Genomic DNA, 230,686 nt, shown 5'->3' with positions numbered 1-230,686 from the left:
CTTCTCCAAATACTACATGATTCGTTGGTTTACCTCTTCGTAGATCATCATCATCCATTGCTGGAAGATCATCATGAATAAGGGAATACGTATGAATCATTTCTATCGTACTAGCAACAGTAGCAGCAACTTCACTTGTTGTATTCAGTTCTTCTAATACAGCAAGTGTATAGAGTGGTCTAATTCTTTTTCCACCTGCTTGAAGTGAATAAACCATTGCTTCTTTTAATTTTTCAGGGGCATGTATCTCTTGTATTAATGTAGATAGCTTTTGTTCGATAATTGGCTGATTGTTTTGGATGAATGCTTGTAATCCATTACTCATTTTCTTTACCAGCTTCCTCTGTCGTTTCTCCCATGAAAGAGACAAGTTGCTTTTCTGCACTTTGTAGTTTTTCACTACAAAGCTTGGATAGCTCCATGCCTTTTTGATACAATTCTATAGCGTTTTCTAATGGAACATCTCCTTGTTCTAATTGACGCACAATATTCTCTAGTTGTAGCATAGCTTCATCAAATGGAATTTCTTTTTTAGTCATAAAAATTAGTCCCCTCTCTCATTTCTATCTACTTCTTGAATAATCGCTTCGAGTCGGCCGTCTGATAAAGTAACAATGATGGAATCACCTTGCTGTACATCAGCCACTGATTTTACTAACTTACCGTTTTTATACGTAATGCTATATCCACGGTCCATTATTTTTAGTGGATTTAATGCTTCTAACGTACGAATAGAGGAGATAAATTGATGCCGATTTTTTTCAAATGTTGATATAGCTACTTGATTTAGTTGGTTTGTAATTGTTTGTATAGATCTTTGATGTTGGTCTATCACTTTCTGAGGTGAAAGTTGGGTAAATCTATTCTGTATTTGCGTGAAAGAACGATTTTTATCTTTATATAAACGACTTGTTTCTCTTTGTAGTTGTTGCTCTACACGTACATATCTCTCTATAAAAGGACGATATAACTTTTCGGGAGTTGCAAGCACAGGCGATTCCATTGCTCGTTTGTATCTATTTTTCTCATCTGCTAATTTTTTTGTTATGAAATGTAAGTAGGCAGATTGATAGGATAAAACATTTTTCATCAAGTTTTCTTTACTTGGAACAGCCATCTCTGCAGCTGCTGTTGGGGTTGGAGCACGTAAATCAGAGACAAAGTCTGCAATCGTTGTATCTGTTTCATGGCCCACTGCGCTAATAATCGGTATATCACTTTTTGCAATGGCTCTAGCCACTACTTCCTCATTGAATGCCCATAAATCCTCAATGGATCCCCCGCCTCGTCCCACAATGAGAACATCTATCGATTGTAGACTATTTGCTTGTTCAATAGATTTTACAATCGACGGGGCTGCTTGAGGGCCTTGAACAATACTCGGAAACACTATTACTTCGCTAAGCGGATATCTACGTTCTAAAGTTGTTAAAATATCTCGAATTGCAGCTCCGGTTTTCGACGTAACTACTCCAATTTTTTTAGGGAAACTAGGAATTGGCTTTTTACGACTTGGATGAAACAATCCTTCTTTTTCTAATTTCTTTTTTAATTGTTCAAACGCAAGGAAAAGTTCTCCAATGCCGTCCGGTTGCATACTGGATGCGTAGAGCTGATATTGCCCTGCCGCTTCAAAGACGTTGATATCACCGCGAATAAGTACATTCATGCCACTTTCAGGAATGAACTTGAGGGCCCTTGCATTCATCGCAAACATGACAGAAGTGACTCTTGCAGCATCATCTTTCAATGTAAAATAAATATGTCCGCTTGAATGGACTTTCACATTGGAAAGCTCTCCCTTTACATACACATCACGCAAGTGTGTATCTGCATCGAATTTTCTTTTTATGTATTTAGTTAATGCTTTTACCGTTAAGTATGTATGTGATGTCACGAACGAAACAACTCCTCAGACTTTCCACAATGTAAAAGCTGTCTTTCTGTAGAAAAACAGCTTTCCTTAGTATTAGTTGATTAGGGTATTTTCAGCCGATAAGCATGTATTTTCCATAAGCATAGCAATTGTCATTGGTCCCACTCCACCAGGAACTGGCGTGATTTTAGATGCTACTTCCTGTGCTGATGCAAAATCAACATCGCCACAAAGCTTGTTATTTTCATCACGATTAATACCTACATCAATAACAACTGCGCCTTCTTTTATATAGCTTGAGTCAATCATTTTCGCACGCCCAGTAGCCACCACTAAAATATCCGCTTGTTTTGTAAATGTATGTAAATCTTTCGTTTTGGAATGGCAATAGGTTACGGTTGCATCTTTTTGTAACAGCAATTGTCCCATCGGTTTGCCTACAATATTACTTCTCCCAATAATAACTGCATGTTTTCCTGCTATTTCCACATCACTGTATTCTAACAATTTCATAATGCCAAATGGTGTACAAGAAAGGAAAGTTGGTTGACCAATCATCATTTTACCAACACTTTCAGGATGAAAGCCGTCCACATCTTTAAGAGGAGAAATTGCTGCAATTACACGGTCTTCGTCTATTTGTTTAGGTAAAGGTAACTGCACTAAAATACCGTGAATTTTTGGATCATTATTTAATGTTTCGACATGTTTTAGAAGCTCCTCTTCTGAGATTGTCTCTTCTAATTCAATCATGACAGAATACATACCTAATCTTTCACATGTTTTTGTTTTGTTGTTAACGTAAGTTTGAGAAGCTGGATTATTCCCAACTAACACAACTGCTAAACCAGGTGTGACACCTTGAGCCTTTAAATTTTCCACACGTTCTTTTACTTTTTCTGTTACTTTACCTGCGATTTGTTTTCCATCAATTATATGATTAGTCACGATAAATGCTCCTTCATTGTAAAAAAATTATTGCTCTGTATATTTGGATAAAACGCCATTTACAAAACGACTAGATTTTTCATCGCCGAATACTTTGCAAATCTCTAAAGCTTCGTTAATAACTACTTTCGCTGGTGTGTCTTCCGTAAACAATAATTCATATACCGCAATACGAAGAACTGTTCGTTCTATTTTAGGTAATCTAGCGAGTGACCAGTTTTCTAACTTGTCTACTAAAGAAGCGTCTATCTCTTCTTTATGATCTATCGTTCCTCTAACTAATTGAGTTAAAAATGGGTCTTGTTTTTCCGTAACATGGCCAATTGCCTCTCCTATGGAAATCTCATGATTGTCTAACTGAAATAGTGCTTGCAATGCTAGCTCTCTTGCTTGTCTTCGTTTCATAAATAAGTTCTCCTTTAAATGTAGCTATCTAAAGAACAATAATAGCATATTTCCCTCCACAATGCGTAGGAGAAGAAAGAAAAAATGAAAAGAGCCACCCTCGGGATGACTCTTTTCCTATTATTCTGCTGTTTCGAATTGCACACCGGTAATATGAACGTTCACTTCTTTAGGAGTAAGACTTGTCATATTCTCGATTGCTTGACGAATTTGGGATTGCACTTCTCTTGCAACAACTGGAACAGAAGCACCGTATTTAACTAAACAATACACATCGATAAACAATCCATCGTTTGTGATTTCTGTTTTAATCCCTTTTCCATGGACTTTTTTTCCTAGCCGTTCTACGACACCGGCAGCAAAGTTTCCGCGAGTTCCGGCAATTCCTTCCACTTCATTCGTTGCAATACCCGCAATTACAGTAATTACTTCAGGAGCAATTTCAATTGTCCCTAAGTTTTCTTTTCCTTCAGGAGTCATTTGAACAAATTTTTGTTCGTTATTTTCTGTCATTTAGAACACTCCTTTTATGAATTCATCACATCGTATTTTTCTAAAAACTTCGTATCAAAATCTCCAGATACAAACACTTCATGATTCATCAGTTTTTCATGAAAAGCAATGGTTGTTTCCACGCCTTCTATTGCAAACTCGGATAGTGCACGCTTCATCTTTGCGATAGCTTCCTCACGTGTTTCTCCGTAAGTAATTAGCTTAGCTACCATGGAATCATAAAACGGTGGAATGCTATAACCTGGGTAAACAGCCGAGTCTACACGTACGCCTAGCCCACCTGGAGGCAAGTAAAACTCAACTAATCCAGGGGATGGCATAAAGTTTTTGGCAGGATTTTCTGCGTTGATACGGCATTCCATTGCCCATCCGTTCAGTTTAATATCTTCTTGTTTAAATGCTAATTTTTCACCTGAAGCAACTAATAGCATTTGTTTGATCAAATCGATTCCAGTAATCATTTCTGTAACCGGATGTTCTACTTGGATACGGGTATTCATTTCCATGAAGTAGAATTTTTGATGGATATGATCAAATATGAACTCTACAGTACCGGCACTTTCATAACCAACTGCAAGTGCTGCTTTTACAGCTGCTTCTCCCATTTCAGCACGAAGCTCTGGTGATAATGCTGGAGATGGCGCTTCTTCTACCAGTTTTTGCATACGACGTTGAACAGAGCAATCTCGTTCTCCAAGATGGATAGCGTGGCCGTGTCCGTCTGCAAGTACTTGAATTTCCACATGACGGAATACTTCAATGTATTTTTCTAAGTATACGCCTGGATTGCCAAATGCAGCAGCAGCTTCTTTTTGCGTAATTTTAATGCCTTTAATAAGATCTTCTTCGTCTTTTGCAACGCGAATTCCTTTACCACCACCACCAGCAGTTGCTTTGATAATGACTGGAAATCCGATTTCTCTTGCAACATTAAGTGCATCCTCTTCCGTTTCTACAATCCCTTTTGATCCTGGAACTGTTGGAACACCTGCTTTTTGCATCGTTTCTTTTGCAACGTCTTTAATACCCATACTTCTAATCGCTTGAGATGTCGGCCCGATAAATTTAATATCGCATTCCTCACATAGCTCCGCGAATTCTGCATTTTCAGCTAAAAATCCATAACCAGGGTGAATACCTTCACACCCAGTTAGTTTTGCTACGCTAATAATATTTGAAAAGTTTAAATACGAATCTTTTGATAATCTTGGTCCAATACAATACGCCTCATCCGCAATTTGGACATGAAGGGCTTCACGATCTGCTTCTGAGTAAACTGCAACCGTTTCAATCCCTAACTCCTTGCACGCACGTATAATTCGAACCGCAATTTCACCACGATTGGCGATTAATACTTTTTTCATTCTTTATGCCCCTTTCCTCGTCTACTGTTTTCTTAATTTCCTTTTACGAGGAACAACGGTTGACCATATTCAACTAATTGTCCGTCTTTCACAAGAATTTCTACGATTTCGCCTTCTACTTCGGCTTCAATTTCGTTGAATAGTTTCATTGCCTCTACAATACAAACGATGGAATCTGCATTTATTTTACTGCCAACTTGTACGTATGCATCCGTATCCGGAGAAGAAGATTGATAAAAAGTACCGACCATTGGGGAAGTAATTTTATGTAACGAGCTTTCTTCTACAACAGGTTTTGCTTCTGTCACAATTACCTCTTCCTTGATTTCGCTTACTGGTTCAGCCTTAACTTCTACCATTTTCGGTTCTTCCACTACAGAAGAGCTTTCAAATGATTGTCCACCTGTAGAGATTATACCTTTATCATTCTTCTTTAGTTTAATTTTTGTACCATCTGATTCATATAAAAATTCGTCTAATGAAGATTGATCAATCAATTTAATAATTTCTCTAATTTCTTGGATTTTCATGTGACTTGTCTCCCTTTTATATACATTATTAATACTTACTCTACCCATTTTAGACGTTTTTACGACAATTTGAAATAGCTACGGCGGAAATCTTCACGAAAGAATGAAAAAAAGCGCCCGCTAGAGGCACTTTTTTTATCATAAACCGTTGAATTTAACTTCCACATTGTAAGCTTGTGGCCATTCTCTTTTTACAGCATAAATAATATCTGATGCTTTTTTAGTAGATTGTTCGCTCGCCACAACATCTATTAATACATCATTATCTTCGATTCGAACAAGCGCATCGTCATATCCTAACGATTTAATAATTAGCTCCAACATCGCTTCTGTGGAATCAACCTTAACTAATTCTTCAATTTTGTTAAACGCTTCATCTTTTTGTTCTGCAGTAAATTCATTCGAACCGACTTTTGTCTCTAATTGTGCACGAAGTTGGCTACGTTGTTCCTGTACTTCCATTCTCATCTCTTCGAATGCATTATTACTAGAGGCAAATGATTCTTCGTTCGTAGATGATGTTTCTACTAATTCCACGTCATCTAATGTGTCATTGGAAAAAAGAGCGATTCCATCAAAAGGCGATGGTCGATCTGATAAGTAGAAAACCGTCACTACCGCTGCTAAACTGATTAAAGTTAAAAACCAAACTGATCTCTTTTTTATATTCATATTATTTATCCTCCATTTCCATTTCTTGTATCACAATTCGATGTGGAGCTATTTGCAAAACAGATGAAAGGGTCTTAATCAAATTATTTTGTACGCGTTTATCCCTCGCTCCTTCCGCTACTACTAGTATTCCAATCAGTTCTTCCTTGTCCCCCCTACTGTCACTTGTCCACTGGAAAAATGATACCTCGCTTTCCGTTGATTTTTCAGTGTTCTCTTTGTAATGAAAATAAACTTCCACGCGACCAACCCCATTGATTTTCTCCAATATGTAGCCTAAATCTTCTGTTGTTTTGGGAGCTAGTTTTGTTTCTTGTTCGTTGCTTTCATCATTCCAAAGGAACATTTCTGAAAAAAGTAGACTGATAATGAGAACAGCAATACTTATGACAACAAAACGAAAAGTGGGCTTTTGTTTAATTGATATAATGTTCACCCTTCTTTTCATGATGGTTACAATACTTTATGCAAGACAAACTATTTATATGAAGAGAAAGGACAAGATCCAGAAGATTATCGCAATTTTTACGAGAAAGTCTATCTTTTCACTGCCCGAACCTTCAAGTAATATCGTTAAAAGTTCACCGACAACGACAATCAGTAGCAATCCAAACAAGAAATTGTTAACGATTTTTCTTATCCTTTCACACTTATGAGTAATTTTGCAAAAAGCATCGTTAGAATAATGGTAAAAAAGAAAGCAAATGCGATTAATACTGAAATCACAGACAACACAAACAATGTTCTACCAATATCGTCTAGTAAACCACTAATATCACCGTCGATAAAAGGATCGAGAATCGCTCCCAATAATCGGTATAAAAAAGCAATTAGTATCGTCTGGATAGTCGGTATCGATACAAGGACTAGTACAGAAAACAGTACTGCGTTGCCTGTAACAACCGAAGCTGAAGATGAGTAACTTTTCATCGTACTAATACTTTCTGTTAAAAGAGAACCAACAAAGGGAATATTATTGGCGATTAGTCTTTTTGCCGATTCGTTAACCGCCCCACTGACAGACCATGTAAATACACCGTTAACGGTCATAAAAAAACTATATAAAAGTAAGATAATAGAGGTAGTCCCAACTAGAGTCATCCGAATGAGATCGGACATTTTTGAAAACGAAGTAGCTGGATGTATTCTAGTTATTACATCAAATATGAATGCCGCCATAATGGAGGGAATTAATACTTTTTCAGCTAATACGGTCGTAAAAGAAGCAAACACCATAACCATTGGATTCCACAAGGTGATTAGTAACGCGCCACCAGATAAAGCTATTCCTGCCGTTAGTAATGGATACATCCCTAAAAACAAGGTTACTAATTGGTTGGAGAGCGCTTGGATCATATCTAACGTTCGAATTGCAGGCTCTAAACAATAAAAACAAATAATCATGATAAACAAAAACTTTAATAACCGTTTACTAGATGGTATTAACCACTCTAAACATACAAATACCAATCCAAACAGTAAAATATACGTAAATGTTTGGATGACCTCTTTGACCGGCTGCATTAATGTCTGTAACATTTCATCCATCATTCATTGTTCATTCCTTCAAGTAAGTAATCCGAGTACGGAAAAAAACTTTTCGTAAAATTGCTTCATATGTTGCAGCCAAGCGAGAAGGATGATTGCTTTTGTAGTAAACGTAAGTATCGTTGCAAGGCTTGTATACTCATACTCCGAAAGAAGCTCTTCCACAATTTGAGTAATAAAAAGTAATAAGACCGAAAAAAGGAGTAATTTAAATACGGGTAGTAGGGCGACTGGAACTATGGAGAAATAGTGAGTTACAAACGGGATAATAAGGGAAATCACTAAATATGTTAAAAAAAGAAAGATATAAATAGTATAGATAATCGAATGTAAGCGTGGATACGTTTCTTTTACTAATTCCAGCAAGCAAAATGCAAGGATAATCGTCACATATACAATCATTGGCTAACTCGTCATAAGAAGCCATTCTAGAAATGTGGAAATTTCGTAAAAAAATAATCTTAATAAACGTAACAATTCGATTGTCATATATATATATCCAACAAAAAACAAGAAAAAAGCAAATTCTTTTTTACCAGTAGATTCAAAAAACAAGTGCAGAATCGCAATCAATAATCCTATACCCGCAACTCGAAGTACATCGTGAAGTTCCACAATGCCTCCCCCTTCCATACGAATAACATATGAACGGATATCCGAGAATATGAAAAAGATTATCGCAAATTAGGGGAAGCTCTATTAAACATTAGAGCAGCTAGTAGAACCATAAATTTCCTTTTACAACTAAAATGCGCTTTTTTACAACTAAACAGAGCAAAATTCCAACTAAACACTACAATATTCCAACTAAAGCTTTAAATTTTCCAACTAAACCTCTTGTGCGAACATAAAGTTCTGAACATCAGGCTTTTAATATGTGAAAACAACAAAAAAACGAGCCTTCTCTCGAAAAAATCGAGAAAAGACTCGCTATTTATAGTTTTATTTTAAGCTCTTGATACGTATGAACCTTCATCTGTGTTAATGATTAATCTATCCCCAACGTTGATGAAAAGTGGAACTGTTACTACTAAACCAGTTTCAAGTGTTGCTGTTTTAGATCCACCACCAGAAGTGTCTCCTTTAATACCTGGTTCTGTTTCTGTTACTTCTAATTCAACTGATTTTGGTAATTCTACTCCAAGAGTTTCACCTTGATATTGAATAATATGAATTTCCATATTTTCACGTAAATATTTTAATTCTTCTTCGATTTGGTTTTCATTTAACTCTAATTGCTCATATGAATCAGTGTCCATGAATACGTGTTGATCACCACTTGCATATAAGTATTGCATTTTTTTGTTATCAATTTGTGCTTTTTCTACTTTTTCTCCAGCACGGAATGTTTTTTCATTCACCGAACCATTACGTAAATTTCTTAATTTTGAACGAACGAATGCTGCACCTTTTCCTGGTTTTACATGTTGGAAATCCAATACTCGGTAAAGTACACCATCTACTACAATTGTTAAGCCTGTTTTAAAATCATTTACTGAAATCATCTATTTCCCTCCAAAATTAAGTTAGTATTAATAGTTCTTTTGTCGAATGCGTAAGCTTTTCTAAACCATTTTCTGTTACTAGTGCATCATCTTCGATTCTTACACCACCGATATTCGGTAAGTAAATACCTGGTTCAATCGTAATAACCATACCTGGTTCTAACACAATATCCGAACGGAATGATAATCCTGGCCCTTCGTGAACCTCGAGACCAATTCCATGACCCAATGAATGTCCAAATGCTTCTCCGTAGCCTTTAGAAGCAATATAATCGCGCGCAATTGCATCTGCCTCTTTACCTGTCATACCCGGTTTCACCTTTTCTAAAGCAAGTAATTGTGAATCTAGGACAATTTGGTAAATTTCTTTCAATTGTTCGCTCGGCTCCCCAACTGCAACTGTACGAGTCGTGTCAGAAATATAGCCATTATATATTGCACCAAAGTCTAATGTCACAAAGTCGCCTACTTCAATTACTTTATCCGATGCTACACCATGTGGTAGTGCAGAACGAACGCCTGAAGCAACGATTGTATCAAAAGAAGAAGAGGTTGCTCCACGCTTGCGCATGAAAAATTCTAATTCGTTGGACACTTGTAGTTCCGTCATCCCTGGTTTTATGTATGTAACGATATGCTCATAAGCCTCATCTGCAATGCGACAAGCTGCCTTTATTATACTAATCTCTTCGTCCGTCTTTATCAAGCGAATTTTTTCCACAAGACCAGATAAAGGCACTAAATCTGCCTTGACAGCTTGTTTATACAATTCAAAGCTACTGTATGTCAAATCCTCTTTTTCAAATCCAAGCGATTGAATGCCCATTTCAGCAACTTGTTTAGCTACTTCTTCGATTAAAGTCTTCTCATGTTTTACAATGCGGAAATCTTTAATCTGGCTTGCCGCTTGTTCTGTATAACGAAAATCCGTGATAAAAACTGCATCGTTTTTAGAAACAATTGCAACACCAGCCGTTCCAGTAAATCCTGTCATATAGCGTCTATTGTATCCATTTGTAATTAATAATGCGTCGATCCCTTTTTCTTCTAACGCTGTACGTAACTTCGCAACTTTCATGATTACCCCTCATCTCATTTTCTAATAACTTCTGCTTATTATTTTAGCATACGAAATAAGGATGGTAAATTTTCATTTGCTTAAAGGTTTATCTTGCGCATGAAAGATGGCGGATTCCATTAAAAATCGTGTAGCCACGATAATAATACAGATAAAGGGGATAGACATTTTTTTAATAGTTTTTTCAATGGTATTAGCATCCAGAATAATCCATTCTAAAATAAAAGCGATTAATAATCCTAGTGCAATACTTGTAATAGCTACCGGGATTTTCATGAACACCAAACTAATATAATATAAAATGATGCTCGCTGCCCACACAACGATAAACAATATTATCCATTTGATGATTGCATTGCTATCCTTTAAAACATGAAAAGTATCCGAAAATCCTACTGGATCCCATTTAATGAAATGAAAAAAATCTAATATTCTGAGCATAATTACAGTAATCAATGCCACCGTAAAACTAGTACTGATCGCTAAACCTTTCATGTAAATCTCCTCAACTTTTTTACTCTAGTGTAGGCTTTGAAAGGATTTTTTAAACAAGAAACAGCAAATACGTAAATGCTTATCTCTAACCGATGGCTAATGTGTACGTTGAATCCAATATTTATACCCAGTAAATGGCTAAGGGCGATTAAACCATGATTGACAGCAACCAATTCTACTCAGTAAGCAATCAAATCAGCACGAAAGCAACCAAGTCATAAAATTGCAAATTTACATGAGATGAGAGGATAGTTTTGTTTAAAAGGTTGCGCGAAGACACTTCAATATTGCGGAAATATAAATTGACATTCTTTTTAAGCTAATATCTGCTAGACCGGTTGTTTTGCTCAACTATTTACCGTCTCCTTCATTTTCGAAGATTGTACGACGAACTACTTCTTTGTTTCCTTAAACACAAAAGCACGAACTGATAAATTGCCTTTATCAGTTCGTGCTTTTGTGGTGGCTTTGAATTAAAACTTGATCAAAACAAAACGAGTTCCTTCTTTGTTAAATATTGCACAACTATAACGCGTTGTTTTTATTTTTCGGTCCAAGTCTATTACAATTTTCACATTGAGACTTTAAATTCTTTTATTTTTTGCATGAAACCCTAATAATTTTTTTCAGCTAATTTTTATGTCGTTTGTTAACTTCAATCGTAATGAACTCCGGCAAATAGCTGGGAGTACATCCTTTTGCTACTTTTTCATCTTTGTAAAGACCCGTTTTCTCACCAAGTTTAATACAACGTGCACGATTCTTTTCATCATAAACGCCTATCCAGCCTGCGGTGAAATTCATAGCCCATTGAACTTCCGGTTCTTCCTGCGTAATATTAGCTTCTATTGCAGATAGCAAGTCTGCGGTGTTATCAGGGGGTGTTTGTCCAGTCCATCTCAATCGCCCTTGATAATACCAGAAAGCTCGCCTTCGAAGAGCAGAAGGACTATTTTCCCATGACTCCATCAATGCAATTTTCTTCTTGTCTTTGGTGAGTTGATTTGCCATTAACCAATCCATTAAGTTATTTCGTTCATCAAATGTGTGAATCTGCATATCTTTATCAAGCTTATTTAGCACATCTTGTGAAAGAAGTTTTTTATCCATAATTAAGATCGCTAATAGTCTGGGCAAAAACTCTTCGGTTGACCAAAGTTCCAGAGCTAGTTCGTGGTCTTTTTTTATGTCCTTCGCGATTTTTCGTAAGTCGCCTAGCTTAGTTTTACTATTGATTTGAAGTAGAATGTTTTCTGCTTTTGAAGAGCGTTTTATTTCTGTATCTTTTTTTTCATACATTTTATACAACTCCTTTATTAAAGGAAAGTGTCAATCCTGAAAAGTTTTAAGTTTTATCTATTAGTAAAACCAATGCTAATTATGGTGTTAATTTGAATGCTAAAGACAAATAAAGAGGAGATTTTATTATGTTTCACATAAGGTTCGGATTATGAAATAACCTCAAATTTCAGGGTGTTTCGATGTACAACGATATATTCACCTGTTGATTGATTCATTACTTGAGACACTTCTTTTGTATGTGTTACTTCAAACCAATCATCTTGTATATCCACCAATAATTTTATTTCCATATCATTTTCTCCATATTTTAAGCCACTATAAGATAATTTCGTCAGTGTCATCCTTATCCTCCATCCTAAAAGATTCCTGATAACTACTGCTGATAGCACAGGTAGTTTTATTTTTATGTCTAGCTGTTTTAATTCCTTACAATCGAGTGGAGCTACCTATTGAAGAAACATCCTGAATATTTAGCCCCGGCTGATAATCTGGACCTATACCAGAGCCACGACCTTCTTAATCCATTTATCGCTTTTAGATGTTATAGTCTTTTAGACATAAAAAAATACCTCTTTAGATAAGAATATCCAAAGAGGTATTTCTTCGCAACTTTATTTCCAAATCACATTTATTTAACTCTCTTTTATATTATAAACCACATTTTAACTGTGCATTACAGTTCGTGCATGTGTTACAGCCGCCCATTTCTTCTACCGTACCTTTTCGGCAAACTGGACAAGTATTTCCTACTTCTGAACCAATCGTTACATTCGTCGAGCGTAAATCTTGGATTGTATCGATTAATACGATAGGACGTTTTTCAAATACTTTTTCTTCTTCCTGCTCCTGATCGTCTAATGTATTTTCCTCCGCTTTTAGCGTCAATACTTGCGCATCACGACTTCCATCCACGTATACAGTGCCGCCTTTTGCTCCGCCATTGTATAAGCGTTCATAAACAGCTTCTACTTGCTCTACTGTGTAGCCACGTGGAGCATTTACTGTTTTCGAGATCGAACTATCAATCCAGCGTTGGATAATACATTGCACATCTGCATGTGCTTCTGGTGGTAATTCCATAGCTGTCACAAACCAGTTTGGAAGATTTTCTTCTTCCGCTGTTTCATTTTTAGCTAAATATTCTTTTACAATATCTGCTTTCACTTCAATAAATTTCCCTAAACGTCCACTTCTGTAATACGTAAACGAATAATAAGGCTCCAGACCTGTCGAAACACCAACCATTGTTCCAGTAGATCCCGTAGGAGCAACTGTTAATAAATGCGAGTTACGAATGCCTGATTCTAGAATAGCATTTCTAATTTCCTCTGGCATTGTTTGCATAAATCCTGTTTCAGTGAAAGCTTTACGAAGTCGATTCGTTTCTTCCTCTGTTTCCCCTGTTAGGAACGGGAAGCTTCCTCGTTCTTTTGCAAGTTCCGCAGAAGTTTCATATGCTGCAATCGCAATAGTTTTAAAGATCTCATCTACTAAAATATTGCCTTCTTCAGAACCGTATTCTTTTTCACAATAAATTAGTAAATCTGCTAATCCCATTACGCCAAGTCCAACACGTCGCTCGCCGAGTGCTTGTACTTTATTTTCCTCTAAGAAATATGGGGTTGCGTCAATAACATTATCTTGCATACGCACACCAACGCGTACCGTTTCTTTTAATGCTTCATAGTTTACTGTTTTTGTTTCTTTATTTGCAAATTGTGCTAGGTTCACAGCAGCTAGGTTACAAACAGAATACGGAGCTAATGGCTGCTCACCACATGGATTGGTTGCAACAACCTTTTGTCCATATGCTTTTGCATTTGTTTTTTCATTTGCATTGTCAATGAAGAAAACACCTGGCTCTGCTGAGTATGTCGCACAAATATTAATCAAATTCCAAAGTTCTTTCGCTTTTACTGTGCGATAAGTTCTTACTGCATAACCCATTTTCTCCCACTCACGAACATCGCCAATCGTATGCCAATTTTCGTTATAGAATGCCATTTCCTCTTCTGTATATGATTCAGTCGCTGGGAAACGAAGATCAAAATCTTCATCATTTTCTACTGCTTTCATGAAATCATCTGTTAGTGTTACTGAAATGTTGGCACCAGTTAAAAATTCTGAATTATGAACAGTGTATGTACCACCATCACGAAGTTTCGTCTCTGCATCACGAATGATTTCATTGCTGAACCCACCAAGACCAGGGATTGCTTTATAGTTTATAATACCTTGATACATCGCTTCTTCCTGCAATGTCAACGGTTTAAATTTAAGCTTGTCCTTCGCTAATTGTTTAATCGTTTCGTCTTTTGTATTTTCGATTAGGAATCGTAAAATTCGCGGATTTTGCATTTTCGAAATGATGAATTCCGCAATATCCGGATGCCAATCTGCCAGCATTATCATTTGTGCTCCCAATTTTGTTACACCACCATATGTGGGGTTAGGTCATTTCTGCCTAACTCTTATGCTTTCACATAAGTTCAGACTATATCATCAAAGAAAAATCATTATTCTTTGTCTCGTGCCTTATAGAATCATTACTGATAACTATAATTTACTTCTTCCATAGCAATGCGTTAGGAAGTTTCAATAGTCGTTGAACGTTGATCTCCGTTTCCAAAGACCCTTCGCTGCTGATTGTCCAATCTCTCTTCTTTTCAAACCTTCACGCTCACTATTACTAGTCACGTTGTGGTGAAGGGAGCTCTAAGGATGTTCCAGCAATTCACGAGATTACGTCGCCGATATGTTAACGACGTGAACCACCTTGTTCGACAAGATGAGTCAATTTAGCAATATCATCTAACCAAGATACAGAACCGGAAGATTTACCATTTACCCCGCGTGCTAATGTATTACGTGGACGAAGTGTAGAACCATTTGTACCAACTCCACCACCGCGGCTCATAATCTCCATTACTTGTTTACGATGATCACTAATTCCTTCACGAGAATCAGCCACAAACGGCATAACGTAACAGTTAAAATATGTTACATCCGTTCCTGTGCCTGCTCCGTATAATACTCGTCCAGCAGGGATGAATTTTAAAGAAACTAATTGCTGATAAAACTTTTCGAACCATTCTGCTCTTTTTTCTTCCGTCTTCTCCACTGAAGCAAGTCCTGTAGCATTTCGTTTAGCAATTTGTTCATAGAATACTTCTAAAGGCTTTTCAATTACGCTAAGCGGGCGAGTTACAACACCTGATGCAACTTGATTGTTGTCATCAATTGCACTTCGATAATCTTCTTCGATCAATACATCCGCCGTTTTCGCCTCAACATTAATCGACACGATATATCCTAAACCGCGCGCCGGAAACTTCGGATCGTCCTTTACCGTTAATACGACAAAATCTCCTGTTTTTAATGTTTTTTTCTCCGTATCTTTAAAAGAGTAACGATCAATCATAACTAGTCTAGATACACCTTTATGTGTTAATTTCATGTCCGTAGTAATTGGGTGTACTTGTGGAAATTGCTCAATATCTTTGTTTAATTGTTTAATGTTAATGGTTGCATGTGGGTTTTGAGATGCTAATACCATCATATTGCCTCCCTTTTAATAAAAAATAAAACACACCATATAGTGTATCATTGTTTATAAACGATACTATATGTTGTGTTATTTTGCAAATGAATAGATTTGACGCAAACCTAATGATCGCAGTAGTCAATGGACTAAATGACTAAAAAAAATAAATTATTTTCTAAAGTTCCATTCATCATTAGCATATCGCTTTGCTTCCAAATCTTTTACATACAACTCTTGTTCTTCTGTTAACTTATATTCCACTAATTCAATTTCTAAAGCGTCTTCAAAACCTTTTTTAAATGCCACCTTGCATTCATCGATTGTGACCGGATTTTTACTAATATTGTTGATGGCAACCGCTTTTTTCGACAAACTCGCTTTTACTCTTTCCCTTAATTCATCAGAGGAAAACTTAAATGTTTGAATTAACTTATCTTCATCTAAATCCAATAAAATAGCTCCGTGCTGCAAAATGACCCCTTTTTGCCTTGTTTGTGCACTACCTGCCACTTTTCTACCCTCTACTACAAGTTCATACCAACTTGGAGAATCAAAACATACGGCAGATTTCGGTTTTTTTAGATCCTCTCTTTTTTGTTCCGTATCTGGAACAGAAAAATAAGCATCTAAACCGAGATTCTGGAAGCCAAGTAACAAACCTTCACTAATAACCCGGTAAGCTTCCGTTACAGTTGCAGGCATATCAGGATAACTTTCTGTCACAATTACGCTATATGTAAGTTCATGTTCATGGAGCACGCCTCTTCCACCGGTAGGTCTTCGAACAAATCCTAGTCCTAATTTTTCAATGGCATCCATGTCTATTTCTTTATCAACCGATTGAAAATAGCCAATCGATAAAGTAGCAGGATTCCACTCATAAAATCGTACGACTGGTGGGATGAGCCCCTCGCTATGCCAATCTAATAGCGCCTCATCAAGTGCCATATTATATGCTGGACTACAAGGTCCAGAATTAATGAAATACCATTTTGTCTTTTCCACGTAAGTCTTCCCCCTTCACAACGATATTCATTTTATCAAATAGATTGAATTGTATCTAGTGAATCTTTTATAATAGATATGGAAACATAGAAAGGGGAAAGACCGTGTCTAATACTTTATACTTTTTAATCGCTGTAATTGTCGTGTTAATAGTTTACGCTATTATTCAAGCATTACGATTAAAAAAAGCAGTTACAAACCTTACGCAAGAACAGTTTATAACGGGTTATCGTAAAGCCCAACTTATCGATGTGAGAGAACCAAAAGAATTCGATGCTGGGCATATTCTTGGAGCAAGAAATATTCCTTCGTCACAACTTCGCCAACGTTTCAAAGAAATTCGCCCAGATAAGCCTGTTTATTTATATTGCCAAAGCAGCGCAAGAAGTTCTCGTGCAGCAATGTTTTTAAAGAAAAAAGGCTATTCTGATTTAAACCAACTTCAAGGTGGCTTCAAAACTTGGACTGGTAAGATTAAAACAAAATAATATTAAAAAGTGCTCCTTGTAAAATGAGCTAAAATTCTGAGTCTAGATATACATAAAGGTTCTTCTTTTAAAAGAGGGACCTTTTTCTATAATCATCCCGCTAATGGAGGTATTAGATGCAAAAACATGTTTTGTTTTCACATAATGAAGATTTCAGAGAAACACATCCAAACTACGAGGACTTTGCTATTCATTCCAAACGCATTATTCATTTGCTAAAAGAACGCAAATATGCTAATTGGCAAACCATCGATATAGGAGAATCTATTTTACAATTAGACGGAAACTTATTAGAAATGATGGAAAATAATCTCGTTAACTATGAAGTGTTAGCATCTATATTTGAAACAAGGGCACAAAGTAAAATTACAAGTAAATCACAATTATCAGTAGAAAGTAAGCTAGAGATTGTTGATACCTTTGAAAATAATCTAATCTTTTTCCCCGAATATGATGTCGCAATGACATTCTCTTTTAACTACTCTGGCGGGAACAGTTGGCCAGAATACTATTTCTTTTCAATTTCGGCAGAAACAGCACTTACATTCTTGCAAGAAATCAATGAAAAAATGCGTCAGCTGCTTATGCAATCCGTTACCTATTTGGTAGATACCGAGCATGGGGTACAACGTAGAAAATACGGCGAGCAAGCTGCGGTAAGTCGTGATGATGTATTATTATCTGAAAGCATTAAACAAGACATTTTCCGATCAATCGATGAATTTTTTAAAGAAGATGGACACTTTTTCAAAGATTATGGACTACCCTATAAACGTGGGATATTACTATACGGGTCACCTGGTAATGGTAAAACGACTTTAGTGAAATCGATTACCGGTTCTACCAAGGCTCCCGTCGTCTATTGGCAAATAACTGAATTCACTGGTAGTCATTCGGTACAAGAAGTATTTGGAATTGTCACTCGGCTAGCACCAGCAATTTTAGTAATTGAAGATATCGATTCCATGCCAGAATACACACGTTCCGTCTTTTTAAACACTTTAGACGGCGCTCAATCAAGAGAAGGGTTATTTATCATAGGGACGACAAATTACCCGCAAAAAATCGATCCTGCGCTTATTAATAGGGCTGGTCGTTTTGATCGTGCTTACGAAATCCCTTCCCCATCTGAAAAAGTGCGGGAAAACTATTTACGCAAACTGGATATTAAGCATATTTTCACGGATGAACAATTTGCAGATATGGCGAAACGTTCGAAAGGATTATCTATGTCTCAATTGAACGAGCTGTATATGTCGGTTGCGCTCAATTGGCATTATGATGGAGAACTCGCTTATGAAAAACGGATTGAGGAACTGATTAAGCAAAACAAACGATCCATAAAAAACGATTGGGAGAAAGACGAATCTTCGATCGGATTTTAACCATATTATCTAAAATCGAGTAGAGGGAAAATAAGTTAACTTATTTTCGCCCCTCTCACAACACCGTACGTACGGGTCTCGTATACGGCGTTTCAATTTATATTTCAGTGTGTACTTCTAAGTAACGTTCTAGAGCAGAGGGTATTCCCCTCTGCTCTAGCCGTTTATTAGAGATTGCTCTTTGAACAACTTTCGATAATCCGATAAATCGATAACCTTTCCTACAGTATGTTAAGCCTTTGGCTTCTTCTTCGGGTATCCCTAATTGGATTAGCGACCTTATCTGTTTTCTTGGTACCTTCCATTGTTTCCAAATGATTACCCTTATTCTTGATCGTAGTTTCTTATCAATTTCACGCATAGCCGTTTTCATGTTTGCAGTTCTAAAGTAATTTACCCAACCAAATATTACTTGTTTTAGTTTTAATATTCGGTAGTCTAACGGGATGCTCCAGTTTCGCTTTGTTAGTTGCCGAAGTTTTCTTATAAATTTCTGTACTGACATTGGATGTGGTCGAACTTGATATTTCTTGTCTTTTGTATCGTAGTAATATCCAAACCCCAAGAATTTCAAGTCTTTTGGACGTGCGATTTTACTCTTTTCTGCATTAACTATCAACCCTAATTTTTTTTCTATAAACTTAACGACTGATTCCATCACTCTATTTGCAGCTTTCTCACTCTTCACGAAGATAAGAGCGTCATCCGCATATCTCACGAATTGGAGTCCTCTACTTTCTAGTTCCTTATCCATTTCATTCAACATTATATTACTTAACAGTGGACTGAGGTTTCCTCCTTGTGGAGTTCCAATCGGTGTTTCTTCATATTTTCCCTTTACCATGACCCCACTGACCAAGTATTTTCTTATTAAAGAAATGACCTCTCCATCATCGATTGTATTGGATATAATTCGCATGAGTTTATCATGGTTGACTGTGTCGAAAAATCTTTCAAGGTCAATGTCCACTATCCAATCGTTTCCATCATTCAGAAATTCGAGGCTTTTTATGATTGCCATCTCACAACTTCTATTTGGTCTAAAACCGTAACTGTATTCACTAAACTCTTTTTCAAATATAGGACTGAGTACTTGATGAATTGCCTGTTGAACGACCCTATCCACTACTGTTGGTATTCCCAGTTTGCGCATCTTTCCATTTTCTTTTGGAATCTCCACTCGTAAGGCAGCTTGTGGTTGGTATTTTCTAGTTCTGATGCGCTGACGTAGCTCATCCTTGTTCTCTTTCAGATACTCTTTGAGTTCATCAACCGTTATTCCATCGACCCCACTTGCACCTTTATTTCTATAGACACGTAAGTAGGCTTCATTCATATTTCGATTGCTTAGAATCTTTTCTAAAAGTTGCACACTCGTTTCTCCTTTCCTCTCACGTAGTAAGTAATATCTCCATTTTGGTTATCATTTGAGATACGCTCATACTTTCACCATTAACACATTCGGAGTCCGTCACTTACGCATTTGTGGCGTTGAAACACTATAAATTGTTCGGCCCTTCATGACCAAAGGTCATTACTATGGCTTCTGCTGACTTCTTGCGACTAACCGTTTTCGACTGTATCAATGTACATCCGCAAGACCTCCCAGGGTAAGACAACTATCTTTCCTCTTTTACTCGCCTGATTTACCCTACAAAGTTACGCACATCTTTTGGACTTCGACTTGTATTGGAGTCTTATCCCTTTGTAGAGCCTTAGTATCAGATTTCTGTTCGTCAAGCCAAGATTTTATTCCACGCTTCCTCCAGCCCTTACCTCACGATAAGTACCTTGCGCTTCCTTAGTGGTTGGTCGATGTGTACCCCCACAGTGGACTCTCACCACCTAGATAGTTGCCATGCCTGGCACACAATGAAAAAGAATCCACAGTGATTCTTTTTTTTTTTTCATATAATTCCTGAAACTTCCCACTTCTATTTTCGTAGAACGATTAACATGATACTTAATTATGAAATCATTTGAATGAGGTGGATTATTTTGGCACTAGGAAATCGCAAGGATTTGTTTTGGATTTTTGCACTTATTTTATTAATAGTTGCACCATTTGTTTGCATACTCACTCCCGTCATTACGTCGATTACATTTTATAGTGGCCCTGGATCGATTGTTTTTGTCCCTCTTAGCACGAGTTTTTTGGCGCTTGCATTCTCATTTGTTTTTGCAATTATGCTTCTTTGTGCGTCTTATTTTTTAAAATCTAATATAGTTAGAGCGATAATGATTGTTATCGCAGCAATTGGATTTATACTCATTTTTACGTTAGGTGTTCAAAATTATGTTTATCTACATGAAGATAAAATAGAATTTAATCCACTTCTCGGAAAAAAAGTAGAATACGAATGGGGAAACCTTTCAAAGGTAGTACATGTATTAGAGGAACCAGAAGAGAAACAAGATGAAATATATATTTTTGAGTTTACAGATGGGTATGTAATTGAATTTCCTGTATCAGGAGTTGTTAATGGATCAGTGCAAAGTGCAATTTACCAAAAAGCAAGGCAATACGACATACCATTTGAAGACTAAAAAAGTGCGGACCATTTGAGGACCGCACTTTCTTTTTATGCTTTTGTATAACGTAAAACTGGCTTACGAGCAGCTTTTGTTTCATCTAAACGATTGATAACTGTTGTATGTGGTGCATTTTGAACAATTTCTGGATCCTCTTGCGCTTCTTTGGCAATTTGGATTAATGCATCACAAAATGCGTCTAATGTTTCTTTGGACTCCGTTTCTGTTGGCTCGATCATCATACCCTCTTCTACATTCAGTGGGAAGTAGATTGTTGGTGGATGATATCCAAAATCAAGCAGACGTTTTGCCATATCTAAAGTACGAACGCCAAGTTTCTTTTGACGACGACCACTTAATACGAATTCATGCTTACAATGACGATTGTATGGAAGATCGAAATACTCTTCTAGACGTCTCATCATATAGTTTGCATTTAGTACTGCATATTCAGTAACAGCTTTTAAACCATCCGGACCCATTGAGCGGATATACGTGTAAGCACGAACATTGATACCAAAGTTGCCATAGAACGGTTTTACACGACCAATTGCTTGTGGACGATTGTAGTCGAATGTATATTTATCTTCTTCTTTTACCAGTACTGGACTTGGTAGGTATGGAATTAGGTCAGCCTTTACTCCAACCGGACCTGAACCTGGACCACCGCCTCCGTGAGGGCCAGTAAATGTTTTGTGTAAGTTTAAGTGAACACAGTCAAAGCCCATGTCTCCTGGACGTGCTTTAGACATAACCGCATTTAAGTTAGCGCCATCATAGTATAATTTACCACCAACACCATGGATGATTTCAGCCATTTCTAAAATGCTTTCTTCAAATAGACCTAATGTATTTGGGTTTGTTAGCATTAGGGCTGCTGTATCTGGACCAGCAACGCGACGTAAGTCCTCTAAATCTACTAACCCGTTTTCATCTGATTTTACTGTAATAGTTTCAAAGCCAGCTACAGTTGCAGATGCAGGGTTAGTTCCATGAGCAGAGTCTGGAACGATTACTTTTGTACGTTGTAAGTCGCCATTTGCTTCATGGAATGCACGAATCATCATTAGAGCAGTCCATTCACCGTGCGCACCAGCTGCAGGTTGAAGTGTCACTTCGTCCATACCAGTGATTTCGATTAAATGCTCTTGAAGATCATACATTAGCTCCATTGCGCCTTGAACAGAAGATTCATCTTGTAATGGATGAATGTTAGCAAAACCTGGGAAACGTGCAACCGATTCATTAACTTTCGGATTGTATTTCATCGTACAAGATCCAAGTGGGTAGAATCCTGTATCCACACCGTGGTTACGGTTTGATAGAGCAGTATAATGGCGCATAATATCTAGCTCGGAGACCTCTGGTAATTCCGCCTCTTCTTCGCGTAGCATACCTTGTGGTAATAATGACGCTATATCTACTTCAGGAACATCTAATTCAGGTAGGTTATATCCTACACGACCTTCTCTCGTAATTTCAAAAATTAGTGGTTGGTTATCCTTATGCATGAAGAGCCCCCATTTCTTGCACGAGTGCATCTATTTCTTCTTTTGTACGTTGCTCAGTTACAGCGATTAATACGTGATTTTTAAGATCGGAATTCACTCTACCTAAGTCAAATCCTCCGATAATTCCTTTTTCAAGGAGTGCTTTGTTACCATCCGTAATAGAACCGTTTACTTTCACAACGATTTCGTTGAAATGTGCTCCTTGGAAAGGTACTTCAAAGCCTGCTTTTTCAAAAGCTTGTTTCGCATAATGTGTTTTTGTGATATTTTGAATCGCTATTTCTTTAACACCTTTTTTCCCAAGTGCTGTCATTGCAACAGAAGCTGCAAGTGCATTTAACGCTTGGTTCGAACAGATGTTAGAAGTCGCTTTGTCACGACGGATATGTTGCTCACGGGCTTGTAATGTTAACACAAATCCACGACGGCCATCTTCATCCGTTGTTTCTCCAACCAAACGTCCTGGAACTTTGCGCATCAATTTAGATGTAACTGCGAAGAAACCACAATGAGGTCCACCAAAAGCTTCCGCGATTCCAAATGGTTGTGCGTCTCCAACTGTAATATCTGCCCCAAATTTACCAGGTGGCGTCAAAGCTCCAAGTGCAAGCGGGTTTGTAGAAACAACGAATAATGCTTTTTGAGCATGTGTTAGTTGTTCTACTTTTGCTAAATCTTCAATTTGACCAAAGAAGTTTGGGTACTGAACTAAAACGGCTGCTGTTTCTTCATCCACTAATTCTTCTAGTTTCGACAAATCAGTTAAGCCATCTTTTATTGGTACTGTTACCACTTGAACATTTTGTCCTTTAGCATACATTTTCACTACATCAATATATTCAGGATGAACCGCTTCAGAAACAATAATTTTTTTACGGCGAGTGTGCCCAGCAGCTAAGTTACCAGCTTCAGCAAGCGCTGTACCACCGTCATACATAGAAGAGTTTGCGATATCCATACCAGTTAATTCACAAATCATCGTTTGGAATTCAAAAATTGCTTGCAATTCCCCTTGTGAAATTTCTGGCTGATATGGAGTATATGCCGTATAAAATTCAGAACGAGAGATAACATGATCTACAATAATTGGCTTGAAATGATCATACACTCCAGCACCAAGAAAAGAAGCGTACTTTTTGCTATCCGCATTTTTATCAGCAAGAGCTGCTAATTCTTTCAGTAACGCTGATTCTGCTTTCGCAGGTTTAATATTATACTCACCATTAAAACGTACTTTTTCAGGAATGTCTGCAAACAATTCATCAATAGAAGAAATGCCGATTACATCTAACATCTCTTTTTGATCTTGCTCAGTCATTGGTAAATAACGATGCTTCATCGAAGGACAACCTCTTTCTTGTCTTATTTTTCTCTTTTATAAAATGGAGTAGGTACGGTAACTGCTTTTAGTCGTTTATTTCTAATTTCTACTTCTAGCTCTTTTCCGATTTCCGCAAATGTTGTGTCAATTAACACTAAACCGATATTTTTTTTGAGTGTAGGAGATTGCGTTCCTGTAGTGACAAAACCTACTTGTTTATCCCCTGCATACACCGGATAACCAGTTCGTGGAATCCCTTTATCAATCATTTCAATTCCAATACTTTTTCTTGGAACACCGTTTTCTTTTTGATCAGCTAAAATAGTTTTCCCATTGAAATCTTGTTCTTTTTTAAGCTTTACAACAAAGCCCAGACCTGCTTCTAGTGGGGAGATATCTTTTGAAAGTTCTTTACCATATAATGGTAAACATGCTTCAAATCGTAATGTATCACGTGCCCCTAGACCACATGGTAGAAGTCCCTCTTCTTTTCCAGCGTCTAAAATATTGCTCCATAAATCTCTTACATCATTACTAGCTGCATAGATTTCAAATCCATCTTCTCCTGTATAACCGGTACGAGAAACAAGAACTGATTTTCCAGCTACTTCGACATCATCCGAGAAACGGAAGAATCCAATTTCATCTAGGTTTTTGGAAGTAAGCTTTTGTAAAATCCCTTGTGCAAGTGGTCCTTGGAGTGCAAGCAAACCGTATTCATCCGATTTATTTACAAGTTCTACATCATCTGTCACGAATTGTTTCATCCAGTCAAAATCTTTCTCAATGTTGCCCGCGTTTACTACTAATAAATAATGGTTATCTTCTACTTTATAGACCAATAGATCATCTACAATGCCACCATCTTCGTAACACATTGCAGTATATTGCGCTTGCCCATTTACTAATTTGGAAACATCATTTGTCATGATCTTTTGTAAAAACGCCTCACTAGCTGAACCTGTAACGATAATTTCTCCCATATGAGAGACATCAAACAATCCTGCTTTTGTCCTTACCGCTTCATGCTCTTCTTTAATACTAGAAAACTGTACAGGTAATTCCCAGCCACCAAAATCAATTGTTTTTCCTCCATATGTTGCATAATCATCAAATAGAGGTGTACGCTTCAACTGTTCTGACAATAAAATCTCCTCCTTAAGTTTTTCACACATGAAAAAGGACAGAGTACCCCCTTTAGATTAACAAGGGGTCTCTGTCCTGGCACCTGAAAGTTTACCAAAATGGCTTTCCTCTTTGGTGGCTTTGCGTGATACTAAACGAAAGCACTCTCCAGAGTTGCGTCCTATACGAGTTCTTTTGCCTGAGAGATTCATAATAGTGATTACTTGCTCCTTCGGCGACGCTACTTACAGCGTTCTCTCCCCGTATACTCAACCGCGATATCTGTATATATGGCTTGCTTTGTCTATATCCTAACATTGAACATTAAAAGACGCAATACTTTTTATAAAATTACTTAAAATACGAACAATATATCTTTTTTTATATTATTCATTCGCCTTTTAGTCGATTTACTTGGTATCCAGCATATTCTGTAACTTGTCGCAATGGACGATTTTCGGTAAGGATTGTAATATGTGTTGCTTTTTTATAGGCTCTTCGTCTCTTATTATACAGTTGCTCTAACTCTTCTTTTGTACTACTTTGCACAATCGGTCTGTTCTTATCATTTTTAATGCGCATCCAAATGTCATTGAATGTAGCATCTAAATACAATACTAAACCGGTTTGACGCATAATTCGAACATTTTCTTCATTCATCGCAACACCTCCACCTGTAGAAATAATACAGGACTCTTTACGGAAGTTTTTCAAGAAATCAGTTTCTAATTGTCGAAAGTATGCTTCCCCTTCCTGTTCAAATATTTCGGGTATAGTCCTTTTCTGCTTATTTACGATTTCTTTATCCATGTCGTAATAAGGCATTTTTAACAAATAGCTCAGTCTTCTCCCGACTGCACTTTTTCCGCTTCCCATAAATCCAACTAAATATACTTTGTACATGCTTCACCAACTCGCTACATATCAAGATTATTTTCTCGCTCTTTAAAATTATCTATTTTAATGATAGTAGCATTAATGTTGCTCAATTCCAACGAATCATATGTTCGATATTTAGATTGATATGCAGCGGTTGTCGTAAATAACGACAAACAAACGACTAATAAGAGTAACATTGCAGCTGGTAACAATACTCCTTTTTCATTCTGAACGAAACGTAACATAAAAATTATGCTCCTTTTCCATTCCATTCAAAAATTGGACATAAAAGCGTAGAGTTTGTCCTTCTATAGAAATTGAAATAGATTTTACATGTAATAACATCTGCTCATGTCCCAAACGATTCTTTTGTTTTCTTATTAAATTTTGGTACAATTCGATGTCATACTCTTCTCCGCCTTTTTTGACACGTATGCCCGGTTGCTCTTTTTGAATGATCAGAGTGTCTATATCATTTAAATATGTTCCTACGTTTTGAATAAATAACGCCCATTCCGTGTCCAAAGGATTTGTTATACTATCTTCTATTTTATTTGTCCAGCCGACTGTTACGGCAAATACTTGAGAAAATAGCATCAAAACAGATAATTGTATAATTCCATCCACTAGTGTATACCCTTCTTGGTTACTAATGTTCAATCGGAAAAAGTTACGCAATTCGATTTCTCCTCTCGCATTCCTTTGTAGTACACGCAAATTTGATGATCATGAATCTCATACGTATACGTAACCTTTTCAATATCCATTGTTCCATCTTGACTCGTTTCTGTTACATATTTTTTGGCAGCTTCCAGCATAACAATAGAGGCATAATATTTTCGTTTCTTCTCTTCTAATTGAACTTGCATATTATTAAGTAATGGAAGTAAAGTGGTTGCAATGATAAAAGTAATACTGAGTGCCAATATAGTCTCTGGCCAAGAAAACCCATCACTATTCTTCATAATTTAACCTGCCAGTGCCGATATACACTGTAACTGTTTTTGTGACTGTTTTAGTCCCTTTTTTAATCTCAAACAAAAATGTTCCAAATTGGCTCACCATTCCATTGGGATGAAAAGAGACTCTCTTTAAACTACTATCAGCAGAAAGGCGTATATGCTTCGGCACTTTATACTCAAATAGTCGTGTTTTTGCCCATTCCCCCACATATTTTGAGCCATTTTCATCAAAATAAATATGCGTATATTTGGTTTCTCCAATAGCAATAGACTGGACTTTTTGCATATCTAAATGAAACTGTCTAAAAAAACGTTTTTCTTCTGCAGCTTCTATTCTTGAAGTCGTCACATATACGACGGAGGCTGTAATAACCATCACGATAGATAACACAAGAATTGTTTCAACTAACGTGAAGCCTCGTTCATTTCGTCTGAATTGCTCCATCTATCTATTCCGTTTTTCCTTTTATGACATCAACACTTCCATCTGAGGCAATTTCTATTTTATCTCCATTTGGACACGCATCCATCCCATTTAAAAATTCGCTTTCACTAAGTTCCTCCATGGTTGGTATTTTTTTATTTTCTATTTTATATGCTTGAATTTGTCCTTCCACCATCTTTAAAAAAGCATCGCAGCCTTTCTCATCTATATTGGCAGAATGCTTCGTAACATTTGGGATAGAGATAAGTATCAAAACCGAAATAATAAGTAAAACAATCATCATTTCTACTAAAGTGAAGCCTCGTTGATTTTTCCATAATTTCTTCATAATAATCTCCCTTATACAATATTTATCATTTCGTAAATTGGTAATAATATCGCTAAGTACGCACCGATAATGAAAACAGCTAATATGAAAAACAATGTTGGTTGAAGGATGCTTAAATACCGTGAAAGCTTTGTTTCAATCCGATCTGATAGAAACTCGCTATATAAGGTTAATTCTCTTCCAAGATACCCACTGTTTTCTCCGTGCACGACAAAATGATGAAAATCTTCCGTAAAGTAGTCTAATAGTAAAACTGATTTAGAAAAAGATTCACCGTGCACAATTTTGTGTTTCATTTGTTCCGCCATAAACTGAAGGGCTTTATGTTCTTGTTGACTGATTAATGCATCTAACGATTGTTGCAGCGGCATACCGCTTTCGATCAACCCACCTATTTCTCTGGCGAATACTCTAGTCAGCAATAGTCTATACCATCTATTTATAACTGGGATCTTCCGATAAAATCTAAGCTGTTCTTCCACTGTTCGCTTATTCATAAATAGTAGGAACAGGCTTATAAGAACTATAGCCACAACCATTAAGATTAAAAAAGTATTCGGCATTTGCAATAATACACTTGTCCAAGCTATAGAATTATCAGAACTGCTAGACTCTCTCGTGCCGAGCAAGGTTTCCATATTGGGAAGGAAATATATTCTGAAAATCGTAAACAACAAAAAGATAGCAACAAACAAAAAGAGCGGATACATTAATAGATTACTTAATCGTTTTTTCGCTCGTTCATAAACAGCGACATTCACTCCGAGAGTTGCGACTGTCTCCTGCAACTGTCCATGAATCATCGCTAAATTAATTGGAAGAAGTAATCGAGCTGGAAAACCTAATAATTTAAATACTTCGCTCACATTTAAACCATTTTTTTGAATCTCCGTCACTTGGATGATTACTTTATTCGCATTTTTCACATGGAAAGGCAGTAACATAGAAACAGCCTCATGAAAAGTATATCCCTCTTTCAATAAGTCACTTAGTCTACTTAAAAATGGTGATTGCATATGAGAAGGAATTGTTTCATCTTTTTTCATAAAGTACGCTTTAATTTCTTTGAATGACACCTTCTCTTACCCCTCTCTCAATTTGATAGGAAAGAGTAATTGCATGTGGGATATGAAAGTCCTTACCAGTAATAAGAGAGCTTAATGCCTCTACTAAAAATTCATCAGAAATTATTTCGAATATGGCGGAAAGCTCCGGTTGTTTGAAGTTTGATATTGGTACTAGTCTTTGCGTTACTATACCAATTATCGTTTGTTTTAGTTCTTCTGCAGATACTCCTAGGTCCATTAAACGATAGAGAGCACCAATACCATCTTTAGCGTGAATTGTAGACACCACTAAATGACCAGTCAAAGAAGCTTGAATAGCGGCTTTTGCAGTAGCTTCATCACGGATTTCGCCTATCATTATTACATCTGGTGAATGTCTTAGGATGGCTTTTAATCCCGTTGAATAAGTTACTCCCGATCGTTCATTTACTTGAATTTGCAATAGATGAGATTGACTATTTTCTACTGGATCCTCCAAAGAAATGACATGACGATTCAAGTTTTCGGAACAATATTTAGTAAGTGAATACATGGTCGTTGATTTACCAGAGCCAGTAGGACCTACAAACAGAATTAGTCCTTGTCGATTGTTCGCAAGCTCTACTATTTTTTCGGAGGCATCTCGAAATAATGACAACGCATGGATTATTTTTGCATTATCATGTTGCTGCAATCGAATAACAAGACTTTCTTTTCCGTATACAGATGGTAATGTTGAAACACGAAATGAGAATTTTTGAGAATTGAATGTTTGTTGAAATGAACCACTTTGTGGCTTTCTTTTTTCGCTGATATCAAGAGAGGATAAAAACTTGAAGAATGAAATAATACGTTCACCCAATGGGAGGGGAAGCTTCCCTGCCTCAAACATTTGGGAGTGTTTTTTAAAATAATAGAAATAATTTTCTTCATTAGGGATCATATGCAAATCAGAAGCACCAAACCTATGTGCTTTCCTTAATAATTGGGCACATTTTTGCTCAATCGTATTTTCTAATTGTTGCATGCATCGTTCCTTTCTCCAGATATAAGTTGGGACCGCATCCAACTTATACAAAATAAGTATACTTCCAATCTCCAAATAAATAAAGAGATTTCTTAAAATTTTCTAATTATTAATATATAGTTTTATTTGTTATTTTATATTTCTACTTTATAATTATAGAAAAGATAGGAAAGGAGAAATTAGTATGAAAGATACATTAAAAATTACAAATACACTAGCTGATGAAACTAGATACTCCATCTATCAATATATAGTAAAAGAAAAGAAACAAGTCAACGTACAAGAAATCGCAGATGAATTTAGCATACATCCAAATGTTGCAAGACTACACTTAACAAAATTAAACGACTCTAAACTAGTTTCCTCCGAATTAGAAAATAATAAAAAAGGTGGTCGACCTGCCAGAATATATTTCCCTGCAGAAGAACCGATCTATTTAAGTTTCCCTAAACAAGAAAATCATTTGTTATTACAATGGCTGTTAGAGTTAGTCGATTCCATGGGAGACGATGCGCTTACAAAAGCTAAAGACATTAGTTATCAACACGGGCAAACAATTATCAAGCATATTTCTTCTACTACACAAACCTTTGAAGGTAAAATGGAGCTTTTCAAGGAAGCTGCAAATGCAATTGGGTATATACCTCAAATTACGGAAAATGAAGGTAAAAAAGTCATCACTTTTTCTATTTACAATTGTCCATATAAAAACCAGTTACATAAACACCCTGCACTCGTTTGTTCCTTGCATGAATCATTTTTAAAAGGACAATTCGATGCCCTGTTTCCAACGAATAATTTTGTGCAAATAGAAAGTATGCAAAATCATTGTAACAATTGCGTATATCAAATAGAAGTTCTATAATGAAGCTATAGATGAATCATAATTGTGACAATCCGATGTATATTCATAAGTGATGTGCAATAATCAGTTTACAGTTGTCGACATAATCATCTATAATGAATGAGAGAATATTTGTGTCGTTGCAAAAGGAGGGACTACAAATGGGCAATATGTATAAAGTGATGGCTTTCTGGACAGGGATTTTTGCAGTTTTCTTTTATTTAGGTGGTATGTCAGAAGCTTCTCTACTATTTTTAGCAAATACGGGATTATTCCTTCTTTTAGGGTTTTTAAACCTTTCGGAACGTATGTATATGTACATCTTCGGAGCTTACTTAATGTTCTTCTTCGCAGGTTTTACATACTACACTACTTTTATGCACGTACCAGGCGCTGGACATTAATCGTCCAAATGAAAAAGCAGCTCAAGTTGAGCTGCTTTTTTCTTATTCTTACTAGTATACTTCTTACTCTGGAGCACCAGAGTGTCACAAACCTATACTATATTCCACTACTGAGCCTGAACTTATTAAAATCCATTTAAAAATGGATTGGATTCCATTTCATCTTCGATTGTCGTTGCCGGCCCATGACCAGGATAAATAATTGTAGACTCTGGTAAAGTTAAAAGCTTCGTATGAATGGATTTCATTAATTCTGCTTGATTTCCACTTGGTAAGTCTGTACGCCCGATACTGTTTTGAAACAGAGTATCTCCGACTATCGCAAATTCTGCTTCTGCAAAGTAATAGGTAATACTTCCAGGAGAATGTCCTGGCGTATGCAATAATTGCATAGCAAAATTGCCGATTGTTAAATTTAATTCATTTTCTAATATAATATCAGCTTCCTTGCAAACGATCGAAGGAATTTCTGCATACTTTGCAGAACCATTTTTTGAAGGATCGACCAACCATTTCTTTTCTGCTGTATGAATATACACAGGTATACGAAAAGCATTTCTTACATCCTCTACTGCTCCAATATGATCGAAATGGGCATGTGTTAAAAGAATAGCAAGTGGCTTCAAATTCAACCTGCGGAGTTCGCTTACTATTTTTTCTCCTTCCCCTCCTGGATCAAAAATTAAGCATTCTTTTTCCGCATTCGAAATAATATAACAGTTTGTTTGAATAAATCCTAGTGGATATGTACGTACATTTAACATTTAAATCACCTCATTCTTAGTTTAAACGATAATCCATCTGTTGTTCAACGTTTCGCCACTTTTTTCACTCGACAAATTTAGAGAATACAATTACAATAGAAGAGGAATATGTAAAGCGACATTCATTTTCTGATGTCGAAAGGAGTGTCTTTCATGAACTTATTAATGGTTATTTTTGGACTAGTTACAGTTTTAGCTGTAATCGGCACTTTCCAAGCTTTCAAAGAAAAGAATGTGCTAGGAGTTCTATTTAACTTTGGTACTTTTGCAGTTTTTGGCTTCTTTACAGTCATGACTATTTTGAACCAAGGCTTTCCACCAAGTTTACACTAAAACGTACATGAAAAAAGCTGTCATACTATATGTATGGCAGCTTTTTTCTATTCTTTCAACTCTAACCAAACCTGTTCTTGGAATGGATCTAATTGAATCCAATTTTCTTTTTCATATCCACCAAGACAAACCGCTCCATTCGGAGAACAGTCGATTGGCCCATCACCTAATTCACCAAATTGCTTTGTCCCATCTAGTGAAAAGCTAGAAAGTACACTTTTATCTGTAAACTCATCCTTATTACCAGACTTCTTCGATTGAAGGATCATTAACTTATCTGGCTGAATGATAGACATATTCGGCATAACCCATTCTGAATAATTGCTAACAGCAGGAGAGGTCCATTCATATACCCGATTCTTCTCCTTCTCTTCTAATCGATATTCAAATTGGTCCTGTTGTTCGTTTATAGTTACATAAAGCATGCTTTCCCCTAAATTTTGAACATCTAATAGATGATTCCAATTAGTTACTTCCAGAACCTCATCCTTTATGGAATACAATAATAATTCACTTCCATCCAGACTACTTTCATTCCATTTAAACACCATTAAACGATTGTCATCATACCATTTGATAAATGGGTTATCCACTTCGATTGTTTTCAAATTTTGGGTTGTTCCGTCATAAATAAACGTATCATATGTCCAATCTTCGTAAAAAGTCGAGAATGCGATTAGATTTGGATTTTCCGGGTTCCAATTCATATAAATTTCGGCAGATTCGAAAAGTAAACTTTGCAATACATACCCATCCTTATGTAATAAAAGAACTTCTGCAGAGGAGGAATTACTTGATGTATGTAAAAGAATCATTTCTTTACCCGGATGAATTTCACCTTGAATAATTGGGGTCTTTGTTGCATAGATACTTTTCCATGTCTCCGTTGATAATGTATAAGATTGAACCGTCCACTCTCCATTTTCCATTAAAATGAAAAGTATTTCATCATCTGACAACCATCCAATAACACTATGGAAGACAGAACGCTCTAATTGTAGGATCGGAATCTTTTTAGAGGGAGCAATTTCAACATCAGATGGAGAAGATTGTGGTGCTTCTACATTACCTGTAGAATCTGGAATTTCAATTTGAATATCTTTTTCTTTACACGCTTGCAAAAAAAATATGCACAAAATTAGTATGACAACCCTCTTCAATATACTCCCCCCTTCACCTATTTCTGTATACTAAAATCATGCTCACATCATTAGACGTCTTAGCTTGCTATTTGTTTCACAAAAAAAGCACAGACGACAGATGTCTGTGCTTTTTCTTATGGATTTTTTGGTTCTGTCTGATCTAATAACAGATTACCTGTTTTTAAATCGTAGAATCTGAGTAAATCCCCATTAATAATTTGGTCAGAGTAGCCGAGTTCTTGTGTAGTCCGATCTATATATGGCTGACAGCTATCGATGGCGATTTCTTCCCCAGTAGCATTGTCATAACAAGCATTATTGGCAAATACCAGCTTATCCGTAACAAATCCACCATTTCGGAAAATAACGAAATCTTCATGTTCATTAGAAAATACATCTGCACCTAATTGCATGTCTTTAGCAGTTTCTACACCAAGCAAATGCAAAATAGTCGGTCGAATATCTATTTGACCAGCAGTCTCTGTAATTTCTCCGCCTTTTCCACTATTCGGAATATGAACAAAGAATGGTACACGTTGTAACTTTGCAGATTCATATGGTGTAATTTCTTTTTCCAAATATTGAGACATTGCTTTATTATGATTTTCAGAAATACCATAATGATCTCCATACATTACGATAATGGAATTATCATATAACCCTTGTTCTTTCAATTCGTCAAATAATGTTTTCAAAGCCTCATCCATGTAACGAACAGATTGAAAATACTTATTTAGCGTTCGTGAATTAGAATCATATGGAGGTATTAATTGATCCTCTTTATCTAAGTCAAATGGATAATGATTCGTTAATGTGATTAAACGTGAATAAAAGGGCTGCGGCATTTCCTTCATATGTCTAACGGATTGCTCAAAGAATGGAATATCTTTCATTCCCCAGTTTACCGCATCTCCTTCGTTTACTACATAACTGTTCACATCATAATACTTTTGAATGGAAAGTGCTTGATACATCATATCACGATTCCAGAAACTCTTATTATTCGGATGCATTACATTCGTAAAATAACCTTGCTCATTCAAGCTCTCAGACATCGAATGAAATTTATTTCCACTATGCGTAAAAAATACAGCTCCCCCACTTAAAGGGTAAAGGGAATTTTCTACTAGGAATTCAGAATCGGATGTTTTTCCTAAACCAGTCTGATGGTAGAAATTTGAAAAGTAAAATGTATCTTTATCTTGTGTTAATGAATTTAAAAACGGAGTTACTTCATGCCCATTCATATCATTATTAATCACAAAGTTTTGTAATGATTCCATAGAAATGACGATTAAATTACGGCCCTTTGCAAGACCGAACATTTCTGCGTTTGGTTCTGCTTGATTCGAACGAACATAGTTATTTACTTCAACAAGCTCACTTCCATCAGCAAGCGCTCGCTGTGCGTGCGATTTAGATTGGATATACAAATCATACAAATGATAATTGTATGAGCCAATGTTTTTTACTAACATTTCACGGTCGAAACTTCTTGTTAACAATTGTGGTCTTTCGATTTCAGATAAACCTAAGTTCAGAAACAATATTGCTGCCGTTAACACAAAGTATGCTCTTCTTACAGTAGGTTTAATAACAGACGTTGCTTCTCTAATTTTTAACCATTTCATTGCAATAATTATTACTACTACATCTGTGAAGTAAAAAATATCCGACCAATAAATGCTCTCTGCTGCCGATGTACCAAGATCTCCAAAATTACTTGTTTGGAATAATACCGGTAGAGTAATGAAATCTGTAAAGAATCGATAAAATACAGCATTTGCATATAGCACTACAGAAAGAATTATACTTGTAACTAAGATATATCTATTTTTCGTTTTAGGATTTTTAAAAAACAAAGAAATTCCATAAATAAACAATATAAAACTGAGCGGGTTTATAAATAGTATTACTTGTTGCATTATATTCTCGATTTTCATATCAAAGCTCGTGTGGTAAACAATATAGGTTTTTATCCATGTGGCCACAATAGCTAAAACAAGAATAGAATGTGTTGGCCAGTTTTTCTTTCTCACGCCTACATCCTCCCCTTTTTTCACTCTTTAAAAATATGTAAAGTCACAGAGTATATCTTAATACTTTCTTCACAATAAATCAACAATAATGGATAGGATTAATGTTATTATATAATGTGTCTCCTATTCTTATCCCTTCTTATATAGACGGTTGTACAATCAATAAAGTTTCATTTTTTTACAAAAAATAAAAAAACGACAGATATCCTGTGTATCTGCCGTTGCTATTTCTTATATTTGCTTTGTTCCTGTCTTAATAAAAGTAAAGCTAATTGGTATTCTTTCACTTCAATCATTTGCATGCGATAAAGCTCTTTTATTTCCTCTTCCATCATTTCTAAATCAGCTAATCGATCTTTTGTGTATACAAAAATACCAAAACGTTTTAATAATTGCGTAACGTCATATACTGAATTCATCTTATACTTCCTTTATGCGATTCTGTTTACAAGGAATTGTTCCTTTATTTGTTATAATTTTATCAACTGGTAGATCAAACATCTCTGTTTCCACTTGATCCACTATTTGAAAATCAAATGCTAAAGAGATTGTTTGTCCTGTATAATTGGTTAAAAAGCGGTCATAGTACCCCCCACCGTAGCCAATACGATAACCTGTTTCACTATACACAACACCGGGTACAATAAGCAAGTCGATGTCTGCAGGTAAAACAGCTTCCGTTAAATCAGGATTTGGTTCCAACAGCTTCATATAAACTGTTTCTAATTGGTCATAGTTGTCGATTTTATAAAAAGTCATAGAACGATCTTTAGGGTTGCATTTGGGAACAACAACAGTTTTACCTAGTTCCCATATACGCTTTATAATACCATCCGTATTTACTTCTGGAAAAGCAGAAATAGTAATCCCAATAATAAATGCATTCTGCATACTTTCTTCTATAAAAAGACGATTTTCAATTTCTGTTGAGTAGATAAAATAGGACTCCTGATTTAAAGATGCTAATCGGATTTTCATATCATTTCTTAGCATTGTTTTTGACAAGTTATTCCCTCCAAACAATAGAAAAAAACCAAAACCGCATTTGGTTTTGGTTTAAGTTATTATTTCGTTTCTCTATGAAGAGTTGATTTCTTTTCACGTGAGCAATATTTTTTAAGTTCAAGACGTTCTGGATTGTTACGCTTGTTTTTCTTAGAAATATAGTTGCGCTCTCCGCAATCTGTACAAGCTAATGTAATATTAACGCGCATGGTTGTCCCTCCCACTCTTTGCCAGGATTAAATATAAAACTTGAGCATGATTTATACGACTAATCAATTATAGCATATTATCCAAGAAAATCTACAATTAACACAATAAATTATTCAAAGTTTTTTTGTATATGGTAGTATTAAATAAGAATTTTAGTATAGAGGTGAATGCAATGGATTTTTCTGTCATCATTATGATTATAGGTATATTATTGATCGTCCTGTCCTTTTTATTGAAGGATTCCAGCAAAAAAGTAGAAGCTGAGGTGGAAGAACTTTCTTTCTCCTTGTATCAAGAAACAAGTGCATTAAAACGAAGATTAAAAGTTATCGAAGAAGAATTATTGATCGAATCAACGAAAATCACAAGCCCTAAAAAAAATACAAAAAAACCAGTCGTGCATGAAATTATCAAAAATCAAATTCTTGAATTATACAAGCAAGGCTATTCATTAAAAGAAATTAGCAGTCGCTCCTCTCTTACTGTAGAAGAAGTACAATCAGTGATCGGTGGTGGTAAAAGATGAATAAGGCAACAATCCGTTTTCTCGGGATTGGATTATTCTTAGCCGGTGCAGCATTTCAAATACAGCTCATGGTAGGTGAGGACGACCAAGCAAAAGATGAAATTACACCTCAAGCATACAAACAAGCACAAACAGAATTAAAAAATGTTAAGAACCAATTAGCCCAACTACAACTCGATTTAGAAAATGCTCAAAACGAACAATCGGCTCCTGAAATGGAAAAAAAGGTAGAAACTATGGACAATCCCTCTCATGAAGCAACAAATACCGTGCTACATATCCAATCAGGTATGACATCAAGGGATATTAGTACATCCTTAGAAGAAGCAGGAATTATACAAAATAAACAGGATTTCGAAGATTATTTAGTCGCTCAAGATCTATCCAGTAAAATTCAAATCGGGCAATATGAACTTACTCCAACTATGACAATCAAACAAATCGCGGAAATAATCACCAAGTAAAATGACTCTCCTCTAAAGAAAAGATAAAGGCTTATAGTATAACCTGACGAAAGCCACCACCTGGGTACGAAAATCATTGCGGAGATAAATTTACCTTCTTTTGAATTCAATATTTAAAAAGCACAGGTCCCTTATTGACAAGGACTCTGTGCTTTTCTTTTAATTATTTAGCTCGTAATGCTTTCCTTTTAGTAAATACAGTAGACGCTCCGCTAAATTTGTTGCATGATCGGCTGATCTCTCTAAATAACGACAAACAAATGATAGTTGTGTGACTTGACTAAGCTGCTCTGGTTTTTTTACTCCCACATTTAAAAGTGTTCGAATAGCATGCCCGTACAACTCATCCACTTCATCGTCTTGTTTCGCAATTTTCTTAGCATCCTCCATATTTTCATGGATAAACGCATCTAATATTTGCTTTAACATTGAAATTGTCTTAACTCGCATCTCATCCAATAAATGAATTGGCTCAATATGTTCATCTTTTCCAATACGAATTGTTTCTTTTGCTATATTAACTGCATAATCACCAATACGCTCCATATCAGACGCTATTTTTACAAGCACCATCAATCTTCTTAAATCAGTTGCAACTGGTTGCTGCTTTGCAATTAATAAAATGACACGGTCATTAATCTCCTCTTCCATATGGTTAATATGAATATCGTTATTAATGACTGTTAAGGCACCTTCAATATCATTTCCTAATAGATAATCCATCGATTTATCCAATGTATCTATAGCGGTATTACTCAACTCCAATAACAAGTCTTGTACTTTTCGTAACTCTGCATCGAATTTTTCTCTTCCTACCATCTTCCATTTACCCCTTTCCTTATCCGAAACGACCTGAAATATAATCTTCTGTACGCTTATCTTCAGGCGTTGAAAAAATAACATCTGTGTTATCAAATTCTACTACTTCCCCATTTAAAAAGAATGCAGTTTTATCGGAGATACGAGCAGCTTGTTGCATATTATGTGTAACAATTATGATGGAATAATCTGCTTTTAGTTCTTGAATAAGTTCTTCTACTTTTAAAGTTGAAATAGGATCAAGCGCTGATGTAGGTTCATCCATTAGGATAACATCTGGTTCGATTGCCAAGCAACGCGCTATACAAATACGTTGTTGTTGTCCACCGGATAGACTGTAAGCATTTGTCTGAAGGCGATCCTTTACTTCATCCCATATCGCTGCTCCACGCAAGCTTTTTTCCACAATTTGATCTAATATCTTTTTGTTTTTAATTCCATGGATTCTTGGACCATATGCAATATTATCGTAAATAGATTTTGGAAATGGATTTGGCTTCTGGAACACCATCCCTACTTTTGTGCGCAACTCTTCCACACCATAATCATTATCGAAAATATTTCGTTCACGATATAAAATTTGTCCTGAAGTTTTTACTGTTGGTACTAATTCTACCATACGATTTAGTGTTTTAATATAGGTTGATTTTCCACAGCCTGATGGCCCGATGATCGCAGTTACTTCATTTTCTTTGATTTGCAAGTTAATGTCTTTCAATGCATGGTGATTCCCATACCATAAATTTAACTGCTTTGTATTATAAACGATAATGGATGCACCATTTAACGTATTTGACCCTTTTTCTAACGATTGTACCATTATACTTCCCCCTAGTTAAGTTAATACCTTTTTGAGAATTTGTTACGAATAAATATAGCAATCGAGTTCATGATCAATAAAAAGATCATTAAAACAAGTATTCCTGCAGCAGCTACAAATTGGAAATCCTGCTGCGGACGTTTTGCCCAATCGTATATTTGCATAGGCAATGCGGTGAATTGGCTTAGTAATCCAGTCGGAAGGAACTGAATTATAACAGGAATCCCTATTACAATCAGTGGTGCTGTTTCTCCTACCGCTCTTGAAAGTGCCAAAATTGCACCTGTTAATATCCCAGGAATTGCAGATGGCAATACAATTTTTACAACTGTTTGCCACTTAGTAGCGCCCATTCCATAAGACGCTTCTCTGACATCGTTTGGTACAGCTCTAATTGCTTCTTGGGACGCAACAATAATAACTGGAAGTATTAACAAACTCATTGTAAATCCTGCCGCTAATACACTATTTCCTAGTGACAAAGCTCGGACAAAAATTGTCAAACCAAGTAATCCGAATACAACTGAAGGTACACCGGCAAGGTTAGAGATATTCATTCGAATAAAATCACTTAATTTATTTTTCTTCGCATATTCTTCCAAGTAAATAGCAGTTCCAACTCCTAAAATAATAGATACTGGAGCTACTACAAACATTAACCAAATAGAACCAATAAGCGCTGCTTTAATTCCTGCTTTTGCAGGAAAACGAGAACTAAAGTTTTGGAAAAATTCTGGTGTTAAATAACCGACACCTTGTGTAATAATTCGATAAAACAATATAGCTAATGTAAGTAACGCGAATAATGTAGCAAAAAAGAAAATTACTTTAAAAACTTTATTAATAGTGAGACGACTCATCATTCTTTTTACAACTGATTCATGATTTATATATTTCATTTTAATATTCCTCCCGATATTTTTTCGAAATAGCGTGAGCAATAAGGTTCATCACCAGTGTAAATAAGAACAATGTAAAACCAACAGAGTAAATTGAATAGTAAATTGTGGTTCCATAGCCCGCATCACCAGAAGAAACCTGCACAATATAGGCAGTCATTGTTTGAATGGATCCTGTTACATCAAAATCAAATTTTGGCGTAGAACCACCAGCAAGCGAAACAATCATTGTTTCTCCAATTGCTCGTGAGATGGCAAGTACAACAGAAGCAACAATTCCTGATAAAGCGGCTGGAACTACTACTTTTAGCGCTACTTCCAATTTAGTTGACCCCATCGCAAGTGCACCTTCACGAATTGAATTTGGTACAGATGACATTGCATCTTCCGATAATGACGCAATCATTGGTAAAATCATTATTCCAACAACAATACCTGGACTTAATGCATTGAATATTTTTAAATCTGGAATAAATTGTTGCAATAACGGCGTTACAAATGTTAAGGCAAAGAAACCATAAACAATTGTCGGAATTCCAGCTAATACTTCTAAAATTGGTTTAATAATTCTTCTTGTAGTGTCAGAAGCATATTCACTTAGGAATATAGCGGAACCAATACCAAACGGCACTGCCACTATTACCGCTATAATCGTTACCTTTAATGTTCCAGCGATTAATGGAAGAATTCCAAAAGCAGGTTCCTTATTAGCAAATGGATACCATTCTGTGCCGAATAAGAAGCTAAACACAGGAATATCTTTAAAGAAAATTATTGTCTCGACAATCAAAGTTAAAACAATTCCGATTGTCGTTAATACAGAAATAGAAGCAATTATGAACAAAATAATTGGTATTAATTTTTCTACCAGTTGTTTTTGCTTTTTATTGCTTGATTTTGCAATTAGCTCTTGCACTGATGGTTGATCAGTTACTTGTTTTTGAGCCACGGTGAATCCCCCTTTTACCAAAACGTAAGAAAAGAGTAGCAGTTATGCTACTCATTCACTTACACCCGGTTTACCTGTAAACTTATTTTAAACCTTCTAAAGTAGATAGACCTTCTTCATACTTTTCAGCTGGAAGACTTACATATCCAACTGCTTCAGCCATCTCACCTGCATTTTCAAGTGAATATTTCATGAAATCATAGAATGCTGGATTTTCAGAAAGTGCTTTATTACTTGCATAAACGAATAATGGACGTGATAGTGGAGAGTATTCTCCAGATTCAATTGTTTCGTTGTTAGGTTCTACCCCACCAATTTTTACAGCTTTTAAAGTATCTTGGTTAGCTAAGTAGTAAGCATAACCAAAGAATGCGATTGCATTTTTATCAGCTTGTACACCTTGTACTAATACGTTATCATCTTCAGAAAGAGTTGCCGATTTAACAAGATCTTCTCCATCAAGAATTACTTCATCAAAGTAATCATATGTTCCTGAATCTGTACCTGGTGAATAGAATACTACTTCTTCTGCTGGCCATTCTGGGTTAATATCAGACCACTTTTTAGCAGTTCCATCTTCGATCCATAATTTTTTAAGATCTTCTACTGTCATATCTTCCACCCAGTCGTTTTCTTGGCTAACTACTACTGTTAAACCGTCATTCGCTAGTTGAAATTCAGTGAAGTCAATACCTGCATCTGCAAGTGCCGTAGCTTCTTCTTCTTTAATAGGACGTGATGCGTTAGAGAAATCAGTTTCGCCCGCGATAAATTTTTCAAAACCACCACCAGTTCCAGATACACCAGCTGTTACTTGAACTTTAGGTTGTACTCCTGCATATTCTTCAACAAGTGCTTCTGTAATTGGTGCTACTGTACTTGAACCGTCACCAGATACTGTTCCTTCAATTGCAGCTTCTTCAGCTGCAGGAGTTTCTGTTTCTGTTCCTGCTTCTGATGCTGTTTCTTCAGTAGGAGTTTCTTCCGTTGTCTCTGTGTCAGAGTCATCTCCACATGCCGCAAGCGCAAGCGCTGAGCCAATCATTGTCGTCATCATTAAATATTTCCAGCTTTTCATCAGGTAAATCCCCCTAAAATTATGTTTTTCTTTTCTTTCTTACAAAAACTACTTTAAAGGTTTCATGTTGAGTCGGTATGAATGTAATGTAAAGCTTTTGTAAACTACACGAAAAAATGATTAAAAACTAAAAAAACCGGCCAGCCTATTCTATTAATAGGCTGGTCGGTTTTTTTGAATATCATTCGGCATTTTTTTCATCAATTGAATCGTTTGTGTATGGAGCTTTAATGAGTGGTGTTGCTGAAGACTCATTTTCTTTTAACTCATTATTTTTTTGTTTTATCTCAAAATATTTGTCAACTAATTCTCGAGCTATTGGAGTTAAAAAGTTAGTTTTGTAACTAGACTCTAATGATGCCTGTGGAACGACAATCGCATATGCTATTTCTGGATTATCAAATGGAGCGAATCCAATATGAGTTAAATTGACAGTATTAAAACTTTTTCTTAATTTAGGATCTGTATAAAAAGATTGTGCTGTCCCTGTTTTACCAGCAGCAGTATAAGGGGCACTGGCAAAAGCAGACCGAGCAGATCCTTTATTACCAAAATATACTCGTTGCATCCCTTGACGGACACGTTCAATTTCTGCCCTTGTATTATCTACTGTATTCAATATATTTGGTGTCATCTCTTTCACAATTTTCCCTAGCTGCACCCCATCAACAGACGGTTCTCTAATTTCTTTCACTACATGAGGCTGAATTCGATTTCCTCCGTTTGCAAGCGTTGCAACAAATTGAGCCAGTTGCAAAGGGGTGTACGTATCATACTGACCAATACTTAAGTCGAGTAGTTTCCCCATTTCTAAACCGCCCACTACTCCTGACACTTCTCCTGGTAAATCAATACCTGTTGGAACACCAAGTCCTAATTGCGCATAGCCGTTACGCATTTTCTGAAATGCTTCTGGTCCAAAATTTATCCCTTGATTTGGTTGATAAGTTCTACCAGCTACACGATATGCAATTTGAAACATATAAGAGTTGGAAGAACGCTCAATTGCTTCTAAATCATTCAGTGGGATTCTGCCATATCGGTTAAACACGGAACTTTTTGGGTTAGAGCCTTTTATACGTATGGGTTGATCTACTAATACGTCTCCAGGAGACAATGCATTTTCGCGATATCCTGTAAGTACTGTACCGGGTTTTATAGTAGAACCGACTTCATATGCTGTTGTAAAAGCTGCAAACGCATAATCTCGTACAGTCTGTTTCCCTGTTTCGGAGTCTTTCACAATTTGCTTTCCTACCATTGTCAAGACTTCTCCTGTGTATGGATCTAGCATGACCAAAAATGCTCTGTCTAAATATGTTGTTCCCTTATTTTTATTTTTCATTTCTACTAATTTTTTTTCTAATATTGCCTCCATTTCAGTTTGGAGTTCACTATCTATTGTTAATACGAGATCCTTTCCAGGCTCTCCTTCATAAACAGTTTGGATGTCAACGACACGACCTTTTCCGTCAGTGATATTTTTGACAACACTTTTTTGTCCTTGTAGTACTTCCTCATACTGCTGTTCAATATAACTTTTTCCGACACGATCATTACGAGAATAGTCTCTCGATAAGAAATAATCTAAACGGTTTTTAGGTATCCCTTCTTTGGGTAAGGTGGTCGTACCTAAGATAGCAAGTGTAGAGTTTTTAACTCTTCTCCAATCTGTTGTGGTATTGACCCCTTTTAAATCTCCTAAACGTTCGGATACTCGTGCAAATTCTTCTACAGTAACTTCTTCTGAAATTTGACCAGGTTTAAGTGCTTTGTTAGCTACGTCTCCCCCTTTAATAATTTGTGGGGATAATGCGTACCCAGAAGCCATTTCTCGATAAATCGCAATTATTTCTAACTCTTCTGGTGTGAATGAATTCAATTGTTCTTCCGAGATTTTGCTTCGTATTAACCGATTAATCTCAGCATTTTTTTCTTTTTTCGACAAGTCTTCGTCATTTTCAATTTTATTGCGCTCTTTAGTTGTTACTAAATCATTCGCTTCTTCACTATGTTTAAATAACCAAAAATCTTGTAAGTCACTTTTTGTTATTGCATTTATATCCTTTTCGATAAGCAAGCTTAGATCTTCTGCTATTTCATACATATCTTTAGCGGTAGTTGTTTGCATTTTGGTGTATGTAATTGCTTTTTGTGGTTTATTGTCTACTAAAATTCTACCTTCACTATCAAAAATTCGTCCTCGAGGTACACTAGTATTGACCGGGACTTCTTCTGTTCTTTGTAAATCTCTCGAATAATTTTCGCCTTTTACTATTTGTAAATAACCTAGACGCAAAATTAAGATCGTAAAAAGTATGAATATCGAAAAGAAAAGTATATTCATACGAAAAGTAATATTAGCTCGTTGTTTCGCTTTTACACTTTGTGCACGTTTGTTTGGGATTTTTCGCATAAGTTCACCTATCTTCATTATTAACCTTTATTGTAACATAAAAAGCACACACTTTTAGACGTAAAAGTGTGTGCTAAGTTTCTTTTTTGTATGAGATTATTTTGCAGCTTCGTAACGTTTTGAAACTTCATCCCAATTTACTACATTCCAGAATGAACCGATGTAGTCAGGACGACGGTTTTGGTAGTTTAAGTAGTAAGCATGCTCCCAAACGTCTAATCCTAATAATGGTGTTTTGCCTTCCATGATTGGTGAATCTTGGTTAGCTGTTGAAGACACTTCTAATTCTCCATTAGCAACTGATAACCAAGCCCATCCTGATCCGAAACGAGTTGTCGCAGCTTTTGCGAACTCTTCTTTAAAAGCGTCAAAGCTACCGAATTTAGCATCGATTGCTGAAGCTAGTTCACCAGTTGGATTTCCGCCACCGTTTGGTGTAATAACTTCCCAGAATAGTGAGTGGTTAGCATGTCCGCCACCATTATTACGTACTGCAGTTTTAATATCTTCTGGAAGAGCATCTAAATCAGCGATTAACTCTTCTACCGATTTGCTTTCTAGGTCAGCTTTGCCAGCTACTGCATTGTTTAAGTTTGTTACATATGTGTTATGGTGTTTCGTATGATGAATATTCATCGTCTCTTTATCAATATGTGGTTCTAGTGCGTCGTACGCGTAAGGTAATTGTGGTAATTCGTATGCCATGTTTGTTTCCTCCTAAAGAATATTTTAGAAAATTCTTTCCGTATAATAGCGTATCAAAATTAAAGAAAACCTTCAACGAAAAGAACCTAATATATTCTCATACTTTTGACTGAACTTAGATAAATATTATAAAAATAACAAGCATCGCAATTAAAATGATAATCTTCACCACAGAAGATGTCAGGAAGCCGATCAATGAACCAACTCCAGATTTTACTGCTTGTTTAAAGCCTTCTCTAGTTACAATTAGCTCCGCAAGCACTGCTCCAAGAAATGGTCCAATTAAAATTCCTGCTACCGGTATCACAAAAGGTCCTGCGAGTAAACCGATTGTACTTCCCCATACGCCAGCCTTTGTACCACCAAACTTCTTTACTCCAAAAGCATTCGCGGCCATGTCTGCACTGAATAACAATACTACAAATAACACTTGAATGACCCAAAACATCCAATTCAACTCTTCAAAAGTGAAAAACAGACCATATAAAACAAAGCCAATCAGCATAAAAACTACTGAAGGGATAATCGGATAAAATATACCAACAAACGCAACAATAAAACTAAGAATTATTAAGATCCATCCAAGAATCTCTATCATATTCGTTTACCTAAAATAGCATCCGCAATATTCACAGAGTGATCACCTATCCTTTCAAGATTACTTAATATATCTACAAACATGACTCCTGCATGACCGCTACATAAGCCTTCATTCAATCGAATAATATGGTTCTTTCTAAATTGACGCTCCATTCGATCAATAACATGTTCTTGTTCGGCTACTTCTTGCGCTAAGAAATCATCATTTAAATCTAATGCTTCTACTGCTTTTTTTACCGTGTTAATGGTCAACTCAAACATTACCGAGATATCCTCTAAAGCATCTTGCGTTAAGTGGAAGTGTTGTTCATCTTGATAATCTATTAGTTCTATAATATTTTCAAAATGATCTCCTATTCTTTCGAAGTCTCTCGTTGTGCCTAGTAACATAAAGTGCCTGGTAGAATCTTGGCTTGAAAGAGGTTGAGATGATATTTTCACTAAATAATTTGTTATTTTTGTATCGAGATGATTAATTGCATCTTCTAAATGATAAGCATCTTCTGCATCTTGCTTATTTCCTGTTTTTAAATATTCAAATGTTTTCTCCAATCCCTGAATACTAAAATTCCCCATACGCAATATCTCTTCTTTTGCTTGTCCAATAGCTATCGAAGGAAAATCTTCTATCAAATCTTCTTCTAGATGTTTCGGTTTATATTTAATATTCACATCTTCGCCAGGTAAGAACTTCACTAATAAGTATACCCATGCTCCTATTAAAGGAAACTGCAAAATGACATTGACTACATTAAAGGTTCCATGCGCAAAAGCGATTTGCATTTTATTTTCCAATGAAAACACATCGGATATCCATTCCATATATAAAGTAAAAGGCGTTAAGAAAATCAGAAATACAATTGTTCCCACAACATTAAACAGTACATGCGCAGCTGCAGCTCGCCTTGCACTGACTGAGGCTCCTATAGAAGCAAGAATCGCTGTAATAGTAGTACCAATATTATCACCAAACAAAATAGGCAAAGCGCCATGTAAAGTAACTAAGCCCTCGGCATAAATTCCTTGTAAGATTGCCACAGAAGCACTAGAACTTTGAATGAGAATTGTCATAGCTGTCCCTGCTATTACACCCAATAATGGTTGATCACTCATTTGTAAGGTGAAATCAGTAAAGGAGGATAATTTCTGCAGGGGACTCATCCCACTCATCATTAATTCTAATCCTAAAAACAAGCCACCAAATCCAAAAGCAACTTCCCCAATATGCTGTACCATTTTCTTCTTAAATAAAAATATTATAAATGCACCTAACGCCATGATCGGTAAGGCAAAGTCTCCAATTTCAAAGCCAAATAGAAATGCTTTCATTGTTGTCCCTATATTTGCACCCATGATTACTCCAATTGATTGGCGGAGAGTCAAAAAGCCAGCACTGACAAGTCCAATAATAATTACAATAGTACCAGCACTAGATTGGATCAATACAGTAAAGAGTAGTCCTGCAACAACTCCCATTAGTGGATTCGTTGTATATCGATCAAGTATATCCCGCAACTTATTTCCCGCAGCTTTTTGTAAGCCGTCACCCATAAACTTAATGGAGAATAAGAAAATCCCTAATCCACCAAAAAACTCAAAGAGCATCTCTTGCCAATTCAGCTCCACGTTGTAATTCAACTCCTATTTCGACAATTTTCCCATGAAAAAGTAAGGTATTATGGATAAAGTATAAAGGAAATATAAAGCTAAAGTATACATAATAATAATTTCTTTACGATTTTCGTGGCTTTTTTTGTCTTCTTCTGTTGTAAAATGCTAATATAAGCAGGAAAGGGTGACATTCGTGAATTTATACCAAATTTTCAAGGCAAGTTTACATAGTCCTAAAAAAATTGCGGCTTTTCGACTCATTCCTATAGGAAAAGTAATGCAATACATATTTATTTATATTTTCATCATGACAGTTATCTCATTCATCTTTTTTACAAACGGAATATCGGATCAGCAAACAAGTATGGAAGGTTTGCTTGAGTACTTTTCAGAAATTCAGTGGCTTCTCTATCCTTTTGCATTTCTGTTTTTATTTGTGTTTAATACACTAATAATCTTTGTACAAATTAGTATATTCGCTTATATTGGGACGATTATTCTCTATTTAAGAAAACGAAAAGGAGAATACAGGCATATTTGGCGGACAACTCTCTTTGCTAGTACGGTTCCTATGCTAATAGCTATTATGGCGACATTACTACAATGGACGAGCAGTTATGTACAGATTGCCATTTATCTAATCTCTTTTATATATTTAGTATTCGCTACTAAATATTATCCGATAAAGAGATAATCATATCCCCCCTTTCTTATGCATAGATTAGGACAAGGGGGTTTTATGATGAAAATATTCTTAGCAACTATCTTACTCTTAATCTCGTTCTATATAGTGAAAGTAGATTTATTCGAAGGTACAATCCCACTTGCATATTACCCTGCTGAGGAAGAATGTATAGAAACACTCGATTATATTGCAGTTGAAATTGTTGGTGGAGATACTATTTATTCATTATTTTCCATGTATCCAGCAGCAAAATCTGTAACCTTTACAGAGAGATTAAATGATTTCTATACCTTGAATCCACACCTTAGCAACCAAAGCTTTCTAGCAGGTGAGCAAGTACTTTTACCCGTGTATATAACACCTGCACAATGTAAAAATTAACAAATAGAGGTTTCTTCCTTGTCAACACCTTCGAAAGACTGATAAAATGGTGGATAGTGATGGCAAAAAGCCTCGAGAAGGAGAGAATTACATGAGTGAAATAATTCATCGTTCCAAAACTCGTCCAGTTCGAGTAGGAAATTTAACTATAGGTGGAAGTGACGAACTATTCATCCAAAGTATGACGACAACAAAAACACATGATGTGGAAGCAACAGTTGCAGAAATTTTGCGACTAGAGGAAGCTGGTTGTCAAGTCGTTCGTGTCGCTTGTCCTGATGAACGCGCCGCGTATTCGATCGGAGAGATAAAAAAACGAATTAATATACCACTAGTCGTGGATATCCATTTTGACTATAAACTAGCGCTAATTGCCATTGAGCAAGGTGCAGATAAAATTCGTATTAATCCAGGTAACATCGGACGTAAAGAAAAAGTAGAAGCCGTTGTAAATGCAGCAAAAGCGAAAGGTATTCCGATTCGTATTGGTGTAAATGCTGGTTCTTTAGAGAAGAAAATTTTAGAGAAATATGGTTACCCTACTGCAGATGGTATGGTAGAAAGCGCACTGCACCATATTAAAATACTAGAAGACTTAGATTTTCACGATATTATCGTATCAATGAAGGCTTCTGACGTGAACTTAGCAGTGGAAGCATACAAAAAGGCTTCTCAAGCATTTGACTACCCATTACATTTAGGTATCACAGAATCTGGAACACTTTTTGCTGGTTCGATAAAAAGTGCAGCTGGTCTTGGTACATTACTATCTATGGGTATTGGGAACACGCTTCGTGTTTCACTAAGTGCAGATCCAGTCGAAGAAATAAAAGTTGCACGTGAATTGTTAAAAGTATTTGGCTTATCTTCCAATGCAGCAACGTTAATCTCATGTCCTACATGTGGACGTATTGAAATTGACTTAATATCTATTGCAAATGAGGTAGAAGAATACATCTCCCATATTAAAGCACCGATTAAAGTAGCGGTATTAGGCTGTGCAGTAAATGGTCCTGGTGAAGCTCGTGAAGCAGATATTGGAATTGCCGGAGCACGTGGAGAAGGTCTTCTATTCCGCAAAGGAAAAACGGTACGTAAAGTACCAGAAGAAACAATGGTAGACGAGTTGAAAATTGAAATCGATAAAATTGCTGCAGAATATTTTGCTCAGCAAGAACTAGAACAAAAACAAAAAGAACAAGAAGAAATACAAAAAGCATAAGGGGTCGGGAATATGACGAATATTCGATTCGGAATCGATATAGACGGGACAGTAACTTGCCCTACTTCTTTGCTTCCTCATATCAATGAAGCATTTAAATGTAATTTACAGTTAAGTGATATTAAAGAATATGACTTAACAAAAGCTTTTCCTGTCAATGAAATAGAATTTTATGAGTGGTTTAAAAAGTCTGAAGCAACTATCTATGCCACTTCCCCTATTCAACCTGATGCACATGCTGTGTTATCTGCTTGGAAAGAAAAATATGAACTATACTTCATATCAGCTCGAGGGGAAAATGTGATGGATGTAACGCTTAACTGGTTCAAAGAGCAAGAATTGCTTTACGATCATATCGAATTAATCGGTACGCATAACAAAATTGAAACAGCTAGAAAGCATGGCATCCACGTGTTCTTTGAAGATAAGCACGATAATGCGGTTGAAATAAATGAGGAACTAAAGATTCCCGTGTTATTATTTAACACACCATATAATCAGCAAGCCGCTCCTAAAGGCGTTATACGCGTAAACAATTGGATTGAGGCAAATAACTGGATTGAAAAAGAATTTGCACTTTCTTTGCATAAATAATTTTCAAGAGACCTTGTCAAGCAGACAAGGTCTCTTTTTCAGTTCAACATCATATCAATTGTACTGTTTACACTCCTGAAAATTTAGAAAACGTGATAATTTCTTTATGTTATAATAATTTAAGTTTTTATTATAGAAAGGAAGATTTTATGTCAAACGTTTATATACGCCCTCTCACCCTTCCAGATGCAGAGGAGTTACTGAATTTAGAAAAGAAAAATCAAGTTTTTTTTGAAAGCTATTCAATTACTCGACCATCTAATTATTTTACAATTGAAGCCCAAAAAGAATTAATAAATAAATGGCAACAGAATACAGATAAAGACATGGAATATCGTTTCGGAATATTTAGAACTAGTGATGATCTCCTCATCGGAACCATTGGTTTATTTCAAGTTATGCGTGGACCTCGTCAATGTGCGATTCTTGGGTATTCATTAGACCAAGAACACAACGGCAAAGGTTACACAACCGAAGCTGCAAAGTTAGTAGTTAATTATGCTTTTGAGAACCTTCACTTGCATCGAATTGAAGCTGGAGTTATGCCACATAACATCGGTTCGATCCGGGTATTAGAAAAAGTTGGTTTTCACAAAGAAGGAATAGCAAAGAAAAATGTTGAGATAAACGGCCACTGGGAAGATCATCAGATGTTAGCAATACTCAATCCAAACCATTAATCTTATACTTATTATCCGTTTGTAATATTGACCAATTCCTGAAAAACTACAATGAGTGAATTCTTATGTCAGTTAATATATAAAGTGATTACATAATTATGTTTATTGAAGTAAAAAGTGCTAATGTGCCTGTCTCCTCTTTAACTTAGTTCAGGTGAACAACAATTGCAATGACGCACATAATAGAGAAACTGCGATGTAAGAGATTTTATTAGGCAATAAATGAATTCTGAGTCACTCGTTCTGTTTATACAATATGATTAAAATGCAGCCTACAAATAATGAAGGTGCTTATTAAAATCAAAGCGTATCGTCTATTTAACTGTTATTTTAAAAACTAGTTGCTTCCGCTAGTAATTTGTTCGCTTTTATGCTGATTAAATTGTTCTTCAAATAGGTTTGATTGCTGACAATGAACTATCTGTTAACCTTATACATTTATTGGTTTTACAAACGCTAATAACTATTAATGATTTTGTTCTTAGCAAGTCGATCCTGAATAAAAATGAAATTACAATTGATTTTCACTGCTGGCGTCGACTCCTGTGGGATGAGTGGGCTAATGAGACATTCCAACGACGCCCTAAGCGGAGGGAATGGCTCATCGCTCACCCCACGGAAAGCGTACGACTGCAGTGAAAATCATAGCGGACACTAACAGAGCAACTCACCGCGCAGTTTCCCTATCATTTGAAATATTTTGGTATAATGTTATCCAGTTAATGTCTAAGGTCAATTAATAAGATATGGAAAGAAATTAATTCTATGCAAAAAGCAACCAAATTCCAACTTTAATTAGTGTCTATATCTTCAATAGTTTACTAACCAATAAAAGAAAACCTCGCCAAACATTGATTTGGCGAGGTTTTCTTAATGGCAATTTGGACAATTACCGTATATTTCAAATTTATGATTTTCAATTTCATATCCAGGAATCGCATTTTGCAGGGTCTCCATAGGGCAATAATTAATTTCTTTTATATTCCCACAAGACATGCATATAAAATGATGGTGATGATGGTCTGCTTCACATTGCATTCTAAAATGCTTTTCTCCAGTAAGCTCTGTTTCTTCTAAAATACCTAAATCAACAAAGGTACTTAAGTTTCGATAGATTGTATCATAGCTCATCCCTGGATGCTCTGCCATCATCACATCTAATATATCTCTTGCTGTTATATATTTTTCCGTTTGCGAAAAAATATCTAATATTTGTTCACGCTTGTCCGTTTTTTTAAAGCCCTCTTTTTTAAGAATCTCCCACGCTTTTTCTATATTCATTATGCAGGAACTCCCCTCTTCATCCATTTTTTAAGATATATCGTCAGAAGTAAGATTATAATAGAAACCACAACAATTGTACCGCCTGGCGCTAAATCCAAATAAAATGCGCTTGCTAGGCCAACAATAACTGCCAGTTCACCAAAAACAATAGAGAAAAAAATTGCTTGTTTAAAACTTTTCGCAATACGCATCGCTGCTGCGACTGGTAACGTGATTAAAGAAGACACAAGCAATATACCAACAATACGCATGGAGCCTGCAATAACTAATGCTGTCACTATCATAAAGAGCACATGAACCCATTTTGCAGGTAGTCCCGATGCTTTGGCATACTCTTCGTCGAAAGATAAAACAAATAATTCTTTAAAAAAGAAACTCAAAAATACCACAACGATACATGCAATAATCACCACAATCCACAAATCTTGTCTACTTACTGCTGAAACAGATCCAAATAAGTAACTAAATAAATCAGAGCTAAATCCTTCTGCAAGTGAGATGAAAATTGCACCAAATCCAAGACCAGCTGACATAATGATCGGAATTGCCAGTTCTTCATAATGCTTATACAATCTGCGAAGACGTTCGATAAATAAGGATCCCGTCACAGAAGCAGTAATACCTAAATATAATGGATTTAATAACCCCAATGCACTAATAGATTGGCTTAAGTACAAACTCCCTGCAATACCTGCAAGTGTCACATGACTTAGTGCATCAGCAATTAGCGATAGCCTACGTACGACGATAAACACTCCTAGAAGTGGTGCAATCACTCCAATGATTAATCCGGCTGCAAAGGCGTTTTGTAGAAACTCATAACGAAGTATCGATTCTATCATACTTGCACCTCACTTCGATGATCTACTTTACGAACTGCATGACCATACCAAGCTTCTAGTTGCTCATCACTCATTGTATCCATATCGTTTTTAAACCCATGGAAGTGAATAGTCCGATTTAGACATGCTACATGACTAATACTTTTCGATACAGCGTCCACATCATGCGTTACTAAAACAATTGTAATATTATGTTCCCGATTCAAATGAGATAACATAAGATAAAACGAACGAACATTTTTACTGTCTATACCTACGGTCGGCTCATCAAGTATTAATACCTTTGGATTGCTTATCAATGCTCTTGCAATAAATACACGTTGCTGTTGCCCACCGGAAAGTTCCCCAATATTACGATGTGCGAACTCTTCCATTCCTACCGACTTTAGTGCTTGGCGAACTTCAAGATGAACATTTTTAGGAAAGCGATGAAATAAACCAATTTTTTTCACAAGTCCGCTTCTTACTACCTCAGCTACTGTAGCAGGAAAACCTGTATTAAATGCATTTGATTTTTGAGAAACATAACCGATCTGTTCTTTTTCTTTAAATTGATCAACTGGTTGCCCCAATAATTGGACTTTTCCACTTGTCGGCTTTAATAAACCAAGAATTATTTTTAATAAAGTAGATTTTCCAGATCCATTTGGACCAATAATGGCTAAAAAATCCCCTTCTTCAATGGTTATATTTATATCTTTTAATGCTTTTGTTTGCTCATATTGATAAGATACGTTATCTAGTTGTATTAGTGGTGTGGCCATATATATTTTCCTCTATTCTAATTCATAATCGTTACGATTTACAATATTCAAGTATAGTGGAAAATTTGTCTTCTGTAAATAAATATTACTTGAAAGGAAGTTTAAATGGATATAGCGAAGTTTATTGTGCAGCTACAAAACTGCTCTAAAAAAGAATTTAAGACAATTTTGAAAGGGTTTGATATTAAATTATCCGATAAAGAATTAGATGGAGTACATCCTTTATTACAGGAGATTTCGTTATCATGGCTTGTATTAGGGGTACCTGTATCCATCCAGCAAAAACTTATTCAATTGCTTGGTGAACAACGCGCAACAACTTTATATAAAGAGATAATTGAAAAAGCACCCTCTTCTTTTCGCTAAAGAGGGTACTTTTTCTTACTATCTTAATGCATCAATTGCTTCTGAATTAAATGTTTTTGAACGCAGCATGTCAATTTCTACTTTATAAGGAGCTTGTTTTGTTTTCGCATCTACTCCTACAAAAGGTGTTTCCAAAATCTTAGGAATTTCCGTTAACTGCGGATGATGCACAACTTTTAGTAAGGCTTCAAATCCAATTTCTCCAAAGCCAATATTCTCATGTCGGTCCTTCGCTGCACCGCATACATTTTTACTATCATTAATATGCAGTACTTTTAAACGATCTAACCCAATGATTTTATCAAACTTGTTTAAAACGCCGTCAAAATCATTTACGACATCATATCCAGCATCATGAATATGGCAAGTATCTAAACAAATAGAGAGTCGATGATTATTTGTAACTCCATCTATAATTTGAGCAAGTTCTTCAAAAGTGCGTCCACATTCAGAACCCTTTCCAGCCATCGTTTCTAATGCAATTTGAACCGGATAATCCTGTGTCAGCACTTCATTTAAGCCTTCCACAATTTTAGCTATTCCAGCTTCTGCTCCTGCACCCACATGCGCTCCAGGATGCAAAACAATTTGCGTTGCTCCAATAGCGGCCGTCCGTTCCACTTCTTTTTGTAAAAAATCTACTCCTAGTGCGAATGTCTCTGGTTTTGTTGTATTACCAAGATTAATAATATACGGGGCATGTACAACAATATTAGATAATCCATTTTCTTTCATATGTTGTAATCCGGCTTCTATATTCAATTCTTCTATAGGTTTTCTACGAGTATTTTGAGGTGCACCTGTATAAATCATAAATGTGTTTGCACCATATGATGCTGCTTCTTTACTTGATGCAAGCAGCATTTCTTTTCCACTCATCGAAACATGTGACCCTAATAGCATTGGTATGTCCCCCTTATTTCTTACGGTTTTTGATGCGACGTTCTTTTTTCTTTACTTTTTCCATTTCCCATTTCATATTACGTTTATAGCCTGGCTTTACTTTTTTAGGCTTACGTACTAATGCTTTTGCTTTAGCATCTATTTCATTTTCCATTTTTGGACGGTTTTTACGAGCATGTCTTTCTTTTAACTCAGACCATTCGCCGTTTATCACATCTTTATGTTCAAATGTAATTCCCATCTTTTCAATACGATTTAATGCATCTTCATCCGATGGCTCATACAAAGTGATAGCTAAACCGGTAAGACCTGCGCGTGCAGTTCTTCCTACACGGTGGATGAAAAACTCTAAATCGTCTGGAATTTCATAGTTAATGACATGACTTACTCCAGGAATATCTATTCCACGCGCGGCCAAGTCCGTTGCGACTATATACTGAAATTCTAAATCATGAATTTGCTTCATAACACGTGTGCGTTCACGTGGGGCAATATCCCCGTGCACAACGCCGACTTTAATGCCATTTTCCTGCAAGAAGCTCGCTACTTCATTTGCATTTTGCTTTGTATTAGCGAAAATGATCGCTAAATATGGATTGATCCCTGCCATTACTTCAAGTAAGCGTTTTTTACGTGATTTACTACGAACTGGCACGACAGTAAAATCGATTCCTTCTGCAACTGGACGCTTGTCTCCAATTTTAATATGAACTGGAGCATCCATATATTTTTTCAGGAATGGTTGTAGCTTTTCTGGAATCGTCGCAGAGAATACATACATTTCAAGTTTCTCTGGCATACGGGACGCAAACTGATCGATTTCATTTATAAACCCTAAGTCGAATGCTAGGTCCGCTTCGTCAACTACTAGAATATTCGAAGTATGCACTAGTAATGCTTGTTCTACTGTTAAATCACGAAGTCGTCCAGGTGTACCTACTACGATTTGCGGTTGTGTTTTTAATTTTTCAATCGCACGTGCTTTATCAGTCCCACCGATAAATAATTTCGTTTGGATTTCTGTACCTTCTACTAGCTTGTTTAACTCATTGTATATTTGAGTTGCAAGCTCTCTTGTTGGTGATGTAATAATTGCTTGTACTTCTTGTTTACTCGCATCTATTTTTTCAACAATTGGGATCAAAAAACTATGTGTTTTTCCTGTTCCAGTATGTGCTTGACCAATCGCGCTTTTACCTTTTAACACTAAAGGAATCATTTCTTTTTGAATTGGCGTTGGTTCTTGGAAGCCTAATTTATCAATTGCTTCTTGTAAAAAAGGCTGAAAATTATAATCTGTATATTTGGACATTTTAGTCCCTCCCTCACATTTCTTTATTGTACCACGATTGTACATAAAACGTATAATTTGCATAGAATAGATTAGACTTTATTTGTTCGAAAGGAGATGAAAACATGCGCTACGAATCTTTTTATCCGTTTTCTCAAGGCGGAAATACTGGAGGAGGTTTTTTTAACATGACAGGAGCTCCTCAAATCCCACCTTCTTCACCTGCTGGGGGATTTTTTGGCGGGGGTCTAGGTAACTTTTCTGCTCCTACATCCGCTCCTAGCCAAGGTGGAGGCTTTCTCAGCAATCTCGGGAATATAGCTTCGAATATGGGGCCAAATAGTCCTACTGGTAATTTTTTAGGCAATATTGGGAATATGGCTGGTCGGATGCAAGCAAATAACCCATTCGGAGGGATGGCACAGGGAGCACAAGCTGCACAGGCAGCGCAAGGTCCTAGTAAAGCAATGTCCTACTTACAAACAGCCGATAAATTTTTAAATACTGCTCAACAGCTCACCCCTATGGTTAGACAGTACGCTCCTATGATTCAAAATGTGCCTGCATTATTAAAGCTATACCGCGGGTTTCAAAGTGTCCCGAATACCGCTGCTGCAACTAATGCCACCGCAAATGTCGCTTCGGCTGCTACAGCAGCTTCGAATGTAGCAAGAACTGCCACAGCAGTTACAAATGGGGCTTCTCTTCCACGTATCTTCCAACCACCTTTCTAACATGCAAGAAAAGTGGAGTAATAGTGAAAAAAGTTAAACTTTTGTATTCATGTTGGGGCTCCGTTATAATAGATGTATGTTTGCACCAGAAGGGAGTTTCTGAAATGATTGTACAAAAAATTTCGCCAAGAGGATATTGCTATGGTGTAGTGGATGCAATGATTATTGCCCGCAATGCTGCACTTGATACTTCTCTTCCACGGCCAATATATATATTAGGAATGATTGTCCATAACAAACATGTAACAGATGCTTTTGAACAAGATGGAATTATTACGCTAGATGGTGAAAACCGTTTAGATATTCTATCTAAAGTGGACGAAGGTACTGTTATTTTTACGGCACATGGGGTGTCTCCGGAAGTAAAGGAACTAGCACGTAAAAAAGGATTAGTATCAATTGATGCAACTTGTCCGGATGTTACTGTCACTCATGATCTGATTAGAGAAAAAACAGCAGAAGGCTATGACATTATTTATATCGGGAAAAAAGGTCATCCAGAGCCAGAAGGTGCGATCGGAGTTGCACCTGATAAAGTGCACCTTGTTCAAACTTTAGAAGATGTTGAAAACTTAAATCTCCAAACAGATAAATTACTCGTTACAAACCAAACTACCATGTCTCAATGGGATGTTGTACATTTAATGGAAAAATTAAAAGAAAAATATCCACATATCGATGTTCATAAAGAAATTTGTCTTGCGACACAAGTTAGACAAGAAGCTGTTGCTGAACAAGCAGGCGGAGCGGAACTATTAATAGTCGTTGGAGATCCGATGAGTAATAACTCTAATAGACTAACACAAGTTTCAGAGGAAATAGCAGGGACTCCTTCTTATCGTATAGGGGACATTTCGGACTTACAGCTAGAATGGTTAGAGAATATTAACCATGTAGCAGTTACCGCTGGAGCATCTACTCCTACTCCAATTGTAAAAGAAGTTATTCAGTTTCTTGAGAAGTATGATCCTCAAGATCCTACCACTCATGATACAACGAAAAAAGTTATGCCTGAAAAGATACTGCCAAAAATTAAAGTACCAAAACCTGTAGATCGAATTGAACCATATCCAGTGAATAACTAAATAAAAGAAGCTGCTTCTCTTCACCGGAAGCAGCTTCTTTTTATATAAGTTGAAATGGTTCTGTCGAAAGTTTTGATGGAATGAATGAACAAGCAAGTTTATTTTCATTGCACGCAGTATTCATATAATCTGCCACACCTGTTTTCATAATAGATTCGATATGATGACCAGGATCGATGACCGCTAAATCGATAGCTTCCGCATCCTGTGCCACATGAAAGTACAGGTCGCCAGTAACAAATACATCTGCCCCTGCTCTTTTTGCAGTTTGTATATATTTATTGCCATCCCCGCCTAATACTGCAACCTTCTGAATCGTTTTATCTAAAGGACCAACTACACGAACAAATGGAACCTGTAATTGTTGCTTCACAGTTTGTGCATATTCAGAAAGCGTGACTGGATTTGGTAATGTTCCAATTCTTCCAAGCCCCTTTTCATTTACTTCTACATCCATGAGTAGAAGATCATATGCAGGCTCTTCATACGGATGCGATGTAAGCAGAGCTTTCAGCACACGATTTTTAATAGAAATAGGAAACACTACTTCTACTTTATCTTCCTCCACAACGGCAAGCTCATTCGCTTTACCGATATAAGGATCTGCACTTGCTGACGGCTTGAATCGTCCTTCACCCGGCGAAGTAAAGCTACAATTAGTATAGTCACCAATTTGTCCAGCACCTGCGTTTGCTAAAGCTTCTCTTACTTGTTCCGTCGATTCTTTTGGTGTGAATACCGCTAACTTCATTAACCTTTCAGCAGTTGTTTGCTCCATTATTTCGATATTTTTTAGATGTAATGCATCTGCTAACAAATCATTTACTCCACCAGTTGCTATATCGAGATTCGTATGCGCAGCATATACCGCGATATCATGCTTGATCAGTTGTTCAACTAGTCTTCCTTGTGGTAAATCGGTCCGCATATTTTTCATACCACGATATATAGGAGGATGATGCGCAATAATTAACTCACAGCCAAGCTCCACTGCTTCTTGTACAACTTGTGGGTTTACATCAAGTGTAACAAGTACTTTTGAGACTGGCTTATTTAGCGTACCGACTTGTAATCCAATCGAGTCTCCTTCGACAGCCAGTGATTTTGGTGCCCATTGTTCAAAAAGAGAGATGATCTGTTGACCATTTGGTTGCTTCATTTATTACAACGACTCCTTTACTAAAGCAATTTTTCTTTCGAGCTCTTCTTTCTTACTTTGCACTTCCTTGGACGCTACCGTTTTATCTAGCTGATCCATGATTCGTTGCCATTCCCTCAGTTCATTCGACCATTTTTTATGAAAAATAGTTGATTTTTCTTTCATTAAATAAGGTCCAACAAGTAGTTCCTGATCAGTGAGTTCCATCTGACCTTTTTGAAGAACAACAATTTCATAAATTTTATCATGCTCTTCCAGTATAGTTTCGTTTGTAATTTTCCAGTTTTCTTTCAACGCCCATTCACGAATGGCCTTTGCATGAATATTCGGCTGTAAGATTAACGTTTCTACCGAATCAAGTTTATCTTTTCCAGCTTCTAAAATAGAGGCAATAAGCGGTCCGCCCATACCAGCTATTGTAATTGTTTCGACATGATCTGTCTCTTTAATTACTTCTAGTCCATCTCCAAAACGTACATCTATTTGGTTTTCTAATCCTTCACTTCTTACTTGCTTTTTCGCAGATTCAAATGGGCCTTTTACTACTTCGCCTGCAATACCTGTTTTAATAATACCTGTATGTACTAAGTAACAAGGCAAATAAGCATGATCACTTCCGATGTCCGCCAAAACTTTATTTTTTTCTACAAAGGAAGCAACTGTTTTTAGTCTTTCCGATAAATTTTTTGCATTCATATTGTAAACACCTCTTCTACATCTCATTATATCAAAAAGTAAAAAAGACCTCGATTCTTTTGTAGAATCAAAGGTCTTTTTGAAAAAAATATGATACTATTCTAAAGATTTAACCCATGCAGCCATAGCATCGATGTTTTCAGCTGGTACTAAACCACCTGGCATTGCACCTCTACCATTAGCTAAAACGTCTTTAATTTCATCTTCTGAAAGAGCAGTCCCTACTAATGATGGGAAATTGCCTTGTCCTTCAAAATTGGCACCGTGACAGCTAATACATTTCCCTTGTGCAAACTCAGCTGGATCAAATTCACCAGCAGTTGCTTCTCCTTCAGCTGCACCGCCTTCAGCAGCTTCTTCTGTAGCAGCAATTTCTTCTTTGTTATTTACACCTTGAATTGATAAGAAGAAAATTAAACCAATACCAAATCCCATAATTAATAAAAACGGAATAATTGGATTCTTTTTCATAATTTACCCTCCCTCTTGCTATATACTTTTCTAAATAGAATTAGTCAACACTAATATTGTACTGCATTCTAACGAAAACGAAAAGTCTTAAAGAGGAAGTTTTATTTCTTTGTGACATTTTAGACATAATTTCGACTTAGCAACCAATATGTCTTGCAATAACCATGCGTTGAACTTCAGATGTTCCTTCTCCAATTTCAAGCAGTTTTGCATCTCTCATAAAACGTTCTACTTCATATTCTTTCATATAGCCATATCCACCATGAATTTGGATTGCTTGATCTGCTACTTCCATCGCAATTTCAGATGCATACAGTTTACACATAGCAGCTTCTTTTCCAAATGCGCGTCCTTGGTCTTTTAGCCATGCTGCTTTATAAACCATTGTTCGAGCCAATTCGATTTTCATCGCCATATCTGCTAACTTAAACTGAGTTACTTGAAATTCAGAAAGGGTTTTTCCAAATTGTTTCCGTTCCTTTGAATAGCGTAATGCACGGTCAAAAGCAGCCTGTGCAATCCCAACTGCCATCGCTCCTATACCAATTCGTCCGCCATCAAGCGTCACTAAAAATTGTCTAAACCCATTTCCACGTTTCCCAAGCAAGTTTTCCTGCGGTACTCGCACATTTTCAAGCACTAATTCTGTAGTATTAGATGCATTTAAACCCATTTTTTCATAATTGTCGATAACTGTAAAACCTTCAGCATCCGTAGGTACAATGATCGCTGATATTTCTTTTTTTCCATCTTTTACATCTGTTATAGCAGTTAATGCTAGATGCTTCGCATAACTGGCATTTGTGATAAACGATTTATTTCCATTGATAACAAAGTCGTCGCCATCTTCTTTAGCAGTTGTTTGAGTTCCTCCTGCATCCGAGCCAGCGTTAGGTTCTGTTAGTCCAAATGCTCCGAACGACTCTCCTGTACAGATTGGCACTAAATATTTTTGCTTCTGTTCTTCTGTCCCGAACAAATTTAGTGGAGCTCCTCCAAGTGAGATATGTGCTGAATAAGTAATACCTGTTGATGCACATGCACGACTTAGCTCCTCCGTTACGATTGCAAAACTAACTGTATCTGCTCCTGCTCCCTCGTACTCTTCTGCAAACGGCAGGCCCATCATCCCCATGTCGGCTAGCTGTTTAAAGATTTCTTTTGGAAACTCTTTCGTTTTGTCTCGCTCGATTGCACCTGGTGCAACTACCTCATCCGCAAATTCATGAATTGTCTTGCGAATCATTTGTTGTTCTTGTGTTAAATCAAAATTCATTTCTTCATCCCCTTTGTAAATAAAAACGCTTACTTTCTTATTATACTGAAAATACGAAAGTTTTGCAGTTTAATATGAAAAAGAATCAGAAATAGTCTCGGGCGAGGATTACAGGAATGAAAAAGTGTATTTTGAAGTAGAATGACATCCTATTCGAATACGGTTTAATAATTATCGACGTCTCCCTCCTAGTAAACTTGTTATTTTAAGAATTGGTTGCTTCCATCTGCAAATTGGTTGCTCTGACTAGTAATTTGGTTGCTCTTATACAGATTTAGTTGCCTTGGGAATAGAATTGATTGCTTTCAATGACTGCTTGATTGCCCTTAGCCATTAACTGGGAGATATCTCGAAATATAATGGACACTCTGCTGTAATTATCGGAGTCTCACTCCAAGTAAACTTGTTATTTTTAAGAATTGGTTGCTTTCATCTGCAATTTGGTTGCTCTTATATTGATTTAGTTGCTTTGGGAATAGAATTGATTGCTTTCAATGACTGGTTGATTGCTCTTAGCCATTAACTGGGAGATATCTCTAATATAATGACACTGTGCTGTAATTATCTGCGTCTCACTCCAAGTAAACTTGTTATTTTAAGAATTGGTTGCTTTCATCTGTAAATTGGTTGCTCTTATACAGATTTAGTTGCCTTGGGAATAGAACTGATTGCTTTCAATGACTGCTTGATTGCCCTTAGCCATTAACTGGATAATAATGCTGGAAGATACTTCAAAATGTAGGGATACTGCACGGGATAACCGGAAGTTTATTTACAAATAATGAAATTTTTAATAACAGCTGGAAATAAGTAATTAGCAAGCTACATAGACTTTATTATTTCCTAGAGCACAAAAAAGCGTCCTCTTAGCAATAAGGACGCCATCTTTACTAGCTTGTATTTTGGTCACTCAAATTTTAAATATCAAGATTCTGAAATAGTGATCAATGTTTTGTTTGTTCTAAAATTTCCAGCTTGGAAATAAGCATTTACCTCATCGAAAGTGATTTTATTTGTCACATAACTAGATTTAACCTGTCCTTTTTGTAAGCAATTGATCACATATTCGAAGTCTTCTTTCGTTGCATTACGACTTCCAAGAAGGGTTAGTTCTTTTGCATGGAAATCTGGATCGAAGAACGTAATTGTATCTTTTACAAGTCCCACATACACTAGTTTTCCACCATGATTCACATAGTTAAATGCATTCGTCATCGATTGTTTGTTGCCAGTTGCATCCATCACAATCGAAGGAAGCGATCCATTGTTTACCTCTTTCAATAGATCAATTGCGTTCTCAGAAGCAGTTACCGTTAAGTCGCAGTCTGCCCAATCCTTGGCAAATTGTAAACGCTCTTCGCTTATATCCATCATGATCGTTTTTGCCCCTTGTAATTTTGCAAAACGAGCGGCACCTAGCCCGATCGGTCCTGCACCAATGATTAATACTGTTTCTCCTTCTCGTATAGCTGCTCTACGAACTGCATGTGCACCAATGCTCAAAGGTTCAACCATCGCTGCGTCATCTAATGATAAATCGTTAACCACAAATACATGACTAGCAGGAACTTTCAAATATTCAGCCATTCCTCCGTCCACATGTACACCTAACACTTGCATTTCTGTACAGCAATTTGTTTTACCGCTCGTACATGCTAAGCATTTCCCACAGTGTAAATAAGGAATAATCGTTACCGTATCTCCAACTTGCATGTTTTCTACATCACTTGAAATAGCTTCAACCATACCGGACAATTCATGCCCTAATACTCGTGGATAGCTAAAAAATGGTTGGTTGCCCCCAAACGCATGTATATCCGTACCACAAATACCAACTCGCTTAATCGCAACTAATACTTCTCCATTTGCAAGGATTTCCGGTTTATCTAACGTAATTTCATCCATTTTTCCAGGTTCTGTACAGGTGATTGCTTTCATAATTCACACTCCATCTTCTATTTTTTCTAAAGCTACTTTCATTCCTACTTCACGAATAATCTTCCATTCTTTTGCTACAGCTATAGATATACTTTGCACTTCTTCATTTGTTTGTAGGAAATCTTCTTTTATAATTGACTCAATAAATTTTTCCATTTCTTCTAACGAAGGAGTTTGTATACTATAAAATGCTTGAAACTTTTGGATAACTTGCTGATCATCTTTCACTTCATACTTACTAGTCATTTTTACACCTGTAAAGAATTGGAGCAGTGCTGCAAAGGCAAACACTAATCTTTGTGGTGGGTAACCAAAGTCACTATAATATGTATACAAACTTGGCCATATTCTTGCTTTAAATTTAGCATAACTATTTAAACTAATATCCGCTAAGCGGTGATGTATTGTTGGGTTCGCAAACCGATCAAATACTTGTTCCATATAAGAAATGGCTTTTTCTTTTCCCATTGGAGGTAAAGTCTCTCTTATCTCTTCTGTTAAGGTTCTTTGAATAAATGAAGACATCAAAGGATTTTCCATAGCTTCTTTTACGCTTTCAATTTCTAATAGCAATCCAATAGCAGCTAGCATCGTATGCGGAGCATTAAGTAGCTTGACCTTTAATTCTCGGTAAAGTTCTATCTTGTCAAATTGAACATTTAAACCAGCCTCTTTAAAGGGAAGTTTTTGTTGCACAAAATCCGGTCCATCTATTACAAAGAGGTGATATGGTTCTCCAACCGTTAACAGGACATCCTTATAGCCAAATTGTTCAAATAGGAATGTGTCTTCCTGTTTCGGATAGCCTGGTACAATTCGGTCTACAAGTGTATTACAAAAAGTACAAGCTACTTTCATCCAATTTGTAAAATCAGCAGGAAGCTCCCAGTCATCTGCAATCTTCAAGCAAATTCTTTTTAACTGGTCCCCGTTATTTTCAATGAGCTCACACGGGATAATGATCCATCCTTTATTTGCAGCGCCTTGAAAATGGTTATAACGATGGTAAAGAAGCGAAACCACTTTTGCTGGAAATGGAATAGGACAACCTTCTTTAGAAAATGTCTCCTTTTCATATTGAATACCTGCTTCTGTCGTGTTAGAAAATAAAAACTCTACCTCGTCTAACTCCGCTACCTTTAATGCTTCCGACCATTCTTCATATGGATTAATCGCTTGTGTAATCGAATCCACTACATGTCTCTCATTCACTTCTTCCCCGTCTTGAATACCTCTTAATAGCAAAGTAAACAAACCATCTTGATTTTGGAGCTTGGGGACAGTTTTTCCTCTAGGTGTTGCTTGCATCGAAACAATACTTCCTTCAAAGTCTGTTTTTCTATTTAATTCATAAATCATCCAATCTACAAATCCACGAATAAAGTTCCCATCGCCGACTTGCAGCACTCGGATTGGATATTCTTTTTTAACTGAATGACTCGTTGAATCTTTATAACTTGCTAGATTTAACTCAGGCAGTATATTCATCTGTTTGCCCCCCCTTACATAGTGACTCCGTCTTTAAAAATGGCAATTTCTTTGAATCCGAATACTTCATTGTTCGTTAATTTCTTTCCAGATGCCACATCGACGATATATTCGAAAAATAAATCTGTCATTTGTTCCATTGAAGCATCTTCTACAAGCTTTCCTGCGTTAAAATCAATCCAGTTTTTCTTTTTCTCTGATAAAGCTGTATTTGTAGAGATTTTCACAGTTGGTGTAGGGCCTCCAAATGGAGTTCCTCTTCCTGTTGTAAAAAGAACAATTTGACATCCTGATGTTGCAAGTGCTGTTACCGATACCAAGTCATTTCCGGGTCCTTGGATCAAGGTTAGTCCATCTTTATTTATACGAGAGCCATAAGGAATCACATCTTGCACGGTAGAAAATCCGCCTTTTTGTACGCACCCTAATGATTTTTCTTCTAGTGTTGTAATTCCACCTTCTTTGTTTCCAGGAGATGGGTTTTCATAAACTGGTTGGTCATATTTGATGAAGTAGTGTTTGAAATCATTGATCAGATGAACGATATCCTGAAATGTTTCTTCATCTCTTGCACGTTCCATTAAAATGGTTTCCGCACCGAACATTTCAGGTACTTCCGTTAGTGCAGTAGAACCACCATAGCTAATAAGACGGTCAGAAAAAGAACCTAATAATGGATTAGCTGTAATACCAGAAAGTCCATCACTTCCCCCACACTTAAGACCGATTCTGAGTGCGGAAACAGGAACTTCTTCCCGGTCAAATGAAGTTGCATAGTCAAATACCTCTTGCATTAATTCAAGCCCTTTTTCCATTTCATCTTCTTCCGCTTGAACACTCATAAATTTTACTCGGTTGGGGTTATATTCTCCAATTGCTTCTTTAAACAATTCAATATAATTATTTTCACAACCGAGTCCAAGTACTACTACTCCTCCAGCATTCGGATGATGGATTAAATTTGCTAATATTTTTTGGGTATATTCTAAGTCATCTCCTAACTGGGAGCAGCCGTATGGATGCGCGAAGTACTGTACACCATCGAAATTCGATGCTTTTAGAACGTTGTTACCCATTTTCGCTAAGTTTTCAGCAACTTTATTAATACAACCTACTGTATTAATGAGCCATAATTCATTTCTTACCCCAACATCCCCATTTTCTCGTTTATATCCGAGGAATGTAGGTGTCTCTGCAGGAGGAGCATCGATTGAACTAATCTTTTTTGGTTGATAAGAATAATTCAATTCACCTTCTAGATTTGTCTTTACATTATGAGAGTGAACAAATTCACCGATTGCGATATCCTCTGTGGCATGTCCGATTGGAAATCCGTATTTGAGAATATTCTCTCCCTTTTTTATCGGACTTACTGCTATTTTGTGTCCTCGACGAACATTCTCTTGAAGTGTGATTTTCACCTGTTCTTTTTCAATACATTCCCCTTTTTCAAAATCTCTTAGCGCAATCCACACATTGTCAGAAGGATGTATTTGGATGATAGATTGGTTTACTGTCATATTGCATACCTCTTTCACTTGTATTTTGTATCAAAGAAAAGGAACAGCTTTGTCGCTGTTCCTTTGATAAGTTATTACGCAACAGTAGCCTTTTTCATGATTGGCTTAACAAAGAAGATTACCGCAATAGATGCAAATACTGCTAACCCACCAGCTAATAAGAATGCTGCTGTATATGTACCAGTAGTATCGATTAGATATCCTGTTAATGTAGGTCCAATAATTCCAGCTGTGTTTGCCAAGAAGTGCATGAATCCTCCTACAGAACCAACATTGCTTTGGTCAACAACATCTTGTACAACTGCCCAGTAAATTGCTCCTGTTAAGTATAGGAAGAATACTGAAAGAGCAACCAAGGAAACTGCCCCTACTGTTGTAGTAACTAGCCCAGCAAAACCAATACATACCGCTGAGACAAACAAACAAGGAACTAAGACAGCCTTACGAGCAAAAAGAACGCCTTTACCAGCAAACTTTTTGAAGAATAGATCGGAAACAAATCCGCCTGCTGCAAGACCGATAAAACCGACAATCCAAGGGATGACCGTAATAATACTCATATCCTCTACACTTAAACCGCGTGCATCGATTAAGTAACTTGGGAACCATGTTAGGAAGAAAAACAATACATAGTTATAAGCAAAAAAGGCAAATGCAGTAAACAATATTGTGCGACGTTTTAAATAAAAAGTAAGTGGAACTTTTCTCACTGTAGTAGCAGCAATTTCTTTTACTTCTTTTATTTCTTTTTCCTTCGCTTTTGCTGCTGGTTTTTCTTTAGCAAATTTCCACCAGAAAAATGCCCAGATAAGTCCGATTAACATGATGATAACGAATGAAACTCTCCAACCGTACGAAATAGCGATAAATCCAACAATCGGACCTGCAATAGCTCCACCGAGTGGAGTACCACTATTAGTTAAACCAACAGCAGTAGCCCGTTGATCTGCAGGGAACCAGTTGTTTACCATTTTATTAATCGTTGCAGAAAGAGGACCCTCTCCCATACCAAATAAAATACGAATAACGATCAAACTTACAAATCCAACTGCAAGTGCTATAGCACCACTAAAAAGTGACCAAACAATCATTGCTACCAGCAATGTCATTTTTGCACCAAATTTATCGGATGCAACTCCACCTAAAAAGTTAAAGATAGCATACCCAACAGAGAAACTACTAAAAATAATCCCCATTTGCGTAGCAGTTAATGTTAAATCATCTTTAATATATGGTGCTGCAATAGAAAGAGCCGATCTATCTAAATAGTTTATAACTCCTGCTAAAAATAATAGAATAAGCACAGCACGTTTATCTTTAGAAAACATATATTTTGCCCCTTACCATTTGAATGATTTTTAACTAAAACGATTTATCTATACGTGAACATGATTCTCTTTTTATTAAACTCGGTTGTAATCTGATGACACCTGTTTCATTTGTGTTAATTTTGTTGTTTATTTGATCTAACAATAATTTTACAGTCCTATTCGCCATTTCCACCGCGGGCTGTGAAATAGTAGTAACAGGTGGCGAAAAGAAACTTGCAAATTGTACTTCATCAATTCCGATAACCGCAATATCGTCTGGTATTTTTAAATTATTCTCTTTCATGTATTTCAATAAAGCTGCTAGTACAATGTCATTCCCTGCAACAATTGCTTCGGGTGGTGTTTCGGTAGTAAAAAGTTCATGTATTACTTGCTGAATATCATGTACATCAGCCGTTTTAATATAAGCTGGATTTACCTGCAATCCATGTCGACTAAGTGCTTTTTTATATCCTTCAATACGCTCCACCCGAGGGCTAATATTCCGAATAATAGACATTGTAACAATTGCAATTCTATCGAAACCGCTTTCAACGAAACGATCAATTGCAAGCGAGGTTGCCATTTCATTATCTAGCATGACCGTGGCAATATTCATACCGTCTATTTTTCTATCCATGAAAACGATGGGTATATGTTGCTTTTTTATACTTTCATATAAATCGAGATTTCCACCTGTAGGAAAAATGATAAAGCCATCTACTTGTTTAGCAAGTAACATTTCAATATACTTTCTTTCCTTTTTTGGTTCATCGTCGGCATTACATACGATTATATGAAAATCGTTTTCATGAAAATAGTTTTCAATTGCACGAATTACTTGCGTAGAAAATGAGTGTAAAATATTAGCTACTATTACCCCAACAGTGAAGGTCGATTTCTGCTTTAAGCTTCTCGCTACACTGTTGGGAATATAATTTAATTCTTCAATAGTAGTTTCAATTCTCTTACGTGTTTGTTCACTCATATACTCGTACCGCTTATTTAAATATTGAGAGACGGTACTTTTAGATACTTTTGCATGCTCTGCTACATCTGCGATTGTAATATGTTTCAATTTTCAGAACCCCATTTACTATTCTCTTTGTTGCTTAGATTGCCTTTCATTACTTTACATGAGAAAAGTTTTTTAAGGCTCTATCCACTTGAAAATTATACACCAGAATAAGCCATAAATCCGCCATCAACCGGAATAGTAGTTCCAGTCACAAATCCGGAACATGTTTCATCTACAAGATAGAGTAAAGTTCCTAATAAATCTATTGGTTTACCAAACCGTTTCATCGGTGTCCCAGCAATAATTTTAGAGGATCTCGCTGTATAGTTTCCTTCTTCATCCAGAAGTAAATTTCTGTTTTGTGTTGTTAAGAAAAATCCTGGAGCAATTGCATTGACTCTTAATCCTGTTTCGGCAAAATGAACGGCCATCCACATGGTAAAATTATTGATCGATGCTTTTGCCGCACTATAAGCAGGTACCTTTGTCATCGGTGAGTATGAACTCATGGATGACAGATTAATAATAACTGGAGATGTCGATTTCAATAATTCTTTTCCAAACACTTGGCTTGCCAGAAACGTTCCAGTGAAATTCGTTGCAAATACAGTAGAAAAACCTGTTTCCTCTAGGTCAAAAAATGATTTTCCCTCTGTTTCTTCCTCAAAAATTTCTCCATCTGTAATAGCATCTGGATGATTTCCACCCGCACCATTAATAAGCATGTCAATTCGTCCAAAAGCTTTTAACGTTTCTTCTTTTGCTTTCTCTAGAGAAGCTCGATCAAGAACGTCTGCCTGTAAAGCAATAGCAGAGCCACCAGCTTCCACTATATCAGCAACTACTTCTTGTCCTTTTTCGGCAGTTCTATTTAAAACGGCTACTTTCACGCCTTGGCGCGCAAGTTCGTGCGCCATTTCTGAACATAAAACACCACTGCCACCAGTAATAACTGCTACCCGGTCTTTTAAATTTTCATGTATTGGAATCATTGAGACTCCTCCGCCTTGTTCGTTTCATATGCATCCCATAACCCAAGTAAGTACATAATCCCTAATCCGCGGTCATATAACCCGTATCCTGGGCGGCAAACTTCTCCCCAAATATGTCGACCATGGTCTGGTCTTACGTATCCATCATAGTTTTGTTTATGTAGCTCTTGTACTACACCTTTTATATCTATTGAGCCATCACTTGTATAGTGAGATGTTTCAACAAAGTCCCCATTATCTGAAATTTTCACATTACGGATATGGGAGAAAGGCGAACGAGAAGCATATTTTCTAGCTACTTGAACCATATCATTTTCAGGATTTGCACCCATTGAACCAGTACACATTGTGAAACCATTTGCAGCAGAATCAGAAATTGCGATTAGCTTTTCATAGCTTGATTCACCAGTAATAATTCTTGGTAGTCCGAAAATTGAATACGGAGGATCATCCGGATGAATAGCCATTTTGATACCTACTGATTCGGCAACCGGCAATATTTCGTTTAAGAAGTAGGCTAAATTTTCCCAAAGCTTTTCTTCATCTACTTCTTTATAAGCCTCAAACAATTCGGCAATACGAGCCATTTTTTCTGGTTCCCAGCCTGGTAAAGTTAAGTCAGATGCCTCACTAACTGTTTTCACAAGTTCTTGTGGATCTAAATTTTCTACTTTTGATTTTTCAAAAAACAAAGCAGTAGAACCATCTTCCAGTGGATGGAACATTTCTGTACGCGTCCAATCAAAAATTGGCATGAAATTGTAGCAAATCACTTTAACACCAAATTCACCAAGATTACGAATCGTTTCTTTATAGTTCTCAATATATTGATCTCGTTCGCTATTACCTAATTTAATTGCTTCATGCACATTTACGCTTTCCACAACGTCGGCATGGAAACCAAATGATTGGATATAATCGATTTCCGATTTGATCTCCTCTTTTTCCCATACTTCTCCAACAGGCTTTTGATGTAGGGCCCATACAATTCCTTTTGTCCCTGGAATTTGTTTCACTTGATCAAGTGTTACTGTGTCATTGCCTCTACCATACCAGCGAAATGTAATATTCATCTTAACTACCACTCCTTCTTAGTTTGTACTAGCTTCTATATACTTTTTGCTAGCCTCTACAACAGCATCGTAACCACCTGTTTTATAAGCCTTATTCAAATCACTGCCTACTCCAACTGCAACTGCTCCAGCATCGATCCATTCCTTCATATTTCCAGCGTTTATCCCACCTGTCGGCATGATTTGAACATGTGGAAGTGGACCTTTGACTGACTTGATAAAAGATGGACTAAAGTTGTTTGCAGGGAAAAGTTTTAATATGTCACAGCCAGCTTCTAATGCCAGTACCATTTCTCGAATTGTCATACAACCTGGTAAATAAGGAATTCCATATCTGTTACAAACAGTTGCGACTTCTGCATTGAAATGCGGACTTACGACAAATTTAGCACCGCATAAGATGGCATGTCTTGCTGTTTCCGGATCAAGCACGGTCCCTGCACCTAAAAGCGCATCTGCGTTTTGCAATTCTTCAAACACTTTTTGTACCTGTGGTGTTGTATACGTTAACTCAATTGCACGTATGCCACCTTCTACAGCAGCTTTAGTAAGTTGCACGGCTTCTTCCGCGCTTTCTCCTCTAATAACAGCAACTACTTTGGAATCGGTTAGTTGGTTTAATATTTCATGTTTTTTCATCTGTAGGAACCTCCTTAGTCAAAAACAATGACAGCTTTACGAACTTTATTCGGATTATTTTCAACGAATGTAAATGCTTCTTGAACATTGGCTAATGCAAATGTATGGGTAACTAAGCCGTTATGTCTAATTTTTCCGGCATTTAAAAATTCAACTACTTCAGCAAACTGGTTAGTTTGTAATCTTGATCCAACAATTGTAATTTCTTTTTTCGTAATAGGCATCTGAGGTATTTGAGATGGTCTTTCATCAAAACCAAGCACAACAACAGTTCCTGCAGGCGAAACAACATCTACGGAAAGTTCAAATGTAGACGGTAGACATACAGCGTCTATTACTTTGTTAACGCCTTCATCATTTGTCCATTTTGCCACTTGCTCTTTCACATTTTCTGTTCCAGCATTCACCGTCACATCTGCTCCATTATCTCGAGCAAATGCTAAACGTTCCTCACTTAAGTCAGAAACCATTACAGTAGCACCGCGCAATTTAGCAAATTTTAATATACATATACCAATTGGTCCTGCACCTTGAATAAGAACTGTATCCCCTTGCTCCACTTGTCCTCTCCAAGTAGCCTGAGCGCCGATTGTATAAGGTTCTGCCATTACTATTTCGTTCCAGTCAATAGAAGAATCTACTGCATGCAGCTGTTTTTCTGGAAGGACAAAGTATTCTCGCATTCCACCATCTTCGTGCACACCAAAAACGGATAAGTTTGCACACACATTCGGGCGTCCTTTACGGCATGCATAACATTCGCCACAGTATCTGATTGGCTCTACTACTACGTGATCTCCAACCTTCAATTTAGTTACCGCATTTCCAACTTCTACAACTTCACCTGCTACTTCGTGTCCAACAACTCTTGGTAAAGTAGCGAGCGGATTCGTTCCATGATAGATATGCATGTCTGAACCACAAATACCAACACGTTTGACTTGCACGAGTACATCTGTATCAGAAGATATCTGGGGTTTTTCTACTTCATTAATGACTAAGTCATAAGCTTTTCTTACTTGAACCGCTTTCATTGTTTCCCCTCATCTCTCAATAATTTTTTCATTTCGAATAAAAGCAAATACTTCATCGAGTTCAGGAAGTCCTTCATTGTCACCTGATACTGTTGTAACAAGTGCCCCTACTCCATTCGCAAATTGTAAGCTCTCGAGTGGGGAATAATTATGTAGATAAGAATAAATATAACCTGCATCAAAGCCGTCACCCGCGCCGACCGTATCAATGGGCTGCACTTTAAATGCTTCTTTTTCATGCCACTCACCGTTAATCAATACTCTCGCACCGTTTCCACCATCTTTAATAACTAGATGAGCGATTTTGAATTCTTCAGACAATGCCTCTAACGATTCGTTCGAAGAATCTCCATGTATTAACTCAATTTCATCTTTACCTGTTAGTAAAATATCAACATATGGAAAAACTTTCATATATGCAGCTTTCGCTTCTTCTATCGTCCAAAGCTTCAATCGAATATTTGGATCAAATGAAACCGGAATGTTATTTTTCTTTGCAAGCTTCAACACTTGCATCGTTATATCAAGATTTTTTGGATCTATTGCTAAGAAAACGCCTGTTAAATGAACAAGATCCACACCTTCAAGTACCGCTTCTGTAATATCGCTTGGTTCCATTGTTAAAATGGGTGATTGATAACGGTAGTAAAATGTTTTTCCGGATCCGTCTTCCCTAATTTCTTTAAAGTTTAAAGAAGTAGGATAACCATCCACGAGCTTCACTTCCGAAACATCAATTCCTTCACCACGTGCAAAATTATAAATTACTCGACCGAATTCATCTCCGCCTAATCGGCTCATCCACTTCGAACTAAGTCCTAAGCGTGCACAACCGATTGCAAAGTTCAATTCAGCGCCTCCCACTTTTCGTGAGAAAGTTGAAACATATCTTAGAGGCCCAGTATCAGATGGATTAAATGTAATCAGAGCATCCCCTAGTGTAAAAACACCAAAATTCGAAACCAAAATCATATACTCCTTTCACATGAACAGAACTTTTTCTACTCTAGTTAACAACTAAATTAGTAATAAATTTTTGTATATGTTTGTTTATAAACCGGTTTAGTAAATCGGTTTATATAGATTATAATCTGAAAGGGTTTTCAATTTCAAGTTAAATTTAAAATAGTAAGTCATTTTTTTCATATATGATATTTTCAACGTATAAAACAGGTAAATTATAGCTAAAATTGTCGATTGGTAAATTTATTTGTAGAATCATAGTATTGATCAACCGACAAACGACTACTATACGAGTAACTAAAAATGGGGAGGAATGCGATAAATTCACATCCCTCCCCATCAGAAAGTCACGGTAATAATGGACTAATTGTTTCGTTCAGAGCTTCCCAAAAGCACCAACTTAAAAACGCCAACAGGTTTGTCTGTCGGCATTTGAATATTAAAGATAAAATTTAAATAAGTAAAATAAAATAAGAGCTGTTCCAACAATACCGGAAATACTAAAATATACGAGTTTCATCAGCAGTCCGGAAAATAACCACAATAAACAATTACCAATCATTAATCCGATTAACACTAATGGGTAATCATTAAAATAAACATCCCATACTTTAAAAGAAATCCCTAATAGTAATAGTGCCGAAAAAACGAACAACAAGGGCATCATCATCGACTTCGTTTTTGCTAGTTTAATAGCTATGTATAAAAATAAGCATATCGCAATTCCTGCTGCAATAATGGGAATAAATGCAGCTGTAGTAATGACTATAAGTGATGCTATTAATATAGCTGTAATAATACCTAGTGTTACATATAAAAAAGTTTTATTCATTTTTTTCTTCGCTAATAAGGCTTGGGATGATTTTTCTTTCCTTTCATCCTCTACCTCTTCACCTTGGGCATAAAGGGCTGTTAGAAAGTCACAATAATGTTCAGGAAGTAATTTGTTTTTCTTCCAAAACGCAATTTCATTTAGGATAATTTGCTTACGTTGAACTGACATGGCTCGTCCTCATTTCATCTAGCAGTCATCCCTAAGTATAAAACAGAAAAAGACACCCTACAAGGATGTCTCTCCTTAAACTTATTCTAAGAAATCTTTTAGACGCTTGCTGCGAGAAGGATGACGAAGTTTACGCAGTGCTTTCGCTTCGATTTGACGAATACGCTCACGTGTAACACCAAACACTTTACCTACTTCCTCCAGCGTTCTCGTGCGGCCATCATCTAACCCGAAACGAAGACGTAGTACATTTTCTTCTCGGTCTGTTAAAGTATCTAATACATCTTCTAATTGTTCTTTTAATAATTCATAAGCAGCATGATCAGAAGGGGATTGAGCATCCGCATCTTCGATAAAATCGCCTAAATGAGAGTCATCTTCTTCTCCAATAGGTGTTTCTAAAGAAACTGGTTCTTGTGCAATTTTTAGGATTTCACGAACTTTTTCTGGCGGCAAATCCATTTCTTCTCCAATTTCTTCTGGAGAAGGTTCACGGCCCAAGTCTTGTAATAGTTGTCTTTGTACACGAATTAATTTATTTATCGTTTCCACCATATGCACCGGGATACGTATTGTACGGGCTTGGTCTGCAATGGCACGAGTAATTGCTTGTCTAATCCACCAAGTAGCATACGTACTAAATTTGAACCCTTTACGGTGATCAAATTTCTCTACCGCTTTGATAAGTCCCATATTTCCTTCTTGGATTAAGTCCAAGAATAGCATTCCACGACCTACATAACGCTTTGCAATACTTACTACTAAACGAAGGTTTGCTTCTGCTAGACGTTTTCTCGCTTCTTCATCCCCTTGTTCGATTCTTTCTGCAAGTGCAATTTCTTCAGACGCTTTTAAAAGATCAACACGTCCGATTTCCTTTAAATACATACGAACAGGGTCATTAATCTTCACACCTGGCGGCACACTTAAATCATTTAAATCGAAGGTTTCTTCTTTCCCTTTCATCAAACGATCTAAATCTTCTTCATCGCCATCTTTCCGGCTTAGTTCAATTTCTTTGCCTTCTAAATGATCGATAAATTCTTCGATTTGATCCGATTCCAATTCAAAATGAGCGAGTTTTTCCGCAATATCGTGATATGTTAACTCTCCATTTTTTTTACCTAATTCGATTAATTGTTTTTTTGCCTCTTCTAATGATAATTCAATATCCGTTTCTTTTGTACGTTCAGACTTGTCCGCCATAAGAAATCCTCCTTTTACTACCGGATGTTTATTCAAAAGTTGCTAACGACTTTTTTAACTGAATAGCTTCTTGAGCGAGTTGCAAAGCTTTTGTCATATCCGTCATTTTCTCTGCTTCTTTTGCTTCATGTAACTTCCGCTCAATTTGTTGCTCTATCCGGTATTTTCGAATATGGCGCAAGCAGTCCATGACTTCCTCAGTTTCATGTTCTGGATCACGTTCTGAGAGCGCAGCTTCCATAACTATATTTCTAAGTTGTGCATCATTTAATACTTCTAAAAATCGTTGATAATCTCCGTCTGGATACTGTTCATAAAATCCGGTTAAGCGTACATAAACTGCCTCGTAAGCATCCCTTATAAAACATTGTTCTCCAGCGTTATTTCTTGCTATATCAATTATTTGCGCATTGTGCAACATATGAGCAAGTAACATTCGTTCTGCTCTCTCATCTGCTGAAATGGTCCTCTTCTTTTTTGACAATTCTTGATTGGTTGGGAGAGGAATGGTTGGTTCGCTTTTAAATTGTTTTGCTTTTTTTCCTTGAAGCTTTCGTAAATGTTGATAGATTGCTTCCTCAGAAACATTTGTTTCTTGTGAAAGTTGTCGAATGTACAAATCACGTTCTACAGAAGAATTTCTCTCACTCAGTATTTCCAATATTTCTTGAATATACTGTAATGTATCATTTTCATTATTAAAATTCTTATCACGTTTAGAAACAATCATCATAAAGGATAAATAAGAATGAGGCTTTTCTATAATTTTTGCGCGAAAAGCTTCTTCTCCGTAGTTTTTAATATAATCATCTGGATCCATAGCATCCGGAATAATTGCTACCTCTGTTTGAATGTTTTGAGCCTGCAAAGCAATTGCTGCTCTTTTAGCTGCTTCCATACCAGCTTTATCCCCGTCATAACATAATGTGACGTTTGATGTCAATCTATTCAGTTTTGTTATATGTTGAGACGTCAAAGCCGTCCCCATTGTTGCAATTCCGTTGGAAATTCCAGCAGTAGATGCTGCAATGACATCTAGAAAGCCTTCGAAGATTATTACATTTCGTTGTTTACGAATTTCTAGACGGGCTTTGTCTAGATTATAAAGTACTTGACTTTTCTGGAATATTGGAGATTCTGGACTATTTAAATATTTTGCTTCATTTTCACTTTTTTCCAGTATCCTTCCTGAAAAGGCTATTACATGTCCCGTTTCATCGAAAACCGGAAACATGATTCTTCCTCTAAATCGGTCAAAATACTTTAATTCATTTTCTTTTCGGATAATAAGCCCAGTTTTCTCTATTTCTTGTAAATCCATACCTTTTCTTGCTAATAATGTTGTTAAAGCATCCCAATTAGGTAAAGACCACCCGATTTTATACTTTTCGATGACTTCAGTAGAAAACCCTCTTTCTTCTAAGTAATGTAATGCATTTTCTCCTTCCTCCGTATGAAGTAACAAATGATGAAAATAATCGCTCGCAAATTCATGCGCCTTTTTCATAATAGATACTTCTTTTGAGACAGGTGCTTTTGCTTCTGAATGATTGGAGGAGCTTTCTTCAATCGAAAGTCCAATCCGGCTTCCAAGTTTACTTACTGCATCTTGGAACGAAAGATTTTCGATATCCATTAAAAATGTAATTACATTTCCACCAGCACCACATCCGAAACAATGAAAAATCTGTTTCTCTTGCGTTACTGAAAAAGATGGTGTTTGTTCTCCGTGAAAAGGGCATAAACCAAAATAATTTCTACCTCTTTTCGTTAGTTGAACATATTCGCTAATAACATCGACAATATCTGTGTTATTCCTAACTTGTTCGATAACTTCTTCTTCTATACGATTTGTCATTATTTCACCATCTTTACTCGCTACTTTATTAATTCGAGATAAACAAGAAAAATCCTGCAAGAAACGACAAAATAATTCATAAAAAAAGTTTCATATAGTAATTATTTTTTCCACAATTAACTATTATAAAACATTTCATATTATTAATCTATACTTTATTCGATTCGCAATACAAAAAAACCTTTTCACAAATGTGAATCGGTTCATTTTTTATAATTATTTTTGTTGAATGTGATTGATTACTAGATTGGCCGTTTCTTCTACTGCCCTATTCGTCACTTCAATGACAGTACATCCAATTTTATTTACTACTTTTTCAAAATGAGCAATTTCTTCATTTATCCGTTCTATTTTAGCATAACTAGCATCATCATTTAAACCAATAGCTATTAATCTTTCTTTTCTAATAGAATTTAGTTTTTTCGGTGTGATTACTAGTCCAAAACATTTTGCAGGATCTACCTGAAATAATTCTTCCGGGGGCTCAACTTCCGGTACTAATGGGACGTTTGCAACCTTATATCTTTTATGCGCCAAGTATTGTGACAATGGCGTTTTAGAAGTTCTAGAAACACCGATTAAGACGATGTCTGCTTGCAACAAACCGCGTGGATCTCTTCCATCATCATATTTTACCGCAAATTCGATTGCTTCAATCTTTTTGAAATAATCTTCATCTAGCTTGCGAACTAAACCAGGCTCTTCGAAAGGTTTTTCATCTAAATTTCTTTCTAAAAGATGAATAACCGGACCAATCAGGTCCACTGAATCTAATCCATATGCTTTACACTTTTCAACTAACGCATCACGCATTTTTGTTTGCACAAGCGTATATAAAATAATAGCATTTTGTTCTTTCGCTAGTTCCGTAATTTCTTTAATATGATCCAATGAATCAATATGAGTAAATCTTTTTAACTTGGTATGCTGTAGACCTGGTCTAAACTGACTTACCGCCGCTTTTGCCACCAGTTCTCCCGTTTCACCGATTGAATCTGAGACAATAAATAGGTTTAACATTTTCATTGTGTCACTCCTTATAAGTCATGGTCATCGGCTAAAGACAAGAAAGCACGTGTAATATTCGTTTTCGTAATTCTTCCAACTACCTCTAAACCATCTTTTCGTTCTTTCACTACAGGTAATGAATCAATCTGACGACTCATTAGTTTATTTGCCACCTCAATAAGCGTATCTTCTTTTCTACAATACGTAATATTAGGCATTCTTGTCATAATCATATGTACTGGCATTTTATTTAAATCTTGATTTCCAATGCTCGTTCGCAAGAAATCTTTTCTTGAAAGTACACCAGACAATAGAGATTGTTTATCCACTACGAATAAAGATCCTACATCTTCTAAAAACATATGACATATAGCATCATATACTGTCATGCTTTCTTCTACAACAACCGGAATAGATTGGAAGTCTTTTACTATCATCTGGGCTATATTATCTGAAATAGCTTGACTCGTTTTCTTACCAGAATAAAAATAACCAACGCGCGGTCTGGCATCTAAAAAGCCAGCCATTGTTAAAATTGCAAGATCGGGTCGTAACGTAGATCTAGTTAACTTTAGACGTTCTGCAATTTGCTCACCCGTAATAGGGCCATTTCCTTTAACAATGTCCAAAATTTCGTTTTGCCGTTTGTTGAGTTCGATTGGAATCACCGCCTCAAATTGTTATACATATACTAAATTATTATATACTACTTACTCCTTTATTGCGAAGTAAACTGGCTCATGTTACAATAACAACAAATAATAAAGCGTTGAAGAGCATTATAAGTACTGTAACGTAGCGAGTGGTGACGGTGAGAGACCACAAAACAGGAAACGGCAGCTCGGAGCTTATGCTTTTAAAGAGGATTGTTATTATACAATCAATCGGGGTGGAACCGCGGGTTATAAAACTCGTCCCCGGGCTAAATTAGCCCGGAGACGAGTTTTTTCTTTTTGAAAGCACTAATCAATCACGTCTCGACGTGATTGCGCCCAGATTTTCAATTGAGCTTGCTCAATTAACTCCCCTCAAAATCTGTGGCATCCGCCGGAGGCTTTAACTTCATTCAGCTAGGGTAATCCCCTTTGAATAGAAGAAATTATTGCATTATCCAGCATTTGTAGAAGCGAGGGACTTCTGCTGAATAAAGTTAAAATAGGAGGGTTTGTTATGGAATTTTCAATGGAAACAGTCGTAAGTTTAGCAAAACAAAGAGGATTTGTATTCCCAGGATCTGAAATTTATGGCGGACTTGCCAACACATGGGACTACGGTCCACTAGGTGTGGAATTAAAAAACAACGTTAAAAAAGCATGGTGGAAGAAATTCGTTCAAGAATCACCATATAACGTAGGTTTGGATGCAGCTATTTTAATGAACCCAAAAACATGGGTAGCATCTGGCCATATCGGCAATTTTAACGATCCAATGATTGACTGTAAAAAATGTAAATCTCGTCATCGTGTGGATAAAATTATCGAAGATGCACTTGAGAAAAAAGGAATTGAAATGGTTATTGATGGACTTTCATTTGAAAAAATGGAAGAAATCATGAAAGAACATAATGTAGTATGCCCTACTTGCGGAGAATTTGACTATACAGATATTCGTCAGTTCAACTTAATGTTCAAAACTTTTCAAGGGGTAACAGAATCTTCTACGAACGAAATTTTCTTACGTCCTGAAACTGCACAAGGTATCTTCGTTAACTACAAAAATGTACAACGTTCTATGCGTAAGAAAATGCCATTTGGTATCGCACAAGTTGGGAAAAGCTTCCGTAATGAAATAACTCCTGGTAACTTTACATTCCGTACAAGAGAATTCGAACAAATGGAATTAGAATTCTTCTGTAAACCAGGGGAAGATATGGAATGGTTCGAATTCTGGCGTAATTACTGTAAAGATTGGTTATTAAATTTAGGTGTTGCAGAAGATAGCATTCGTTTAAGAGACCATTCTGAAGATGAGCTGTCCCATTATTCGAATGCAACAACAGATATCGAATATAAATTCCCATTTGGTTGGGGTGAGCTATGGGGTATCGCAGACCGTACTGATTTCGACTTAAAACAACATATGGAGCATTCTGGGGAAGATTTTAACTATATCGACCCAGTTACGAATGAACGTTATGTGCCTTATTGTATCGAGCCATCTCTTGGAGCAGACCGCGTTACACTGGCATTCCTTTGCGAGGCTTACGACGAAGAAATGCTTGAAGGTGATGATAAACGTACTGTATTACGCTTCCATCCAGCTCTAGCTCCAGTGAAAGCGGCAATTTTACCATTGTCCAAAAAATTATCAGAAGGCGCAACTGCGTTATTCTCTGATTTAAGTAAACATTTCATGGTTGATTATGACGAGTCACAATCGATTGGTAAACGTTACCGCCGCCAAGACGAAATCGGCACACCATTCTGTATCACATATGATTTCGATTCTGAAACAGATGGCCAAGTAACAGTTCGTCACCGTGATTCAATGGAACAAACAAGAATGCCGATTGCTGATGTAAAAGCTTATATTGAAGAACAATTGCAGTTTTAATCTAAAAAACCAAATTAGACCTATGTCTAATTTGGTTTTTTGTTTAGTGTTGGATGTATGTTTAGGTTAGTTCAATCAGTTGTTCGAAGTGGGATTCCTTTGCTCGGTTAGCCCAGATTTATGCTCGCTTATGCCCTTTCATTGCTCGCTTAACTCAGTTAAATGCTCGAGTGGGAACTAATTGCTCGGTTAGCCGGGATTTATGCTCACTTACGCCCTTACATTGCTCACTTGACTCAGTTATATGCTCGGAGGGAACCAATTGCTTGGTTAGCCGGGATTTATGCTCGCTTATACCCTTTCATTGCTCGCTTTACTCAGTTATATGCTCGGAGGGAGCTAATTGCTCGGGTAGCTGGAATCTATGCTCTCTTACCCTTTCATTGCTCACTTAACTCAGTTAAATGCTCGAGTGGGAACTAATTGCTCGGTTAGCCGGGATTTATGCTCACTTATGCCCTTACATTGCTCACTTGACTCAGTTATTTGCTCGGGGGGACTTAATCGTTCGGGTAGCTTCCTACTTTCTAAATAGTTTTCAACCAGCAAAAAGATCCAGGTTCGAAGTTAATCTTCTGAACTTGGATCTTTTTTTGGATTAAAAAATTCAGGTGTCTTTTCCATTTGATCTAAAAACCCTTGGGACTTTAATCGAATCCCTACTTGTTCGTTATAAATAGTTCGTACAATTTTCTTGATAAAGCCTTTTGTTTCTTTTTTTAATGTGAGCTTACCAACTTGGCTAATCGGAACAGTATAAAAGGTACGGATTAGCTTTACCTGTGCTGGTGTTAACCTTATTAAATATGGATCGACAGAGAAGCATCTGTGACAAAGAAAACCGATTTGAGCAAATGAAAAAGCAAATTCCCCGTCCGTTGCTCCGCAGTTGGCACATTGATGCAACACCGGGTAAATTCCAGCAATGGGCAGCATCTTCCATTCTACAAATAAACTAATTGCTTCTGGATCATATCCTTCCGAAATTGCCTCCAGCGATTCTTGCAAAATAGTAAATATATGGGGTTTCGGAGATTCGTCTTCTATTAATTTATCCACTAGCTCCATGATAAAGCTAGCATATGCAGTAGTAAAAATATCCTCTCGAATGGAGCGCATAGAGTCGATAATTTCCCCTTGCTGTAAAGAACCCATTCCTCTACCTTGCTGAATTAAAAAATAGCCATAGGTGAAAGGCTGAGATATAGAAGACAAACGGCTCGTAGGTTTTTTAGCACCACGAGCCATCGCCGCTCTTTTTCCTAATTCTCGTGAGAATATCGTGACTATTTTATCCGTTTCTCCGTAAGATGAAGTCCGTAAGACGATGCCTTCTACTTTTTGAAGCAAAAGCCTTCCCTTCCTTCTTAGTATCTTGCTTTAGCGCCATGCCTACCTGGGGCCTGCATAAGGCAGATCATACAGATGTTGCGAAATGTTTATTGATGTTGTGACGAGCTTTTGCTCCACCACTATGTTACGCAGCCAGACAGTATTATCTAACATTAGCGCTTATGCATTTCTTAATACTCGTCTTCTCTAAATCCGTAATCACGTAAATGAGTTGATTTATTGCGCCAATCTTTTTGGACTTTTACCCATAATTCTAAGAATACTTTCGTACCAAGTAGCATTTCAATATCGTGACGAGCTCTCGTGCCTACTTCTTTTAAAAGTGCGCCTCTTTTTCCAATCACAATGCCTTTTTGGGAGTCTCTTTCCACAATAATTGTAGCCATTACACGAATCATATCTTTTTCAGTATCTTCTTCTTTTTTAATCTTATCAATCACAACCGCAATAGAGTGAGGAATTTCTTCACGAGTTAAATGAAGTACTTTTTCACGTATTAATTCAGAAATGATGAAACGTTCTGGATGATCTGTTACTTGATCCGCAGGGTAATATTGAGGACCTTCAGGTAAATATTTTTGAATTGTTTCGAGCAAGCGATCTACATTGTTTCCTTGTAATGCAGAGATTGGAATTATTTCTGCAAAATCATATTTGTCTTTATATGACTCAATAATAGAGATTAGTTCATCGGGATGAACTTGATCGATTTTGTTAATTACTAAGAAAACAGGCGTTTCGTTTTTCTCAAGCATATCGATAATAAATTCGTCGCCTTTTCCTCTTGGTTCCGTTGCATTCACCATAAATAAAATTGCATCTACTTCACGAAGTGTATTTTTTGCCACTTTTAACATGAAATCACCAAGCTTATGCTTCGGCTTATGAATACCTGGTGTATCAATAAAAATCATTTGACTTTCATCTAGTGTTAAGACACCTTGAACTTTATTTCGTGTTGTTTGAGGCTTATCGCTCATGATTGCAATTTTTTGTCCAATTACTCTATTTAAAAATGTGGATTTCCCTACATTTGGACGTCCTATGATAGAGATAAATCCTGATTTAAACCCTTTATTATTTTGCTCCATATTCCAAATCCTCCGTTGTAAATGCACCCGGTAATAACTCTGCTACCGTCGTTTCTAATACTTGACCATTCAAGTTCGTTAAGAAAACCGGCATATCTTGATCACAAAATTCTGCAAGTACTTGTCTGCACGCGCCGCACGGGGAAATAGGTCCTTCTGTATTCCCAGAAACTGCAATCGCAGCAAATTCCTTTTTTCCTTCAGATACTGCTTTAAATATAGCAGTACGTTCCGCACAGTTGGTCAAACCAAAAGATGAATTTTCGATATTACAACCTTGGATCACTTCTCCGTCTTTCGTTAAAAGTGCTGCTCCAACAGGAAATTTTGAGTAAGGTACATACGCTTTTTCTCTCGCTTTAATAGATGCTTCTAATAACATTTTTTTATCCATCTTGTTCACCTCTAAAATAATATTCCCGACCATTTCGGGATAAATATGATCAAACCGACGATTATTGTACAAATGGCATACACCAGGCAAGCCCCTGCTGCTAAATCCTTTGCCTGTTTTGCAAGTGGATGCAACTCAGGGGATGCTAAATCCACAACACGTTCAATTGACGCATTTACTAATTCTATCATGAACATCCCGCAAATTAACATTACAATGATTATCCATTCCCATTTGGACAAACTCGTTAAAAAACTTGCCAATAAAACTACAACTGCAGCCAGTACATGAAAACGGAAATTTTGTTCACTTTTTACTACTAGTACAATGCCTTGAAAGGCATATACGAATGACTTAAAAAATTTACGAATGTTCATGGCCTTCACGCTTTAAACCAAAAGCCTGTAAAATCGTTTCTTGTAAACTGAACATTTCTTTCTCTTCTTCCTCTGTTCCGTGATCATAACCGAGTAGATGTAAAAAACCATGGACTGCCAAAAAACAAAGCTCACGTTCGAAAGTATGTCCATATGATGCCGCTTGTTCCGTCGTACGTTCAACAGAAATGATAATATCGCCAAGTAGTGTCGGCAGATTTGCATCTTTAATCTCGATTTCGCCTTCTCCCATCTCCTCCATTGCGAAAGAAATAACATCCGTTGGCATATCTTTTTTGCGGTATGTTTTATTGATTTCTTGAATAGCGTCATTTGTCACAAATGTAACACTTACTTCACTGCCTTCTTTTACACCTAACTGCTCTCCAGCAGAAGTTAATACTTTTTCAACAAGTTTTATTGATTCTTCGGATATTGTTTGTGTTTCGTCCATTAAATCTATTTCTAGCATTCTTTTAGCCCCTTACGTCCTTATTTTGGGTATTCTATTCGCGAATGGAATGTACCATTCATCGTCGTACAGAAACTTTCTTCCATTATCTTTATTTCTTTTAAAGAGAGATCGCATTCATCAAATTGACCATCTAGTAATTTTCCTTTAATAATGGATTGGATCAGTTCCCTAATCTTTTCTGCATTTGGTTCTTTCATCGAACGGACAGCAGCTTCCACACTATCTGCAACCGAAATAATCGCAATTTCTTTCGTTTGAGGTTTAGGACCCGGATACCTATACTGCCCTTCGGCTATATCTTCTTTCATTTCCTTTGCTTTATAGTAAAAGAATTTAAGCAAGCTGGTCCCGTGGTGTTGCTCCGCGATATCGATTATTTCTTTTGGCATTTTATGTTTTCGTAAAATTTCTGCCCCGTCTACAGCATGTGCAATAATAATATCACGACTCGTTTCTGGTGGTAAATTATCATGCGGGTTGTACCCATTCACTTGATTTTCGATAAAAAATCCAGGTCGTTTCGTTTTCCCAACATCATGATAATAGCTCCCCACACGTGCTAATAGTCCGTTTGCCCCAACCGCTTCGCAGGCAGCATCCGCTAAGTTTGCGACCATCAAACTATGATGGTATGTCCCGGGAGTTTCCGTTAATATTTTTTTCAATAATGGATGATTCGGATTAGATAGCTCGATTAACCGCATCGTAGACAATATGCCAAATACCGATTCAAAAAATGGAAGTATTCCAATCGTTAAAGCCCCAGATAGTATACCCGATAATACGGCAACACCAACATAAAACAATATATCGTTAAATTCATATGTCGTTTTGGTCATTAATAAATAAAATAATATAAATAATATATTTACTGCTGAAACGACAAAGCTTCCTCTAAATATTTGAGAGTTATTATGAGTTCGTTGCATCGCAAAAATACCTGCTACACTCCCGAATAATATGTATAGCGAAATTTCCATTTGAAATACATTTGTATACCCTTCTTGAAAAATAATGCCCGCATAAGCAGCAACAACAAAACTAGTGATGAGTGCTGCACGTTCATTTACTAATAAGTAAACAAATATGGAAACCAATGCAGTCGGGAATATAAATGCAATGACTACATCAAAATTATATGCAACTGATTGTAACACTTTCATGATTAAGACAGAAACGATTAGACTAAAAGCGACGACAACCAAATTTTTAGCATTTGTAATGGATTTCTCTTTCTTACGAAACGTTTGTGCAAATAAGATCCACATTGTAAGTATAACGAATAGACCAACACCTATAGGTGGTTTATAAGATGTTTTATCTGTTAACATTCCGAGTAATTCAATCTGTCTATAAACTTCTCGGTCTATTAGTTCTCCTTTTTGCACTAGTATTTGCCCTTGTAAAATTCTAGTCGGTTCAACACTTGCTTTTGCCTGCTCAATCCGTAATTCTGTAAGCTCATCATTTTCGATTTCCGTCGCTACAATTGCACTCCGCGCTATATTGATGAGGATATTCATATACTCCGCGGAAAACCCAAATGTGTTTGTAACCTGGGAAGCAACTTTTTCACGCGCAGAAGGAACATTTTCGGTTCGTATTGGCTCATTTAATGCATTTTCTGCAATGGTGGCCAATTTCTCCTTTGACTCTCGTAAAACAGGAGCTGACTGCTTTAGTAAAATAGTTAGCATTTCATCACTTAAAGGAATGACACTTACGTTTTCTGCCAATACGTCCACTTCTTCTTTTAATTTTGCAAGTGATGTAGCTGCCCCTTCTTCAGCTAGTTCTTCAGTCGATTTTTTTTTCACTTCGAGAACGCTGTCAAAAATAGAACGGATAATCGCAGCCTGGTTATCTGCAGTTTCGTCTTGAAATTGATATACTGGAAGAACTTCGGAAGCTACTTGTTCTTTTTCTTCTTCCGTTTTTACGGGATCTTCCATTGTTTTAACCGAACGTATCGTATCAGGTGAAAGTTGGAATCGTTCTATATCATATTTACTTTCTTTCACATTACCAATTAATAAAAAGAACATGCAAATCGCTGTTAAGAGAATGATAACAAAAGGGAGATACTTATTATTGCGCCATTCTTTCCATTTTAACAAAATGAATTTCACTCTAAATTCAGCTCCTTCACAGCTTGTCCCCTTATTATACCTTAAAGTCGAAACTAGTCATTACTATTTCCTGAAAATTAACAAAAGCAACAGTCAGCTACTGGACCGTTGCTTTATAGAAATACTATGATTGTTGCTCGTCATATGCCTGAATAATTTTAGCAACTAATGGGTGACGGACGACATCTCCCTGTTCTAGGTATTGAAAATGGATACCAGCAACATGGCCTAAAATTTTCTCCGCCACGATTAATCCAGATTCAGCACCTTTTGGTAAATCTATTTGCGTTTTATCTCCTGTAATAACCATTTTCGAACCAAAACCAAGACGGGTTAAAAACATCTTCATTTGAGCTTTCGTTGTATTTTGCGCTTCATCTAAAATAACAAAGGCGTCATCCAGCGTTCTACCACGCATGTAAGCAAGCGGCGCAATTTCAATTGTACCTCGCTCCATTAAGCGGTCTGTCTGTTCCGTACCTAGCACATCATGTAATGCATCATATAACGGACGTAAGTAAGGGTCTACCTTCTCTTTTAAGTCTCCAGGCAAGAAACCTAGGCTCTCTCCTGCCTCGACAGCAGGACGTGTTAAAATGATTTTTTTCACATGTGCATTTTTTAAAGCCTGTGTGGCCATCACAACTGCAAGGTATGTTTTACCTGTACCTGCTGGACCTATTCCAAACGTTAAATCTGAATGCCGAATTCCTTGTATATATTCTCTTTGACCAATCGTTTTAGCACGAATAGCTTTGCCTTTTGTATTTCTCGCAATTTCTTCATCATATAAGCTAGAGAAGTATTCAATCGTTCCATTCAAGCTCATTTCAATAGCAGACGTAACATCTCTTAGGTTAATATTGATGCCTTTGCGTATAACAGAAAGAAGTTGTATCATTAGCTTTTTCGCTTCTTCAACATTTTTCTCTTCGCCAACAATTTGTATTTGTTCGCCTCTTGTAATTAGTTGTACCTTTAGTTCCGCTTCAATTAGCTTTACATTTTTATCTGATATTCCGAGAAGCATTACTGCTTCTGCTGGGTCCTGCAAATTTATATCGAGTTGTTTTTGTTCGCTCATGCTTCGTCTCCTTGGGGTATAACTTGTGGTGTTGCAATGTCTTCATTTACTAATAATAATACCTTCCCTTTTACTTTATCATTTTGTATAGATACCTGCAAAACTTTATCTTCTAATATTTGTGTGCCCGCAGGCAAATCATTGATTATTTTTTGAAATAGTAATGGACGTATTAATCGTTCCATCGACTTCTCACTTAACTCGTAACTTTCCTCTATATTATTTTGTACATATCCAGCCACAACATATTTTTGTAAGAAAGAAGGAAGAACGATCTCTTTCCAGTAGGGTACATTCGTCTTCCCCTTTTTTTGTATCAGCAACTCTCTTTCATTTGGCTTTACAATCGATACTTTTTTGGGAAGTTCAAACTGAAGTTCAATCCAATAATTTGCATATACTTTTCCTTCTGCACTCGTTATTATTCGTTTATCTCCTTGCGTCACGAATCCATTCACGAGCGTATCCCCTTTTTTAACCGCCACATTCTTCTGTACAGCTCTTACTCCTTTTACTAGTTCAAAATCTGTAATAACTCCACTTCTCTTAGCGATTAAATGGACTGGCGGTGCGTCTTTTATATCTCGTTCGGTTTTTATTGGGGCAAGCATCGGGGATACGATTAGCGTAGAACCCGATTGAGCAAAATGCACCCATGAATACTCTTTGTACTTCAATAAAATCTTCTGCCTTATTTCTTGTTCAGCAGGTAACGAAGAGGTAAGCATTTTTTCTTTAATATTCATCGCCTTTAGTTCTTCATAGAGCAAAATATTATTTTCAGGTGAATCCGATTCGATATGAATTGTCCAAATAAATTGTGCCAGCAATACAGGTATAATGAAAAATAGAGCGACTCCTATGAAAGAGTATGAATGAGTAGAAATAATTCCTTTTTTGGATTCATCCACTAACTGTACTGGGATTCTCATCGCTTTTCTTATTTTTCGAAATGCCCTTAAGTCTTTCTTTTTTATAGAAAAGTATAAATAATTTTCTCTGCTATATACGTTGTATACATGGATATTTATAGCAAACAAACGCTGAAATAGAGCATGTTGATCTGTAGTTATCGGAATTTGTACTCGTATAAGGCTTGCCATTACGTACGATCCTTCCTAGTTATATTAAAAAAGTTAAGACGTTCTACTGTTAAATGCAGACGATCCGATGATAGAGATTTTATCTGTAGACTATCTGCATTAATTTCCAACAAATAATGATCATACGAACATAATACGCTGTTTTCATTTAACTTAAGAAGGGTTATTTCGTAATCTAAAATAATGTCATTAAAATTATCAATCATAATACTCGCGTGGAGTGGAAATAATTGTTTTATAAAAAACACCCCTTTACATGAATTTATGCATGTAAAGGAGTGTTCATGAGTTATCTTTTGGATTTTGGTGGAGCTAATATTTCGGACAAAACAATTGCTCGAATAAGCTCATCCTTCGTTTCCGGTAAAACGCTCGCCATCACTGGCTTGGCAGTATTCACAACTGGTCTATTTCCTTGGTGAACAGATAGACGACCAGATGATCTTTGTGCACCTTGATCGCGACTGACTTCACGTTGACCTTTTTCTACCGTCACCGTTTTAACAGGTTCTGGTTTTGGATTATTCGGTCTACGTTCTATTTTTGCTTGTTGTTCTTGTTTAAATTCCTTTGCTAGCTCCCCTAAGTTTTTAAAAGGATTCTCTACAAAAGGTTTAATCTCAGGAGTTTTATTTACTTGCTTAGGTACTTTTGTTGGATTTTGATTTTGCTTTTTCTTTCCAAAAATTGTACTTATGAGTAAGGAAACAATGAGTAAAATAATACCTTCCAAGGAGAAGACCTCCTTTCCGCGGTTTTAGACTAGTCTTTCAACTCTCCAGTAGAAGGTTTATCTCCTCCGACTTTACTAATGGAATCTCTCATGCTAGTGTCCGCTTGGATATTTTTATAATTCATATAATCCATCACACCGATATTACCTTCTCTTAAAGCTTCTGCCATCGCAAGTGGAACTTCTGCTTCTGCTTCTACTACTTTAGAACGCATTTCTACTACTTTCGCTTTCATCTCTTGCTCAGAGGCAACAGCCATTGCACGGCGCTCTTCCGCTTTTGCTTGCGCAATTTTCTTATCTGCTTCAGCTTGCTCTGTTTGAAGTTCTGCACCAATATTTTTACCTATATCAACGTCCGCAATATCAATCGATAGAATTTCAAAAGCTGTACCAGAGTCTAATCCTTTAGCCAATACAGTTTGAGAAATTAAGTCCGGATTCTCAAGCACACGTTCATGACTAGTACTCGACCCGATTGTAGAAATAATACCTTCCCCAACACGGGCAACGATTGTTTCTTCACCCGCACCTCCGACTAGACGGTCGATATTGGCACGTACAGTAATACGCGCTTTCGCTTTTACTTCAATCCCGTTCATCGCAACCCCGGCGATAAATGGTGTTTCAATTACTTTCGGGTTTACAGACATTTGCACGGCTTCTAGTACGTCACGACCAGCTAGATCGATCGCTGCTGCTCGTTCAAATGTAAGCTCAATATTGGCACGGTGTGCGGCAATAAGAGCGTTAACAACACGGTCCACATTACCACCTGCAAGATAGTGGCTCTCTAATTGATTGATAGCCACTTTTAAACCAGCTTTATGTGCTTTAATAAGTGGATTAACAATGCGTGATGGAATTACTCGACGTAACCTCATCCCTACAAGTGTAAAAATACTAATTCTTACGCCAGCTGCAAGCGCTGAAATCCATAGTGTAATCGGAAAAAACGTAAAGAACACAGATAGCACGATAAATGCTAAAACGATCACAATAATTAACGTAATGGTTGATCCAGTGAATAACATTATGTTGCCTCCTCTTCTGCGACTTCTCGTACAACAATACGAGAGCCTTCTACTTTAATAATCATAACTTGTTTATCCTTCGCAACAAAACTTCCATCGGATACTGCATCGATTCGCTCATTGTCGATACGTATAGTTCCGGATGGTCTAAGGGCAGTCATTGTAACGGCCACTTTGCCAATTAAATCAATTCTATTTTCGTTGGACACATATCCTTGCTCCGTTGTTGTTGCATCTGACAAGATAATCTTGTTAAACGCTTTCAACCGCTTTCCAAAGAATTTCATAATAATCACCATTCCCACTATAGCTACTGTTAAAGCAATTAAAACAGCAATACTCATTTGTACAATATTGCCTCCTGCTAGTATTATACTAAAAATAATAGCAGCTGCACCTAATATACCACTAATTCCTCCGGGCAGGAAGAACTCGGCTATTATTAAAAGAACCCCAATGATAAAAATGATCAATGTTTCATAGCCTGCAAGACCAGCAACTAAATGCCCAAAAAAGAACAATCCAATGGAGATAAGCCCCATCGTCCCTGCAACTCCAAATCCCGGAGAATATAGCTCAACTATCAACCCCAAACTTGCAATGGACAATAAAATTGGCACGATAATTGGATGTGTAATAAATCGCGCAACCGATTCCATAAATGTTTCTTCTGATTCAATGACTTTTGCATTTGAAAGATTTGTCTTATCTAACAATTCTTCTAATGATTTTACCGTTCCATTCGAGTAACCTACTTCTAGTGCTTCTCCAGCAGTAAGTGTTAATAATTTTCCAACTGGTGCTCTATATTGAGGTAAATCTACCTGATCGTCAGCCATTGCCTGCGCAAATTTTGGATCTTTTTCCGTAAGCTTTGCAGCATTTATCATTTTTGCTTTCCATGCGCTATTTGCTTTTTCATCTGCTGTATTGCCAATACTATCAATTACAGCAGCTGCTCCGATTGTGCCACTCGGGGACATATAAATTTCATCCATATGCAAAGCTATAAAAGCTCCTGCTGATAACGCTTCCGAATTTATATACGCTATTTTTCGAATCGAAGTAGAATCAAGTAAATCTGCAATTTTCTGAGCAGAGTCTACAAAGCCACCAGGGGTATTTATTTCGAAGATAATTGCGTTTGCTCCTGCTTCTTCTGCATCATGTATAGAACGCTCTAAAAAGGCATATAAACCCTTTTCCACTTCCTTATGGATGGGAATTTTATAAACACTCGGTGAATCAGCAGTGAATGTAGGAACAACTAGGAAAAATGACAATACCAATAAACAGAAATAAATAATGATCCGTGACAATTTCATCCTTAAACCTCCCTTCATCTATATGTATATTACTTTATACGGATGAGCACCATAAAAGTTTCAAAAATGAAAATAAACCGAGAAAATAAATTTTCTCGGTTTACATAATTGTAAATGTTAATCATACAGTACGTGTTTTGAACGTAGGGATGGTTGGGATTAATTTACCACTTACGTTTACGTGCAGCTTCTGATTTCTTTTTACGTTTCACGCTTGGTTTTAGAAACCAATGCTTCGAAGCTTGGTAAATTTAAATAAATTAGAATTTACGTTTACGGGCAGCTTCAGATTTCTTTTTACGTTTTACGCTTGGTTTTTCATAAAACTCGCGCTTTCTTACCTCTTGAATTGTACCACTTTTAGATACAGTACGTTTGAAGCGGCGAAGAGCATCTTCAAGCGATTCGTTTTTACGAACGACAGTTTTTGACATCTCTTTTTCCCTCCCTCCGAACACACGTCAAGCACATAACCTAGTGTTATGTACTAAAAAATTATACCGTATACTTTACAGTTGGTCAATACTTTCGCCTAAATTAATAATCAGATTTACTTTCCAAGCCCTGAACAATTTCTACACCTGAGCTTGCACCAATTCTAGTTGCACCTGCGTCTACCATCGCTTGTAAATCCGACAAGCTGCGAACACCACCAGAAGCCTTAACTCCTAGCTCTGGACCGACTGCTCCGCGCATTAACTTCACCGCATTTACTGTTGCTCCTCCTGTAGAAAATCCAGTAGAAGTTTTGACAAAATCTGCTCCTGCAAGCTTAGATATTTCACTAGCTCTCAAAATTTCTTCGTCTGTTAACAAGCAAGTTTCTAAAATAACTTTTACAATTGCTTTTCCTTTAGCAGCTTGTACTACAGCCTCGATATCTTTTTGCACAAAATTATAATCACGATCTTTTAACGCACCAACGTTTATAACCATGTCGATTTCTTCTGCGCCGTTTTGTATAGCATTTGTTGTTTCAAATGCTTTTACTTCAGTTGTGCTTGCACCAAGTGGGAAACCAATTACCGTACAAACCTTTACTGGTGTACCTTGTAATAATTGTGCGCTCAAGTTTACCCAAGTCGGATTCACACAAACAGAGGCAAAAGTATAGGTTTTTGCTTCCTCGCAAAGTTTTTCAATTTGGTTTTTAGTAGCATCTTGTTTTAATAATGTATGATCGATTAATGCTGCAATATTTTGAGTCATTATATTATCTCCCTTTCGAGTTGTACGTACCTCTATATCATAATGGAAAAATAAAAAAAAAGCCAGTGAGATTATACTCACTGACTTATACAAGTTGTTCCTCTGCATTTTCTAATACACGAACAAATTGACCTTCATTGTATGGATAACCAGCCTTCGTGATTTTGACTCGTACTAGTTTTCCTATTAAATCTTCTGTACCAGGGATAACGACCTTCAAATAATTATCAGTATAGCCCTCGTATAAATTAGTATCAGAATCTAATTTGTATTTTTCTTCTGGGATTATCTCTAATACTTCTCCTTCAAAACGAGATGCGTACTGTGCAGCAAGCTGATCATTCAACGTGATTAATCGGTGAACACGTTCATTTTTAATCTCTTCATCTACTTGGTTGTCCATTCTTGCCGCAGGTGTGCCTGTACGTTTTGAATAAGGGAATACATGAAGTTCGGAGAATTTTTGATCACGAATAAAGTTAAACGTTTCCATAAATTCCTCTTCTGTTTCACCTGGGAAACCAACAATCACGTCAGAAGTAATTGCTAAGTCTGGGAGTGCTTCTCTCAGTCTATCTAATCGATTCGCGAAAAACTCCATCGTATATTTTCTACGCATTCTTTTTAAAACGGTATTAGATCCAGATTGAATTGGAATGTGTAAATGTCTTACAACAATATTAGAATCTCTTAAAACATCGATTACTTCATCTGTTAATTGGCTTGCTTCAATCGAGCTAATACGAAGACGTTTTAAGCCTTTTACTTTGGATTCGATATCTCTTAAAAGCTGTGCTAAATTATAATCTTTTAAGTCTTCGCCGTATCCTCCTGTGTGGATGCCTGTTAATACGATTTCTAAATAACCTGCATCTACAAGCTGTTGCGCTTGATGAACCACTTCTTCTGGGTCTCTTGAACGCATTAACCCACGAGCCCACGGGATAATACAAAAAGTACAAAAGTTGTTACAGCCTTCTTGGATTTTTAATGACGCGCGCGTACGATCTGTAAAGGCAGGAACATCCAATTCCTCATATACTCGGTTTTTCATAATATTTCCTACTGCATTAATCGGTTGACGCTCTGTTTTATACTGCTCAATATAATCAAGCATTTTTGTGCGCTCTTGCGTTCCTACGACGATATCTACCCCTGGAATTGCCATTATTTCAGCAGGAGATGTTTGTGCATAGCAACCAGTAACACAAATAACAGCATCTGGATTTTGGCGAATAGCACGACGAATCACTTGCCGACTTTTTTTATCACCAGTGTTTGTTACGGTACATGTATTTATCACATATACATCTGATTGTTTTTCAAAATCAGTACGGTCATAGCCATTTTCTTTAAATAATTGCCATATGGCCTCTGTTTCATAGTGGTTAACTTTACAGCCTAATGTATGGAATGCAACGGATGACAAGTCCTCACACCTCTTTCATTCATATTCATAAGAAATTGCAGCAAGCGCATATAACGGTGCAGTTTCTGTTCTTAGAATCCTTGGTCCAAGTGCAATGGGTTGAAACTCATTTTCTAACAGTAGTTGTACTTCCTGACGATCGAGCCCACCTTCTGGGCCAAAAACGATTAGTATCGATTTTTTATCATACACCTTTTTTAGTTGGTCAGCAAACTTTTGTCGCTGTTCAAGCTTTGCGTCTTCTTCATCCGCAACAAATTTCACATCATACGATTTAGAAATTTCCAACAGCTCGGTCAATGAGATTGGTTTATGTATTAGTGGGATAAAGGAGCGATGAGATTGTTCTGCGGCTTCTTTTGCGATTTTTTGTAAACGAGTGATTTTTTTCTCGTTCTTTTGTTTATCCCATTTTACAATGGAGCGTTTCGCCTCAAATGGATAAAGTGTATGCATACCCAGCTCTGTCGCTTTTTGCGTTATTAATTCTAGCTTATCACCTTTTGGAAGTCCACATACGATGGAAACTTTAATCGGCAATTCTGTGGATTGTTCATGTTTTTCTTTTATCTGTAAAAGCACAGATTTAGAAGTACCTTCTAAGATGGTCATTGTATATGTCTGGCTGTTCGCTACTACATATACATCGTCACCAGAAGACATGCGCATCACTTGAATCATATGATGCGCATCTTCGCCTGTAATCGTTACTGTATTATTTTCCTTAATAGGTTCATTTGTAAAATAACGTTGCATGAGCGTCTCCTTATTTCTCAGGCTTTCTTGAAATGATTGTAACCCAGTCTTCCATCATCATTACTTCTTCGATTTCGAATCCCGCTTGCTGCAAGGAATTACGAACATCTTCTTTTTTCGTTGCAATAATACCTGATGTTATAAATAATCCACCATCTTTTACGATGGAATAAGCGTCATTTGTAAATGTCATAATAATTTCAGCTAAAATATTAGCAACCACGATATCTGCTTTTTCGTTCACATTGTCAAGTAAATTACCATGGGTTACTTGAACAACATCACTTACCTTATTCAGAGCGATATTTTCTTTTGCAGATTGAACAGCTACCTCATCTAAATCTAATGCATGGATAGATGCTGCCCCTAATTTTGCTGCCCCTATAGACAGGACACCTGAACCAGTCCCAACATCAATAACGCTATTTCCTTTTTGTACTGTTTTTTCAAGTGCTTGTAAGCACATAACAGTAGTTGGGTGTGTTCCTGTTCCAAACGCCATACCTGGATCTAGTTCAATGATTAATTCGTCGGTATTTACACGCTCATAGTCTTCCCATGTTGGTACGATTGTAAAACGATTCGATATTTTAACTGGGTGATAATATTTTTTCCAAGCAGTAGCCCAATCTTCCTCGTCTACTTCTTGTACTGTTACACTATTATGACCAAGATCGATATTAAAGTTTTGTAAGTTGTTAATCGCAAGTTTGATCTCTTCCACTGTTTCTAGTAGAAAACTAGTTTCCGCTAAATAAGCCTTCACTCGTACACCATCTACTGGGAAATCGTCCGGATTTAAGTTATAGATTTCACCAAAAACATCTTCTCTTTCTCTTAATAACTCTTCTGAATCTTCGATAACGACTCCACTTGCTCCAGCCTCATGTAGAATATTGCTAATTGCTTCCACTGCCTCATTCGTCGTATGAATGGATAGTTCAGACCATTTCACTTGCGCCACTCCTTTATTCACCTTTTATCGTTCTTTTGATTTTATCAAATAATGAACTGCCTTGCTCTTCCGGAATATCTCCGCTAATTTCTGCAAACTCACGAAGTAACTGCTTTTGTTTTTCCGTTAATTTTTTCGGTGTAATCACTTTTACAACGACATGTTGATCTCCAGTGCCATATCCGTGAACGTTTTTGACACCTTTTCCTTTTAAGCGGAATGTTGTTTGAGACTGTGTACCTGCAGGAATTTTTAGTTTCACTTTTCCTTGAACTGTCGGTACCTCTATCTCGTCTCCAAGTGCAGCTTGAGCGAATGTCAATGGAAGTTCATAATAAATATCATCGCCATCTCGTTCAAATCTTGGATCGGCTTTTACACGGAATACAATATATAAGTCTCCTGCTGGTCCACCATTTACACCAGGTTCCCCTTGCCCACTTACACGAAGCTGTTGACCATCATCTACACCTGCTGGAATCGTCACTTTAATTTTTTTGCGTTTATTTACAGTACCTTTACCGTGACAAGTAGAACATTTTTCTTTGATGATTTTCCCAGTACCTTCACAATAATGACAAGCACGTTTCGTTTGAATACGACCAAATGGTGTGTCTTGTGTAACGTTCACTTGACCTTGGCCATTACAATGTGAACATTTTTCAGGGTGAGTTCCTGGTTTTGCACCGGTTCCAGTACATGTATCACATGTCTCTTCTTTTGCCACATCTATTTCTGTTTCTTTTCCGAAAACAGCTTCTTCAAATTCGATTGTCATCGTATATTGAAGATCACTGCCTTTTCTAGGTGCGTTAGGGTCACGTCGTCTTGAGCTTCCCCCACCGCCGAAAAACGAACTGAAAATATCTTCGAAGCCAAAGCCGTCTCCGCCACCAAATCCACCAAATCCTTGGTTTGGACCAGCATGACCAAATTGATCATATTGAGCTCTTTTTTGATCATCGCTTAATACTTCATATGCTTCAGTAATTTCCTTGAACTTAGCATCAGCGTCTGCCGCTTTGTTAATATCCGGGTGATATTGCTTCGAAAGCTTGCGATACGCTTTTTTTATCTCATCTTGAGAAGCACCTTTAGAAACTCCTAGTACCTCATAATAATCACGTTTTTCCATTGTTCACTCTCCTGCTCTTTACCTACACGTAATGAATATTGTAACACGGAACAATAATCTAGTCTAAACAGTAAGAAAAGCCAAAGCCGAATACGGTCTTTGACTTTTCCTTACCGACTAACTTACAACTTACTTGTTGTCTTTATCGTCATTTACTTCTTCAAATTCAGCGTCAACAACACCGTCGTCTTTTGCATCAGCTTGTGCGCCACCGTTTGCAGCAGCATCAGCTTGTGCTTGCTCATATAATTTCATTGTAAGCTGTTGTACGATTTCATTTAACGCATCTTTTTTCGCTTTAATATCTTCTAGGTTACCAGCTTCAAGAGCAGCTTTTAACGCTTCTTTTGCATCTTCAGCAGATTTTTTCTCTTCTTCTGAAACTTTGTCTTCTAAATCTTTTAATGTTTTTTCTGTCATGAATACTAATTGATCTGCTTCGTTTTTCACTTCAGCTTCTTCTTTACGAACTTTATCCGCTTCTGCATTTGCTTCCGCTTCTTTTACCATACGCTCGATTTCTTCGTCAGATAATGAAGAGTTCGATTGAATTGTAATATTTTGTTCTTTTCCAGTTCCAAGATCTTTCGCTTTAACATTTACAATACCGTTTTTATCGATATCAAATGTTACTTCGATTTGTGGTACACCACGTGGAGCTGGTGGAATATCCGCAAGTTGGAAACGACCAAGTGTTTTGTTATCCGCTGACATTGGACGTTCACCTTGTAGAACGTGAATATCTACTGCTGGTTGGTTATCAGCTGCCGTTGAGAATGTTTGAGATTTTGAAGTTGGGATTGTTGTATTACGTTCGATTAGTTTCGTAAATACGCCACCCATTGTTTCAATACCTAAAGAAAGTGGTGTTACGTCAAGTAATACAACGTCTTTCACATCTCCAGTTAATACTCCACCTTGAACTGCAGCACCCATTGCTACTACTTCATCTGGGTTTACACCTTTATGTGGTTCTTTACCAGTTTCTTTTTTAATCGCATCTTGTACTGCAGGAATTCGAGTAGAACCACCAACTAAAATTACTTTATCAATTTGAGAAGCAGATAATCCAGCATCTTTCATTGCTTGACGAGTTGGTACCATTGTACGCTCTACTAGGTGTGCTGTTAAATCATCAAATTTCGCACGAGTCATTGTTACTTCCAAGTGAAGTGGTCCAGCTTCTCCAGCTGTAATGAAAGGAAGTGAAATTTGAGTAGATGTTACACCTGATAGATCTTTTTTCGCTTTTTCAGCTGCATCTTTTAGACGTTGTACAGCCATTTTATCTTGTGATAAATCAATTCCGTTATCTTTTTTGAATTCTTGTACTAAGTAGTCCATTAATACTTGGTCAAAGTCATCCCCACCAAGACGGTTGTCTCCAGCTGTTGCTAGAACTTCAAATACTCCGTCTCCTAGCTCTAGGATAGATACGTCAAATGTACCTCCACCTAAATCGTAAACCAGAATTTTTTCATCATGATCCATTTTATCTAAACCGTATGCTAAAGCTGCTGCAGTCGGTTCGTTAATAATACGTTCTACTTCAAGACCAGCGATACGACCAGCATCTTTTGTTGCTTGACGTTCTGCATCGTTAAAGTAAGCAGGAACTGTAATAACTGCTTTTGTTACTTTTTCACCTAAGTATTCTTCTGCGAATCCTTTTAAGTATTGAAGAATCATTGCAGATACTTCTTGTGGTGTATATTCTTTACCTTCTGCTGATACTTTTTCATTTGTACCCATTAAACGTTTTACAGAAGCAATCGTATTTGGATTTGTAATGGATTGACGTTTTGCTACTTCCCCAACTTGTTTTTCGCCATTTTTGAATGCTACAACAGATGGAGTTGTGCGGTTACCTTCTGGATTTGGAATTACTTTAGGTTCTCCACCTTCTAATACAGATACACATGAGTTTGTTGTTCCTAAGTCAATACCGATAATTTTAGACATAAATAGTTCCTCCTAAATATAAAGTGCATATAATCATCACTAAATGAAATTTTATTCGTTAACTTTAACCATAGATGGTCTTAAAATTCTATCTTTTAACTTATACCCTTTTTGCAATTCTTGAAGCACGATACCTGAATCTTTCGTATCGTCTTTTTCCTGCATTACTGCTTGATGGAAGTTCGGATCAAAAGGAACGCCTTCCGCTTCAATTTGTTCTAAGCCTTCTTTTTTTACTGCATCTAGTAAAGAACGATACACCATTTCTACGCCTTTTGCTAAAGAAGCAGCTTCTTCACTAGTAGTTTCAACGGCTAATGCACGTTCGAAATTATCTAGCACCGGCAAAATATCTGATAATACAGATTGCGCACGGTATTTATAATCTGCCTCTTTATCTAGTTGAACACGACGTTTATAGTTTTCAAAATCAGCTCTTAAACGAATTGCTTTATTTTGTTCTTCTTCTAACTGTTGTTTAACAAGCGTTAGCTCATCAACTTCTTCTACAGCTTCTTCTACTACGTCTTCTTCTGTTTCAGCTACCTCATCTTCAGCTGGAACGTCTGCTTGTTCATCTAGCTTTTCAGCTTCTAATTCTTCTACAATTTCATCTTTTTGTTCTGACATAACTAGCAACTCTCCTTATCCATGCGGTCCATGTAAAATTTTCGATAATTCTCTCGATAGATCCCCACTCATCACATCTAGTAAAGAAACGACTCGCTTGTAATCCATTCGAGTAGGTCCAATGATTGCAATGGAACCGATTTGTTCCTCCCCAATGTCATAGGAAGCTGTAATAATACTACAATCCTCCATAGCCAGATGGTTGTTTTCAGTACCGATTCGAATTTGAATTCCTTTTTGGTCTAAATGGAATAACCCAGGCATTTGATTTACATGATCCATCCAATACATAATACTTCGTGCTTTTTCTACATCATTAAATTCAGGTTGATTTAGCAGTTGCATTTTCCCACCGTAGTAAACTTTATCTTCATGTTCAATTGTTAGTGCTTTGTTTAATGATCCTAATAAGTCGTTTAATCGACCATTATTTTGTCTTAAAACTGCTAATGTAACAGCTTCTAGTTTAGCTGGAAGCTCATGTAAATGAACACCTACTAAACGCTCATTAATCAAATTGACCATTCTTTCAATATCCGATGCGGTAAAGCTTTCCGGTATGGAAAATACACGATTTTCTACATGTCCGCTATCCGTCACAATAATAGCAACAGCGGAATCATCCGTTAAAGGGACGATAGAAAAGCGTTTGACACGATGTTTTCTCACATCTAAGCCTAGCATTATAGAGGTATAATTCGTTAATTCGGACAATATTGCCGCAGATTTACGAATTATTTGTTCCGTCTCTACCATACGTTCTTCAAAAATAGAACGGATTTGTTTGATCTCACTTTTCGATATTCGTTGTGGAGTTAGCATATTGTCTACATAGTAACGATAGCCTTTTTGCGAAGGCACGCGACCAGACGAAGTATGTGTTTTTTCTAAATAGCCCATTTCTTCTAAATCTGCCATATCATTTCGAATAGTAGCAGGACTAAATGGAACTTCCTCCTTTTTCGAAAGTTGGCGAGATCCAACTGGTTGAGCGGTTTCGATAAAATCATCTACCGTTACTTGCAATATTAATAATTGCCGATTAGTTAGCATGATTATCACCTCTGTTAGCACTCACTCATATAGAGTGCTAATACTTATATAGAAAATTTATCAAATCTATAGTGAACTGTCAACGATTTAGCTTGTAAGAAAATATTGAAATACTTCGTTCCCAACAAAGCGTCCTCGTTTCGTAAGTTTGATAAAGCCGTTTTCGATCGTGACAAACTCTTTTTCCAAAAGTTCATCTATTTCTTTTCCATACACTTGTTGTAACGTTTGATTGTATCTTTGTTCAAAACGAACTAATGAAACTCCTTCGTTTTTACGCAAGCCTAAAAACATTTCTTCTTCCATTTTTTCAACTCGAGTAACTTCTTTTTGCATCATAATAGGTTTTTCCATCGTTTCAATTGTATGCATATACTTTTTTAAAGGACCATGATTGGAATAGCGCATACTATTTACATACCCATGTGCTCCCGCTCCAAGCCCAATATATTCATCATTATCCCAATAAAGCAAATTATGTTTGGATTCCTTTCCTTTATGGGCAAAATTACTAATTTCATATTGAGCATATCCATGCAACTTCATTTCATCCATTAAATAGCTATACATGTCCGCCTCTAGATCCTCTCCAGGAAGTGTAAGCTTTCCTTTCGACAACAGATTATAAAAAATGGTTTTAGGCTCAACAAGTAAAGAATATGCAGAAATATGAGGAATGTTCAAACGAAATGCTTCTTTTAAAGATGCTTTCCATTGGTCCATTGTTTGATTTGGTAAGCCGTACATTAGGTCTATGCTGATCGAAGGGAAATCCGTTTGTTTCGCATATTCGATTACTTTATATACATGATCATTGGAATGCGTTCTTCCAAGGACTTTTAACAGGTCTTGATCGAAAGTTTGCACACCCATACTTAAACGGTTTACCCCAAACTTACGCATCAGTTGCATTTTTTCAAGTGTTAACTCGTCTGGATTTGCTTCAGATGTGAATTCTACTAACTTTTCCATTGGGATATGTGTTTCAATAAGTGTAAATAGGCGATCCAATTGCTGAACAGACAATGAAGTCGGCGTGCCTCCACCGATAAAAATTGTTTCGATCGATGCATTTTTTAAATCATCCGCCCATAAAGCCATTTCTTGTCCCAGCGCTTCAATATATTCATCGACTGGCTGATTATGAAAAAAGAATTTATTGAAATCACAATAATTACAAATTTGATGACAAAAAGGTATATGGATATATACTCCTCGTACCATACTGTTTCCAACTCTCTATATAAGAAAAAGAGGGCTATCAAATTCGCGCCCCCTTCTTTCTTGTTATTTATTTGGCTCATCCATTTTAAGAACTGCCATAAACGCCTCTTGAGGAACTTCTACAGAACCTACTTGTTTCATACGTTTTTTACCTTCTTTTTGTTTTTCAAGAAGTTTACGCTTACGAGAAATATCTCCACCGTAACATTTTGCTAATACGTTTTTACCGATTGATTTAATCGTTGAACGAGCAACAATTTTTTGACCGATTGCCGCTTGTACCGGCACTTCGAATTGCTGTCTTGGTATTAGTGCTTTTAACTTTTCTACAATTACTTTTCCGCGCTCATATGCAAAGTCTTTGTGTACGATAAAGCTTAAAGCATCCACTTTTTCGCTATTAAGCAGAATATCCATCTTCACTAATTTCGATTCTTTATAACCGATTAACTCGTAGTCAAAGGATGCATAACCCTTTGTACTAGATTTTAGTGCATCAAAGAAATCATATACAATTTCTGAAAGTGGGATTTCATAAATTATATTCACACGTGCAGATGACAAATAATCCATTGTGATAAAGTTTCCGCGTTTACGCTGGCATAACTCCATAACTGAACCAACATAATCTTCCGGAACCATAATCGATGCCTTCACATACGGCTCTTCAATTTTATCTACTTTTTGTACTTCAGGCATCATCGATGGGTTATCGACTTTAATCGTTTCCCCACTTGTTAACTTAACATCATAAATAACGCTTGGAGCTGTCGTTATTAAATCGATTTTAAATTCACGTTCAATACGCTCTTGGATGATTTCCATATGTAGGAGTCCTAAGAAACCACAACGATAACCAAATCCTAGCGCTTGAGATGTTTCCGGTTCAAACTCTAAAGCGGAGTCATTTAACTCTAATTTTTCAAGTGCATCCCGTAAATCTACATATTTAGAGTTATCGATTGGATATAAACCACAGAATACCATCGGATTCATTTTTCGATATCCTGGTAGCGCTTCTTGTGCTGGGTTCGAAGCCAGTGTAATGGTATCCCCCACACTCGAGTCACCCACATGCTTCATGGATGCAGTTAAGAATCCAACGTCACCAACAGTTAGTTCTGAACGCATTGTAGCTTTTGGTGTAAATACACCTGTTTCAACAACTTCGAATTCTTTACCAGAAGACATCATTTTAATCTTGTCCCCAGGTTTCACTGTACCTTCCACAATTCGAATATAAACAATTACCCCACGGTACGGATCAAATAACGAGTCAAATATAAGCGCTTTAAGTGGCGCTGAAGGATCTCCAGTAGGTGCAGGAACTTTTTCAACTATTTGTTCTAAAATTTCTTCAATACCAATTCCGGCTTTTGCAGAAGCATGTACTGCTTCTGAAGCATCCAACCCGATTACATCTTCCACTTCTTGTTTCACTCGTTCTGGATCGGCAGCAGGTAAATCGATTTTATTAATAACCGGTAGAATTTCCAAGTCATTATCTAATGCTAAATATACATTTGCAAGCGTTTGAGCTTCGATTCCTTGTGCAGCATCTACTACAAGTATTGCTCCTTCACAGGCAGCTAAACTTCTCGATACTTCATATGTGAAATCGACATGTCCTGGTGTGTCGATTAAGTGAAAAATATATTCTTCTCCATCTTTTGCTGTATATGTCAATTGAACGGCATTCAATTTAATCGTAATTCCACGTTCTCTTTCTAGGTCCATGGAATCGAGTAATTGGCTTTGCATTTCTCTTGATGTAACTGTTTGTGTTTTTTCTAAAATACGATCAGCAAGCGTCGATTTACCGTGGTCAATATGCGCGATAATCGAAAAGTTACGTATTTTTTTCTGTCGTGCTAATCTCTCTTCATGATTCATACTTGTTCACTCCTAATTAAACTACTTGCATTATAACAGATAAAGGATTGTTTAAGAAATATTACTGAAATATTTTATGTACACGTCTCATTATTTTTCTACAAAAAAGTCAATATAAATAATTTTTTGCCAGATTTTAATCTTATCAAAAACCTGTACATAACACAATCTAGGAGAATATTTTCATACAAAAAGAGATGAAGCAAACGTAAACTGCTTCATCTCTTATTCTCCCTTATGATGGCAACTGTTCATTTAACATATTCGATAAAGCTTTCGCTAGAATTGCAATAGAACGATTAATTTCTTCTTCGGTATTATCAATGCCTCCCAATTCAACATTAAGTAAATTTTTTGAAAGGTCTTGATTGTATACTCCATCTACTCCCTTGCCTTCTTTCGGTAATATCCCCCGTGAAATGCCAGGAACTAATTTATTTAATTGGTTAGAGAGGTTTTGTGCAAGTTGTTCATTCCATCTGTAGTTAGGATGCTCTCGGCCAATAACGAATATAAATTTAGCATAACTTGCTTCCCCACTTTTAAGTGTCGTTACTTTTGCTCTTGCGGAATCTCTGTGAATATCTAAAATAATGTCATAATTATTTTGCCCGATTGCTTGTTGTACTAATGGACGTATTGAGTTATAGTCATCCATTTCTTTCTTGTTGTAGTTTTCTAAAAAGGTAGTCTCTAGTTGATGAAAAGCAAACTGGGCATTAATCTGGTCTTGAAAAGTCGTGATATTGTTTATGGGATGATAAATTGCTATTTTTTCACCTTGTGCAGCAAGTATCGGTTGATAGGCTTCTTGCGAATGAGTAAAGTAAACAAATGCTTGTTTCGGCTCCACTACTACTTCTTGGACGACTGGTTTTTTTTCCAATTGTGCCGCATAGACTACAGGGATCTCCTCTTTTTCCTTTTCTTCCACTTGTTCCGGTTGTTCCGATTGTTCCGGTTGAGTTGTAAAAAGAGGTGTTTGGACGGTAGCAATAATGATAGGCGCTAAAAATAAAAGGATTAAGATGCTTGTTAAATTCTTCAGGTATTTAGCCATATATTCCACTCTCCTCACATAATCGTATGTGGAAAAGTGGAATTTTAGAACGATATCATCTGCTAGTGATCCATGTCTCTAAGCTGTTAGAAAGTAAATGAGCATATTGTTCCACCCATGCATCTGTTTCTTTCGGCGTCACAAACAAAGAAGGATTCCTTCCAACAAAAACCTCTTCGAACAATTTTCTTTTTTCTTCAGTTGGCCAAGTGACCCATTCCCCAAAGATAGGTTGTAAAATCGCTTTGTCGATCGTTGGTTTTTTGTTAGAAACCATCGGGGTTACGGCTAATGCCGAAGAAGGACTTCCCTTTTCTTCTATTTTGGATGCAATATAGTGAATAACTTGTTCCATCGCATCCGCATATAGAACAGGGCCGTCCACAACCATTGGTATTCCAATTGCCGTAACAGGCACACCGTATACTTCCTCGGAAACTTCTTTTCGTTGGTTTCCAACGCCAGAACCAGGATGTATACCTGTATTGGTGATTTGGATTGTTTTGCAAAGTCGCTCACTGTTTCTAGCAGCTAGCGCATCTAATACAATGATTAGATCTGGTTGAAACGCCTTGCTTATTGCTTCTATAAAGTCGCTTGTTTCAAATCCTGTTTGACCTGTTACCCCTGGTGCGTACATAACAACTTTTATATGTTCTTCAACAGTTAATGCAGAACTTTGTAAAATTTCAATCGCTTTTGGACCAATGGCATCTGGTGTGATAAGAGCATTTCCTAGACCTATTATTAAGATTTTGGATGACTTTGTCAGTTTAATGTTTTCATGCATTTCCCTTAGCTTATCGACAAATACTCTTTCTAAATGTTGAAAGCTTCGATCATCATCCGGACTTACAGTTAAGTCTGTTAAGGTAATATATTTTCCTTTTTTCTTCCCTAGTTCTTTTTCTCCGTTTTCGTCTACTTCAATAGACGTGACTAAAACTGCTCCCTCTCTACTTTCGTCAAATTTTATACCCTCTGATTTTTCCAACGTATTCTTATCTTCTTTTGAACGATGTCTTACCATTTCATCTGATTCATCTAATAAATCTGTTCGTCCCCACATAAAATTCACCTCCAAAATAGTTTGGTCGATGTGTCAAGTAAATATTCTTTGCATTTATATATTGCAATTTGTTTTTGCGTTTGTTAAAATAATGCTTGTTGTATTAGACAGTTTCAACAAAGAAATATCATCTCGAGACCATTTTAGGAGGTGAAAGTTATGCCAAATATTAAATCTGCAATCAAACGTGTTAAGAAAAACGCTACATTGAACGCTCAAAACGCAACTGCTAAATCTGCAATGCGTACTGCTGTAAAAAAAGCTGACAATGCTGCACTTAACAACGATGAAAACGCAAAAGAACTTATTAAATCTGCAATCCAACAATTGGAGAAAGCAGCTTCTAAAGGTTTAATTCATAAAAACGCAGCTACTCGTAAGAAAGCTCAATTAATGAAAAAAGCGTAATTTAAATAAGACTGACCGAATTTATTTCGGTCAGTCTTTATTTATTTCTAGACATATTGGTTAACCAAAAGTGCCCAGTAAATTACTTGCTGAATTAGTGATAACACAACTACTAGGTTCTGTAAAAACGGTGTTTTGGAGTACTTTGAACGAAAACGAGTTTTACACATTAACCATGTTTTTTGATGTTCCAGGGATGCGACAAAGTCGCATCCCTGGAACATTTTTCTCGGTAATGGTGTAAAAATCTTTCGCCCGTCGCACTCCGTAAGCACAAGTAATTAAAGTATTATTGCTTTTAGGAATGAAAGAATATCCAACTTTCCGATTTAGATAAAAGCAGCCAAAGATGAAATTTTGGCTGCTCTGTCCTTCTCTATTTTTAACCACATTTTCGAGTATAAAGAAGTTTCTCTCTTCAATATAGTAACACCAACTGCCAGGGTTGACTCTGCAAAAATAAGCAATGAATAACTTGTAGACAGTGATTGAGTGACTGAAATTGTTACTTCAAGGACGAGCACCATGTGGATCAGACAATCGTGGCGTCATAATGTCGCGTTCTTAGACTGTACTCCTCTTCAAATAGGCACTTACCCTCGCTCGGTAATGATGTAGTGTTCTTTTCGTCCAAAGCGAGCCGAAAACTTACAGCTGCAAGTCCAAAATGGTAACTTTCCGCATTTTTTGTGAAACTTTAATAGTAGAAATTGGTTGATCAACAGACTTGATTTATTTCATCAAAAACAATTCCAATATTCGGTCTCGATTAATATTTAATGTTTTTAATTGCAAATCTACTGTCGCTAGATCATTTAAGGTCTGTAGTAGTTTTTCTTCGTTATACAAAATGGGATTGTCAAAAAGCAATTTCACTCGGTATGGATGAACCTTTAGTTGGCCGGCTATTTGTTGGGCGTGATACCCCTTTTTCTTTAAATGGCCTACTTGCACCATTAACCTTACTTGCGTTGCGATCAATGCGTTTAACTTTAACGGATCTTCTTTTTGCTTTAATAGATCATGATAAATGGCTATCGCTTCGCTCTTGTTCCCCGCAAAATAAGCATTTCCAAGTGTAAAAACGTCCTGCTCCAACGTTCGGACAAGTAATTTTTTTACTGTCTCTGTATCGATTTCTACTGTTTCTCCCACATACGTCGCTATTTTCGCTAATTCTGTTTGCAAATGAACTAAATCGGTTCCGCCAAATTCGATGAAACGCTCAATCGTTTCCTCAGACATTGTTTTACCGTGTGTTTTAAGTTCATGAAGTACCCAGCTTTTTAAATCATGTGCTTGCAAGCTAGTTGCCTCGATTACATTAGCTGATTGTTTCATGGCCTTTGTAATTTTTTTACGCTCATCTAATTTCTCATATGGTGCGATAAAAACAACGATCGCTGTTGGAGAAGGGCTTTGTAGCCACTTTTCTAAATTGACTGTATCATGCACTATTTTTTCTTTTCCTTTTTCTGTAGCTTTTAAAAAGAAGGCATTTTTGGCAATCACAAGCTTTTTGTCTGAGAAAAAAGGAATGGTATCGGCTTCGTATATAACTTCGTCTACGCTTTTTTCTTCTAAATCGAACGTTATTATTTCGGTTTCTCCATGCTCATTTAATTTCCTTTTCAATCTTTTTATTGTCTCTTCTATAAAATACGCTTCTGTTCCGTATAATAAATAAACATCCGACAAATCATCGTTTGCTATTTGCATCCACTTTTCTGAAATCATTCTAGATCTCCTTACTACTGTATGTTTGTCTTTATTATAGCGTAAAAGTAGTGAATAATTTGTGACATTGTCAGTAGGAATGGAGAAATAAAACATTCCATGTAGATTTTTAATAGGCTATCCTATATAATTAGGTGGAAATAGGAGGGGTAATAATGAATGAATTTGAACAAAATGTACAGTCGAAGCGTAACGACGCTATTGACTCGGGCGTAGGTTTTGTAGTCTCCTTTGGATTTTTTACAATTATGTTCGCTATTGCAGTAATTGTTGAGTTTGTTTCTCGATAATCACTAAAAAAGGGATTTGTCTATACTAGGCAAACCCTTTTTTAGTTTCTAGGGAGATGTCACTGATAGCTCTCCACTTTTCGTTATTTCCACTTCAATCGTGCCCTCTCTACTTGTTAGTAAAAAAGGAATTTGTAGCGCATCTAAACGCTCGACTACCTCTTGGTGTGGGTGACCAAATCTATTTCCAAATCCCGCAGAAATGATTGAAATAGCTGGATTTGTGAGTTCTAAAAAGGATTGCTCACTAGAAGTTTTACTCCCATGATGTCCAATCTTCAGTAATGTTATATCTTTTAAAGCTTCCGGGTATTTCTTCACCAATTCCAGCTCTCCTTCTTTCTCTATATCCCCCATAAATAATCCATGAAAATAGCGATTTTGCATGGATAGGACAAGCGAATCATTATTTCCTTCGTATGTAGCATCCGTTGGGTAGATATATTGAAATTGAAAATAGCTCGAATCTATTTTTTCTCCCGCGCCTTTTTCTATCATAGGAATATGTTGCTCCCTTACTTCCTCCATCAAATCTCGCATGCCATTTTTATTAGTAGACCCAGGCGTAATATGAATTTCATCTACTCGCACTTCCTGAAGAACTTCCTCTGCACCTTCCATATGGTCCGCATCTGCATGCGTAAGTACCAGAGTATCTATTTTAGTTATACCTTTTCCTTTTAAGAATGGTACAACGATTTGCCTTCCCACTTCATAGTCTTCATTTGTTTTTTTCCATGCATCTTGTTCAAACCGTAAGACTCCCCCCGTATCAATCATAATTATTTCTTTTCGATAAGGCATTTCAATGACGATACAATCCCCTTGCCCTACATTTAAAAAGGTTATTTTCGTTGAAGAATCTAAATATGGAGTAATTTGCATAATACCCATTGGCAATACAAGAAGAAAACTACAAAAAACAAGCTGCTTCTTTCGCTCAATCGAGATAAAAAAGAACAACACTGTTCCATAAGCTAGGAATACAAGCAGCAGGGACGGTTTCATCGGGTTCCACATTTGATAAGGTAAAGTTCCTAAGTAGATGATCAAATCACCTAATAAAAGGCGTACTGGTTCATATAAATGAAAAAGAAAATCACTAACTGAAGTAGAGATATACGTAAGAAACAGGAAAATGAGATTAATAGGTAATATGATAAATGAAAACAGCGGTACAAAAACTAAATTTGCAAGGAATGAGGATATGGAAATTTCATAAAACTGGTACAGGAGAATAGGATAAACAATTAATTGACACAGGGCAGTAATTACAAAAGACTGCATTACATATGAAGTACTATTTCTCAAAAACACAGAGGAGTAAATAAGCGAAAACGCAGCCAAATACGATAATTGAAAACCAATTTGAAAAATGACCCACGGAGTAAGCAAGACAAAACCAATCACACTTAATGAAAATGCATCATCGATAGCAATTTTTTTCTTAAACAATAAACTAAGTAAAACTATTTCAGTTACAGAAACAGATCTCCATACGGATGGAGCCCCTCCAGCGATAAATGCATAAAGCGGAAGAGCGATTAGTAAAAATAAGTTTGCCGTTTCTCTTCTTACCCCAATACGTATCAGTGATTCGTATACCATCAATGCAAGTAAGGCCACATGAAGACCAGATATCGCAAATAAATGCGTAATTCCTAATGTTTGATAAGCATCTTGTATGTCAGAAGGCATTTGTTCTCTACTTCCGATTAAAAGTGCTTCAGCCTCTGACTGAAGAGAAGATGGGAACGTATTTTGTATATGCATTTTCATCGCAAATCGCTTTTCTGCCATATGCGCAAGAAAAGACCCATTTTTCTCGATGAGCTGATACGTTTTTACAGCCATCTGACCAACTGCCCCATTACTTTTTATATAGGAATCCATGTTAAACGCATAGGCATGGGATGCAGGACGTTTTTCCCCTTCCTCTGGAATCACTTGAAATACCGTCCCTGCAAGAGAAGCTTTCATAAACGCAGCTTTTTCTGTTTCTGTACCTAACTTAAGCTGGACATACCACTTTTCTCCCTCTTCCGAAATAGCAAACCCTCGGATATACTGTCCGTTTATCCGATAAACGTCCGTCCAGGTTATTTCCTTAACATGTACTTCACTTGCTTGCATCGGCATAACTGCTTGCACATAAAAATAACAAACAACTCCAATGAGAATTGTGCCGATCGTAAAAAATAGATGCTTTTGCTTGTACACTAGCCAACAAAAAAGGAAAACAAATAACACTAGTAGTTTTACTGATTCATACGCACTAATTGTAGCAATTACAATTGATAAAGCTATATAAATAAAGTTTCCCTGAACAGTTATACGCCGAATAATTCTGCCACCTTCTTTTCATAAGGAGCCAATTCTTCTATACTTGCTCCTTTCTCACGTAACTTCGTAAGCAACTCCATGTAAAGTGCAACTTTTTCATCGCCTAAAAAGTCAATTTTACGCTCATCAAAAGGTACTTGTATCACTTCTACATTCGCTTGTCTTAAGAGCTCTATAGCATATTCGTTGTTTTTATAATCCTGTGCATAATAAAGACGGGAAATTCCTGCTTGAATGATTGATTTCGTACATGGCAAACAAGGAAAATGGGTCACATACAGATCTGCTCCATTTACCGACACACCATATTTCGAGCATTGTAATAAAGCATTCATTTCTGCATGAATTGTCCGCACACAATGATTATCAACAACGTAACAGCCATGATCGATACAATGATCGCCACCTGAAATTGAGCCATTATAGCCCCCTGCCATAATACGTCGATCACGAACGATTGTTGCCCCTACTGCTAATCTAGTACATGTGCTTCTTAAAGCAAGTAAATGGCTTTGTGCCATGAAAAATTGGTCCCATGTAATTCGCTCCATATAACTACCTCCAATATATATACTTCTTCTAGTGTAGTAGTTTTTATCGTGAACAGTCAATATCACTTCACAGTTATTAGGGGTTCTAATTTTTCAAATGTTTTTTGACCTATGCCTGTTACATTCATTAAATCTTGTTTTTCTTTAAAATTGCCGGTTTCTTCACGGTATGCGAGTATTGCTTCTGCTTTTGCGGGACCGACTCCAGGTAAGGTAGTGAGTATTGTAGCATCCGCTTTATTGATGTTTACTAGAGTGGAATTAGACGATTGCGTTGTCTCCATCGTTTCTATTTCTTCTATTTCTTCTCCTTCAAGCGGTACGTAAATGACCATCTCATCTACTACTCTCTGTGCATGATTGATATTTTTACTATTAGCCATAGCTAAATAACCTCCAGCAAGCTCAATCGCATTTAATACACGATCGCCTTCCGTGAGTTCATATACTCCAGGGTTATTTACCGCGCCTTTTACTTCTACAAAAATAGCGATATCTTCTACATATTCAGTTGTATCTTCTTGGTTTTCTTTAATGGAATCTTCAAATGGGATAGGTTGTACGATTTCAGCTGTGGGAGGTGCTGAATTGAATTGGGATTGAATTATGAAAAATAATATGATCGTGATTACTGTTGTTGGGAGCAACAGCTTCTTCTTGTATTTCTGAACTAATGAACGAAACAGAAATATCATCCTCTCGAAAAAGAGGTAAATTATATGGAGTTATAAAAACTATACTAAATTTACCCCTCTTTGAAAAGTATTATTTGGTAGCATGTATAAAATAACGTTCAATTTCTTTTTCATCCTGTCCCTCAAAAATAGATGTGGAAACCACGACAGAAGCAAAGCCAATTTGTTTTAAAAGCTCTGTAAATGTTTCTAAAGGATATGTTCGTTGATAATGTGATTCTTCAAATCGCTCATAATAGCCTGTTTCATCTCGTACAAAAAAAGTCATGTCATGATAAATAGAATGTGCTTCATCGCCTATTTCCGTATGCCATATGTATGCAACTTGTTCGTCTTCATAAGTAAACGGGCCATCGGGAAAAATGGTATCCATTTTATACAAGGAATGCACATCGAAAAATAGCTGTCCATCTGATGTAAGAGCCTTATAAATACGTTCAAATGTTTGTTTCACTTCTTCGAGCGTTTCCAAATAATTGAGGGAATCGATTGCGATTACTGCTACATCTATGTCGTCAATGCCGTCTAATTCAGCCATGGATTGGCACAAGAAAGAAATATCTGTGCCTTGCTCTAAACTACGGTTATGTGCAATCGTTAACATCGCTTCCGATAGATCTACACCGATTACCTCATAGCCTGCTTTCGCAAATTTCACACTCAGCACACCAGTGCCACACCCTATATCAACTAATCGTTTTCTGCTAGAAACAGGTGCAGTTGCCTGCACCCATTCTGCATATTTATCATATGGTATATCGGACATAAGTAAATCATAAATATAGGCAAATCGGTCGTACATTGCCATTATGCATCTTGCCCTACTTCAATCATTGGTGCGTCTCCCCAAAGGCGCTCTAAATTATAATAAGCACGCTCATCTTTGTGGAATACATGTGCTACTACATCGCCCATATCTACAAGAATCCATCTAGCTTCATCAAAGCCTTCCAAACGCTTTACGTGGAATCCTGCAATCGTTGCTTGCTCTTCTAATTCTTTTGCAATCGCTTGTACTTGGCGATCCGAGTTTGCGTGGCAGATTAAAAAGTAATCTGCTAATAATGATACCCCTTGCATATTTAATACGACGATGTCCTCTGCTCGTTTATCGTCTGCTGCTTTATAAGCAATTTCTACTAATGATTTTGTCGTTGTCATTCGTTCACTTTTCCTTTCTTTTGTATCAAATCATTGTAGCAATGAAATGAATCCGGAAACACCGGCTGTTTTTTTTCGATCAAGAAGGTCATACTATGCTGGATACAACTAATCATTGCATCTTCTAAATCTAGTTCCGCTTTTTCTCTAAGAAGCTCTACTCCAGGAAAATTACGGCTAGGCTCTATCATATCGGAGATGTAAATTATTTTTTCAAGTCGTGACATACCCGCTCGACCTGTAGTATGGTATTTAATCGCATTTAATATATCTTCATCATTTATATTAAATTCATTTTTAGCTACATAACTTCCAACTGGGGCATGCCAAAGTTCATGATGGAACTCTAATAAAATAGGATCCATCTTTTCTGAGATAATTTTCTCTCTCAACCATTCCTTTTCTGCATATTTCACACTATCGTGTAAAATACCAGCAAGCTCTGCTTTTTCGCTATCTTCTCCATATTTTTCGGCAAGATGAACGGCAGTTGTCGCCACTCCTCTAGTGTGAATATAGCGTTTTTCTGGCATCCTAGCCTTCATCTGCTCCATTACATGCTCAAATTTCATACAACTTCTCCTTTTGAATGAAATCCTTCACTCGATCGGGAATAAGATATTTTGTCGTTAGCCCATTCATCAATCGATTTCGAATTAGGGAAGAAGATACATCTATTTGAGGAATCGTAATTGTACTAATAGGATATGCAGTTTCTATTGATGTATTTGGTCTAGGAACACCTATAAATTGTACTTTTTCAACGAGTTCATCAATGCGATGCCATTTCGGTAAATACTCCACTTGATCGCCACCAATGATGAAGTAAAACGACGATTCCGGCTCTCGTTCTATTAACATTTCCATCGTATCAATTGTATAGGAAGTACCTCCACGATCTATTTCAATTGTTTCCACTGACATATTCGGAATACCACGAATCGTAAGCTGTAGCATTTTTAATCTTTGAGCTGTCGTTACTTGCTCGTCCTTTTGTTTATGTGGAGGGGTTGCATTAGGCATGAACCTTACTTCATCTAGACGTAGGGCATGCAATACTTCATTGGCGATGATTAAATGACCAATATGAGGCGGATTGAATGTACCGCCTAAAATCCCTATTTTTTTACTCATGCCCGACTCGCTTTTGGTAGCTCGATTCGTTTATTATTTTTCGAAGGTTTATATAATACAACTGTTAAACCGATTAATTGGACAAGCTCAGCGCCGGCACCTTTTGCAAGTGCTTCTGCCACTTCTTGCTTCTCGTCTTCACAGTTTTGTAAAATACTAATTTTGATCAATTCACGAACTTCTAATGCTTCGCCAATCTGTTTAATCATCGCATCATTGACTCCACCTTTTCCAACTTGGAAAATTGGCGATAGGTGATGTGCTTGACTACGTAAAAATCTTTTTTGTTTACCTGTTAACATAATTTCCTCCTAATTGCTCGGTTAGACGTTCTACCATTTGTTCCGTATTTGGTTTTACTCCATTCCAATACGAGAAGGCAATAGCCCCTTGGTGTACGAGCATTCCTAATCCATTTACCGTGCGAACATTGTATTTTTTCGCTTCCTCTAAAAAAGGGGTAACTAAAGGATTATATACAATATCCGCTACAATTGCATGTTCTTTTATTTGGTTGAGCTGAATTGGTAGCGTTGTCGAACTATTTTTCATCCCTTGGGGAGTTGTATGAATGATGATATCGAACTGTTCAAGCGTCTCTTCTGCTACTTCTAATGTGATTGCTTGTCCAAGCTGTAATTCTTCCACAAGACGTTGAGCATTAGCATATGTACGATTAGCAATCGCAATATGCGAAAAGCCTAAGTGTTTAAAGGCATGGGCGATACCCTTCGCAGCTCCTCCAGCACCAACAATTAGTATATTATTTGTTTGACTAATCGGTCCCAGTGATTCGATAAATCCTAATCCATCTGTATTATATCCAACAAACCTACCATCTTCCGTTTTTACAACTGTATTGACGGCTCCGATGCCTCTTGCTGATTGGTCTATTTCATCTAAATAAGGAATAATTGCTTCTTTATATGGCACAGTTACATTCCAACCGCTACAACCTAATAGCTTTAGCGAATTCACGGCATCTTGAAGTTTTTCTTCTTCAACGAGAATTGGAATGTAGCTAGCATCTATATGTTGCTCCTTAAGCCATACGCTATGCATAGAAGGAGAAAGTGAATGTGCAATTGGCTTTCCTATAACAGCAAACCATTTTTTCAACTAAAAAACCCCCTATATAAGCGATGGCCGAATTGATACTTCTACACCAGCTGGTGCATGAGCAGCGACAACTACGCCACCTTGTTGGACAGTGATCCAACCTAATCCTGAAAATACAATATCTGTTTTTGCATCTTTAATCTTAAATTCATGACGCACTAAAGGTGGCAATAAATCTGCAAACTCTTCCGATGGAGGAGATAATAGCTTCCCTTTATGCTCTTTATATAAGTTGTCCGCATTTTCAAGCTTCGTTCGATGAATCGGAATATCGTTTGCTATATGACAAGTAAATGCTGAACGATCTCCTTTGATAAAATCGAAACGAGATAATCCTCCTAAAAATAATGTTTGCTCGCTGTTTAATTGGAACACTTTTGGCTTAATTTCTTTTTTAGGGGTGATAAATTTCAGCTCTGTTGGATCTAAATAATGTGCCATTTGATGATGATTGATAATACCTGGTGTATCATACAATGCTTTTTTATCGTCCAATGGAATTTCAATCATATCCAGTGTTGTTCCAGGAAAGTGAGAGGTTGTAATAACTGCATCTTCTCCTGTTGCCTGTTTAATAATACGATTGATAAAAGTTGATTTCCCAACGTTTGTACAACCAACAACATAGACATTTTCGCCTTTACGGTAATGCTCGATTGCTTCCATCGCCTCAGGCATACCTGTCCCTTTATGTGCACTCACAAATAATACATCAATTGGAGACAAGCCTAATTTTTTCGCTTCTTGTTTCATCCAGTTAATCACTTTATTTTTCTTCACTGACTTTGGTAATAAGTCCGCTTTATTCGCAATTAACAAAATCGGATTATTTCCTACAAAACGATGTAGTCCAGGCAGCCAACTACCATTAAAGTCAAATATATCGACAATCTTAACAATTAATCCTTTTTGCGTTCCTAAACCATTTAAAATTCGTAAAAAATCATCGTCCGTTAAGGAAACAGGTTGTAATTCATTGTAATTTTTTAATCTAAAACAACGCTGACAAATGATGTCTTCTTTTTCCAATGAGGAAACTGGGGCATATCCCGGCTCTCCTACTTTCTCTGTTTGAATAATTGTTCCACAACCGATACATTTTGGTGCTTCTGTCACTCTTCTTCCTCCCATGTTACTTGACCTTTTTTATCAAGATAACTAAAAATTCTACGTTCAACGATACGATTAAATTTAGTTACAAACCCATCTGAATTTGCAACTGGAATGACTAAAATCGTATGAAGCTTTTGTCGATTTCCACCGAACACATCTGTTAAGAGCTGGTCTCCAATGACAACTACTTCCTCCCGATTTACATTCATTTTATTCACCGCTTGTTTGAAAGCTTTCCCTAACGGTTTACGCGCTTTTGATATAAAAGGAATTTCGAGTGGTTCTGCAAAAGACTTAACTCGTAATTCATTGTTATTTGAAACGATCGTAACTTGAATGCCAGCAGCCTTCATGCTAGTAAACCATTCAATTAACTTTGGTGTTGCATTAGGACGATCCCACTCTACTAGTGTGTTATCTAAATCTGTAATAACCGCTTTCACACCTTTTTCTTTTAAAAATTCTGGTGTTATATGAAAGATGCTTCTCACAAATTCACTTGGTATAAAATATGAATACAAAAACGAACACTCCAATTCGACGCTTTTTCTTTTTACGATTATAGCATATTTGCCACTATCTCACCCATTCGTACAAACTTTCCAGCTTTCAAAGTAGCAGAAAACTCCATACTATCCTCTTCAAACAATAAAACAACAGTTGATCCAAACGAGAAATAACCAACTTCCTCGCCTTTTTTCCATGTGGAAGAAGTATTTGTTAGTTCAATCGAGTTGACGAACATGGCCCCCACTTTAATATGAAAACAATGCTTATGGTTTGGCATACATAATTGTGTTAACAAACGGTAATTTCCACTGATTGCTTCTTTTCCATATTGTAGACCCCATTTATTAACTGGATAAGATTTTTTTCCGAGCATATATTGACGAATTACTTCACCGTCGACCGGTGCATGGATACGATGATACTCAGCTGGACTCAAATATAAAATGATGTACTTTCCATTTACAAACTGCTCTGCAATCTTTGACGACCCTAGTAAGTTTTCTAAGGTATATGGTTTGTCTTTCACAAAGAAAATACCATCTTTTGTAATAGGACCGAATGTTTCTACTGTTGCATCAACAGGACTTATAATACTGTTTGTTCCAGCATGTATTGGTCTGCTCTTTGTTGACACTTCACGAATAAAAAACTCATTCAAAGTAGAAAAATCATTTATAGGTTGAGTAACATCTTGTAAAGTTATATTAAAATATTTAATATATGAGGGTATGATCGTTTTACTTAGCTTGGATCGAGCAAAGGATTGAATAATAGTAGAAGACCATTTACCGTTCGTTAACTCAATCATCGATTGATATAATTTTTCTCTCATCTCTATCTCCCTATAAACAATTGCTTACATTTTTTACTTATTCAAAGTATAATAAACAAAATAGTTGGTTTGTAAAGGAGTGATTTACAATGTATTTACAAAGTATTATGTCCAATACCCGAAAAAAATTGAAATCACATGCAGCAAATATGATTACTATTGCAAATCTTGCATTTGGTGGCGCAGCCATTATGGCAACGATGAATGATGCTCCTGCATACAGTGTGTTATTTATATTTATAGCAGGTTTATTAGACCGTTTCGATGGAATGGTTGCAAGAAAGTTTCATCTTGAATCGGAACTTGGAAAACAACTCGACTCGATGAGTGATATTATATCTTTTGGTGTAGCACCTGCCTTATTATTATATTCCCTAGTTTTACAAGAATTTAGTACAGCAGGAATGGCAATAACAATCATTTATATTGCTTGTGGCGCATTTAGACTTGCCCGTTTCAATATATCGGAATCAAATGGATTTTTTACAGGGCTCCCTATTACAGTTGCAGGGGTTATATTAACGCTATCTTATTTTGCTATTGATACGATACCTTCAGTTTCTTACATGTTTTTATTTATCATTCTTGCTTTTTTAATGATCAGTACTTTTACACTGAAAAAAGTATAAAGTGAAACTTAAATCAGTGGGGGTTTTCTACGCACAGGACGTTGCGACATGGACGTCGCGCTTTTAGTCCCCGTCATCTCCCACTTATCTTTATCGCTTTTCTTAAATCTTGAAGTGGGAGTCTTACTGCCCGTTAATGCGGGATAAATACTTTTCCAAGGAATTTGAACGATTGCTACTTGCAGTCGTTTTTTTCATATTCCTATGTTTTTCGACATATAGTAATAGTGTATAACTTGATGGAGGTGAATAGTATTTCTGGTCTTTTGACTGCATTTATAAGTGTTGTCTCAGATCTCCCTCTTGTTCTCGGTTACTTAAAGGGTCAGGCGTTTCATCAACCATTTTCGCCAGAAGAAGAAAAAGTAATGATCGATCGTTTTTTGGAAGGTGACTTGTCCGCAAGAGACGAACTAATCGAACGAAATATGCGGCTTGTGGCACATGTCGTCAAAAAATTCCATCCAAAACACGAGCTCTTAGACGATTATATCTCCATTGGTACAATTGGATTGATGAAAGCAGTAAATAGCTATACACCTACTAAAAAAACAAAACTAGCAACCTATGCAGCAAGATGTATAGAAAATGAAATTCTTATGTATTTACGTTCATTGAAAAAAGTACAAAAAGACGTTTCACTGCACGAACCAATCGGAATGGATAAAGACGGCCATTCTTTGGAGATAACAGATTTGCTTCAGAATATGGATAAAAGTACCGATGAGCAACTTGTTGATGAAGAAGATACAAACAGATTGTATACACATTTATCTCATTTAGAAAAACGAGAGCTAGATATTGTGATTAGACGATATGGCTTACTTGGGCATGAGCCAATGACCCAAAAAGAAATATCGAAGCAATTGAAAATATCTCGAAGCTACGTTTCACGAATTGAAAAACGTGCACTCGTCAAACTATACCAGTCTTATATTCATGAAAAAAACTCTTTTGATGTATCAAACACCAAAAGAGCTTAGAAGAACTTAATCCTCACTTGTCTCTGCTATCATAATAAATGCTAAAACAGCCGTAATTAAAATAGACATTCCCATTAAAAAGATCATTCCATTACCCCCTCTAAGAAAATGAAAGCGTTTGTTCCTATATCATAGCATAGAACGGAAAAATTATTAATATAAAAGTAACTATTCTAGTTTGTCTAATTCATGACAAATTATAACTTCTCTACTACACGCAATACGATTTCAGTCGAATGCTTAGCTGCAACGGGTAAAAATTCATCAAAACTTATAGAAGATTCTTTTCCTGCAATATCTGATAAAGAGCGTATGACAACGAAAGGAACTTCGAATTGATGACAAACTTGTGCTACAGCTGCCGCTTCCATTTCACACGCTTTCATCTGCGGAAAATGACGACGAACCTCTTCTACTTTTTCAGGATTATGCATGAAAATATCACCAGTCGCGATTAACCCAGTAGCCGTTTCATGCTCTCCAATTTCTTTTACCGCAGCTTCTGCTAGTTTCATCAAAGTCTCGTCCGATTTAAATGCAGCTGGAAGTTGTGGCACTTGTCCAATCTCATAGCCAAAAGCTGTCACATCTACATCATGATGTCGTACTTCATCTGAAATAACAATTGCTCCTACTGAAAGGGTTGGATCATAGCCGCCAGCTGAACCTGTATTAATAACGTAGTCTGGTTTATACTCGTTCAGAAGAATTGCCGTTGTCATTGCGGCATTTACTTTACCTATTCCGCTTTTCAAAAGAATTACTTCATGATTTTTGTATGTACCGATTGTAAACTCGCTATTTGCAATTAATTTTGTTTCTGCATTTTCTATTTCATTTCGTAATAATTCTACCTCTTGCTCCATTGCACCGATAACTGCAATTTTCATCTTTTTTTCTCCTCTCTATCAATTACGCCTTGGCGTAATTGCGTCCAGATTTTGATTCGAGCTTACTCGATTGACTCCTTTCAAAATCTGTGACATCCGCCGGAGGCTTTATCTTCTTTTAGCGGGCGCTTGAATACCCGCTGAACAGTAAACAAAACAGCATTCATCTCATCTATTGAGGTGAGAGTAATTGCTGAATGAAGATAAAGCACTTCTTTTAAAATAAGACAAAGACGCCCTTGAAGTCAAGAGGCGTCTTCTAATGTTGACAACTTTTCTCTTTTTGTTGGTTTCCATCCTTGGCCATCTACCCATTCTAAATGGATTCGATAAATTTCTTTTCCATCCTTCGAAGTAACGGTTCCAATCGATTTTTGAGGACTTCCACCATTACCTAAAAACTTCACATACATATTAGAAGAATCCAACCCTGCTGCATATGCAAGTGCTTCTACCTTCTCAGCCCAGTCAACCGATGAACTATCATAGCTAGAGACATGTTCACCAGTTTGTTTTGTGCCAATTGGTTCCCATGAAGGGTCCACTGTTTCATTGTCACTGATTGGACTACTGCTAGGACGTTCAGTAGTACTAGAATCGTTAGTATTCTGGGATTGATCTACTGTTGTATCATCTTCTTCAGCCGATGAAGATTCGTTTGACTCATTTTGCGAAACCGATTCGTTCGCAGAAGTATCATCTTCCTCTTGATTAGTTGAGTTTTCTTCTGAAGTGTCATCCACCGTTTCTTCATTATCGGAAACAGTTTGTTCTACGTTTGCTTCCTCTGCACTATCGTCCGTTACAATATTTACAACAACTACGATAATTAAAAGTAGTACTATACCAATTAATATATTTAGTATTTTATTTGTTTTTTTCTTTCTATTTAGCCTTGAGTTCATACGACGATTATTTTCTTTCATCTAATTCCTCCTCCATAGATTAGAGAATACAATATTATAAGACGTTAATAAAGTATATTTTGTTTCATTTTCCATGAACAAAATTACAGATACCTTATAGATTAATACCTATTCCTAACGTTTGAGGAAGGCTTTAGACATATTTCTAACTTTAAGAAAGTGACATTGGTAACACAACGACTGCCTGACTTGTCCAGTGAAAAATTAATTTCAATAGCTCCATTTGGCAACCACTTTCTATTACTCTATTTCCTTACTTATGTACTATGAATTTAATTGATTTACGTTACAGACGTAAAATCCGTTATGTAGAAGAATAATTACTTTCCTTTTCTTTTAAAAAAGAGGTAAACATTGTCGTTTACCTCTTTCTTCGTTACGAAATCGATTTTATTTCTACGTCCATTTCTCCGCCTGGAGTGACTATTTTCACTTTTTCACCAATTGTTTTACCAAGTAAACCTTTAGCGATAGGTGAATCATTTGAAATTAGACCTTCCAGTGGATCAGCTTCTGCTGAACCAACGATTGTATAAGTTTCTTCATCACCGTCAGGAATTTCGATAAATGTTACCGTTTTCCCTAGTGATACAGTATCATTATTGCCTTCTTCTTCAATAATAACTGCATTTCGAATCATTGACTCAAGAGTAGAAATTCTTCCTTCTACGAATGCTTGGTCTTCTTTTGCAGAATCATATTCCGAGTTTTCGGATAAGTCACCGAAGCTTCTTGCAATCTTAATACGTTCTACTACCTCTTTACGTTTTACCGTTTTTAATAACTCTAATTCTTCTTCTAATTTTTGTTTCCCAGCAACGGTCATTGGATATTGTTTCTCTGTTGACACTTCCCATACACTCCTTTAAATACACACTTAAAACATGTTCATGTACCATTCATATGCCGAACTTTAAAATGATATGAATTTCATGAAATTATTGTCAATCACCAATCATCATATTATACAATAACGTCAGTTTCAAGAATTGTTTTTATTTTTGTAACCATTAAATCTATTGCCACTTCATTTTGTCCGCCTTCAGGAATAATGATATCTGCATATTTTTTAGTTGGCTCTATAAATTGGTTATGCATTGGACGAACGACCGTGAGATATTGTTCCACTACCGATTCAACTGTACGACCTCTTTCGTGGATATCGCGCAAAATACGGCGAATAATACGTAAATCTGAATCCGTATCGACAAATAATTTGATGTTCATTAAATTACGAAGACGCTCATCTTCTAACACTAATATTCCTTCTAGGATGATTACATCTTTTGGCTCTATTGTAATTGTTTCAGTAGAACGCGTATGCTGCGCATAATCATACACCGGTTTTTCGATTGCCTTATTGTTTAACAAGTCATGAATATGTTCAATAAGCAAATCATTATCAAACGCAAGTGGGTGATCATAGTTTGTATTTAAACGTTCTTCAAATTTTAAATGGCTTTGGTCTTTATAATAATAATCTTGTTCGATCACGACAACGGAATGGTCTTTGAATACATCACTTATTGCATTTGTTACACTCGTTTTCCCAGAACCAGAACCGCCAGTGATTCCTATGATAAGAGGAGTTCGACTTGACATTATTTTAGCCCCTTTCTCATCATGTTATTTGGGTACAATTTAACAGGACATTTAAACTGTACTATTTCTAAAGGATGTCTTGCTGCATCTAACACTTGTCCTTTTTTATTCGTTATTTCATCTATCTTTATTCGAACGTTTTCAATTTCGGGTCCAAAAAACTCAACTTCATCACCCGGCTTAAAATAATTTCGCTGTTGAAGCGTTACTATTTGCGTTTCCTCGTCATATTCTAACACGAGTCCTACAAAATCGTAACCGAGTTTTTTATCGTGCACACCGTACATTTGCTGTTCAAAACTAGGTTCACCTTCAAAAAACGCTGTATCCGTTTCACGGTTTGCACATTTCTCAAGCTCTGTTAGCCATGCTTGTTTCATCACAAAGTTTTCTGGATCCGCACAATATGCATCGATTACTTTTCGATAAACACTGACAACTGTCGCAATATAGTGGATGGATTTCATACGCCCTTCGACTTTTAATGAGTCTATCCCCATCTCAATCATTCTTGGTATGGATTCGAGCAGCTTTAAATCTTTTGGACTCATCGCAAATGGAATATCTTTTTCTTCAAATAACGGGAGTTCTTCCCCATTGTTTTGTTCATATAAATCATAATCCCAACGACATGATTGACAGCAGCCACCACGGTTAGAATCGCGGGCCGTCATATGATTAGAAAGCGTACATCTACCGCTATACGCAATACACATAGCCCCATGTACAAAAGTTTCAATTTTAATATCCACTTTTTCTTTCATTAGTTGAATTTCATCGCCAGTCGTTTCACGGGCAAGCACTACCCGATGAAGGCCTTCTTCTTTCCAATATTGAACAGCCTTCCAGTTGGATAATGATTGTTGTGTACTTAAATGCAACTCTAGCTTAGGAGCAAAAGTACGACAAGTTTCAATAATTAATGGATCTGCTACTATGATTCCAGTTACACCGGCATCTTCTACAGCTTGCAAATAGCTTTCTAGCCCAGCCATATTTTCATTATGTGCAAATATATTAGTCGTTACGTATATTTTTGCCCCATATCGGTTTGCAAATTCGACACCTTCCCGCATTTCCTCAATCGAGAAATTTCCTGCGTTTGAACGTAATCCAAATTCTTGACCACCGATAAATACAGCATCAGCCCCATAATGAACAGCAATTTTCAGTTTTTCCAAGCTTCCTGCAGGTGCTAGTAACTCTGGTTTTTTAATAATAACGCGTTTGCCGTCTACTAGCTCACTTATATCGTCTAATTTAGTAACCGTCACTTATAACCTTCCTTTCTTAATAGACCGTCTCTTTAAAGAAGAAACCAGTGTCTAATGGTCTGAGTGGAGGTTGTATTTCGTTAATTTGGTTGAACAATTCTTTTTTAATCTTTTTATAGTTAGCGGCAGAATCATAGTACGCATCTATTGCTTGACGGTAATAGCCTGTAATAGCTGTTACATAAGATGGATCGTTTAAAATCCCATCTATTTTCAAACTATCTACTTCCGCATCTAAAAGTTCGTCCAGCTCATCAATCATACATATATCATTTGGGCTAAATATATGGGTACCATTTTGGTCTTCGAAAATCGGATACTTATTCGCTCTTTCTTTATCATGTAAAAACATGTTTTTATTGTTAGAACGATTTTCTATTTCCATCGCTTTATCTTGGAACAAAAAGTAATTGCCTAGTAACGAACGTTTCGATTGGAACATACACGTCATTCCGTGAATTTGTACTTCTATTTGTACATCAGCATTTTCTTTTATCTCTACTATTTCTTCTAAGCTCAGCTCACGCGCTAAAACAGCGCGGTTTGCCCCACGCTTGCCCCAATAATTAGCAGTAAAATAGTTTGTTGCCGTTTGTTCGGTACTCCAGTGCAACGGAATAGTAACTCCTGCTTCACGTCTTGCAATAATAACAGCAGAATCTCCAAATGTTATACCATCCACACCGATTTCCTGTAGTTTTTGCATGTAAGGCGCAAGGGCATCCACTTTGTCATTATGAAATAACCCGTTTACCGCCACATATAATTTCTTATTATGTTCTTTTGTGCGTTTTCTTGCAACTTTAATGTCCTCTATTGTAAATTCTCCAGCTAAGCGCAAACCATAAAACTGCTCGCCAATTAAAAATGCATCTGCCCCAACGGTGATCAACTCAGCCAAATGTTCCAAACTAGCGGGAGTTACTAATAGCTCTGTCTTCTTCATCTTATCACCTCTTAATACTTACTAACATTCCATCTCCGACTGGGAAGAATGCCGTATCATAATCTGGATGATTCATCAGCCACTCCATAAATTGATGCTGGTTTCGTACCATTGTTCTTTTTCTTCTTGGGACTTCGCTCATCGGTAATTCGGATAAGCCGTTTAACAATAAATTATCACAATAAATAACGCCACCATCATTTAGCAATGGAGCGTACTTCTCAAAAAAGTTTTTATATTGTCCTTTGGCAGCGTCGATGAAAATTGCATCAAATGTTTGGTCAGCCAACTGCTCTTGTGAAATTTCTAAAGCGTCCCCAATGATAACTTGTATACGATTTTGCAAATTTGCACGCTCTATATAGCTTTCTGCAAGTTCTGCTTTTTGCTCATCTCGTTCTACTGTTACAATTGTTACTTCTGTTAGCTTCGTTGCCATTCGCATAGACGAGTAGCCAATTGCAGTCCCTAGCTCTAAAATCGATGTCGGTTTTTGCAAGGAAAGAAGTTGTAGTAAGGATTCCATCCCAACTAACTGCATTATTGGCACATGGTTTTCTTTTGCATATTGCTCCATCTCCATAAAAATAGCGGAGCGAGGTTTGATCAAGTCTTTTAAAAATTCATCACTTACGTTCATTACTAGCTAACCCCTTTTAAATTAGATAAGAAAGCGTATACTTTTTTATCTAGTAACTGTCTAGCTCCAGCGCCTTACCTGTTAAGTGACAGCAGTATGCAGGTCATACATCCGTAGTTACACGATATCGCGAACTTGGACTGTATCCCTACCATAGGCGCATCCGCATTTCTTATGTCAAAAACATCTCTTATAATAGCATAGCAGGAGAAGGAATGCGACATCATTCCTTCTCCTGCGGCATATTATTTTAAATATTGGTCTATTTTTTGAAGATGTTGTTCATACGTTTCGGAAAAGTGATTTTGTCCTTCCTTGTCAGCAAGGAAATAAAAATAATCAGTATCTGTTGGATTTAAAGCTGCTTCAATAGATGATTTTCCTGCATTCGCTATTGGACCCGGTGGCAAACCTACATTCTGATATGTATTGTACGGGTTATCCACTTCCAAATCTTCAAATAATACACGATCTTTATGACTACCTAATGCATATAAAACGGTCGGATCCGTTTGCAATGGCATATCTATTTCCAGTCGATTATAAAAGACGCTTGCAATTGTTTCTCTATCCGTTTGTGCAGTAGCTTCTTCTTCTAGCAGTGAAGCAAATGTCAATAACCAGTGCACTGTTTTTTCCTCTGCTTGCAAGAGATCATAATAGGCTGATACCGTTTTTTCTGTATTTGCAATCATTGTATCGGCTATTACTTCCAATGATGGATCCTCTTCGAAAAAAGGGTAAGTTGCAGGATATAAATATCCTTCTAATGCATACCGAACATTTTCTCCTTTAATCTCAGCAGAGAGGAGATTTGGGTACTTGACCATCATTCTATCGACAAATTCATCGCTGGTTACAAGCTTAAAAAATTCATCAGCAGATTTTCCAGTTTTCTTTTCGACTACTTGTCCTATCTGTTCTAATGTAAGACCTTCTGGAATTGTCAAAGTAAACAACGGTTCCCTATATACTTTACCATTTTTCAAACTTTTGATAATTTCATCTAACGTCATCGCTTTTGTTAAGTTATACTTTCCGGCTTGAAAATTAGATTCGTTATTGAACTTGGCATAGTATTTAAATATTTTTGCATTTTTAATAATCCCATTCGATTCTAGTGTTGCGGCAATTGTATCTAAACCAGAACCAATTGGTATGTCGACTTCCACTTGTTCTTCTGAAGCTGGATCCATTGGCTCTAATGCACTTTTCACATAACTATAAGCAATAAATCCACCGATTCCACCTACAATAAGAAGAAAAAGTACAATGGCCAACACTATTCTTCTGACAAGTTTCACTTCTTTTTTCTTTTTTTTCATCCGATCAAACATTATCTCTTTTTTTGATTCGTTTCCCACGGGTTTCCCCCCTTATTCCAATTCATTATACTAGATAATGACCAAAAAGAAAAAGGAGGAACGAGGAGAGCCTCTTTCCTTCCTTTTTGGATGATTAATCTTCGTCTTCTTCAGCTAAAAATGTATTTAACATCTCTTCGATCATATCCCATTCAGCATCCGTTTCTACTGGAAGTAAATCTCCATCTTCGCCTGCTTCGTTCGGAGTGAATGAAGATGCGTGAATTTCGATTTCTTCTTCTTCATCTTCTTCAGCACCTACTGGATAATAAAGTACATACGATTTTCCGAATTCTTCTGATTCAAATGTGAATAGTACATTGCAAAGCTGCTCATTACCATTTTCATCTACTACTGTAATATTTTCTTGACCATGATCCATTGCAGTCACCTCATCTGTTTTTTCTGTCAAGATAGCCTTGTAAAATCATTACAGCGGCCATCTTGTCAATTACTTGTTTCCGTTTTTTACGGCTAACATCTGCATCTATTAACATACGTTCTGCAGCCATTGTTGTCAATCTTTCATCCCACATTGTAACTGGAAAATGGTATTTATCGGTTAGTAGCTTCGCATAACGTTCAGATGCTTCCGCCCGGGGACCAATAGTGTTATTCATGTTTTTGGGGAAACCAACAACAAATTCTTTCACCTCATGTTGCTTTACCAACTCATCAATACGGTCTAAACCAAAATTTAGTTCATCTTCGTTAATTTTGATGGTTTCAATACCTTGTGCCGTCCAACCCATTGCGTCACTTATCGCAACGCCAACTGTTCTGGAACCGACGTCCAAACCCATAATTCGCATTTTTAAGCCTCATTATTTCTTTTAATATAAAATTTTACTAATTCCTCTAAAATCTCGTCACGTTCTAGTTTTCGAATCATATTACGCGCATCTTGATGGCGAGGAATATAAGCTGGATCACCAGATAGTAGATAGCCTACAATTTGATTGATAGAATTATACCCTTTTTCTTCTAGTGCAGAGTGCACTTGTAGCATCACATGTTTGACTTCCTGTTCCATCGATTCTTCAGGAAAATTAAATTTCATCGTTTTATCAAATGAACTCATGATCAGCACCTCGCTTTCGATTTTAGTAGGCAACTTTACTTATCTAATATTTTCAGTATAACCGAAATTGGAAATAGTATCAAATATACCTAATTTCTTTAGATAGATTTCATATATTCGTAAACAGAATTTAAAGCTGACTCTAGTTTACTACCGTCTTTTGCACCAGCCATTGCGAAGTCAGGTCGACCGCCGCCTTTACCACCACATTGTTCTGCTACTAGTTTGACGATATTTCCAGCATGATAGTTCCCACCTACTAAATCTTTCGTCACTCCAGCAGAAATCATTACTTTTTCCCCATCGATTGCTCCAAGGACGATAACCGCTTTATCAAGTTTTTGTTTTAAATCATCCATCATTTGACGTAGCTGATTGTTGTCTTTTGCCTCTACTTTTACGGATAAAACGGTAACATCGTTTATCGTTTGAGCAGAAGATAATACAGAAGCTGCTTGGCTATTAGCAATTTTTGCAGAAAGTGATTCATTTTCTTTTTGTGTATTTTTAAGTTCTTGTAATGTTTGTGCTACTTTAGAAACAAAATCTTTTGGTTGAGCTTTCAATAAGCTTGCTGCTTCTTCAAGTACATGTTCTTCTTCTTTAACAAACTCGTAAGCACCTTTACCAGTAACAGCTTCAATACGTCGTGTACCTGCTCCAATTCCACTTTCTGATAGGATTTTGAAGAATCCGATTTCAGAAGTGTTTTGTACGTGAACTCCTCCGCACAGCTCTAGAGAGAATGATCCCATTTGTACAACTCGAACTATATCACCGTATTTTTCACCGAATAATGCCATTGCGCCCATTTTCTTCGCATCATCGATATTATGGTATCCAGTAACTACCGGGATATTATCCCACACTTTTTCGTTTACTATACGTTCAATTTTCTCAAGCTCTTCTTTTGTTACTTGTCCAAAATGAGAAAAGTCAAAGCGTAAACGATCAGGACCAACATAAGAACCCGCTTGGTTTACATGAGTTCCTAAAACATCTTTTAGCGCTTGATGCAATAAATGTGTTGCAGAGTGATTTTTAATCGTATGACCACGTAAGGAAGTATCTACACTTGCCATTACAGTTGTATCTGTATTTATCTCACCCGATTCAATTACTACCGTATGCAGGTTTTGTCCATTCGGAGCTTTTTGTACATCTTTTACAAATCCTCTAAAAGACTCATTTTCTATTGCTCCATGGTCCGCAATTTGTCCACCACTTTCAGCATAGAATGGAGTTTGCGTTAAGATAACCTGTACTTCATCGCCTTCACTAGCCGATTTCACCAATGCTTGTCCAAGAATAATCGATGAAACTTTAGTTGATACAGTCAACGTCTCATAACCAACAAATTTACTTTCATCATGAAGATTGCTATATACTTCTGATTGAACTTGCATAGAATCGACATTTTGACGAGCAGCACGAGCACGAGATCGTTGCGCTTCCATTTCTGTTTGGAATCCTTCGTGGTCTACGGTCATATTTGCTTCTTCTGCGTATTCTTCCGTCAATTCAATTGGGAAGCCGTACGTATCATATAGGGTAAAAGTAGTTGTCCCAGGGATAAATGACTCCCCTTTTGCACGTTGCTCTTCAATTACTTTTTCTAAAATTGTTAAACCGTCATGAAGTGTTTCATGGAATCGCTCTTCCTCTGTCTTCATAACACGCATGATAAAATCTTTTTTCGCAGACACTTCCGGATAAAAGCTTTGCATTATTTCTCCGACAACTGGTACAAGCTCATATAAAAATGGTTTCTCGATACCAAGTTGTTTTGCAAAACGTACCGCGCGGCGAAGTAATCTTCTAAGCACATAACCTCTACCTTCATTGGATGGAAGGGCACCATCTCCAATTGCAAAAGCAACTGTACGAACATGGTCTGCAATTACTTTAAACGCTACATCATCTTCAGCGTTCGAGCGATATGTTTTTCCAGCAATGCTTTCTGTTTGGCGAATAATTGGGATAAACAAATCAGTATCAAAGTTTGTAGGAACGTCTTGTACAACACTTGCCATACGTTCCAGACCCATACCAGTATCAATGTTTTGTTTTGGCAGTGGAGTGTACGTATGATCTGGATTGTGGTTGAATTCAGAAAATACCAAGTTCCAAATTTCTAAATAACGTTCATTTTCTCCGCCTGGATATAACTCCGGATCATTTTCGTCATTACCGTAGCTTTCTCCACGATCGTAGAAAATTTCGGAGTTCGGACCACTTGGACCTTCTCCGATATCCCAGAAGTTACCTTCAAGTCGAATAATTCTTTCTTCCGGAATACCAATTTCATTTTTCCAAATATTATATGCCTCTTCATCTTCAGGATGAACCGTGATCGATAATTTTTCTGGTTCAAAAGCAATCCATTTTTCATCCGTTAAGAATTCCCATGCCCATTCAATTGCTTCTCTTTTAAAGTATTCACCAATGGAGAAGTTACCGAGCATTTCGAAGAATGTATGATGTCTTGCCGTTTTCCCAACATTTTCAATGTCATTTGTACGAATCGATTTTTGTGCATTTGTAATACGTGGATTCTCTGGTACAACACGACCATCAAAATATTTTTTTAATGTTGCAACTCCACTATTAATCCAAAGTAAAGACGGATCGTTAATCGGTACTAGTGGGGCAGATGGCTCTTGCGTATGTCCTTTTTCGATAAAAAAGTCTAAATACATTTGTCTGATTTGAGCGCCTGTTAATTGTTTCATCTTAATTCCTCCTAAATTTTTGAAATAAAAAAAGCCCTCATCCCAAAAAGGGACGAAAGCTATTATTTCGCGGTACCACCCTAGTTACATATTAGCTTGTAGCCAAATATGTCTCTTAAAGAAGCTTTAACGCAGCAATACGGCAGGTTTTAACTGCACTCAAGAGTAGCTTTCCTAGTTATTATGCACTGGGGATTCTTCCAGCCTTGGAATCCCTCTCTAGTCAGGTAATAATAGTACTTTCTCCGTCAACATTTTCGTTATATGCAATTGATTATAAGAAACAATTGTCTCAATGTCAATTGTCTGCCTCCATAAATTGATAAGGTGTTATTCCTTTCATGCCAATTAGTGGATCAATCAAATGATAGTTATCGGCAGTTAGAAGAGTCGTGTCTTCTAAAGTTTCTTCTGGCAAGGTATGTTCTGCTTCCTCTACCGGTTCTTCTTCACTGCCAACCAAGCGGTCTTTCAGCGTTGTTAGACGCTGCAAGTCATCTGTCCGCTCAACCCCATATTTAAAAGTTTGCGGGTCCCCGCATAGTATCAAGAAATTTTTTGCCCTCGTTATTCCTGTATACAAAAGGTTGCGACGGAGCATTTTCATATAAGTTCTCGTCACTGGCATAATAACGGTTTGAAATTCACTCCCCTGGGATTTATGCACGGAACAGCAATAGGCTAAAGTAATTTGGTTCAAGTCATTTTTTTCATACGTCACTTCCGTACCATCAAAAGAAACAACGAGCATTTCTTTTTTTTCAACGGTCTCCGCAGCTTTGAAAATACTCACGACTTCTCCCATATCTCCGTTAAACACATTACTTTCCGGCTGATTGACAAGTTGAAGCACTTTATCACCGATTCGGTAAATTGTTTCACCAAAGATCATTTCTTTTCGTTTGCCATCAGGATTTGGATTGACCATTTCTTGCATCATTTTATTTAAGGCATCAATACCAGCAGGGCCTCTATACATCGGAGCTAGAACTTGGATATCCCGGATAGAATGGCCTTTAGATAAAGCACTTTTCAATACCTGTTCTACGACTTTCGGTATTTGTTCCGTCGAAGCCTTGATAAATGAACGGTCTCTCGTTTTATCCAATAGAGTTTGCGGAACCGTACCTTTTTTCATATCATGGGCCAATTCAATGATGGAAGACCCTTCAGATTGGCGATAAATATCTATTAGTTCAACAGTTGGTATTCGTTTAGAAGCAAGTAAATCTTTTAGCACTTGCCCGGGTCCAACAGGAGGCAACTGATCTTGGTCTCCTACAAAAATCACTTGGGCATCTTTTGGAATCGCTTTTAATAATTGATGTCCGAGCCATGTGTCGAGCATGGATGTCTCATCAATAATGATGAGCTTACCTTCAATTTCATTTCCTTCTGCATCGTCATCTTCTTGACCTGTAAATCCTAGCAGTCGGTGAATAGTCATGGCTGGTAATCCTGTGGACTCACTCAACCGTTTTGCAGCCCTACCGGTTGGTGCAGCCAATACAACAGGGAAGGGTTTTTTGTCTTTTGCCCATTCTTTTGGATCGAGTGAAAGTCCATGAAGTTCCCCGTACAATTCAACGATTCCTCGGACTACCGTTGTTTTCCCAGTACCCGGTCCCCCTGTTAATAACGTCATACTAGCATTTAAAGCCGTTTCAATTGCTTTAACTTGAGTAGCAGCATACTGAACACCTAGCCGTTCCTCTATCCCGCCTAAATGCTTTTTCATCTCGGCTAGTGGAAATTTTTGATGTGTGTCATTTTCACCAAGCAGCGTTTCAATTTTAGAAGCAATTCCAACTTCCGAGTAATAAAGAGAAGGAATATAAAACCGATTCACTTCCCCAGCAATCCGGCTTTCTTCGGCAAGTTCAATGCAACACTTGGAAATCGCTTCAAACGGTATTTCTTCTCTTTGAGCGGTTTCTAATAACTTTTTCACTGATTCTAATAACTGCTCCGCATATAAAAAGACATGCCCCTCACTTAAAGAAGCGGTTTGCAATAAATGATAAATAGCCGCTTTAATACGGTCCGGGTGGTTTCCTTGAATACCTAATTTATAGCCAAGCTCATCCGCACGAACAAATCCCACACCTTCTACTTCTTCTATTAAACGGTATGGATTTTTTGTTAAAACAGTAATCGTCTCTTCCCGATATGCTTGATATATTTTCATCGCAATTTGAGGTCCAAAACCCCATTCGTTTAGCTGGATCATTACTTTTTCTAACCCTAGGTTTTGTTCTAAAACGGATCGTAGCGTTAGTTTTTTCTCTTCAGCAAGGCGCGGAATCACATCTAATGCTTGTGGATCGTCCAATATTTTATTGATCGCATTTGGTCCGAGTTTTTTCACGATCGTTTCAGCCGTTTTCCGCCCAATTCCAGGAAACATATCACTCGATAAATAATGGACAATACCTTGCTCGGTTGCAGGTACTTCTTTTTGAAAGGTCTCTACTTGGAATTGCACACCGTACTTTGGATGATTTTTGATAAATCCAGTAAATTTATAAGCTTCTTCTAGAACAAGTGAAGGAAAATAACCAGTGACGATTATTTCCTTATCGGTATATGTAGTATTAGTGGATTTTATTTTTAATTTGATAATGGAAAATAGGTTTTGAGGGTTATGAAAAATAGAGACGATAGGACGACCAGATATAAACTGTTTCTCATTGTTCATTTCGTTTGTCATACTATCGCCTCCGGGGTTTTAACTGTTCGATTAATTGCGTAATGAAATCATGTCGTACACATAGCGTGCTTGATCATAAGTTGGTTGGATTGTGAATGCTTGTTTCAAATGATGTAGAGCAGCGTCTGTATCTGTAGTAGAAACAGCATATAATACACCTAAATTATAATGTGCATCTGCATTTTCTGCATCTTGAGTTAAAATCATCTTAAAAATAGGTTCTGCTTGCTCAAACATTTCCATACTTGCTAATGCTATACCATAGGAAAGAGCAACTTGAATATCATCTGGTGCAAGTTCATAAGCACGTTGTAAATATGGCAAGGAAAGCTTCGTATGTCCTTCTTTTTCAAAGCTTTTCCCTAGCATAAAGTATGCATCTGCTCCTTCAATTCCATTTGCAATAGCTTTTTCATAAAGCTTTGCAGCTTCCTCGAAACGGTCCGCATTATAGTATAAATTTGCTAGACTATAATAGGCAGTTGCAGCGTGTTCATCTAGCGTAATTGCTTTTTGGAAAAATCGCTCCGCCCGATCATTCTCATTCATAGAAGAAAGCAGATTTCCGAAATTTATATAACCAATGGCTTCGTTCGGATTTTCTTCGATCGCCTTTGTAAATAATTCTACTGCTTTTTCATAATTTTCTTCTTGTATTGCTTGAATGCCTAATTCATTGTAATTCATGTTAAAACCTCCAGTTACCCGACGTAGTCCAATTTCAATCCATCCTTAAACACTTCATCAATCGTTGCTCCACCTAGGCATTCATCACCTTGATAAAATACAACCGCTTGTCCTGGTGTAATTGCGCGAACTGGTTGGTCAAATGTTACAAGTACTCTATCTTCCGAAAGTAACTCTACATGAACGCCAACATCTTCTTGACGGTAACGGAATTTTGCTGTGCAATTAAAGGAAGTTGGTTTTTCTATTGTCGTTGTAAACGATAGATTAGTTGCAGTTAAACTTGTAGAAAAAAGTGCATCATTATTTATATTTTGACCTACTAATAATACATTTCGTTCTAAATCTTTTCCAATAACAAACCAAGGGTCTCCAGAGCCACCAATGCCTAAACCATGACGCTGTCCAATCGTATAGTACATCAATCCATCATGATGCCCCATTTGTTTACCATCCATTGTTTCCATAACACCTTTTTGGGCTGGTAAGTATTGACCTAAAAATTCTTTAAAGTTTCTTTCTCCGATAAAACAAATACCAGTAGAATCTTTTTTCGTTGCAGTTGCTAAACCTTGCTCTAATGCAATTTCTCGAACTTTTTTCTTTTCTAAATGGCCAATTGGGAACATAACTTTTTCTAATTGCTCTTGGTTTAATTGGTTTAAGAAATAGGTTTGATCTTTGTTATTGTCTTTACCGCGTAGCATACGAGTTTGTCCATCACGTACTTCAACTTGAGCGTAGTGCCCAGTCGCTAAATAGTCAGCACCTAATGCTAATGCATGCTCTAAAAACGCTTTGAATTTAATTTCTTTGTTGCACATAACGTCCGGATTTGGTGTTCTTCCCGCTTTGTACTCTTCTAAGAAATACGTAAATACTTTATCCCAATATTGTTTTTCAAAATTCACCGCGTAGTAAGGAATTCCAATTTGGTTGCACACTTTAATAACATCTTCATAGTCATCGGTAGCAGTACAAACACCAAATTCATCGGTATCATCCCAGTTTTTCATGAAAATACCGATAACGTCATATCCTTGTTCTTTCAATAAATAAGCAGCAACGGATGAGTCCACTCCACCGGACATTCCGATCACTACTCGTGTATCTTCTATTTTTTTCACTTTTAATCACTCATTTCAATCATTCAATTTATTGAATAATTTTACTTATTTTATTTGCAGCTTCGATTACTTGCTGCTCTGTATTATTTATACCAAAACTAAAGCGGACAGAGTTACGTAACTCCGGGGTGTTCTCCCCGTACATAGCTACTAAAACATGGGATGGATCGATAGAACCAGCAGTACATGCAGAACCACTCGACGCATCGATTCCAGCTAAATCAAGTTGTACTAAAAATGTTTCTACATCCGTTTTCGGGATGCTAATATTCAATACATGCGGTAACACATTTTCCTGTGGACCGTTTACTGTGAACTGAACACCATTACTTTCGAGTTGCTTTAGGAAGGCTTGTTTCAACTGAACATTTCGGGTAATGCTTTCTTGTAAATTTGCTTGCTTTAGTTCAACTGCTTTTGCAAAAGCTACTACCGCCGGAATATTTTCAGTTCCTGCACGTTTTTTTCGTTCTTGTTGCCCACCATAAAACAAAGGTTTTAATAAGATTCCTTTACGTGCATATAAAAATCCTATTCCTTTTGGTCCGTTAATCTTATGACTAGACACACTTAGCAAATCGATATGTAATGCATGCACATCTATTTCAAAACTACCGTATGCTTGTACTGCATCTGTATGAAAATAAGCAGGATGATCTTTTAATAATTCTCCAATTGCTTGAATTGGTTGAATCACACCTACCTCATTATTCGCATACATAACAGAAACTAAAATAGTATCCTCTCGCAGCGAATTTTTCAAGTCATTGATATCGATGACTCCTTCTTTATTCACTGGTAAATACGTTACTTCAAATCCTTCACGTTCTAATTGCTCACAAGCATGCAGCACTGCATGATGTTCAATTTGCGTTGTAATAATATGCTTACCTTCGTTTTTACGAGCGTACGCAGTACCAAATAAAGCGTAGTTATCCGCTTCTGTCCCGCCGCTTGTTACCGTAATTTCTGTTTCATGAGCACCGATACTAGCTGCAAAAACATTACGTGATTGGTCTAATTTTTTTCGTGCGTTTCTACCTGTTTGGTGAATGCTTGATGCATTTCCATACTCTTCGTTTAGTTCTGTTGTAAATGTTTGTATAACTTCCTCCGCCATTGGGGAAGTAGCAGCATGATCTAAATAAATTCTAGTCATTTGTAAGACTCCTTAAATATAAAACATGTATCCAGTATCATCTGGGTTATCTTCTGTATATTTTGCCAAATCTTCTATTGTCGTTGTATCAAGTACATTTTTTACTGCGTCTCGTATACGCATCCATAGTTCGCGTTGTGGTGGTTCTTCCTCTTCAATACCTTCTACTATTTGAATCGGTCCTTCCAAAACGCGAATAACATCACCAGCAGTAATCTCGTTTGGCTTACTGGATAGCATATATCCACCGTAAGCACCTCGCACACTTTTAACAAGTCCTGCATTTCGCAATGGAGAAACGATTTGCTCTAAATATGCCTCGGATAAATTATACTCTGCTGCAATTTGTCGAAGCGCGATCGGTCCCTCACCATACTGTTTTCCTAAAGCGACCATAATCGTTAATCCATATCGTCCTTTTGTTGAAAATTTCAATATATTCCACCTCATTAATTTTAAGAAAATACTTTCATAAGTATAGCATAACTAAGGGCTAGAGCGAATTCAAAATGACTTTTCCAAGAAACTTCGCTATAATTAAAGAACAGATGTTTGAACGAGGAGAGATTGTTTTGAGCAACGAACCTTTAGCATATCGTATGAGACCGCAAACGATTGATGAAATTGCAGGACAGCAGCATGTTATCGGAAAAGATACTGCTTTATATAAAATGATAAAAAATGGTCACGTCCCTTCTATGCTTTTATATGGAGATCCTGGGGTAGGAAAAACTTCGCTAGCTTTTGCGATTGCGGGTACAACAAAGCTACCTTTTGTCGCTCTCAATGCAACGAAAGCCGGGAAAAAAGATGTAGAAGAGGTTGTAGCAGATGCACGAATTAGCGGCAAAGTGATTTTATTTTTAGATGAAATTCACAGATTCAATAAATTGCAACAGGATACCCTTCTTCCACATGTAGAAAATGGATCGATTATTTTAATTGGGGCTACTACCGAAAATCCATTTCATGATGTGAACCCCGCGATCCGCTCACGCTGTGGGGAAATTAAACAGCTAAAACGGCTTACAACCGAAGATGTGGACAAGCTTTTAGAGCGAGCTTTGCTTGATAAGGATAAAGGGTTAGGAAAAATGGTCATTGCCATTACTGACGAACAACGAAAAAAAATAGCGGACGCCGCCAATGGAGATGCTAGAAAAGCATTAACTTTATTAGAATCCACTATTTTTGCAAGCTTTGAAGAAGATGGTGTGACAAAAGTTGAAGATAGTATATTGAACAGCTTAGTGGACCGAGTCGGAGTTTTTGGTGATAAAAAAGGATCACATTTCTATAATTTATTATCCGCTTTACAAAAATCGGTTCGAGGAAGCGACACGGATGCAGCGCTATATTATCTAGCTCATTTACTTGAAAACGGAGATTTAGTTGCAGTTTCTAGAAGGTTGCTCGTTATGAGCTACGAAGATATTGGTCTTGCAAATCCTTCCGTGGGTCCACAAGTTCTCGCAGCAATTCAGTCAGCAGAGAGACTTGGATTACCAGAAGCTCGCATCCCATTAGCAAATGCTGTTGTACTTATGTGTTTATCAGAGAAATCCAATTCAGCGTATTCAGCCCTCGATTCCGCAATCGCAAGCATTCACGCTGGGAAAACTGGGGAAATACCAAAACATTTAAAGGATACCCATTACGCCGGAGCAGCAGAGCTTGGACACGGTGGCTATATATATCCGCATGACCATAAAATCGGCACTTTCGGTGGTTGGGTAAACCAAACATATTTACCAGATAATTTAGTCGGCACAAAATTTTATGAACCGGTTGAAGCAGGCGAAGAAAAACGGTTAGCTGCTATCTATAATCGTTTAGAAAAGTTTAAAACAGAAAAATAGTGACTAAACCCAGATTCATGTTAATCTGGGTTTTTAATTTGGATTTTTTCTTAGAATATAATTTTGGTTGGATTGAGTGCGTACTCAGGGTCAGCGAAGATATATCGAAGGCAACATGGATTCTTCCATAAAAATGGATTTTACAACTAAGTATGCTTTTTTTACAACTAAAGCGATGTTTTTTCCAACTAAACAGTTCTATTTTCCAACTAAAACTATAATTATTCCAACTAACCAGGTTTTTCTCAAAAAAAAAACAGCTCACAAGAAGCTTTTTATTATGACTGATTTCACTCTATCTATGACAGGATATGTCATTAAATTTCCATTAAAATGGATATTACAACTAAATATGCTTTTTTTACAACTAAAGCGATGTTTTTTCCAACTAAACAGCTCCATTTTCCAACTAAAACTAAAATTATTCCAACTAACTGAATTTCTCACAAAAAAAGCACCGCATGAGATGTTTCTCATGCGATGCTTTTTGGATAGACGATTACACACCCATTTTACGGCGTGTATTGCTTACTTTTTTCGTCATTTGGCTTTTTGCTTTTTGGTTAGCCGACTTGCCATTTGCTTGGGCTTTGCCACCACTCGCTTGGTTTTTCTTCGCTTCTAGCTTTTGTTTCACTGCTTCTTGCAAAGACATTTTCTTTTTAGGTGCTTCTTGATTAGTCGATTCTGTCATAATCTATCCCTCTCATTCCTCAATGTAATAATTTTAGTATAAGGGAAAAGGAAAAAACTGCAACTAATTACTTTACTCGATTAATAGGAATTTCTTTTGTAATATCATTGATTACCCAGCTAGCGCATATTAGGCCTACTGTAGATGGAACAAAAGCATTGGAAGATGGTGGCATTTTCGCTTTGCGGATCGCCGCATCTGGTTTTCCTACTGTTCCAACGACATCTTCACGTACAACAATTGGACTTTCATCGGAAAACACGACTGGAATACCTTTTGTAATATGATCTTCTTTGCGTAATTTCGTACGGATCACTCTTGCAATAGGATCTGTGTGTGTTTTGGAAATATCGGCAATTTGGAAACGTGTAGGATCTGTTTTATTAGCAGCTCCCATACTCGAAATAATTTTAATGCCACGTTTTAAACATTCTTTCATCAAGTGTACTTTATAAATAATAGTATCAGATGCATCAATAACATAATCTATATCCATCGCAAAGAACTGTTCATACGTTTCTTCTGTATAAAACATATGCATATCAATTACTTCACATTCTGGATTAATATCAGCAATTCGTTCTTTCATCACAGCTGATTTTGAACGACCGATTGTTGACATATAGGCTACTAATTGACGATTAATATTTGTAATATCTACATTATCCTTGTCCACTAGAATAATTCGACCGACTCCGCTTCGCGCACATGCTTCTGCCGCAAAAGAGCCTACCCCACCGACACCTAAAATAGCGACAGTCGTGTTTCTGATTAAATCTACGCCTTCTTTTCCTACTGATAATTCATTTCTAGAAAATTGATGTAACATATAAACACTCCATCTGTATCAAATTAGTTGGTTTTAGCCCCAACAAAAACCCTCCAGCAACAATTGCTAGAGGGACATTAGTAATCTAGGACGAATCCCAATCGTGCCGACAATATAAAGCGTATCGTTTTGAACCCGCACTCAGCAGGTGGGTGTCCTCTTTATTAATTTTGACGTCCCTTAGATAGGGCATGTCATTCATAATAAAAGTTAGACTCCCGACGATAGAAATTGTTCGGTCAAAACTGATTGCATGTTGCGAACACATCAGGATTCGTATTACTTGTATAATAGCATACGATTTATGAAACATCAATCATTTTATCATGTTATTTTCTAACTATTCTGAATGATGCATTTCATGACTTTTTTCATATTTCTTACGAAAATCATTGTGTGCTACTTATTTTTAAACTTAATTCTTCCAGTTGCGCTTGTGCTACTGGACTTGGTGCTTGTGTTAATAAATCACTAGCGCTTGCTGTTTTCGGGAAAGCAATAGTATCACGTAAGTTTGTGCTACCAGAAAGCAACATAACTACACGGTCTAAACCGAATGCCACTCCACCATGAGGAGGTGTACCATATTCAAAAGCTTCCATTAAGAAGCCAAATTGTGCTTTTGCTTCTTCCTCTGAGAATCCAAGAATTTCAAACATCTTCTCTTGAACCTCTCTCGAATAAATACGTAACGATCCGCCACCAAGCTCATAGCCATTTAATACTAAGTCGTATGCTTGTGCACGCACTTTGCTTGGATCAGTATCCATTAAAGGAAGATCTTCGTCGAATGGACGTGTGAATGGATGGTGTGCAGCGTAGTAACGCCCTTCTTTTTCATCGTATTCAAACAATGGCCAGTTCACAACCCATAAAAATTCAAAGCTGTTTTCATCAATCAATCCTAAATCTTTTCCTAATTTTAAACGAAGTGCACCTAAAGCATCTGCTACAACTGATTTTTTATCAGCTACAAATAGCAATAAATCTCCTGCAGAGGCTTCCAATGTTTGAATCAAGCTAGATGCTGCTTCCCCTTCGAAAAACTTAGCGATAGGTCCTTTAAGCCCTTCTTCGTCCACTTTTAACCAAGCAAGACCTTTTGCGCCATAAACAGAAGCGAATTCACCTAACGCATCGATATCTTTGCGTGAATAATTAGCTGCTGCTCCTTTTACATTAATCGCTTTTACTTGTCCGCCAGTTTCAACTGCAGAAGCAAATACTTTAAATGCGCTATCTTTTACATTTTCTGATAAATCTACTAACTCTAAACCAAAACGTACATCTGGTTTATCCGATCCATAACGAGCCATAGCTTCATCATAATCCATACGCGCAAAAGGAATTGTCACATCTATACCTTTCACTTCTTTCATGATTTTTTTCATCATGCGCTCGTTCATCTCTAAAATTTCATCCATCGATAAGAAACTCATTTCCATATCGATTTGTGTAAATTCAGGCTGACGGTCTGCACGTAAATCTTCATCACGGAAACATCTTGCAATTTGATAATAACGTTCAAATCCACCTACCATTAACAATTGCTTGAATAATTGAGGAGACTGCGGTAATGCATAAAACTCTCCATTATGCACACGACTAGGCACTAAATAGTCACGTGCTCCTTCTGGTGTGGATTTCGTTAAAATTGGTGTTTCTACTTCTAAAAATCCTTCATCATCTAGGAAGCGTCTTACCGTTTTTGTAATGTCAGAACGCATTTTAAATGTGTCATACATAGCCGGTCTTCTTAAATCTAAATAACGATATTTTAAACGAACATCTTCTCCAGCATCTGTATTGTTTTCGATTGCAAATGGTGGAGTTTTCGCTTCGTTGATTATTTCAATTTCTTGCGCATGTATTTCAATTGCACCAGAAGGAATATTTGGATTCACTTGGTTTTCTGCGCGGGCAATAACTGTCCCTTTTACTTGGATGATGTATTCATTGCGAAGTTTTTCTGCAACTTGAATTGCTGCTTCTGAAATCTCTGGATTAAATACAACTTGCACCAGTCCTGAGCGATCGCGAACATCTACAAATATTAATCCTCCTAAATCTCTTCGTTTTTGTACCCATCCGATTAACTGGACGGACTCTCCAATATGCTGTTCATTTAACTGTCCACTTGTATGCGTTCTGTTCATTGTTCTTCTGCCTCCACTTGGGTAAATATATTACTTTGTACTTGTTCAATCAAAGCACTAAACGGTACAAGTTGCTGATCTCCTGTAGCCAAAACTTTTAACATGGCACTTTGTTTTTCAAGTTCATCATCGCCGATAACAAGCACTAATTTTGCTTTTAGACGATCTGCTGATTTCATTTGTGTTTTTATTTTTCTGTCTAAATAATCCATCTCTGCGGTGATATTATTTTGACGTAATTCATAGGTGAGCTCGACTGCTTTTTTCTTTGCTGCTTCCCCCATACCAATTACATATACATCTAAAGAAGATAGATTCGCCCATTGATTATTTTCTGCATTGATCGCAAGTAATAATCGTTCAATACTCATCGCAAATCCGATACCTGGTGAAGCTGGTCCCCCAAGCTCTTCCACTAGCCCGTTATATCTTCCACCACCTGCAAGTGTTGTAATTGCGCCAAAGCCTTCAGCTGCACTCATAATCTCAAAAGCAGTGTGATTATAATAATCCAATCCACGAACTAAGTTAGGATCTACTTCAAACGGAATATTTAAAAGTGTCAAATATTCTTTTACCTTTTCAAAATAGGCAGCAGATTCTTCGTTTAAATAATCGGTTAATGAAGGAGCAGTTGCCATTAATGGGTGATTCCGATCTACTTTACAATCTAAAATACGAAGTGGATTTTTTTGCAATCTATTTTGACAATCCGAACAAAATTCTGCAATATGCGGTTCAAAATGATTTACTAATGCTTCTTTGTGGGCAACTCTACTTTCTGTGTCACCAAGCGAATTAATAACAAGCTTCAGCTTTTTCAAGCCAGCTTTTTGATAAACGGACATCGCAAGTGAAATTACCTCAGCATCAATTGCTGGGTCTGCACTTCCGATTGCTTCGATTCCAAATTGAACAAATTGACGGTAGCGTCCTGCTTGTTGTCTTTCATAGCGGAACATAGGACCCATATAATATAACTTCACTGGTTGGTCTGGGTATCCGAACATTTTATGCTCAACAAATGCACGAACTGCAGATGCTGTACCTTCTGGACGAAGCGTAAGGGAGCGATCCCCACGATCTTGGAACGTATACATTTCTTTTTGGACGATATCTGTGGTATCTCCAACACTTCTTGTAAATAGTTCCGTATGTTCGAAAATAGGTGTTCTAATTTCTTTATATTGATACATACGGCAAGTTTCTCTTATTAAATCTTCTACCACTTGCCATTTTGCTGTTTCAGAAGGCAAAATGTCTTGTGTTCCTCTTGGCACTTTAATATCCATGGCTGTTGCCCCTTTCTTTTTCAATTTGTCTTTATTCGACAGGTGTTTGGACATCTGTTGAAATAAAGACAAAAAAGCTCTCATCCCTTGCATATAGCAAGGGACGAGAGCTTATATAAGCTTCCGCGGTTCCACCCTAGTTGGTCAAAAAAACTGACCCTCTCAACTCTGGATAACGGCCAGCTCCGTTTTTGCCTACTAAAGAAAATCTCTTTCGACAAAAATCCTCTCGAATGTTGTTCACTGAGTTCGTTTGTAGGAAAGATTTCAGCCACGTCTTCCCTTCTCTTACCATCCGTTTTAAACAGTTACTTTTTCGGTCATCGGTTTGTTTTAGTTTTTAATTATACTTTATCTTAATAACGTAAGGGAAATAAGTCAACCCTTTTGAAGAAAAGGTAGAAATTTTATATCAGAATATTTACAATGGTAGTGGGAGTGATTCAATGAAAGATAAAATAGTGCAAAAAATGACCATTTTAATCCTTGCTGTCATTCTACTAATACCAACTATTTCAGTAGATGCTCAAGAAAACGAAGTAACCGTAAATGTTCCTTCGTTGAAAGTTCGATCAGGCCCAGGACTTACATACGATACAATTGGTGCCGTTACAAAAAGTGACAAACTAGTTGTGATCGACAAAGAAAATGATTGGATTCAAGTTAAATACGGATCCACAACTGGTTGGGTTGCCAGTTGGTATACATCAAGCGAAGCAATTGAAATGACAAATAAACAAATCGTTTCTAAAGTAAATCGCTTAAATGTACGAACCGAACCATCTACCTCCTCTGCAGTTATCGGGCAGCTTAGCGAGGGAGATCAAACCCCTGCCTATAAATCAGAGGGTGAATGGATTGAAATCGATTTTCAAGGTAGAAAAGGCTGGGTAAACACAGCATATATTACAATTGCCGACCAATCGTCAAAAGAAAATACGAGCTCTCACACTAAATCTTCGGAGAAGCTTTTTGTTGTATCAGTTGATATATTAAATGTTCGGGCAAAAGCGGACCTATCCTCTAAACAAATTGGAAAAGTGGCTAGAGGAGCTCAATTCGAAGTACTTGATACGGATCATAATTGGGTAAAGGTAGAATTAGACAATGGAAAAATCGGATGGATATACAGTTTTTATGGTACATTTTTAAGTGAGCCGAGTTCCACTACATCTACCGCACCAACTAATACGATCACCATTTTATATAATGGAACTAATCTACGCTCAGACAGCTCGACAAATAGTGCTGTAGTAAAGCGAGTAGATGCCGGTGAAACATTTGAAGTAACTGACAAAGTAAACGACTGGTATAAAGTCATTTTGGAGAACCAATCAATAGCCTATGTAGCAAGCTGGTTAGTTTCGTCATCAAATTCTGTTGTAACTACAGATCTACCAGTACAAGAAAAAAAGAAACCTAGAAAAAAAGGTACATTAAAAGGCTTGTCCATTGTAATTGATCCAGGCCATGGAGGTAATGACCGTGGTACTACAGGAGCTCTTGGAACAGATGAAAAGGATATAACATTGTTAACAGCAGAATTGCTTTCATCTAAATTACAAGCAGCTGGTGCTAACGTCATTATGACAAGACAATCGGATGTATACGTTGATCTGCGAAAACGTGTTTCCATAGGTCACCAAGCAGGCGCAGATGCATTTATTAGTTTACATTATGATGCGGTGGAAAATAGTACAGTCCGTGGATATACGACGTATTATATGCACGGTTATCAAAAGAGACTAGCGGAATACGTACATGCTGGCTTAGGTAATATGATTACGCTTAAAGATCGAGGAATACAACCAGGGAATTATTTAGTTTTACGTGAAAACAAGCAAAATGCAGTTTTAATAGAGCTAGGATATTTGAGTAATCCTACCGAAGAACGAAATGTCACAACTAAACAATTTAGAGATCAAGCAACACATGGAATTTATAATGGAATTATTAACTATTTTGATAATGAGTTAGATTAAGAAAGTGTAAGTGACATATCAAGGTTAAAGCTTGATTCCCTCGTTTCTGGTGGGCTTCGAGCAGACTAGTCACTATATTATTACCGAGCGATTTTCTAGAGAAGCTACTCGTGACTAAAGTCACAAGTAGCTTCTCTTTTTTCGGTAATCTTATGGCGATTATCTGTTCTTCCCCCTCCTTCAACTATGAGAATAAGATTAAAACCTTTTTGGATAATTAGTAAAAAGATACTTTCCTACCAATAATATAAGTGCCCGAAGATACAATTTCGGGCACTCGAGTCTTCTCTATACATTTACTGCTACCTATTTTGGAGCATATTCTCTTTTACTAAGAGTGGAAAATTAGCGTAGAAGCTCTTCTAAATTAGCCTGTGAAGATGGTATGTAGCTTGCACATTTACTTTTATAACAGGAAGTCTCTTCTTATTTTTTTGAAAATAGTAAGCGATAAACTAATTAAGAAGTGATGAGCAGCCAAAATTGCATCTTTGGCTGCTTTTTAATGTATAAGAAGGTAATCTATTCTCTGATTAGCATAAAGCTTTAGCATTTTGATTACTAGGTTTAGCAGTACGACGGAGGAATGTTAGTAATAGTATTACCGAAAAATACGATGGGGCGCTAGCCTAGCTAGCGCCCCATCGTATTTAAATATCTCGGTAATAGTACTAACTAAACATTCAAATCCAAAGTACTCCAAAAACCTACTTAAGCTACCTGCATTAATATTTTGACTTTGGATACTTAGCTCTCAATCATACTTCCAACATAATAGTCACTGGGCCATCGTTTGTGAGCGTTACATCCATCATTGCGCCAAAAACACCTGTTTCCACAGTGAACCCTTTATCACGAAGCTTCGCATTAAACAGTTCCCACAATGGTTTCGCTATTTCTGGGCGGGCTGCTTCTATAAAGCTCGGTCTTCTACCCTTTCGTGTATCCGCATATAATGTAAATTGGGAAACAGAAAGAATTGAGCCTCCTACTTCTACGATAGAATGATTCATCTTGCCTTCATCATCTTCGTATAAACGCAAGCCAGCGATCTTATCTACTAAATAATTTATTTCTTTTTCACTATCCGTTGCCGTAATGCCTACTAATAATACATATCCAAGATCTATTTTTCCCGTCACTTGTCCATCCACAGTAACACTGGCATTTCGACATCGTTGAAGCAACACTTTCATAATACAGTAACTCCTTTAGTTAATAATCCGTTGAACGGAATAGACATCTGGTAACTGTTTAATCCGCTCCGCTACTTTGTGTAAATGGGCAATATTTGAAATCAGGATAGTTAAATGGATACTTGCTATGTCATTGTCCGTTTTGCCATTTACAGCTGCAATATTTGTTTTCGATTCATTTACCACTTGTAAGACTTCGTTTAATAGACCTGGTCGATCAAATCCGGAAACTTCAATGTCCACTTGATATTCTTTTTTCATTGGTATATCCGAGTGTTCCCACTCGACTTCAATAATTCTAGAGTGTGCATCATCACTTTGTAAGTTCGGGCAATCTGCACGGTGAACAGACACTCCTCTGCCTTTTGTGATGAAACCTACAATTTCATCTCCTGGGACAGGACTACAGCAACGAGACAGACGAATTAGCAAATTTTCGATCCCTTTTACAATAACACCTGATTCAGTCGTTTTCTTCGTAACAGGTGCTTTCATTTCTGTTGTAATTTTTTCAAGTGCTTCTTCTTGATCTCGAATTTTTCGCATTTTTTCAGCTAAACGGTTCACTACTTGCTGTGCTGTTATACCATTAAAGCCAACAGCTGCGTATAAATCCTCTTCTCCTGCAAAAGCATATTTTTCACAAACACGCTTAATATTTTCAGAGGTTAATACTTCTTTTATATCAAATTCTTGCGCTTTAATTTCTTTTTCTACTTGTTCTTTCCCTTTTAAAATGTTTTCATCTCGCAGTTGTTTTTTAAAGAACTGTTTGATTTTGTTTTTTGCTTGGGATGATTGTGCAATTTTCAGCCAATCTTTGCTTGGTCCAAATGATTGCTTCGAAGTAAGCACTTCGATAATGTCGCCAGTTTTTAATTTTGTATCTAGCGGAACCATTTTTCCATTTACTTTCGTACCGATTGTTTTATTCCCCACTTCGGAATGCACACGGTACGCGAAGTCTATCGGCACCGATCCTGCGGGTAGCTCGACAACATCCCCTTTTGGTGTAAACACATATACCATGTCGGAGAATAGATCGAATTTTAAGGACTCCATAAATTCTTCTGCATTCGAAGATTCTTGCTGGAATTCGAGAATTTCCCTAAACCATGTCAATTTAGAATCGATCGTTTGTCTCGCCTCTACCTTACGACCTTCTTTATATGCCCAGTGAGCTGCGACCCCGTATTCAGCAATATTATGCATCTCTTCTGTACGGATCTGCACTTCTAACGGGTCTCCATTAGGACCAATAACTGTAGTATGGAGAGACTGATACAGATTTTGCTTTGGCATTGCAATATAATCTTTGAATCGTCCAGGCATCGGTTTCCATAATGTATGGATCACCCCTAAAACTGCATAACAATCCTTGATGCTTTTGACAATAATTCGCATTGCGAGTAAATCGTAAATTTCATTAAACTGTTTATTTTGTACAACCATTTTGCGATAAATACTATAAATATGCTTTGGTCGACCTGATACATCTGCGACTACTTCCATCTCATTCAGTTGCTTACGAATATCATTCATGACATCCTTTAAGTAAGCCTCACGCTCCGTACGTTTTTTCTTCATAAAGTTAACGATACGGTAATACTGCTGTGGATTTAAGTAACGTAACGCCGTATCTTCTAATTCCCACTTCACTGCAGAAATACCTAGACGATGTGCTAATGGTGCAAAAATTTCTAATGTTTCATTGGAAATTCGACGCTGTTTAGCCTCTGGTAAGTGTTTTAACGTACGCATATTATGTAAACGATCCGCAAGCTTTATAAGTATTATTCGGATATCCTGTGCCATGGCGATAAACATTTTACGATGGTTCTCTGCTTGTTGTTCTTCCTTGGACATATATTTAATCTTGCCGAGTTTAGTTACACCATCTACGAGAAGCGCAACTTCTTCATTGAACTCTCGGACAATATCTTCTCGTGTATATTCGGTATCTTCTACCACATCATGTAGAAAACCAGCTGCAACGGTTTCTGGATCCATCTGAAGATCAGCTAAGATTCCGGCTACTTGGATGGGATGTAAAATATACGGTTCACCAGAGTTGCGAAACTGTTCTCGATGGGCATGCTCTGCAAGTTCATACGCCTTTTTCACAAAATTCACATGCTCTTCATTCATATAGGTGGAAAGTGTGTCGAAAACATCTTCTGCTGTCTTCACTTGATCTTTTGCCATGCTGTGCTCACCTGATTTCGTTTAAAATTTATCAAATACGCCAATGCGTTTAACTAAAAATGATATATAAGTTATATTCTATAAAAAAAAAGAGGGACTTGTAAAGTCCGCCCTTATTTAGTACTGCATTAGTGTACAAATATCGTAATCTTTTAGCTTCTTTCGTCCTTCCAGATATGTAAGTTCGATTAAGAAAGCACATCCTACTACGACTCCGCCCAATTCTTCTACTAAGCGAATTGTTGCGTCAATTGTACCACCAGTTGCTAGTAAATCATCGACAATTAGTACACGTTGTCCCGGTTTTACTGCATCTTTGTGCATAGTTAGAATATCTTTGCCGTATTCTAAACCATATTCTGCACGAATCACTTCTCGTGGAAGCTTTCCTTCTTTTCGGACAGGAGCAAAACCTATTCCAAGTGAATATGCTACCGGGCATCCGATGATAAATCCACGTGCTTCTGGTCCAACGATAATATCAGCATTTACTTTTTTCGCATATTCTACAATTTGGTCGGTTGCATATTTGTATGCTTCCCCGTTGTCCATAATTGTAGTAATATCCTTAAAACTAATACCTGGTTTTGGCCAATCTTCAACAGTTGTTACGTATTGCTTTAAATCCATTTTTGCTCCTCCTCAGGAACGGTTTGCCCTGCTCTTCGCTCTTCAAACCATTGTTTCAGTTCAATGTATGGCGCATATAATAGCTTCTGTTCAAGCTCAATTTCATTTGCACGCTGTTGATACGTTGGTGCTTCTGATAAATCTTGTTTAGTAAGATGATCATTCATAACCAACGACCCACCCTCTATTCTAACAAAATTAAGTTCAAAAAACACCTTTGACATGAAATTAATTGTTTTTGGGCTCCAGCCCGTATGCTTAGATAATTCATGTATATGTTGCTTTAATGCAAATGTCTTGCGCTTTGATAAAAAGGAGAAGTACCACTTAAATTGTTCTCTTGTCGGTAAACCTTCAAAATACGTAGATTCATCTGCATAAAAATGTGCATATATCCTTTGCCACTCTTGGTAATCTAGCAATTGAGTTAGTTCTTTTTCAGTAGAAGGCAAATCTAATATAGTCAGAAACTCAGCATGGACTTGCTGTTCCATCAATTCTGCGCTTAGCCATATATCTTTTGGAATAACCGATCTATAGTGAGCGATTGTCTGTTCATTGAACGCAACAAAAACAGTTTGGTCAAGAGGAATCGTAGGTAGCCAACGATTCACTTGACGTATTCCACGGATATCAAAAAGCTGCCATTCATTTGTTTTTGCATCTTGAATCATCAACTGTGGCTTTTTTCGTCCATTCCATTCATTAATTTGCAAATCGCCTATAAATGATAGTTTGGTCGCAGGAGCAATTTCATCTGCTAGCTCACCTTTACCAAAGCCAATCGCATCTAAAGACGTAGCTCCTTGTTTCAGCTCCATTTTGATATGGTTTTGAGCAGACCCAATTTTACGTATAGAAGAAACTTCTACATTTTCTATACAATAAACTGGCTTTGTAAAATCCATTCCAAACGGAGCAAGTTGTTTTAACGACTCTATAGATTCCGTTGAAATTTCATCCATTTCTAACGGAACATCTATAGAAACGATTGGAACTAATTGCTCTTCGGTTAGAACTATTTTAGCCTGTTCATTTAGTCGATTACGGAACGTTTCTACATGTTCCAAGGGTAAAGTCATACCAGCTGCCATTGGGTGTCCGCCGAAATGCGGGACGATGTCACTGTTTTTTGCAATCTCTTTATACATATGGAAACCTTCAATACTACGAGCTGAACCTTTTGCTATTTGCTTTTCTTCATCAAAGCCAAGGACAATGGCAGGTCGGTAATATTTTTCTACCAGTTTGGAAGCTACAATTCCTAGTACTCCAGGGTTCCAGTCTTTTTTTCCGACGACAATCACACTAGGGCCATCTACCACATTCGCTTCGTCAATCATTTCCACCGCTTCATCCGTAATTTCTTTAACGATTGCTTGTCTTTCTTTATTTTTCTCATTTAACATATTGGCAATAGCTAATGCATAATTCGGTTCTTCCGTTAAAAATAATTCAACACCAGGTGCTGCCTCCCCTAATCTACCTACTGCATTAATGCGTGGACCAAACATAAATCCAACCGTTTCTTCATTGATCGACGATATGTCTGCGCCACTCACATTTGCAAGCGCCTCTATTGCAATAGAATCGGTTCTTTGCATTTGTTTTATTCCTTGTTGGACAAAATAGCGGTTTTCTCCAGTCAATGAAACCAAATCCGCAATTGTGCCGATTGCTACTAAGTAATAGAATTCTTTTGGTATTTCACCAATTAGAGCATGTGCAACTTTAAAAGCAACCCCAACACCAGCCAAATGAGGAAATGGATACAATGTATCTTGTAATCCTGGGTGAATAATAATATCTGCTGCCGGCATCGTTTCTCCTGGTTCGTGATGATCTGTTACGATTACATCCATTCCTAGATCTTTTGCAAATTGAATGGCTGTATGGCCAGAAATGCCGTTATCTACTGTAATGATTAAAGTGACTCCTTCATCAAATGCCTCTTGGAATAATCGTTCACTAGGACCGTAGCCATCAATAAAACGATTAGGAATCTTAAACAACACATCAGCACCTAGTGCATCCAATGTTTTCATCATAACTGACGTACTCGTTATGCCGTCTGCGTCATAGTCTCCATACACCATAATACGCTCATTTGCCTCTATTGCCTGATGAACACGTGCTACAAGTGCATCCATTCCAGTCAGTAAAAATGGATTATGTATCTGTTCTTCCGTTATATATAAAAACTCTTTTGCCTCTTCAACGCTTTCAAAACCTCTAGATACTAACACTTTCGCACATACACTCGGGATGGAGAGTTCACGCTCTAGTGCAGAAACTAGTTGTTCGTCTGGTCTCGAAATACTCCACTTTTTTTGAGATTGGATCATATACTCACTTCCTTATAATCTATTATAACTTAAAAAAGAGTTGTCTCCAAAAGAACATTTTGGAACAACTCCTTTACAGATTCAAGTAAGATCTTTATTTACTTCTATTGGTTTTTCTACTACTTCTAGTGATTTTTCTTGATGAACAACGATTTCATTTTGCAAAGCATTAATAGATGCCTCTTTCTTCTCTAGCTCTTTTTCAAGATGTTTTACTTTTCTTGATAGCATAAAAGAACGATAGATTGCAACAGTCCCACTTAAAAGAGCCCCTAGTAGAGCAGAGCCAAGTATTACTAAAATAAGGGGCCAGTCAGCGGTACCAAAAACATAATTGACAGGTACAGCATCGACATTATATACCGCAAATAATGCAATAACTACTGCAAATATTAATCCGAATAATAAAGACCATTGAAACTTCATCTCGACACCCCTTTTGTTTTTTACTTTACCATAAAAAAGTGTACACGCCTATCTTCACAAATTTCACAACATAAAAAAGGAACAGAATATATATAACATATACCCTGTTCCCGAAAATAGTTAAACCTTAAACTACAGGCTCATCAGAACCCCATTTTTTCTCTTCTTTCTTTACATCTAGGCCGCCTGTTTTACGTAGCTCTTTCGCTTTCAAATCGTACCATAATTGAGCTGCGATAAAGATGGAAGAATACGTACCTGCGATTAATCCTATTAATAAAGCGATCGAGAAGTTTCGAATTCCTTCTGCACCAAATATTAGAAGTGCTACTGTTACTAAAATAACAGTTAACACCGTATTTACAGAACGTGTAAGCGTTTGTCTTAATGACTTATTGACAATAATCGCGAGCTCTTCTTCTGTTGTAATTTTTTTACTACGATGCAAGTTCTCACGAATTCGGTCAAATGTAACAATCGTGTCATTAATTGAGTAACCGACTATCGTTAAGACCGCAGCAATAAATGTAATATCTACTTCCAAACGTAAAATACTGAAAATAGATACCATCAAGAATGCATCATGTAATAAAGAAACTATAGATGCAAAGCCCATTCTCCATTCAAAGCGGAATGCTACATATATAACGATCCCTAAAGCTGCAATAAGGAGTGCCTTTATTGCATTTTTAGCAAGTTCTTTACCTACTGTTGGAGATACGCTATTTACATTTGGATCTATACCAAACTGTTCGTTCATTTCCGTTTTCAATGTTTTTATTTCCTCTTGTGAAAAGTCTTGCTTATAACGAATTACTGCAATATTACTATTTTCTCCGGAAAGAACGATATCTTCCGAAGGTAAACCAATATCAGCAATTTTCCCAGCAACAAACTCTTTCGTTAAGGTCTCGTTCGATTGAAGCTCTACTCGAGTACCTTTCGAGAAATCGATTCCTAAGTTCAATTTTAACGTACTTAACAGAATAATCCCTGCAACCGTTAATGCAATCGATAAAATATAGAAAATTTTACGAGTGTGCACAAAATCTATACGGTCAAATTTAGTAGTTAAATCGAGTGTATCTACTTCCTCTTCAGGAGCATGTATTCGTTTCTTAGGAATACCAAACCAACCCGGCTTATTATCGAAGAAACCACTGTGTACAAGTAACCCCAATAATATTCTAGAAGCCCAAACTGCTGTAATGAAAACTACGATAATACTGATAATCAGTAAAGTTGCAAATCCCTTAACAGAGCTTGTCCCAAAATAGAATAATACTGCCGCTGCTAGTAGAGTAGTGATATTCGCATCAAAGATAGCTGTAAAAGCTTCTTTTGCTCCAGTATCAAAAGCTTTTTTGACAGATTTACCAACCCGTAACTCTTCCCTTATACGCTCATATGTGAGGATATTGGCATCTACAGCCATACCTACTCCTAGGACGATCGCTGCGATCCCTGGAAGTGTTAATACACCGTTAATCCAATCAAATACTACAAGGATTAAGAAAATGTAAACAACTAGTGAAATTACTGCTATTAAACCTGGTAGGCGGTAGTAGAAAAGCATGAAAATAAAGATTGCGGTAACCCCAATAATTCCAGCTAATATTGTACTACTTAATGCTTGTGACCCAAACTGCGCCCCAACAGATGTAGAATAGATTTCATCCAAATGTACAGGTAATGCTCCTGCATTTAGTATTCCTGCTAAATCTTTTGTTTCCTGTACAGTAAACGAACCAGAAATTTCTACGCTATCTGAACTAATTCGCTGAGAGACTCTTGGATTCGATGTAAATTTAGGTTTTTCTTTTAGCACTTCTTTTGCGTAAGAATCTACACCCTCTTCAAAATCCAACCAAATAACTAGAACATTATCTGGTGCAGGTTTTGCAGCTATTTCAGAAGTTACATCTGCGAATTTATTAGCATCTTTTAATTCTAATGTAACAATCGGTTGCCCTTGTTGATTAAAAGCATCCTTTGCTCCACCTTCTTTTAAATCTGCCCCATCCAGCATAATATTATCTTCTGAATCACGGAAAGTTAGATTCGCCTGTGTAGAAAGAAGTTCCCTTGCCGAGTTCTGATCCTCCACTCCAGCAAGCTGAACGCGAATACGATGACCGTCTTCGATTTGAATACTAGGCTCACTTACACCTAATACATCAATTCGGTTCCTAAGAGCAGATGCAGTAGCTGTTACCACTTCATCCGTAATCTTTTGACCATCTTTTAAAGGCTCCACTTGATAAAGAACTTCAAATCCACCTTGTAAGTCCAATCCAAGTTTAATATTATTTAATACTCCACTAACAGTAGGACTGATTGTCCCTGCAAAAATAACTAAGAGTAATAAAAACGCAACTATACGCCCTCTAGTTTTCATATGTATGTTCCTCCTCAAAAAAACGCAACAAGTTTATTATGAAACACGATGCGCTCACTGTCAAATAACGGTTACTTATGCATCGACATTTTTTGGCTTTAATAATAGTTGAAGTTCTTCTTGATTGATCTCTGAGAACCAATTTTCCGTTTTAAAATGATCAATTTGTTCATACGTCATATATTCTGCTGGTGACACAGAAAGTATATCATTAACAATTTGGTATAAAGGCAATTTAGCAATGTCTTTTTTACGCCATTTTTTAGACACACAATATTTCCAAATATCACTTTCCGTAACTGTGGCATATTGATACACTTCAAATTCACTTTTTTTACTTTCTAAAGCAGGTAGCACGTGCGTATAAATATCTTCATATTTGTTTTCCAAAATACCGCACCCCTTTAACGAATAATATACGAGACTTGAAGCATATTGTTATTGTAAACTATGTTCCTGTATTTGAGAAGGAAGTGTTTATTTGTCGACTTTTTTAAAAGGTTCTCTCGTGTTAATGCTTTCCATTTTTTTGTCTAAGTTTCTAGGATTTATTTATCGAATGCAATTTGTCCGGTTAACGGGCGAAGAGGCAGTTGGGATTTATATGACTGCATACCCTGCTTTTATCTTTTTCTTGTCGCTCATTCAACTAGGAATCCCAATTGCCATTGCTAAAATAATTGCTGAATTACGTACGCGAAATGCAATTTCTAAGTATTTCACCGTCATGCGGACTTCTGTAATTATTACCGTTATTTCTATCCTAATTTTTACACCATTTTTTTTATTTGTCACGCCTTTTATTTCTGGTGAGTTATTGAAAAATGATGCTATTACGATGACTTTGTATGTATCGATTGCGATTGTACCATTCGCAGCAGCAAGTGGCGTTATTAAAGGGTTTTTCCAAGGTATTGCTCGTTTAGAAGAAACAGCTGTAGCACAATTGTTGGAACAAATCATTCGAATTTTGCTTATCACCTTTTTGTTACCATTATTACTGACTTCCTCTACACCTCAAGAAGCAGCAGCCTATGCAATGTGTATGACATTACTTGCTGAAGTTGCTTCGTTACTCTATTTGCAATGGAAGTATAATAAATGGAAAGCAAAGCAACATTATGAAAAAGAGAAAAAGCATTATCCACTTTCCCCAATATTCTCGATTGCTCTACCATCTTCAGGGAGTCGATTATTCGGATCTTTTACTTGGTTCTTAGAGCCGATTATTTTCATCAAAGCACTCGCTGTAACAGGTGTTACAAGTATTGCCGCAACTACATTATATGGGGTCATTTCTGGAGTATTAATACCGTTATTACTGTTTCCATCTTTCATTCCATATGCACTTTCCATCGTATTAATACCAGCTGTAAGTGATGCGTTTGCTAGAAGAGACCATTCTCTATTAAAAGAACGAATACATTTATCGTTAAAGTTTTCAACATTAACTGGCTGTTATGCTGCCACTTTGTTTTATTTGCATGGTGGTGAGTTAGTTTCGACTCTATTTCATGTAGAGGACTCCACTGTTTACATGAAGATATTGGCACCAATTTTTTTCTTTTATTATATTCAAAGTCCGTTATTTTCTATCCTACAAGCATTAGATAATTCAAAAGCCGCCTTTTTAAATTCATTATATGGCGGCGTTGGTAAATTATTGTTATTATTTTTCCTAGCATCACAGGTTTCTATTCAAGAAAAAGGGGCTATTGTTGCGATTGGTTTTGGCGTATTAATCACTTCGTTTTTACATATCGCTTCTTTAAAAGAAAAAAAAGAAGCACAAATTGGTTTCTCATTTTTTGTGCTACCTTACGCAGTTTTTTTAATCACTATTATTGCAAGACCACTTCTGTTTCCTATAGGCGATCAATCCTTGATAGTCGATTGCTTGTACACATTACTATTTTTAACAATTGGTTTAGTTTTATCTAGACAGATAAAGCGAAAAGAAATAGCCGTGATTCTTAAAATAGCTCGAACAACTAAAAGGAAGTTTTAAGCTGTATATAAAGCGCATCTTCTTCATAGCTGCAGTAAAATATCTTTTCTACACTTTTGATTGATTGCTTTTCGAGCTCTTCCATTAACCATTTTTCACTTTTTCCGATTCTTTCTAAGTGCTCTTGCTGGACATCTCCATCTATAATAAGCGGAAAAACGTATTGTTCTTCTTCTTTTTTAAATACGGATAAATTTCCAGAAGGCTCTAAAAATGCATATGAAACAGATCGGATAGATCCAATTTGCTGTTCACGTAATTGTTGCAATAAATCATCTAAATTATATCGTTGCTTTCGCATTTCCTTTTCATTGATAATCCCTTCTTTCATAATAATCGAAGGTTCACCTTCCATCGCATCTCGAAACTTTTTACTTTTCAATGAAAAATAAGAAACACCAATTTGGATAATCAGTAGAATAACCATTGGCACTAGCGCATGAATAAAGTTGCTGTGTGGATCATCTAAAGCAAAGGCAGCTACCTCTGCAATTAACAAGAAAACAACCAAATCGAAAATACTTAGCTCTCCAACTTCTCTTTTTCCCATTACACGTAAAATACCTAGTATAATCCAATACAGCACAATCGTACGTAGCATGATGATAAGTATATCTTGCACATGATCACCTCATCCTTACTGTGCCCAGAAAAAAAGAACTTACTCATATATTTTGAGTAAGTTCTTTTACATTTATTTTGCTTCTGATACAACTCGTCCAACTGCAACGCGCTCGAATTGTAAACGAGTGCCATCTGCAACTACTACGAAGATTGTTTGATCATCCACTGCATCTATCTTCCCGTGTAAACCACCAACTGTAATGATTTGATCTCCACGTTTTAGACTATTTTGCATTTGTGCTGTAGTTTTTTGACGTTTTTGTGCTGGGCGAATGATGAAAAACCACATCACGGCAAACATCGCAACTATCGGTAATAAGCCAACTAAATCCATAAATTAATTCCCCTCCTTCTTACCTCTTTATAGTATACAAGAATCAGAAGTTTTTTGCATTTGGTTTATTATACCCATATTCTTCAAAAAATTCTTCTTTGAAATCTAGTAAACGATCTTCACGAATTGCTTGTCGTACATTTTCCATTAATTTCATTAAGAAATGAAGATTATGGTACGAAGCTAAGCGAAGTCCAAATGTTTCATCCGCTTTAAACAAATGACGAATATACGCTCTAGAATAGTTTTTACAAGTGTAGCAATCACACTTTTCATCAATCGGTCCAAAGTCGCGAGCAAATGCCGCTCCTTTAATAACTAAACGACCTTTCGATGTCATAAATGTACCATTACGAGCTATACGAGTTGGTAACACACAGTCAAACATATCTACACCGCGAATAGAGCCATCTATTAACGAGTCCGGAGATCCAACCCCCATCAAATAACGCGGCTTATTTTCCGGCATTAAAGGCGTCGTGAAGTCAAGCACACGATTCATCACATCTTTTGGCTCGCCGACCGATAATCCTCCAATTGCATATCCTGGGAAATCCATCGAAATTAAATCTTGTGCAGATTGGCGACGTAACTCCTCGTATTCCCCACCTTGGATAATTCCAAATAAACCTTGTTTATCCGTATTTGTATGCGCTGTTAAACAACGCTCTGCCCAACGAGATGTACGCTCTACAGATGCTTTCATATATTCAAAGCTAGCTGGATACGGCGGGCATTCATCAAATGCCATCATAATATCTGAACCTAATGCATTTTGAATTTCCATTGATTTTTCGGGACTTAAAAATAATTTATCCCCGTTTAAATGATTGCGGAAATGAACACCTTCTTCTTCAATTTTACGCATATCACTTAAACTAAATACTTGGAATCCACCAGAATCGGTTAAAATAGCGCGATCCCAGTTCATAAATTTATGCAGTCCACCAGCTTCTCGAATGATATCATGTCCTGGACGAAGCCATAGGTGATACGTATTACTTAATATAATACCTGCTTTCATGTCTTTTATTTCTTCTGGTGCCATCGTCTTTACTGTAGCTTGTGTTCCTACAGGCATAAACGTTGGCGTTTCAAACGAACCATGTGGCGTATGCACGATACCTAGACGAGCGCCAGTTTGTTTATCTTTTTTTATTAATTCATACGTAATTGCTGACATTTAATAATTCCTTCCTTTTATAAACATTGCATCTCCAAAACTAAAAAATCGGTAACGCAAATCAATTGCTTCCTTGTATGCTGACAATATGAAGTCCCTTGAAGTAAGTGCGCTCACAAGCATTACGAGCGTTGACTTGGGCAAATGGAAATTAGTAATCATTCCATCAATACATTTAAATTCATATCCTGGATAGATGAAAATAGATGTCCATCCACTATCTTCCTGCAATACTCCATCAAACTTAGTTGCAACTGTTTCAAGCGTTCTGGTAGAAGTAGTTCCTACTGCAACGATTTTTCCACCTGCAGCTCTCACTTCATTTATCGTATTTGCAGTTTCTTTCGACAGACGATAAAATTCCGAATGCATTTCATGATCATCGATAGAATCCACACTTACGGGACGGAAAGTTCCAAGTCCTACATGAAGTGTCACAAATGCTATTTTAACACCTTTTGCTTGAATTTCCTCTAATAAGTTTTCGGTAAAATGAAGTCCAGCTGTTGGTGCCGCAGCCGAACCTTGTTCTTTCGCATAAACTGTTTGATAACGATCTTTGTTTTCCAGCTTTTCATGAATATATGGTGGCAAAGGCATTTCCCCAAGTTGGTCCAATACTTCAAAAAACACATCGTCATATTCAAAACGGAAAATACGTCCGCCATGCTCTTTTATCTCGGTACAAACTGCACGCAGTAGACCATCACCGAATACAATAGTCGTCCCTATTTTCACACGCTTTGCTGGTTTAACAAGCGTCTCCCAATGATCCCCTTCAATTTGTGTCAATAACAGTACTTCTACGTTTGCACCAGTCTCTTCCTTTACTCCCATTAAACGAGCAGGCATTACCTTCGTGTCGTTTAACACAAGACAATCCCCTTCGTTTAACTCATCCAAGATAGCGGAGAAATGGGTGTGTGTAAATGTGTTCTTCGGATAATCAGCGATTAATAGCTTGCTACTGGTCCGATCAAGTAATGGCGTTTGTGCAATCAATTCTTCTGGTAAATCAAAATCAAAATCTTCTACTCTCATATGGCGTACATCCTTTATCAGTCGTTTCTTTCTATCGGTAACGGCATTCCTAAATGCTCGTAAGCAGATGGCGTTACTATTCTTCCCCTAGGAGATCGTTGTATAAACCCGATTTGCAATAAATAAGGCTCGTACACATCTTCTATCGTTGTCGATTCTTCTCCAATGCTTGCCGCAATCGTATCTAAGCCAACAGGACCACCTCTGAACCTTTCAATCATAGCCATTAATAGCTTATGATCGATATGGTCTAATCCTCGTGGATCAACTTGAAGTAGCTCCAGTGCTTCTGTTGCTAGATTTAATGAAATATGACCATTGCCGCGTACTTGTGCATAATCACGGACCCGTTTTAATAAACGGTTTGCAATACGTGGCGTCCCTCTCGAGCGTCTTGCAATTTCACCAGCAGATTCATAGTCAATAGAAGCATTGAATAATTCTGCGCTTCTTTCAACAATCGACGTTAGTGCATGTTCATCATAATAATCCAATCTCAGCAAAACACCGAAGCGGTCCCTAAGTGGAGCTGATAGTGAACCAGCTCTTGTTGTTGCACCGATTAGCGTAAATGGTGGCAAATCTAACCGAACACTTCTTGCCGCTGGACCTTTTCCTACTACAATATCTAAACAAAAATCCTCCATTGCAGGGTATAGCACCTCTTCAATGGAACGATTCAGCCGATGTATTTCATCGATAAATAACACATCTCCCGGTTCAAGCGAGCTAACGATAGCCGCTAAATCACCAGGTCGCTCTATAGCGGGCCCGCTTGTCATCCGAATTTGAACGTCCATTTCATTCGCGATAACGGAGGCAAGTGTGGTTTTACCAAGTCCTGGAGGTCCATACAAAAGACAGTGATCCAAACTCTCGCTTCTCATTTTTGCTGCTTCGATGAAAATCTCTAGGTTATGTTTTATCTTATCTTGTCCAATATATTGTTTTAAGAATTGTGGACGAAGCGATTGCTCATACGGTTCATCATAATTAGAAATCTCGCTCGAAATCACACGTTCCGTCATGCCAAGAATCTCCCTTCTTTATTATCCAGCTTTAGCGACATAGACTTGCGCTTTACTTATTTCCCAGAAAATAATAATTGCAATGCTTTTTTCATAAATTCATCAGTTGTTTGAAGTTCTTTATTGTCTTTTAACTTCGGACGAACTTTGGATAATTCGCGTTCAGAATAGCCAAGTGCCGTAAGTGCAAGCATAGCTTCTTCTAGTTCATGGTCGGCAGTGCTATCCACAAATAATGTCGGTTCATCGTCTATAAATTCGATTTGCTCCAAATCGATGAGATCATGTAATTTTCCTTTTAAGTCTAAGATCATTTGACGAGCTGTTTTCTTACCTACACCCGGGAACTTCACTAAAAATGTCTCATCTTCTCGTTCAATTGCGTGAATGACATGCGTCGGTTCACCACTTGCTAATATGGCAAGTGCTCCCTTAGGGCCAATTCCAGAAACGAGAATAAGCTTTCGAAACAACTCTCGCTGCGCTAAGTTTGAAAAACCCATTAACTGCTGCGCATCTTCTCGCACATGAAAATGAGTAAATACTTGGATTATTTCTTCACTCTTTCTAAAAGCAAATGGATTTGGCGTAAATAGCTGATATCCTATCCCCTGCTGCTCCAACACAACATACTCAGGCGTCACTCGTGTAACCTGTCCTTTTATGTAATCATACATACTTAAATCCCTCACAATCAATACATCTAGTATACCATAATGCTCCAAAGCAAAAGCCTTTGTCTTAGAGGAAAACATTCTACAGACTAGGCGCTATAGACAGAATGTACAAACAAAGAAGGCCGCTCTTAAAACGAGCGACCAACTCCAACTAGATTTGACTCAAAGCTTACTCAAATTATAGCATAAATTAGGCCATTCCGTTAACGCTTTGTTCGTATATGGTACTAACTGTTCGATAAACTTTTGTTTTCGTTCTACAGGTAACGCAAAGGCATATAACCACTCTCTATACAATTCATTCGGATACATCATCGCTTCTTTATGCTGACGCACGATTTTTTCGAGCATGGGGAATTCATTCATTAAAAAATGAATATCATAATCTATTTCCGATAAGACACGATGCATCCACAAAATACTTTCCATCTCTTTTGGTCCAATTACGGCAAGATCAAAATCAATTATTTTATAAGCAGAACCGTCCGATAAGAAGTTATGATGTACAACATCTCCATGCAATAATGTCCGGTCCCTCATATCAAATGGTTTCATATCTTTTAACGCCATATCACCATACATCAATAATATTTTCGTGTTGTTAACACCTATCAAGGATTCAACGAAAAAAGAAATTTCTTTCATTTTTAATAAACGATTTTGCCATTTAGATATTAAATTAAATGCATAAAGAACCTTGCTATCTTCCCAATCAATTATTTCTTTCGTTTCATGCAAACGAGTAAGAAGTGAGTATACGGCTTTCCGATCTTCCTCATGACTGTAATTTACAGTATGTGTCCCTTGAAACCAAGGTTGTATAATGAAATCCAGTTGAGGAGATTCTACTACCGGCAAGACAAAAGGATCCTCTATATATTGTAATTTGTCGTGAATAAAACGAATTTTTTCCGCCTGTTGTTCCGAAGGATATTTCTTAACAGAAAATACCCCATTTTCATTTCTCCATTTCCATACGTTTTTTTTAATTTGTTTAATATAATAACTCACTATTAAAAGTGGTGGTGATGGTGGTATGGTGGGCATGGATATACCGGTACATAACAAATCTGGACGCATGGGCAACCACCATAATGTGCTTGCATATGTGGGTGCATACCCGGGTGCATTTGTGGGTACATACATGGGTACATATAGGAAAAATCTTGTTCAGGCGGGCATGGATACATTTCTTCGAATACAGGGGACGGCTCTTGCGCTATTGGTTGCGTTTGTTGTTGAACTGGTGGTGCTGGCGGCGGTGGTGCTGGTTTTTCACGCTCTGTAAAATTTGCTTGAATATGGATAGATGTTGACTCCACTAGTCTCCAACCTTGTGGAGATGGGGTCATATCTAAGTCTGGAACTGGCATCATGTGATATGGCAAAGAATAAGATGGAATCGGTTGCGGTCTAACAGGTGGTGCTGGTTGAACCGGCGGAACAATTGGGACTGGTTGCACCGGTTGAGCTTTGGGTGGTACTTGTTGTGCTTTTGGCGGTACAGGCTGTGCCTTTGGTGGCACTTGTTGTGCTTTTGGCGGTACATGTTGCTGCGCTTTTGGCGGCACATGTTGTTGTGCTTTTGGCGGTACAGCGTGCGGCTTCATTTCCTCCTTCTTCACCATTTCTTTTTTAACTGGGCGATGCTCGCTATATGGATGATTGACGGATTCCATGTTTTTTGTATCTGGAATAAATATCTTCATACCCGGAACGATGTATTCCGGATTTGCGAGATGTGCATTTAATCTTTTTAATTCTTCAAAAGAAACACCGTAGCTTCGTGAAATTTTCCATAGCGTGTCACCTTTTTCGACAATATGAATTTGCACAGTCTTCCTCCTTCCCTTCTCCTTAAACTATGTGCAACTACCTAAATTGGACACAGATTTTTTGTAAAAAGCACTTCCCTTCATGATAAACTTATGAATAGAAGCTAGGTCGTTATGCAAGTTGGGAGGAGTTATTATTGAAAAAATTAAAAGGTGCAGAACGAAGAAATTGGATACTTTCCTATTTAGTAGAACAAGAACAACCAGTTACGGGCTCAGATCTTGCCAAACAAGCAAACGTCAGTCGACAAGTGATTGTAAATGATATTACGCTGTTAAAAGCAACGAATGTCCCAATTGTTTCGACAAGCCAAGGATATATACTCATCCAAAACAAAGAAGCTGGGGCATATGTTCAAAAAAAAGTGGCATGTAATCACCAATCAAAAGATTCAGAAGATGAGCTACAAACGCTTGTAGACGTAGGGGTGACAGTAGAAAGTGTAACAGTAGAACATCCAGTATACGGAGAAATTACTTCTTCTATCATGGTGTCCAATCGCCATGATGTAGAGATGTTTTTAAAAAAAGTGAGAGAAACAGAAGCCTCATTTTTATTAGAACTTACTTCTGGTATACACCTTCACCTACTTTCTGCCCCAACAGAGGAAGTATTGAATCGAGGTATAGAAGCACTTAGGAAGAAAGGGTATTTAATAGAAGAATCTTAAAGGCAGTGCCTGGCCCACTGCCCCAGTCTGAAATGATGCACAAGGTACTGCGTCGCCCGGTGGTAACCGCTTGGATTTCAGCGGCACTGTTACATATAAAATCCAATAAATGGTTTAGGGCAACCAACCAGTCATGGAAAGCAACTATTTCCATATCGAAAGCAATTAAATCAGCACGAGAGCAACCAAATTGTCGATGACAGCAACCAACTCTTAAAAAGCCTTACATTGTCTTATATTAAAAAACGCAAGGCAGAAAATGGATTATTTTCTACCTTGCGTTTTAACTATTGTATATTAGTCTGCAGATTCTTTTGTTTCATATGTATAATAAGATCCAAGTGACTTCACTTCACATCCTAGAGCCGCTAACTCTTCCATAGCACCTCGCATCATAGGAACCTGATCATCTTCTAATATGTCCATAATAAAAAAGTATTGGCCCAGTCCTGTTTTCAATGGTCTTGACTCAATTTTACTTAAATTGAGCTTTCTCCATGCAAAAACAGAAAGCACTTGATGTAGTGATCCAGATCGATCATCTTTTGGCAATGTAAGCATGATAGTCGTTTTTACTTGTTCTGTATGACCTGCTCGTTCGATACTACCATTCTTTTTAGAGAGTACAAAAAATCTCGTATGATTAAAATGAAAATCATGAATATTGTGCTCCATAATTTGAAGGCCATATTCAGTTGCAGCGGAAGTATTTCCAATCGCCGCAATACAATTCTGTTTATTTTCCGATACATACTTTGCAGCAGCTGCAGTCGAAGTCGATTGTTCAAGCGGAACTTTGCCAAATCGATAAGACAAATATTTATGACATTGCGCTAACGCATGTGGATGTGAATAGATAGTCTGAATGTCTTCCCATTTGTTTGCATTAGATGGGTGCACCATTAAATGTTGTTGAATCGGCGCGAGTATTTCCGCAATAACGGAGACATTTGCTTCATGATATAAATAATCGATTGTAAGTGGTACGGTGCCTTCTAAAGCATTTTCAATCGGTACGACAGAAATATCAACTTTTCCACTTGTAACCGCTTCAATACATTCTGGTATCGTCCGCAGCGGTACTAGCTTTTCATGTTGAAATAAAACTTGCGATGCTAAATGGGTAAAAGAAGCTTCCGGTCCAAGGAAAGCCACTTGTTGAGTTGCCATTTGAAATCCCCCTTATGTCTAGCTCTAGCGCTTTTCTTTGTCTAGCTCCAGCGCCTTGCCTCTCGGGGTCAAATAACCTTCCCCCAATGAAGTCAAAGTGCGACTTCTTTTGGGAAAGAACATTTGCCTGTCGAAGGCAGACATAGGCGCTTGCGCTTTTCTTATAATGCGCCGGAGCTAATCACTTCTGCTGATTCTACAAAATCTAGTCGCTTCATTTCATTTAAAAACTCATCTAATTCTTTTGTCATTGCGGTTACATCTAGAGATAATGTAACGCTAGCTCTTCCTTGAATCGGTATCGTTTGATGAATCGTAAGTATATTAATCGATGACCCTGCTACAAGTTGAAGTAACCTTGCTAGGGTTCCTTCTCGATCTTCTAACTGTAAAAATACCGTTAATATGCGTTCTTGAACAATCGAATGGAACGGAAAAACCGCATCACGATATTTGTAAAAAGCACTTCGGGATAAATCTACTTCTTTTACTGCATCCCAAATCGAAGATACTTTCCCAGATTGGAGAAGATGCTTTGCTTCCAAAGTTTTTTGCATCGCTTCGGTTAAAACATCCTCTCGTACTAAATAAAATCGCTGGCCAGTTACATCTTTCATGCGGTTCCCCTTCTTTCCCTACTCGATAAATTCAAATTCAAATTGTAATAGTCGTACCGTATCGCCATCTTTAGCACCGCGCTCGCGAAGTGCATCATCGATACCCATTCCTCGAAGTTGTCTTGCGAATCTGCGGATAGAATCTTCTCGGCTGAAATCAGTCATTTTAAATAGTCGTTCTACTGATCCACCAGATAATACAAATGCCCCATCATCATCTCTTGAAATTTCGAAATTCTCTTTTGTAGATTCATGCTTGTACATAACAGATGTTTCCGATTCTTCTTCTGTTAAATGTTCTAATGGGAACTCTGGTGCCACTTCTAACAAGTCTGCTACAGCAAATAATAACTCCTGCAATCCTTGACGAGAAATTGCTGAAATCGGGAACACTTTTAAATCTGATCCCACTTTTTCTTTAAAAGCTTTTAAATTTTCTTCTGCATCAGGCATGTCCATTTTGTTTGCAACAATAATTTGAGGTCTTTCCGTTAAACGTAGATTATACTGCTTCAACTCTTCATTGATCGTTAAATAATCTTCGTATGGGTCTCGGCCTTCCATTCCCGACATATCGATTACGTGTACGATTACTCGTGTACGTTCTATATGACGAAGGAATTGATGTCCTAAACCTACTCCCTCTGATGCACCTTCGATTAGTCCTGGTAGATCAGCCATCGCAAAGCTACGATGATCCTCTGTTTCGACCATTCCTAAATTCGGTACAATTGTTGTAAAATGATATTCAGCAATTTTCGGTTTAGCTGCGGAAACAACGGATAATAAAGTGGATTTCCCAACGCTTGGAAAACCTACTAATCCAACATCCGCTAATACTTTTAGTTCTAATACAACATTTAACTCGAAGCCTGGCTCCCCTTTTTCAGAAAGCTCCGGAGCTGGATTAGCTGGTGTGGCAAATCGTGAATTTCCTCGACCGCCTCGTCCACCTCTTGCAATGATCGCTTTTTGTCCATGCTCGACCAAATCTGCAATAACAACTCCAGTTTCTTCGTCCGATACGACAGTACCCGGTGGAACTTTTACAAATAAATCATCTGCATTTGCACCATGCATATTTTTACTCATTCCATGTTCCCCACGAGTTGCTTTAAAATTACGTTTATAGCGGAAATCCATTAATGTACGTAAACCTTCATCTACGACAAAAACAACGTCTCCACCATTTCCTCCATCCCCACCAGCAGGACCGCCCATAGGAACATACTTTTCACGACGGAATCCTACCATTCCATCTCCGCCGTCTCCACCTTTTACATAAATCTTCACGTGATCTACAAACATTTATTTCACTCCAATCTTTCACTTGCAATTAACTTAAATTTAAGTTCGTTTTCTGTATTTACCTGTTTCTCTATTTGGAAAAGAGTTGTAAACGATTCTTCCATCCAAGCTTGGGAAGACCAATCACCTTGGACTTCTATTTGTATTTCTAGTTGTTCATCCATCTTAATATGAACTTTAAGTAATTGCTCTTGATATCCTCTAAGATTCGGGTAAATAGATTGAAGAAAACATTCTAAGTATTCCCGAAGTGCAGCATCATATTTATCTGCTCCACTACTTAAAAGAGATGTTTGAACAACTAAAGTCATTTTATTATATCTCATACTAAACGTTTGTAACCATTCGTTTGTTTTAGGTAAACCAATATTATTGATATCAAAAAACTGATTACATTTGGAAGAATAATTACTTATTAATTTTTTGGCCTCTTCAACCCTGCCCATATCTAAATTCATTTGTATTAAATGTAAGCTATTTAGAAAATCATGCATAGAATGGCGCAGTACATTGTTTATCGTTATCTCTTTATCGTTCATTTTACCACGCTCCTATTATGCTGTTGTCTAATAAGTATAACAGGAATAACTTGTTATTGCTCTAACCTAAAAAAAAGGACCGCATAAATGCAGTCCTTTTCTTATCATCAAGCTTCTTGAGCTACAGGATATACACTTACTTTTTTCTTGTCGCGGCCGAAACGCTCAAAGCGCACTACACCGTCAACTTTCGCAAAAAGTGTGTCATCTCCACCACGTCCAACGTTTTCACCAGGGTGAATTTTAGTACCGCGTTGACGGTATAAAATAGATCCGCCTGATACGAATTGTCCGTCAGCACGTTTAGCGCCTAGACGTTTCGCTTGAGAGTCACGACCGTTACGAGTCGAACCTACTCCCTTTTTGGATGCGAAAAACTGAAGATCTAATCTTAACATATGTTCCACCTCCTACTTTTTGAAGGTTATTTTTATATACTTACCATAATCTTGCTCAATCGTTTGTAAAGAAACAATCATTGACTCTAAAATTAGCTGCATTTGCGCTGCCTTTTCAGAATTTGAAATGCTCGGTACTTCGACATATAAATAGCCGCCGTCCCCTTTTTGCTTTAGTATAGGTGTAATTTCTGTAAGTGCAATAATTGCATTCACCGCACCAAATGATACAGCAGAAGCTCCTGCACATACTAAATCTTTCCCATGCTCCGCAAAATCAGCATGTCCTTTCATTTCGAATGAATGAATCAGACCTGATTGATCTCTCGTTATTATCACTTTAATCATCTTATAAACTAATAGATTCTACTACTAATTTAGTGTATGGTTGACGGTGACCTTGTTTTTTACGGTAATTCTTTTTCGCTTTGTATTTGAAAACGATGATTTTTTTAGCTTTGCCGTTTTTTACAACTTTCGCTGTAACTTTAGCACCTTCCACGAATGGAGCACCAACTTTAACATCATTTCCACCTACGAATAAAACTTTGTCGAAAGTTACAACTTCATCAGCGTTTACATCTAATTTTTCAATGTAGATTTCTTGCCCTTGTTCAACTTTGATTTGTTTACCACCAGTTTCAATAATTGCGTACATACTTGCACCTCCTCTTAGACTAAGACTCGCCCTCAATAGGTGACTCGATAAATCGAATACTTAAACCTTTTCAGTGCGGTTGTAGCAACGGGTGCTGCTACAAACAATAACATTTGAATATTATCATATATAAAACTCCGCGTCAAGCAGTTTTCGTTATTCTATCAAATGCTAACTTATACTTTCGAAATCTCCAATAAGTAATATTTTGCAAAACGATAAACAAAAAAATGAACGAAGCCGATACAGCTCTTGGAAAATAAGCTAAGCTAATGAAAAAAATTAGGCTACTAATCCAAATGGAATAGCCAATTAGCATCTCATACTTATCCGGAAAAAGCGCATCTAAAGCCCGTCCACCGTCTAGTGGATAAATGGGAAGCAAGTTTAAACCTAGAATAATTAATTGCGTCAAAAAAATAAGTCGATCTTGCGGAAAGTCAATGAAATAACTAAAAACCAATATTAAAAGGGTACAAAAGGGACCACCAAAAATAACGAAAAGCTGTCCACTTTTTGGCACTTTTGAAAATTGTTCCATCTTAATCTCTCCGCCATACGGTAATATGGTACAAGTCCGGACTTTTACCCCTACTATCTTTGCTGCGATTAGATGTCCAACTTCATGAATGAGCAAAGAGCCGAATACGATTGAATAGATAGCGATTTCTCCTGACAAATAAAAAAAAAGGAAAAACGGAATCATAATAGGATGTACTTTATATACTGACTTATTCATAAGTCGCTGCTAGCCAATCAACAAGTTCGCTCATCTCTAATTTTTTTCCGTCTTTCACCACTTCAATATATAGTAATTCGTTCTCAACCGTTGCAAATATATCTCCAGGACTCACCGTTGTATAAGGGAGCTGATGAAATTCAGCTACAAAACCAAATGACGCCGTTTCCCCTGTATCATATAAAATAGACATCGTTTTACTTGTATCTTTTTTATATCCAGTAAAAATAATCAGTCCATTTTCTGAAGCATACAAATCCTGTGACTGTTCAACGGCTAAAATGGCTCCGTCACCAAAAGGTTGAATAGATTCATATTGGATTAAAGGAGGGTTCGCCACAGGTGCACTCACTTTAATTTTTTTATCCGATTGGTCCACCCATGCTCTAACTTTTTTATACATCTCAGCTGGCTTTTGAGGCTCTAATAACGTTGTTGTATAGTTGGTCGATAACGTATTATTATCCTCTAAATATGCCACTATAAAAAAGACTGATACAAACAGTAACGCAAGCGCCCATTTTCGTTTTGAAAGCATAACATTCCCCCTAGTAGGAATGTATGATGGCAAGTACAAAATCATGAACAAAAAAGTGGCGAACGCTAAATATATTAACCCGTTTTTTTCACTTCTAAGCCTCTTTTCGCCTCGGAGGAATTAAACTTCATCTCCCCTACCATTTAAGCGAAAAAACGCCTAATTATAAAGCATTTACATATATATAAAGTATACTCTCATATAATTTGAATAAAAATAAATACCAGGTTGTTACTAGCACTGCTAGCCAACCTGGCATGAAAATATCAATCATTAAAGTTATTAAATTACACTTGCAATTATTTAGCAAATATAGATTTAAGCTTAGACATTACACCTTTTTTAGGCGTGTCCATAGACATTAATGGTACCGATTCGCCTAATATACGACGAGCGATATTTCGGTATCCGAGCGCTGCTCTATTGGATGGATCCATTACAACAGGCTCTCCTTTATTGGAGGAAGTGATGACACTTTCATCATCCGCTACGATACCTAATAGATCAATAGATAAATGCGTTGTGATTTCATTAATATCTAGCGCTTCGCCTTTTGTCATTAAATGCTGACGAATACGATTGATGATTAACTTCGGAGGATCAATAGCTTCTTCTTGTTCTAATAACCCAATAATACGATCCGCATCACGAACCGCAGAAATTTCCGGTGTCGTTACGACAATCGCTTTATCTGCACCAGCAATCGCGTTTTTATAGCCTTGCTCAATGCCTGCTGGACAATCGATTAATACGTAATCATAATCTCGTTTCAGCTCATTTACAAGGTCTTTCATTTGCTCTGGATTTACCGCATTTTTATCCGTTGTTTGGGCAGCTGGTAATAAATATAATTTATCTTCAAAACGTTTATCTTTTACAAGTGCTTGATGTATTTTACAGCGGCCTTCCACAACATCTACTAAATCATAAATAATTCTATTTTCAAGCCCAAGAACAACATCTAAGTTACGTAACCCGATATCTGTATCCATTAAGCAAACTTTTTTTCCTTGTAGAGCCAATGCAGTTCCAAGATTTGCAGTTGTAGTCGTTTTACCGACCCCACCTTTCCCAGAAGTTATTACGATTGCTTCACCCACATTAGCTTCCTCCTTTAAATGTCGATAGATTTGGTCTTAATAAACGTAGTTCTTGCAGGCGATCAATTGCGATCGACCCATTTGTATGTAAGTAAGCACATTCCATTTCCGGTTGCTCGGAAAGAACGGTTAACTCGTCTGTCATCGTTTCTATGACATTATCAATTATCAAATGTGTTGCTTCTAACCACGAGGCAGCAATAACCGCATTTCGATTGCCATTTGCCCCTGCATGGGCAATTCCTTTTAGCCGTCCGAGCACAAATACATTCCCACCAGCAATAACTCGTCCATTTGGATTTACATCTCCTATGACGACCAGATCGCCAACGGCAGTAATTATTTGGCCGGATCTCACAATTCCTACATACGTCTCGGACTGATTTTCTAGTAATCTTCTATTACATTCTTCGACGGTCATTACATCACTTTGAATTTTCGTCACGCGAAGATGCTCCGTCTGCTGCACACAATTGATAATTTCTTTGGCCTGTTCATCATTGCAATACCGATATCCTAGATGCAATAGCACTTCTGCTTGACCTTCAAATCCTTCATCAGATACCTTTTTCACCAACTCTTCTAAAAGCTCTGTATATGAACACTGATCATCTAGACGTAATACAAGCCCTTCTTTTGTACCTTTAATCGATATTAACTGCTTTTTCGTCAATCAAGTCACCTCAGATCTACTGTCTAACCAAAAATGATTATTTTTGAAGCAGTAATAATTTTTGATTAAACCGATTTAGAAGAATATATTTAAACAACCATCCAAACATTAAGACAAATACACCATTAGCAATCATCGTTGGAATAAGATTAAATTGATAAAAATTCGCAAACGTCAGCGATTTAATCCCAATGGATGTATAAAATAAGAATAATATAATTTCCACTGCAGCTACTAGTAGAAGCGTCAAAACAGTCGCAACTAATAAGTGATGATGTATAAACCTTACGATAAAGCTAGCTACTAGACACATTAACGGAAAAATAAAAGAATATAATCCAATAATATCAATGAAAAAGACATCATACAAGAGTCCAAAAATCAACCCATAAAGCATTGCTCGTTTTCGATCATAATAAATTGCAATAAATATTAAATAGATGATTAAAAAACGAGGAACTAGCACATAAAAATGCCCGTTCAATTCAATAGGCGAAAAAAGTCCAAAAATCGGTTCCATATAAAACAATAGAACCGAAATAATGATTACTACATAACGAATCATGATTCTTCCCCTGCGCCTTCTGTTAAATCAGCTTCCGTATTCCCGCCATCTATCCCGTCTACAGGGTTAATAGTTCGCTTCGATATAATGACATGATCTAAAATAGAAAAGCTTGCAGCAGGTTTTACATACGCAAGTTGAGTTAAACCATAATCATCCGTTGTCACTTCCGTAACTTCACCGATTAAGATACCTTTAGGGAAAATTCCACCTAAACCAGAAGTAGTTACTTTTTGACCTTTTTTCACTTCAAACTCGGAATCTATTCTTTTTAGCACAAGTTCTTTACGCTCTATATCATATCCTTCAATTAATCCAAATACTTCCTGTTCATCTGCAATAACCGCTGAAACACGATAATTGGGATTTTGGGTAGATAAAAGTTCTACTGTAGATGTGTATGGAGTAGTTAAAATGACTTTCCCTATTAATCCTTGGGACGTCATTACTGCCATATTAACAGCTACACCGTGTATTTCCCCTTTATCAACAATAATCTTTTCTTCCCATTGATCGGGATTACGCGCGATTACAGTAGACTGGATCGGATTAAAGTCACGAATATTTTCTTCTTTATCGACAATTTCTCGCAATTCTTCATTTTCTAACTGCAAGTCATTTACACTAGCTTGTAAGGTGGCATAATCTTCTAATCTTGCTTTCAACCGTTTATTTTCATCATATGTATTAAGTAAAGATTCGACATTATTAAAAATCCCCGTAACATACTGGGTCGGCTTGGAAAACATAGTTTGTCCAAAACCGACCACATCTTTGATTAATTGCTCAGGCAAGGATGCATGATTTCGATCTCGCAAAGAAAAGCTGATGAGTGCCACAAGAAATATCATCCCTACAAGCAGCAAAACTAATCGCTTATTTGAAAAAAATTGTGGCATAGCTCAGTTCTCCTTAACTTTTAGTTTGTTGACGCTTTAATAAGCCCATATGATCAAGTGCTTTTCCTGTTCCGATAGCCACACAATCCAATGGATCTTCTGCGATAAATACTGGCATATTTGTTTGATCACTAATTACTTTATCTAAATTTTTTAGTAATGCTCCCCCACCGGTTAGCATAATACCACGTTCCATTACATCCGCAGACAATTCTGGCGGAGTTTGTTCTAATGTTTTCTTAACGCCATCAATAATAGAAGCGATAGATTCACGCAATGCATTTGCAATTTCAGTTGATGTAATATCAATTGTTTTCGGTAATCCAGTTACTAAGTCACGTCCACGGATGTCCATTTTTTCTTCTGCACCAGTTACTCTTGCAGAACCAATTTCCATTTTAATCGCTTCTGCTGTGCGTTCACCGATTGTTAGGTTATACGTTTTACGAACATAGCTAGTAATCGCTTGGTCCATTGCGTCTCCACCTACACGGACAGATTCGCTTGTCACGATACCGCCAAGTGAAATAACAGCCACTTCAGTTGTTCCCCCACCTATATCAACGACCATACTTCCTGTAGGTTCCCAAACAGGTAAATTTGCACCGATTGCAGCTGCAAAAGGCTCCTCAATCGTTACCGCATCACGAGCTCCAGCTTGTTTCGCTGCATCGATCACCGCACGCTGTTCAACTGAAGTAATACCAAAAGGCACACAAATCATGACATTCGGCTTGCTCCATGACATACCAGATGCTTTAATCGCATTTTTTAAATAATATTCAATCATGGCAGATGTCGTATCAAAATCAGCGATAACTCCGTCTTTCATCGGACGAATCGCTACGATCGAACCAGGCGTACGACCAATCATATTTCTTGCGTCATTACCTACCGCCACAATAGAACCATTTTGTACATTTTTCGCCACAACAGAAGGCTCTCTTAATACAATTCCTTTGCCTTTAATAAAAACAAGGGTATTCGCTGTTCCTAAGTCAATTCCTAAATCTCTAGCTCCAAATCCAAACACTATATTTACTCCCTTTCTATCTCAAACAAGTTTTACTTAATTGTTTTAAAGTCATAACTCTCATTATAACGGATAGAAAGAAAATTGCACAGTGTCACATGTACCCCTTTTCTTTAAGACTTATAAATTGATGATCACCAATGATCAAATGATCGATAATTTCGATGCCCATTATAAGCCCTGCTTCTATTAATCGTTTTGTCACGTCAATGTCTTCAGGAGATGGCGAAGCGTTGCCACTAGGATGATTATGGGCGCAAATAATCGAGGCGGCAGAGCGTTTTACAGCTTCACGGAACACCTCTCTTGGGTGTACGATGGAAGCATTAAGGGAGCCGATAAAAATAGTTTGTTTATGAAGGATTTGGTTTTTGACATTAAGGAAAAGAGCAACGAAATGTTCTTGTTTTAGTGAAGTCATATCTGGCATTAAATAATTTGCGGCATCTTTCGGAGAGCGTATTGTAAACTTTTCGTCAGTTTGTTGTAGAGATAATCTTCTACCTAATTCTACTGCTGCGAGAAGCTGTACAGCTTTTGCTTCTCCTATACCTTTTACAGACATTATTTCTTCTAATGTAGTGTTTTTAAGTTCTTGAATTTGTTCGATAAAGTTGAGGACTCGGTTAGCTAGATGGAGAACAGACTCTTGCTTCGTACCAGTACGAAGCAAGATTGCTATTAATTCTTGGTTGGATAGACTTTGTGCACCTTGTCTTACAAGTCTTTCACGAGGTCGATCGGCTCTATGAACATCCCGAATCATTAAAGAGGATGGTACATCAAGAGTCATTTGCTCAACTCCTTTTCAAACGTGAGCACTTCAAGTGTCAGTAACGTTTGAAACAAACGACTAATCGGAAGGCCTACAACATTATTGTAATCGCCTTCGATTTTTTGGACGAATAATCCTCCCATCGTTTGAATACCATATGCACCTGCTTTGTCCATTGAATCTCCGGTAGCTACATAAGCATCTATTTGCTCATCTGTTAGTTCATAAAATGTCACAAGCGTGGTTTCTGCAAAACTGATACTTGTCCCTGCTCCCTGAATGGAAACGCCTGTCACTACATGATGCGTGCGTCCAGAAAGCTTTTGTAAATATTCTTTTGCTTGTTCTTTACTAGTCGGTTTCCCTAACACTTCTTCCTCTAAATAGACAATCGTGTCTGCTCCAATAACAATAGCATTTGGATTACTTTCAACAATCGGCACCGTTTTTTTATACGCAATAGAAATTGCCATTTCTTCCGGCGTAAGTTTTCCTTCTGCCACTTCCTCAATTTTTGCAGGCTGCACTTCGAACGGAATAGCTAATTTACTAAATAACTCTTTTCTTCTTGGCGACTCACTCGCTAGTATAAATGAATAATCAGTTGTTAGTTTCAATTTAAATTCCTCCTTTTCCCTAGCATACAGAAAAATTGGAAAAAGGGAAATTGTTTTAAAAGTAGAACAATGAGAGAGTTGCGCTATATTTTGCTCAGAAACTCAATTTTACACAGGTGTTCTGTTCTGCATAATGAGTAAAAACATGTAATCTCATAACGGACGAAACATCGGAAAATGCTGATATAGCTTGCACTATAGTCATTAAATCATCCGGATAATCTTCTTTTTTGGCAATTGACTCAAAAAAGTTTTTCGAAATATTATCTTCTTGTAAAATATTAATAAGTTTTTTTACTTTTGGATTTTCACAACTGCTAGTAGAAACATGTACCGTTTTATTGAAACTAGGAAGAGACTCCGATTGTGGAGTAGGCACGTCATTTAAAAATAAATCACTCCACACAAAAAACTGATTTTCAACCTGCACGATACCTGCTCTCTCTAACGAGGGCTGCGTTGCCATAAAGGAGATTGCACTATCTTTCGAAGAAAACATTCCATATTGTTTTACATGAAATGATAATACGCCATCTGCAGCAACCTCTACTTTTTCTTCTTGTGATTGAGCCCCCGCCGGTGTCGTATCTTCTTCCTTGGCAACCTCTACTTTTTTATCATTTGCTAAATTAAGTATAAAACCAAAAAGTAAAACACCGACAACCCCAAGGACAAGCCCTTGAACACCAGCTAATATTATCTTCTTTCTTGGATTTCGCCTTCTAATCGGCATAACATCACCTCTTTTTTCACAACCATATCACGAACCACATAAAAAAAGACGAGACCTATGTCGGCTCGTCCTAAAAATTTATCGAGTTAAAAAAACAAATTTACATACCAATCGACAATCGATTCTCCGTAAAAATAAGAAATTATCGCGGCAATCGCAATCGATGGTCCAAATGGGATCGGAGTCTTCCGTCCCTTTTTCGCTTTTTTCAAAGCAATCACACCAAAAAAGGTTCCAATAATAGAAGCTAAAAATAATGTCAATAAAGTCGGAACTAGCCCTAACACCAGTCCAATAACAAAAAATAACTTAATATCACCGCCGCCCATACCGCCTTTTGACAGCACAGCGATTAAAAACAATACCCCAAAACCAGCCACGGCCCCCAACAAACTATCCCACCAAGGCGTTAACGGCGAAAAAACGCGGCCCATGATTAAAGGAATCAAAAAGAAAAGCAATATCTTATCCGGAATTAGCATATACGCTATGTCAGAAACAGTAATAATAACAAGCATAGAAATAAATAATATCGCAACCATTAGCTCTATAGAAAAGCCTAACTGACTATACGCAAACGCAAATAATAATCCAGTCAAAAGTTCCATCACTGGATACATCCAATGAATCTTCGTACCACAGCCCCTACATTTCCCTTTCAAAAATAGATAGGAAAACACAGGAACTAAATCCACAGCAGTTAAGTTTCGATCACAAACCGTACAATGCGAAGGTGGCTTTACAATCGATTCTCCTTTTGGTACACGGAGACCGACTACGTTGAAAAAGGAACCGAAAATTAGACCGTATATGAAAAATAATAACGTGTACACACTAGTCATTTCCATTCTCCGCTATTGTTGCTTGTTCGTCATGATAAAAAGTAGTCAGCTGTATCGTAGCAGCTATATCGTCCTCTTGATCCTCATCCAAAAGCTGTTCCTCACCAGGTGCTGACAAAATAACCTGATCAACGCGATAAATTCGTTTCAAGTTCTCAACTTCTTCTACGAACAGAACAAGCTGATCATAGTTTTTTGCCAATATAGAAATATTGAAGGTAATTAATTTTAATTTTTCAGGAAGAACAATTTCAGAAACAGGAGAAACGGGCGGTTCTTCGGATGCTTCGCCTGTTGTTTCGTCTGTTGGTGTTTCAGTAGAAGTTGTTTCATCTGTCATTTCTTCCGTCGTTTCGTTCGTTTCTTCGGTTGTTGTGTCTTCGGTTGGTACATCATTGCCTTCTGCTTCAGTCTCCTCGTTTTCTACTGGAGTCTCTGGTAACAATTGAGATTCTTCTAGAGTTCCATCATAATTATTAAACTCTACAGAAAGAATTTTTGAATCACTTAGTAATTCAACCTCTTCAATAGAACGAATAAGCTCATTTAATTCACGGGTCAATGGAACCTGGGTTTTTAAAAAGAATGTATTCTCTGAGGAATCTTCCTCCGACTGAGCAGAAGAATATTCTTCCTTCAAAGCAGCAACCTCACCCTGTAAAACCTGTACACTTATTTCTTTCGATGCCCTTTCATCTTTTAACGGTTGCAGGACAAAGTAGTAAACTGCCCCTAACAAAACGACTACAAGAGCAACGATTAATATAAAGGCCGTTCTTTTATTGCTAACTAGTTCATTCATGGAGTGACACCTCCATTTTCCAAGTAAGTTTGATCAATTTCTAAATTTAAGATTGCTGAGTAACGTGGAATAATCTCATATTTTTTTTCTGTATTTTCCTCCGAATTGGAAAGCTCAAAGTTTGTGACACTCTCCACCTTTACATCCGAAAAATAATCGCTAATTAGTAGTTTATCTACGAATAAAGACAGACTCTTCATCGTTTCTACATCTACAGAGATATGGATACTTCTTTCTACAAATTCATATTGCCGTAAATATGTATGTGGCTCGAGTAATGCATTCACTTCTATAAGTAAAGGACTCACAGGATATGAAACACGTTCAGCAAAAGTCACAGAGGTCTGCAGATCCCCTTGTCCGGACACTTTTAAATCGGTTACTACCTGTGTGAGATCATCTCTTTCTGCCGTCGAATAAGTTTCATCAGCAGTAAGGGTTTCTATATCTTTCTTTACCGTTAGATATTGAATAAAGAACAACACAAGAATAGTGAGGATTAAAATTAAACTAATAACGAGCACTAAAATAGAATTGGACTTTTGCCGCTCCCTTTTAGGCAATAAATTTATCTCTGGAACCATCATCAAGCCTCCCTATATATAAGTCCAATAAGTGGAATATGCTTAGACTTCAAATTAGGATGATATTTTTGTACTTGAGAATCATCTATATATGTAACAGGTGTGACAAAATTCGCCGTCATCTCAGAAGCAATATAATCCATTTCTGGCGAGTCTCCCAATGTAATTATTTCATCTACCGCTTTTTCTCCCTTATATAGAGAGAAACGATAAAAGTTTAGAATTCTTTCTATTTCAGCAATTTGATCGATCAATTGCGCACGATATTCCTCAATCTCTCCATCATAAACAAAACTGATTTCATCCTTTTCACTTTTACTTTGCCACTTTTCTTTAAATGTATCAATAGATTGATAGCGAAGGAATTCAACATTTCCTCCCGTATAAATGCTGATCGAAACACCGGAGATAGACCATTCCGTTATTAAATAACTCTTATTTTCCTCCAAATCAATTGTCTTTTCTAAAAAGCGAATTGTGGCTAACGCTCTAACATCTGCTGTAACTGGATCTAGATGCAAATCGTCTAATAATCCAGCTATTTTGTTAATCTCTTCAGAAGGTGCAGCAAACAAAACCGCCTCTCCATCATTAGGCTTAAAATCATAGACATCAATTAGAGGTTGAGAGAAAGGCAAATGAATCGTTTGTCCCAGCTCCATCTCTACATATCCTTTTAGCTTAGGAGCGGTTACATCGGTAGGATGTTCAAATGATTTCATCATCACAGTACTATCCGGCACAAAAAAGCGTATATCATAACGCTTAATACCCCAATCATGTATAAGCGTCTTCAACGTTTCATACAACGCCATTTCATCTTCTAAAATATCTCCATCAAAAATACCTTTCTCCAAAGGGTACTCATAAACAGCTGACTGCGCAATCTCATTACCACCCATTACTATCGCTCTTAGTATGTATTCATTTAAATCTAAAGCAACATAGCGCTTTACCTTCTTTTTAAACATATTCTTCTCCCCCATATTTAGCTCTAATTAGTTTTATGGTTCAGAAAATGAAGTATTCATTTGCTCAATGATAAAACTAAGGGACTACAGCAGCGGTGGGCTGCTGTAGTTAATTCTAAAAATTGTATATTACTTAATTTCCTGACCTGTCTTAATGTCGCTTCCTTTAGTGATATCTGCATTTATTTTTTCCATACTTGCTGCTGTGAATGTTACGGTTTTATCACCTGAAAATTTTATAGCGCTTGTTGTAATAGTGTTTGGTTTGCCCTTAGCTATAGACACAGTATCCAAAATCTTTCCAGAGGACTCCAAGTAATTACTAGTTTTTAACTGTTGAACAGTTACTGTAGTCGCGGATGCTTCGTCTGTAAAATATAACTGTGCCGCACTCAATACATTTGTTGCATCAGCTTTTACCGCATTATATCTACTATTTTCAATAATATTTCCTATTGCTGGTACTGCAATTGCAGCTACAATTGCTAAGATTACTATTACAGCTAATAGTTCAACTAAAGTTAAACCTTTTTCATTTTTTAATAATTTTCTCATTTTTTTCATATCATTAGCTCCTTTATTTGTCATTTCATTTGGCTCTTTCATCTCATTTATCATAAATTTCACCTCCTTCAAATGGAAAATATTAAATCTGTTCATACATACTAAACATTGGTATCATAATAGCCATAACAATTGTACCTATAATAGCAGCGAGGAAAACAATCATTAAAGGTTCGATTAACGATTTTAGCGCATCTACTGTACGGTCTACATCATCCTCGTAAAAATCGGCAATTTTTTCTAGCATATAGTCAAGCGATCCTGTGGATTCTCCAATAGAAGTCATTTGCGTAACTAAAGGAGGAAAAATCCAACTCTTTGCAAGCGGGGCAGATAAAGTACTCCCTTGTTCTAAGCTTGATCGGGATTCCTTAACTACCCTAGCTACAACTGGGTTTCCAATTACTTTTTCTACAATAGTCAGCGCCTGCAATATAGGAACTGAACTACTAAATAATGAGGATAGCGTTCTTGTCATTCGAGCAATCGCTGACTTTTGCAACAGTTTTCCAAATACAGGTACTCTTAAAAGTAATAAATGGATAGAATAATTGAATTTAACATTATTTTTATAAAGGAAGTTAAATAATATAGCCACTATTAGTAAGAGGATCGCATATATATACCAAGAGGATTGGAGTGATACACTAATCCCCATAACAACCTTAGTAATTGTCGGAAGCTCCGCTCCCATATCCTCAAACATCGATACAAACTGTGGTACAATCGTAAGCATCATAAATACTGAGACCACAATCGTTAAAAATAGTAAAACAATAGGATAAGCTAATGTTGATTGAACTTTTTTCTTTAGGTTAAACTGCTTTTCATAAGAGAAAGCTAATCTCTCTAATGATTCATCCAAATTACCAGTCGCTTCTCCAGCTCGGATCATATTTACAAACAAAGCCGGAAAAACTTTTGGATTTTTAGCAGCTGCATCAGAAAATGTTAGTCCTGACCGAACATCCTCTTCAACAGCCTGCAAGCCCTTTTTTAATGGTTTACTAGATGTTTGCTCTGCTAAGATTTTAGTAGATTCTAGTATCGAAACCCCTGCTCTAATAAGCGTAGCAAATTGTCGACTATAAATAACAAAGTCCTGATTTTTTACTTTTCCGCCTAAAGCTAACTCTTTATGAAGAATGCTTTTCGACTCTTCTATTTCTCGCGGATTAATGCCTTGAGAACGAAGTCTGGTGATCGCCATCTGTTTATTAGTCGCATCCACAATACCTTTTTTCATGGCACCTCTAGAGGTCCTACCGACATATTTAAAGACAACCATTAATATTCACCAACATTCATATAAGGTCGGGCAGATTCTAGCGAAATCTTACTTGTAGAGACTAATTGCTGAATAGATGATTCTAGTGTGTGCATCCCAAGGGCCCGGCTCGTTTGCATAACATTTTGGATTTGATGTACTTTTTCGTTTCGAATAAGATTGGCTACTGATGGTGTTTGCATTAGAATTTCCGTTGCAGCTACACGACCTTTTTCATCTTTTCGGATAAACAAGCGTTGTGACACAATCCCTTGCAATACATTTGCCAACTGTATTCTTATTTGTCCTTGCTGATATGGCGGAAACACATCAATTATTCGATCGATTGTAGTAGGTGCACTACTTGTATGAAGTGTCGCCATAACTAGATGTCCAGTCTCAGCAGCTGTAATTGCAGTGGAGATGGTCTCTAAGTCTCGCATTTCCCCTACTAGAATCACATCTGGATCTTGTCGTAAAGCGGCTCTTAAGCCATTAGAAAAACTCTGCGTATCTGAACCAACTTCCCGTTGATTGATAATAGACTTTTTATGTGTGTGCACATATTCAATCGGATCTTCCAGCGTAATAATATGCTTGGATGTAGTAGAGTTGATATAGTCTATCATCGAAGCTAGTGTTGTTGATTTACCTGAACCAGTTGGACCTGTCACTAAAATAAGCCCTTGAGGTTTATCTGCAAGTGTGTAAAGTACATTTGGCATACCTAACGCTTCAATAGAAGGAATTTTAGACTCGATCATTCTAATGGCAATCGCAATATTGTTTTGTTGATGATAGGCATTGATCCGAAAACGACATAGTCCTGGCAAAGCATAACTAAAATCGATTTCTCCCTTTAACTCAAACTCTTCCATTTTAGCCGGGGATAATAACTCCTCTAGCATTCTTTTCGTATCTATTTCTTTCAATAAATGCTCTCCATAAGCTTTTAGCTTTCCATTTACGCGAAAAACCGGCGTTACTCCTACTGTTAAATGAAGATCAGAAGCCTTATCATGAAAGGTTTTTTCTAATAATTGAATGATATTCATTTCCATATAACTCACCTCAATTAACTGTAGCTACACGAAGCACTTCTTCTGTTGTCGTAAGCCCCTCTTTTACTTTTAATAATCCATCCTCTAGTAAATTTAAATATCCTGTTTCTTTCATATAATCTCTAAGATGAGCTGGACTTTTTCCGGTTAAAATTGTCTCTTTAACAACTTCGTCTACCATTAATACCTCATGAATAGCGATTCTTCCACGATATCCTGTCTTATTACAGGCTGGACAACCTTTTCCTCGTCGGACCTTTTCTACCGTCATATCGTGCTCTGCGAAGATTTCTCTTTCGCGTTCATTCGGTTCCCTATATTCTCCACAGTCTCTACATACTTTTCTTACCAAGCGTTGTGCAACTATTCCAACCAAAGAAGAAGAAAGCAAAAATGGTTCAATACCCATATCTCTTAATCTAGAAACCGATTCAACAGCACTGTTCGTGTGAAGTGTACTTAAAACTAAATGTCCTGTTAAAGAAGCTCGGACAGCAATTTGCGCAGTTTCTAAATCACGTATCTCCCCTACCATTACAATATCGGGGTCTTGACGTAAGATGGATCGAAGACCTGCAGCAAAAGTAAGATCAACTTCTTCTCTCACTTGAATCTGATTGATACCCTCCAATTGATATTCGACCGGGTCTTCTACAGTGATAATATTGACGTTTTCATTATTTAATTTATTTAAAGCGGCATATAGAGTGGAAGATTTACCGGATCCTGTTGGTCCTGTTAATAATACAATTCCATTTGGATGCTCAATCATTTTATTGAATGCTAATAAGTTTTTTTCATTAAAGCCTAATTTATTTAAATCATTTAATGCATTACCCATATCCAGAATACGCATAACTACTTTTTCTCCATAAATAGTAGGAAGTGTCGAAAGTCGGATATCGATCGCTCGCATATTCACCGTCGTTTTAATACGTCCATCTTGAGGTATTCTATTTTCCGTAATATTGAGATTACCCATAATCTTTATACGAGCCAGTATGACATTTTGCATATATTTTGGAAGTGCTCGTTCTGTTTTTAACATGCCATCTACGCGATATCTGACTTTTAGCTCCGTTTCTTGTGGATCAAAATGTATATCACTCGCTCGCTGGGCTACGCCATTTACAATAATCTGATTTACTAACCTAACGATTGGGGAATCCTCGTCTGTAATTTGATTATCATTTTCTATTTCAACTGGTGTCATATCTATCAAGGCTTGATCCATTGATTCCTGCAAATCATAGTATTTCGTAATTGTGCGATATAAATCGTCTTTCGCGGCAATACTTGTTTCTATTTGACAACCTGTAGCCATCCGTACTTCTTCGATAGCAAAATAATCCATTGGATCAGCCATCGCTATCAAAAGTCTATTTTTATTTTTCTTAAGCGGCATTACATTTGCACGTTTAGCCAATTCTTTAGGAACTAACTGTATAAGCTCCGGTTCAATAGAATATTGATTCAGATTGACATGGGGTATGCCTAGCTGGAACTCAAGCACCTCGATAAGCTGCTGTTCGGTGATTAAGTTTTCACTGATTAAATAATCACCTAATTTTTCATTTTTATTTTTATGAGACAATGCAAATTGCAGCTGTGTATTGTCTATTATTCCTGATTCAACTAGTAAATCCCCAAGTAGTTTACGAGTATTAGTTTTCACGAAGCGTCATCCTAACCATTTAATTCATTTATTTTGGTGTAATGATATTTCCTGCCTTATCATAATAGCTACCCTCTGGTAATGTATCTAAATCATCTTCTGAAGAAGTTTTTCCTGATTCTTCATCTGTATTGGTATCTTCATCAGCGCTATCATTATCTGAGCTATTGTTATCAGGGTTACCCGAATTTTTACCTGGTGTATTACTATCGGAATTACCGTTTTCCATATCTGGTAAACCATCTGCATTTAAATCGATTTCTAAATCAGGATCGACTACAGGAGTTGTTTCAGGTGTTAACGAAGATTTTAATATTATTCGATGAGTCGGCGAATAATAATCTTGACTAACAATTTCTTCATTTTCATAAGGTCCTTTTTTATCAGATATAATTCGATAAACAGTTACTTTCAATCCTGGGCTACCTTCTTGAATAAGACTTTCTTCTCCGGCTTTTAAATCAGACGAATATCGATAAATTGTTCTTGGTTTCACAACTTGAGTATCACGAACTTCATACTTACCCACCGTTTCAGCAGGAAGAGAGTATAACTCAACTAATAAGCTTGAATCCTTTAAACTCACTTTTAATACTGCAGGGTTACCCTTATTTAAAAACTTAAGATCTTTGTTCGCATTTAAGTCGATATTTGCCTCTATTCCAGGCTCTAAATATGTAGGTACTTTCCCTTGAGAATGTCGTTCTACAATTTCAAAATCCGTTTGCAATATTACGCTGTAAAGCATAGAGGCAATATAATCAACCATTTCATCGCTATATAAGCTATTTACATCTTTTGTTTTATCTAAAAAAGAAAAGACTTGGCCTTGCGGAATAACTTGTCCATTTAGTGCAGCAATAAAATCTGATAAATTTTCATTACCTACAGAGATTTCATGCAAAGAAAAAGCAATACGCTCTGAATCAAATACAGACAAATCCAAGAAAACAGCTTGAATCGGTTCCTTCGACAATACAGAAACATTCGTTTGAATATTTCCCAGTGTCTCTTCCTTATTCAATAGGGAATTTCCCTCTACTAAGTCGATTAGTTCAGCATCCATTGTAAATTGGAGAGGAATATGGACAACAGGAGTATCCTTCCAAAAAGCAAACCATGGCTTCTCTGTTTGCTTAAAATAATCATCTACTGAAGTTTCCACATCAAAAACAAACCACTCTGGATTCAAAATAATTTCAATATCTTCTTCTAGTAATTGTGTAGGAGTTTCTTTCCATTCTTCGATATTTTTATTCAATAAAGTAATTATTTCGTCTTTATCAAGCGATTCGACCTCAATCCCTCCAATGGTAGAGCCTGAATGATTATCTTCTGCTTGAACTCTTTGCTCTGGAAGATCGGCTTCGACAGACCATAAGTAAATTAGAATCGTTGATAGGATGAACAAAATGAAGACTTTCCCAAAAATTCTCATGTACATTCCACTTCCTTTAGCGAGTTATTTATGTAAATAGATTGTAAATTCCAAAATGCTAGTGCTTTCTCTCTAAAATTTTCGTACAAAAATTATAATAACTTATTAATTTCAAAATCACATATGACTATGGAACCATTTTAATAAATTGATATATTTTTTTCTTAAATAATTGAAACTTTTTCCTTATTTATATATGATGAAGCTAGTTCCATCGTATATTTTCTGTAAGAACTCTTTAAAGAAAGGGGCTCACCCTGTTTGAAAAATGAAAAAGGTTACTCTTTACTTGAAGTATTAGGCTCTCTAGTAATATTAACTATTGTACTAATCTCTTTCTTTCAGATATTTGTAAACTCAAACAAGATTGCAGCAACAAATAATGAAAAATTAGTCGTAATTTATTTAGCAGATGCAGAATTAGAGCGAGTAAAATTCAATCCATTTGAAAGATTACCTAAAGTCACCCCTGCCTCATTATCATTATACAAAGAATCAAAGACGCATATTATCTCCTTAAACGACAAAGAGTATAAGGTAAAACTAGATGCTTCTCAAACTACAAAGGAAAAAGAGTTAAAAATGTTAAACGTTTTAGTTACAGTCACTTCAGAAAACAATAAAACAAACAGCTCTGTAGAGGGGTATGTGATTTATGAATAAAAAAATTTTAGATCAAAAAGGACTTACTTTAATTGAATTACTAGCATCTCTTGTTATAACCATAACATTGTCGTTCTTTGCTTTCAATTTATTAACGCAAGGTTTAAATCATTATGAAAATATAAAATCCAGCAACACTTTAAGAGATGAGGCCGATTATTTAATGGCTGTTTTAGTGAAAGAAATATACACAACGAAAGAAACTGAAATATCTTCACACCCTGAAGCAAGTAAACCTTACTTTCTTATAACTAAATCGGGAAAAACCTTTAAAAGTGGATTTGATAACGGAAAATTATTTATCCAAAGTGTTTCAACCGGTACCGAAAATAAAAATATCAGCATATCGACAAAATCTACTATAGTAGCTGGAGAAGACGATGGCTCATACAAAATTAATCTAGTTTTAGAAAATAAGAAAAAGAATAAAGAAATGCAATTTGAAAATGAAATTAGAACCATTAATGATAAGGAGGAAAATTAGATGACTCATATTAAAAACCAAAATGGTTATACTCTTCTAATTACTATCGTTATCCTTATCTTATTTAGCATTCTAGGCCTTAGTTTACTAACTTTAACTATGGGAGGAGTATCAAAAAATGACATTCGACAAGATAATGTCCGATCTGTAGACCTATCTGAAAAAGGAATCGATCATATAACCCATCAAATAAATGCAGAGCTTACAAAAAAACTAGAGGAAAGCAGTGGTCTTACCCGTACAAATTTTATTAGCCTCCTTAATTCAACTATCAATAAGTATAAATGCACCACAGGTACTGCAGTTGTTGATCCGAATGGTAAAACAGGTGTATACAATGCTTGTATTAAAGATGTTAAGCCTACTTATGAAATAGGACAGCCCACTGTAGAAAATGATCTAAGAAAACTAATCGTCTTTGAAAGTAAAGGGACTTCCGGAAACTCGTCTAATACATTATTAACGGAAATCGAGATTGGTGCAGAATCAGCGCCTGAAACATTGAAATATGCTGTTGGCACTAATCTCAATAAAAAAGACGGACTCCAAGAAGGTGAAGGAAACTTATATATGCATGGAGGAGTTACCGTAAAAGGCGACTTCAAAGTAGATGGAAATATTATTACAAGAGATCATGGTTATGCTTATTTAGGTGGAGATCAATGGATTCCAAGTATATTACCAGAGTCTAAACCCTCCGATGGAGCGACAAGTTCAAAGTTAGTTTTGGGACAAGACTTTTATAGACTGAATTCTAACGTTAGTTATAGTAGTCATATTAATAGCAATACTCCTAAAGGGAGTAGTTATAGTAATCCCACAGATATAAAGCAATTATTTCGTACAGGTTATGCCCCAAAAATTGTTCAACGAAATCCAGTTATAAGTCCTATTGGAATAGATGACCAAAAAGCAAACTTTTATTTGAGCTCTGGAGAAAAATTTTCAACAGGCTTGTACAAAAAAATTTCAAATATCAATAAACCAAGTTCTAAGTCCATACCCACATACACTGACCGAAAGACGGAATGTATCCGCAGCGGATTCTTTGTTTGTTATGAATATAGAAATATTGATACAGAAAAAGAAGACGGATCTTTTGAAATGACAAACAATAATATATTTGGGCAGTTATCCACAATTGGTAACTTGGAGATAATTGATTCAAACACAGTTTTCAATAAGGGGCTCTATGTTGGAGGCAATCTTCAAATTGGTAATAATAATAATACAGATGATCCCAATAATTATTCACCCGTAACTTTAGATGGACCTATTTACGTCAAAGGAGACGTAAATATTCAAGGAGCTAATTTAAGAAGTAATGTTTTGCTATACGTAGAAGGTGATGTAAATATAAAATATTCAACTATTAACGGCAAAACCTTAAAGGATGGAAAACAAGGGTCACTCATTATTTTCTCTAAAGGAGAAATAAAAATTTCAAATAACTCTGTAAACCAAGATACACCTAGTATAATTAAAGGTTTCTTTTATTCAGAGAAGGATTTAGAGATATACGGAGTAGGATCTAATATTAGTATTGAAGGAGGAATATCTGCAAGAAGAATAGTTTTAAATGCTATACGAGGTAGAGCAAGTGACAATTCATTCCCAGGAGCAAAAAATATAGTTTGGTGGAATGGCAGGAAATACGTATATGATTACTTCGAAGGTGTATCTGGCCAAGCTAGTAGAAATTCACGGCTTCAAATCATCTACGATCAAGAAATTATAGAAACATTTTCTAATCTAAAACAACAAGAGCCGATCATTTATAAAGTAGAACCTCCTCTTATAAAAGAACGAAAACTTTAACTAAAAAAACTCACGGTTCAATTTAATTGAACTGTGAGTTTCTTATTACCTAACATACTCCGCAACTCGATTCCTACCCGCCTGCTTGGCACCCGTATACAACGCACGATCCGCATTTCGAAGAAGCGACATGCCTTCATCGCTATCTTCAGGTGCAGTGGAAACTCCAATACTTGCTGTGATGAAAATGATTTGCTCACCAGCCGTTTGGTCTAAATCCGATTGGACAATGAAAGGTGTTTGTTCTATTTTTAGACGAAGCTGTTCGGCGACATGGAATGCTTCTGTTTTCGTATAATTTGGAAGTAAGATGACAAATTCTTCTCCACCATATCTTGCAACCGTACCGCTACTACCTATTTCCCTTTTTATAATTTGGGCAAATTCTTTTAATATGAGATTTCCGCTATGATGGCCAAACGTATCATTGACAGCCTTGAATTTATCGATATCCATCATGATGAGTGACAAGCTACTATGCTGACCGAGCGATAATTTTTCCATATCTGATTCTAATTGCCTATCTAGGTATCGGTAATTATGCAATTTCGTTAATTCACAACGTTCACTTTTAGCTAGTGCAGCTCTTACATATTTAGCCTTTTCTACTGAAACGGCAAAATAAGAACAGAGTAAATGAACGATTTTAAGTTGATATGCTTCAAACGAGTATTTGTTGCGAGATGCTAAGACTAAGACACCCTCTATTTTTTTATTGCGATAAACTGGCACACACATAACACTCTGCATCTCTAAACTTAGAAATGGAGGTTTTATGTGAATCCATTCACTTTGCTTATTATACAAGGTAGGAACCCCTTTTTCATAAACAATTCCTGCAAGGCTCTGTTCCAGCTCTTCATGAGCAAAATGTAGGTCTTTGTTTTCTCCATCTTCAATTGCTCGTAAAATTTCAAAGCTTCCATATAAATCATCCACTATATAAGCAGCATCTATCGGGAACATATTAGCAATTCTTTCGATGAACATATCGATAATCTCTTTACTGGTCATCCGCTCCGCTAATTCATGTCCAAATTCACTGGCTTTGTTCAAATCACTATTCACTTTTTCCGAATCGCTATAAAGCCTTATTAATAGCGTGATTAATATAAAGGGGATTCCAAGCAGTGCAAATGCACTTGTCCCTACATAGCTTTGAAGAAAATATAAGCTTAAGCCAAAAGGCAAAGTCATCAGTAATCCTATTAGATCCCACCCAAAATCTTTCGTGAAAAATTTTGGCTTAAGACCTGTAAGTACATCACGTACATACAAAAATAAATGATTAAACAGAACATATATAGAAGCATAAATAGAACCGTAAATTAATACATCCTTCACTACTAGCGAGCCTAATTCAAATCCGAGAACATGAGTCATAGTCCCACATAGAATAGAAACTAAAAAAAACATAAAGGAACTATATACAATCCGGTACGCATTCTCTCGATTCGTTTTCATATGATAAGCAATTGGTATTAAAAATAATTGCATAACTAGCAATTCTGCAAATATACCATAATTCAAAAAAACTACTAACGTAACCCACTGCACAAGAAACATAGTAGTTCCAGAAATAAAAAAAGGAAAAATGGTCGTTAGTAATCCCAAAACGATTAATAAAGACAAAGTCCCCCAATCGATTTGCCGTATAGGTGCGTATTCAAAAGCTAAATATGTCCCAAGAGGCACCACTAATAGCCATAAAAAATAAATATTCTTTTTTGCCTTATCCGAAATATTCATAGAACTATTTTCCACCTCATTAGTATATTTTAACTAATTCAAATAGCACATCTACTACTTGCATATTATTGTACCACGGAATTTATAGAATTTTTAAATTACCAATTAACTATTTTTGCTCTTATTTCTGTAAGGAAATATAGAGAACCTGTGACAATAGTTATATCTGAATTATCTTTATTTTTAAAATGCATTTTACTTATATCTTTAGTAATACATTTTTCACTATGTAGACTGTGGCTGTATAAAATGTTACCCGGAAGTGCCCGTTCATGATGAAAGTCCATAAACTGAAATGAAGCGGCAACTTCCTCTAATTTTCTTAGCATGTATATATAATCTTTGTCTTTCAAGATGCCAACGATAAAGTGGACATTTTTGTTCGGAAATACATCTTTAATTGTTTCTACTAATGCATCTATACTTGCCTCGTTATGTGCACCATCAAAATAGATGTCTTCTTCTATTCTTTCCATTCTACCCAGTAAGCTAGCTTTTTTTACCGCTTGTTGAACAATGCTTTCCTTTAAAGGGACATCACTTTCTATTAGTGCTGTGATTGCTAATGCCATATTCGATAATTGATGTTTACCTAACATTTGAGGTTGTAAATCATTGAAAGTAGTCTTGCCAAATGTATACGTATTTTCTTGTACAGAAAAGTTTTTTCCAAGCTCCAACATACTTGCGTTTTGTTCTCTAGCAACTTCCTGAACAATATTTTTTGCACCTTCTGGAAGTTCACCTATTATTAATTTGCTGTTCGGTTTTATAATTCCTGCTTTATGCCAACTTATTTGTTCAATTGTATCTCCTAAGAAATTCGTATGATCGATGGATATGCTCGGAATTACGGCGATAGATTGTTCCATAACATTGGTACTGTCGAGTCTCCCTCCCATGCCCGTCTCGATAAAAACTAAATCTAGTGGGATTTGTTCAAAAACAAGAAATGCAGCGACAGTTAATAATTCAAAATCAGTTAACATGCCACTTATCTCCGCCATTTGCATTTTTTTAAATGCCTCATCCATCTGTTGCTCCGTTACGTTTTGCCCGTTTAGCTGAATTTGATCATGCACATCCACGATACTTGGTGAATTAAAGCTTCCATAAGTCAGATCATGTTCTTTTGCAAGTCCACTTAAAAAGGCAATGGTTGATCCTTTACCATTTGTACCAGCCACATGGATAACACGGTGCTTATTTTGTGGATTTCCGAGTTTTTTTAATGCTTTTTGTATGGATGCAAGCCCTGGTTTTATCACTGTTTCACTCTCTATATCCCACTTTTTTTTGTATATATTAAAATTTGTTATTTCCACGTACATTACCCTACTTTCGTCTTTGTTCTTTTCGTGCTAAACTTCTTATGAACACCATTATAACACGCAATCGAAGGGGTCTTTCATTATGCAAACATGTTGGATTGTATACAACGGTAGTCTTACTCATGATAAATTTATCGAACAAGCGCTCCTCCTTCAAGAAGCTGCTGAAAAACAAGGAATCCAAGCAATATTAGTGAAGAACTATGAGCTGCTTATTAATGTCCAGGAATACTTATCAATGAGACCAGATTTTGTCGTCTTTCTTGATAAAGATATATTACTGGCCAAATATTTGAAAAACCAAGGCATTCCTGTTTTTAATGATCCGAATGTCATTGAAATTTGTGACAATAAAGCGCAGCAATATCTCGCTTTAGCCCAAGCATTAGTGCCAATGCCCTTAACAATTATCGCACCGAAAGTGTATCCCGAATTTTCGATTGTGCATACAGGTTATTATGAACAAGTGATAGAAAAATTAAAGCTTCCTATGATTATAAAAGAAGCACACGGATCATTTGGAATGCGTGTCTATTTAATCGAAACTAGAGAGCAATTTTACGAGAAAGTGGAAGAACTTAGAGGAATCGAGTACGTATTCCAACAATTTATCGAGAACAGTCGTGGACGAGATATACGCGTGAATGTTGTCGGCGGAGAAGTTGTTGCTTGCATGCATCGCCAATCTGAAACAGATTTCCGTGCTAACATAACAAACGGCGGAACTGCCTCTTCTATTATTTTGACGGAAAGACAAAAAGAAGTAGCCATTCAAGCTGCTGCTGCATTAAACGCAGAATTTGCGGGAGTAGATTTATTATTTGGCGACGATGAAGAGCCATTAGTATGTGAAGTAAACGGCGTTGCCCATATTCGCAATCTATATAATGTGACCGGTATTAATGTAGGAGATTATATGATTAGTTATATACTTTCGAAAGTTGGCGCAGTTACGATATGAACGGCTTATTGATATATGAATTAAAAGAAATCGAGCGAAATAGAAGTTTTATAGATCGACTAATAACGGCTGCTAAGAGCCATGGAATCACTCTAACCGTTATAGATGATCAAAATCCAGCGATTCCGGAAACTGATTTCATCTTTTTTAGAGCTAGAAATCCAAAGCTTGCTAAGAAATTAGAACAACGTGGGATCCCAATGTTTAATCGGGCAGAAGTTAACCTGATAGCTAACGATAAATTAAAAGCCATTCAGCTCGTCCAGCTTCTAGGAATAGCCACTGTCCCAACAAAGAGAATACACAGTATTTCCGAAATCAACGAATACCCAACTGTGTTAAAAACGGTTGATGGATATGGTGGAACACAAGTAGAGCTTAGTCAAACAAAAGAAGATGCGCTACACTTCCTAGAAAAACACAAATCCCAAACAATCATCGCACAAACATATATCGAAACAAACGCAACAGATGTACGCGTATTTATGTTAGGCGATGAAGTTGTTGGTGCTGTGAAACGCATAGGTGCTGAAAATAGCTTCAAATCTAACTTCACACTTGGCGGTACAGTCGAAAAATATATACTAAATAGTGAACAAGCTGCAGATGTTCAAAAAATCGCTAAAGCATTGAAAAGTGATTACATCGGAATAGACTTTCTTTTGTTACCAGATGGAACTTGGCTATTCAATGAAATCGAAGATCCGGTTGGAGCAAGGTCCTATTTCGCAACAACTGGTGAGGACATTGCTTTACCGATTATGAATCATATAAATAAAAAAATAACTGAAAAAGAGCGCGCCAATTGATAATTGGCTGCTCTCTTTTTTACCAGAAATATGGATTTTACAACTAAATGCGCAATTTTTACAACTAAACCATCCAAAATTCCAACTAAAACCTCTTTTATTACAACTAAACTCGATTCCCTATCTAAAGAAGAATCTAGCCGGTTAATAAGTGGCTGTACTCATTTTAACGTGCGATCTTTTTTACTAGAAATATGGATTTTACAACTAAATGCGCTATTTTTACAACTAAATCATCCAAAATTCCAACTAAACCTCTAAATTTTCCAACTAATACCCCTTTTATTACAACTAAACTCGATTCCCTATCTAAAGTAGATTCTAGCCGGTTAATAAGTGGCTGTACTCATTTTAACGCGCGCTCTTTTTTACCAGAAATATGGATATTACAACTAAACACGCCATTTTTACAACTAAATCATCCAAAATTCCAACTAAACCTCAAAATTTTCCAACTAAAACCCCAAAAATTCCAACTAAAAAGAGTGAGCGGACATTTTTTAAGCCCACTCACTCTTTTTTCTTAAAGATTTTTCAATTCTTCTAAACGCTTTAACACAGTTGCGTGTTTTTCTAAATAATCTTGTTCTTTTGCACGTTCTTCGGCAACAACTGCTTCTGGTGCTTTGGATACGAAGCGTTCATTGGATAGTTTTCCTTGAACTAGCTTCACTTCTTTTGCCCATTTTTCTAATTCTTTTTCTAGACGAGCTTTTTCTGCATCGATATCGATTAATCCTTGGAGTGGTAGGTATAAAACTGCACCAGTTACAACAGCAGACATCGATTGACCAGGTGCTTCTAGATCTTGCCCGATTACAAGCGGCTCTGGGTTACAGAAGCGCTCTAAATATTTTGCGTTTGCTTCTAGTACTGCTAGTGTATCTGCATCTTTTGCCGAAATGTATAACGGCACTTTTTTGCTCATTGGCGTTTGTACTTCTGAGCGGATATTACGGACTGCACGAATAATTTCTGCAAGTAACTTCATGCTAGCTGCTTCTTCTTTATTGGAAAGGGCTTCGTTTACAGTCGGCCAAGCTGCTAATGTAATAGACTCCCCTTCGTGCGGTAGGTTTTGCCAAATTTCTTCTGTGATAAATGGCATGAATGGGTGAAGAAGTCTCATTGTATTATCTAAAACATATGCTAATACAGAGCGAGTCATTTTCTTCGCTTCTTCATCGTCTCCATTTAGTGGGAGTTTAGACATTTCAATATACCAGTCACAGAAATCATCCCAGATGAAGTTATATAGCGCACGCCCTACTTCACCGAATTCATATCTGTCTGAAAGTCTTGTTACTTGCTCGATCGTTTCGTTTAGACGTGTTAAAATCCATGCATCGGCAACTGATTTTTTGCCATCTAGATTGATTTCTTCAAATTTCAAACCGTCCATATTCATCAATGCAAAGCGAGATGCATTCCAGATTTTATTGGCAAAGTTCCAAACTGCTTCTACTTTTTCTGTAGAATAGCGTAAATCTTGGCCTGGAGATGAACCTGTGCTTAAGAAATAACGTAGGGAATCGGCACCGTATTGGTCGATTACGTCCATTGGATCTATACCGTTACCAAGCGATTTAGACATTTTTCGTCCATCTTCTGCACGAACAAGTCCGTGGATTAAAACGTCATCAAATGGACGAGTTCCTGTAAATTCAACCCCTTGGAAAATCATACGAGAAACCCAGAAGAATATAATATCATAACCGGTTACAAGTGCATTCGTTGGATAGTACTTTTTAAACTCTTCATTTTCAGCGTCCGGCCAGCCAAGTGTTGAGAATGGCCATAGTGCAGAGGAGAACCAAGTATCTAGCACGTCTTCGTCTTGATCCCAGTTTTCCGCGTCAAGAGGAGCTTCGTGTCCAACATACACTTCGCCTGTTTCTTTATGATACCAAGCTGGAATTCGATGACCCCACCATAATTGACGAGAGATACACCAATCATGAATATTTTCCATCCAATTTAAATATGTTTTTTCAAAGCGGTCAGGTACGAAGTTTACTTTTTCTTCCGCTTGTTGTAACTTAACTGCTTCTTCAGCAAGCGGCTGCATTTTAACGAACCATTGTAAGGATAAATACGGCTCTACAACTGCTCCACTACGCTCTGAATGCCCAACTGAGTGAAGATGTTCTTCAATTTTGAATAAAACACCCGCATCTTGTAGATCTTTGACGATTTGCTTGCGGCAATCAAAACGATCCATTCCGTCATAAGATACTGCGTTTTTGTTCATCGTACCGTCTTCATTCATAACTAAAATACGTTCTAAATTATGTCGATTTCCAATTTCAAAGTCATTCGGATCGTGTGCAGGTGTAATTTTCACTGCTCCACTACCAAATTCCATATCAACATAGTCGTCTCCAACGATTGGAATTTCACGGCCAACAATAGGTAGCTTAACTGTTTTACCGATTAAATGTTTATAGCGTTCATCTTCAGGATGTACAGCAACTGCAGTATCACCAAGCATTGTTTCTGGTCTCGTTGTCGCAACATCGATGGAACCAGTACCATCCGTTAGGGGGTAATGCATATGATAGAATGCACCCTGTACATCTTTATGAATTACTTCGATATCAGATAGTGCCGTTTTTGTTGCAGGATCCCAGTTAATAATGTATTCACCACGGTAAATTAGTCCTTTATTGTACAGCTTAACGAAAACTTCTTTTACAGCATTCGATAAACCTTCGTCTAATGTGAAACGCTCACGTGAATAGTCTAGACCAAGTCCGAGCTTTGCCCATTGCGAACGAATATGACCAGCATATTCTTCTTTCCATTTCCATGTTTCTTCGACGAACTTTTCTCGACCTAAATCATAGCGAGAAATATTTTCTGAACGCAGTTTTTCTTCTACTTTTGCTTGTGTAGCAATACCTGCGTGGTCCATTCCTGGTAACCAAAGTGTATCGTACCCTTGCATACGTTTCATACGTGTCAGAATATCTTGTAGAGTAGTGTCCCAAGCGTGGCCTAAATGTAATTTTCCAGTTACGTTTGGTGGTGGAATTACGATTGTATACGGTTTTTTGTCACTTTCCGGGTGTGCTTCGAAGAATTTTCCTTCTAGCCACCACTCATATCGACCTTTTTCAATCGACTGAGGATCGTACTTTGTTGGCATCGTCGCTTCATTTGTCATCTGTTGTTCCTCCTAAAAAAATTATATCAATTACGCCTCGGCGTAATTGCGTCCAGATTTTGAATCGAGCAAGCTCGATTAACTCCTTTAAAATCTGTGACATCCGCCGGAGGCTTTATTTGCATTCAACCGATGAATGCAAATAAAAAAACTCCATTCGTCATTAAAGGACGAAGGAGTTTGTTCGCGGTACCACCTTTATTCGCAGATGCCAAAAAAATGCGCATCACGCTCTCAATTCGATAACGGCTTCAAACCGGCATTTGCTACTATTAGTTCACAAAGGCTGCTCATGGGCTACCTTCAAATGGTAGTTAACAGAAACATTTCAGCAAGTTGTTTCCTTTCTTTTGATAACCAAGTCATTTTACTCTTCCCATTCATTGCATCAATATTTAGATGTCAATATTGTACCTAATCTTATCATATGTCGTCAAGTCAAGTCTCGTGAAAGGAGAATATTATGAAAAGAAAAGGCTATAACCCTTATTTGTTACCTGATTGGTTACGTAAAACGCGGTTTTATTGCAAAGGTTTCATTATTCCTATTTGTGGTTTTCAGCTAATACGTGTATTAATTGTACCTACCACTTGGGATTTTCTATTACTTGTTTTGTTACTCCTCATCTGTTTTCTGTTTTACAGAGACATAATTTGATGGATAGGAAACCTTGGAGTAACCATCGGCTAAATCTAAAATGAATTGAAGTTCAGACTCTTCTCTTGTTGTGTTTTCGTTTTCTTTCGTGTCTTCTGTATTTTTTTCTTTAACATCTTTTTCTTCCAGAATAGGTTCCAATTCTATTTTCTTTTCGATCTCAATTTCGATCTCTACTGCTTCCTCATTGGGACCTTCAAATTCGCAATTAACAGACCATGCAATTTCAATTGCTGCATGCTCTGTGGTTTTCGCATTCACATGTTGAACATTCAAAGTAGGTGAACTGCCTGCCCGAATTTTTTCTTTTGGAATATCTATACTCATCGGTACAGCATATTCAAAATAACCGACTTCGCCTTGTACATCTAAATCTTCAATTTCTGTAATTTCACTTGTTGCATGATGGGCATGTTCACCTTCTTCGAACTCAACATGACAGGTAATATGATAGATCCCCACTATTTGGATCGATTCTTCTGTTTCTTGTTGTTCAAATTGTGGAGTAACTGCCACCGTTCTTATATCTTTTGGCACACCGAAGCTTGCAGGAAAAAGAAACTGTTCTTTTACATCCCAATTTTTCACTTCCATTTGTCATCCTCCTTCATATAGGACAACTTATGAAAAAGAAGGTACGAATAGAACAGCGATACTTTAGCTATTATCTTAAATTTTCAGTTTCCCCTATTAGCTGTTTCCATTCGGACCAATCCGAAAATCTTGGAATGGTTAGATGCTCGTTATAGGATTGAGTTTTCACAAATACTTTCGTTTCACAGTTAGCCAGTGTATTTAATACATCCGGTTTGTCATCGAAATAATAATCTAACTGCAGCTTTTGAATAATATTTACTTTTTCTTGATCTTTCATTCCACAATAGAAATTTTCATCTTTAACCGGAAATCCTTGTTCTCCTAGCCATTTTTTTGTTTGCTCCCGATGTTCAGGCGGGCGAGCAGTAATATAGAAAATTTCATGTCCTTCTTTCGTTAATTGCTGTAATAATTCCACTGCACCCAAATAAGGTGGACAATTAGTATAATATATTTCTTCTAAAGAACTGTTCCACATTCTGAAGCCTTCCTCTGCAGTCATACCAAAAGGCTCATGTATTTCTACTTTTTTTAACGCATGAAAAATTTCAAGAGCAATGTTTTGATTGAGTTTTTTATTATAAACGTGGAAAGCGTGCTCCCGAAGGTTAATCAATGTATCGTCAATATCAAATCCAAATCTCATTCTGTTATCCCTCTTTTATAAACTGGATATCCGACAAACTTAAAATCTTTTCCGATTTTAACAACGTCCGTATCCACTAGTTCTACTGCATCGCCCATACTTTCGATACCGGTGCCTCCCATAAACGAAGGAGCATTAGTACCACCAATTAATTTTGGAGCAATATAAATAATTGCCTTATCGATTAATTTGTTTTCTAAAAATGCAGCATTGATCGTGCCTCCACCTTCTATAAGTAAAGAAGAAATCGATTTTTCCCCTAAGATGGTGACGACTTCAAGTGGATCTACATGCTTTGGATTAGAAGTATGGAATATAGAAATACCTAGTTTTTCTAGGGTCTCTTTCTTTTTTTCATCATAGTTTGCACTTGTGAAAATCCAAGTATCTGCAAGCTTATCTGTAACTAATTTTGATTCTAGGGGTATTTTCAATGAAGAATCTAGTACAATTCGAAGTGGATTTCGTCCATTCGGGATACGAGTCGTTAACTCAGGATTGTCTGCAATAACCGTGTTAACCCCTACTAATATTGCCATATGCTCATTGCGTAAATGATGCACGTCGTGTCTAGCCTCTTCTGAAGTAATCCATTTACTATGGCCTGTATGAGAAGCTATTTTACCATCTAGAGTAATCCCCGATTTTAAAGTAACGAATGGTTTATTTTCTACGATGAATTTATTAAACACCTCATTCATCTTGCGTGAAGCCTCTTCTTCCACACCAACAATAACGTCAATACCCGCATCTTCCAAGATTTTGACTCCTCGTCCAGATACGATAGGATTCGGATCTAATGTTGCAATGACTACCGTTTGTATACCTGCTTTTACGATGGCCTCTGCGCATGGGCCAGTTCGCCCGTGATGAGAGCATGGCTCGAGCGTTACATAGATAGTAGCCCCTTTTGTTTTGTCTCCAGCCATTTGAATTGCATGAATTTCTGCATGAGGTTCACCCGCCTTCATATGTGCCCCTACACCAACGATACGATTATCATTTACAATCACCGCTCCAACGAGTGGATTTGGATCTGTTTGTCCTTTCATCGCTTGCGCATTTTGAAGTGCAAGATTCATATAAAACGTATGATTAGTCATGTAGGAATGTACCTGCTTCCTCCAAATGTCCAGAGCGGTTGATTTTCGTTTGTAAGTATGACTCATTATATTCCGAAACATCGCCCCACAAAGGAGTACGACCAGAAACGGAAAGTCCTGCGTCTTGTAATGCTTTTAACTTTTTCGGATTATTGGTGATCAATGTTACTGGTTTAGAACGCAATGCTTTTAGCACTTCAATTGCATCGCTATAATTTCTTGAATCATCGACAAAACCTAGTTTTTCGTTTGCTTCTACTGTATCGGAACCATTTTCTTGAAGGATATAAGCCATTGCCTTACTAAACAAGCCAATTCCTCTACCTTCGTGATTTGCTAAATAAAATAATGCACCTGATCCATTGTCCACAATCATTTGCATGGATTGTTTCAATTGGAAGCCACAATCACATCGTTTGCTTCCAAAAATATCGCCAGTATGGCAAATGGAATGCATACGGATTAACGCCTCTTCATCCTGCTGGAAATCCCCATAAACGAGAACACTCGATTGTTGATATTCAGCCAAATTAGCAGAAGATAAGTTGTCTATAATTTGTCCGATATCCTCTGTTTCTTCCTTGCTATTTAACCAGCAATACCATTGGAAAATCACTGTTTCTCCATGTAAGTTAACAGGCAAGCGAATCGGTCCAACTAAGTAGATCGATCCTTCTGTAGCCTTAAGTACTTGTATTTTATCTTTTAAAACATTAATGGCATCGTTTGTAACGGTTTGAATATTAACCATGATTAATTCCTCTTTTCTTCGTAACTAAATTGCATTTTCATTTATAGTATTCTTCATTAATTACTTTTCGTAAGCAATTATATTTTAGTAATCAGATTATGTCAAATAAGTTGGACTAACAAACTTAACGGGCTACCTTTGTTTCGGATGATGGGGACACTACAAGGTAGGGATTTATTAGATATCCGCCGTGGGGTGAGCGATGAAACATCGCCGCCTATATCGAAAATTAATAGTAATATCTTATTTAATTATGAGCGACTGGTTAAGAACAAAACCATAACCAGTTTTCGACTGTGCAAAACCAATAAATGGCTAAGGGCAACCAACCAATTATTAAAAGCGACCAATTCTAATGGGAAAGCAACTAAATCAGCATAAGAGCAACCAAATTACTGATGAAAGCAACCATTTCATAAAATAACAAGCTTACTCAGAAGAAAACGCCGATAACCACATCGCTGTATCCCTATATAATAACAGACCATCTGCTTTCTATCCCCAATAAGATAAAAAGGACCTTGCATTTACAAGGCCCTTCGTTATTATCTAGCTAATTTTTCAAATACTGTATGGAATGCTTGTACTGTTTTTTCGATATGCGCTTCTGTATGGGCACTTGATAAGAACAAGCCTTCAAATTGAGAAGGTGGTAGAAAAATACCTTCCTCTGCCATTAGACGGAAATACTTAGCGAATAGCTCTAAATCAGATGTTTTTGCTGTCTCAAAATTAATTACGTTTTCATTTGTAAAGAAGAACCCAATCATTGAACCAGCTCGATTTACTGTATGTGGAATATTATATTTGGTTGCTGCTTCTCGGAAGCCTTTTTCTAATTGGTCACCCAGTTTAATGAAATAGTCATATGTTTCTTCATTTAAACGAGAAAGTGTTTCGTACCCCGCTGTCATCGCAAGGGGATTCCCAGAAAGTGTACCAGCTTGATATACAGGACCGCTTGGTGCAATCATTTCCATGATTTCGCGCTTTCCACCAAAAGCACCAACAGGTAGACCGCCGCCGATTACTTTTCCAAGACAAGTTAAATCTGGTGTGATTCCAAAATAACCTTGCGCACAATTATAACCAACTCGGAATCCTGTCATTACTTCATCAAAGATTAACAAAGTTCCATTTTGCTCCGTTAACTGGCGAAGCTCATCTAAAAAGCCTTCAACTGGTGGAACAACGCCCATATTTCCTGCTACAGGCTCTAAAATAACTGCTGCTAAATCATCACCAAAGTTCTCGAATACGTGACGAACGCTCTCTAAGTCATTATAAGGTACCGCAATTGTATTTTTCGCAATTGATTCAGGAACACCAGGACTATCTGGTAAACCAAGCGTAGCGACACCAGAACCAGCTTTAATAAGCAGGCTATCCCCATGACCATGATAACTACCTTCAAACTTCAATATTTTATTTCTACCTGTATATCCACGAGCTAAACGAAGTGCACTCATTGTCGCTTCAGTACCAGAAGAAACCATGCGAACCATCTCGATAGAAGGTACTCGGTCCATTACAAGTTTAGCAAGCTTGTTTTCGATTATTGTCGAAGCACCAAAGCTTGTACCAGTTTCCGCTACTTTTTGGATAGCTTTCACTACATTCGGCTCTGTATGACCTAAAATAAGTGGACCCCATGACAATACATAATCGATGTATTCATTGCCATCGATGTCTGTTAAAATGGCACCTTTACCACTTTCCATGAAAATTGGATCCATATCAACGGATTTAAATGCACGAACTGGGCTGTTTACGCCGCCTGGCATTAGTTCTTTTGCTTCTGTAAACGCTTGTTTAGATAGATCATATGATTTTGTCATTATTTCTCCTCCAACCAACGTGCAACGTCTTTTGCATGATATGTTAAGATAATATCTGCTCCGGCACGTTTCATTCCTGTTAACGTTTCTAGTACTGTTTCTTTTTCGTTAATCCAGCCGTTAATCGCAGCTGCTTTGACCATCGCGTATTCCCCGCTTACATTATAAGCAACGATCGGTAAGTCAAAGTTATTTTTCACATCACGGATAATATCTAAATAGGAAAGGGCTGGCTTCACGATTAACATATCCGCACCCTCTTCGATATCAGATGATGCTTCACGGATTGCTTCCATGCGATTAGAGTAATCCATTTGATACGTTTTGCGATCTCCGAATTTTGGCGCTCCATCTGCAGCTTCACGGAAAGGACCATAATACGCTGAAGCATATTTCACCGCATAAGACATAATTGGTACATCTGCAAATCCTGCAGCATCTAAACCGTGACGAATAGCAGTAACAAAGCCGTCCATCATATTCGAAGGGGCAATAATGTCTGCACCTGCTTCTGCTTGGCTTATTGCTGTTTTAGCTAATAAATCAAGAGAAGGGTCATTCAAAATACGCTCATTTGCATCAACTACACCACAATGTCCATGGTCTGTAAATTCACATAGACAAGTATCTGCGATGACTACCAAGTGAGGATGACGTTCTTTTATAAAACGGATTGCTTTTTGGACAATTCCATGATCGTGATATGCTTGTGTTCCAACTGCATCTTTTTCTGCAGGAAGTCCAAATAGAATAACAGAAGGGATACCTAGTGATACTACTTCATCTATTTCCTCTGCTAGACGATCTAAAGAAAATTGGAAAACACCAGGCATAGAAGCTACTGCGTTTTTAATATTTTCTCCATCTATTACGAAAATCGGGTAGATTAAATCTTCTTTATGTAAATATGTTTCTTTGACCATTGCTCTTATACCAGCTGTTTTTCTTAAACGACGGTGACGTTGAAATACTAATTCTGTCATTGTGCTCTTCCTTTCCACTCTGCTAATTTATTTACTACATCTAATAACGTGTATGTCTTCGGCATGACTTGTACGGTCGCCCCTAATGATTCTAAATAGTTTTTCGTAATATGACCAATAGTACATATGGTGAATCGATCATAACCTGTATGAACGCCTATACTTCGATGAAATACACTTGCAGTAGACGGACTTGTGAAGATAATTGAACAACCCTCTCCACTTTCCAGTAGTGCTCGAACTTGTTCCGAGTTTTCATCTACTTCCACCGTTTCGTATATTGTCCATGTATCAATTACATTTGTTAACCCATCAACTATGGTGTTTTTAGCCAGATTACCTTTAAAGAACAGACAATTTTCATGTGCTGCAGAAACTGCTGGAAACTCTTGTACAAAAACATCTGCACTAAAAACAGTAGGTGTAAAACTTACTTGAAAACCCAGGCTTTCTATAGCACATGCCGTTTTTGAACCAACAACTGCAATTTTAGATTTAAATGAAGATGCATCTAATTCATATTCTTTTATTTTTGAAAAAAATGCATGCACACTACTTTGACTCGTAAAAATGAACCAATCATATTCGTAACAGGCAAGTAATTTCTGTTTGTCATCTACCGCAATGATTTCCTGTGTCGTGATTAAAGGAGCAATTACTGGATTGCCTCCTAATCGCAACGTTAAATCGACTGCGTCTGAGGATCTTAGTATTCCAGTAAAAATGACATGCTCGCCTTTTAAGGGTTGCCCATTAGTCATTTAAATCTGCCTTTACTTGTTGGATTAAATCATATGCTCCTTGCTCTGTAACTAGGCGCGCTACTTCTTTTCCTACTGTTTCGGCATCCGTTCCCGTTACTACTTCTTTATACACGACAGATGCATCCGGCGCCGCAACTAATCCGGTCATCGTTATTTTATCGCCATCAATAATCGCATGTCCTGCTATAGGCACTTGGCATCCTCCATCCATTGCAGCCAAAAATGCACGCTCCGCATGTACAGCATCCCAAGTTTCTTTATCCGAGAGCTTCGCAAGCTCTGCAAGCAATTCTGCATCATCTTCGCGACATTCGATTGCTAAAGAACCTTGTCCTACTGCAGGAACACAATCCTCGTGTGACAAATATTCCGTCACTACTTCGTCACTCCAGCCGAGGCGCTTCAGTCCCGCTGCTGCTAAAATGATCGCATCATACTCGCCGTCTTGCAGCTTTTGAAGTCTTGTATCCACATTTCCGCGAATCCATTTAATCTCGATATCTGGTCGCATTAATAGTAGTTGAGCACTTCTTCTTAAGCTGCTCGTCCCAACAACTGCTCCTGCAGGTAAATCTGCAAATTTCACATGATTTGTTGAGATAAATGCATCTCTTTCATCTACTCGTTTTGGTGTGCAGCCCATTACCAATCCTGGTGGCAATACGGATGGCATATCTTTCATGCTATGTACAGCAAAGTCGATTTCTTTGTCATATAATGCTTGTTCAATTTCTTTTACAAAAAGTCCTTTTCCACCAACTTTAGATAGCGTCACATCTAGAATTTGGTCTCCTTTTGTTACAATCTCTTTTACTTCAAACTCAAAAGGAGCACCCATATCTTTCATTTGCTGTATAAACCAGTTTGTTTGTGTTAAAGCTAACTTACTTCTTCTTGAACCTACAATAATTTTACGCATCTTTTCGCTACCTTTCTATCAATTACGCCTTGGCATAATTACGTCTAAATTTTAATGTGTTTATTGAGCTTGCGACAAGCTTTGGTTGCCCTTCGTTAATACCATAAATGGAATTGGGAGAATTGACTACCCAATAAAAAATTGATCAAAACAAATAAAAATGCATATATATGAACCCAAGCATAGTTTGTTCCAATAAATTTTGCTCGTTTTTTTATTATTAAAACGACAATATATACAACCAATAAGAAGAAAGAACTGATAATTTTAAAATCAGCGATCGAAAATACTTCTAGGGATACATATGCCCATTCTAACCCAAGAACCAAACTTACAAACAACAAAGGAATCCCTATTAAAATAGATAACGTCATTCCTGTTTCTGCTTGTTTTAAAGATGGCAATCTAGAAAACTGATTTGTCCATTTTTTCTTTTTTAGCACACGATATAAAATTAAGTATAATGTCGAAAAAACAAATGATAAAGAAAAAGCGACATATGCCAATAGAGCAAATGTAATATGAATAAATAATAGCTCTGATCGCAATGTGTCACCAACTGCAGACTGTTCAATCTGATTTGGCGCAAAGGTATGAATCGTCATAAAGATAAACCCAATCACATTCAAAAAGAACGCGGGTAAATCTAATCGGAATATAAGCTGCAACACTAAGGATAATAGGATGATTAACCACGCATAAAAATATATTCCTTCAAACAAAGATAGTATTGGAAACCGCTTCGTTTCGACTATGTACAACACTAAAAACACCGTTTGCAATATCCAAACAATAAAGAGCAGCCGCACCGCAATTCGGTGTGCATGACGATCTTTATTCAAATAATCGATAAAATAAAAAACAAGACTAACGGATTGGAGGACGACCATTATCTCGTGCAGCCTTGTCATCGTCAAATCTGCCATATCAAATCTCCCTCTACATAAGAAATGCCCTAGCGCCTAATGTAATCCTATGCGCAAGTCCACCAGCCATCACAAGCGATTTTCTTTTTGACGAGCTTGTGAAGGACAAGGTGCTAGAGCTAGATCGATACTAAGCAAAAAAGCTTTTGCCTTTGTATCTACATATAAAAAAAGGCGTTTAAAATATCTATTAGTTTCCATATAGATATAAAACGCCTCCTTTTACTTGGTTAAAATGATAAATTTTCTTTTAAATTTTGAGATTGGATAATTGTTTGCTTTAAGTTGATTTTCGCTTTTTCAGCTTGGTCAATGATTTCCTTTTGCACCTCTTCTTCAATTCCAAAAATTTGTTGGAATAATTGAAGTTGTTCCACCGAATCTTTAGCTGTGGATAATTCTTTCACTTGTAAAATCGGTTCTTTTAAAAGCTGATTAATAATAGATTTTGTATGCTTATTTAGAATTTTACGCTCACGTTCGGTTAAATCAGGCATTTTGTTTTCAATAGAAACCATTGTTTCGGTTTGTATTTTGTTTGCTTTTTGACGAAGTGCCGAAATAATTGGAACAACTCCAAGTGTAGCTATCCAATCGTTAAATTGTTCTACCTCGGTTCCGATCATTTTCTTAATTTGCCCTGCTGCTCGTTCGCGCTCTGCTAAATTCGCTTCCACAATACCTTGTAAATCATCGATATCATATAAAAAGACATTTGGTAAATCACCAATACGTGGATCTAAATCACGTGGTACCGCGATATCTACCATAAATAGCGGTTTGCCCTTACGTAAACGTTCTACAAATTGCATTAGTTCAAAGTCAATGACGAAATCTGTTGCACCTGTTGAGCTGATTAAAATATCCGCTTCTAACAAAGCACATTGTAGCTCGTCCATCGGTTTTGCATTTCCTTCGAATTTCTCTGCAAGTTCTTTCGCTTTTTCAAAAGTACGGTTAATAACTGTTACTTTTTCTGCACCGCTTCCGTGCAAGTTTTGAATAGCAAGCTCTCCCATTTTTCCAGCACCTAAAATAACTACATGTTTATGTTTTAACGTACCGAAAATTTTCTTTCCAAGCTCCACTGCAGCATAAGAAACGGAAACTGCATTTTCACCAATTGCTGTTTCAGAATGTGCACGTTTTGCAAATGTGACCGCTTGTTTAAATAATTGATTGAAAACAGTCCCTGTTGTACCATTTTCTTGACCATTTAGAAAGCTTTTTCTCACTTGACCTAATATTTGGGTTTCTCCAAGCACCATTGAATCTATACCTGCCGTAACTCGGAACAAATGATTATTAGCATCATTATCCTCATGGATAAATAAATAGTTAGATAAGTCTTCTAATGGAATATCAAACCAATTTGCTAAAAATTGCTTAACATAGTATTTGCCTGTATGTAATTGATCTACAGTCGCATATATTTCTGTACGGTTACAAGTAGATACAATGACATTTTCGAGTATGCTTTTTTGTCCTTGTAATGCTAGCATCGCATTCGGCAGCTCTGTTTCGACAAATGATAGCTTTTCTCGAATTTCAACTGGAGCAGTACGGTAATTGACACCTACCACGATTGTATGCATGGAATCATGTCTCCCTTTCACGTTCATTTCATTAGTCCTATTATATCATAGCTTTTCCTCAGGTTTTTAGCCATTTGTGAACAAGCTATGAAATCTTATTTAGAATGATTATAAAATAATATTAACAAACAACTTGACCCATTACAAGGCAATAGCTTGAATGCGAAATATGCAGAAAATTAGCAAATTGAACACAACATAAAAAAGATTGCGTAGAGATATATTACCCTACATAATCTTTTTTAATCACTTATTTAATCGGGTTGTGGTTATATAATATCCTATTTAATGAATAACCAAAAGCTCGCAGTATGAACTTTGTAAAAATAAACAAGGAACGCATGATAGAAACGATAAGGTGCCCGAAATTGCATCTTCGGGCACTTACTCTTTATATAAAAAGGTTGATCAACAGACGTGATATTACATTCTGCTTTCAATCTCCGCCCAAGCCGTGTCATAGCCTAGACCTGTTTCAGATGAAAATACGACTAGCGGATCGCCTTTTTCCATCTGCAGCTCTTCTTTGACAATTTTTTTATGCTTGTCCCATTTGCCTTTAGGAATTTTATCGGCTTTTGTAGCAACTACGATACATGGAATATTATAATGCTTTAAAAAGTCATACATCATGCAATCATCCGCTGTTGGAGGATGACGTAAATCTACAAGTAGCACGACTGCTTTTAATACATCACGGGATGTGAAATATGTCTCAATCATTTTCCCCCATGCCGCACGTTCTGTCTTAGATACTTTCGCGTAACCATACCCAGGTACATCCACAAAAAGTAAATCTTCCTCTAATTTATAAAAATTTAATGTTTGCGTCTTTCCTGGCTTCGATGAAATCCGCGCCATACTTTTTCGACCAATCATTTTGTTGATAAAAGATGATTTCCCAACATTCGAACGTCCTGCTAACGCGAATTCTGGTAAGCCCCCTTCTGGATATTGCGCTGGTCTTACAGCACTTATAAGTAGCTCGACGTTATTAATTTTCATTTTTTTGTCTCCTCCAATGCTAATTGAAGCACCTCTTGAGCATCGGAAACAAAATGAAATGTTAATACTTCACGAACACTTTCTGGAATATCTTCAATATCACGCTCATTGTCTTTAGGGCAAATAATTGTTGTTAACCCTGCGCGATGTGCACTTAATGTTTTTTCTTTTAATCCACCAATTGGTAATACTCTACCTCTAAGTGTTACTTCCCCTGTCATGCCAATTTCACGTTTGATCGGTCGTTTGGACAGAGCGGATACAAGTGCGGTAACAATTGTAATTCCCGCTGACGGTCCATCTTTTGGAACGGCTCCTTCAGGTACGTGAATATGAATATCATTGTTTTCGTAGAAAGATGCATCAATACCAAATTCATCTGCTTTCGAGCGAACATAGGATAACGCTGTTTGCGCGGATTCTTTCATGACATCCCCGAGTTTACCAGTTAGTTGAAGTTTCCCGCTACCTGCCGATAAAGATACTTCAATTTGCAAGGTATCTCCACCAACCGTTGTATATGCAAGTCCAGTAGCTACACCTATTTGGTTTTCTGTTTCTGCTAGTCCGTATCTGAATTTTCGTTTACCGATTGTATCTTCTAAATTCTTCGGTGTAATAGTTATCCGTTTTTTGTCACCAGAAACGATTTGGAGTGCCGCTTTTCGGCAAACATTTGCTAGTACACGGTTTAAACCCCTTACCCCTGCTTCTCGTGTAAAATGGCGGATGATATCTATAATTGCATCATCCTTCAATTGAAGCTGAGACTTTGTTAAACCATGTTCTTTTATTTGCTTTGGCAATAAATGATTTTTGGCAATTGAAAGCTTTTCCAATTCCGTATAACCTGCAAGTGAAATAATCTCCATTCGATCTCGTAATGGTCCTGGAATCGTGCTTAAGTCATTCGCAGTAGCAATAAACAATACATTAGATAAATCATATGTTTCTTCAATATAATGGTCACTGAATGTATTATTTTGCTCTGGATCCAATACTTCTAACATAGCAGCAGAAGGGTCTCCTCTAAAGTCGTTCGACATTTTATCGATTTCGTCTAATAAAAATAGTGGATTTATAGTGCCTGCTTTTTTCATTCCTTGAATGATGCGTCCAGGCATGGAACCTACATAAGTTCGACGATGCCCACGAATTTCTGATTCGTCGCGAACCCCACCCAACGAAATACGAACAAAATTACGGCCTAATGATTCAGCAATAGACTTTGCAAGTGAAGTTTTCCCTACACCAGGAGGTCCTGCTAAACAAAGGATTGGTCCCCGCAATGATTTCGTTAATTGACGAACGGCCAAATATTCTAAAATTCTTTCCTTCACCGACTCTAATCCTTCATGGTCTCGATTTAATATTTGTTCGGAACGTTTAATATCTAATTGATCCTCTGTTGCTTTTGACCAAGGAATAGAAACAATCCAATCGATATAATTTCGAATAACTCCACTTTCAGGCGCTTGAGATGGTAATTTTTCATAACGATTTAACTCTTTTAATACATTTTTTTTAGTCGATTCAGGTAATCCGGCTTCATCAATCCGCTTTTTCAACTCTGCTACTTCACCAGTTTTACCTTCTTTTTCTCCAAGCTCGGTTTGGATGGCTTTCATTTGCTCACGAAGATAAAATTCTTTTTGTGTTCGTTCCATCGCATGTTTGACACGTGTATTAATCTTTTGTTCGAGGTTGAGTATTTCTTGCTCATTGTATAATCGGGCGATCAGTACCTCTAATCGCTCTTTTACATCCATTATTTCTAAAAGTTCTTGTTTGCCAGAAATTTTTAAAGGTAAATGGGACGCAACCATATCAGCCAATCGTCCTGGTTCTTCAATATCTATCACTGAATTATATGTTTCTTCTGATACGCTCTTGGATACCTTTGAATAATTTTCAAAATTATGTAGTAACGTACGCATAAGTGCTTCGTCTTCCTGATCTGCTTTTTCTGGTTCAATGTATGCAGACACAGTTACTTCATCAAACGTATCTGTTTTTTTATAATCATCCCAAATCGCACGCTGCAATCCTTCTACTAAAACACGCATCGTTCCATTTGGTAGCTTCACCATTTGTTTTACAATTGCAATAACCCCAACATCATATAAATCTTCCATTGTCGGTTGTTCAATCGTCATATCTCTTTGTGCAGATAAAAACAACTTTTCTTCACGTAACATCGCTTCATTTAAAGCCGCGATTGAACGTTCACGCCCTACATCGACATGAAGAATCATTGTTGGAAATACTAATAGCCCTCTAAGAGGTAATACTGGATAGTATGTCGTATTTTTGTTTGCCATTTCGGGAAGTCACCTCCAACTTATTCTGTCCGAATCGTATGATAAAAATACGGTTCAATCTCTCTATTCCGCTCTTCCCTAATTTCACCAAAAGGAAACGTAAGAAGAAAAAGCTGACATCCTTGCTTGCGCTAAGCACGCGCAGGTTGGAAGCCAGCTTATATTATCAACATCAAGTTATGCAGATGTTTTTTCGTTATCTTTTTCTACTTCAGTGCCGTCTTCTAACAATAGTCTTGGACGAGCTTTTTCTGTAATAGCTTCTTTCGTGATGACACACTCTACAATATCTTCACGAGACGGTAACTCGTACATCACGTCTAACATGATATTTTCAATAATAGAACGAAGACCACGAGCTCCAGTTTTACGCTCAATCGCTTCTTTCGCAATTTCAATTAATGCATCATCTTCAAATGTTAGTTTTACATTATCTAACTCGATCATTTTTTGATATTGCTTAACAAGCGCATTTTTAGGCTCCGTTAAAATTTGTACAAGCGCTTGATTGTCTAACTGTTCTAAGCTTGCAAGTACAGGTAAACGACCGATAAACTCTGGAATTAACCCAAATTTCAATAAATCTTCTGGGATTAACTGACTAAGGACAGAACCCGCCTCTATTTCCACTTTGTTTGGATCTGCGCCGAAACCAATTACTTTTTCACCTAGACGGCGTTTAATAATTTGTTCGATTCCGTCAAACGCACCGCCAACGATAAATAAAATATTCGTTGTATCAATTTGTATAAACTCTTGATGTGGATGCTTACGACCGCCTTGCGGTGGAACACTAGCAACAGTACCTTCTAATATCTTTAGAAGTGCTTGTTGAACACCTTCACCTGAAACATCTCTAGTAATAGAAGGATTTTCAGATTTACGCGCTACTTTATCTATTTCATCGATATAAATAATCCCTTTTTCTGCTTTTTCAATATCATAATCCGCAGATTGGATAAGTTTTAAAAGGATGTTTTCAACATCTTCCCCAACATAGCCCGCTTCTGTTAAAGAAGTCGCATCTGCAATAGCAAATGGTACATTTAAAATACGTGCTAATGTTTGAGCTAGTAATGTTTTACCACTACCTGTAGGTCCTATTAATACGATATTCGATTTAGATAATTCCACTTCATCGATTACGCTATTTGAATTGATGCGTTTGTAATGGTTATACACTGCTACTGCTAGTGATTTTTTTGCTCTTTCCTGCCCAATTACATACTCATCTAAAATAGTTAAAATTTCTTTTGGCTTTGGAACTTCTTTGAACTCTACTTCTTCTTCGATTCCAAGCTCTTCTTCTACAATTTCAGAACATAAGTCGATACATTCGTCACAAATATAGACTCCTGGTCCTGCAACTAGCTTGCGAACTTGTTCTTGTGGTTTTCCACAAAAAGAACATTTTAAGTTCCCTTTTTCGTCATTGAATTTGAACAAAATATTCACCCCTATTCAAGCAATTATCTTACAAGATTCTCATTAAGTAATCAAATAATACGTTTATGTTTTATAACCGTGTAACCTATGTATGGTATAAAACAAGGCACAGACATTGCTGTACCTTGTTTTATATTATAACGCTTCCAGGTATGAATAAGAAAGTATAAACCCTTTTATTCATTATCTGATTAGTTCCAAAGACTAGCCCCTCAGGGTCAAATACCCTTCACCCAAAGAATTAAAAGCTCTTTCTTTAAGTGAAGAATATCCACCTGTCGTAAGTCAGCAGCGTGTAGGTCATGCAGTCAAAGCGTCATATTGTCGCTAACTTAAGCTATATGCTTACTACACAGGAACTTGCACATTTCTAATGTAAATTATGAAATTTTAGCGTTGTCTACTAAGAACTCAACTGTTTTTTGGAAACGAATGTCGTTTTCAAGCACTGCTGTACCACCAAGAGCTTTTTTAATATCTTCAGCAGACATATTGAATTGTGCAGCCATTTTTTCAAGTTCAGCATTTACATCTTCTTCTGTAGATTTCAATCCTTCTTGTTCAGCGATTGCTTCAAGTGTTAAAGAAACTTTTACGCGGCTGTTTGCATCTTCTTGCATTTGAGCACGTAGTGCTGCTTCGTCTTGACCAGAGAATTGGTAGTAAAGATCTAAGTTCATCCCTTGTTGCTCTAAACGTTGACCAAATTCTTGAAGCATACGATCTGTCTCAGAAGCGATCATTGCTTCTGGAATGTCGATTGTTGCAGCAGCTGCAGCTGCTTCTACTAAGTTGTCGCGAAGTGTTTGTGCTGCTAATTGTTTTTTCTCTTCAGCAGTAACTTCTTTTAGTTTTGCACGTAAAGCATCGATACCTTCTACTTCAGCATCGATTTCTTTTGCAAGTTCGTCGTTTAGTTCAGGAAGTTCTTTTCCTTTAACTTCTTTCACAGTTACTTTGAAAACTGCTTGTTTACCTGCTAGTTCAGCAGCATGATATTCTTCCGGGAAAGTTACTTCAACGTCTTTTGACTCTCCAGTTTTTACACCTACTAATTGTTCTTCAAATCCTGGAATGAAAGAGTTAGAACCGATTTCTAGTGGGTAGTCTGTTCCTGCTCCACCTTCAAATGCAACGTCATCAACGAAACCTTCAAAGTCGATTACAGCAGTATCGCCTTCTACGATTGCATCTTCTTTTACAACTAACTCAGCTAAACGAGTTTGTTGGCTTTTTAGTTGCTCTTCGATTTCTTCGTCTGTAACAGTTTCGTCTAATTTAGTTACTTCTAAACCTTTGTAATCACCTAAAGTTACTTCTGGTTTTACAACAACTTTTGCAGTAAATACTAAAGGTTGTCCTTTTTCCATCGTTACGATATCGATTTCAGGTTGATCTACTGGGTCAATACCAGCATCTTCAACAGCATGCCCATAAGCATGTGGAAGAATAACGTCTAGTGCATCTTGGAATAAAGATTCCACACCATACATTTTTTCGAACATTTGACGTGGCATTTTCCCTTTACGGAAACCAGGTACATTTATTTGTTTTACAACTTTTTTAAACGCTTGGTCTAAACCTTTTGAAACTTCTTCTGCAGCTACTTCTACAGTTAATAAACCATTATTGCCTTCTTGTTTTTCCCATTTTACTGACAAATCCATTGACATATATTCTACCTCCAAAAATTAATTTACAATAATTTAGCAGCCTGTATTTTTACATACAGGGCGATTATACACTAATTATATTGACAACTTGTATATTATAGCATAGTTGAATAGACTTTCAACATTATTCATCCACTATTACATCTGTTGATTCTTCCAATAATTTTATGAACTCATTCAACTCATTTGGCTGAACACTTTCGTCTCCGAATAAAGTTTCAACAAAATTTACATATTCTTGTGCAACATCTTCATCGCTATATGCTTCCCAGTCTAATGGAAATAATGCATATGCATGGCTATGTACTAACCCTGTCGTTAACTGCAATTTAGTAGGGTCTTTCTCTAAAATATTATTAATATGTTGAGTAACCGATTCTACTCGTTCCATCGCATTTGGAGTAGGCGGGGAAACCGGATTGACAATTTGTTTTAAACCAAACTTTTCAATTAGTATATTAGTTGTCACACCATTAGACCCTAGTAATAAAAGCGCAAGAGTTTGAATAGTAGGAGATACTTTTTTACTTTGGATAATTTCAATAATATTAGTGATCACTTCTTTTATATCTTGGTGGAAAGCTTCTTGTATCAACGCTTCTTGCTTCGAAAAGTGTAATTTTTCAAACTCCTCAATCGCAAATTTCTCTTTGTCAGCACTTAGGTTTGGCTCAGTGCCACTCCCAAGAAAGCTATCTTGCTCTTTAGCAAGTCGCCCACTTAATTCTTTTAACTGTAAAAAGTTTTTCTTTCTTTCATTCGTAAATCTTGTATCCACAAGTAATTTATTTAACACGCTGTCCACTTCATGATAAGCTTTTAGGTCGAGTAAGATTGTTAAGTAGAGTTCCACTATTTGTTCGAACAAAGGTGACTTTTTATTTAGTAGATTCTCACAAATAAGTTTTGCTTCTGGTTGACGATTAGTTTCTAATAGAGAAAGTATGTATACAATTAAAATCGTGTCGTCTAGTTCAATATGTTCCTTTGCATGATCAAAGCATTTAGCCGCTTCTATATGATTATTTGCTTCTGCAAAAGCTAATCCGTCGTGTATTAGCTTTTCAACCATTCCCGGAAAGAAAATAATATTTTCTTTCGTTTTAGGAACATGTTGTTTCTTTTTCATTTTACTCGCCTACCTTTGTCTTAATATATACTTATTATACTATATCAGTTTATGGCTTTTTACTATATTCCGCTTACTTTTTTCTGAAAATTTCCACAGCAAGTCTTTTACAGTTATTTCTGTCGAAGTAGTCTATGTAATTGGAAGCTATAGTGTAAAAGGGATTTTCGGTATGATTACGCTCAGTTATATGAGACATGAATTCTATCACTTCATCTATTGTATTGGCTTTATAGCCATACAAGTCTTTATCCAAATCTAGATAAGAACCTCTCATTTTTAAAAATTCCTCTTGATCAAAGGTAAAAAAGATGATGGGCTTATTCATATATAAAAAATCCCATGAAATACTAGAATAATCAGTAAGTAACATATCTGCTTCTATAATCTCATCTCCAATAGATATTTCATCAAAGCTATAAAACTCCACTTCTCCTCCGCTAATATCAAAATTCCTAAAAAGGTGTTCAAATTTCTTCATAAATGGGTGCAACATTACTTTAAGATGAAGCTTCCCAAAAGAGATAAGTGCTTCCATTCGTTTATCTTGAAAGATTTTCAATGTGGATTGAAAATAATCACTCGCTAAAAATTCCTCCTCTGATAAATCGAATAACGTTTCTCTCCAGGTGAACATTACCAGAATATGCTTTACCTTTTTTGAAGGCCTGTTAGGACCAAACCGATCGAATCTCGCCATCCCAGTCACTATAAGCTTCTCTTCTGGTATTCCCCATTCATGCAGCTTTATGTTTTTTTCGTATTGGGATGCACAGTTGAAGTAGTTGCACCGAGCTAGTAAAGGTACATCTTCTTTTTGAATAAGAATCTTTTTAAAACATTCAATTCCATGACTAATATGGATCATGATCGTTTTCTTGTTCAAGAATATGTACTTGTCGATGGAAGGTGCAATGTCATAAGCAATCGAATGACCGTGAATCGAATAATTTGCCTTAAAAAATAGCAAATAATTTCGGAAGCTACCTAAAGCCACAACATTTGGTATACGTTGCTCTTTTACATAGGTTGTTTTCGGATCATACATCCAATAGATATCCATCTCTTCACGATGATGTTCTAATAAATACTGATGAAAGACAGATGCGTTATCTTCATACTTCTCCCCTAAGTTCCCCCCGACTAAAACAATTTTTTTTTCTGCTTACTAGAAGACAATTTAGATAAAAAAAACGCTCCCAATACTTTTATAAACACTATTAAAGGATCAAACGTCCCCTTAGTCTTCAATTCCATTGGTTTACTCCTTTCTTTATAACACTATTTTTCCTTATCCTACAAAATAAAACATAAATACGTTTAAGTTTTCAGAATTCGGGAATAGTAATCTAATAACTTAATAACCTAATTTAGAAGTTTCAAAACATAGGAAAGGGGAAACAGTATATGAATAAAAATATTTTATTTATCTCCGATCATGGAGATCCATTGGCGCCCTTAGGCAGCGAACAAGCTGGTGGGCAGAATAATTATGTGAAACAACTCGCTTTAGCTCTCCAAAATGAAGGAAACACTGTAGATGTGGTTACACATTGGAGTAATCCACTAGACCCTCCTATAGAAAACTTTGGCCATTCTTGTCGAGTTATCCGAATAGGAGCAGGAAACAGAAGCTTCGTCCCCAAAAATGAGTTATATAATTTATTACCAGCTTTTTATGAAGAGATGACGACACTCCTACCAATTTCAACATATGATCTAATTCACACACACTATTGGCTCTCTGGATTGTTAGGCTCTTTTTTAAAGGCTGAATATCATATACCTTGGATTCATACAAATCATTCATTAGGAATTGCAAAAGAATCCGCAACGGGAATTGCGGAACCTTTAAGACTCTATACAGAAAAAATGATATTAAGTTCTGCTGATTATATTGTTGCCACAACTAAAAGCGAAAAAAGTTTGATAAATAAATTTGTCGAAAATCCTTCTCCAGTAAAAATTATTCCAATTGGGGTTGATCGAGCTTTCCGCCCATTTCATTTGAAAAAAGAGGAAGCCCTGCATCCTTATTTTGCATTTGCGGGAAGATTGCAAACTACAAAAGGAATCTACACTTTAATAGATGCTTTCCGTCTGCTGGTGGAAAAATACGATATTCATCCGACTACTAAGCTTGTTATAGCAGGCGGTGAATCAAATTGTGTCGACTTTCGCAACAAATTACCTAAGGATAATAAGTTAAAAGCTGCAATTCGAGGTCTAGAGGATAGAATTGACTTTTTAGGAGCAAAATCTCAAAAACAACTTGCCTCTATATTTAATAGCGCTACTGCTGTAGTAGTTCCTTCTTTTTATGAATCATTTGGTATGGTTGCTGCCGAGGCACAAGCTTGTGGATGCCCAGTTATCGCTTCAAAAGTAGGTGGCTTAACAGATATAGTAAAAAATCGAGTTACAGGATTGCATATTGAAAAAGGAAATGAAAATAATTTAGCACAGGCCATGAAAACAGTAATATCCAATAAAAATTATTCAAAAAAACTTGGAAAAAGTGCTGCTGTTTTTGCAAATCGAGAATTCAATTGGTCCATTCTAGCCAAACGGATGGATAGTTTATATGAGGTGGTAATTGGTGAAAGAAAAAGCTTTCGTGTTGGCAACTGACCTTGACGGGACACTGGTCGGTGATAACACCGCACTACACACATTACTAAGCTATTACGAGGAATCTAGTCTTGATATAGCTATTATTTATATTACAGGGAGGCATCTAGCCTCTTCCCTTTCCTTAATAACAGAGGAGAATTTACCACAACCAGACATTCTAATTACAGATGTCGGGACTGCTATCTATACATCTCAAAGTCTAACCGAAGAGGCGCTATGGACAGAAAAGATGCAAAGCGATTGGTATCCCCAAAAAATCATACGGATTGCTGAGAATTTCCCTCTTCTCAAAAGACAGGTTCTTCCAACCGATAATCGCATTTCCTTTACTGTCCATCAAAACGAAGAAGTGGTTAGAGAATTTAAACAAGCATTATGTGAAGAGAATCTTCCTCACAAGCTCATTTTCAGTTCCAATCGCGATGTGGATATACTTCCTCCGAATAGCGGTAAAGGAGAAGCATTATTATATGTCCTTCAAAATTATTTTCACAAGGAAGTTCAAGTGCTCGTTGCAGGAGATTCGGGAAATGATGTAGAGATGCTCTCTCTCGGCTACCCATCTGTCATCGTAGGAAATGCCCAGCGAGAACTAATCGATATGACCAGCCATCCTCTTCTTTACCGAGCCTCTAAACATTTCGCAGGAGGTATTCATGAGGCTTGGTTACATTTTTTTAATAAGAAAAACCAACCGGAAATGTAACAATCCGGTTGGCGATATATTTTTTATGCAATTTGTACACTTTGTAAAGCAGCAAGCTCCTCGTATAATTGCAAATCCTCTTCATATAAACTTTTATAAGTCGCAAGGCTATGAGCTTTGACAGCTTCAAATATCTCCTCATCGACCATTTGAAATTCCTTATTAAGGTTCTTGGCGTTTTCCCATGCTGTCTCTTCAAAAACGATATTCATCTCATGTTCCTCAATAAGCATGGCAAGTAAATCAATATTATTATAAAGCTCATATAAAGAATGACTTTTCTTTGTATCAAAAATCTCGAGCGTCCGAGCTAATGTATTTAATAATGCATCCCGGTCAATTGCATGACCTAATTCATGCATGGTAATTATTTTAATATATAATTCAAGAGAAATCGGTGTTTGCATTTCTTTGCTTACTTCTAATAAACGGTCCACGTCAAATCCAACATAATCACCAATAAAATTATAACTCATATTTATACCAGAGTTATCTTGTTTCAATTCAACTTCCATTCCGACAGCTTGCATAGTGGATCTGATTAAACGTTGAACATATTTCTCATTGTATTTATTTTTCATTTATTGATCTGCTTCTCCTCGCATCTGATATAAAAAACCTTTTGATAGTATATGATAAAAAGAATTATTTTTTTCAACAGAAATAAATATATAACAATATTATTTTTAATTCAACGAAGACGAACTGAGTTTTCAGAGTGAGAAGAGAAACAAGAAAAGACACGCTTTAATCAAAAATCGATTAAAGCGTGTCTTTTTTATACTTATTAAATTGTATTATATATTAACCTATTATTTAATCATTATCATCTTTGTTATTACGTTGTCTACTCCGAGCTTCTCCGCCTTTACGTCCGGCTTCTTCTCTACTCATTTTACCATCGTCATTATCATTATCGTCATTGTCGCGTTGATTGCTCCGCGCTTCGCCGCCCTTTGATCCAATTTCTTCATAAAAATCTCGGTCATGGTTTTCCGAAGTAGCTTCCCCGCCCTTGCGGCCAATTTCCTCGTAAAAGTCTCGATCATGGTTTTCTGAGGTAGCTTCTCCGCCTTTACGACCGATTTCCTCATAAAAGTCTCGGTCATGGTTTTCCGAAGTAGCTTCTCCACCTTTTCTTCCAATTTCTTCGTAAAATTCACGATCATGATTTCTGGAGGTAGCTTCTCCGCCTTTACGTCCCGCTTCTTCGACAGTCATTTTTTCATCATTGTTTCTGTTGCGATTGTTTTGCTTGTTAGCCATTATTCAATTCCTCCTTTAGATTTTTATCAAGCTTATAATCAAGCTCACTCTTTATATTCCCAGCTTCTATAAAGCTAAACATGTAGTTTTTATAATTTCACGGTCGTCAGTAAATCTTATTTCATTAGTAAAACCTCACAAAAAAATGCGTAGGGATGCGATAAAATCTCATCCCTACGCATGGAGAGTACGTATTCTTTAACTCAGTCCATTTTAATAATGATACGCGAGGCATCTCCTGTAGCAAGTAAGTCAAATCCCTCATTAATCTCCTCTAAAGAAATTATATTAGAAAGAAGTTGATCGACTGGTAGTCGCCCTTGCTCCATTAAGTTGATATAATTTGGAATATCTCTTTTGGGAACACAGCTTCCTACGTACGATCCCTTTAACGTCCGTTCCTCAGCAGTCAAAGTAACATAAGGAAATGCAAATTTATGTTCAGGATGGGGTAGTCCAGTTGTCGTCGTTACTCCTCCACGTTTAGTAACTCCGTATGCAACTTCCATAGCAGCAACAACTCCTGCCGTTTCAAATGCATAATCTACTCCTCCATCCGTGTAAGCACGCACTTGCTCCACTACATCTGGATCATTCGAGTTAAATGTAGCAGTAGCACCAAGCTCTTTTGCTTGTTCCAACTTCTTCTCATTAATGTCAATGGCAATGACCTCATTAGCCCCCGCTGCAATCGCGCCAAGTAATGCGCTCAATCCAATACCACCAAGTCCGATAACTGCCACTTTACTCCCTAAAGTAACTTCCGCCGTATTTACTACAGCACCTACTCCCGTTATTACGGCACAGCCAAATAAAGCCATTTTTTCAAAAGGCAAATCTCTATCAACTTTCACTAAGGAATTCTGTGCAACAACCGCATACTCCGAGAATGCGGAAACGCCAACATGGTGTCCAATTCTCTCTTCTCCATTATGAATACGCATACCGCCCCCGAGAAGTGTTCCAGCTCCATTCGATTGTGCACCAGGTTCACATAAAGCAGGTCTACCCTCTGCACAAGGAATACATTGGCCACAACTTGGTACAAATACGCAAATAACCTTGTCACCAGGCAGGAAGTTTGTTACACCTTCTCCCGTTTCAACTACGACTCCTGCTGCTTCATGACCAAGCGCCATAGGAAGGGGGCGTGGTCTGCTACCATTTATCACGGACAAATCGGAATGACATAAGCTTGCGGCTTTTATTTGTATTAATACTTCTCCAGCTCCAGGCGAATCTAAATCTACTTGCTCAATTTTAATGGGTTTACTAGATGCATAAGGTCGCTCTGCACCTGACTCACGTAAAATAGCAGATTTTACTTTCATAAAGCTCGCTCCTTTATGATAAAATTTTCATCCCGATAAATTTAAGGTCTGTCATCTCTTCGATCGCATAATGAATTCCTTCTTTGCCGATACCACTTTCTTTTACCCCACCGTACGGAATATGATCGTATCGTTTAACAGAAGCTTCATTAATCCATACTCCGCCGGTTTCTAAAGATTCTGCTACTCTCATTGCCAGATTAATATTATTCGTAAATACTCCTGCCTGCAGCCCGTAGCGTGAATCGTTGGCATAACTAATTACTTCTTCTTCCGTCTCAAATGGCACTATAGCGATAATTGGAGCAAAAACTTCCTGACAAACAACCTTCATCTCCAAATCCACGTTTTCTAAAATCGTTGGTTCTAAGAAAGTACCATTTCTTGTTCCACCAGTACGAATAACTGCTCCAGATTGAACGGCTTCTTGAATCCACGATTCTGCTTTTATTGCCGCCTCTACTGTAATCATTGGAGCTAACTGAGTCGACTCTTCTTTAGGATCTCCCATTCTCAAAGCAGATACCTTTTCTGTAAGCTTGTTTAAAAACTCGTCATAAACGGATTCATGAACAAAAATACGTTGTGCCGAAACACATGCTTGACCCGCGAATGTAAAGCCACCCATCAGTATGGAAGATACGGCATTATCTATATTCGCATCATCAAAGATAATATTTGGCGCATTGGACCCTAATTCAAGCGTCACTTTTTTTCCTTTCGCCATCTCATGAATATTCCACCCCACTGCTCCACTACCAGTAAAAGTTACTTTTTTGACAAGCGGATGGGTCACAAGCGGCTCTACTAATTTCTGCCCAGGTCCTTGAAGAATATTTAGTGCACCAGACGGTAACCCCGCCTCCAGAAATAATTTATATAAAGCAACAGTAGAAAATGGTGTTTTTTCCGCCGGCTTTATAACAATTGTATTTCCCGCGGCGATTGCAGGCGCAATTTTATGCAATGCCATGTTTAATGGGAAATTAAAAGGTGTTATTGCAGCGACAACTCCCAATGGAACACGCTTTGAAAAACCAAATTGTTGCTCTCCACCGATTGCATTATCAAGAACTATTTGCTCCCCGTGAAGATTTTTCGCTCCCTCTGCAGCAAAATGTAAAACTTGAATCGCCCTTGCTACCTCACCTCGAGCTTCTACGATTGGTTTACCTGCTTCCAATGTTAAAAGCTCTGCAAATGCTTCTTTTCTTAACTCTAACAAATCTGCAGTGTTGCGTAAGATTTGACTCCTTCTATGCGCCGGCATTTTCTTCATCGTGTGCTGAAATACTTCATGCGCATTTTCTACTGCTTGGACTACTTCGTCCCTAGTAGCACAAAAAATATGTCCTATTTTTTCTTGATTGTATGGATTTAGAACATCGATTACATCTCTTTCACCTGCTATTAACTCCTCTGAATCTATGAAAGAACCGTTTATTAACATATGTTCTCTACCTCCTAAAATAAGATTATTATTCGTAGTACCCCTCCGTAGATTTAATCAATGTTTTAAATTGTTTTTCATCATGACCAAACCAAATGGTCGAGTTATTCTCTTTTGCGAAGCTTCTAATTCGTTCAACTGTGGAATTATAACCAACTGAATCATATAGAATTCCTGGTGGTTTAACCGGTGGTCCTAGACTTTCTGCCGTATACAAGGCGTCTGAAGCTAATAACAAATTCCCAGTGCCAGGCAATTCAATATGCAACCCTAGCATCCCATATGCATGCCCAGGACCAAAGTTAATAATTTTAATCCCTTCTACTAAGTCCACTTCTTTTTCAGTTGGTTTAATCGTTTTCCAGCGTAGCTCATTTTTAATCCACGCCATAACATCTCCCCATATATAAGCGCCCATGTTGCGTGTCATCGCAAATGTCTTCATCACATTTTGTAATTCCGAATCATGTACGATAATTTCTGCATTTGTAAACAGCTCTAAACAGCCAGCATGATCTAGATGTAAGTGAGAAGCTACTACATACTTAATATCTTCAGGACGTACCTTTAACTGTTCTAATCGGTTAATCAAATAACATTCTTCATTTTGAAACGCTGGGAAAAGCTGTTGAATCCCTTCTGGCCAACGCCCATCGTCTCCCATACCTTCCGGGTTACATCCTGTATCAAACAAGATTTTCCCTTCTGGATGGTCAATTAATACAGCGAAAACCGGAAACTCCACAAATTCTGATTTTGGACTCGGATTAGATACGCTCGCAGGGTTGTGCATGGAAATCATATAGTTTTTATCCATCTTCATCGTACCTGTATCCAACACGTAAACTTTTTTAGAATTACACATTATATATTCCTCCAATATTTTATATTTCCTTCATTTTAATTGAGAAAAAATCCTTTACTTCAATTAACGTGTTCAATTTCAATAGATGCTCTCGTCACTCCACGATTAAAGGAAGCATCTAAAGCTTTCGACAAATCCTCTAAGGTGAAATCACAAGCGAGAATCTCACTAAATGGATAGTTGTTAATATTCAAACTTAAAAACTTTAATGATTTATATAAATACCAAGGTTCATACCGTATGAGTCCTAGTATGGAAATATTCTTTCGTGTCATTAATCCAGGATCAAACTCAGTTAATTTGCCAGGTGAAATATTACCAATAGAAATATATTTTCCACCTGATTTAATGAGATGAATACCTTCTGATAGAGCCGCTGGAACCCCTGTAAGTTCCATCACAACATCTGCACCGACTCCGTTTGTCAGCGACAATATTTTTTCCACACGTTCCTCAACTGTTTTATACTTGTCCATAGATATTATTTCGTCAGCGCCGAATCTTTTTGCTAAGGCAAGACGATTAGGTACGGTATCAATAACGATCACTTTAGCCCCAAACATTTTCGCAACTGCTGTAGCATTTAATCCCAGTCCACCAGCCCCTTGGATAACAACTGTATCTCCATATTTTAGCCCTGACTTTTCAATACCAAAATATACTTGTGACAGGGCACAGTTTGCACCAGCTGCTACTTCATCTGGAACATTGTCTGGTACTTTATAAAAATATTGATTGGGATGAATATAATAATGCGTAGCAAATGACCCATGAAAATGTGGATACTCATGCGCCTCTTTGCTCCAATATTCATATGCATTTTCACATAAGTTTGCATATCCTTGTAAACAGTGTTTACATCTTTTACAAGTCAAAAAATAAGCTGCTGCAATGCGATCACCTACACGTACAGGTTGTCCTGCATAATCAGTAGTGACCCCCTCGCCTAGCTCAACAATTTCACCCACCATTTCATGCCCCATAACGCCGGATTTTTTCGTTGGATGTAACCCTTTCCAAATATGCAATTCCGATCCGCAGACATTTGTCCTTCTAACTCGGACTAATATGGAATCTTTTGCTGCCTTCGGTAATTCATACTCTTCAAAAATCATTTGTTCCGGCTCCGTCATTACTGCAACTTTTCCCTTCAACTTAAAACCTCCGATCTCTTATTAAAAAATGGCCAAGACAAATCATGAAAAATTGGCTATTTCTTAATCTATTCAACGACTTTCCAAAATATCTCTTCATTTCGAGGAAAGTTATTTTTTTATCAACGGAGACTCCTTTATATGCTATAAAAAGCTGCAACTAATACATAAAAAACTCCTCATTAATAAGGAGTTGGACAGATTAATTGGGCACCCAAAAGAAAAAACACCCTTTAGTCTGTTTATCATGACTAAAGAGTGTTTTTGGTGTTACTCTTATTTAATAGATCTTTTATTTTATTGTTTAATTTTTGTCTTTATTATTGTCACGTTGTTTACTACGTGCTTCTCCACCTTTACGACCTATCTCCTCGTAAAACTCGCGACCATGATTCTTAGAGGTAGCTTCTCCGCCTTTACGTCCCGCTTCTTCGACAGTCATATTTTGGTTGCTGTTGTTGTTGCGATTGTTTTGCTTATTAGCCATTACTAAATTCCTCCTCTAAATTTTTATCAGCTTGTAATCAAGCTTACTCTTTATATTCCCATCGAAAATAGAAATAAACATAGAAATTCAATTTTTATTGGCATACATAATTTCTGTACTATGATTATAAAGTTCAATGATATTTCCATAAGGATCTTCGCAGTACATTAAATAATAAGGCTTGCCTTCCCAAACATTCCATATATCACTACGTCTTTTTCCACCAGCATTCTCTATTTTTTCGGCTAGTTCCTCGATGTTATCTGTTAACAAACAAATATGAAAGAAGCCATTATAATTCTTCCGATCTCTGTTTTTTACTTGTGGTTCTTGAAATTCAAACAGTTCAATTCCTACTTGATTGCCCGCCATCATATGAGCATTTCTCATTTTCATAATATTGTCCCCAAGTAAATCATTGGTCATATTATGCTTGTTTTCTTCTTCTGAGTTAAAAGAATAGGGACCTGCTATTAACTTAAATTCCAAAACTTCTCCGTACCATTTAATCGCTTCTTCAATATCTGGCACGGACAAACCTATATGTGTAATTGCTATCATCTGTATCCCTCCTATATAAAAGGGTTCCCCTTCTTCATAGAATGGCAAACAATTACATTGGAATTCAATATGTATGCAAATCACCTTTATTACTTGCCAAAAAAACTATCGATGTCTTGGAACGTCCTTTTAATAGCCATTTTGTAGTAATCCGCCTCAACATCCATCAAAAAAGCAGATTTTATAAAATTTCCAATCTCTACTCCTTATATTTAATATTTAGCCATATACTTTTGGAATTATTTTTATCCCAATTCCCCAAAAAGTCTTTAGATAATTTGCTCTTCTTGGCACAAGTTATATGTGAGAAAATATTTTAGAGAGGCTTAATACTTCATGAAAAAATTAGCATATATTTTAATTGCAATAGCTTGTTTGTTTAATCTCAGTAAAATTTCTGCCAAAAGTGAGCAACCCGACGATAAACTTATGTATGATGCATTGATTACCTCCCTTGAACCATTCATACAAAAGGAGATTATTGATTATTATGGATATCCCAAACAATATGGTTTATATGATGCTAAGATTTTGAGTATCAACAGAGAGCATGAAGGTCAGTTTAGCTTTATCGCAAAAATCCAAGTCACAACATTTGAACATGCACATGACCCTCCTTTTGGTAAGGAAACAATGACTTTCAAAATAGATCCATCTGGGGTTGAAACAATTAATTTTCATCATGAGGGAGATAAATTAGAAAAGGATATAAATGAATTTTATAAAGCAACACTTTCAGATATAGAACAGTCTTTTAATTTGAATTTAGAGCCTTACTCTTCTTTCACCTACAATCAATTGCAATACCAAACAGAAATTAATAATGAATTTAAATCTCTCTTTCATATTGCAGAAGAAATAATAACCGACATATTGCTTCCAGAGAGAAAGATACCCAACAAAAATGTTATTGACCCTGTAACTTTTATAAAAGATAACACTGGTTATATGCTCTTTAAAAAATCTGATGGCACAAATGTAATTTATAAAATACAAAAGAAAGCTGGTCATTGGATAGTTACAGATAAGAATAGTAAAAGAGGTAAGAAAATGGATTATAAATTACCATGGTATGTATAAAAATATTAAGCCTTCTGATGCACAACAGTAACTCAAAAAATAAAACAAAAAGCATTCGAAATCTCGATTGAATCGAGATTTCGAACACTAATTTAAAGAGGCTGGGCTTTTTCAGTACCCTTCATATTCTTTATTTGCTTTTTATTGTCGTACTTCAATTTACCAACAGGAAAGCTTTTCCTCATGAGCCCCATAAGCATAAGACCTAGTACAGACCATCCTGCAAAAATAGCCCATTCATATGGCCAAGCCAGAGCGGCTGGCATTCCAGGTAAGTAAAGGATTACGAAAAAAACACTAAAAATAATTGCAAACCATCCGACCACACTCGACTTGCCAGCTCTGAAAGGGCGTTCCATATCCGGTTCATTTTTACGCAACTGTACAAAAGCGACAGCTGAAAGTAAATAGGCAATAATAATAGCAATTCCACCTGAGTTCACGAGCCATATAAGCATTGGCCGTCCAAGCAATGGACTTACAGTTGCTAAAACCCCAATGAATAAAACAGCGTTTGTCGGTGTTCCATGTTTTGGATGGAGTTTACCAAACCATGCAGGAATCATTTTTTGGTCAGCCATAGCAAACAGAATACGACTACCTCCGATGATAAAAGCATTCCAAGTCGTAACGATACCTGCAATTCCTCCAAGGACGAGCACAATGCCAAAAATACCGCTTCCAAACAATTCAGCCATTGCATCAGCAGTTGGAAGTGTAGAGGCAGCTAATGCATTTTTATCAAGACCTAAACCAACAGCCAAAATTATCGCAAGGTACCAAACCACCGCCAAAACAACGGATAGAATCAATATTTTTCCGATAGATCTGGCAGGTACATTCATTTCCTCAGCCGTTTGCGGAATAACATCAAATCCAACAAACATAAAAGGTGTCATGATTGCAACAATCGTAATACCACCTAAACCTCCGATGAATAAAGGATCGGCATTTGCCGCTTGTCCATTGACCACGCCGCCAAAAATAAGCAATAAACCAATAATTGCAATCATAATCGTTAGTACCATCTGCAAGAAGGCTGCAGATTTTACTCCAAAATAGTTAACCACTGTTACAAAGATGGAGCCAATAACTCCTACAAGTACCCATGAGGCGTATACATCGTAATTATTAAGTGTATACATATAGCCTACTTTATAATTCGGGAAAAGATACTCGACTACTGTCGGTAACGCAACCGCTTCAAACGCAACAACGGAAATATACCCAAGTGCGAGCATCCATCCTGCGGCAAAAGCCGTTTTTGGCCCAACACCTCTTAAAACATATATAAGCGCTCCGCCTGTCGTCGGCATGGCCGAGGCAAGTTCTGCATATGTCAATCCAACATATATAACAAGGATTCCACCCGCGACAAACGCAATCATGGCCCCAATCGTACCGGCTCCTAAAATCCATTCTCCTGATAATACAACCCATCCCCATCCAATCATGGCTCCGAAGGCTAAAAACAAAACGTCCCAACGTGATAAGACCTTATCTATATTTCGATTGCTTTGCATTTTCTCACTCCCTAAATATATTTATCCTCCTATTTCCAGCATTTGTTGCAATTCTGGACTGTTGTCTTTCGCTTTTCCTTAGAGGGTCTTCCGAAAGAATTTCACTTCCGGCAAATGAGTAATACATTACTTCGTAAAAAGATTGTTTGCTATAATTTATTAGTTGTAAAAATCTGCCCCAACTTGACCTTAACCTAAGGTTCCTCCAAAGGAAACTTTACTTTAAATTAATGCCAATAAATTTTAGTTCTGTCATATCTTCTATAGCGTATTTCACACCTTCTTTACCTGTCCCGCTAAGCTTAACACCACCATAAGGAATATGATCATAACGCATTAATGAAGTCTGATTAATCCATACTCCTCCAGTTTCTAGTACATCTGCCAAACGCAACGCTCGGCTAATATCTTGAGTGAATACTCCAGCTTGTAAGCCATAATCGGAATCATTGGCAAAGTTAATCACTTCTTCTTCGGTATCAAATGGAATCACCGTCATAATAGGTGCAAATACCTCTTGACATACCACCCTCATTTGATGGTTTACATCCACTAAAATAGTTGGTTCCATTAAAGTATTTTTACGTTTACCTCCTATAACCACTTTTGCCCCCTGTTCAACCGCTTCTTGAATCCATGCTTCTGCACGAATCGCTTCGGATTCTGAGATTAACGGACCAATAACGGTGGAGGATTCGAGTGGATCACCTACTTGAAGTTTTCCCGTTTCCTCAACTAGTCTCTTCACCAGTAACGGAAAAATATCTCTTTGCACATAAAGCCGCTGGACAGAAACACATGCCTGTCCTGCAAAAGTAAAGCCTCCTTTAATCAGGGAGGGAATACAATCATCTAAATTTGCATCATTGAAAATAATGTTAGGGGCGTTGGAACCTAATTCAAGCGTTACTTTTTTAGTTCCTGCCATTTCTTTGATCTTCCATCCAACGGGACCACTTCCTGTAAAAGTTATCTTCTTTACTCTCGAATCTGTGATTAAAAATTCTCCTAACTCAGAACCTGGTCCCATTACTATATTTAATGCACCTTTAGGTAAACCTGCCTTTTCAAGTAATTTATAAAACATAGCCACAGTTAACGGCGTTTTTTCTGCGGGTTTCAATACAACCGTATTACCCGCTGCAAGTGCAGGTGCAATTTTATGGAGAACTAAATTCAACGGAAAGTTAAAGGGTGTAATGGCAACTACAACCCCAACAGGATAACGCTTAGAGATTCCAATTTGATTCTCCCCCCCAATCGCACTATCTAGTGGAATTTGCTCCCCATAAATATTCTTGGCCCCTTCAGAAGCAAATCGAAGCACTTGAATGGCCCGATCAACTTCAATACGACCTTCACGAATTGGTTTTCCTGCTTCAAGAGCAAGGATTCGAATAAATTCTTCTGCTTGAACCTCCAATAAATCTGCCGTTTTACGCAAGATATCTGATCTTTGATACGCAGGCATTTTCTTCATCGTTTCATGAAATACACTTTCAGCGGTATTAATAGCATGCTCCACGTCTTCTTTCGTTGCACATTCAATTTTCCCTATAACCTCACCATTATAAGGATTCTGAACTTCTTGAGTAGAGCGACCATTGCCTCTAATCTCTTTACCATCAATAATGGAACCTACAACTAATTCTGTTAATGTGTTCATCTGCTTATCTCCTCACTAAAAATATTTCTAGATTT

Annotated in this window: 232 protein-coding genes, 1 other RNA gene, 2 pseudogenes, 1 riboswitch and 4 other annotated features (1 of these 240 cut by a window edge); of the genes and pseudogenes, 33 read left to right on the top strand and 202 right to left on the bottom strand. The window is 37.0% G+C overall.

Annotated features, from left to right (window positions below):
• The 21 genes and pseudogenes from ACIP9W_RS02370 to ACIP9W_RS02270 form a co-directional block, all read right to left on the bottom strand.
• Positions 1-325, bottom strand: the 5' portion of a protein-coding gene (locus ACIP9W_RS02370) for a polyprenyl synthetase family protein (RefSeq protein WP_400785608.1). Its footprint begins 560 nt before the window's first position; the window shows 325 of its 885 coding nt (coding positions 1-325); the start codon lies at positions 323-325; its stop codon lies beyond the left edge, outside the window.
• A complete protein-coding gene (gene xseB, locus ACIP9W_RS02365) occupies positions 318-539 on the bottom strand; it encodes an exodeoxyribonuclease VII small subunit (RefSeq protein WP_142538500.1) in 222 nt (73 codons plus the stop codon). The genes ACIP9W_RS02370 and xseB overlap by 8 nt, the downstream gene beginning before the upstream one ends.
• A gap of 5 nt (positions 540-544) precedes the next feature.
• Positions 545-1,897: an exodeoxyribonuclease VII large subunit gene (xseA, locus tag ACIP9W_RS02360; RefSeq protein WP_400785606.1), complete on the bottom strand. Its 1,353-nt coding sequence runs from the start codon at positions 1,895-1,897 to the stop codon at positions 545-547.
• Positions 1,898-1,969: 72 nt separating this feature from the next.
• Entirely contained in the window at positions 1,970-2,824 is an 855-nt protein-coding gene (gene folD / locus ACIP9W_RS02355) for a bifunctional methylenetetrahydrofolate dehydrogenase/methenyltetrahydrofolate cyclohydrolase FolD (RefSeq protein ID WP_400785604.1), read from the bottom strand.
• 27 nt (positions 2,825-2,851) lie between these two features.
• Positions 2,852-3,229, bottom strand: a complete 378-nt coding sequence (gene nusB / locus ACIP9W_RS02350) for a transcription antitermination factor NusB (protein WP_400785602.1) — start codon at positions 3,227-3,229, stop codon at positions 2,852-2,854.
• A 120-nt stretch (positions 3,230-3,349) separates the two neighbouring features.
• Positions 3,350-3,742, bottom strand: coding sequence for an Asp23/Gls24 family envelope stress response protein (locus ACIP9W_RS02345; RefSeq protein ID WP_400785600.1), 393 nt, complete (start codon positions 3,740-3,742; stop codon positions 3,350-3,352).
• 14 nt (positions 3,743-3,756) lie between these two features.
• Positions 3,757-5,106, bottom strand: coding sequence for an acetyl-CoA carboxylase biotin carboxylase subunit (gene accC, locus ACIP9W_RS02340; RefSeq protein WP_282243293.1), 1,350 nt, complete (start codon positions 5,104-5,106; stop codon positions 3,757-3,759).
• A 32-nt stretch (positions 5,107-5,138) separates the two neighbouring features.
• Positions 5,139-5,636 (bottom strand): acetyl-CoA carboxylase biotin carboxyl carrier protein, encoded by a 498-nt coding sequence (gene accB / locus ACIP9W_RS02335; protein WP_400785598.1) that lies wholly within the window; start codon positions 5,634-5,636, stop codon positions 5,139-5,141.
• A 138-nt stretch (positions 5,637-5,774) separates the two neighbouring features.
• Entirely contained in the window at positions 5,775-6,308 is a 534-nt protein-coding gene (locus ACIP9W_RS02330) for a SpoIIIAH-like family protein (protein ID WP_400785596.1), read from the bottom strand.
• 1 nt (position 6,309) lies between these two features.
• Positions 6,310-6,744, bottom strand: a complete 435-nt coding sequence (locus ACIP9W_RS02325; RefSeq protein WP_400785594.1) for a hypothetical protein — start codon at positions 6,742-6,744, stop codon at positions 6,310-6,312.
• A 200-nt stretch (positions 6,745-6,944) separates the two neighbouring features.
• Positions 6,945-7,859 carry a stage III sporulation protein AE gene (locus ACIP9W_RS02320; protein WP_400785592.1) on the bottom strand — a complete coding sequence of 305 codons (915 nt, stop codon included), beginning with the start codon at positions 7,857-7,859 and terminating at the stop codon, positions 6,945-6,947.
• A 15-nt stretch (positions 7,860-7,874) separates the two neighbouring features.
• A complete protein-coding gene (locus ACIP9W_RS02315; protein ID WP_400785590.1) occupies positions 7,875-8,258 on the bottom strand; it encodes a hypothetical protein in 384 nt (127 codons plus the stop codon).
• 3 nt (positions 8,259-8,261) lie between these two features.
• Complete coding sequence (locus tag ACIP9W_RS02310; RefSeq protein WP_093265786.1) at positions 8,262-8,471, bottom strand: SpoIIIAC/SpoIIIAD family protein; 210 nt, start codon at positions 8,469-8,471, stop codon at positions 8,262-8,264.
• Between the two features lie 332 nt (positions 8,472-8,803).
• Complete coding sequence (gene efp / locus ACIP9W_RS02305; protein ID WP_282243299.1) at positions 8,804-9,361, bottom strand: elongation factor P; 558 nt, start codon at positions 9,359-9,361, stop codon at positions 8,804-8,806.
• Positions 9,362-9,377: 16 nt separating this feature from the next.
• Entirely contained in the window at positions 9,378-10,442 is a 1,065-nt protein-coding gene (locus tag ACIP9W_RS02300; RefSeq protein WP_400785952.1) for a M24 family metallopeptidase, read from the bottom strand.
• A 69-nt stretch (positions 10,443-10,511) separates the two neighbouring features.
• Positions 10,512-10,934 carry a hypothetical protein gene (locus ACIP9W_RS02295; RefSeq protein WP_400785588.1) on the bottom strand — a complete coding sequence of 141 codons (423 nt, stop codon included), beginning with the start codon at positions 10,932-10,934 and terminating at the stop codon, positions 10,512-10,514.
• A 630-nt stretch (positions 10,935-11,564) separates the two neighbouring features.
• Positions 11,565-12,233: a DNA alkylation repair protein gene (locus ACIP9W_RS02290; RefSeq protein ID WP_400785586.1), complete on the bottom strand. Its 669-nt coding sequence runs from the start codon at positions 12,231-12,233 to the stop codon at positions 11,565-11,567.
• 149 nt (positions 12,234-12,382) lie between these two features.
• Entirely contained in the window at positions 12,383-12,571 is a 189-nt protein-coding gene (locus ACIP9W_RS02285) for a hypothetical protein (protein ID WP_400785950.1), read from the bottom strand.
• Between the two features lie 313 nt (positions 12,572-12,884).
• Positions 12,885-14,672, bottom strand: a pseudogene (locus ACIP9W_RS02280) (vitamin B12-dependent ribonucleotide reductase); the annotation flags it as partial.
• A 325-nt stretch (positions 14,673-14,997) separates the two neighbouring features.
• Positions 14,998-15,792, bottom strand: a pseudogene (locus ACIP9W_RS02275) (ribonucleotide reductase N-terminal alpha domain-containing protein); the annotation flags it as partial.
• Positions 15,793-15,948: 156 nt separating this feature from the next.
• Positions 15,949-16,785 (bottom strand): lipoate--protein ligase family protein, encoded by an 837-nt coding sequence (locus tag ACIP9W_RS02270; RefSeq protein WP_400785582.1) that lies wholly within the window; start codon positions 16,783-16,785, stop codon positions 15,949-15,951.
• A 128-nt stretch (positions 16,786-16,913) separates the two neighbouring features.
• Here ACIP9W_RS02270 and ACIP9W_RS02265 point away from each other — a divergent pair, with 128 nt between their 5' ends.
• The gene (locus ACIP9W_RS02265) at positions 16,914-17,273 is read left to right on the top strand and encodes a rhodanese-like domain-containing protein (RefSeq protein ID WP_400785948.1); all 360 of its coding nucleotides are present in this window, start codon (positions 16,914-16,916) and stop codon (positions 17,271-17,273) included.
• A 116-nt stretch (positions 17,274-17,389) separates the two neighbouring features.
• Entirely contained in the window at positions 17,390-18,658 is a 1,269-nt protein-coding gene (locus ACIP9W_RS02260) for an AAA family ATPase (RefSeq protein ID WP_400785580.1), read from the top strand.
• 97 nt (positions 18,659-18,755) lie between these two features.
• Here ACIP9W_RS02260 and ltrA read toward each other — a convergent pair whose 3' ends face one another.
• Positions 18,756-20,030: a group II intron reverse transcriptase/maturase gene (gene ltrA, locus ACIP9W_RS02255; protein WP_400785578.1), complete on the bottom strand. Its 1,275-nt coding sequence runs from the start codon at positions 20,028-20,030 to the stop codon at positions 18,756-18,758.
• Between the two features lie 626 nt (positions 20,031-20,656).
• Here ltrA and ACIP9W_RS02250 point away from each other — a divergent pair.
• A complete protein-coding gene (locus ACIP9W_RS02250; RefSeq protein WP_400785576.1) occupies positions 20,657-21,205 on the top strand; it encodes a hypothetical protein in 549 nt (182 codons plus the stop codon).
• Between the two features lie 35 nt (positions 21,206-21,240).
• On the opposite strand, the gene gcvPB is transcribed toward ACIP9W_RS02250, so the two are convergent.
• The 11 genes from gcvPB to comGA form a co-directional block, all read right to left on the bottom strand.
• A complete protein-coding gene (gene gcvPB, locus ACIP9W_RS02245) occupies positions 21,241-22,701 on the bottom strand; it encodes an aminomethyl-transferring glycine dehydrogenase subunit GcvPB (RefSeq protein WP_282243307.1) in 1,461 nt (486 codons plus the stop codon).
• The gene (gene gcvPA, locus ACIP9W_RS02240; protein WP_400785574.1) at positions 22,694-24,040 is read right to left on the bottom strand and encodes an aminomethyl-transferring glycine dehydrogenase subunit GcvPA; all 1,347 of its coding nucleotides are present in this window, start codon (positions 24,038-24,040) and stop codon (positions 22,694-22,696) included. The genes gcvPB and gcvPA overlap by 8 nt, the downstream gene beginning before the upstream one ends.
• Positions 24,041-24,063: 23 nt before the next feature.
• Positions 24,064-25,197 carry a glycine cleavage system aminomethyltransferase GcvT gene (gene gcvT, locus ACIP9W_RS02235; protein ID WP_400785572.1) on the bottom strand — a complete coding sequence of 378 codons (1,134 nt, stop codon included), beginning with the start codon at positions 25,195-25,197 and terminating at the stop codon, positions 24,064-24,066.
• 127 nt (positions 25,198-25,324) lie between these two features.
• Positions 25,325-25,420, bottom strand: a riboswitch (glycine riboswitch).
• Positions 25,421-25,537: 117 nt separating this feature from the next.
• Positions 25,538-26,050: a shikimate kinase gene (locus ACIP9W_RS02230; protein ID WP_282243311.1), complete on the bottom strand. Its 513-nt coding sequence runs from the start codon at positions 26,048-26,050 to the stop codon at positions 25,538-25,540.
• 14 nt (positions 26,051-26,064) lie between these two features.
• Positions 26,065-26,271, bottom strand: a complete 207-nt coding sequence (locus ACIP9W_RS02225; protein ID WP_400785570.1) for a hypothetical protein — start codon at positions 26,269-26,271, stop codon at positions 26,065-26,067.
• Entirely contained in the window at positions 26,249-26,704 is a 456-nt protein-coding gene (gene comGF / locus ACIP9W_RS02220; RefSeq protein WP_400785568.1) for a competence type IV pilus minor pilin ComGF, read from the bottom strand. The genes ACIP9W_RS02225 and comGF overlap by 23 nt, the downstream gene beginning before the upstream one ends.
• Positions 26,683-26,991 (bottom strand): hypothetical protein, encoded by a 309-nt coding sequence (locus ACIP9W_RS02215; RefSeq protein ID WP_400785567.1) that lies wholly within the window; start codon positions 26,989-26,991, stop codon positions 26,683-26,685. Before ACIP9W_RS02215 ends, comGF begins: the two co-directional genes overlap by 22 nt.
• Positions 26,981-27,433 (bottom strand): competence type IV pilus minor pilin ComGD, encoded by a 453-nt coding sequence (gene comGD / locus ACIP9W_RS02210; RefSeq protein WP_400785565.1) that lies wholly within the window; start codon positions 27,431-27,433, stop codon positions 26,981-26,983. Before comGD ends, ACIP9W_RS02215 begins: the two co-directional genes overlap by 11 nt.
• A gap of 4 nt (positions 27,434-27,437) precedes the next feature.
• A complete protein-coding gene (gene comGC, locus ACIP9W_RS02205; protein ID WP_282243461.1) occupies positions 27,438-27,761 on the bottom strand; it encodes a competence type IV pilus major pilin ComGC in 324 nt (107 codons plus the stop codon).
• An 11-nt stretch (positions 27,762-27,772) separates the two neighbouring features.
• Positions 27,773-28,837, bottom strand: a complete 1,065-nt coding sequence (gene comGB, locus ACIP9W_RS02200; RefSeq protein WP_400785562.1) for a competence type IV pilus assembly protein ComGB — start codon at positions 28,835-28,837, stop codon at positions 27,773-27,775.
• Positions 28,818-29,834: a competence type IV pilus ATPase ComGA gene (gene comGA / locus ACIP9W_RS02195; protein WP_400785560.1), complete on the bottom strand. Its 1,017-nt coding sequence runs from the start codon at positions 29,832-29,834 to the stop codon at positions 28,818-28,820. The genes comGB and comGA overlap by 20 nt, the downstream gene beginning before the upstream one ends.
• 184 nt (positions 29,835-30,018) lie before the next feature.
• Here comGA and ACIP9W_RS02190 point away from each other — a divergent pair, with 184 nt between their 5' ends.
• Together ACIP9W_RS02190 and ACIP9W_RS02185 are read left to right on the top strand one after the other, a co-directional pair.
• Complete coding sequence (locus tag ACIP9W_RS02190; protein WP_400785558.1) at positions 30,019-30,699, top strand: helix-turn-helix transcriptional regulator; 681 nt, start codon at positions 30,019-30,021, stop codon at positions 30,697-30,699.
• Positions 30,700-30,839: 140 nt separating this feature from the next.
• Positions 30,840-31,082: a DUF2626 family protein gene (locus ACIP9W_RS02185; RefSeq protein ID WP_142538403.1), complete on the top strand. Its 243-nt coding sequence runs from the start codon at positions 30,840-30,842 to the stop codon at positions 31,080-31,082.
• 125 nt (positions 31,083-31,207) lie between these two features.
• Here ACIP9W_RS02185 and ACIP9W_RS02180 read toward each other — a convergent pair whose 3' ends face one another.
• The gene (locus ACIP9W_RS02180; RefSeq protein ID WP_400785556.1) at positions 31,208-31,846 is read right to left on the bottom strand and encodes an MBL fold metallo-hydrolase; all 639 of its coding nucleotides are present in this window, start codon (positions 31,844-31,846) and stop codon (positions 31,208-31,210) included.
• 153 nt (positions 31,847-31,999) lie between these two features.
• Here ACIP9W_RS02180 and ACIP9W_RS02175 point away from each other — a divergent pair, with 153 nt between their 5' ends.
• On the top strand, positions 32,000-32,179 hold the full coding sequence (locus tag ACIP9W_RS02175) for a DUF2759 domain-containing protein (RefSeq protein WP_142538338.1): 180 nt from the start codon (positions 32,000-32,002) through the stop codon (positions 32,177-32,179).
• A 47-nt stretch (positions 32,180-32,226) separates the two neighbouring features.
• Here ACIP9W_RS02175 and ACIP9W_RS02170 read toward each other — a convergent pair whose 3' ends face one another.
• From ACIP9W_RS02170 to rpmG, 5 genes are all read right to left on the bottom strand, one after another.
• Positions 32,227-33,339, bottom strand: coding sequence for a YqgU-like beta propeller domain-containing protein (locus ACIP9W_RS02170; protein WP_400785554.1), 1,113 nt, complete (start codon positions 33,337-33,339; stop codon positions 32,227-32,229).
• 116 nt (positions 33,340-33,455) lie between these two features.
• Positions 33,456-35,360, bottom strand: coding sequence for an LTA synthase family protein (locus ACIP9W_RS02165; protein ID WP_400785552.1), 1,905 nt, complete (start codon positions 35,358-35,360; stop codon positions 33,456-33,458).
• Between the two features lie 224 nt (positions 35,361-35,584).
• The gene (locus ACIP9W_RS02160) at positions 35,585-35,779 is read right to left on the bottom strand and encodes a YqgQ family protein (protein ID WP_400785550.1); all 195 of its coding nucleotides are present in this window, start codon (positions 35,777-35,779) and stop codon (positions 35,585-35,587) included.
• A 1-nt stretch (position 35,780) separates the two neighbouring features.
• Positions 35,781-36,353 carry a 5-formyltetrahydrofolate cyclo-ligase gene (locus tag ACIP9W_RS02155; protein ID WP_400785945.1) on the bottom strand — a complete coding sequence of 191 codons (573 nt, stop codon included), beginning with the start codon at positions 36,351-36,353 and terminating at the stop codon, positions 35,781-35,783.
• Positions 36,354-36,424: 71 nt separating this feature from the next.
• Positions 36,425-36,574: a 50S ribosomal protein L33 gene (gene rpmG / locus ACIP9W_RS02150; protein WP_093265860.1), complete on the bottom strand. Its 150-nt coding sequence runs from the start codon at positions 36,572-36,574 to the stop codon at positions 36,425-36,427.
• 173 nt (positions 36,575-36,747) lie between these two features.
• On the opposite strand from rpmG, the gene ACIP9W_RS02145 reads away from it, so the two are divergent.
• Positions 36,748-37,101 carry a hypothetical protein gene (locus ACIP9W_RS02145; protein ID WP_400785548.1) on the top strand — a complete coding sequence of 118 codons (354 nt, stop codon included), beginning with the start codon at positions 36,748-36,750 and terminating at the stop codon, positions 37,099-37,101.
• Complete coding sequence (locus ACIP9W_RS02140; protein ID WP_400785546.1) at positions 37,098-37,565, top strand: endolytic transglycosylase MltG; 468 nt, start codon at positions 37,098-37,100, stop codon at positions 37,563-37,565. The genes ACIP9W_RS02145 and ACIP9W_RS02140 overlap by 4 nt, the downstream gene beginning before the upstream one ends.
• A 159-nt stretch (positions 37,566-37,724) precedes the next feature.
• Here the strand turns inward: ACIP9W_RS02140 and phoU are convergent, their stop codons facing one another.
• The 9 genes from phoU to ACIP9W_RS02095 form a co-directional block, all read right to left on the bottom strand.
• Positions 37,725-38,384, bottom strand: a complete 660-nt coding sequence (phoU, locus tag ACIP9W_RS02135) for a phosphate signaling complex protein PhoU (protein WP_142538332.1) — start codon at positions 38,382-38,384, stop codon at positions 37,725-37,727.
• 19 nt (positions 38,385-38,403) lie between these two features.
• Positions 38,404-39,204, bottom strand: a complete 801-nt coding sequence (gene pstB, locus ACIP9W_RS02130) for a phosphate ABC transporter ATP-binding protein PstB (RefSeq protein WP_400785544.1) — start codon at positions 39,202-39,204, stop codon at positions 38,404-38,406.
• Positions 39,205-39,224: 20 nt separating this feature from the next.
• The gene (gene pstA, locus ACIP9W_RS02125; RefSeq protein ID WP_400785542.1) at positions 39,225-40,103 is read right to left on the bottom strand and encodes a phosphate ABC transporter permease PstA; all 879 of its coding nucleotides are present in this window, start codon (positions 40,101-40,103) and stop codon (positions 39,225-39,227) included.
• Position 40,104: 1 nt separating this feature from the next.
• The gene (gene pstC / locus ACIP9W_RS02120; protein WP_400785540.1) at positions 40,105-41,052 is read right to left on the bottom strand and encodes a phosphate ABC transporter permease subunit PstC; all 948 of its coding nucleotides are present in this window, start codon (positions 41,050-41,052) and stop codon (positions 40,105-40,107) included.
• Between the two features lie 82 nt (positions 41,053-41,134).
• Positions 41,135-42,130 (bottom strand): PstS family phosphate ABC transporter substrate-binding protein, encoded by a 996-nt coding sequence (locus ACIP9W_RS02115; RefSeq protein WP_142538328.1) that lies wholly within the window; start codon positions 42,128-42,130, stop codon positions 41,135-41,137.
• Between the two features lie 181 nt (positions 42,131-42,311).
• The gene (locus tag ACIP9W_RS02110; protein ID WP_400785538.1) at positions 42,312-44,546 is read right to left on the bottom strand and encodes a peptidoglycan D,D-transpeptidase FtsI family protein; all 2,235 of its coding nucleotides are present in this window, start codon (positions 44,544-44,546) and stop codon (positions 42,312-42,314) included.
• 96 nt (positions 44,547-44,642) lie between these two features.
• Positions 44,643-45,251, bottom strand: coding sequence for a superoxide dismutase (locus tag ACIP9W_RS02105; protein WP_400785536.1), 609 nt, complete (start codon positions 45,249-45,251; stop codon positions 44,643-44,645).
• A gap of 115 nt (positions 45,252-45,366) precedes the next feature.
• Entirely contained in the window at positions 45,367-45,846 is a 480-nt protein-coding gene (locus ACIP9W_RS02100) for a DUF456 domain-containing protein (protein WP_282244178.1), read from the bottom strand.
• Positions 45,846-47,477 (bottom strand): Na/Pi cotransporter family protein, encoded by a 1,632-nt coding sequence (locus tag ACIP9W_RS02095; protein ID WP_400785534.1) that lies wholly within the window; start codon positions 47,475-47,477, stop codon positions 45,846-45,848. The genes ACIP9W_RS02100 and ACIP9W_RS02095 overlap by 1 nt, the downstream gene beginning before the upstream one ends.
• Before the next feature lie 178 nt (positions 47,478-47,655).
• Here ACIP9W_RS02095 and ACIP9W_RS02090 point away from each other — a divergent pair, with 178 nt between their 5' ends.
• From ACIP9W_RS02090 to ACIP9W_RS02070, 5 genes are all read left to right on the top strand, one after another.
• On the top strand, positions 47,656-48,156 hold the full coding sequence (locus ACIP9W_RS02090) for a DUF1189 family protein (protein WP_400785532.1): 501 nt from the start codon (positions 47,656-47,658) through the stop codon (positions 48,154-48,156).
• Positions 48,157-48,201: 45 nt separating this feature from the next.
• The gene (locus ACIP9W_RS02085) at positions 48,202-48,528 is read left to right on the top strand and encodes a hypothetical protein (protein WP_400785530.1); all 327 of its coding nucleotides are present in this window, start codon (positions 48,202-48,204) and stop codon (positions 48,526-48,528) included.
• A 91-nt stretch (positions 48,529-48,619) separates the two neighbouring features.
• Positions 48,620-49,750, top strand: coding sequence for a flavodoxin-dependent (E)-4-hydroxy-3-methylbut-2-enyl-diphosphate synthase (gene ispG, locus ACIP9W_RS02080; protein WP_282243497.1), 1,131 nt, complete (start codon positions 48,620-48,622; stop codon positions 49,748-49,750).
• A 12-nt stretch (positions 49,751-49,762) separates the two neighbouring features.
• Positions 49,763-50,344: a 5' nucleotidase, NT5C type gene (locus ACIP9W_RS02075; protein WP_400785528.1), complete on the top strand. Its 582-nt coding sequence runs from the start codon at positions 49,763-49,765 to the stop codon at positions 50,342-50,344.
• Positions 50,345-50,493: 149 nt separating this feature from the next.
• The gene (locus ACIP9W_RS02070) at positions 50,494-51,024 is read left to right on the top strand and encodes a GNAT family N-acetyltransferase (RefSeq protein WP_400785526.1); all 531 of its coding nucleotides are present in this window, start codon (positions 50,494-50,496) and stop codon (positions 51,022-51,024) included.
• A gap of 870 nt (positions 51,025-51,894) precedes the next feature.
• Here ACIP9W_RS02070 and ACIP9W_RS02065 read toward each other — a convergent pair.
• Genes ACIP9W_RS02065 through ACIP9W_RS02055 form a run of 3 tightly spaced genes read right to left on the bottom strand, consistent with a single transcriptional unit; the run spans position 51,895 to position 53,914 of the window.
• Positions 51,895-52,305 (bottom strand): Fur family transcriptional regulator, encoded by a 411-nt coding sequence (locus tag ACIP9W_RS02065; RefSeq protein ID WP_400785524.1) that lies wholly within the window; start codon positions 52,303-52,305, stop codon positions 51,895-51,897.
• Positions 52,305-53,150, bottom strand: a complete 846-nt coding sequence (locus tag ACIP9W_RS02060; protein ID WP_400785522.1) for a metal ABC transporter permease — start codon at positions 53,148-53,150, stop codon at positions 52,305-52,307. Before ACIP9W_RS02060 ends, ACIP9W_RS02065 begins: the two co-directional genes overlap by 1 nt.
• On the bottom strand, positions 53,147-53,914 hold the full coding sequence (locus ACIP9W_RS02055; protein WP_400785520.1) for a metal ABC transporter ATP-binding protein: 768 nt from the start codon (positions 53,912-53,914) through the stop codon (positions 53,147-53,149). The genes ACIP9W_RS02060 and ACIP9W_RS02055 overlap by 4 nt, the downstream gene beginning before the upstream one ends.
• 105 nt (positions 53,915-54,019) lie before the next feature.
• Between ACIP9W_RS02055 and ACIP9W_RS02050 the strand changes: the two genes are divergently transcribed.
• Positions 54,020-54,280, top strand: a complete 261-nt coding sequence (locus tag ACIP9W_RS02050) for a hypothetical protein (RefSeq protein WP_400785518.1) — start codon at positions 54,020-54,022, stop codon at positions 54,278-54,280.
• A gap of 18 nt (positions 54,281-54,298) precedes the next feature.
• Here ACIP9W_RS02050 and ACIP9W_RS02045 read toward each other — a convergent pair whose 3' ends face one another.
• Both ACIP9W_RS02045 and ACIP9W_RS02040 read right to left on the bottom strand, forming a co-directional pair.
• Entirely contained in the window at positions 54,299-55,183 is an 885-nt protein-coding gene (locus tag ACIP9W_RS02045; protein ID WP_400785516.1) for a deoxyribonuclease IV, read from the bottom strand.
• 13 nt (positions 55,184-55,196) lie between these two features.
• A complete protein-coding gene (locus tag ACIP9W_RS02040; RefSeq protein ID WP_282243509.1) occupies positions 55,197-56,495 on the bottom strand; it encodes a DEAD/DEAH box helicase in 1,299 nt (432 codons plus the stop codon).
• A gap of 104 nt (positions 56,496-56,599) precedes the next feature.
• Here ACIP9W_RS02040 and vrrA point away from each other — a divergent pair, with 104 nt between their 5' ends.
• Together vrrA and ACIP9W_RS02030 are read left to right on the top strand one after the other, a co-directional pair.
• On the top strand, positions 56,600-57,208 hold the full coding sequence (vrrA, locus tag ACIP9W_RS02035; protein ID WP_400785514.1) for a VrrA/YqfQ family protein: 609 nt from the start codon (positions 56,600-56,602) through the stop codon (positions 57,206-57,208).
• A 104-nt stretch (positions 57,209-57,312) separates the two neighbouring features.
• Positions 57,313-58,293: a 4-hydroxy-3-methylbut-2-enyl diphosphate reductase gene (locus ACIP9W_RS02030; RefSeq protein ID WP_400785512.1), complete on the top strand. Its 981-nt coding sequence runs from the start codon at positions 57,313-57,315 to the stop codon at positions 58,291-58,293.
• A gap of 40 nt (positions 58,294-58,333) precedes the next feature.
• Here the strand turns inward: ACIP9W_RS02030 and ACIP9W_RS02025 are convergent, their stop codons facing one another.
• The 19 genes from ACIP9W_RS02025 to ccpN form a co-directional block, all read right to left on the bottom strand.
• Positions 58,334-59,452, bottom strand: a complete 1,119-nt coding sequence (locus tag ACIP9W_RS02025; RefSeq protein ID WP_400785510.1) for a Nif3-like dinuclear metal center hexameric protein — start codon at positions 59,450-59,452, stop codon at positions 58,334-58,336.
• Positions 59,453-59,455: 3 nt separating this feature from the next.
• Positions 59,456-60,148, bottom strand: a complete 693-nt coding sequence (locus ACIP9W_RS02020) for a tRNA (adenine(22)-N(1))-methyltransferase (RefSeq protein ID WP_400785508.1) — start codon at positions 60,146-60,148, stop codon at positions 59,456-59,458.
• 96 nt (positions 60,149-60,244) lie between these two features.
• Entirely contained in the window at positions 60,245-60,619 is a 375-nt protein-coding gene (cccA, locus tag ACIP9W_RS02015) for a cytochrome c550 (RefSeq protein WP_400785506.1), read from the bottom strand.
• A 136-nt stretch (positions 60,620-60,755) separates the two neighbouring features.
• Positions 60,756-61,895 carry an acyl-CoA dehydrogenase family protein gene (locus ACIP9W_RS02010; protein ID WP_400785504.1) on the bottom strand — a complete coding sequence of 380 codons (1,140 nt, stop codon included), beginning with the start codon at positions 61,893-61,895 and terminating at the stop codon, positions 60,756-60,758.
• A 924-nt stretch (positions 61,896-62,819) separates the two neighbouring features.
• Positions 62,820-63,833 carry a zinc-binding alcohol dehydrogenase family protein gene (locus ACIP9W_RS02005; RefSeq protein ID WP_400785502.1) on the bottom strand — a complete coding sequence of 338 codons (1,014 nt, stop codon included), beginning with the start codon at positions 63,831-63,833 and terminating at the stop codon, positions 62,820-62,822.
• 3 nt (positions 63,834-63,836) lie between these two features.
• Positions 63,837-65,321: a tagaturonate reductase gene (locus tag ACIP9W_RS02000; RefSeq protein WP_400785500.1), complete on the bottom strand. Its 1,485-nt coding sequence runs from the start codon at positions 65,319-65,321 to the stop codon at positions 63,837-63,839.
• Positions 65,322-65,335: 14 nt separating this feature from the next.
• Positions 65,336-66,841, bottom strand: coding sequence for a UxaA family hydrolase (locus ACIP9W_RS01995; protein WP_400785498.1), 1,506 nt, complete (start codon positions 66,839-66,841; stop codon positions 65,336-65,338).
• A gap of 74 nt (positions 66,842-66,915) precedes the next feature.
• Positions 66,916-68,169: an MFS transporter gene (locus tag ACIP9W_RS01990; protein WP_400785496.1), complete on the bottom strand. Its 1,254-nt coding sequence runs from the start codon at positions 68,167-68,169 to the stop codon at positions 66,916-66,918.
• A gap of 34 nt (positions 68,170-68,203) precedes the next feature.
• A complete protein-coding gene (locus ACIP9W_RS01985) occupies positions 68,204-69,229 on the bottom strand; it encodes a LacI family DNA-binding transcriptional regulator (RefSeq protein WP_282243523.1) in 1,026 nt (341 codons plus the stop codon).
• Between the two features lie 95 nt (positions 69,230-69,324).
• A complete protein-coding gene (locus ACIP9W_RS01980; protein WP_400785494.1) occupies positions 69,325-70,161 on the bottom strand; it encodes an SDR family oxidoreductase in 837 nt (278 codons plus the stop codon).
• Positions 70,158-71,234 (bottom strand): mannonate dehydratase, encoded by a 1,077-nt coding sequence (uxuA, locus tag ACIP9W_RS01975; RefSeq protein WP_282243527.1) that lies wholly within the window; start codon positions 71,232-71,234, stop codon positions 70,158-70,160. Before uxuA ends, ACIP9W_RS01980 begins: the two co-directional genes overlap by 4 nt.
• A gap of 18 nt (positions 71,235-71,252) precedes the next feature.
• A complete protein-coding gene (locus ACIP9W_RS01970; protein ID WP_400785492.1) occupies positions 71,253-71,873 on the bottom strand; it encodes a bifunctional 2-keto-4-hydroxyglutarate aldolase/2-keto-3-deoxy-6-phosphogluconate aldolase in 621 nt (206 codons plus the stop codon).
• Between the two features lie 14 nt (positions 71,874-71,887).
• Positions 71,888-72,907, bottom strand: coding sequence for a zinc-binding alcohol dehydrogenase family protein (locus ACIP9W_RS01965; RefSeq protein WP_400785490.1), 1,020 nt, complete (start codon positions 72,905-72,907; stop codon positions 71,888-71,890).
• Positions 72,908-72,916: 9 nt separating this feature from the next.
• Positions 72,917-73,873: a sugar kinase gene (locus tag ACIP9W_RS01960; RefSeq protein WP_400785488.1), complete on the bottom strand. Its 957-nt coding sequence runs from the start codon at positions 73,871-73,873 to the stop codon at positions 72,917-72,919.
• Between the two features lie 436 nt (positions 73,874-74,309).
• The gene (locus tag ACIP9W_RS01955; protein WP_400785486.1) at positions 74,310-74,873 is read right to left on the bottom strand and encodes a hypothetical protein; all 564 of its coding nucleotides are present in this window, start codon (positions 74,871-74,873) and stop codon (positions 74,310-74,312) included.
• A gap of 81 nt (positions 74,874-74,954) precedes the next feature.
• A complete protein-coding gene (rpoD, locus tag ACIP9W_RS01950) occupies positions 74,955-76,079 on the bottom strand; it encodes an RNA polymerase sigma factor RpoD (RefSeq protein ID WP_142538295.1) in 1,125 nt (374 codons plus the stop codon).
• Between the two features lie 28 nt (positions 76,080-76,107).
• Positions 76,108-77,937 carry a DNA primase gene (gene dnaG / locus ACIP9W_RS01945; RefSeq protein WP_400785484.1) on the bottom strand — a complete coding sequence of 610 codons (1,830 nt, stop codon included), beginning with the start codon at positions 77,935-77,937 and terminating at the stop codon, positions 76,108-76,110.
• A gap of 216 nt (positions 77,938-78,153) precedes the next feature.
• Positions 78,154-78,963: a pyruvate, water dikinase regulatory protein gene (locus ACIP9W_RS01940; protein ID WP_400785482.1), complete on the bottom strand. Its 810-nt coding sequence runs from the start codon at positions 78,961-78,963 to the stop codon at positions 78,154-78,156.
• 11 nt (positions 78,964-78,974) lie between these two features.
• Entirely contained in the window at positions 78,975-79,613 is a 639-nt protein-coding gene (gene ccpN, locus ACIP9W_RS01935; protein ID WP_400785480.1) for a transcriptional regulator CcpN, read from the bottom strand.
• A 502-nt stretch (positions 79,614-80,115) separates the two neighbouring features.
• On the opposite strand from ccpN, the gene ACIP9W_RS01930 reads away from it, so the two are divergent.
• Positions 80,116-81,498, top strand: a complete 1,383-nt coding sequence (locus tag ACIP9W_RS01930; protein WP_282243540.1) for a glycine--tRNA ligase — start codon at positions 80,116-80,118, stop codon at positions 81,496-81,498.
• A gap of 567 nt (positions 81,499-82,065) precedes the next feature.
• Here the strand turns inward: ACIP9W_RS01930 and recO are convergent.
• The 24 genes from recO to gpr all read right to left on the bottom strand — a co-directional run bounded on the left by recO (position 82,066) and on the right by gpr (position 106,971).
• Positions 82,066-82,848, bottom strand: coding sequence for a DNA repair protein RecO (recO, locus tag ACIP9W_RS01925; RefSeq protein ID WP_400785478.1), 783 nt, complete (start codon positions 82,846-82,848; stop codon positions 82,066-82,068).
• A 173-nt stretch (positions 82,849-83,021) separates the two neighbouring features.
• Positions 83,022-83,942 (bottom strand): GTPase Era, encoded by a 921-nt coding sequence (era, locus tag ACIP9W_RS01920; protein WP_282243542.1) that lies wholly within the window; start codon positions 83,940-83,942, stop codon positions 83,022-83,024.
• Positions 83,929-84,336 (bottom strand): cytidine deaminase, encoded by a 408-nt coding sequence (locus tag ACIP9W_RS01915; RefSeq protein WP_282243543.1) that lies wholly within the window; start codon positions 84,334-84,336, stop codon positions 83,929-83,931. Before ACIP9W_RS01915 ends, era begins: the two co-directional genes overlap by 14 nt.
• A gap of 11 nt (positions 84,337-84,347) precedes the next feature.
• A complete protein-coding gene (locus ACIP9W_RS01910) occupies positions 84,348-84,713 on the bottom strand; it encodes a diacylglycerol kinase family protein (RefSeq protein WP_400785475.1) in 366 nt (121 codons plus the stop codon).
• A complete protein-coding gene (ybeY, locus tag ACIP9W_RS01905; RefSeq protein ID WP_400785473.1) occupies positions 84,700-85,185 on the bottom strand; it encodes an rRNA maturation RNase YbeY in 486 nt (161 codons plus the stop codon). Before ybeY ends, ACIP9W_RS01910 begins: the two co-directional genes overlap by 14 nt.
• 20 nt (positions 85,186-85,205) lie before the next feature.
• Complete coding sequence (locus ACIP9W_RS01900; protein ID WP_400785471.1) at positions 85,206-87,317, bottom strand: HD family phosphohydrolase; 2,112 nt, start codon at positions 87,315-87,317, stop codon at positions 85,206-85,208.
• Between the two features lie 124 nt (positions 87,318-87,441).
• Complete coding sequence (locus tag ACIP9W_RS01895) at positions 87,442-88,401, bottom strand: PhoH family protein (protein ID WP_400785469.1); 960 nt, start codon at positions 88,399-88,401, stop codon at positions 87,442-87,444.
• Entirely contained in the window at positions 88,398-89,504 is a 1,107-nt protein-coding gene (locus ACIP9W_RS01890; protein ID WP_400785467.1) for a sporulation protein YqfD, read from the bottom strand. The genes ACIP9W_RS01895 and ACIP9W_RS01890 overlap by 4 nt, the downstream gene beginning before the upstream one ends.
• 289 nt (positions 89,505-89,793) lie before the next feature.
• Positions 89,794-90,237 (bottom strand): hypothetical protein, encoded by a 444-nt coding sequence (locus tag ACIP9W_RS01885; RefSeq protein ID WP_400785465.1) that lies wholly within the window; start codon positions 90,235-90,237, stop codon positions 89,794-89,796.
• A gap of 29 nt (positions 90,238-90,266) precedes the next feature.
• On the bottom strand, positions 90,267-91,271 hold the full coding sequence (gene floA / locus ACIP9W_RS01880; RefSeq protein ID WP_282243554.1) for a flotillin-like protein FloA: 1,005 nt from the start codon (positions 91,269-91,271) through the stop codon (positions 90,267-90,269).
• Positions 91,271-92,596 (bottom strand): NfeD family protein, encoded by a 1,326-nt coding sequence (locus ACIP9W_RS01875; RefSeq protein WP_400785463.1) that lies wholly within the window; start codon positions 92,594-92,596, stop codon positions 91,271-91,273. Before ACIP9W_RS01875 ends, floA begins: the two co-directional genes overlap by 1 nt.
• A 260-nt stretch (positions 92,597-92,856) precedes the next feature.
• Positions 92,857-93,030, bottom strand: coding sequence for a 30S ribosomal protein S21 (rpsU, locus tag ACIP9W_RS01870; protein WP_016426884.1), 174 nt, complete (start codon positions 93,028-93,030; stop codon positions 92,857-92,859).
• Positions 93,031-93,133: 103 nt separating this feature from the next.
• A complete protein-coding gene (gene deoC, locus ACIP9W_RS01865; protein ID WP_400785460.1) occupies positions 93,134-93,805 on the bottom strand; it encodes a deoxyribose-phosphate aldolase in 672 nt (223 codons plus the stop codon).
• Between the two features lie 85 nt (positions 93,806-93,890).
• Positions 93,891-95,234 carry a tRNA (N(6)-L-threonylcarbamoyladenosine(37)-C(2))-methylthiotransferase MtaB gene (gene mtaB / locus ACIP9W_RS01860; RefSeq protein WP_400785458.1) on the bottom strand — a complete coding sequence of 448 codons (1,344 nt, stop codon included), beginning with the start codon at positions 95,232-95,234 and terminating at the stop codon, positions 93,891-93,893.
• A 15-nt stretch (positions 95,235-95,249) separates the two neighbouring features.
• Positions 95,250-95,990: a 16S rRNA (uracil(1498)-N(3))-methyltransferase gene (locus tag ACIP9W_RS01855; RefSeq protein ID WP_400785456.1), complete on the bottom strand. Its 741-nt coding sequence runs from the start codon at positions 95,988-95,990 to the stop codon at positions 95,250-95,252.
• A 10-nt stretch (positions 95,991-96,000) separates the two neighbouring features.
• Positions 96,001-96,945, bottom strand: a complete 945-nt coding sequence (gene prmA / locus ACIP9W_RS01850) for a 50S ribosomal protein L11 methyltransferase (protein WP_400785454.1) — start codon at positions 96,943-96,945, stop codon at positions 96,001-96,003.
• 13 nt (positions 96,946-96,958) lie between these two features.
• Positions 96,959-98,080 (bottom strand): molecular chaperone DnaJ, encoded by a 1,122-nt coding sequence (gene dnaJ / locus ACIP9W_RS01845; RefSeq protein WP_400785453.1) that lies wholly within the window; start codon positions 98,078-98,080, stop codon positions 96,959-96,961.
• A gap of 129 nt (positions 98,081-98,209) precedes the next feature.
• Entirely contained in the window at positions 98,210-100,042 is a 1,833-nt protein-coding gene (gene dnaK / locus ACIP9W_RS01840) for a molecular chaperone DnaK (protein ID WP_400785451.1), read from the bottom strand.
• A gap of 51 nt (positions 100,043-100,093) precedes the next feature.
• Positions 100,094-100,672: a nucleotide exchange factor GrpE gene (gene grpE / locus ACIP9W_RS01835; protein WP_400785449.1), complete on the bottom strand. Its 579-nt coding sequence runs from the start codon at positions 100,670-100,672 to the stop codon at positions 100,094-100,096.
• 15 nt (positions 100,673-100,687) lie between these two features.
• A complete protein-coding gene (hrcA, locus tag ACIP9W_RS01830) occupies positions 100,688-101,725 on the bottom strand; it encodes a heat-inducible transcriptional repressor HrcA (RefSeq protein ID WP_400785447.1) in 1,038 nt (345 codons plus the stop codon).
• Positions 101,726-101,812: 87 nt separating this feature from the next.
• A complete protein-coding gene (gene hemW, locus ACIP9W_RS01825; RefSeq protein ID WP_400785445.1) occupies positions 101,813-102,949 on the bottom strand; it encodes a radical SAM family heme chaperone HemW in 1,137 nt (378 codons plus the stop codon).
• A 63-nt stretch (positions 102,950-103,012) separates the two neighbouring features.
• Positions 103,013-104,842 carry a translation elongation factor 4 gene (gene lepA, locus ACIP9W_RS01820; protein WP_400785443.1) on the bottom strand — a complete coding sequence of 610 codons (1,830 nt, stop codon included), beginning with the start codon at positions 104,840-104,842 and terminating at the stop codon, positions 103,013-103,015.
• Between the two features lie 235 nt (positions 104,843-105,077).
• Positions 105,078-105,902 carry a stage II sporulation protein P gene (gene spoIIP / locus ACIP9W_RS01815; protein ID WP_400785441.1) on the bottom strand — a complete coding sequence of 275 codons (825 nt, stop codon included), beginning with the start codon at positions 105,900-105,902 and terminating at the stop codon, positions 105,078-105,080.
• A 55-nt stretch (positions 105,903-105,957) separates the two neighbouring features.
• Entirely contained in the window at positions 105,958-106,971 is a 1,014-nt protein-coding gene (gpr, locus tag ACIP9W_RS01810) for a GPR endopeptidase (protein WP_400785439.1), read from the bottom strand.
• Between the two features lie 159 nt (positions 106,972-107,130).
• Here gpr and rpsT point away from each other — a divergent pair, with 159 nt between their 5' ends.
• The gene (gene rpsT / locus ACIP9W_RS01805) at positions 107,131-107,379 is read left to right on the top strand and encodes a 30S ribosomal protein S20 (protein ID WP_142538269.1); all 249 of its coding nucleotides are present in this window, start codon (positions 107,131-107,133) and stop codon (positions 107,377-107,379) included.
• A 732-nt stretch (positions 107,380-108,111) separates the two neighbouring features.
• Here rpsT and holA read toward each other — a convergent pair.
• Positions 108,112-109,116, bottom strand: coding sequence for a DNA polymerase III subunit delta (gene holA / locus ACIP9W_RS01800; RefSeq protein WP_400785437.1), 1,005 nt, complete (start codon positions 109,114-109,116; stop codon positions 108,112-108,114).
• 155 nt (positions 109,117-109,271) lie between these two features.
• On the opposite strand from holA, the gene ACIP9W_RS01795 reads away from it, so the two are divergent.
• Positions 109,272-109,406 carry a YqzM family protein gene (locus tag ACIP9W_RS01795; RefSeq protein ID WP_093266124.1) on the top strand — a complete coding sequence of 45 codons (135 nt, stop codon included), beginning with the start codon at positions 109,272-109,274 and terminating at the stop codon, positions 109,404-109,406.
• A 48-nt stretch (positions 109,407-109,454) separates the two neighbouring features.
• Here the strand turns inward: ACIP9W_RS01795 and ACIP9W_RS01790 are convergent, their stop codons facing one another.
• From ACIP9W_RS01790 to ACIP9W_RS01735, 12 genes are all read right to left on the bottom strand, one after another.
• Complete coding sequence (locus ACIP9W_RS01790) at positions 109,455-111,539, bottom strand: DNA internalization-related competence protein ComEC/Rec2 (protein WP_400785435.1); 2,085 nt, start codon at positions 111,537-111,539, stop codon at positions 109,455-109,457.
• A gap of 197 nt (positions 111,540-111,736) precedes the next feature.
• Positions 111,737-112,300, bottom strand: coding sequence for a ComE operon protein 2 (locus tag ACIP9W_RS01785; RefSeq protein ID WP_400785433.1), 564 nt, complete (start codon positions 112,298-112,300; stop codon positions 111,737-111,739).
• A gap of 62 nt (positions 112,301-112,362) precedes the next feature.
• Positions 112,363-112,947 (bottom strand): helix-hairpin-helix domain-containing protein, encoded by a 585-nt coding sequence (locus tag ACIP9W_RS01780; protein WP_400785431.1) that lies wholly within the window; start codon positions 112,945-112,947, stop codon positions 112,363-112,365.
• Between the two features lie 118 nt (positions 112,948-113,065).
• The gene (locus tag ACIP9W_RS01775; protein WP_400785429.1) at positions 113,066-113,803 is read right to left on the bottom strand and encodes a class I SAM-dependent DNA methyltransferase; all 738 of its coding nucleotides are present in this window, start codon (positions 113,801-113,803) and stop codon (positions 113,066-113,068) included.
• Positions 113,803-114,156, bottom strand: a complete 354-nt coding sequence (rsfS, locus tag ACIP9W_RS01770; protein WP_142538265.1) for a ribosome silencing factor — start codon at positions 114,154-114,156, stop codon at positions 113,803-113,805. Before rsfS ends, ACIP9W_RS01775 begins: the two co-directional genes overlap by 1 nt.
• Positions 114,153-114,728: a bis(5'-nucleosyl)-tetraphosphatase (symmetrical) YqeK gene (gene yqeK / locus ACIP9W_RS01765; RefSeq protein WP_400785427.1), complete on the bottom strand. Its 576-nt coding sequence runs from the start codon at positions 114,726-114,728 to the stop codon at positions 114,153-114,155. Before yqeK ends, rsfS begins: the two co-directional genes overlap by 4 nt.
• On the bottom strand, positions 114,718-115,290 hold the full coding sequence (locus tag ACIP9W_RS01760; RefSeq protein ID WP_400785425.1) for a nicotinate-nucleotide adenylyltransferase: 573 nt from the start codon (positions 115,288-115,290) through the stop codon (positions 114,718-114,720). The genes yqeK and ACIP9W_RS01760 overlap by 11 nt, the downstream gene beginning before the upstream one ends.
• Positions 115,287-115,592, bottom strand: coding sequence for a ribosome assembly RNA-binding protein YhbY (gene yhbY, locus ACIP9W_RS01755; RefSeq protein WP_282243606.1), 306 nt, complete (start codon positions 115,590-115,592; stop codon positions 115,287-115,289). The genes ACIP9W_RS01760 and yhbY overlap by 4 nt, the downstream gene beginning before the upstream one ends.
• Complete coding sequence (aroE, locus tag ACIP9W_RS01750) at positions 115,579-116,409, bottom strand: shikimate dehydrogenase (RefSeq protein WP_400785423.1); 831 nt, start codon at positions 116,407-116,409, stop codon at positions 115,579-115,581. Before aroE ends, yhbY begins: the two co-directional genes overlap by 14 nt.
• Before the next feature lie 12 nt (positions 116,410-116,421).
• Positions 116,422-117,525 (bottom strand): ribosome biogenesis GTPase YqeH, encoded by a 1,104-nt coding sequence (gene yqeH / locus ACIP9W_RS01745; protein WP_400785421.1) that lies wholly within the window; start codon positions 117,523-117,525, stop codon positions 116,422-116,424.
• Complete coding sequence (locus tag ACIP9W_RS01740; protein ID WP_282243610.1) at positions 117,522-118,043, bottom strand: YqeG family HAD IIIA-type phosphatase; 522 nt, start codon at positions 118,041-118,043, stop codon at positions 117,522-117,524. Before ACIP9W_RS01740 ends, yqeH begins: the two co-directional genes overlap by 4 nt.
• A gap of 38 nt (positions 118,044-118,081) precedes the next feature.
• A complete protein-coding gene (locus tag ACIP9W_RS01735; protein ID WP_400785419.1) occupies positions 118,082-118,864 on the bottom strand; it encodes a phosphatidylserine decarboxylase in 783 nt (260 codons plus the stop codon).
• Positions 118,865-118,953: 89 nt separating this feature from the next.
• On the opposite strand from ACIP9W_RS01735, the gene pssA reads away from it, so the two are divergent.
• The gene (pssA, locus tag ACIP9W_RS01730) at positions 118,954-119,493 is read left to right on the top strand and encodes a CDP-diacylglycerol--serine O-phosphatidyltransferase (protein ID WP_400785417.1); all 540 of its coding nucleotides are present in this window, start codon (positions 118,954-118,956) and stop codon (positions 119,491-119,493) included.
• 254 nt (positions 119,494-119,747) lie between these two features.
• Complete coding sequence (sigK, locus tag ACIP9W_RS01725) at positions 119,748-120,476, top strand: RNA polymerase sporulation sigma factor SigK (RefSeq protein WP_093267153.1); 729 nt, start codon at positions 119,748-119,750, stop codon at positions 120,474-120,476.
• 197 nt (positions 120,477-120,673) lie between these two features.
• On the opposite strand, the gene mtnN is transcribed toward sigK, so the two are convergent.
• The 17 genes from mtnN to cymR all read right to left on the bottom strand — a co-directional run bounded on the left by mtnN (position 120,674) and on the right by cymR (position 138,049).
• Entirely contained in the window at positions 120,674-121,366 is a 693-nt protein-coding gene (gene mtnN / locus ACIP9W_RS01720) for a 5'-methylthioadenosine/S-adenosylhomocysteine nucleosidase (RefSeq protein ID WP_400785415.1), read from the bottom strand.
• 245 nt (positions 121,367-121,611) lie between these two features.
• Complete coding sequence (locus ACIP9W_RS01715) at positions 121,612-122,292, bottom strand: YrrS family protein (protein ID WP_400785413.1); 681 nt, start codon at positions 122,290-122,292, stop codon at positions 121,612-121,614.
• A 376-nt stretch (positions 122,293-122,668) separates the two neighbouring features.
• The gene (gene greA, locus ACIP9W_RS01710) at positions 122,669-123,142 is read right to left on the bottom strand and encodes a transcription elongation factor GreA (protein WP_142538254.1); all 474 of its coding nucleotides are present in this window, start codon (positions 123,140-123,142) and stop codon (positions 122,669-122,671) included.
• A 113-nt stretch (positions 123,143-123,255) separates the two neighbouring features.
• Positions 123,256-123,894, bottom strand: a complete 639-nt coding sequence (udk, locus tag ACIP9W_RS01705; protein ID WP_282243623.1) for a uridine kinase — start codon at positions 123,892-123,894, stop codon at positions 123,256-123,258.
• Positions 123,894-125,168, bottom strand: a complete 1,275-nt coding sequence (locus ACIP9W_RS01700; protein ID WP_400785410.1) for a peptidase U32 family protein — start codon at positions 125,166-125,168, stop codon at positions 123,894-123,896. Before ACIP9W_RS01700 ends, udk begins: the two co-directional genes overlap by 1 nt.
• 16 nt (positions 125,169-125,184) lie before the next feature.
• Positions 125,185-126,114 carry a peptidase U32 family protein gene (locus tag ACIP9W_RS01695; RefSeq protein ID WP_400785408.1) on the bottom strand — a complete coding sequence of 310 codons (930 nt, stop codon included), beginning with the start codon at positions 126,112-126,114 and terminating at the stop codon, positions 125,185-125,187.
• A 4-nt stretch (positions 126,115-126,118) separates the two neighbouring features.
• Positions 126,119-126,754, bottom strand: a complete 636-nt coding sequence (locus ACIP9W_RS01690) for an O-methyltransferase (RefSeq protein ID WP_400785406.1) — start codon at positions 126,752-126,754, stop codon at positions 126,119-126,121.
• 245 nt (positions 126,755-126,999) lie between these two features.
• Positions 127,000-128,118 carry an endolytic transglycosylase MltG gene (mltG, locus tag ACIP9W_RS01685; protein ID WP_400785404.1) on the bottom strand — a complete coding sequence of 373 codons (1,119 nt, stop codon included), beginning with the start codon at positions 128,116-128,118 and terminating at the stop codon, positions 127,000-127,002.
• 94 nt (positions 128,119-128,212) lie between these two features.
• Positions 128,213-128,500 carry a DUF1292 domain-containing protein gene (locus tag ACIP9W_RS01680; RefSeq protein WP_142538248.1) on the bottom strand — a complete coding sequence of 96 codons (288 nt, stop codon included), beginning with the start codon at positions 128,498-128,500 and terminating at the stop codon, positions 128,213-128,215.
• Positions 128,501-128,510: 10 nt separating this feature from the next.
• A complete protein-coding gene (gene ruvX / locus ACIP9W_RS01675; RefSeq protein WP_142538247.1) occupies positions 128,511-128,930 on the bottom strand; it encodes a Holliday junction resolvase RuvX in 420 nt (139 codons plus the stop codon).
• Positions 128,931-128,932: 2 nt separating this feature from the next.
• Positions 128,933-129,199 (bottom strand): IreB family regulatory phosphoprotein, encoded by a 267-nt coding sequence (locus ACIP9W_RS01670; RefSeq protein ID WP_093266172.1) that lies wholly within the window; start codon positions 129,197-129,199, stop codon positions 128,933-128,935.
• 98 nt (positions 129,200-129,297) lie between these two features.
• Positions 129,298-131,931, bottom strand: coding sequence for an alanine--tRNA ligase (gene alaS / locus ACIP9W_RS01665; protein ID WP_400785401.1), 2,634 nt, complete (start codon positions 131,929-131,931; stop codon positions 129,298-129,300).
• Positions 131,932-131,976: 45 nt separating this feature from the next.
• Positions 131,977-132,192 (bottom strand) — a binding site (T-box leader).
• Positions 132,193-132,229: 37 nt separating this feature from the next.
• Positions 132,230-134,641, bottom strand: a complete 2,412-nt coding sequence (gene recD2, locus ACIP9W_RS01660) for an SF1B family DNA helicase RecD2 (RefSeq protein WP_400785399.1) — start codon at positions 134,639-134,641, stop codon at positions 132,230-132,232.
• Between the two features lie 30 nt (positions 134,642-134,671).
• A complete protein-coding gene (locus ACIP9W_RS01655) occupies positions 134,672-135,328 on the bottom strand; it encodes a tetratricopeptide repeat protein (RefSeq protein WP_400785397.1) in 657 nt (218 codons plus the stop codon).
• 14 nt (positions 135,329-135,342) lie between these two features.
• Positions 135,343-136,455 (bottom strand): tRNA 2-thiouridine(34) synthase MnmA, encoded by a 1,113-nt coding sequence (gene mnmA, locus ACIP9W_RS01650; RefSeq protein WP_282243638.1) that lies wholly within the window; start codon positions 136,453-136,455, stop codon positions 135,343-135,345.
• 28 nt (positions 136,456-136,483) lie between these two features.
• A complete protein-coding gene (locus ACIP9W_RS01645; protein WP_400785395.1) occupies positions 136,484-137,614 on the bottom strand; it encodes a cysteine desulfurase family protein in 1,131 nt (376 codons plus the stop codon).
• A 12-nt stretch (positions 137,615-137,626) separates the two neighbouring features.
• Positions 137,627-138,049: a cysteine metabolism transcriptional regulator CymR gene (gene cymR / locus ACIP9W_RS01640; RefSeq protein WP_400785393.1), complete on the bottom strand. Its 423-nt coding sequence runs from the start codon at positions 138,047-138,049 to the stop codon at positions 137,627-137,629.
• Between the two features lie 137 nt (positions 138,050-138,186).
• Here cymR and ACIP9W_RS01635 point away from each other — a divergent pair, with 137 nt between their 5' ends.
• Positions 138,187-139,473 carry a replication-associated recombination protein A gene (locus ACIP9W_RS01635; RefSeq protein ID WP_400785391.1) on the top strand — a complete coding sequence of 429 codons (1,287 nt, stop codon included), beginning with the start codon at positions 138,187-138,189 and terminating at the stop codon, positions 139,471-139,473.
• A 499-nt stretch (positions 139,474-139,972) separates the two neighbouring features.
• On the opposite strand, the gene ACIP9W_RS01630 is transcribed toward ACIP9W_RS01635, so the two are convergent.
• The 5 genes from ACIP9W_RS01630 to hisS all read right to left on the bottom strand — a co-directional run bounded on the left by ACIP9W_RS01630 (position 139,973) and on the right by hisS (position 144,444).
• Positions 139,973-140,167 carry a hypothetical protein gene (locus ACIP9W_RS01630; protein WP_400785389.1) on the bottom strand — a complete coding sequence of 65 codons (195 nt, stop codon included), beginning with the start codon at positions 140,165-140,167 and terminating at the stop codon, positions 139,973-139,975.
• A 67-nt stretch (positions 140,168-140,234) separates the two neighbouring features.
• The gene (locus ACIP9W_RS01625) at positions 140,235-140,996 is read right to left on the bottom strand and encodes a tRNA threonylcarbamoyladenosine dehydratase (RefSeq protein WP_142538238.1); all 762 of its coding nucleotides are present in this window, start codon (positions 140,994-140,996) and stop codon (positions 140,235-140,237) included.
• A gap of 90 nt (positions 140,997-141,086) precedes the next feature.
• Positions 141,087-141,273: non-coding RNA, 6S RNA (ssrS, locus tag ACIP9W_RS01620), on the bottom strand.
• 112 nt (positions 141,274-141,385) lie between these two features.
• A complete protein-coding gene (aspS, locus tag ACIP9W_RS01615; protein ID WP_400785387.1) occupies positions 141,386-143,152 on the bottom strand; it encodes an aspartate--tRNA ligase in 1,767 nt (588 codons plus the stop codon).
• Positions 143,149-144,444 (bottom strand): histidine--tRNA ligase, encoded by a 1,296-nt coding sequence (hisS, locus tag ACIP9W_RS01610; protein ID WP_400785943.1) that lies wholly within the window; start codon positions 144,442-144,444, stop codon positions 143,149-143,151. The genes aspS and hisS overlap by 4 nt, the downstream gene beginning before the upstream one ends.
• A 96-nt stretch (positions 144,445-144,540) precedes the next feature.
• Positions 144,541-144,777: a binding site (T-box leader), on the bottom strand.
• Between the two features lie 113 nt (positions 144,778-144,890).
• Here hisS and ACIP9W_RS01605 point away from each other — a divergent pair.
• Complete coding sequence (locus tag ACIP9W_RS01605) at positions 144,891-146,426, top strand: N-acetylmuramoyl-L-alanine amidase family protein (RefSeq protein WP_400785385.1); 1,536 nt, start codon at positions 144,891-144,893, stop codon at positions 146,424-146,426.
• A 758-nt stretch (positions 146,427-147,184) separates the two neighbouring features.
• Here the strand turns inward: ACIP9W_RS01605 and dtd are convergent.
• The 7 genes from dtd to ACIP9W_RS01570 all read right to left on the bottom strand — a co-directional run bounded on the left by dtd (position 147,185) and on the right by ACIP9W_RS01570 (position 156,016).
• Positions 147,185-147,622 (bottom strand): D-aminoacyl-tRNA deacylase, encoded by a 438-nt coding sequence (gene dtd / locus ACIP9W_RS01600; RefSeq protein ID WP_400785383.1) that lies wholly within the window; start codon positions 147,620-147,622, stop codon positions 147,185-147,187.
• A 15-nt stretch (positions 147,623-147,637) separates the two neighbouring features.
• Positions 147,638-149,827, bottom strand: a complete 2,190-nt coding sequence (locus ACIP9W_RS01595) for a RelA/SpoT family protein (protein WP_400785381.1) — start codon at positions 149,825-149,827, stop codon at positions 147,638-147,640.
• A 117-nt stretch (positions 149,828-149,944) separates the two neighbouring features.
• Entirely contained in the window at positions 149,945-150,457 is a 513-nt protein-coding gene (locus ACIP9W_RS01590; RefSeq protein ID WP_142538609.1) for an adenine phosphoribosyltransferase, read from the bottom strand.
• A complete protein-coding gene (gene recJ, locus ACIP9W_RS01585; protein ID WP_400785379.1) occupies positions 150,448-152,802 on the bottom strand; it encodes a single-stranded-DNA-specific exonuclease RecJ in 2,355 nt (784 codons plus the stop codon). Before recJ ends, ACIP9W_RS01590 begins: the two co-directional genes overlap by 10 nt.
• Positions 152,803-152,883: 81 nt before the next feature.
• The gene (locus ACIP9W_RS01580; RefSeq protein WP_400785377.1) at positions 152,884-153,228 is read right to left on the bottom strand and encodes a LapA family protein; all 345 of its coding nucleotides are present in this window, start codon (positions 153,226-153,228) and stop codon (positions 152,884-152,886) included.
• Between the two features lie 127 nt (positions 153,229-153,355).
• Complete coding sequence (secDF, locus tag ACIP9W_RS01575; protein WP_400785375.1) at positions 153,356-155,626, bottom strand: protein translocase subunit SecDF; 2,271 nt, start codon at positions 155,624-155,626, stop codon at positions 153,356-153,358.
• Positions 155,627-155,701: 75 nt separating this feature from the next.
• Positions 155,702-156,016, bottom strand: a complete 315-nt coding sequence (locus ACIP9W_RS01570) for a post-transcriptional regulator (protein ID WP_400785373.1) — start codon at positions 156,014-156,016, stop codon at positions 155,702-155,704.
• 91 nt (positions 156,017-156,107) lie between these two features.
• Here ACIP9W_RS01570 and ACIP9W_RS01565 point away from each other — a divergent pair, with 91 nt between their 5' ends.
• Entirely contained in the window at positions 156,108-157,634 is a 1,527-nt protein-coding gene (locus ACIP9W_RS01565; RefSeq protein ID WP_282243663.1) for an oligosaccharide flippase family protein, read from the top strand.
• Here ACIP9W_RS01565 and ACIP9W_RS01560 read toward each other — a convergent pair.
• The 8 genes from ACIP9W_RS01560 to ACIP9W_RS01525 all read right to left on the bottom strand — a co-directional run bounded on the left by ACIP9W_RS01560 (position 157,618) and on the right by ACIP9W_RS01525 (position 164,356).
• Complete coding sequence (locus ACIP9W_RS01560; RefSeq protein ID WP_400785371.1) at positions 157,618-158,256, bottom strand: DUF421 domain-containing protein; 639 nt, start codon at positions 158,254-158,256, stop codon at positions 157,618-157,620. The genes ACIP9W_RS01565 and ACIP9W_RS01560 overlap by 17 nt on opposite strands.
• Before the next feature lie 72 nt (positions 158,257-158,328).
• The gene (gene yajC, locus ACIP9W_RS01555) at positions 158,329-158,592 is read right to left on the bottom strand and encodes a preprotein translocase subunit YajC (RefSeq protein ID WP_282243669.1); all 264 of its coding nucleotides are present in this window, start codon (positions 158,590-158,592) and stop codon (positions 158,329-158,331) included.
• A 43-nt stretch (positions 158,593-158,635) separates the two neighbouring features.
• Complete coding sequence (tgt, locus tag ACIP9W_RS01550; RefSeq protein ID WP_400785369.1) at positions 158,636-159,775, bottom strand: tRNA guanosine(34) transglycosylase Tgt; 1,140 nt, start codon at positions 159,773-159,775, stop codon at positions 158,636-158,638.
• Complete coding sequence (queA, locus tag ACIP9W_RS01545; protein ID WP_400785367.1) at positions 159,776-160,816, bottom strand: tRNA preQ1(34) S-adenosylmethionine ribosyltransferase-isomerase QueA; 1,041 nt, start codon at positions 160,814-160,816, stop codon at positions 159,776-159,778. It lies immediately after the preceding gene.
• A 17-nt stretch (positions 160,817-160,833) separates the two neighbouring features.
• Positions 160,834-161,844 carry a Holliday junction branch migration DNA helicase RuvB gene (gene ruvB, locus ACIP9W_RS01540; protein WP_400785365.1) on the bottom strand — a complete coding sequence of 337 codons (1,011 nt, stop codon included), beginning with the start codon at positions 161,842-161,844 and terminating at the stop codon, positions 160,834-160,836.
• Between the two features lie 56 nt (positions 161,845-161,900).
• Positions 161,901-162,521 carry a Holliday junction branch migration protein RuvA gene (gene ruvA, locus ACIP9W_RS01535; RefSeq protein ID WP_282243678.1) on the bottom strand — a complete coding sequence of 207 codons (621 nt, stop codon included), beginning with the start codon at positions 162,519-162,521 and terminating at the stop codon, positions 161,901-161,903.
• A gap of 162 nt (positions 162,522-162,683) precedes the next feature.
• Entirely contained in the window at positions 162,684-163,601 is a 918-nt protein-coding gene (locus tag ACIP9W_RS01530; RefSeq protein WP_400785363.1) for a phosphotransferase, read from the bottom strand.
• Complete coding sequence (locus ACIP9W_RS01525; RefSeq protein ID WP_400785361.1) at positions 163,535-164,356, bottom strand: LysM peptidoglycan-binding domain-containing protein; 822 nt, start codon at positions 164,354-164,356, stop codon at positions 163,535-163,537. Before ACIP9W_RS01525 ends, ACIP9W_RS01530 begins: the two co-directional genes overlap by 67 nt.
• A 137-nt stretch (positions 164,357-164,493) precedes the next feature.
• Here ACIP9W_RS01525 and ACIP9W_RS01520 point away from each other — a divergent pair, with 137 nt between their 5' ends.
• A complete protein-coding gene (locus ACIP9W_RS01520) occupies positions 164,494-165,027 on the top strand; it encodes a transcription repressor NadR (RefSeq protein WP_400785359.1) in 534 nt (177 codons plus the stop codon).
• 297 nt (positions 165,028-165,324) lie between these two features.
• On the opposite strand, the gene pheA is transcribed toward ACIP9W_RS01520, so the two are convergent.
• The 26 genes from pheA to ACIP9W_RS01390 form a co-directional block, all read right to left on the bottom strand.
• On the bottom strand, positions 165,325-166,197 hold the full coding sequence (pheA, locus tag ACIP9W_RS01515) for a prephenate dehydratase (RefSeq protein ID WP_400785357.1): 873 nt from the start codon (positions 166,195-166,197) through the stop codon (positions 165,325-165,327).
• Positions 166,198-166,358: 161 nt separating this feature from the next.
• The gene (locus ACIP9W_RS01510; protein WP_282243688.1) at positions 166,359-166,814 is read right to left on the bottom strand and encodes an ACT domain-containing protein; all 456 of its coding nucleotides are present in this window, start codon (positions 166,812-166,814) and stop codon (positions 166,359-166,361) included.
• Positions 166,815-166,832: 18 nt separating this feature from the next.
• Positions 166,833-168,122: a GTPase ObgE gene (gene obgE / locus ACIP9W_RS01505; RefSeq protein WP_400785355.1), complete on the bottom strand. Its 1,290-nt coding sequence runs from the start codon at positions 168,120-168,122 to the stop codon at positions 166,833-166,835.
• 5 nt (positions 168,123-168,127) lie between these two features.
• The gene (locus ACIP9W_RS01500) at positions 168,128-168,661 is read right to left on the bottom strand and encodes a Spo0B domain-containing protein (RefSeq protein WP_400785353.1); all 534 of its coding nucleotides are present in this window, start codon (positions 168,659-168,661) and stop codon (positions 168,128-168,130) included.
• A 107-nt stretch (positions 168,662-168,768) separates the two neighbouring features.
• The gene (gene rpmA / locus ACIP9W_RS01495) at positions 168,769-169,059 is read right to left on the bottom strand and encodes a 50S ribosomal protein L27 (protein WP_142538627.1); all 291 of its coding nucleotides are present in this window, start codon (positions 169,057-169,059) and stop codon (positions 168,769-168,771) included.
• A gap of 12 nt (positions 169,060-169,071) precedes the next feature.
• Positions 169,072-169,407: a ribosomal-processing cysteine protease Prp gene (locus ACIP9W_RS01490; protein WP_400785351.1), complete on the bottom strand. Its 336-nt coding sequence runs from the start codon at positions 169,405-169,407 to the stop codon at positions 169,072-169,074.
• 1 nt (position 169,408) lies between these two features.
• A complete protein-coding gene (rplU, locus tag ACIP9W_RS01485) occupies positions 169,409-169,717 on the bottom strand; it encodes a 50S ribosomal protein L21 (RefSeq protein ID WP_142538629.1) in 309 nt (102 codons plus the stop codon).
• A 12-nt stretch (positions 169,718-169,729) separates the two neighbouring features.
• Positions 169,730-169,808: a sequence feature (ribosomal protein L21 leader region), on the bottom strand.
• A gap of 51 nt (positions 169,809-169,859) precedes the next feature.
• Positions 169,860-170,456: a metalloprotease gene (locus ACIP9W_RS01480; protein WP_400785349.1), complete on the bottom strand. Its 597-nt coding sequence runs from the start codon at positions 170,454-170,456 to the stop codon at positions 169,860-169,862.
• Positions 170,449-170,994, bottom strand: a complete 546-nt coding sequence (locus ACIP9W_RS01475) for a hypothetical protein (protein ID WP_282243703.1) — start codon at positions 170,992-170,994, stop codon at positions 170,449-170,451. The genes ACIP9W_RS01480 and ACIP9W_RS01475 overlap by 8 nt, the downstream gene beginning before the upstream one ends.
• Before the next feature lie 299 nt (positions 170,995-171,293).
• Positions 171,294-172,094: a septum site-determining protein MinD gene (gene minD, locus ACIP9W_RS01470; protein WP_142538632.1), complete on the bottom strand. Its 801-nt coding sequence runs from the start codon at positions 172,092-172,094 to the stop codon at positions 171,294-171,296.
• Between the two features lies 1 nt (position 172,095).
• On the bottom strand, positions 172,096-172,767 hold the full coding sequence (gene minC / locus ACIP9W_RS01465; protein WP_282243705.1) for a septum site-determining protein MinC: 672 nt from the start codon (positions 172,765-172,767) through the stop codon (positions 172,096-172,098).
• Positions 172,768-172,804: 37 nt separating this feature from the next.
• The gene (gene mreD, locus ACIP9W_RS01460) at positions 172,805-173,332 is read right to left on the bottom strand and encodes a rod shape-determining protein MreD (RefSeq protein WP_400785346.1); all 528 of its coding nucleotides are present in this window, start codon (positions 173,330-173,332) and stop codon (positions 172,805-172,807) included.
• Complete coding sequence (gene mreC, locus ACIP9W_RS01455) at positions 173,329-174,231, bottom strand: rod shape-determining protein MreC (protein WP_282243707.1); 903 nt, start codon at positions 174,229-174,231, stop codon at positions 173,329-173,331. The genes mreD and mreC overlap by 4 nt, the downstream gene beginning before the upstream one ends.
• 13 nt (positions 174,232-174,244) lie before the next feature.
• Positions 174,245-175,264: a rod shape-determining protein gene (locus ACIP9W_RS01450; protein ID WP_142538636.1), complete on the bottom strand. Its 1,020-nt coding sequence runs from the start codon at positions 175,262-175,264 to the stop codon at positions 174,245-174,247.
• A 94-nt stretch (positions 175,265-175,358) separates the two neighbouring features.
• A complete protein-coding gene (gene radC, locus ACIP9W_RS01445; protein WP_400785344.1) occupies positions 175,359-176,057 on the bottom strand; it encodes a RadC family protein in 699 nt (232 codons plus the stop codon).
• Positions 176,054-176,656, bottom strand: a complete 603-nt coding sequence (locus ACIP9W_RS01440; protein WP_400785342.1) for a Maf family protein — start codon at positions 176,654-176,656, stop codon at positions 176,054-176,056. Before ACIP9W_RS01440 ends, radC begins: the two co-directional genes overlap by 4 nt.
• Before the next feature lie 94 nt (positions 176,657-176,750).
• Positions 176,751-177,389 carry a hypothetical protein gene (locus ACIP9W_RS01435; protein ID WP_400785340.1) on the bottom strand — a complete coding sequence of 213 codons (639 nt, stop codon included), beginning with the start codon at positions 177,387-177,389 and terminating at the stop codon, positions 176,751-176,753.
• An 86-nt stretch (positions 177,390-177,475) separates the two neighbouring features.
• The gene (locus tag ACIP9W_RS01430) at positions 177,476-178,231 is read right to left on the bottom strand and encodes a prepilin peptidase (RefSeq protein WP_400785338.1); all 756 of its coding nucleotides are present in this window, start codon (positions 178,229-178,231) and stop codon (positions 177,476-177,478) included.
• Positions 178,224-179,033 (bottom strand): hypothetical protein, encoded by an 810-nt coding sequence (locus ACIP9W_RS01425; RefSeq protein ID WP_400785336.1) that lies wholly within the window; start codon positions 179,031-179,033, stop codon positions 178,224-178,226. Before ACIP9W_RS01425 ends, ACIP9W_RS01430 begins: the two co-directional genes overlap by 8 nt.
• Positions 179,030-179,620, bottom strand: coding sequence for a hypothetical protein (locus ACIP9W_RS01420; protein WP_400785334.1), 591 nt, complete (start codon positions 179,618-179,620; stop codon positions 179,030-179,032). Before ACIP9W_RS01420 ends, ACIP9W_RS01425 begins: the two co-directional genes overlap by 4 nt.
• Positions 179,620-180,588: a type IV pilus biogenesis protein PilM gene (gene pilM / locus ACIP9W_RS01415; protein ID WP_400785332.1), complete on the bottom strand. Its 969-nt coding sequence runs from the start codon at positions 180,586-180,588 to the stop codon at positions 179,620-179,622. The genes ACIP9W_RS01420 and pilM overlap by 1 nt, the downstream gene beginning before the upstream one ends.
• A gap of 129 nt (positions 180,589-180,717) precedes the next feature.
• Positions 180,718-181,152, bottom strand: coding sequence for a prepilin-type N-terminal cleavage/methylation domain-containing protein (locus ACIP9W_RS01410; RefSeq protein WP_400785940.1), 435 nt, complete (start codon positions 181,150-181,152; stop codon positions 180,718-180,720).
• Between the two features lie 82 nt (positions 181,153-181,234).
• Entirely contained in the window at positions 181,235-182,440 is a 1,206-nt protein-coding gene (locus tag ACIP9W_RS01405; RefSeq protein ID WP_483880172.1) for a type II secretion system F family protein, read from the bottom strand.
• Entirely contained in the window at positions 182,440-183,480 is a 1,041-nt protein-coding gene (locus ACIP9W_RS01400) for a type IV pilus twitching motility protein PilT (RefSeq protein WP_400785328.1), read from the bottom strand. The genes ACIP9W_RS01405 and ACIP9W_RS01400 overlap by 1 nt, the downstream gene beginning before the upstream one ends.
• A gap of 10 nt (positions 183,481-183,490) precedes the next feature.
• Entirely contained in the window at positions 183,491-185,155 is a 1,665-nt protein-coding gene (locus tag ACIP9W_RS01395) for a GspE/PulE family protein (protein ID WP_400785326.1), read from the bottom strand.
• A 28-nt stretch (positions 185,156-185,183) separates the two neighbouring features.
• Positions 185,184-186,593 (bottom strand): VanW family protein, encoded by a 1,410-nt coding sequence (locus ACIP9W_RS01390; RefSeq protein ID WP_400785324.1) that lies wholly within the window; start codon positions 186,591-186,593, stop codon positions 185,184-185,186.
• A 261-nt stretch (positions 186,594-186,854) separates the two neighbouring features.
• Here ACIP9W_RS01390 and ACIP9W_RS01385 point away from each other — a divergent pair, with 261 nt between their 5' ends.
• Genes ACIP9W_RS01385 through ACIP9W_RS01375 form a run of 3 tightly spaced genes read left to right on the top strand, consistent with a single transcriptional unit; the run spans position 186,855 to position 189,558 of the window.
• Entirely contained in the window at positions 186,855-187,256 is a 402-nt protein-coding gene (locus ACIP9W_RS01385) for a type IV pilus modification PilV family protein (RefSeq protein ID WP_400785322.1), read from the top strand.
• Positions 187,249-187,740, top strand: a complete 492-nt coding sequence (locus ACIP9W_RS01380) for a PilW family protein (RefSeq protein WP_400785320.1) — start codon at positions 187,249-187,251, stop codon at positions 187,738-187,740. Before ACIP9W_RS01385 ends, ACIP9W_RS01380 begins: the two co-directional genes overlap by 8 nt.
• Positions 187,741-189,558, top strand: a complete 1,818-nt coding sequence (locus ACIP9W_RS01375; RefSeq protein WP_400785318.1) for a hypothetical protein — start codon at positions 187,741-187,743, stop codon at positions 189,556-189,558.
• Between the two features lie 45 nt (positions 189,559-189,603).
• Here the strand turns inward: ACIP9W_RS01375 and ACIP9W_RS01370 are convergent, their stop codons facing one another.
• On the bottom strand, positions 189,604-191,307 hold the full coding sequence (locus tag ACIP9W_RS01370) for a sensor domain-containing diguanylate cyclase (RefSeq protein ID WP_400785316.1): 1,704 nt from the start codon (positions 191,305-191,307) through the stop codon (positions 189,604-189,606).
• A 98-nt stretch (positions 191,308-191,405) separates the two neighbouring features.
• Entirely contained in the window at positions 191,406-192,632 is a 1,227-nt protein-coding gene (locus ACIP9W_RS01365) for a bifunctional folylpolyglutamate synthase/dihydrofolate synthase (protein ID WP_400785314.1), read from the bottom strand.
• Between the two features lie 88 nt (positions 192,633-192,720).
• Here ACIP9W_RS01365 and ACIP9W_RS01360 point away from each other — a divergent pair, with 88 nt between their 5' ends.
• Both ACIP9W_RS01360 and ACIP9W_RS01355 read left to right on the top strand, forming a co-directional pair.
• Complete coding sequence (locus tag ACIP9W_RS01360) at positions 192,721-193,599, top strand: ATP-grasp domain-containing protein (RefSeq protein ID WP_400785312.1); 879 nt, start codon at positions 192,721-192,723, stop codon at positions 193,597-193,599.
• Positions 193,596-194,408, top strand: coding sequence for an ATP-grasp domain-containing protein (locus ACIP9W_RS01355; protein WP_400785310.1), 813 nt, complete (start codon positions 193,596-193,598; stop codon positions 194,406-194,408). The genes ACIP9W_RS01360 and ACIP9W_RS01355 overlap by 4 nt, the downstream gene beginning before the upstream one ends.
• A 523-nt stretch (positions 194,409-194,931) precedes the next feature.
• Here ACIP9W_RS01355 and ACIP9W_RS01350 read toward each other — a convergent pair.
• From ACIP9W_RS01350 to ACIP9W_RS01265, 18 genes are all read right to left on the bottom strand, one after another.
• On the bottom strand, positions 194,932-197,574 hold the full coding sequence (locus ACIP9W_RS01350) for a valine--tRNA ligase (protein WP_400785308.1): 2,643 nt from the start codon (positions 197,572-197,574) through the stop codon (positions 194,932-194,934).
• A 163-nt stretch (positions 197,575-197,737) separates the two neighbouring features.
• Positions 197,738-197,967: a binding site (T-box leader), on the bottom strand.
• A 223-nt stretch (positions 197,968-198,190) separates the two neighbouring features.
• Positions 198,191-198,826 (bottom strand): hypothetical protein, encoded by a 636-nt coding sequence (locus ACIP9W_RS01345; protein WP_400785306.1) that lies wholly within the window; start codon positions 198,824-198,826, stop codon positions 198,191-198,193.
• 70 nt (positions 198,827-198,896) lie between these two features.
• Complete coding sequence (locus ACIP9W_RS01340; protein ID WP_400785304.1) at positions 198,897-199,475, bottom strand: 5' nucleotidase, NT5C type; 579 nt, start codon at positions 199,473-199,475, stop codon at positions 198,897-198,899.
• Complete coding sequence (ribD, locus tag ACIP9W_RS01335; RefSeq protein WP_400785302.1) at positions 199,472-200,578, bottom strand: bifunctional diaminohydroxyphosphoribosylaminopyrimidine deaminase/5-amino-6-(5-phosphoribosylamino)uracil reductase RibD; 1,107 nt, start codon at positions 200,576-200,578, stop codon at positions 199,472-199,474. Before ribD ends, ACIP9W_RS01340 begins: the two co-directional genes overlap by 4 nt.
• On the bottom strand, positions 200,571-201,329 hold the full coding sequence (locus tag ACIP9W_RS01330; RefSeq protein ID WP_400785300.1) for a GTP cyclohydrolase II: 759 nt from the start codon (positions 201,327-201,329) through the stop codon (positions 200,571-200,573). Before ACIP9W_RS01330 ends, ribD begins: the two co-directional genes overlap by 8 nt.
• Positions 201,330-201,874: 545 nt before the next feature.
• Entirely contained in the window at positions 201,875-203,167 is a 1,293-nt protein-coding gene (gene hemL / locus ACIP9W_RS01325; RefSeq protein WP_400785298.1) for a glutamate-1-semialdehyde 2,1-aminomutase, read from the bottom strand.
• Entirely contained in the window at positions 203,167-204,150 is a 984-nt protein-coding gene (gene hemB / locus ACIP9W_RS01320; RefSeq protein ID WP_282243760.1) for a porphobilinogen synthase, read from the bottom strand. Before hemB ends, hemL begins: the two co-directional genes overlap by 1 nt.
• On the bottom strand, positions 204,147-204,911 hold the full coding sequence (locus ACIP9W_RS01315) for a uroporphyrinogen-III synthase (protein ID WP_400785296.1): 765 nt from the start codon (positions 204,909-204,911) through the stop codon (positions 204,147-204,149). The genes hemB and ACIP9W_RS01315 overlap by 4 nt, the downstream gene beginning before the upstream one ends.
• Positions 204,904-205,833, bottom strand: coding sequence for a hydroxymethylbilane synthase (gene hemC / locus ACIP9W_RS01310; RefSeq protein ID WP_400785294.1), 930 nt, complete (start codon positions 205,831-205,833; stop codon positions 204,904-204,906). The genes ACIP9W_RS01315 and hemC overlap by 8 nt, the downstream gene beginning before the upstream one ends.
• 95 nt (positions 205,834-205,928) lie before the next feature.
• Entirely contained in the window at positions 205,929-206,759 is an 831-nt protein-coding gene (locus ACIP9W_RS01305) for a cytochrome C assembly family protein (RefSeq protein WP_282243766.1), read from the bottom strand.
• Between the two features lie 69 nt (positions 206,760-206,828).
• Positions 206,829-206,960 (bottom strand): hypothetical protein, encoded by a 132-nt coding sequence (locus tag ACIP9W_RS01300; RefSeq protein ID WP_400785291.1) that lies wholly within the window; start codon positions 206,958-206,960, stop codon positions 206,829-206,831.
• A gap of 29 nt (positions 206,961-206,989) precedes the next feature.
• Positions 206,990-208,354 (bottom strand): glutamyl-tRNA reductase, encoded by a 1,365-nt coding sequence (gene hemA, locus ACIP9W_RS01295; protein WP_400785290.1) that lies wholly within the window; start codon positions 208,352-208,354, stop codon positions 206,990-206,992.
• A 423-nt stretch (positions 208,355-208,777) separates the two neighbouring features.
• On the bottom strand, positions 208,778-209,359 hold the full coding sequence (gene yihA, locus ACIP9W_RS01290) for a ribosome biogenesis GTP-binding protein YihA/YsxC (protein WP_093266368.1): 582 nt from the start codon (positions 209,357-209,359) through the stop codon (positions 208,778-208,780).
• Positions 209,356-211,680, bottom strand: a complete 2,325-nt coding sequence (gene lon / locus ACIP9W_RS01285) for an endopeptidase La (protein ID WP_400785287.1) — start codon at positions 211,678-211,680, stop codon at positions 209,356-209,358. Before lon ends, yihA begins: the two co-directional genes overlap by 4 nt.
• A 177-nt stretch (positions 211,681-211,857) precedes the next feature.
• On the bottom strand, positions 211,858-213,126 hold the full coding sequence (gene clpX / locus ACIP9W_RS01280) for an ATP-dependent protease ATP-binding subunit ClpX (protein WP_282243773.1): 1,269 nt from the start codon (positions 213,124-213,126) through the stop codon (positions 211,858-211,860).
• Between the two features lie 380 nt (positions 213,127-213,506).
• The gene (gene tig / locus ACIP9W_RS01275; RefSeq protein ID WP_400785938.1) at positions 213,507-214,787 is read right to left on the bottom strand and encodes a trigger factor; all 1,281 of its coding nucleotides are present in this window, start codon (positions 214,785-214,787) and stop codon (positions 213,507-213,509) included.
• A gap of 136 nt (positions 214,788-214,923) precedes the next feature.
• Complete coding sequence (locus tag ACIP9W_RS01270; protein ID WP_400785285.1) at positions 214,924-215,928, bottom strand: hypothetical protein; 1,005 nt, start codon at positions 215,926-215,928, stop codon at positions 214,924-214,926.
• Positions 215,929-216,001: 73 nt separating this feature from the next.
• Entirely contained in the window at positions 216,002-217,081 is a 1,080-nt protein-coding gene (locus ACIP9W_RS01265) for a CDP-glycerol glycerophosphotransferase family protein (RefSeq protein ID WP_400785936.1), read from the bottom strand.
• A gap of 254 nt (positions 217,082-217,335) precedes the next feature.
• Here ACIP9W_RS01265 and ACIP9W_RS01260 point away from each other — a divergent pair, with 254 nt between their 5' ends.
• A complete protein-coding gene (locus tag ACIP9W_RS01260) occupies positions 217,336-218,559 on the top strand; it encodes a glycosyltransferase (protein ID WP_400785283.1) in 1,224 nt (407 codons plus the stop codon).
• The gene (locus tag ACIP9W_RS01255) at positions 218,528-219,268 is read left to right on the top strand and encodes an HAD-IIB family hydrolase (protein WP_400785281.1); all 741 of its coding nucleotides are present in this window, start codon (positions 218,528-218,530) and stop codon (positions 219,266-219,268) included. The genes ACIP9W_RS01260 and ACIP9W_RS01255 overlap by 32 nt, the downstream gene beginning before the upstream one ends.
• 23 nt (positions 219,269-219,291) lie before the next feature.
• On the opposite strand, the gene ACIP9W_RS01250 is transcribed toward ACIP9W_RS01255, so the two are convergent.
• The 8 genes from ACIP9W_RS01250 to ACIP9W_RS01215 form a co-directional block, all read right to left on the bottom strand.
• Complete coding sequence (locus tag ACIP9W_RS01250) at positions 219,292-219,849, bottom strand: integrase (protein ID WP_400785279.1); 558 nt, start codon at positions 219,847-219,849, stop codon at positions 219,292-219,294.
• Between the two features lie 235 nt (positions 219,850-220,084).
• Positions 220,085-220,534, bottom strand: coding sequence for a KGG domain-containing protein (locus ACIP9W_RS01245; protein ID WP_400785277.1), 450 nt, complete (start codon positions 220,532-220,534; stop codon positions 220,085-220,087).
• Positions 220,535-220,737: 203 nt separating this feature from the next.
• The gene (locus tag ACIP9W_RS01240) at positions 220,738-221,865 is read right to left on the bottom strand and encodes a zinc-dependent alcohol dehydrogenase family protein (protein WP_400785275.1); all 1,128 of its coding nucleotides are present in this window, start codon (positions 221,863-221,865) and stop codon (positions 220,738-220,740) included.
• A gap of 13 nt (positions 221,866-221,878) precedes the next feature.
• Positions 221,879-223,315 (bottom strand): aldehyde dehydrogenase family protein, encoded by a 1,437-nt coding sequence (locus ACIP9W_RS01235; protein ID WP_400785273.1) that lies wholly within the window; start codon positions 223,313-223,315, stop codon positions 221,879-221,881.
• 28 nt (positions 223,316-223,343) lie between these two features.
• The gene (ahlS, locus tag ACIP9W_RS01230; RefSeq protein ID WP_400785271.1) at positions 223,344-224,180 is read right to left on the bottom strand and encodes an AhlS family quorum-quenching N-acyl homoserine lactonase; all 837 of its coding nucleotides are present in this window, start codon (positions 224,178-224,180) and stop codon (positions 223,344-223,346) included.
• A 59-nt stretch (positions 224,181-224,239) separates the two neighbouring features.
• Entirely contained in the window at positions 224,240-225,334 is a 1,095-nt protein-coding gene (locus tag ACIP9W_RS01225; protein ID WP_400785269.1) for a zinc-binding dehydrogenase, read from the bottom strand.
• Between the two features lie 304 nt (positions 225,335-225,638).
• The gene (locus tag ACIP9W_RS01220; RefSeq protein WP_400785267.1) at positions 225,639-225,821 is read right to left on the bottom strand and encodes a KGG domain-containing protein; all 183 of its coding nucleotides are present in this window, start codon (positions 225,819-225,821) and stop codon (positions 225,639-225,641) included.
• 87 nt (positions 225,822-225,908) lie between these two features.
• Positions 225,909-226,382: a VOC family protein gene (locus ACIP9W_RS01215; RefSeq protein ID WP_400785265.1), complete on the bottom strand. Its 474-nt coding sequence runs from the start codon at positions 226,380-226,382 to the stop codon at positions 225,909-225,911.
• A 336-nt stretch (positions 226,383-226,718) separates the two neighbouring features.
• On the opposite strand from ACIP9W_RS01215, the gene ACIP9W_RS01210 reads away from it, so the two are divergent.
• Complete coding sequence (locus ACIP9W_RS01210) at positions 226,719-227,462, top strand: DUF3888 domain-containing protein (protein ID WP_400785263.1); 744 nt, start codon at positions 226,719-226,721, stop codon at positions 227,460-227,462.
• 92 nt (positions 227,463-227,554) lie between these two features.
• Here the strand turns inward: ACIP9W_RS01210 and ACIP9W_RS01205 are convergent, their stop codons facing one another.
• Together ACIP9W_RS01205 and ACIP9W_RS01200 are read right to left on the bottom strand one after the other, a co-directional pair.
• Positions 227,555-228,985, bottom strand: a complete 1,431-nt coding sequence (locus tag ACIP9W_RS01205) for an APC family permease (RefSeq protein WP_400785261.1) — start codon at positions 228,983-228,985, stop codon at positions 227,555-227,557.
• Positions 228,986-229,202: 217 nt separating this feature from the next.
• A complete protein-coding gene (locus ACIP9W_RS01200) occupies positions 229,203-230,651 on the bottom strand; it encodes an aldehyde dehydrogenase family protein (RefSeq protein ID WP_400785259.1) in 1,449 nt (482 codons plus the stop codon).
• Positions 230,652-230,686 lie beyond the last annotated feature (35 nt).

The sequence above is a fragment of the Psychrobacillus sp. NPDC093180 genome (genome assembly GCF_044754065.1).
Lineage (GTDB): Bacteria > Bacillota > Bacilli > Bacillales_A > Planococcaceae > Psychrobacillus.
Note: the sequence above shows the minus strand (reverse complement) of the source record. Positions and strands in the feature narration are given on the sequence as shown.

Bases quoted from the DNA above. Each gene is read 5' to 3' on its own strand.
- gcvT (WP_400785572.1), bottom strand. From the start codon at position 25,197: ATGTGTGAAAAACTTAAGGAGGAGATTTTATTGTCAGAACAGTTGAAG.
- ACIP9W_RS01215 (WP_400785265.1), bottom strand. From the start codon at position 226,382: ATGATAGCAATTACACATATAGGTTTGTCCGTGCCAGATATTGAAGAA.
- ACIP9W_RS01345 (WP_400785306.1), bottom strand. From the start codon at position 198,826: ATGGAAGTGAAAAATTGGGATGTAAAAGAACAGTTTCTTTTTCCTGCA.
- phoU (WP_142538332.1), bottom strand. From the start codon at position 38,384: ATGGTAGGAAGAGAAAAATTCGATGCAGAGTTACGAAAAGTACAAGAC.
- ACIP9W_RS01480 (WP_400785349.1), bottom strand. From the start codon at position 170,456: ATGAATAAGTCAGTATATAAAGTACATCCTATTATGATTCCGTTTTTC.
- ACIP9W_RS02180 (WP_400785556.1), bottom strand. From the start codon at position 31,846: ATGTTAAATGTACGTACATATCCACTAGGATTTATTCAAACAAACTGT.
- ACIP9W_RS01220 (WP_400785267.1), bottom strand. From the start codon at position 225,821: ATGGCTAATAAGCAAAACAATCGCAACAACAACAGCAACCAAAATATG.
- comGC (WP_282243461.1), bottom strand. From the start codon at position 27,761: ATGAAGAAATTATGGAAAAATCAACGAGGCTTCACTTTAGTAGAAATG.
- recD2 (WP_400785399.1), bottom strand. From the start codon at position 134,641: ATGACAAACGAAATGAACAATGAGAAACAGTTTATATCTGGTCGTCCT.
- ahlS (WP_400785271.1), bottom strand. From the start codon at position 224,180: ATGTGTAATTCTAAAAAAGTTTACGTGTTGGATACAGGTACGATGAAG.
- ACIP9W_RS01260 (WP_400785283.1), top strand. From the start codon at position 217,336: ATGAATAAAAATATTTTATTTATCTCCGATCATGGAGATCCATTGGCG.
- dnaK (WP_400785451.1), bottom strand. From the start codon at position 100,042: ATGTCTAAAATTATCGGTATTGACTTAGGAACAACAAACTCATGTGTA.
- ACIP9W_RS01435 (WP_400785340.1), bottom strand. From the start codon at position 177,389: ATGCCGATTAGAAGGCGAAATCCAAGAAAGAAGATAATATTAGCTGGT.
- ACIP9W_RS02030 (WP_400785512.1), top strand. From the start codon at position 57,313: ATGATTGTACAAAAAATTTCGCCAAGAGGATATTGCTATGGTGTAGTG.
- gcvPB (WP_282243307.1), bottom strand. From the start codon at position 22,701: ATGCATAAGGATAACCAACCACTAATTTTTGAAATTACGAGAGAAGGT.
- ACIP9W_RS01605 (WP_400785385.1), top strand. From the start codon at position 144,891: ATGAAAGATAAAATAGTGCAAAAAATGACCATTTTAATCCTTGCTGTC.
- rpoD (WP_142538295.1), bottom strand. From the start codon at position 76,079: ATGGCGGACAAGTCTGAACGTACAAAAGAAACGGATATTGAATTATCA.
- ACIP9W_RS01940 (WP_400785482.1), bottom strand. From the start codon at position 78,963: ATGAAAATGTTAAACCTATTTATTGTCTCAGATTCAATCGGTGAAACG.
- floA (WP_282243554.1), bottom strand. From the start codon at position 91,271: ATGTTATTCACTGGATCAACCATTACGTTAATTATTGTGATCGTTTTA.
- ruvX (WP_142538247.1), bottom strand. From the start codon at position 128,930: ATGCGAATTATGGGTTTGGACGTCGGTTCCAGAACAGTTGGCGTTGCG.
- ACIP9W_RS01785 (WP_400785433.1), bottom strand. From the start codon at position 112,300: ATGGAGCGAATTACATGGGACCAATTTTTCATGGCACAAAGCCATTTA.
- pstA (WP_400785542.1), bottom strand. From the start codon at position 40,103: ATGAAATATATAAATCATGAATCAGTTGTAAAAAGAATGATGAGTCGT.
- ACIP9W_RS01405 (WP_483880172.1), bottom strand. From the start codon at position 182,440: ATGGTTGTCTTTAAATATGTCGGTAGGACCTCTAGAGGTGCCATGAAA.
- comGA (WP_400785560.1), bottom strand. From the start codon at position 29,834: ATGCAACAATTAGAAAATACGATTGAGCAAAAATGTGCCCAATTATTA.
- ACIP9W_RS01205 (WP_400785261.1), bottom strand. From the start codon at position 228,985: ATGCAAAGCAATCGAAATATAGATAAGGTCTTATCACGTTGGGACGTT.
- aspS (WP_400785387.1), bottom strand. From the start codon at position 143,152: ATGAACAGAACGCATACAAGTGGACAGTTAAATGAACAGCATATTGGA.
- ACIP9W_RS01775 (WP_400785429.1), bottom strand. From the start codon at position 113,803: ATGGCAATGTACGACCGATTTGCCTATATTTATGATTTACTTATGTCC.
- mtnN (WP_400785415.1), bottom strand. From the start codon at position 121,366: ATGAAAATTGCAGTTATCGGTGCAATGGAGCAAGAGGTAGAATTATTA.
- lepA (WP_400785443.1), bottom strand. From the start codon at position 104,842: ATGAATCATGAAGAGAGATTAGCACGACAGAAAAAAATACGTAACTTT.
- ACIP9W_RS01930 (WP_282243540.1), top strand. From the start codon at position 80,116: ATGGAATTTTCAATGGAAACAGTCGTAAGTTTAGCAAAACAAAGAGGA.
- ACIP9W_RS02025 (WP_400785510.1), bottom strand. From the start codon at position 59,452: ATGAAGCAACCAAATGGTCAACAGATCATCTCTCTTTTTGAACAATGG.
- ACIP9W_RS01580 (WP_400785377.1), bottom strand. From the start codon at position 153,228: ATGAAGTTTCAATGGTCTTTATTATTCGGATTAATATTTGCAGTAGTT.
- ACIP9W_RS01970 (WP_400785492.1), bottom strand. From the start codon at position 71,873: ATGAAAAAACATGAAATATTAAACCAACTAACCGATTCCAAAGTAGTT.
- ACIP9W_RS02230 (WP_282243311.1), bottom strand. From the start codon at position 26,050: ATGTACAAAGTATATTTAGTTGGATTTATGGGAAGCGGAAAAAGTGCA.
- ACIP9W_RS01430 (WP_400785338.1), bottom strand. From the start codon at position 178,231: ATGACTAGTGTGTACACGTTATTATTTTTCATATACGGTCTAATTTTC.
- ACIP9W_RS02260 (WP_400785580.1), top strand. From the start codon at position 17,390: ATGCAAAAACATGTTTTGTTTTCACATAATGAAGATTTCAGAGAAACA.
- efp (WP_282243299.1), bottom strand. From the start codon at position 9,361: ATGATTTCAGTAAATGATTTTAAAACAGGCTTAACAATTGTAGTAGAT.
- ACIP9W_RS02000 (WP_400785500.1), bottom strand. From the start codon at position 65,321: ATGAATATACTGCCTGAGTTAAATCTAGCAAGTTATAAAGATTCAACG.
- comGD (WP_400785565.1), bottom strand. From the start codon at position 27,433: ATGGAGCAATTCAGACGAAATGAACGAGGCTTCACGTTAGTTGAAACA.
- hemB (WP_282243760.1), bottom strand. From the start codon at position 204,150: ATGACAGAATTAGTATTTCAACGTCACCGTCGTTTAAGAAAAACAGCT.
- ACIP9W_RS01235 (WP_400785273.1), bottom strand. From the start codon at position 223,315: ATGTTAATAAACGGTTCTTTCATAGATTCAGAGGAGTTAATAGCAGGT.
- grpE (WP_400785449.1), bottom strand. From the start codon at position 100,672: ATGTCAGAACAAAAAGATGAAATTGTAGAAGAATTAGAAGCTGAAAAG.
- ACIP9W_RS01630 (WP_400785389.1), bottom strand. From the start codon at position 140,167: ATGACAGAATCGACTAATCAAGAAGCACCTAAAAAGAAAATGTCTTTG.
- alaS (WP_400785401.1), bottom strand. From the start codon at position 131,931: ATGAAACAATTAACAGGCGCTCAAATCAGACAAATGTATTTAGACTTT.
- ACIP9W_RS01895 (WP_400785469.1), bottom strand. From the start codon at position 88,401: ATGAGCGAACAAAAACAACTCGATATAAATTTGCAGGACCCAGCAGAA.
- ACIP9W_RS01305 (WP_282243766.1), bottom strand. From the start codon at position 206,759: ATGGCAGATTTGACGATGACAAGGCTGCACGAGATAATGGTCGTCCTC.
- ACIP9W_RS01795 (WP_093266124.1), top strand. From the start codon at position 109,272: ATGAATGAATTTGAACAAAATGTACAGTCGAAGCGTAACGACGCTATT.
- gcvPA (WP_400785574.1), bottom strand. From the start codon at position 24,040: ATGAAGCATCGTTATTTACCAATGACTGAGCAAGATCAAAAAGAGATG.
- ACIP9W_RS02190 (WP_400785558.1), top strand. From the start codon at position 30,019: ATGAAAGATACATTAAAAATTACAAATACACTAGCTGATGAAACTAGA.
- era (WP_282243542.1), bottom strand. From the start codon at position 83,942: ATGGAGCAAAATAATAAAGGGTTTAAATCAGGATTTATCTCTATCATA.
- hisS (WP_400785943.1), bottom strand. From the start codon at position 144,444: ATGGATATTAAAGTGCCAAGAGGAACACAAGACATTTTGCCTTCTGAA.
- ACIP9W_RS01300 (WP_400785291.1), bottom strand. From the start codon at position 206,960: ATGGAAACTAATAGATATTTTAAACGCCTTTTTTTATATGTAGATACA.
- ACIP9W_RS01425 (WP_400785336.1), bottom strand. From the start codon at position 179,033: ATGAATGAACTAGTTAGCAATAAAAGAACGGCCTTTATATTAATCGTT.
- gpr (WP_400785439.1), bottom strand. From the start codon at position 106,971: ATGTGGGGACGAACAGATTTATTAGATGAATCAGATGAAATGGTAAGA.
- ACIP9W_RS01240 (WP_400785275.1), bottom strand. From the start codon at position 221,865: ATGAAAGTAAAATCTGCTATTTTACGTGAGTCAGGTGCAGAGCGACCT.
- rplU (WP_142538629.1), bottom strand. From the start codon at position 169,717: ATGTACGCAATTATTGAAACTGGTGGTAAACAAATCAAAGTTGAACAA.
- ACIP9W_RS01210 (WP_400785263.1), top strand. From the start codon at position 226,719: ATGAAAAAATTAGCATATATTTTAATTGCAATAGCTTGTTTGTTTAAT.
- ACIP9W_RS01695 (WP_400785408.1), bottom strand. From the start codon at position 126,114: ATGAAGAAGACAGAGCTATTAGTAACTCCCGCTAGTTTGGAACATTTG.
- dnaG (WP_400785484.1), bottom strand. From the start codon at position 77,937: ATGACAAATCGTATAGAAGAAGAAGTTATCGAACAAGTTAGGAATAAC.
- ACIP9W_RS02005 (WP_400785502.1), bottom strand. From the start codon at position 63,833: ATGAAAGCAATCACCTGTACAGAACCTGGAAAAATGGATGAAATTACG.
- ribD (WP_400785302.1), bottom strand. From the start codon at position 200,578: ATGACTAATCATACGTTTTATATGAATCTTGCACTTCAAAATGCGCAA.
- ACIP9W_RS01420 (WP_400785334.1), bottom strand. From the start codon at position 179,620: ATGATGGTTCCAGAGATAAATTTATTGCCTAAAAGGGAGCGGCAAAAG.
- hemC (WP_400785294.1), bottom strand. From the start codon at position 205,833: ATGCGTAAAATTATTGTAGGTTCAAGAAGAAGTAAGTTAGCTTTAACA.
- ACIP9W_RS02140 (WP_400785546.1), top strand. From the start codon at position 37,098: ATGAATAAGGCAACAATCCGTTTTCTCGGGATTGGATTATTCTTAGCC.
- ACIP9W_RS02115 (WP_142538328.1), bottom strand. From the start codon at position 42,130: ATGAAAAGCTGGAAATATTTAATGATGACGACAATGATTGGCTCAGCG.
- lon (WP_400785287.1), bottom strand. From the start codon at position 211,680: ATGGCAAACAAAAATACGACATACTATCCAGTATTACCTCTTAGAGGG.
- ACIP9W_RS01910 (WP_400785475.1), bottom strand. From the start codon at position 84,713: ATGAACATTCGTAAATTTTTTAAGTCATTCGTATATGCCTTTCAAGGC.
- ACIP9W_RS01350 (WP_400785308.1), bottom strand. From the start codon at position 197,574: ATGACAAATGAAGCGACGATGCCAACAAAGTACGATCCTCAGTCGATT.
- ACIP9W_RS02320 (WP_400785592.1), bottom strand. From the start codon at position 7,859: ATGATGGATGAAATGTTACAGACATTAATGCAGCCGGTCAAAGAGGTC.
- ACIP9W_RS01530 (WP_400785363.1), bottom strand. From the start codon at position 163,601: ATGCGTCCAGATTTGTTATGTACCGGTATATCCATGCCCACCATACCA.
- ACIP9W_RS02050 (WP_400785518.1), top strand. From the start codon at position 54,020: ATGGATATAGCGAAGTTTATTGTGCAGCTACAAAACTGCTCTAAAAAA.
- ACIP9W_RS01355 (WP_400785310.1), top strand. From the start codon at position 193,596: ATGAACGGCTTATTGATATATGAATTAAAAGAAATCGAGCGAAATAGA.
- yihA (WP_093266368.1), bottom strand. From the start codon at position 209,359: ATGAAAATTAATAACGTCGAGCTACTTATAAGTGCTGTAAGACCAGCG.
- ACIP9W_RS01965 (WP_400785490.1), bottom strand. From the start codon at position 72,907: ATGAAAGCGGTTCAAGTAAGAAAAGCTTATGACTTAGTCATTAATGAA.
- rpsU (WP_016426884.1), bottom strand. From the start codon at position 93,030: ATGTCAAAAACTGTCGTTCGTAAAAACGAATCGCTTGAAGATGCTCTT.
- recJ (WP_400785379.1), bottom strand. From the start codon at position 152,802: ATGATCCAATCTCAAAAAAAGTGGAGTATTTCGAGACCAGACGAACAA.
- ACIP9W_RS02070 (WP_400785526.1), top strand. From the start codon at position 50,494: ATGTCAAACGTTTATATACGCCCTCTCACCCTTCCAGATGCAGAGGAG.
- ACIP9W_RS01410 (WP_400785940.1), bottom strand. From the start codon at position 181,152: ATGAAAAAAATGAGAAAATTATTAAAAAATGAAAAAGGTTTAACTTTA.
- ACIP9W_RS02045 (WP_400785516.1), bottom strand. From the start codon at position 55,183: ATGCTATTAGGGTCACATGTTTCGATGAGTGGAAAAGAAATGCTGCTT.
- ACIP9W_RS01790 (WP_400785435.1), bottom strand. From the start codon at position 111,539: ATGCAAGCAAGTGAAGTACATGTTAAGGAAATAACCTGGACGGACGTT.
- pheA (WP_400785357.1), bottom strand. From the start codon at position 166,197: ATGGCAACTCAACAAGTGGCTTTCCTTGGACCGGAAGCTTCTTTTACC.
- queA (WP_400785367.1), bottom strand. From the start codon at position 160,816: ATGAGAGTAGAAGATTTTGATTTTGATTTACCAGAAGAATTGATTGCA.
- ACIP9W_RS01340 (WP_400785304.1), bottom strand. From the start codon at position 199,475: ATGAGATTTGGATTTGATATTGACGATACATTGATTAACCTTCGGGAG.
- ACIP9W_RS02345 (WP_400785600.1), bottom strand. From the start codon at position 3,742: ATGACAGAAAATAACGAACAAAAATTTGTTCAAATGACTCCTGAAGGA.
- ACIP9W_RS02105 (WP_400785536.1), bottom strand. From the start codon at position 45,251: ATGGCATACGAATTACCACAATTACCTTACGCGTACGACGCACTAGAA.
- ACIP9W_RS01360 (WP_400785312.1), top strand. From the start codon at position 192,721: ATGCAAACATGTTGGATTGTATACAACGGTAGTCTTACTCATGATAAA.
- ACIP9W_RS02040 (WP_282243509.1), bottom strand. From the start codon at position 56,495: ATGTCCAAATATACAGATTATAATTTTCAGCCTTTTTTACAAGAAGCA.
- pssA (WP_400785417.1), top strand. From the start codon at position 118,954: ATGTATTTACAAAGTATTATGTCCAATACCCGAAAAAAATTGAAATCA.
- ACIP9W_RS02175 (WP_142538338.1), top strand. From the start codon at position 32,000: ATGAACTTATTAATGGTTATTTTTGGACTAGTTACAGTTTTAGCTGTA.
- ACIP9W_RS02330 (WP_400785596.1), bottom strand. From the start codon at position 6,308: ATGAATATAAAAAAGAGATCAGTTTGGTTTTTAACTTTAATCAGTTTA.
- ACIP9W_RS01955 (WP_400785486.1), bottom strand. From the start codon at position 74,873: ATGTCAGTTCAACGTAAGCAAATTATCCTAAATGAAATTGCGTTTTGG.
- yajC (WP_282243669.1), bottom strand. From the start codon at position 158,592: ATGGATTTAGTTGGCTTATTACCGATAGTTGCGATGTTTGCCGTGATG.
- ACIP9W_RS02155 (WP_400785945.1), bottom strand. From the start codon at position 36,353: ATGCTAAGAAATGATATGAAAATCCGATTAGCATCTTTAAATCAGGAG.
- ruvB (WP_400785365.1), bottom strand. From the start codon at position 161,844: ATGACGGAACGTGTGATTTCGAGCGAGATTTCTAATTATGATGAACCG.
- hrcA (WP_400785447.1), bottom strand. From the start codon at position 101,725: ATGCTAACTAATCGGCAATTATTAATATTGCAAGTAACGGTAGATGAT.
- ACIP9W_RS02065 (WP_400785524.1), bottom strand. From the start codon at position 52,305: ATGAATATAGAAAAAGCGTGGGAGATTCTTAAAAAAGAGGGCTTTAAA.
- dtd (WP_400785383.1), bottom strand. From the start codon at position 147,622: ATGAAAGTGTTGCTTCAACGATGTCGAAATGCCAGTGTTACTGTGGAT.
- ACIP9W_RS02075 (WP_400785528.1), top strand. From the start codon at position 49,763: ATGACGAATATTCGATTCGGAATCGATATAGACGGGACAGTAACTTGC.
- obgE (WP_400785355.1), bottom strand. From the start codon at position 168,122: ATGTTTGTAGATCACGTGAAGATTTATGTAAAAGGTGGAGACGGCGGA.
- holA (WP_400785437.1), bottom strand. From the start codon at position 109,116: ATGATTTCAGAAAAGTGGATGCAAATAGCAAACGATGATTTGTCGGAT.
- pstB (WP_400785544.1), bottom strand. From the start codon at position 39,204: ATGGTACAATCGTTAGAAAAAGGGTCAAATACGTTAAATGGTGCATCC.
- ACIP9W_RS02020 (WP_400785508.1), bottom strand. From the start codon at position 60,148: ATGAATGCAAAAAATTTATCGGAAAGACTAAAAACAGTTGCTTCCTTT.
- ACIP9W_RS02145 (WP_400785548.1), top strand. From the start codon at position 36,748: ATGGATTTTTCTGTCATCATTATGATTATAGGTATATTATTGATCGTC.
- ACIP9W_RS01400 (WP_400785328.1), bottom strand. From the start codon at position 183,480: ATGGAAATGAATATCATTCAATTATTAGAAAAAACCTTTCATGATAAG.
- ACIP9W_RS01735 (WP_400785419.1), bottom strand. From the start codon at position 118,864: ATGAGAGAAAAATTATATCAATCGATGATTGAGTTAACGAACGGTAAA.
- ACIP9W_RS01625 (WP_142538238.1), bottom strand. From the start codon at position 140,996: ATGTTACATCAATTTTCTAGAAATGAATTATCAGTAGGAAAAGAAGGC.
- spoIIP (WP_400785441.1), bottom strand. From the start codon at position 105,902: ATGGCTAAATACCTGAAGAATTTAACAAGCATCTTAATCCTTTTATTT.
- hemL (WP_400785298.1), bottom strand. From the start codon at position 203,167: ATGACAAAATCATATGATCTATCTAAACAAGCGTTTACAGAAGCAAAA.
- ACIP9W_RS02060 (WP_400785522.1), bottom strand. From the start codon at position 53,150: ATGATAGAATCGATACTTCGTTATGAGTTTCTACAAAACGCCTTTGCA.
- rpmG (WP_093265860.1), bottom strand. From the start codon at position 36,574: ATGCGCGTTAATATTACATTAGCTTGTACAGATTGCGGAGAGCGCAAC.
- cccA (WP_400785506.1), bottom strand. From the start codon at position 60,619: ATGAAAAAGAATCCAATTATTCCGTTTTTATTAATTATGGGATTTGGT.
- mreD (WP_400785346.1), bottom strand. From the start codon at position 173,332: ATGATTCGTTATGTAGTAATCATTATTTCGGTTCTATTGTTTTATATG.
- ACIP9W_RS01250 (WP_400785279.1), bottom strand. From the start codon at position 219,849: ATGAAAAATAAATACAATGAGAAATATGTTCAACGTTTAATCAGATCC.
- vrrA (WP_400785514.1), top strand. From the start codon at position 56,600: ATGCGCTACGAATCTTTTTATCCGTTTTCTCAAGGCGGAAATACTGGA.
- ACIP9W_RS01980 (WP_400785494.1), bottom strand. From the start codon at position 70,161: ATGATTCCAATACATGAAAATTTAAAAGACCGGGTAGCAGTTATTACT.
- ACIP9W_RS01375 (WP_400785318.1), top strand. From the start codon at position 187,741: ATGACTCATATTAAAAACCAAAATGGTTATACTCTTCTAATTACTATC.
- deoC (WP_400785460.1), bottom strand. From the start codon at position 93,805: ATGACTCAAAATATTGCAGCATTAATCGATCATACATTATTAAAACAA.
- ACIP9W_RS02110 (WP_400785538.1), bottom strand. From the start codon at position 44,546: ATGCGAAAAATCCCAAACAAACGTGCACAAAGTGTAAAAGCGAAACAA.
- ACIP9W_RS02290 (WP_400785586.1), bottom strand. From the start codon at position 12,233: ATGTATGAAAAAAAAGATACAGAAATAAAACGCTCTTCAAAAGCAGAA.
- accB (WP_400785598.1), bottom strand. From the start codon at position 5,636: ATGAAAATCCAAGAAATTAGAGAAATTATTAAATTGATTGATCAATCT.
- ACIP9W_RS01270 (WP_400785285.1), bottom strand. From the start codon at position 215,928: ATGAAAAAGAAACAACATGTTCCTAAAACGAAAGAAAATATTATTTTC.
- hemW (WP_400785445.1), bottom strand. From the start codon at position 102,949: ATGGTACGAGGAGTATATATCCATATACCTTTTTGTCATCAAATTTGT.
- ACIP9W_RS01760 (WP_400785425.1), bottom strand. From the start codon at position 115,290: ATGAGTAAAAAAATAGGGATTTTAGGCGGTACATTCAATCCGCCTCAT.
- ACIP9W_RS01990 (WP_400785496.1), bottom strand. From the start codon at position 68,169: ATGTTTTCTAAAGATAAACGTGCTGTGCTTATTCTATTATTTTTAGCA.
- tgt (WP_400785369.1), bottom strand. From the start codon at position 159,775: ATGTCAGCAATTACGTATGAATTAATAAAAAAAGATAAACAAACTGGC.
- ACIP9W_RS01380 (WP_400785320.1), top strand. From the start codon at position 187,249: ATGAATAAAAAAATTTTAGATCAAAAAGGACTTACTTTAATTGAATTA.
- radC (WP_400785344.1), bottom strand. From the start codon at position 176,057: ATGACTCTTGATGTACCATCCTCTTTAATGATTCGGGATGTTCATAGA.
- rpmA (WP_142538627.1), bottom strand. From the start codon at position 169,059: ATGTTAAGATTAGATCTTCAGTTTTTCGCATCCAAAAAGGGAGTAGGT.
- rpsT (WP_142538269.1), top strand. From the start codon at position 107,131: ATGCCAAATATTAAATCTGCAATCAAACGTGTTAAGAAAAACGCTACA.
- ACIP9W_RS01510 (WP_282243688.1), bottom strand. From the start codon at position 166,814: ATGAAAGATGTAACTGGCCAGCGATTTTATTTAGTACGAGAGGATGTT.
- ruvA (WP_282243678.1), bottom strand. From the start codon at position 162,521: ATGTATGATTACATAAAAGGACAGGTTACACGAGTGACGCCTGAGTAT.
- ACIP9W_RS01475 (WP_282243703.1), bottom strand. From the start codon at position 170,994: ATGCTTTCAAAACGAAAATGGGCGCTTGCGTTACTGTTTGTATCAGTC.
- hemA (WP_400785290.1), bottom strand. From the start codon at position 208,354: ATGCATACAATCGTGGTAGGTGTCAATTACCGTACTGCTCCAGTTGAA.
- nusB (WP_400785602.1), bottom strand. From the start codon at position 3,229: ATGAAACGAAGACAAGCAAGAGAGCTAGCATTGCAAGCACTATTTCAG.
- ACIP9W_RS01690 (WP_400785406.1), bottom strand. From the start codon at position 126,754: ATGAACGTAAGTGATGAATTTTTAAAAGACTTGATCAAACCTCGCTCC.
- ACIP9W_RS01370 (WP_400785316.1), bottom strand. From the start codon at position 191,307: ATGAATATTTCGGATAAGGCAAAAAAGAATATTTATTTTTTATGGCTA.
- mreC (WP_282243707.1), bottom strand. From the start codon at position 174,231: ATGCCACAATTTTTTTCAAATAAGCGATTAGTTTTGCTGCTTGTAGGG.
- ACIP9W_RS01590 (WP_142538609.1), bottom strand. From the start codon at position 150,457: ATGGATTTAAAGCAATACGTAACAACTGTTGAAGATTGGCCAAAACCA.
- ACIP9W_RS01645 (WP_400785395.1), bottom strand. From the start codon at position 137,614: ATGACTAGAATTTATTTAGATCATGCTGCTACTTCCCCAATGGCGGAG.
- uxuA (WP_282243527.1), bottom strand. From the start codon at position 71,234: ATGAATATTACATTTCGCTGGTATGGTAGAGGCAATGACACAGTAACA.
- ACIP9W_RS01245 (WP_400785277.1), bottom strand. From the start codon at position 220,534: ATGGCTAACAAGCAAAACAATCGCAACAGAAACAATGATGAAAAAATG.
- ACIP9W_RS01655 (WP_400785397.1), bottom strand. From the start codon at position 135,328: ATGAATTACAATGAATTAGGCATTCAAGCAATACAAGAAGAAAATTAT.
- ACIP9W_RS01500 (WP_400785353.1), bottom strand. From the start codon at position 168,661: ATGAACGATAAAGAGATAACGATAAACAATGTACTGCGCCATTCTATG.
- ACIP9W_RS02055 (WP_400785520.1), bottom strand. From the start codon at position 53,914: ATGGCCACACCACTAATACAACTAGATAACGTATCTTATCAATATGAG.
- ACIP9W_RS01715 (WP_400785413.1), bottom strand. From the start codon at position 122,292: ATGAAAGAAAATAATCGTCGTATGAACTCAAGGCTAAATAGAAAGAAA.
- ybeY (WP_400785473.1), bottom strand. From the start codon at position 85,185: ATGCTAGAAATAGATTTAATGGACGAAACACAAACAATATCCGAAGAA.
- ACIP9W_RS01330 (WP_400785300.1), bottom strand. From the start codon at position 201,329: ATGGTTAATATTCAAACCGTTACAAACGATGCCATTAATGTTTTAAAA.
- ACIP9W_RS01680 (WP_142538248.1), bottom strand. From the start codon at position 128,500: ATGGATCATGGTCAAGAAAATATTACAGTAGTAGATGAAAATGGTAAT.
- ACIP9W_RS02315 (WP_400785590.1), bottom strand. From the start codon at position 8,258: ATGATTGTATATGTGACGATTATCCTTGCATTTTGCTTGCTGGAATTA.
- ACIP9W_RS02160 (WP_400785550.1), bottom strand. From the start codon at position 35,779: ATGAATTCAGTATATGACGTTACGCAATTATTAAAACGTTTTGGTATT.
- ACIP9W_RS01490 (WP_400785351.1), bottom strand. From the start codon at position 169,407: ATGATTAAAGTGATAATAACGAGAGATCAATCAGGTCTGATTCATTCA.
- ACIP9W_RS01855 (WP_400785456.1), bottom strand. From the start codon at position 95,990: ATGCAACGTTATTTTACAAATGAACCTATTAAGGAAAATAATACAGTA.
- pilM (WP_400785332.1), bottom strand. From the start codon at position 180,588: ATGTTTAAAAAGAAGGTAAAGCGCTATGTTGCTTTAGATTTAAATGAA.
- udk (WP_282243623.1), bottom strand. From the start codon at position 123,894: ATGTCAAGTCGAACTCCTCTTATCATAGGAATCACTGGCGGTTCTGGT.
- ispG (WP_282243497.1), top strand. From the start codon at position 48,620: ATGAGTGAAATAATTCATCGTTCCAAAACTCGTCCAGTTCGAGTAGGA.
- rsfS (WP_142538265.1), bottom strand. From the start codon at position 114,156: ATGACAACGACAAAATCATTAGTAGAAATTGCTTATAAAGCAGCAGAC.
- ACIP9W_RS01995 (WP_400785498.1), bottom strand. From the start codon at position 66,841: ATGACAGTAAACCAATCTATCATCCAAATACATCCTTCTGACAATGTG.
- ACIP9W_RS02225 (WP_400785570.1), bottom strand. From the start codon at position 26,271: ATGTTACGTTTCGTTCAGAATGAAAAAGGAGTATTGTTACCAGCTGCA.
- ACIP9W_RS01670 (WP_093266172.1), bottom strand. From the start codon at position 129,199: ATGAGTTCATTTGATAAAACGATGAAATTTAATTTTCCTGAAGAATCG.
- ACIP9W_RS01390 (WP_400785324.1), bottom strand. From the start codon at position 186,593: ATGAGAATTTTTGGGAAAGTCTTCATTTTGTTCATCCTATCAACGATT.
- xseB (WP_142538500.1), bottom strand. From the start codon at position 539: ATGACTAAAAAAGAAATTCCATTTGATGAAGCTATGCTACAACTAGAG.
- ACIP9W_RS02295 (WP_400785588.1), bottom strand. From the start codon at position 10,934: ATGAAAGGTTTAGCGATCAGTACTAGTTTTACGGTGGCATTGATTACT.
- ACIP9W_RS01595 (WP_400785381.1), bottom strand. From the start codon at position 149,827: ATGGCAAAAGATCAAGTGAAGACAGCAGAAGATGTTTTCGACACACTT.
- yqeK (WP_400785427.1), bottom strand. From the start codon at position 114,728: ATGAAATTTGAGCATGTAATGGAGCAGATGAAGGCTAGGATGCCAGAA.
- accC (WP_282243293.1), bottom strand. From the start codon at position 5,106: ATGAAAAAAGTATTAATCGCCAATCGTGGTGAAATTGCGGTTCGAATT.
- ACIP9W_RS01890 (WP_400785467.1), bottom strand. From the start codon at position 89,504: ATGGCAAGCCTTATACGAGTACAAATTCCGATAACTACAGATCAACAT.
- ACIP9W_RS02085 (WP_400785530.1), top strand. From the start codon at position 48,202: ATGATGAAAATATTCTTAGCAACTATCTTACTCTTAATCTCGTTCTAT.
- secDF (WP_400785375.1), bottom strand. From the start codon at position 155,626: ATGAAAACTAGAGGGCGTATAGTTGCGTTTTTATTACTCTTAGTTATT.
- dnaJ (WP_400785453.1), bottom strand. From the start codon at position 98,080: ATGGAAAAACGTGATTATTATGAGGTACTAGGAGTTTCTAAAGGTGCT.
- ACIP9W_RS01875 (WP_400785463.1), bottom strand. From the start codon at position 92,596: ATGAAATTGTCACGGATCATTATTTATTTCTGTTTATTGGTATTGTCA.
- ACIP9W_RS02185 (WP_142538403.1), top strand. From the start codon at position 30,840: ATGGGCAATATGTATAAAGTGATGGCTTTCTGGACAGGGATTTTTGCA.
- ACIP9W_RS01915 (WP_282243543.1), bottom strand. From the start codon at position 84,336: ATGGATAAAAAAATGTTATTAGAAGCATCTATTAAAGCGAGAGAAAAA.
- ACIP9W_RS02010 (WP_400785504.1), bottom strand. From the start codon at position 61,895: ATGAATTTTGATTTAACACAAGAACAACAAATGATTCGCAAGACAATT.
- ACIP9W_RS01200 (WP_400785259.1), bottom strand. From the start codon at position 230,651: ATGAACACATTAACAGAATTAGTTGTAGGTTCCATTATTGATGGTAAA.
- yhbY (WP_282243606.1), bottom strand. From the start codon at position 115,592: ATGTTAACAGGTAAACAAAAAAGATTTTTACGTAGTCAAGCACATCAC.
- ACIP9W_RS01315 (WP_400785296.1), bottom strand. From the start codon at position 204,911: ATGACTAATGGGCAACCCTTAAAAGGCGAGCATGTCATTTTTACTGGA.
- ACIP9W_RS02215 (WP_400785567.1), bottom strand. From the start codon at position 26,991: ATGAAGAATAGTGATGGGTTTTCTTGGCCAGAGACTATATTGGCACTC.